General features: G+C 58.5%; 231 protein-coding genes, 5 tRNA genes and 1 other RNA gene (2 of these 237 running past the window's edge). 117 read left to right on the top strand and 120 right to left on the bottom strand.

What is annotated here, in order from left to right; translation table 11 throughout:
* The 3 genes in view from phnE (K3754_RS09715) to K3754_RS09705 are tightly spaced (at most 18 nt apart) and all read left to right on the top strand, a layout consistent with a single transcriptional unit that may run on beyond the window.
* A protein-coding gene (gene phnE / locus K3754_RS09715) for a phosphonate ABC transporter, permease protein PhnE (RefSeq protein ID WP_259936858.1) crosses the window boundary here: on the top strand, positions 1–147 show its 3' portion. It extends 675 nt beyond the left edge of the window; only the last 147 of its 822 coding nucleotides appear in the window; its start codon lies off the left edge, out of view; the stop codon is at positions 145–147.
* Positions 147–962 (top strand): phosphonate ABC transporter, permease protein PhnE, encoded by an 816-nt coding sequence (gene phnE / locus K3754_RS09710; protein WP_203211239.1) that lies wholly within the window; start codon positions 147–149, stop codon positions 960–962. Before phnE (K3754_RS09715) ends, phnE (K3754_RS09710) begins: the two co-directional genes overlap by 1 nt.
* 18 nt (positions 963–980) lie before the next feature.
* Entirely contained in the window at positions 981–1,868 is an 888-nt protein-coding gene (locus K3754_RS09705; protein WP_259936852.1) for an HAD-IIA family hydrolase, read from the top strand.
* A gap of 166 nt (positions 1,869–2,034) precedes the next feature.
* Here the strand turns inward: K3754_RS09705 and K3754_RS09700 are convergent, their stop codons facing one another.
* Both K3754_RS09700 and K3754_RS09695 read right to left on the bottom strand, forming a co-directional pair.
* Complete coding sequence (locus K3754_RS09700) at positions 2,035–3,465, bottom strand: S1C family serine protease (protein WP_259936851.1); 1,431 nt, start codon at positions 3,463–3,465, stop codon at positions 2,035–2,037.
* 127 nt (positions 3,466–3,592) lie between these two features.
* Positions 3,593–4,237: a hypothetical protein gene (locus tag K3754_RS09695; protein ID WP_259936849.1), complete on the bottom strand. Its 645-nt coding sequence runs from the start codon at positions 4,235–4,237 to the stop codon at positions 3,593–3,595.
* 653 nt (positions 4,238–4,890) lie between these two features.
* Between K3754_RS09695 and K3754_RS09690 the strand changes: the two genes are divergently transcribed.
* Positions 4,891–5,190 (top strand): hypothetical protein, encoded by a 300-nt coding sequence (locus K3754_RS09690; RefSeq protein ID WP_259936848.1) that lies wholly within the window; start codon positions 4,891–4,893, stop codon positions 5,188–5,190.
* A 290-nt stretch (positions 5,191–5,480) separates the two neighbouring features.
* Here K3754_RS09690 and K3754_RS09685 read toward each other — a convergent pair whose 3' ends face one another.
* The 6 genes from K3754_RS09685 to K3754_RS09660 all read right to left on the bottom strand — a co-directional run bounded on the left by K3754_RS09685 (position 5,481) and on the right by K3754_RS09660 (position 9,211).
* On the bottom strand, positions 5,481–5,972 hold the full coding sequence (locus K3754_RS09685; protein ID WP_259936847.1) for a helix-turn-helix domain-containing protein: 492 nt from the start codon (positions 5,970–5,972) through the stop codon (positions 5,481–5,483).
* Positions 5,965–6,303, bottom strand: a complete 339-nt coding sequence (locus K3754_RS09680) for a hypothetical protein (protein WP_259936846.1) — start codon at positions 6,301–6,303, stop codon at positions 5,965–5,967. Before K3754_RS09680 ends, K3754_RS09685 begins: the two co-directional genes overlap by 8 nt.
* 183 nt (positions 6,304–6,486) lie before the next feature.
* Positions 6,487–6,696 carry a MerR family transcriptional regulator gene (locus K3754_RS09675; protein WP_259936845.1) on the bottom strand — a complete coding sequence of 70 codons (210 nt, stop codon included), beginning with the start codon at positions 6,694–6,696 and terminating at the stop codon, positions 6,487–6,489.
* A gap of 110 nt (positions 6,697–6,806) precedes the next feature.
* Entirely contained in the window at positions 6,807–7,772 is a 966-nt protein-coding gene (locus tag K3754_RS09670) for a hypothetical protein (protein WP_259936844.1), read from the bottom strand.
* Entirely contained in the window at positions 7,765–8,973 is a 1,209-nt protein-coding gene (locus K3754_RS09665) for a site-specific integrase (RefSeq protein WP_259936843.1), read from the bottom strand. The genes K3754_RS09670 and K3754_RS09665 overlap by 8 nt, the downstream gene beginning before the upstream one ends.
* 148 nt (positions 8,974–9,121) lie before the next feature.
* Positions 9,122–9,211, bottom strand: a tRNA-Ser gene (locus K3754_RS09660).
* Between the two features lie 142 nt (positions 9,212–9,353).
* Here K3754_RS09660 and K3754_RS09655 point away from each other — a divergent pair.
* The 9 genes from K3754_RS09655 to K3754_RS09615 all read left to right on the top strand — a co-directional run bounded on the left by K3754_RS09655 (position 9,354) and on the right by K3754_RS09615 (position 17,068).
* A complete protein-coding gene (locus K3754_RS09655) occupies positions 9,354–10,193 on the top strand; it encodes a DUF2059 domain-containing protein (protein ID WP_203211241.1) in 840 nt (279 codons plus the stop codon).
* Positions 10,194–11,009: a hypothetical protein gene (locus tag K3754_RS09650; protein WP_259936834.1), complete on the top strand. Its 816-nt coding sequence runs from the start codon at positions 10,194–10,196 to the stop codon at positions 11,007–11,009.
* A gap of 233 nt (positions 11,010–11,242) precedes the next feature.
* On the top strand, positions 11,243–11,956 hold the full coding sequence (locus K3754_RS09645; RefSeq protein WP_037911495.1) for a 50S ribosomal protein L21: 714 nt from the start codon (positions 11,243–11,245) through the stop codon (positions 11,954–11,956).
* Positions 11,957–11,967: 11 nt separating this feature from the next.
* Positions 11,968–12,237, top strand: coding sequence for a 50S ribosomal protein L27 (gene rpmA / locus K3754_RS09640; protein ID WP_164354390.1), 270 nt, complete (start codon positions 11,968–11,970; stop codon positions 12,235–12,237).
* A 215-nt stretch (positions 12,238–12,452) separates the two neighbouring features.
* On the top strand, positions 12,453–13,055 hold the full coding sequence (locus K3754_RS09635; protein ID WP_259943205.1) for a LysE family translocator: 603 nt from the start codon (positions 12,453–12,455) through the stop codon (positions 13,053–13,055).
* A gap of 2 nt (positions 13,056–13,057) precedes the next feature.
* Positions 13,058–13,594: a GNAT family N-acetyltransferase gene (locus tag K3754_RS09630; RefSeq protein ID WP_203211243.1), complete on the top strand. Its 537-nt coding sequence runs from the start codon at positions 13,058–13,060 to the stop codon at positions 13,592–13,594.
* Positions 13,595–13,615: 21 nt separating this feature from the next.
* The gene (obgE, locus tag K3754_RS09625; RefSeq protein WP_259943204.1) at positions 13,616–14,650 is read left to right on the top strand and encodes a GTPase ObgE; all 1,035 of its coding nucleotides are present in this window, start codon (positions 13,616–13,618) and stop codon (positions 14,648–14,650) included.
* Positions 14,638–15,744, top strand: a complete 1,107-nt coding sequence (gene proB, locus K3754_RS09620; RefSeq protein WP_259943202.1) for a glutamate 5-kinase — start codon at positions 14,638–14,640, stop codon at positions 15,742–15,744. The genes obgE and proB overlap by 13 nt, the downstream gene beginning before the upstream one ends.
* A gap of 58 nt (positions 15,745–15,802) precedes the next feature.
* Positions 15,803–17,068 carry a glutamate-5-semialdehyde dehydrogenase gene (locus K3754_RS09615; protein ID WP_259943200.1) on the top strand — a complete coding sequence of 422 codons (1,266 nt, stop codon included), beginning with the start codon at positions 15,803–15,805 and terminating at the stop codon, positions 17,066–17,068.
* 16 nt (positions 17,069–17,084) lie between these two features.
* Here K3754_RS09615 and K3754_RS09610 read toward each other — a convergent pair whose 3' ends face one another.
* Entirely contained in the window at positions 17,085–17,678 is a 594-nt protein-coding gene (locus tag K3754_RS09610; RefSeq protein WP_259943199.1) for a histidine phosphotransferase family protein, read from the bottom strand.
* 32 nt (positions 17,679–17,710) lie between these two features.
* Here K3754_RS09610 and K3754_RS09605 point away from each other — a divergent pair, with 32 nt between their 5' ends.
* The 3 genes from K3754_RS09605 to K3754_RS09595 all read left to right on the top strand — a co-directional run bounded on the left by K3754_RS09605 (position 17,711) and on the right by K3754_RS09595 (position 19,656).
* Positions 17,711–17,899, top strand: coding sequence for a DUF3553 domain-containing protein (locus tag K3754_RS09605; RefSeq protein WP_259943197.1), 189 nt, complete (start codon positions 17,711–17,713; stop codon positions 17,897–17,899).
* Between the two features lie 141 nt (positions 17,900–18,040).
* Positions 18,041–18,805 carry a GNAT family N-acetyltransferase gene (locus K3754_RS09600; RefSeq protein WP_409202383.1) on the top strand — a complete coding sequence of 255 codons (765 nt, stop codon included), beginning with the start codon at positions 18,041–18,043 and terminating at the stop codon, positions 18,803–18,805.
* A complete protein-coding gene (locus tag K3754_RS09595; RefSeq protein WP_259943192.1) occupies positions 18,802–19,656 on the top strand; it encodes a 1-acyl-sn-glycerol-3-phosphate acyltransferase in 855 nt (284 codons plus the stop codon). Before K3754_RS09600 ends, K3754_RS09595 begins: the two co-directional genes overlap by 4 nt.
* On the opposite strand, the gene K3754_RS09590 is transcribed toward K3754_RS09595, so the two are convergent.
* A complete protein-coding gene (locus K3754_RS09590) occupies positions 19,644–20,213 on the bottom strand; it encodes a PA14 domain-containing protein (protein WP_259943189.1) in 570 nt (189 codons plus the stop codon). The genes K3754_RS09595 and K3754_RS09590 overlap by 13 nt on opposite strands.
* Positions 20,214–20,471: 258 nt before the next feature.
* On the opposite strand from K3754_RS09590, the gene rpsB reads away from it, so the two are divergent.
* Both rpsB and tsf read left to right on the top strand, forming a co-directional pair.
* On the top strand, positions 20,472–21,335 hold the full coding sequence (gene rpsB / locus K3754_RS09585) for a 30S ribosomal protein S2 (RefSeq protein ID WP_203211251.1): 864 nt from the start codon (positions 20,472–20,474) through the stop codon (positions 21,333–21,335).
* Between the two features lie 79 nt (positions 21,336–21,414).
* Positions 21,415–22,290: a translation elongation factor Ts gene (gene tsf / locus K3754_RS09580; protein WP_259943187.1), complete on the top strand. Its 876-nt coding sequence runs from the start codon at positions 21,415–21,417 to the stop codon at positions 22,288–22,290.
* A gap of 345 nt (positions 22,291–22,635) precedes the next feature.
* Here the strand turns inward: tsf and K3754_RS09575 are convergent, their stop codons facing one another.
* The 3 genes from K3754_RS09575 to K3754_RS09565 all read right to left on the bottom strand — a co-directional run bounded on the left by K3754_RS09575 (position 22,636) and on the right by K3754_RS09565 (position 24,487).
* Positions 22,636–23,391 carry a LuxR family transcriptional regulator gene (locus K3754_RS09575; RefSeq protein ID WP_203211253.1) on the bottom strand — a complete coding sequence of 252 codons (756 nt, stop codon included), beginning with the start codon at positions 23,389–23,391 and terminating at the stop codon, positions 22,636–22,638.
* Positions 23,388–23,828, bottom strand: coding sequence for a type II 3-dehydroquinate dehydratase (aroQ, locus tag K3754_RS09570; RefSeq protein ID WP_259943303.1), 441 nt, complete (start codon positions 23,826–23,828; stop codon positions 23,388–23,390). The genes K3754_RS09575 and aroQ overlap by 4 nt, the downstream gene beginning before the upstream one ends.
* Positions 23,829–24,028: 200 nt before the next feature.
* On the bottom strand, positions 24,029–24,487 hold the full coding sequence (locus K3754_RS09565) for a hypothetical protein (protein WP_203211255.1): 459 nt from the start codon (positions 24,485–24,487) through the stop codon (positions 24,029–24,031).
* 389 nt (positions 24,488–24,876) lie between these two features.
* On the opposite strand from K3754_RS09565, the gene K3754_RS09560 reads away from it, so the two are divergent.
* A complete protein-coding gene (locus tag K3754_RS09560) occupies positions 24,877–25,980 on the top strand; it encodes a Xaa-Pro peptidase family protein (protein ID WP_259943184.1) in 1,104 nt (367 codons plus the stop codon).
* A gap of 27 nt (positions 25,981–26,007) precedes the next feature.
* Here K3754_RS09560 and phoB read toward each other — a convergent pair whose 3' ends face one another.
* The 10 genes from phoB to K3754_RS09510 form a co-directional block, all read right to left on the bottom strand.
* A complete protein-coding gene (phoB, locus tag K3754_RS09555; protein ID WP_203211257.1) occupies positions 26,008–26,697 on the bottom strand; it encodes a phosphate regulon transcriptional regulator PhoB in 690 nt (229 codons plus the stop codon).
* A 4-nt stretch (positions 26,698–26,701) separates the two neighbouring features.
* The gene (gene phoU, locus K3754_RS09550) at positions 26,702–27,409 is read right to left on the bottom strand and encodes a phosphate signaling complex protein PhoU (protein WP_203211258.1); all 708 of its coding nucleotides are present in this window, start codon (positions 27,407–27,409) and stop codon (positions 26,702–26,704) included.
* 4 nt (positions 27,410–27,413) lie between these two features.
* The gene (pstB, locus tag K3754_RS09545) at positions 27,414–28,223 is read right to left on the bottom strand and encodes a phosphate ABC transporter ATP-binding protein PstB (RefSeq protein ID WP_203211259.1); all 810 of its coding nucleotides are present in this window, start codon (positions 28,221–28,223) and stop codon (positions 27,414–27,416) included.
* Positions 28,224–28,238: 15 nt separating this feature from the next.
* Positions 28,239–29,570: a phosphate ABC transporter permease PstA gene (pstA, locus tag K3754_RS09540; RefSeq protein ID WP_259943179.1), complete on the bottom strand. Its 1,332-nt coding sequence runs from the start codon at positions 29,568–29,570 to the stop codon at positions 28,239–28,241.
* Positions 29,567–31,081 carry a phosphate ABC transporter permease subunit PstC gene (gene pstC / locus K3754_RS09535; RefSeq protein ID WP_409202376.1) on the bottom strand — a complete coding sequence of 505 codons (1,515 nt, stop codon included), beginning with the start codon at positions 31,079–31,081 and terminating at the stop codon, positions 29,567–29,569. The genes pstA and pstC overlap by 4 nt, the downstream gene beginning before the upstream one ends.
* A gap of 88 nt (positions 31,082–31,169) precedes the next feature.
* Entirely contained in the window at positions 31,170–32,225 is a 1,056-nt protein-coding gene (locus tag K3754_RS09530) for a substrate-binding domain-containing protein (protein WP_259943177.1), read from the bottom strand.
* A 143-nt stretch (positions 32,226–32,368) separates the two neighbouring features.
* Positions 32,369–33,418: an ATP-binding protein gene (locus tag K3754_RS09525; RefSeq protein WP_259943175.1), complete on the bottom strand. Its 1,050-nt coding sequence runs from the start codon at positions 33,416–33,418 to the stop codon at positions 32,369–32,371.
* Positions 33,419–33,421: 3 nt separating this feature from the next.
* Positions 33,422–33,943, bottom strand: a complete 522-nt coding sequence (locus K3754_RS09520) for a gamma carbonic anhydrase family protein (RefSeq protein WP_259943173.1) — start codon at positions 33,941–33,943, stop codon at positions 33,422–33,424.
* Positions 33,940–34,596, bottom strand: coding sequence for a guanylate kinase (gene gmk, locus K3754_RS09515; RefSeq protein ID WP_259943144.1), 657 nt, complete (start codon positions 34,594–34,596; stop codon positions 33,940–33,942). The genes K3754_RS09520 and gmk overlap by 4 nt, the downstream gene beginning before the upstream one ends.
* Positions 34,597–34,599: 3 nt before the next feature.
* Positions 34,600–35,490, bottom strand: coding sequence for a YicC/YloC family endoribonuclease (locus tag K3754_RS09510; RefSeq protein WP_203212137.1), 891 nt, complete (start codon positions 35,488–35,490; stop codon positions 34,600–34,602).
* A gap of 239 nt (positions 35,491–35,729) precedes the next feature.
* Here K3754_RS09510 and K3754_RS09505 point away from each other — a divergent pair, with 239 nt between their 5' ends.
* Positions 35,730–36,404, top strand: a complete 675-nt coding sequence (locus tag K3754_RS09505) for a PAS domain-containing protein (RefSeq protein ID WP_259943142.1) — start codon at positions 35,730–35,732, stop codon at positions 36,402–36,404.
* A gap of 2 nt (positions 36,405–36,406) precedes the next feature.
* On the opposite strand, the gene K3754_RS09500 is transcribed toward K3754_RS09505, so the two are convergent.
* Both K3754_RS09500 and K3754_RS09495 read right to left on the bottom strand, forming a co-directional pair.
* Complete coding sequence (locus K3754_RS09500; RefSeq protein WP_203211266.1) at positions 36,407–36,703, bottom strand: AzlD domain-containing protein; 297 nt, start codon at positions 36,701–36,703, stop codon at positions 36,407–36,409.
* Positions 36,700–37,356 (bottom strand): AzlC family ABC transporter permease, encoded by a 657-nt coding sequence (locus K3754_RS09495; protein ID WP_259943138.1) that lies wholly within the window; start codon positions 37,354–37,356, stop codon positions 36,700–36,702. The genes K3754_RS09500 and K3754_RS09495 overlap by 4 nt, the downstream gene beginning before the upstream one ends.
* A 126-nt stretch (positions 37,357–37,482) precedes the next feature.
* On the opposite strand from K3754_RS09495, the gene K3754_RS09490 reads away from it, so the two are divergent.
* Positions 37,483–37,935, top strand: coding sequence for an Lrp/AsnC family transcriptional regulator (locus tag K3754_RS09490; RefSeq protein WP_259943136.1), 453 nt, complete (start codon positions 37,483–37,485; stop codon positions 37,933–37,935).
* Positions 37,936–37,996: 61 nt separating this feature from the next.
* Here the strand turns inward: K3754_RS09490 and K3754_RS09485 are convergent, their stop codons facing one another.
* Entirely contained in the window at positions 37,997–39,367 is a 1,371-nt protein-coding gene (locus K3754_RS09485; RefSeq protein WP_259943301.1) for a class II 3-deoxy-7-phosphoheptulonate synthase, read from the bottom strand.
* Between the two features lie 192 nt (positions 39,368–39,559).
* Between K3754_RS09485 and K3754_RS09480 the strand changes: the two genes are divergently transcribed.
* A complete protein-coding gene (locus tag K3754_RS09480; protein WP_203212139.1) occupies positions 39,560–40,564 on the top strand; it encodes a GlxA family transcriptional regulator in 1,005 nt (334 codons plus the stop codon).
* Between the two features lie 2 nt (positions 40,565–40,566).
* On the opposite strand, the gene K3754_RS09475 is transcribed toward K3754_RS09480, so the two are convergent.
* A complete protein-coding gene (locus tag K3754_RS09475; protein ID WP_203211269.1) occupies positions 40,567–40,986 on the bottom strand; it encodes a hypothetical protein in 420 nt (139 codons plus the stop codon).
* An 8-nt stretch (positions 40,987–40,994) separates the two neighbouring features.
* Entirely contained in the window at positions 40,995–42,047 is a 1,053-nt protein-coding gene (locus K3754_RS09470; RefSeq protein WP_259943300.1) for a PQQ-dependent sugar dehydrogenase, read from the bottom strand.
* 233 nt (positions 42,048–42,280) lie between these two features.
* Between K3754_RS09470 and K3754_RS09465 the strand changes: the two genes are divergently transcribed.
* The 7 genes from K3754_RS09465 to K3754_RS09435 all read left to right on the top strand — a co-directional run bounded on the left by K3754_RS09465 (position 42,281) and on the right by K3754_RS09435 (position 49,208).
* Positions 42,281–43,474 (top strand): ABC transporter substrate-binding protein, encoded by a 1,194-nt coding sequence (locus tag K3754_RS09465; RefSeq protein WP_203211271.1) that lies wholly within the window; start codon positions 42,281–42,283, stop codon positions 43,472–43,474.
* 98 nt (positions 43,475–43,572) lie between these two features.
* Positions 43,573–44,355, top strand: a complete 783-nt coding sequence (locus tag K3754_RS09460; RefSeq protein ID WP_037911295.1) for an ABC transporter ATP-binding protein — start codon at positions 43,573–43,575, stop codon at positions 44,353–44,355.
* A gap of 93 nt (positions 44,356–44,448) precedes the next feature.
* A complete protein-coding gene (locus K3754_RS09455; RefSeq protein ID WP_203211272.1) occupies positions 44,449–45,270 on the top strand; it encodes an ABC transporter ATP-binding protein in 822 nt (273 codons plus the stop codon).
* A gap of 3 nt (positions 45,271–45,273) precedes the next feature.
* A complete protein-coding gene (locus K3754_RS09450; protein ID WP_203211273.1) occupies positions 45,274–46,284 on the top strand; it encodes a branched-chain amino acid ABC transporter permease in 1,011 nt (336 codons plus the stop codon).
* A complete protein-coding gene (locus tag K3754_RS09445; RefSeq protein WP_259943128.1) occupies positions 46,281–47,585 on the top strand; it encodes a branched-chain amino acid ABC transporter permease in 1,305 nt (434 codons plus the stop codon). The genes K3754_RS09450 and K3754_RS09445 overlap by 4 nt, the downstream gene beginning before the upstream one ends.
* A 178-nt stretch (positions 47,586–47,763) precedes the next feature.
* Positions 47,764–48,612 (top strand): DMT family transporter, encoded by an 849-nt coding sequence (locus K3754_RS09440; protein ID WP_259943126.1) that lies wholly within the window; start codon positions 47,764–47,766, stop codon positions 48,610–48,612.
* Entirely contained in the window at positions 48,609–49,208 is a 600-nt protein-coding gene (locus tag K3754_RS09435) for a metallophosphoesterase (RefSeq protein WP_259943123.1), read from the top strand. Before K3754_RS09440 ends, K3754_RS09435 begins: the two co-directional genes overlap by 4 nt.
* Positions 49,209–49,278: 70 nt before the next feature.
* Here the strand turns inward: K3754_RS09435 and K3754_RS09430 are convergent, their stop codons facing one another.
* Positions 49,279–49,755, bottom strand: a complete 477-nt coding sequence (locus tag K3754_RS09430; RefSeq protein WP_259943120.1) for a GNAT family N-acetyltransferase — start codon at positions 49,753–49,755, stop codon at positions 49,279–49,281.
* 8 nt (positions 49,756–49,763) lie between these two features.
* Complete coding sequence (locus K3754_RS09425; protein WP_259943117.1) at positions 49,764–51,314, bottom strand: DUF853 domain-containing protein; 1,551 nt, start codon at positions 51,312–51,314, stop codon at positions 49,764–49,766.
* A 434-nt stretch (positions 51,315–51,748) separates the two neighbouring features.
* Between K3754_RS09425 and K3754_RS09420 the strand changes: the two genes are divergently transcribed.
* The gene (locus K3754_RS09420; protein ID WP_203211279.1) at positions 51,749–52,366 is read left to right on the top strand and encodes an invasion associated locus B family protein; all 618 of its coding nucleotides are present in this window, start codon (positions 51,749–51,751) and stop codon (positions 52,364–52,366) included.
* An 82-nt stretch (positions 52,367–52,448) separates the two neighbouring features.
* Here the strand turns inward: K3754_RS09420 and glyA are convergent, their stop codons facing one another.
* Positions 52,449–53,756 carry a serine hydroxymethyltransferase gene (glyA, locus tag K3754_RS09415; RefSeq protein WP_259943114.1) on the bottom strand — a complete coding sequence of 436 codons (1,308 nt, stop codon included), beginning with the start codon at positions 53,754–53,756 and terminating at the stop codon, positions 52,449–52,451.
* Between the two features lie 98 nt (positions 53,757–53,854).
* Between glyA and K3754_RS09410 the strand changes: the two genes are divergently transcribed.
* On the top strand, positions 53,855–54,733 hold the full coding sequence (locus K3754_RS09410) for a LysR family transcriptional regulator (RefSeq protein WP_259943111.1): 879 nt from the start codon (positions 53,855–53,857) through the stop codon (positions 54,731–54,733).
* A gap of 6 nt (positions 54,734–54,739) precedes the next feature.
* On the opposite strand, the gene K3754_RS09405 is transcribed toward K3754_RS09410, so the two are convergent.
* Genes K3754_RS09405 through K3754_RS09390 form a run of 4 tightly spaced genes read right to left on the bottom strand, consistent with a single transcriptional unit; the run spans position 54,740 to position 59,008 of the window.
* Entirely contained in the window at positions 54,740–55,948 is a 1,209-nt protein-coding gene (locus K3754_RS09405) for a beta-ketoacyl synthase (RefSeq protein WP_259943107.1), read from the bottom strand.
* A 4-nt stretch (positions 55,949–55,952) separates the two neighbouring features.
* On the bottom strand, positions 55,953–56,210 hold the full coding sequence (locus K3754_RS09400; protein WP_203211283.1) for an acyl carrier protein: 258 nt from the start codon (positions 56,208–56,210) through the stop codon (positions 55,953–55,955).
* Positions 56,211–56,244: 34 nt separating this feature from the next.
* Positions 56,245–57,336: a UDP-3-O-(3-hydroxymyristoyl)glucosamine N-acyltransferase gene (lpxD, locus tag K3754_RS09395; RefSeq protein ID WP_259943104.1), complete on the bottom strand. Its 1,092-nt coding sequence runs from the start codon at positions 57,334–57,336 to the stop codon at positions 56,245–56,247.
* A 31-nt stretch (positions 57,337–57,367) separates the two neighbouring features.
* Positions 57,368–59,008 (bottom strand): murein L,D-transpeptidase, encoded by a 1,641-nt coding sequence (locus K3754_RS09390; RefSeq protein ID WP_409202375.1) that lies wholly within the window; start codon positions 59,006–59,008, stop codon positions 57,368–57,370.
* A 307-nt stretch (positions 59,009–59,315) separates the two neighbouring features.
* Here K3754_RS09390 and K3754_RS09385 point away from each other — a divergent pair, with 307 nt between their 5' ends.
* Positions 59,316–59,861, top strand: coding sequence for a DUF882 domain-containing protein (locus tag K3754_RS09385; RefSeq protein WP_203211285.1), 546 nt, complete (start codon positions 59,316–59,318; stop codon positions 59,859–59,861).
* 61 nt (positions 59,862–59,922) lie between these two features.
* On the opposite strand, the gene K3754_RS09380 is transcribed toward K3754_RS09385, so the two are convergent.
* Positions 59,923–61,116, bottom strand: a complete 1,194-nt coding sequence (locus K3754_RS09380) for an NnrS family protein (RefSeq protein WP_259943100.1) — start codon at positions 61,114–61,116, stop codon at positions 59,923–59,925.
* Positions 61,117–61,200: 84 nt separating this feature from the next.
* Positions 61,201–61,860 (bottom strand): TetR/AcrR family transcriptional regulator, encoded by a 660-nt coding sequence (locus tag K3754_RS09375; RefSeq protein ID WP_259943097.1) that lies wholly within the window; start codon positions 61,858–61,860, stop codon positions 61,201–61,203.
* 71 nt (positions 61,861–61,931) lie between these two features.
* Between K3754_RS09375 and K3754_RS09370 the strand changes: the two genes are divergently transcribed.
* The 4 genes from K3754_RS09370 to K3754_RS09355 are packed head-to-tail and all read left to right on the top strand — an operon-like array spanning position 61,932 to position 65,861.
* On the top strand, positions 61,932–63,269 hold the full coding sequence (locus tag K3754_RS09370) for an NAD(P)/FAD-dependent oxidoreductase (protein ID WP_259943094.1): 1,338 nt from the start codon (positions 61,932–61,934) through the stop codon (positions 63,267–63,269).
* Complete coding sequence (locus tag K3754_RS09365) at positions 63,266–64,168, top strand: bile acid:sodium symporter family protein (protein WP_259943092.1); 903 nt, start codon at positions 63,266–63,268, stop codon at positions 64,166–64,168. The genes K3754_RS09370 and K3754_RS09365 overlap by 4 nt, the downstream gene beginning before the upstream one ends.
* On the top strand, positions 64,165–65,097 hold the full coding sequence (locus K3754_RS09360) for an SDR family oxidoreductase (protein WP_259943089.1): 933 nt from the start codon (positions 64,165–64,167) through the stop codon (positions 65,095–65,097). The genes K3754_RS09365 and K3754_RS09360 overlap by 4 nt, the downstream gene beginning before the upstream one ends.
* Complete coding sequence (locus K3754_RS09355) at positions 65,094–65,861, top strand: SDR family oxidoreductase (protein ID WP_259943088.1); 768 nt, start codon at positions 65,094–65,096, stop codon at positions 65,859–65,861. The genes K3754_RS09360 and K3754_RS09355 overlap by 4 nt, the downstream gene beginning before the upstream one ends.
* Here K3754_RS09355 and K3754_RS09350 read toward each other — a convergent pair whose 3' ends face one another.
* Together K3754_RS09350 and K3754_RS09345 are read right to left on the bottom strand one after the other, a co-directional pair.
* Positions 65,862–67,751 carry a DUF4214 domain-containing protein gene (locus K3754_RS09350; RefSeq protein WP_259943087.1) on the bottom strand — a complete coding sequence of 630 codons (1,890 nt, stop codon included), beginning with the start codon at positions 67,749–67,751 and terminating at the stop codon, positions 65,862–65,864. It lies immediately after the preceding gene.
* A 164-nt stretch (positions 67,752–67,915) separates the two neighbouring features.
* Positions 67,916–68,470 (bottom strand): cupin domain-containing protein, encoded by a 555-nt coding sequence (locus K3754_RS09345; RefSeq protein ID WP_203211293.1) that lies wholly within the window; start codon positions 68,468–68,470, stop codon positions 67,916–67,918.
* Positions 68,471–68,702: 232 nt separating this feature from the next.
* Between K3754_RS09345 and gabT the strand changes: the two genes are divergently transcribed.
* The 5 genes from gabT to K3754_RS09320 all read left to right on the top strand — a co-directional run bounded on the left by gabT (position 68,703) and on the right by K3754_RS09320 (position 77,161).
* On the top strand, positions 68,703–70,088 hold the full coding sequence (gene gabT, locus K3754_RS09340) for a 4-aminobutyrate--2-oxoglutarate transaminase (RefSeq protein ID WP_259943086.1): 1,386 nt from the start codon (positions 68,703–68,705) through the stop codon (positions 70,086–70,088).
* 836 nt (positions 70,089–70,924) lie between these two features.
* Entirely contained in the window at positions 70,925–71,899 is a 975-nt protein-coding gene (locus tag K3754_RS09335; protein ID WP_203211295.1) for a carbon-nitrogen hydrolase family protein, read from the top strand.
* A gap of 67 nt (positions 71,900–71,966) precedes the next feature.
* Positions 71,967–74,708 carry an aminotransferase class I/II-fold pyridoxal phosphate-dependent enzyme gene (locus K3754_RS09330; RefSeq protein WP_259943085.1) on the top strand — a complete coding sequence of 914 codons (2,742 nt, stop codon included), beginning with the start codon at positions 71,967–71,969 and terminating at the stop codon, positions 74,706–74,708.
* Positions 74,709–74,722: 14 nt separating this feature from the next.
* Positions 74,723–76,180, top strand: coding sequence for a biotin carboxylase (locus tag K3754_RS09325; protein ID WP_203211297.1), 1,458 nt, complete (start codon positions 74,723–74,725; stop codon positions 76,178–76,180).
* A 9-nt stretch (positions 76,181–76,189) separates the two neighbouring features.
* The gene (locus K3754_RS09320) at positions 76,190–77,161 is read left to right on the top strand and encodes a C45 family autoproteolytic acyltransferase/hydolase (protein WP_203211298.1); all 972 of its coding nucleotides are present in this window, start codon (positions 76,190–76,192) and stop codon (positions 77,159–77,161) included.
* Between the two features lie 2 nt (positions 77,162–77,163).
* Here the strand turns inward: K3754_RS09320 and K3754_RS09315 are convergent, their stop codons facing one another.
* Complete coding sequence (locus tag K3754_RS09315; protein WP_409202374.1) at positions 77,164–80,208, bottom strand: aminotransferase class III-fold pyridoxal phosphate-dependent enzyme; 3,045 nt, start codon at positions 80,206–80,208, stop codon at positions 77,164–77,166.
* Positions 80,209–80,266: 58 nt separating this feature from the next.
* On the bottom strand, positions 80,267–80,575 hold the full coding sequence (locus tag K3754_RS09310; RefSeq protein WP_203211300.1) for a metalloregulator ArsR/SmtB family transcription factor: 309 nt from the start codon (positions 80,573–80,575) through the stop codon (positions 80,267–80,269).
* A gap of 15 nt (positions 80,576–80,590) precedes the next feature.
* Here K3754_RS09310 and K3754_RS09305 point away from each other — a divergent pair, with 15 nt between their 5' ends.
* Entirely contained in the window at positions 80,591–81,124 is a 534-nt protein-coding gene (locus tag K3754_RS09305; RefSeq protein ID WP_311201489.1) for a YeeE/YedE family protein, read from the top strand.
* A gap of 11 nt (positions 81,125–81,135) precedes the next feature.
* Positions 81,136–81,576 carry a DUF6691 family protein gene (locus K3754_RS09300; protein ID WP_203211301.1) on the top strand — a complete coding sequence of 147 codons (441 nt, stop codon included), beginning with the start codon at positions 81,136–81,138 and terminating at the stop codon, positions 81,574–81,576.
* Positions 81,577–81,910: 334 nt separating this feature from the next.
* Here K3754_RS09300 and K3754_RS09295 read toward each other — a convergent pair whose 3' ends face one another.
* The 4 genes from K3754_RS09295 to K3754_RS09280 all read right to left on the bottom strand — a co-directional run bounded on the left by K3754_RS09295 (position 81,911) and on the right by K3754_RS09280 (position 85,214).
* A complete protein-coding gene (locus tag K3754_RS09295; protein ID WP_259943081.1) occupies positions 81,911–82,390 on the bottom strand; it encodes a hypothetical protein in 480 nt (159 codons plus the stop codon).
* 117 nt (positions 82,391–82,507) lie between these two features.
* The gene (locus tag K3754_RS09290; RefSeq protein WP_203211303.1) at positions 82,508–83,242 is read right to left on the bottom strand and encodes an RlmE family RNA methyltransferase; all 735 of its coding nucleotides are present in this window, start codon (positions 83,240–83,242) and stop codon (positions 82,508–82,510) included.
* A gap of 1 nt (position 83,243) precedes the next feature.
* Positions 83,244–84,365 carry a Ppx/GppA phosphatase family protein gene (locus K3754_RS09285; RefSeq protein ID WP_203211304.1) on the bottom strand — a complete coding sequence of 374 codons (1,122 nt, stop codon included), beginning with the start codon at positions 84,363–84,365 and terminating at the stop codon, positions 83,244–83,246.
* Positions 84,366–84,452: 87 nt separating this feature from the next.
* Positions 84,453–85,214: a Stf0 sulfotransferase family protein gene (locus tag K3754_RS09280; protein ID WP_259943078.1), complete on the bottom strand. Its 762-nt coding sequence runs from the start codon at positions 85,212–85,214 to the stop codon at positions 84,453–84,455.
* Between the two features lie 213 nt (positions 85,215–85,427).
* Between K3754_RS09280 and K3754_RS09275 the strand changes: the two genes are divergently transcribed.
* From K3754_RS09275 to K3754_RS09265, 3 genes are read left to right on the top strand one after another with little or no spacing between them, the layout of a single operon-like run.
* A complete protein-coding gene (locus tag K3754_RS09275; protein WP_203211306.1) occupies positions 85,428–85,724 on the top strand; it encodes a virulence factor in 297 nt (98 codons plus the stop codon).
* Positions 85,725–85,755: 31 nt separating this feature from the next.
* On the top strand, positions 85,756–86,685 hold the full coding sequence (locus K3754_RS09270; RefSeq protein ID WP_259943076.1) for a methylenetetrahydrofolate reductase: 930 nt from the start codon (positions 85,756–85,758) through the stop codon (positions 86,683–86,685).
* A 12-nt stretch (positions 86,686–86,697) separates the two neighbouring features.
* The gene (locus tag K3754_RS09265; RefSeq protein WP_259943073.1) at positions 86,698–87,780 is read left to right on the top strand and encodes a methyltetrahydrofolate cobalamin methyltransferase; all 1,083 of its coding nucleotides are present in this window, start codon (positions 86,698–86,700) and stop codon (positions 87,778–87,780) included.
* A 59-nt stretch (positions 87,781–87,839) separates the two neighbouring features.
* Here K3754_RS09265 and K3754_RS09260 read toward each other — a convergent pair whose 3' ends face one another.
* A complete protein-coding gene (locus tag K3754_RS09260; protein WP_259943070.1) occupies positions 87,840–89,054 on the bottom strand; it encodes an MFS transporter in 1,215 nt (404 codons plus the stop codon).
* 230 nt (positions 89,055–89,284) lie between these two features.
* Here K3754_RS09260 and K3754_RS09255 point away from each other — a divergent pair, with 230 nt between their 5' ends.
* The 7 genes from K3754_RS09255 to K3754_RS09225 are packed head-to-tail and all read left to right on the top strand — an operon-like array spanning position 89,285 to position 94,259.
* Positions 89,285–89,560, top strand: a complete 276-nt coding sequence (locus tag K3754_RS09255) for an STAS domain-containing protein (protein WP_203211310.1) — start codon at positions 89,285–89,287, stop codon at positions 89,558–89,560.
* The gene (locus tag K3754_RS09250; protein ID WP_203211311.1) at positions 89,557–89,922 is read left to right on the top strand and encodes a response regulator; all 366 of its coding nucleotides are present in this window, start codon (positions 89,557–89,559) and stop codon (positions 89,920–89,922) included. Before K3754_RS09255 ends, K3754_RS09250 begins: the two co-directional genes overlap by 4 nt.
* 9 nt (positions 89,923–89,931) lie before the next feature.
* On the top strand, positions 89,932–92,139 hold the full coding sequence (locus tag K3754_RS09245; protein ID WP_259943067.1) for a chemotaxis protein CheA: 2,208 nt from the start codon (positions 89,932–89,934) through the stop codon (positions 92,137–92,139).
* Positions 92,136–92,594: a chemotaxis protein CheW gene (locus tag K3754_RS09240; RefSeq protein ID WP_203211313.1), complete on the top strand. Its 459-nt coding sequence runs from the start codon at positions 92,136–92,138 to the stop codon at positions 92,592–92,594. Before K3754_RS09245 ends, K3754_RS09240 begins: the two co-directional genes overlap by 4 nt.
* Positions 92,591–93,442: a protein-glutamate O-methyltransferase CheR gene (locus K3754_RS09235; RefSeq protein ID WP_259943063.1), complete on the top strand. Its 852-nt coding sequence runs from the start codon at positions 92,591–92,593 to the stop codon at positions 93,440–93,442. Before K3754_RS09240 ends, K3754_RS09235 begins: the two co-directional genes overlap by 4 nt.
* A 41-nt stretch (positions 93,443–93,483) precedes the next feature.
* A complete protein-coding gene (locus K3754_RS09230; protein ID WP_037904176.1) occupies positions 93,484–93,870 on the top strand; it encodes a response regulator in 387 nt (128 codons plus the stop codon).
* A 59-nt stretch (positions 93,871–93,929) separates the two neighbouring features.
* Positions 93,930–94,259, top strand: a complete 330-nt coding sequence (locus K3754_RS09225; RefSeq protein ID WP_203240782.1) for a hypothetical protein — start codon at positions 93,930–93,932, stop codon at positions 94,257–94,259.
* 112 nt (positions 94,260–94,371) lie between these two features.
* Here the strand turns inward: K3754_RS09225 and K3754_RS09220 are convergent, their stop codons facing one another.
* From K3754_RS09220 to K3754_RS09210, 3 genes are all read right to left on the bottom strand, one after another.
* A complete protein-coding gene (locus tag K3754_RS09220; protein WP_259943062.1) occupies positions 94,372–94,758 on the bottom strand; it encodes a chemotaxis protein CheD in 387 nt (128 codons plus the stop codon).
* A 133-nt stretch (positions 94,759–94,891) separates the two neighbouring features.
* Positions 94,892–95,959 (bottom strand): chemotaxis protein CheB, encoded by a 1,068-nt coding sequence (locus tag K3754_RS09215; protein ID WP_259943059.1) that lies wholly within the window; start codon positions 95,957–95,959, stop codon positions 94,892–94,894.
* Positions 95,960–96,185: 226 nt separating this feature from the next.
* Positions 96,186–96,413, bottom strand: a complete 228-nt coding sequence (locus K3754_RS09210; protein ID WP_259943057.1) for a hypothetical protein — start codon at positions 96,411–96,413, stop codon at positions 96,186–96,188.
* 126 nt (positions 96,414–96,539) lie between these two features.
* Between K3754_RS09210 and K3754_RS09205 the strand changes: the two genes are divergently transcribed.
* The gene (locus K3754_RS09205; RefSeq protein WP_409202382.1) at positions 96,540–96,641 is read left to right on the top strand and encodes a hypothetical protein; all 102 of its coding nucleotides are present in this window, start codon (positions 96,540–96,542) and stop codon (positions 96,639–96,641) included.
* 387 nt (positions 96,642–97,028) lie between these two features.
* Here K3754_RS09205 and K3754_RS09200 read toward each other — a convergent pair.
* The 9 genes from K3754_RS09200 to K3754_RS09160 all read right to left on the bottom strand — a co-directional run bounded on the left by K3754_RS09200 (position 97,029) and on the right by K3754_RS09160 (position 106,934).
* A tRNA-Ser gene (locus tag K3754_RS09200) sits at positions 97,029–97,118 on the bottom strand.
* Between the two features lie 73 nt (positions 97,119–97,191).
* A complete protein-coding gene (locus K3754_RS09195; RefSeq protein ID WP_203211320.1) occupies positions 97,192–97,911 on the bottom strand; it encodes an alanyl-tRNA editing protein in 720 nt (239 codons plus the stop codon).
* Positions 97,908–100,271, bottom strand: coding sequence for a DUF3772 domain-containing protein (locus K3754_RS09190; RefSeq protein ID WP_259943054.1), 2,364 nt, complete (start codon positions 100,269–100,271; stop codon positions 97,908–97,910). Before K3754_RS09190 ends, K3754_RS09195 begins: the two co-directional genes overlap by 4 nt.
* A complete protein-coding gene (locus K3754_RS09185) occupies positions 100,271–101,305 on the bottom strand; it encodes a cysteine synthase A (RefSeq protein WP_203211322.1) in 1,035 nt (344 codons plus the stop codon). Before K3754_RS09185 ends, K3754_RS09190 begins: the two co-directional genes overlap by 1 nt.
* Before the next feature lie 20 nt (positions 101,306–101,325).
* Entirely contained in the window at positions 101,326–102,453 is a 1,128-nt protein-coding gene (locus tag K3754_RS09180) for an NUDIX domain-containing protein (protein ID WP_259943052.1), read from the bottom strand.
* A gap of 4 nt (positions 102,454–102,457) precedes the next feature.
* Positions 102,458–102,898 (bottom strand): TrgA family protein, encoded by a 441-nt coding sequence (locus K3754_RS09175; protein WP_203211324.1) that lies wholly within the window; start codon positions 102,896–102,898, stop codon positions 102,458–102,460.
* A 21-nt stretch (positions 102,899–102,919) separates the two neighbouring features.
* Positions 102,920–104,131 carry a cyclopropane-fatty-acyl-phospholipid synthase family protein gene (locus tag K3754_RS09170; protein WP_259943050.1) on the bottom strand — a complete coding sequence of 404 codons (1,212 nt, stop codon included), beginning with the start codon at positions 104,129–104,131 and terminating at the stop codon, positions 102,920–102,922.
* An 88-nt stretch (positions 104,132–104,219) separates the two neighbouring features.
* Positions 104,220–105,644: a deoxyribodipyrimidine photo-lyase gene (locus K3754_RS09165; RefSeq protein ID WP_259943048.1), complete on the bottom strand. Its 1,425-nt coding sequence runs from the start codon at positions 105,642–105,644 to the stop codon at positions 104,220–104,222.
* 66 nt (positions 105,645–105,710) lie between these two features.
* Positions 105,711–106,934 carry an aminotransferase class V-fold PLP-dependent enzyme gene (locus tag K3754_RS09160; protein WP_259943046.1) on the bottom strand — a complete coding sequence of 408 codons (1,224 nt, stop codon included), beginning with the start codon at positions 106,932–106,934 and terminating at the stop codon, positions 105,711–105,713.
* A 321-nt stretch (positions 106,935–107,255) separates the two neighbouring features.
* On the opposite strand from K3754_RS09160, the gene K3754_RS09155 reads away from it, so the two are divergent.
* Positions 107,256–109,097 carry a BCCT family transporter gene (locus K3754_RS09155; protein ID WP_203211328.1) on the top strand — a complete coding sequence of 614 codons (1,842 nt, stop codon included), beginning with the start codon at positions 107,256–107,258 and terminating at the stop codon, positions 109,095–109,097.
* 79 nt (positions 109,098–109,176) lie between these two features.
* On the opposite strand, the gene K3754_RS09150 is transcribed toward K3754_RS09155, so the two are convergent.
* The 5 genes from K3754_RS09150 to K3754_RS09130 form a co-directional block, all read right to left on the bottom strand.
* A complete protein-coding gene (locus K3754_RS09150; RefSeq protein ID WP_259943044.1) occupies positions 109,177–109,596 on the bottom strand; it encodes an HIT family protein in 420 nt (139 codons plus the stop codon).
* A 61-nt stretch (positions 109,597–109,657) separates the two neighbouring features.
* Positions 109,658–110,140 carry a hypothetical protein gene (locus tag K3754_RS09145; protein ID WP_259943042.1) on the bottom strand — a complete coding sequence of 161 codons (483 nt, stop codon included), beginning with the start codon at positions 110,138–110,140 and terminating at the stop codon, positions 109,658–109,660.
* Positions 110,137–111,123 (bottom strand): acryloyl-CoA reductase, encoded by a 987-nt coding sequence (gene acuI / locus K3754_RS09140; RefSeq protein WP_203211331.1) that lies wholly within the window; start codon positions 111,121–111,123, stop codon positions 110,137–110,139. Before acuI ends, K3754_RS09145 begins: the two co-directional genes overlap by 4 nt.
* Before the next feature lie 100 nt (positions 111,124–111,223).
* On the bottom strand, positions 111,224–112,327 hold the full coding sequence (locus K3754_RS09135) for a dimethylsulfoniopropionate demethylase (RefSeq protein WP_259943038.1): 1,104 nt from the start codon (positions 112,325–112,327) through the stop codon (positions 111,224–111,226).
* Positions 112,327–112,836: a DinB family protein gene (locus K3754_RS09130; protein ID WP_259943036.1), complete on the bottom strand. Its 510-nt coding sequence runs from the start codon at positions 112,834–112,836 to the stop codon at positions 112,327–112,329. The genes K3754_RS09135 and K3754_RS09130 overlap by 1 nt, the downstream gene beginning before the upstream one ends.
* Positions 112,837–113,040: 204 nt before the next feature.
* Here K3754_RS09130 and K3754_RS09125 point away from each other — a divergent pair, with 204 nt between their 5' ends.
* From K3754_RS09125 to K3754_RS09075, 11 genes are all read left to right on the top strand, one after another.
* Entirely contained in the window at positions 113,041–113,775 is a 735-nt protein-coding gene (locus K3754_RS09125) for a FadR/GntR family transcriptional regulator (protein ID WP_259943034.1), read from the top strand.
* A 132-nt stretch (positions 113,776–113,907) separates the two neighbouring features.
* Positions 113,908–116,916: a methyl-accepting chemotaxis protein gene (locus K3754_RS09120; protein ID WP_259943033.1), complete on the top strand. Its 3,009-nt coding sequence runs from the start codon at positions 113,908–113,910 to the stop codon at positions 116,914–116,916.
* 44 nt (positions 116,917–116,960) lie between these two features.
* Positions 116,961–117,310, top strand: a transfer-messenger RNA (tmRNA) gene (gene ssrA / locus K3754_RS09115).
* Between the two features lie 84 nt (positions 117,311–117,394).
* Positions 117,395–118,540 carry an amidohydrolase gene (locus K3754_RS09110; protein WP_259943293.1) on the top strand — a complete coding sequence of 382 codons (1,146 nt, stop codon included), beginning with the start codon at positions 117,395–117,397 and terminating at the stop codon, positions 118,538–118,540.
* Positions 118,541–118,667: 127 nt separating this feature from the next.
* Positions 118,668–119,483, top strand: coding sequence for a sulfurtransferase/chromate resistance protein (locus K3754_RS09105; protein ID WP_259943032.1), 816 nt, complete (start codon positions 118,668–118,670; stop codon positions 119,481–119,483).
* Positions 119,480–120,736 (top strand): chromate efflux transporter, encoded by a 1,257-nt coding sequence (gene chrA / locus K3754_RS09100; RefSeq protein WP_259943031.1) that lies wholly within the window; start codon positions 119,480–119,482, stop codon positions 120,734–120,736. Before K3754_RS09105 ends, chrA begins: the two co-directional genes overlap by 4 nt.
* A gap of 70 nt (positions 120,737–120,806) precedes the next feature.
* On the top strand, positions 120,807–121,286 hold the full coding sequence (locus K3754_RS09095) for an SspB family protein (protein ID WP_259943030.1): 480 nt from the start codon (positions 120,807–120,809) through the stop codon (positions 121,284–121,286).
* A 114-nt stretch (positions 121,287–121,400) separates the two neighbouring features.
* Positions 121,401–122,792, top strand: coding sequence for a class II fumarate hydratase (fumC, locus tag K3754_RS09090; RefSeq protein ID WP_259943028.1), 1,392 nt, complete (start codon positions 121,401–121,403; stop codon positions 122,790–122,792).
* Entirely contained in the window at positions 122,789–122,965 is a 177-nt protein-coding gene (locus tag K3754_RS09085) for a DUF4169 family protein (protein WP_259943026.1), read from the top strand. The genes fumC and K3754_RS09085 overlap by 4 nt, the downstream gene beginning before the upstream one ends.
* Positions 122,962–123,186, top strand: coding sequence for a ribbon-helix-helix domain-containing protein (locus K3754_RS09080; protein WP_203211340.1), 225 nt, complete (start codon positions 122,962–122,964; stop codon positions 123,184–123,186). The genes K3754_RS09085 and K3754_RS09080 overlap by 4 nt, the downstream gene beginning before the upstream one ends.
* 17 nt (positions 123,187–123,203) lie before the next feature.
* The gene (locus K3754_RS09075) at positions 123,204–123,467 is read left to right on the top strand and encodes an N-(5'-phosphoribosyl)anthranilate isomerase (RefSeq protein ID WP_259943024.1); all 264 of its coding nucleotides are present in this window, start codon (positions 123,204–123,206) and stop codon (positions 123,465–123,467) included.
* A gap of 121 nt (positions 123,468–123,588) precedes the next feature.
* Here K3754_RS09075 and K3754_RS09070 read toward each other — a convergent pair whose 3' ends face one another.
* The 4 genes from K3754_RS09070 to K3754_RS09055 all read right to left on the bottom strand — a co-directional run bounded on the left by K3754_RS09070 (position 123,589) and on the right by K3754_RS09055 (position 127,994).
* Positions 123,589–124,482 (bottom strand): fructose bisphosphate aldolase, encoded by an 894-nt coding sequence (locus tag K3754_RS09070; protein WP_259943023.1) that lies wholly within the window; start codon positions 124,480–124,482, stop codon positions 123,589–123,591.
* 74 nt (positions 124,483–124,556) lie between these two features.
* Positions 124,557–125,909 (bottom strand): cytochrome P450, encoded by a 1,353-nt coding sequence (locus K3754_RS09065; RefSeq protein ID WP_259943022.1) that lies wholly within the window; start codon positions 125,907–125,909, stop codon positions 124,557–124,559.
* On the bottom strand, positions 125,906–127,177 hold the full coding sequence (locus K3754_RS09060; RefSeq protein ID WP_259943020.1) for a hypothetical protein: 1,272 nt from the start codon (positions 127,175–127,177) through the stop codon (positions 125,906–125,908). The genes K3754_RS09065 and K3754_RS09060 overlap by 4 nt, the downstream gene beginning before the upstream one ends.
* A gap of 64 nt (positions 127,178–127,241) precedes the next feature.
* A complete protein-coding gene (locus tag K3754_RS09055; protein ID WP_203211344.1) occupies positions 127,242–127,994 on the bottom strand; it encodes a cytochrome c biogenesis CcdA family protein in 753 nt (250 codons plus the stop codon).
* 93 nt (positions 127,995–128,087) lie between these two features.
* On the opposite strand from K3754_RS09055, the gene K3754_RS09050 reads away from it, so the two are divergent.
* The gene (locus tag K3754_RS09050) at positions 128,088–128,315 is read left to right on the top strand and encodes a sulfurtransferase TusA family protein (protein WP_203211345.1); all 228 of its coding nucleotides are present in this window, start codon (positions 128,088–128,090) and stop codon (positions 128,313–128,315) included.
* A gap of 114 nt (positions 128,316–128,429) precedes the next feature.
* Here the strand turns inward: K3754_RS09050 and K3754_RS09045 are convergent, their stop codons facing one another.
* Entirely contained in the window at positions 128,430–131,297 is a 2,868-nt protein-coding gene (locus K3754_RS09045) for a ribonuclease E/G (protein ID WP_409202373.1), read from the bottom strand.
* A 546-nt stretch (positions 131,298–131,843) separates the two neighbouring features.
* On the opposite strand from K3754_RS09045, the gene K3754_RS09040 reads away from it, so the two are divergent.
* A complete protein-coding gene (locus K3754_RS09040) occupies positions 131,844–132,131 on the top strand; it encodes a hypothetical protein (protein WP_203211347.1) in 288 nt (95 codons plus the stop codon).
* 17 nt (positions 132,132–132,148) lie between these two features.
* On the opposite strand, the gene K3754_RS09035 is transcribed toward K3754_RS09040, so the two are convergent.
* The 6 genes from K3754_RS09035 to purC are packed head-to-tail and all read right to left on the bottom strand — an operon-like array spanning position 132,149 to position 138,050.
* Positions 132,149–133,483 carry a sigma-54 dependent transcriptional regulator gene (locus tag K3754_RS09035; RefSeq protein WP_037904222.1) on the bottom strand — a complete coding sequence of 445 codons (1,335 nt, stop codon included), beginning with the start codon at positions 133,481–133,483 and terminating at the stop codon, positions 132,149–132,151.
* Positions 133,484–133,489: 6 nt separating this feature from the next.
* Positions 133,490–135,247, bottom strand: coding sequence for an ATP-binding protein (locus tag K3754_RS09030; RefSeq protein ID WP_203211348.1), 1,758 nt, complete (start codon positions 135,245–135,247; stop codon positions 133,490–133,492).
* Positions 135,248–135,283: 36 nt separating this feature from the next.
* Positions 135,284–135,952, bottom strand: coding sequence for a phosphoribosylformylglycinamidine synthase subunit PurQ (purQ, locus tag K3754_RS09025; RefSeq protein WP_203211349.1), 669 nt, complete (start codon positions 135,950–135,952; stop codon positions 135,284–135,286).
* An 11-nt stretch (positions 135,953–135,963) separates the two neighbouring features.
* Positions 135,964–137,007, bottom strand: a complete 1,044-nt coding sequence (locus K3754_RS09020; RefSeq protein ID WP_259943018.1) for a zinc-binding dehydrogenase — start codon at positions 137,005–137,007, stop codon at positions 135,964–135,966.
* Positions 137,007–137,237, bottom strand: coding sequence for a phosphoribosylformylglycinamidine synthase subunit PurS (gene purS, locus K3754_RS09015; protein ID WP_203211351.1), 231 nt, complete (start codon positions 137,235–137,237; stop codon positions 137,007–137,009). Before purS ends, K3754_RS09020 begins: the two co-directional genes overlap by 1 nt.
* A 51-nt stretch (positions 137,238–137,288) precedes the next feature.
* Positions 137,289–138,050, bottom strand: coding sequence for a phosphoribosylaminoimidazolesuccinocarboxamide synthase (gene purC / locus K3754_RS09010; protein WP_203211352.1), 762 nt, complete (start codon positions 138,048–138,050; stop codon positions 137,289–137,291).
* Positions 138,051–138,221: 171 nt separating this feature from the next.
* Here purC and K3754_RS09005 point away from each other — a divergent pair, with 171 nt between their 5' ends.
* Positions 138,222–138,539: a DUF1476 domain-containing protein gene (locus K3754_RS09005; RefSeq protein WP_203211353.1), complete on the top strand. Its 318-nt coding sequence runs from the start codon at positions 138,222–138,224 to the stop codon at positions 138,537–138,539.
* 200 nt (positions 138,540–138,739) lie between these two features.
* Entirely contained in the window at positions 138,740–139,759 is a 1,020-nt protein-coding gene (bmt, locus tag K3754_RS09000) for a betaine--homocysteine S-methyltransferase (RefSeq protein ID WP_203211354.1), read from the top strand.
* A gap of 28 nt (positions 139,760–139,787) precedes the next feature.
* Here bmt and K3754_RS08995 read toward each other — a convergent pair whose 3' ends face one another.
* Positions 139,788–140,864, bottom strand: coding sequence for a PA0069 family radical SAM protein (locus K3754_RS08995; protein ID WP_259943015.1), 1,077 nt, complete (start codon positions 140,862–140,864; stop codon positions 139,788–139,790).
* A gap of 202 nt (positions 140,865–141,066) precedes the next feature.
* Here K3754_RS08995 and K3754_RS08990 point away from each other — a divergent pair, with 202 nt between their 5' ends.
* The 3 genes from K3754_RS08990 to K3754_RS08980 all read left to right on the top strand — a co-directional run bounded on the left by K3754_RS08990 (position 141,067) and on the right by K3754_RS08980 (position 142,634).
* Positions 141,067–141,768, top strand: a complete 702-nt coding sequence (locus K3754_RS08990) for a B12-binding domain-containing protein (protein WP_203211356.1) — start codon at positions 141,067–141,069, stop codon at positions 141,766–141,768.
* A 78-nt stretch (positions 141,769–141,846) separates the two neighbouring features.
* Complete coding sequence (locus K3754_RS08985; RefSeq protein ID WP_203211357.1) at positions 141,847–142,002, top strand: hypothetical protein; 156 nt, start codon at positions 141,847–141,849, stop codon at positions 142,000–142,002.
* A complete protein-coding gene (locus K3754_RS08980) occupies positions 141,999–142,634 on the top strand; it encodes a DUF1638 domain-containing protein (protein WP_259943011.1) in 636 nt (211 codons plus the stop codon). Before K3754_RS08985 ends, K3754_RS08980 begins: the two co-directional genes overlap by 4 nt.
* On the opposite strand, the gene K3754_RS08975 is transcribed toward K3754_RS08980, so the two are convergent.
* Together K3754_RS08975 and K3754_RS08970 are read right to left on the bottom strand one after the other, a co-directional pair.
* On the bottom strand, positions 142,621–143,997 hold the full coding sequence (locus tag K3754_RS08975) for a M20 family metallopeptidase (RefSeq protein ID WP_259943008.1): 1,377 nt from the start codon (positions 143,995–143,997) through the stop codon (positions 142,621–142,623). The genes K3754_RS08980 and K3754_RS08975 overlap by 14 nt on opposite strands.
* A gap of 91 nt (positions 143,998–144,088) precedes the next feature.
* On the bottom strand, positions 144,089–144,499 hold the full coding sequence (locus tag K3754_RS08970) for a SufE family protein (protein ID WP_203211360.1): 411 nt from the start codon (positions 144,497–144,499) through the stop codon (positions 144,089–144,091).
* 124 nt (positions 144,500–144,623) lie between these two features.
* On the opposite strand from K3754_RS08970, the gene K3754_RS08965 reads away from it, so the two are divergent.
* Positions 144,624–145,142: a hypothetical protein gene (locus K3754_RS08965; protein WP_203211361.1), complete on the top strand. Its 519-nt coding sequence runs from the start codon at positions 144,624–144,626 to the stop codon at positions 145,140–145,142.
* 42 nt (positions 145,143–145,184) lie between these two features.
* Here K3754_RS08965 and K3754_RS08960 read toward each other — a convergent pair whose 3' ends face one another.
* The 4 genes from K3754_RS08960 to purM all read right to left on the bottom strand — a co-directional run bounded on the left by K3754_RS08960 (position 145,185) and on the right by purM (position 148,447).
* Positions 145,185–145,538, bottom strand: a complete 354-nt coding sequence (locus tag K3754_RS08960) for a RidA family protein (protein ID WP_259943005.1) — start codon at positions 145,536–145,538, stop codon at positions 145,185–145,187.
* A gap of 36 nt (positions 145,539–145,574) precedes the next feature.
* Positions 145,575–146,732: a ribonuclease D gene (rnd, locus tag K3754_RS08955; RefSeq protein WP_203212144.1), complete on the bottom strand. Its 1,158-nt coding sequence runs from the start codon at positions 146,730–146,732 to the stop codon at positions 145,575–145,577.
* A gap of 75 nt (positions 146,733–146,807) precedes the next feature.
* On the bottom strand, positions 146,808–147,404 hold the full coding sequence (gene purN / locus K3754_RS08950; RefSeq protein ID WP_259943003.1) for a phosphoribosylglycinamide formyltransferase: 597 nt from the start codon (positions 147,402–147,404) through the stop codon (positions 146,808–146,810).
* Entirely contained in the window at positions 147,401–148,447 is a 1,047-nt protein-coding gene (purM, locus tag K3754_RS08945) for a phosphoribosylformylglycinamidine cyclo-ligase (protein WP_259943001.1), read from the bottom strand. Before purM ends, purN begins: the two co-directional genes overlap by 4 nt.
* 116 nt (positions 148,448–148,563) lie before the next feature.
* Here purM and K3754_RS08940 point away from each other — a divergent pair.
* Positions 148,564–148,637: transfer RNA gene (locus tag K3754_RS08940), tRNA-Ile, on the top strand.
* Between the two features lie 218 nt (positions 148,638–148,855).
* Here K3754_RS08940 and K3754_RS08935 read toward each other — a convergent pair.
* The 4 genes from K3754_RS08935 to K3754_RS08920 form a co-directional block, all read right to left on the bottom strand.
* Positions 148,856–150,796, bottom strand: coding sequence for a methyl-accepting chemotaxis protein (locus K3754_RS08935; protein ID WP_259942998.1), 1,941 nt, complete (start codon positions 150,794–150,796; stop codon positions 148,856–148,858).
* A 44-nt stretch (positions 150,797–150,840) separates the two neighbouring features.
* Positions 150,841–151,716, bottom strand: a complete 876-nt coding sequence (locus K3754_RS08930; protein WP_259942995.1) for a phosphate/phosphite/phosphonate ABC transporter substrate-binding protein — start codon at positions 151,714–151,716, stop codon at positions 150,841–150,843.
* Positions 151,717–151,841: 125 nt separating this feature from the next.
* Positions 151,842–152,291 (bottom strand): DUF4442 domain-containing protein, encoded by a 450-nt coding sequence (locus K3754_RS08925; RefSeq protein ID WP_203211367.1) that lies wholly within the window; start codon positions 152,289–152,291, stop codon positions 151,842–151,844.
* 82 nt (positions 152,292–152,373) lie between these two features.
* Positions 152,374–153,699, bottom strand: a complete 1,326-nt coding sequence (locus K3754_RS08920; RefSeq protein WP_259942993.1) for an ATP-binding protein — start codon at positions 153,697–153,699, stop codon at positions 152,374–152,376.
* 45 nt (positions 153,700–153,744) lie between these two features.
* Here K3754_RS08920 and K3754_RS08915 point away from each other — a divergent pair, with 45 nt between their 5' ends.
* The 8 genes from K3754_RS08915 (at position 153,745) to K3754_RS08880 (ending at position 160,932) form a co-directional block, all read left to right on the top strand.
* The gene (locus tag K3754_RS08915) at positions 153,745–154,677 is read left to right on the top strand and encodes an MBL fold metallo-hydrolase (RefSeq protein ID WP_259942990.1); all 933 of its coding nucleotides are present in this window, start codon (positions 153,745–153,747) and stop codon (positions 154,675–154,677) included.
* Positions 154,678–154,737: 60 nt separating this feature from the next.
* Positions 154,738–154,812 (top strand) — tRNA-Asn (locus tag K3754_RS08910).
* 381 nt (positions 154,813–155,193) lie between these two features.
* Positions 155,194–157,314, top strand: a complete 2,121-nt coding sequence (locus K3754_RS08905; RefSeq protein ID WP_259942987.1) for a DUF4214 domain-containing protein — start codon at positions 155,194–155,196, stop codon at positions 157,312–157,314.
* Between the two features lie 161 nt (positions 157,315–157,475).
* Positions 157,476–157,613 (top strand): hypothetical protein, encoded by a 138-nt coding sequence (locus tag K3754_RS08900; RefSeq protein WP_259942985.1) that lies wholly within the window; start codon positions 157,476–157,478, stop codon positions 157,611–157,613.
* 39 nt (positions 157,614–157,652) lie between these two features.
* Positions 157,653–157,979 carry a TfoX/Sxy family protein gene (locus K3754_RS08895; RefSeq protein ID WP_203211372.1) on the top strand — a complete coding sequence of 109 codons (327 nt, stop codon included), beginning with the start codon at positions 157,653–157,655 and terminating at the stop codon, positions 157,977–157,979.
* A gap of 194 nt (positions 157,980–158,173) precedes the next feature.
* Entirely contained in the window at positions 158,174–158,710 is a 537-nt protein-coding gene (locus K3754_RS08890; protein ID WP_259942983.1) for a DUF2087 domain-containing protein, read from the top strand.
* Between the two features lie 206 nt (positions 158,711–158,916).
* Positions 158,917–160,317: an alpha/beta fold hydrolase gene (locus K3754_RS08885; protein WP_259942980.1), complete on the top strand. Its 1,401-nt coding sequence runs from the start codon at positions 158,917–158,919 to the stop codon at positions 160,315–160,317.
* Between the two features lie 123 nt (positions 160,318–160,440).
* Complete coding sequence (locus K3754_RS08880; RefSeq protein WP_259942977.1) at positions 160,441–160,932, top strand: GNAT family N-acetyltransferase; 492 nt, start codon at positions 160,441–160,443, stop codon at positions 160,930–160,932.
* Positions 160,933–161,009: 77 nt separating this feature from the next.
* Here the strand turns inward: K3754_RS08880 and ndk are convergent, their stop codons facing one another.
* Complete coding sequence (gene ndk / locus K3754_RS08875; protein WP_203211376.1) at positions 161,010–161,432, bottom strand: nucleoside-diphosphate kinase; 423 nt, start codon at positions 161,430–161,432, stop codon at positions 161,010–161,012.
* A 105-nt stretch (positions 161,433–161,537) separates the two neighbouring features.
* On the opposite strand from ndk, the gene K3754_RS08870 reads away from it, so the two are divergent.
* From K3754_RS08870 to K3754_RS08860, 3 genes are all read left to right on the top strand, one after another.
* Positions 161,538–163,397 (top strand): ABC-F family ATP-binding cassette domain-containing protein, encoded by a 1,860-nt coding sequence (locus K3754_RS08870; RefSeq protein WP_203211377.1) that lies wholly within the window; start codon positions 161,538–161,540, stop codon positions 163,395–163,397.
* Between the two features lie 24 nt (positions 163,398–163,421).
* The gene (locus K3754_RS08865; protein WP_259942971.1) at positions 163,422–164,051 is read left to right on the top strand and encodes a MarC family protein; all 630 of its coding nucleotides are present in this window, start codon (positions 163,422–163,424) and stop codon (positions 164,049–164,051) included.
* Positions 164,052–164,113: 62 nt separating this feature from the next.
* Positions 164,114–164,695 carry a TIGR02281 family clan AA aspartic protease gene (locus K3754_RS08860; RefSeq protein ID WP_259942969.1) on the top strand — a complete coding sequence of 194 codons (582 nt, stop codon included), beginning with the start codon at positions 164,114–164,116 and terminating at the stop codon, positions 164,693–164,695.
* A gap of 803 nt (positions 164,696–165,498) precedes the next feature.
* Here K3754_RS08860 and K3754_RS08855 read toward each other — a convergent pair.
* The 3 genes from K3754_RS08855 to K3754_RS08845 form a co-directional block, all read right to left on the bottom strand.
* Entirely contained in the window at positions 165,499–166,011 is a 513-nt protein-coding gene (locus tag K3754_RS08855; RefSeq protein ID WP_259942967.1) for a GNAT family N-acetyltransferase, read from the bottom strand.
* Positions 166,012–166,133: 122 nt separating this feature from the next.
* Positions 166,134–166,592 (bottom strand): DNA polymerase III subunit chi, encoded by a 459-nt coding sequence (locus K3754_RS08850; protein ID WP_203211382.1) that lies wholly within the window; start codon positions 166,590–166,592, stop codon positions 166,134–166,136.
* A 5-nt stretch (positions 166,593–166,597) separates the two neighbouring features.
* Positions 166,598–168,070, bottom strand: a complete 1,473-nt coding sequence (locus K3754_RS08845) for a leucyl aminopeptidase (RefSeq protein WP_259942965.1) — start codon at positions 168,068–168,070, stop codon at positions 166,598–166,600.
* A gap of 135 nt (positions 168,071–168,205) precedes the next feature.
* Here K3754_RS08845 and lptF point away from each other — a divergent pair, with 135 nt between their 5' ends.
* From lptF to rsmA, 6 genes are read left to right on the top strand one after another with little or no spacing between them, the layout of a single operon-like run.
* A complete protein-coding gene (gene lptF / locus K3754_RS08840) occupies positions 168,206–169,336 on the top strand; it encodes an LPS export ABC transporter permease LptF (RefSeq protein ID WP_259942963.1) in 1,131 nt (376 codons plus the stop codon).
* Complete coding sequence (gene lptG, locus K3754_RS08835; protein WP_203211385.1) at positions 169,333–170,430, top strand: LPS export ABC transporter permease LptG; 1,098 nt, start codon at positions 169,333–169,335, stop codon at positions 170,428–170,430. Before lptF ends, lptG begins: the two co-directional genes overlap by 4 nt.
* 3 nt (positions 170,431–170,433) lie before the next feature.
* Entirely contained in the window at positions 170,434–172,590 is a 2,157-nt protein-coding gene (locus tag K3754_RS08830; protein ID WP_311201482.1) for an LPS assembly protein LptD, read from the top strand.
* A complete protein-coding gene (locus K3754_RS08825) occupies positions 172,578–173,816 on the top strand; it encodes a peptidylprolyl isomerase (protein WP_259942958.1) in 1,239 nt (412 codons plus the stop codon). The genes K3754_RS08830 and K3754_RS08825 overlap by 13 nt, the downstream gene beginning before the upstream one ends.
* Positions 173,813–174,787 (top strand): 4-hydroxythreonine-4-phosphate dehydrogenase PdxA, encoded by a 975-nt coding sequence (gene pdxA, locus K3754_RS08820; RefSeq protein WP_259942956.1) that lies wholly within the window; start codon positions 173,813–173,815, stop codon positions 174,785–174,787. The genes K3754_RS08825 and pdxA overlap by 4 nt, the downstream gene beginning before the upstream one ends.
* Complete coding sequence (gene rsmA / locus K3754_RS08815; protein ID WP_259942955.1) at positions 174,784–175,635, top strand: 16S rRNA (adenine(1518)-N(6)/adenine(1519)-N(6))-dimethyltransferase RsmA; 852 nt, start codon at positions 174,784–174,786, stop codon at positions 175,633–175,635. The genes pdxA and rsmA overlap by 4 nt, the downstream gene beginning before the upstream one ends.
* Positions 175,636–175,758: 123 nt before the next feature.
* On the opposite strand, the gene K3754_RS08810 is transcribed toward rsmA, so the two are convergent.
* From K3754_RS08810 to prfA, 3 genes are all read right to left on the bottom strand, one after another.
* A complete protein-coding gene (locus tag K3754_RS08810) occupies positions 175,759–176,325 on the bottom strand; it encodes a DUF4167 domain-containing protein (RefSeq protein WP_203211388.1) in 567 nt (188 codons plus the stop codon).
* Between the two features lie 212 nt (positions 176,326–176,537).
* The gene (gene prmC, locus K3754_RS08805) at positions 176,538–177,380 is read right to left on the bottom strand and encodes a peptide chain release factor N(5)-glutamine methyltransferase (RefSeq protein ID WP_203211389.1); all 843 of its coding nucleotides are present in this window, start codon (positions 177,378–177,380) and stop codon (positions 176,538–176,540) included.
* Entirely contained in the window at positions 177,377–178,432 is a 1,056-nt protein-coding gene (gene prfA, locus K3754_RS08800; RefSeq protein ID WP_259942951.1) for a peptide chain release factor 1, read from the bottom strand. Before prfA ends, prmC begins: the two co-directional genes overlap by 4 nt.
* Positions 178,433–178,493: 61 nt before the next feature.
* On the opposite strand from prfA, the gene K3754_RS08795 reads away from it, so the two are divergent.
* Complete coding sequence (locus K3754_RS08795; RefSeq protein WP_203211391.1) at positions 178,494–178,781, top strand: hypothetical protein; 288 nt, start codon at positions 178,494–178,496, stop codon at positions 178,779–178,781.
* On the opposite strand, the gene K3754_RS08790 is transcribed toward K3754_RS08795, so the two are convergent.
* Genes K3754_RS08790 through K3754_RS08775 form a run of 4 tightly spaced genes read right to left on the bottom strand, consistent with a single transcriptional unit; the run spans position 178,722 to position 182,264 of the window.
* Positions 178,722–179,150, bottom strand: coding sequence for a DUF1499 domain-containing protein (locus K3754_RS08790; RefSeq protein ID WP_259942948.1), 429 nt, complete (start codon positions 179,148–179,150; stop codon positions 178,722–178,724). The genes K3754_RS08795 and K3754_RS08790 overlap by 60 nt on opposite strands.
* 33 nt (positions 179,151–179,183) lie before the next feature.
* On the bottom strand, positions 179,184–180,131 hold the full coding sequence (gene speB, locus K3754_RS08785; RefSeq protein WP_259942946.1) for an agmatinase: 948 nt from the start codon (positions 180,129–180,131) through the stop codon (positions 179,184–179,186).
* Entirely contained in the window at positions 180,128–181,093 is a 966-nt protein-coding gene (speB, locus tag K3754_RS08780; protein WP_259942944.1) for an agmatinase, read from the bottom strand. The genes speB (K3754_RS08785) and speB (K3754_RS08780) overlap by 4 nt, the downstream gene beginning before the upstream one ends.
* A gap of 1 nt (position 181,094) precedes the next feature.
* Entirely contained in the window at positions 181,095–182,264 is a 1,170-nt protein-coding gene (locus K3754_RS08775; protein ID WP_259942942.1) for a M20 aminoacylase family protein, read from the bottom strand.
* A gap of 64 nt (positions 182,265–182,328) precedes the next feature.
* On the opposite strand from K3754_RS08775, the gene mazG reads away from it, so the two are divergent.
* From mazG to K3754_RS08755, 4 genes are read left to right on the top strand one after another with little or no spacing between them, the layout of a single operon-like run.
* Complete coding sequence (mazG, locus tag K3754_RS08770; RefSeq protein WP_259942940.1) at positions 182,329–183,156, top strand: nucleoside triphosphate pyrophosphohydrolase; 828 nt, start codon at positions 182,329–182,331, stop codon at positions 183,154–183,156.
* A gap of 57 nt (positions 183,157–183,213) precedes the next feature.
* On the top strand, positions 183,214–184,155 hold the full coding sequence (locus tag K3754_RS08765; protein ID WP_203211397.1) for a nucleoside hydrolase: 942 nt from the start codon (positions 183,214–183,216) through the stop codon (positions 184,153–184,155).
* Positions 184,152–184,601, top strand: a complete 450-nt coding sequence (locus K3754_RS08760) for an N-acetyltransferase (RefSeq protein WP_259942937.1) — start codon at positions 184,152–184,154, stop codon at positions 184,599–184,601. Before K3754_RS08765 ends, K3754_RS08760 begins: the two co-directional genes overlap by 4 nt.
* Positions 184,602–184,610: 9 nt before the next feature.
* The gene (locus tag K3754_RS08755; protein WP_259942936.1) at positions 184,611–186,020 is read left to right on the top strand and encodes a YdiU family protein; all 1,410 of its coding nucleotides are present in this window, start codon (positions 184,611–184,613) and stop codon (positions 186,018–186,020) included.
* A 20-nt stretch (positions 186,021–186,040) separates the two neighbouring features.
* Here the strand turns inward: K3754_RS08755 and K3754_RS08750 are convergent, their stop codons facing one another.
* Positions 186,041–186,937, bottom strand: coding sequence for a DMT family transporter (locus K3754_RS08750; protein WP_259942934.1), 897 nt, complete (start codon positions 186,935–186,937; stop codon positions 186,041–186,043).
* 134 nt (positions 186,938–187,071) lie between these two features.
* On the opposite strand from K3754_RS08750, the gene K3754_RS08745 reads away from it, so the two are divergent.
* Positions 187,072–187,881: a tellurite resistance TerB family protein gene (locus K3754_RS08745; RefSeq protein WP_259942932.1), complete on the top strand. Its 810-nt coding sequence runs from the start codon at positions 187,072–187,074 to the stop codon at positions 187,879–187,881.
* Positions 187,882–187,965: 84 nt separating this feature from the next.
* On the opposite strand, the gene K3754_RS08740 is transcribed toward K3754_RS08745, so the two are convergent.
* Positions 187,966–189,294, bottom strand: coding sequence for a DEAD/DEAH box helicase (locus tag K3754_RS08740; RefSeq protein WP_259942928.1), 1,329 nt, complete (start codon positions 189,292–189,294; stop codon positions 187,966–187,968).
* Between the two features lie 360 nt (positions 189,295–189,654).
* On the opposite strand from K3754_RS08740, the gene K3754_RS08735 reads away from it, so the two are divergent.
* Positions 189,655–190,071, top strand: coding sequence for a Fur family transcriptional regulator (locus K3754_RS08735; RefSeq protein WP_203211403.1), 417 nt, complete (start codon positions 189,655–189,657; stop codon positions 190,069–190,071).
* Here the strand turns inward: K3754_RS08735 and K3754_RS08730 are convergent.
* The gene (locus K3754_RS08730; protein WP_259942925.1) at positions 190,068–191,123 is read right to left on the bottom strand and encodes an AbrB family transcriptional regulator; all 1,056 of its coding nucleotides are present in this window, start codon (positions 191,121–191,123) and stop codon (positions 190,068–190,070) included. The two genes, K3754_RS08735 and K3754_RS08730, sit on opposite strands and share 4 nt — an antisense overlap.
* A 100-nt stretch (positions 191,124–191,223) precedes the next feature.
* Between K3754_RS08730 and K3754_RS08725 the strand changes: the two genes are divergently transcribed.
* The 4 genes from K3754_RS08725 (at position 191,224) to K3754_RS08710 (ending at position 194,490) form a co-directional block, all read left to right on the top strand.
* Positions 191,224–192,093 (top strand): DMT family transporter, encoded by an 870-nt coding sequence (locus K3754_RS08725; protein ID WP_259942924.1) that lies wholly within the window; start codon positions 191,224–191,226, stop codon positions 192,091–192,093.
* A 66-nt stretch (positions 192,094–192,159) separates the two neighbouring features.
* A complete protein-coding gene (eno, locus tag K3754_RS08720) occupies positions 192,160–193,434 on the top strand; it encodes a phosphopyruvate hydratase (RefSeq protein ID WP_203211406.1) in 1,275 nt (424 codons plus the stop codon).
* A gap of 124 nt (positions 193,435–193,558) precedes the next feature.
* A complete protein-coding gene (locus K3754_RS08715; protein WP_259942921.1) occupies positions 193,559–194,077 on the top strand; it encodes a hypothetical protein in 519 nt (172 codons plus the stop codon).
* Complete coding sequence (locus tag K3754_RS08710) at positions 194,074–194,490, top strand: cupin domain-containing protein (protein WP_259942918.1); 417 nt, start codon at positions 194,074–194,076, stop codon at positions 194,488–194,490. The genes K3754_RS08715 and K3754_RS08710 overlap by 4 nt, the downstream gene beginning before the upstream one ends.
* Positions 194,491–194,642: 152 nt before the next feature.
* Here the strand turns inward: K3754_RS08710 and K3754_RS08705 are convergent, their stop codons facing one another.
* Complete coding sequence (locus K3754_RS08705; protein WP_259942915.1) at positions 194,643–195,746, bottom strand: anhydro-N-acetylmuramic acid kinase; 1,104 nt, start codon at positions 195,744–195,746, stop codon at positions 194,643–194,645.
* Positions 195,747–195,812: 66 nt separating this feature from the next.
* Here K3754_RS08705 and tyrS point away from each other — a divergent pair, with 66 nt between their 5' ends.
* The 3 genes from tyrS (at position 195,813) to K3754_RS08690 (ending at position 198,323) form a co-directional block, all read left to right on the top strand.
* Positions 195,813–197,063: a tyrosine--tRNA ligase gene (gene tyrS / locus K3754_RS08700; protein ID WP_259942913.1), complete on the top strand. Its 1,251-nt coding sequence runs from the start codon at positions 195,813–195,815 to the stop codon at positions 197,061–197,063.
* Positions 197,064–197,142: 79 nt separating this feature from the next.
* Positions 197,143–197,454 (top strand): hypothetical protein, encoded by a 312-nt coding sequence (locus tag K3754_RS08695; protein ID WP_259942911.1) that lies wholly within the window; start codon positions 197,143–197,145, stop codon positions 197,452–197,454.
* 50 nt (positions 197,455–197,504) lie between these two features.
* The gene (locus tag K3754_RS08690) at positions 197,505–198,323 is read left to right on the top strand and encodes a GNAT family N-acetyltransferase (protein ID WP_259942909.1); all 819 of its coding nucleotides are present in this window, start codon (positions 197,505–197,507) and stop codon (positions 198,321–198,323) included.
* On the opposite strand, the gene K3754_RS08685 is transcribed toward K3754_RS08690, so the two are convergent.
* The 3 genes from K3754_RS08685 to K3754_RS08675 all read right to left on the bottom strand — a co-directional run bounded on the left by K3754_RS08685 (position 198,324) and on the right by K3754_RS08675 (position 201,459).
* Positions 198,324–200,135, bottom strand: coding sequence for an ABC-F family ATP-binding cassette domain-containing protein (locus K3754_RS08685; RefSeq protein ID WP_203211412.1), 1,812 nt, complete (start codon positions 200,133–200,135; stop codon positions 198,324–198,326).
* Positions 200,136–200,194: 59 nt separating this feature from the next.
* A complete protein-coding gene (locus tag K3754_RS08680; protein ID WP_203211413.1) occupies positions 200,195–200,920 on the bottom strand; it encodes a GNAT family N-acetyltransferase in 726 nt (241 codons plus the stop codon).
* 74 nt (positions 200,921–200,994) lie between these two features.
* Positions 200,995–201,459 (bottom strand): outer membrane protein assembly factor BamE, encoded by a 465-nt coding sequence (locus tag K3754_RS08675; RefSeq protein ID WP_203211414.1) that lies wholly within the window; start codon positions 201,457–201,459, stop codon positions 200,995–200,997.
* 91 nt (positions 201,460–201,550) lie between these two features.
* On the opposite strand from K3754_RS08675, the gene K3754_RS08670 reads away from it, so the two are divergent.
* From K3754_RS08670 to K3754_RS08635, 8 genes are all read left to right on the top strand, one after another.
* A complete protein-coding gene (locus K3754_RS08670) occupies positions 201,551–202,102 on the top strand; it encodes a DUF177 domain-containing protein (protein WP_203211415.1) in 552 nt (183 codons plus the stop codon).
* 196 nt (positions 202,103–202,298) lie between these two features.
* Positions 202,299–202,505, top strand: coding sequence for a 50S ribosomal protein L32 (gene rpmF / locus K3754_RS08665; protein ID WP_025049072.1), 207 nt, complete (start codon positions 202,299–202,301; stop codon positions 202,503–202,505).
* Between the two features lie 45 nt (positions 202,506–202,550).
* On the top strand, positions 202,551–203,618 hold the full coding sequence (plsX, locus tag K3754_RS08660; protein WP_203211416.1) for a phosphate acyltransferase PlsX: 1,068 nt from the start codon (positions 202,551–202,553) through the stop codon (positions 203,616–203,618).
* 5 nt (positions 203,619–203,623) lie between these two features.
* The gene (locus K3754_RS08655; protein WP_259942902.1) at positions 203,624–204,595 is read left to right on the top strand and encodes a beta-ketoacyl-ACP synthase III; all 972 of its coding nucleotides are present in this window, start codon (positions 203,624–203,626) and stop codon (positions 204,593–204,595) included.
* Between the two features lie 109 nt (positions 204,596–204,704).
* On the top strand, positions 204,705–205,007 hold the full coding sequence (ihfA, locus tag K3754_RS08650) for an integration host factor subunit alpha (protein WP_025049070.1): 303 nt from the start codon (positions 204,705–204,707) through the stop codon (positions 205,005–205,007).
* Positions 205,008–205,011: 4 nt separating this feature from the next.
* Positions 205,012–206,196: a MerR family transcriptional regulator gene (locus tag K3754_RS08645; protein ID WP_259942898.1), complete on the top strand. Its 1,185-nt coding sequence runs from the start codon at positions 205,012–205,014 to the stop codon at positions 206,194–206,196.
* 66 nt (positions 206,197–206,262) lie between these two features.
* Positions 206,263–206,339: transfer RNA gene (locus K3754_RS08640), tRNA-Pro, on the top strand.
* A gap of 65 nt (positions 206,340–206,404) precedes the next feature.
* Positions 206,405–207,481, top strand: coding sequence for a 2'-deoxycytidine 5'-triphosphate deaminase (locus K3754_RS08635; RefSeq protein ID WP_259942894.1), 1,077 nt, complete (start codon positions 206,405–206,407; stop codon positions 207,479–207,481).
* 35 nt (positions 207,482–207,516) lie between these two features.
* Here K3754_RS08635 and K3754_RS08630 read toward each other — a convergent pair whose 3' ends face one another.
* The 7 genes from K3754_RS08630 to K3754_RS08600 form a co-directional block, all read right to left on the bottom strand.
* Positions 207,517–207,732: a hypothetical protein gene (locus K3754_RS08630; protein WP_203211419.1), complete on the bottom strand. Its 216-nt coding sequence runs from the start codon at positions 207,730–207,732 to the stop codon at positions 207,517–207,519.
* A 69-nt stretch (positions 207,733–207,801) separates the two neighbouring features.
* The gene (scpB, locus tag K3754_RS08625) at positions 207,802–208,410 is read right to left on the bottom strand and encodes an SMC-Scp complex subunit ScpB (protein ID WP_203212148.1); all 609 of its coding nucleotides are present in this window, start codon (positions 208,408–208,410) and stop codon (positions 207,802–207,804) included.
* Positions 208,411–208,464: 54 nt separating this feature from the next.
* The gene (locus tag K3754_RS08620) at positions 208,465–209,250 is read right to left on the bottom strand and encodes a ScpA family protein (protein WP_259942891.1); all 786 of its coding nucleotides are present in this window, start codon (positions 209,248–209,250) and stop codon (positions 208,465–208,467) included.
* Positions 209,243–210,247, bottom strand: a complete 1,005-nt coding sequence (nagZ, locus tag K3754_RS08615) for a beta-N-acetylhexosaminidase (RefSeq protein WP_259943287.1) — start codon at positions 210,245–210,247, stop codon at positions 209,243–209,245. The genes K3754_RS08620 and nagZ overlap by 8 nt, the downstream gene beginning before the upstream one ends.
* Positions 210,247–211,260: an SPOR domain-containing protein gene (locus K3754_RS08610; RefSeq protein WP_259942889.1), complete on the bottom strand. Its 1,014-nt coding sequence runs from the start codon at positions 211,258–211,260 to the stop codon at positions 210,247–210,249. Before K3754_RS08610 ends, nagZ begins: the two co-directional genes overlap by 1 nt.
* 76 nt (positions 211,261–211,336) lie before the next feature.
* Entirely contained in the window at positions 211,337–213,082 is a 1,746-nt protein-coding gene (argS, locus tag K3754_RS08605) for an arginine--tRNA ligase (protein ID WP_259942887.1), read from the bottom strand.
* 51 nt (positions 213,083–213,133) lie between these two features.
* Positions 213,134–214,288, bottom strand: coding sequence for a deoxyguanosinetriphosphate triphosphohydrolase (locus tag K3754_RS08600; RefSeq protein WP_259942884.1), 1,155 nt, complete (start codon positions 214,286–214,288; stop codon positions 213,134–213,136).
* Between the two features lie 83 nt (positions 214,289–214,371).
* On the opposite strand from K3754_RS08600, the gene K3754_RS08595 reads away from it, so the two are divergent.
* The gene (locus K3754_RS08595; protein WP_259942882.1) at positions 214,372–214,695 is read left to right on the top strand and encodes an iron-sulfur cluster assembly accessory protein; all 324 of its coding nucleotides are present in this window, start codon (positions 214,372–214,374) and stop codon (positions 214,693–214,695) included.
* Between the two features lie 14 nt (positions 214,696–214,709).
* Here the strand turns inward: K3754_RS08595 and K3754_RS08590 are convergent, their stop codons facing one another.
* Together K3754_RS08590 and K3754_RS08585 are read right to left on the bottom strand one after the other, a co-directional pair.
* Positions 214,710–215,807, bottom strand: a complete 1,098-nt coding sequence (locus K3754_RS08590; protein WP_259942880.1) for a DUF6902 family protein — start codon at positions 215,805–215,807, stop codon at positions 214,710–214,712.
* 67 nt (positions 215,808–215,874) lie between these two features.
* Complete coding sequence (locus tag K3754_RS08585; protein ID WP_259942878.1) at positions 215,875–216,093, bottom strand: DUF6749 family protein; 219 nt, start codon at positions 216,091–216,093, stop codon at positions 215,875–215,877.
* A 362-nt stretch (positions 216,094–216,455) separates the two neighbouring features.
* Here K3754_RS08585 and xth point away from each other — a divergent pair, with 362 nt between their 5' ends.
* On the top strand, positions 216,456–217,238 hold the full coding sequence (xth, locus tag K3754_RS08580) for an exodeoxyribonuclease III (RefSeq protein WP_259942877.1): 783 nt from the start codon (positions 216,456–216,458) through the stop codon (positions 217,236–217,238).
* A 79-nt stretch (positions 217,239–217,317) separates the two neighbouring features.
* On the opposite strand, the gene K3754_RS08575 is transcribed toward xth, so the two are convergent.
* From K3754_RS08575 to K3754_RS08560, 4 genes are all read right to left on the bottom strand, one after another.
* Positions 217,318–217,902: an HNH endonuclease gene (locus tag K3754_RS08575; protein ID WP_037904329.1), complete on the bottom strand. Its 585-nt coding sequence runs from the start codon at positions 217,900–217,902 to the stop codon at positions 217,318–217,320.
* 131 nt (positions 217,903–218,033) lie between these two features.
* Positions 218,034–218,699: an alpha/beta hydrolase gene (locus K3754_RS08570; protein WP_203211428.1), complete on the bottom strand. Its 666-nt coding sequence runs from the start codon at positions 218,697–218,699 to the stop codon at positions 218,034–218,036.
* A complete protein-coding gene (locus K3754_RS08565) occupies positions 218,696–219,331 on the bottom strand; it encodes a DNA-3-methyladenine glycosylase (RefSeq protein WP_259942869.1) in 636 nt (211 codons plus the stop codon). Before K3754_RS08565 ends, K3754_RS08570 begins: the two co-directional genes overlap by 4 nt.
* Positions 219,328–220,065 carry a precorrin-6A/cobalt-precorrin-6A reductase gene (locus K3754_RS08560; RefSeq protein ID WP_259942867.1) on the bottom strand — a complete coding sequence of 246 codons (738 nt, stop codon included), beginning with the start codon at positions 220,063–220,065 and terminating at the stop codon, positions 219,328–219,330. Before K3754_RS08560 ends, K3754_RS08565 begins: the two co-directional genes overlap by 4 nt.
* Positions 220,066–220,155: 90 nt before the next feature.
* Here K3754_RS08560 and K3754_RS08555 point away from each other — a divergent pair, with 90 nt between their 5' ends.
* Positions 220,156–221,355, top strand: a complete 1,200-nt coding sequence (locus K3754_RS08555) for an MFS transporter (protein WP_203211430.1) — start codon at positions 220,156–220,158, stop codon at positions 221,353–221,355.
* A 7-nt stretch (positions 221,356–221,362) separates the two neighbouring features.
* On the opposite strand, the gene K3754_RS08550 is transcribed toward K3754_RS08555, so the two are convergent.
* The 4 genes in view from K3754_RS08550 to cimA are tightly spaced (at most 4 nt apart) and all read right to left on the bottom strand, a layout consistent with a single transcriptional unit that may run on beyond the window.
* Entirely contained in the window at positions 221,363–222,139 is a 777-nt protein-coding gene (locus K3754_RS08550; protein ID WP_259942864.1) for a squalene/phytoene synthase family protein, read from the bottom strand.
* Complete coding sequence (locus K3754_RS08545; protein WP_259942861.1) at positions 222,136–222,858, bottom strand: trans-aconitate 2-methyltransferase; 723 nt, start codon at positions 222,856–222,858, stop codon at positions 222,136–222,138. Before K3754_RS08545 ends, K3754_RS08550 begins: the two co-directional genes overlap by 4 nt.
* Positions 222,848–223,831, bottom strand: coding sequence for an alpha/beta hydrolase (locus K3754_RS08540; RefSeq protein ID WP_259942858.1), 984 nt, complete (start codon positions 223,829–223,831; stop codon positions 222,848–222,850). Before K3754_RS08540 ends, K3754_RS08545 begins: the two co-directional genes overlap by 11 nt.
* Before the next feature lie 4 nt (positions 223,832–223,835).
* Positions 223,836–224,609 carry the end of a citramalate synthase gene (cimA, locus tag K3754_RS08535; RefSeq protein WP_259942855.1) on the bottom strand. The gene runs 840 nt beyond the window's last position, so 774 of the gene's 1,614 nt are visible here — the last part of the coding sequence; the start codon falls outside the window, past its right edge; the stop codon is at positions 223,836–223,838.

The following is a 224,609-nucleotide window of genomic DNA, read 5'->3' as shown; positions in this document are numbered from 1 at the left end:
GTCGGTGCAGGCGGCATTGGCGCGACGTTGAATACCGCGTTTGACCGCTATGAATACGACACAGCGGCGGCGATCCTGCTGATTATCATCGTGATCGTCATGGGGCTGGAATACCTCTCCGGCGTGATCAGGGCACGGGTGCAATAATGCCGGTACAAGACCTCAAAGGCCAAAAGATCTGGCAACGCCGGACGGGCCGGGAAAGCCTGTTTCACTGGATGCTCTGGCTGATCGGGATCGCCGTCTTTGCCTATTGCTGGCAACAGATTTCCAAATCAACAACCTGGTTCTTTGTCTGGGATGCGCCGCGCATCGCCAATGACATCTGGACCCGCGCCACCCCGCCGAAATGGGACTATATTGCGCAATTGGGCAAGCCGATCTGGGACACAATCAACATTGCCACATTGGGCACCCTGTTTGCATTGATCCTTGCGGTGCCAGTCGCGTTTTTGGCGGCGCGCAACACAACCCCGTCACGCTTTGCCGTGCGGCCCATTGCCTTGTTGATCATCGTGTCCACCCGGTCGATCAATTCACTGATCTGGGCGCTGCTTTTGATCGCGATCATTGGGCCGGGGGTCTTTGCGGGCGTCATCGCCATCGCAATCCGGTCCATCGGGTTCTGTGCCAAGCTTCTCTATGAAGCCATTGAAGAGATTGACGAAACCCAAGTCGAGGCCATCACCGCCACCGGCGCTTCGCGTTGGCAGGTGATGGCCTATGGCATTGTGCCGCAGATCCTGCCGGCCTTTGCCGGGATCGCGGTGTTTCGCTGGGACATCAACATCCGCGAAAGCACGGTTCTGGGCCTGGTCGGCGCAGGCGGCATTGGTTTGCAACTGTCCTCCTCGCTCAATGTGCTGGCATGGCCCCAGGTGTCGCTGATCCTGCTGGTGATCCTGGCGGCGGTTGTGATCTCTGAATGGGTGTCGGCCAAGGTGCGCGGCGCGATCATCTAGGGAGCTCAAACCTTGAACATGAACGAAGCATTTGCGGCGTATGAAAACGTGCGCCACCGCTTGCCCGCAGTGACCCGTGGTGGCGCCTGTCAAAGAATGGCGCATCTCGAAGCGATTGCCGACCAGATTGATGTTTTCCTTCTGGATGCGTTCGGGGTGTTGAACATCGGCGAGACCGCCATCGAAGGCGTGCCCGCGCGCGTGGCAAGACTTCAAAAGGCAGGCAAACGGGTGATCGTTGTCTCCAATGCGGCTGGCTACCCCCATGCGGATCTGATGGCGAAATACGCCCGCCTTGGCTATGATTTTGCGCCCGAAGACTTGATCACCAGCCGCAAGACCATCCTGCATGGCCTGCGCTCAGAACCTGCGCGGCGCTGGGGCTTGATGGCGAACAAGGCGCTTGGACGGGCGGATCTGGACGGGCTTGATGTCACCTATTTAATGGATGATCCGCAGCCCTACGACCGCGCTGAGGCGTTTGTGCTGCTTGGCAGCGCGATCTGGACCGCGGCGCGGCAAGACCTGTTGATCAGCTCTTTGCGGGCCAATCCAAGGCCCGTTTACGTGGGCAACCCCGACATCGTCGCGCCGCGTGAGACCGGCTTTTCCACCGAACCGGGGCACTTTGCCCATGATCTCGCAAACGCAACCGGCATCGCGCCGCAGTTCTTTGGCAAGCCGTTCGGCAATATCTTTGACATGGCGTTTGACTTGCTTGGCGGGATTGATCCGAACCGCACTGTGATGGTCGGCGATAGCCTGCACACAGATATCCTGGGCGGGCAGGCGGCAGGGATCAAAACCGCTTTGATATCGGGCTATGGTTTTTTTGGTGGCCATGATGTGGATGGGCCAATTGCGACCTCGGGCATTCAGCCGGATTTCATTCTGGACCGCCCCTGAACCCGCCGCAGTCATGCTGCGCGGCGAATCTACGAAGGCCATCGGGAAAATAGTGGCGGAGAGACAGTCCGCATTCATATCAGGTTAAGCAGCTGATAACACATGTTTTTCCAAATTTAGTATGGAATAGTACCACACTTAATACCACCCCATATCGTGAATATGGCTATTTGCATTCGATGAAAGTGGTAAAGTTTGCCGCTGATTTTGCCAGTTGTTCAGGCGCAAGCGGGACATTGTCCAAGCTCAAAATAGCTTCTACCTGATTTTGCGCGAGGAACAACTTTGCGATTTCGCCTCTGATTGCGAAGTTTACGTTCTGAGGTACGTCACCACCTTTCTGCGCCATGAGAGTTGCGTCTAGCTTTGACACGACAACGCCAACTACCTCACCATCCGAGGCGAGTACAGGCCCGCCGGAGTTGCCACTTTGAACGGGAGCAGTAATTTGGAAGGTGTTTGAATCTCCGCCAAGTCCCTTAAGAGAAGATATCGAGCCTCTAGTCACGTTGATGCCTCCAAGCAATCCTGCATATGGAAAACCTACAGCGGTGACATCAGAGTTTAGCATGGCTGGGCTGGCCGAAAAGACAGCGACACTTTTGGAATCTCCCAGTTTTGCTTGAAGAAGAGCCAGGTCAAACTCACTTGATGTATCAACTAGGGTGCCTGAAATGCCGTCCACGAGAATTGCTGAACAACCTTCGACAACATGAGCGTTGGTCAGAACATGGCCCCTATCCGATACCACAAAACCAGACCCGGAACCTCTTTTCCTGTCTGGCTTAATCGATGTTCTAGGAGGCTCAATGTCTGTTTGATCTGCGGAAGTAGAGAAAGCGACCGTTTTTTTAACAACCTCAATTAGTTTGCCGCCCTTCGTTATATCTAGGGGCGCACTGTTTCCTTTGGCAATGCTGGATGACACCGCTTGAAGGGTGTTTAGGTCCCAAGATTTCGCGGAGACCATAATGGTCGACCAACCACCATCAATATAGTTAGATCGCGTATAAAGCTTTGTGCCATCCCTCGTCGTGGCGGTACTGATAGCAATGTTGTCTTTTCTGACCGAATAGGGTGTTTCAGTCGTTGAATGTGCGTTCATCGTGTAGCGGTGTAAGTTGGAAGCGGTCGCTACACTGTGTCTGCCAACAGAAACTGCCAAAGTGCTATTGCGATGGCGATAGTTCAGCAGGTGTTCGGTAGGCGCATCAACTATCAGCGTCTTAAGAGGCAGCATCAAAGACATTTTGAGCACTGGGAAATAACGCATGTCCCACCCGTCGCGCTGATATCGTTCGAAAAAGCTCAGAGCCAGCATTGCGGTGTGCCATTCTTCTGGCTGTGACCCAAACTCATTAACCGTATACCGCTGCATCGCCTCTCGGCTCATGCGGCCCCAATCGCCGTCGAAAAGCCCGACGTAGTGGCCCTCAAAAGCCAGTGCGGCCTGAAGAAAGCGGCGCTCGGTATACGTAAGGCCGTTAGTGCTGAAATTGCGAAAGAGCGCTTCATAGTTTTGCGCCTTCGCTGCGCCAATCGGCAGAGTGACGACAAACACACAGAGTATAATCAAAAGCTTTATTACTTTCGACATCGAAACCATCCCCACCATCAGCAACCTTGTTGGCTATGTAAGACCATCTTTCCTTAACTACCGTTGCAACAAGGAAATGTGGTCAAACGCAGACCATATTGAGATGATGACAGCGTTTTAGTAATTTTCAACCTTCGCCAAAATACATCTCACGTTCCTCCGGGCTGAAAAGGTGTGCAAATTTTCTGAGAAAAAGGTGGTCCGCTTGGTTTTCGCACCACTCAATCTCACGCCGTTTTCTTTGATAGGTCCGTTCCCACATTCCTTTAGGTTTGGGGGCTATCCAGTGCGCAGTTCCGGGCTCGCCCCCCAGCGCTATGCGGAGTTTATTGGCACGGCGCAACATGCGGTCATACCGGGCTTCTGACTGGCTGGAATAGCCGATGTTGTAGCAATGACGGCAGAGGAAATATCGGCCCCCAGAGAACACCTTACCGACGCGCCGCCCGCAGTGCCGACCATTCACCACGCCAGGGCATCTAAAATAGGGCCGTTTACGGCCATAGTGGCAGTCTACGTGGGTGAGGTTGATAGTTTCGGTTATCGGCTCCCAGTCGCCGCCATAGGCGCGCACACGGTAGTTTAGGACCAGTCGGCCTTCCTCCGCCTTGTATCCTATCCGTCCTGTTTCCTCTCCATCACGGGACCAGACCCAGTTGCCTTGCCTGCCGGGGTTCAAACATCCTTCACGGTGAAATCGGTTCACGTCCAGCGAGCGATAGTCCTCAGCCTTTTGTTTGTAGCTTGGTCGTCCTGAGCCGTATCCGCCCATGTCGGTGTCCCCGTTTTTTTACGAAATCATTAGGCAACTCTAGGGTCTTCGGCTTGACCGTGATGTGACCATAAATCCTTCAAACAGAATTTGGTGGCTCCACCCCATCTGCTAGATCAAGGCTTGGGAAAGCATCTAGAAACGCCTGTGCGTCTTGTAGGTTGCGAAAGTGATAGGCCGTGGCTTGCTGATGAATTGCCCTTACTGGCAGGTTTTTGCAGCGGTCAGGGGCCATGTGGTCGCGTATCCACCCCTGAATTTCCCCAATCATGTTGCCAAGGCCATTCGGCGGTACACGCACCTTGACCCGAATTGGGTAGGCGTCGTCAACGCGGCGGTTATTGGGTGCTGTATGGCGTGCCATTGGGGCAGTGTCGCGTGCACAAAAGGAGTTGGCAAGTTCTACTTTTGTTCTGACTGGTGGTTTTCTAGCGAATGTCAGCTGTGAGCCCAGAGTAACCGATACTGCGCATTGCTTGCATGTCAGTTCTCTGAGGTTGCGGAAAACAACCGTCGCGCGACGATGCACGACAAAACGAACCCAGAACATCTGCTAACAGGTTTTATGTGAACGTCCTTAAAGTTGTTTTGTAGCAAAACTGCTATATAAGCTCACTGGGTATGATTGCGGTTATCTCTTCAAGGAAATTCAAGTGTTTGAAACTGTTGGATTTGTTCTTCGTTTTCCCTTTGCCCTGTTGCGGTACGCTTTTCTCTATCTTGTTAAAGTCCCGTTAATGTACGCATTCTTCGGGCTAATTTCTCTGATAGTCACTCCACTGCTTCCAATCATCTTTGTGTTTACCGCGCTCTCAAACGATAAAAAGGCTTGGAAGAGCTGGCTAGATTGGTCGTTCTTTTCCGACCTGTGGACATCCAAAAAAAGCGGCATCCCAGAGATGAAAAGGGAGATTGATGATTGGCTCAATGGCAAGCCAAATCGTTGGGACTAATTCGCTTATCATAGATCATAACGGACATTATGTGATGAAGTCCAATGCGTCTAAGTAGACCTACGCGCAGGTGCAGCGAACTAGCGCTTCGTCCCGCAGAGCGGCCATCGGCGCGCTAGCCCCAGCGCCATTCATCGGGCCAACCTCCCAAGGGTTTTTGCTTAGAAAGCCAGCGCGCTTTGAGCGGACGGTGCACCCTTCGTGGTTCATCCGCTGTGGTTGTCGGTGTCTCGGCCATCTTACGATCCCTTACCTGTGAGTGGTTAGTATTAGTGTTCCGATCTAGAACCCTATGAGCGTTTCTTTTTGGGTCTGACGGGTTCTGTAGCGGAACCATGTCCGGCCCTAGGGTTCTCTAACGGAACCAAGACAAGATGCGACGGTTCCGAACCAGGACCGCGTTTTGTTTTCGGCGGTCGATAGCTGCGCCAATCTTGGGTCGCCAGCACTTTGCCCTTGGCGTTCTGCATCGGCTTTGTCGTGAGCCGCCATTCGTGCGCGCGCCGATGATACCAGTTGCCCTCACGCTCCAGCACCAAAAAGCCTCTATCGACAAGTTCAGCATAGGCGCGCTGCACAGTGGCCTTGCCCATGCCGAGTATCTCGCCTGCCTCTGCATAGGAAAGCATCAAAGCGCCGTTGTTGCCGCCGTTGTACCGGGTGTGAAGCTCCAGCCAGAGGCGCACCGCAGAACCGGACAAACTGCGCCATGCATCGCTTTTCAGCTGAGCGTAGGGGAGGGGCAAATATTGCCCCTCTGATGTTCTCTTGCTCTTACCCATCCTGAACGTCCCCGGTGGCATCACGCGGGCTGTTCTGCGCCTCGCTATCCGCTGTTTTTAGTGATTGCCGAACCGCCTTGGCTGAACGCGGAAACTCCAGCACCCGCCAGTCTGTGCGTTTGGGCAGGCGGTAGTGCGCGATGCGTTCCGGCCCTTTGTACTCGGTCTCAATCGGCCAATGATACTTGCGGCGCAGGTTGTGAATGATTGCGCCAAGCCGCCATCCTTTCACCTCGCCAATCTCATCCATGTGGTTGATGGTGCGGCCTTGTGCCAATGCCATACAGGTCCAGTCAACCTGCGTCCGGTTGCTGTGCCAATGGTCAGACATAATCAATGCGTCCCTTGCGAAGTGTCAGAGGTTGAACGGAGTTGCTTTGGCCGCACCAGCGGAATCGACGTTCAATTTGTGTTGCGGGATCGGGGCATCTTGTGGCATCTACTGAACTGTTCAGGGTGGCAGTTGATGTCACTCGAAAAGCCCTAACCCCGCGTGCGGAGTTGGGGTTTTTCACTATGCGGCCTCTAAGTTGGGGTCGACGCGCTGTGCGTTCAGATAAGTGTTCAGGTCTGTACCGTGGTACCCGATGCGCCGCCCGATGCGGATGAAGGCTGGTCCGGTATTGCGGTGCCGCCACTGCGCCAGCTTTTCGATACTACCGAGAACCCGGAGTTCAGGGTCTTCCGGGAAGAAGATGCGGTCGTCGTCGTAAATATTAGCCATGATCTAACCTCTTTGGATTGTGGTCGATGGCCTTGAATTATGGGCAGATTTCACTCGCTGTCACTGGAGTTGTTTGGACACTTAGGCAGTTCCCAGAATTGGCAAAGTACTTAAGCGTTTCTGTGGAAGACTGCTTCATAGCGCGACTTGAAAGGCTCCTCCGAACGCAAAATCACCTCGTAATCATCCAGTACGGACTTCGATGTTGGCATCGTGTCAAACTTGGCCAGTGCGGACTCTCGGGCTTGCTGTAGAATTCTCTGTTCGCTAACTAGCTCAACAGCTACAATCAACTTTTCGATTTCGCCCATTAGGTGGTCAAGGTTTTTGTATTTGCGCCTGCTAGACGCTTTTCCACCGCCAGTTCCAGCTTTCTTCCTTGCTTCAACTGCCGAAACTGCTGCTTGTTCTGTTCCACCTGCAATTGCTTGAATTTCTTTGACCAAATACCCAGTTACGAATTCATCATAGGTAATAAACCGCGCAAGAAAGAGCTTCGCAGCCAAACAGACAAGGGACGTAGGAGGAAAATGGTTCATCGAGTATTCGAGAATTGCGACGCACTCCCAGTTTTCCCCAAAGGCTGCTTTCATCCAAGAAATGTCCTCTTCACCCACCCAATCTAACACTCGGCTTGACGGTGATCCGAACTTCGCATCATGAATTCCCGCTTCGAAAAAGGCATCATAGCAAACAAGATCAACTTCATCGTGGTCACCAGCACCAAAAAGGCGCTTCAAAGTTTTCACTTCATCCAGCCCATCGCATATGTCACGAAACCTAACTGGAAAACCCGACCCATCACCAAAAATGAAGCCTACCGGCATTGCACCCATTTGTTCATGGGCTTCCTCTTCTGTTGAGAAATAGTAGTGCCCGTGGTTTTCTTTATCCAGACCTGTGCAGGTAGTGATAAGGACACGCCAAACCGTATCGCCGTCTTCGACCTGTTCGAGCTTACTGCTAAATGTTGAAAGCACTTTTTTTGACGGGCATGGAAAGACCCCAACAATCTCTTTCGAAAGAACGTGGTCAGTCACCTCCGTTAGACGGTTTGGTCTTGTCCATCTATCCACCAGAAATCTCCCCAAGCTCAATTATTTTGGAATCCGCAGATATGAAACTACACCAATCAGCCGTGAGTTTGCGACGCCGCCCCAACAAATCCGAACGCGCATATGCCCGTTCCACATTTGAGCCGACTTGATGGGCCAAACATGCCTCCGCAACCTCGCGCGAGGCACTAGCATACTCACCGGCCCAATCTCTGAACGAACTACGAAACCCATGCACGGTAAAGCCATCGCGCCCCATACGACGCAACAGCATCAGCATAGACATATTCGACAGCGGCCTGTGTCGCTTCTGTCCCTCAAAGACATAGTCCGATGCCATCGCCTTTAACGGCTCCAGTATTGCCAGCATTTCATCCGTGAGCGGAACGCGGTGTTCTGTGCCACCTTTCATCCGAGCGGTTGGTACGGTCCAAAGGCGCGCTTCGAAATCGACCTCAGGCCACGTCATATCCAGCACCTCAGAGGTCCGGCTTGCCGTTAAGATTGTGAATTGCAGCGCCTTGGCCGCAACGGCGCTGCGTCCGTTCAATTCTGCAAAGAAGGCAGGTACATCGCGCCAAGGCATCGCGTCATGGTGTTGCACAGTGGCTTTGACAAACGGCAAAACCTTGGCGTCACGGATCGCGGTCACGGGGTTTTCACCAGATCGAAAGCCTTTCGACTTGGCCACGTCCAGCACTACCTTGATACGCTGCGCCAGCCGCTTAGCCGTTTCGTGCTTGGTCGTCCAAATTGGCGATAGACACATTAGGATTTCAGGCTGGCCGATGCTATCAATTGGCATCCGTCCAATTTTGGGAAAGGCATAGTCGCGCAAGGTGTTCACCCATTGCTGGCCGTGCTTTTCGTTTTTCCAAGTGGGCAGGCGGTCGATATGCACTTGGCGGCTGATTTCTTCAAACGTTGGGATTTCGCGCTGGGCGTTGAAACGCGGGTTCAAACCCGTCTTGGCCATCCTGCGATATTCAAGCGCCCGTTCTCTGGCTTGGTTGAGCGTTACAATGTCAGCGCCGCCCAATCCGAAGTCGGTACGTAACGGCGCTCCCTTGCGGTTCTTCTGGCCTTTGACAGTGACGCGAACAATCCAGCGCCGTGCGCCAGAGGGATCGACCACAAGATAAAGACCAGCGCCATCGCCGTGGCGTCCTGGCCCTAAGTTCTCAACCAGCTTCTTTGTCAGCTTGCCGCCAAGTGCTGCCACGAAAATACCACCCTTGATACCACACAAGGAAAGTATACTGACGTAATCCTATGAAAGCCAACAAAACGTCAATGGACAAATTTCGCCATATAAAAAAGGCTATAAAGCATGTTAAAGCGGTCGAGTGAAATCAATTGAAAAGCCATATTGGCGGAGAGACAGGGATTCGAACCCTGGGTAGGCTTGCACCCACAACGGTTTTCGAGACCGCCCCGTTCGACCACTCCGGCACCTCTCCGCGGGGGTCTGGTGCGCCCATTTAGTCGGCTTGGGGCGCAGTGACAAGGGGCGATAGGCGCCTTTTGGCGGCACACGGGAAATTTCATTGCCCCGCGCCGATGATTGCCTAAGTTATAAGAAGACCCAGCAAAGGATGCCTTATGACTGCCGCGCTTCGCTTTCCGATATTCGCCGTGATGATGGGGTTGACGCTTTTGCTGTCGCACCGGCCCGCTGAGGCGGCGGATCAACAAAAGCTTGATGCTTTTCTGGAAGTCACCGGATTTGACGTCGCGCTGGAGAGCATCCGGCTGTCAGCAGATTCCGCGCCGCAGATGTTGGGCATTGAGGCGGATGCCTTTGGCTCTGAATGGTCGCGGCTGGTCAGCGAGGTTTTTGACACCGAGTTGATGCATGGCATGGCTCTTGAGATCCTTGGCACCACGCTCAGCGATGATTTGCTGGTTCATGCCGCGGATTTCTACGCCAGCGATCTGGGCAAACGCTTGGTTCAGGCGGAGAACATCTCTCATATGATCGACGAGGACGGCCTGAAATCAGAGGCGGGCGGCGCAATTCTGGCCGGATTGGAACAAATCGGATCGCCGCGAGTGGATATCCTGCGTGATCTCAACGATGCCACCGATGTGGCGGGCAGCTCCATCCGGGCCATTCAGGAGGTGCAGATCCGGTTTCTGCTGGCCGCTGCCGGGGCAGGGGTGATTGAGCTGCGCATGGATGAGCCGGACCTGCGCGAGGCGATGCGCAGCCAGGAAGACGATCTGCGGGCCTCCGTCAAACAAAGTGCGCTGGCCAGTTCCGCCTATACTTATCAGGCGTTTTCGGATGAGGAGGTCAGCATCTATGCCGAGGCCCTTGCCCATCCCAAGATGCAAGAGGTCTATGCCCTGATGAACGCCGTGCAATACGAGATTATGGCAAACCGGTTTGAGGCAGTCGCGGCGCGGCTGTCGGGCATGCAGCCCAGTCAGGATTTGTAAATGATACGTGCCGTTCTGATCGCGCCGCTGCTGTTCATGTTGGCCTTGGCACCCGCTTGGGCCGACGCACGGCTGACCGTGCTGGTCGATGTTCTGAAACTGCGCGAGGCCGCACTGATCTTGCGCGAAGAGGGGATCAGCTACGCCGAGGATCTCAACAATGATATGCTTGCAGGCGAAGGCGGGGCAGGGTGGCAGCAACAGGTCGCCGCGATCTATGACCCGGAGCGGATGGTGGAAATGGTTCGCCGCGATCTGAAAATCGGGGTTTTTGGCGCAGATCGGGGCGAGGTTATTGCGTTTTTCAGCACCGATCTGGGCATCCAGATTGTCGATCTGGAAAATTCCGCCCGTGCCGCCATTCAAGACCCTGACATCGAAGCAGCGGCAAGGGACCGTTATGCCGCGCTGGCGGGCAGCGATGACCCAAGGCTCGCCCTGATCCGCGAGATGGTAGAGGGCGGCGACATGATCAACCGTAACGTCACCAGCGCCATGAACGCCAACTACCAGTTTATGCGCGGGCTGGTCACGGGCGGGGCACTTGAGATGTCTGATGAGGATATTCTACGCGATATCGCCAGCGAGATCGACGAGATCACCGAAGACACAACCGCATGGCTCTATGGGTATATGCTGCTGGCCTATTCGCCGCTCAGCGATGCGGAACTGGCCGCTTATGTCGCCTTTGCGCAAACGCGGGCCGGGCAATCCCTGAACGCCGCGCTGTTTGACGGGTTTGGCAAAGCCTACGAGGATATTTCCTATGCTTTGGGCCGCGCTGTGGCCTTGAATATGACCGCACAGGAGCTTTAAACGCTGGGGCAGCTTGGTCGCTGGTTGATAAATGCAGATTTGCCCGGAAAGCTGCTTGACTTAAACAGCTATTCCCCCGATAAGCCCGCATCCCGGCGGGTTTCCCGCTTTCGGGTTTTTTATCAATGACGCCCGAATGGGCGCGCTGTTCGAGGTGGATCAGGCCAGCAGGCCCATCCGGAAACACCCGCAAGGGGACCATAGAACGCGGCAACGACGTAAAGGAAGACGCAATGTTTGCGGTCATCAAGACTGGCGGTAAGCAATACAAGGTACAATCCGGCGACATGCTCCGGGTTGAACGTATTGCGGCAAGTGCCGGCGAAAAAGTTCAATTCAACGACGTTCTGATGCTGGGTGGTGATAACCCCCAGGTTGGTGCGCCGGTGATCGAAGATGCAGGCGTTCAAGCCGAAGTTGTCGATCAAATCAAAGGCGACAAGGTGATCAACTTTGTCAAACGCCGTCGTAAGCACTCGTCCAAGCGGACCAAGGGCCACCGTCAGAAGCTGACACTGGTCAAGATCACCGAGATCATGGCGTCCGGCGCTGGTAAGTCTGGCGTTGCGGCGGCTGTTGGTACAGGCTCCGTGAGCGCCGCTGCTGTTGCTGCTATCACTGGCGCATCCGCCGATGCCGCCCCTGCCAAGCCAGCCAAGGCCAAAAAGGCCGCGGCACCAAAGGCTGAAAAAGCTGCTGCCCCCAAGGCAGAAAAGAAAGCTGCACCAAAAGCCAAAGCGGCTGCTGGCGCGGATGATCTGAAAGAACTGTCCGGCGTTGGCCCGGCTCTGGAAAAGAAACTGCATGACGCGGGTGTCACAACCTTCGCACAGATCGCAGCCTGGACCGAAGCGGACGTTGCCGAGATGGACGAGAAACTGTCTTTCAAAGGCCGGATCGAGCGTGAAGGCTGGATCGCACAGGCTCAAGAAAAGACTAAAGGCTAAGGAGAGACCAAATGGCACATAAAAAAGCAGGCGGCTCATCCCGTAACGGACGCGACTCAGCTGGTCGTCGTCTTGGCGTGAAAAAATATGGCGGCGAAGCTGTCATCCCCGGCAACATCATCGTGCGTCAGCGCGGCACCAAGTTTTGGCCCGCCGAAGGCGTTGGCATGGGCAAAGATCACACGATCTTCGCAACTGTCGACGGCGCGGTTCAGTTCCACAAGGGACTGAAAAACCGCACGTTCATTTCTGTCCTGCCGGTGGCGGAGGCCGCAGAATAAGCCGTACCCAAAAGGTTTGAGAAAATTTAGGGATCGGCGGAAACGCCGGTCCCTTTTCTTTTTTGCTCAAGACCCTCCTGACAACACCAGCCAGAAAGGAATGGTGCGATGATCACAGCAAACCTGCCCATTCTGACGGATGCTGATCCGCGTCTGGCGCGATTGGATGTTGTGGACGGATGCCGGACCTTTGGCAATGGGCATGGGGCGCCGGCATGAGCATCGCCGTTCTGCCCCTCGCGGTCTTTGCCGCAAGTCAGGTTGGCACGCCTGGCCCCGCCAATATGGCGCTGATGGCCACGGGTGCCCGCTTTGGTTTTCGCGCTGCACTGCCTTTTGTGGTGGGTGTGGCCCTCGGCAAACAATTGGTCATCTGGCCCATCGGCTTTGGCCTGATGGAACTGGCCGATCGCGCGCCATGGATCTTTGAAACGCTCAAATACCTCAGCGCCGCCTATATCTTTTGGCTGGCCTGGAAGGTTGCCAATCTGCGCCTTGGTCAGGGCAAAGACACCGGCACCGCGCCGGGCTTTGCCGCAGGCTTGATCGTGCACCCGCTCAATCCCAAGGCTTGGGCGATGATTGTTGGCAGTTTTACCGCCTTTGTGACTCCCGGCACGCCCAGCCTTATCGCAACTGCAACAATTGCTGCGGTATTGCTGTCCTGCCAGATCATTCTGCATCCGCTCTGGACACTTGCAGGTGATCGCATTGCAAAGACCGTGGCAGGAACACGGGGCGAACCTTATTTGATGTGGATATTGGCGGCGCTCACCGTTGCCTCTGTTCTTTTCGTGCTGTTCGGAGGAGGGACATGACGATGGAAATGCAAAAAATAGTGAACCAACAGGTGATTGCGACCGACCGCTTTGATCTGCGCCCATTGCGGCGCTCTGATCAAGGCTTGATCGAAATGTACGCCAGCGATCCGCGCGTGGCCAAGAACACCTCGTCCATTCCGCATCCATTGCCCCCCGGCACCATTGAGGCCTTTATCACCCGCGCTATGGCAGAGCCACGCGAAGAGGACGTTTGGGTCATGGACGGGCTGAAATCAGGCGGCGACGAAGTGATGGGGCTGATTTCGCTGACCCGTCTGGATCGCAACCAATCCGAGGTCGGCTATTGGGTTGCGCCCGCGTTCTGGAACACCCATTTGGCATCTGATGCCGTGCAAGCCTTGGTGAACGCCAACCCACTGCAAAATGATGCGATGTTTGCGGCCGTCTATCATGACAATCCTGCCTCGGCAAAAGTGCTGACCAATGCGGGCTTTATCTATCTGGGCGACGCGGAAACCTATTGTGTGGCGCGTGACGCTGCCGTACCCACATGGACCTATAGCCGCAAGCTTTAAGCCCTTTCGAAAGGCCACCCGATGAAGTTTCTCGACCTGTGCAAAGTCTACATTCGTTCCGGCGGGGGCGGGGGCGGCTGCGTGTCGTTCCGGCGTGAAAAATACATCGAATATGGTGGTCCCGATGGCGGTGACGGCGGCACGGGTGGATCAGTCTGGGCCGAGGCTGTGGATGGGTTGAACACGCTGATCGATTTTCGCTATCAACAGCATTTCTTTGCCAAGAACGGCCAGCCCGGTATGGGCAAGCAGCGCACCGGCAAGGATGGCGAGGATATCGTGCTGCGGGTGCCCGTCGGCACCGAAATCCTTGATGAAGATCAGGAAACGGTGATCGCGGATCTGACTGAAGTCGGCCAGCGCGTCCAATTGGCACGGGGCGGCAATGGCGGTTTTGGCAACCTGCATTTCAAATCCGCCACCAACCAGGCACCACGACGCTCCAACCCTGGTCAAGAGGGCGTCGAACGCACACTTTGGCTGCGCCTGAAACTGATCGCCGATGTTGGGTTGCTGGGCCTGCCCAATGCCGGCAAATCCACGTTTCTGGCGGCGACCTCGAACGCGCGCCCCAAGATCGCGGACTATCCGTTTACCACTCTGCATCCGAACTTGGGTGTTGTCGGTGTGGACAACACTGAATTTGTGGTGGCCGACATTCCCGGCCTGATCGAAGGTGCCTCCGAAGGGCGCGGGTTGGGTGATCTGTTTCTGGGCCATGTGGAACGCTGCGCGGTGCTGTTGCATCTGGTGGATGGCACCTCCGCAACCGTGGCAGAGGATTACCATACCATCATCAATGAATTGGAAGCCTACGGCGGCGATCTTGCTGGCAAGCCGCGTGTGACCGTGCTCAACAAGATTGATGCTCTGGATGAGGAAGAACGAGCAAGTGCCTCTGCTGAATTGGAAAAAGCGTCCGGAGGCCCTGTGATGCTTATGTCAGGTGTGGCCCGTGAGGGTGTGACCGAAGTCTTGCGCACATTGCGCGGCGAGATTAACGATGACCGGTTGCGCCACCGCCCCCAGGAAGATGTAGCGCCGTGGCAGCCCTGAAAGACGCCAAACGTATCGTGATCAAGATCGGGTCCGCCTTGCTGGTGGATCGGGTGTCAGGCGCGTTGCGGTCGGACTGGTTGCTGGGGCTGGCGCAGGATGTGAACTGGCTCAAGAGCCTTGGCTGTGATGTTGTACTGGTTTCCTCCGGCTCCATCGCTTTGGGCCGGGGGGTGCTGGGCCTGCCGCGCACAACGCTGGCGCTGGAACAGTCCCAAGCGGCAGCTGCGGTCGGCCAGATCCGGCTGGCCCGCGCATACGAAGAGGCGCTTGCCCCCCATGGCATCACCACAGCGCAGGTGCTTGTCACCCTTGAGGACAGCGCGGACCGCCGCCGCTACCTCAACAGCCGCGCCACGATGGAACAGTTGCTGAGCCTGGGCGTGGTGCCAATTGTGAATGAAAATGACACCGTCGCGACGGATGAGATTCGCTTTGGCGACAATGATCGCCTTGCCGCGCAGATTGCGGTCACCGTGGGCGCGGATCAGTTGATCCTGCTGTCTGACGTGGATGGTTTCTATAGTGGCAATCCCAGCGATGATCCCACTGCGATCCGTTATGACGTCATTGACGCCATCACGCCCGAGATTGAGGCGATGGCAGGAGATGCCGGATCGGGCCTCAGCAAGGGCGGCATGAAAACCAAGGTGATGGCGGCCCGCACCGCAACGGCGTCAGGTTGCGCCATGGCGATCACCGAAGGGTCGGTTTTGCGCCCGCTCACCGCATTGGAAGAGGGCGCGAATGCCACATGGTTCACCGCGCAGGTAGATCCGCAGGCTGCACGCAAACGCTGGATCGCGGCGATGAAACCGCAGGGCAGTGTCACGCTCGACGCGGGCGCGGTCGCAGCATTGTCGCGGGGCAAATCCCTGCTGCCCGCCGGAGTTTCCGCCGTGACTGGTGACTTTGGCCGAGGTGACACCGTGGCGCTGCTCACCCCTGAGGGGCATGTGATCGGCACCGGTTTGACCCGCTACGCCTCGCAGGAAGCGGCCCAAATCGCCGGACACCGCAGCGACGAGATCGAGGCGATCCTTGGCTATCCGGGACGGGCCGCTTTGATTCATCGCGATGATATGGCACTTTGAGCCACGGCAATGCCAGACACAGCCTTAATGCAACAGATCAGATATCAGGCCTAAGACCATGAAAGACATTGATAACATCCCCGCTTTGATGGCCGATATCGGCGCCCGCGCCAAGGCTGCTTCAGCCGTTCTTGCCAACGCCAATGCCGAGCGCAAGCATGCCGCATTGATCGGCGCCGCTGAAACCGTTTGGCAACGCCGTGCCGAGATCATCGCCGCAAACGCCAAGGACCTCGACTATGGTCGCGACAAGGGGTTGTCCGATGCGATGATGGACCGCCTGATGCTCAACGAAGAGCGCATTCAAGGCATGGTCGACGGGCTGCGCAGTGTGGCCGAACAGCCAGACCCCATTGGAGAGATCCTTGCCGAATGGGACCAGCCCACGGGCCTTAACATCAAGCGAGTGCGCACACCTTTGGGTGTGATTGGTGTGATCTACGAAAGCCGCCCAAATGTGACCGCTGACGCAGGGGCGCTTTGCCTCAAGGCCGGGAATGCGGTGATCCTGCGTGGCGGGTCAGAGAGCTTTCATTCCTCACAAGCCATTCACGCCTGTTTGCAGCAGGGTCTGCGCGATGCGAATTTACCGGAGGACGCTGTGCAACTGGTGCCCACCCGCGACCGGGCCGCGGTGGGCGAGATGCTCACCATGACGGACACCATCGATGTGATCGTGCCGCGCGGCGGTAAGGGGCTTGTCGGGCTGGTGCAACGTGATGCGCGGGTGCCGGTTTTTGCCCACCTCGAAGGCATTGTGCATATCTACATCGACAAGGACGCCGATCCTGAGAAAGCGCTGAAAGTTGTGCTGAACGCCAAGACCCGGCGCACCGGCATTTGCGGCGCGGCGGAATGCCTGCTGATTCATCAGGATGTGGCCAACACCATCGGGCAAGGCGTTGTGCGCGCCCTGATCGACGCGGGCGTGGAACTGCGCGTGGATGAGGCGTTGTCGGGTATAGAGGGCACCATTGCGGCCACGGCTGATGATTGGGGACACGAATACCTTGATATGATCATTGCGGCCAAGGTTGTGCCCGATCTGGAAGGCGCGATTGATCACATCCGGCGCTATGGCTCGAACCACACCGATTGTATCCTGACCGAAGACGCAGAGGCGGCGCAGACCTTTATGAACCGTCTGGATTCCGCCATCCTTATGCACAATGCCTCGACCCAGTTTGCCGATGGCGGTGAATTTGGCATGGGTGCAGAGATCGGGATCGCAACCGGCAAGATGCATGCCCGTGGCCCGGTGGGCGCGGCGCAGCTGACCAGCTTCAAATATCTTGTAACAGGTGACGGGACAGTTCGCGCCTAGGGTCAGGGCGGCGCGATCAAAAGGTCAGCGTCAGGCGGGTCTCGTCTGCCTGAACGGCGATTTTGCGCCCTTCGTCCAATGCGATTTGCGGCATCAGGCCGAATTGAACATGGGCGGGCAGAAGATCCTCCGCAAGGGCCGTGTCGGTCAACATGGCCCAAAGCCCGCCTTCGACACTCAGCCGGTCCGCCTGCGCCTTGAGGGACCAATCGCCCTGATGCTGCGTGACGTCAAGCGTACCGCCGTAGGGCATTGCGGTCTCGCAACACAGAAGCCCCAGAAATGCCAGGCGCACAGCGGCCCTGGGTTGCGGCGTGGTGGGCCGCCAATGCACCGTCAAACGCCCGCCCTCATAGAGATCGCGCAGGATCGCACATACCTCTGTCTGGCCAATCATCTGATCCCCCGCAGCCCCAAAAGCGATGCGGAAAAACCGGATGCGGGCACTGGCATTGCCAACACTTTCCCCGATCAACGACATTTCCGGCCCCGCACCCGCGCCAGACAGCGACATCAGTTCAAGTCCATTGTTGATCGCGCCGATGGGGGATATCAGATCATGGCAGATCCGGCTGCCCACCAATGCGACAAGATTAGGTGCGGGGGTCATGGGCGATACCACTGTCTTTGAAAGGCGAGCTGATGGAAGATTTGAATGCGATTTTCACGCCCGGCATGTTGGCCCGCCATCCCGATCGCCCGGAATGGGGCATCGGACAGGTCCAAAGCAACATCGGCGGCAAGTTGACCGTGAACTTCAGGGACGAAGGTAAAATTGTCATAGACAGTTTCCGAATTGCATTGATGCCGGTCTTTGATGCCACATCTTGATTGAAAAAGAGTTAATTTACGAAAGATTTAGTTAATGGCGGCCCGCGCGCGTGCCATTTTCAGGCGTCCCTTCGCGATATTGCGCATCGGGGGGGAATTGCCTATCAGACCTCGAACGCATCAAAGGGGTATCACATGCCGATGACCCAACAGGCGACCGGCGGGTTTCATGTCAGACTGGCACAAACCGACGCGGATCTGGAAGCAGCACAGCGCCTGCGCTATGATGTCTTTGTCTCGGAACTGGGCGGCGGCGGTGCAATGGTGGACCACGATGCCGGCCTCGAACGGGACCGGTTTGATCCCTTTCTCGACCATCTTTTGTTGCTTGATGATACCACCGGCGCGGTGGTCGGTGTCTACCGTTTGATGCAACAGGATATGGCGCAGCGGGCAGGGGGCTTTTATTCTTCCGGCGAATACGACCTGACCCTGCTAGAAACCTGCGGGCGGCGCATTCTTGAACTGGGGCGGTCCTGTCTGCATCCTGACTATCGCGGCGGCATGGCTATGCATCACCTGTGGTCAGGGCTTGCCGATTACATCACGCAGCATGAGATCGAAGTGCTCTTTGGTGTGGCGAGCTTTCACGGCACGGATGTATCGGCATTGAAGCAACCCCTGTCCTTTTTGCACCATCGCCATCTCGCGCCGCCAGATCTGCGGGTGAAAGCACGGGACACATCGTTTCAAAACATGAACTTGCTGGGCGAAGCTGAACTGGATCGCAAAGCCGCGATGTTGCAAATGCCCAGCCTGATCAAGGCCTATCTGCGCCTTGGCGGCATGGTGGGTGAAGGCGCATATATCGATCATGCCTTTAACACGGTTGATGTCTGCCTGATCATGGACACCAATCAGATGAATGCCCGCCAATCGAAAATCTATCGCGGAGAACGTCGATGAGCATCGCATGGGACAGCGGCGTGCCACCCGCCTTTCCGCCGATCCGGTTCTGGGGCTGGGTGCGCGTTGTCCTGCGGGTGGTCGCCCTTGGCATTTTGGTGTTTGGCGGGCTTTTGATCCTTCTGATTGTGCGCCTGATCGAACAGCCGCTCTATGGGCTCCACCGCCCGGTCACTCCCCATATCACCCAATTTGTCTGCCGGAACGCGCTGCGCATTCTGGGGATCGGCTACAGCAACAGCGGCGCACCGATGAAGGGGCGCGGGGCGGTTGTGGCCAACCATTCCTCGTGGCTCGATATCTTCGTGTTGAACGCGGCAAAGCGGATTTACTTCGTGTCAAAGTCCGAAGTGGCCAGTTGGCCGGGCATTGGCTGGCTGGCGCGGGCCACTGGCACCGTGTTCATCGAGCGCAACCCCGCAAAGGCCAAAGAGCAAACCCAAGTATTCGAAGCGCGTCTGCTGGCCGGGCACAAACTGCTGTTCTTTCCCGAGGGGACCAGCACGGACGGAATGCAGGTTATTCCTTTTAAAACAACGCTCTTCCAGGCTTTCTTTGCAGAGAACCTTAAGGACGAAATCGCGGTTCAACCCGTGACAATCACCTATTTCGCACCAGATGGCACCGACCCGCGGTTCTATGGCTGGTGGGGGGATATGTCCTTTGGATCGCATCTCTTGGCGACATTGGCGCCCGCACGACAAGGACGTGTACATGTGGCCTATCACGCACCAATGCCTGTGCGCGATTACCCAAATCGCAAGGCATTGGCACAGGCCAGCGAAACGGCCGTGCGGTCAGGGCATCAACTGTCCAGCCCCGACCGATTAGTTAGCGATCACTTGGAATAGGCAAAGGCGCTGTCCGGGACAGGGCCGAGGGATCCGTCTGCATTCCAGTCCATCATCAGGCAGGCGGTGCCTTTGCGCTGAAAATAGGTGGCCTTGATGGCATACCAACCGGCCACGGGCACTTCGACTTCTTGCAAGCCCGCGGATTCGCAAGCGTGGACCTCATCATAAAGCGCGACCTGCTGTCCGCCCAGCTCCACCCGGATGCCGTCATTGCTGAAAAAATCGATCTCAAACGTGCCAGCCGCGTCAAAACGCAGATAGCCGGTGATCTCTGCCGCAACCTTTTTGTGCGAGGTCGAGGTCAGCGTCAGATCCCCATCATCACCGTCCAGATAAGACAGCCCGACCAGCGCAGGACCAGGTTTGGCACTTTGCAGGGCGGCGTCTGCCTGTTCCAGCGTGCGCACCTCTTTGGGATAGGCATAGGACACCGCCAACCCTGGCGACAGATCATCCGCATTCGGTTGCGGATCGGCCGGCGTGAGGGTCAGCGGCGCGGCAAAGACCGGCATTGCAAGGCATGCGGCAAGGGCCGCAGAGGTCAGTTTGATCATGTGGTGTTCCCCTGATGGTGTTTTTATGATCATACCCTGAGCAACTCCGCGCCGTTTGTCCATATTTTCGGGGGCAGGGCGGCCAGATCACGATTGCACCCATGGCCCCTTGCGCTTGACCCAATGCTGATCTATACGCGCGGCACTTGAACCCGCAGTCGGGGTTGGGCCTTTGGGGGAGAAATCCTCAAACGTCCGCCGGTTGGCAGCATCCGCTGTCATACCCCCGATGAGGCTAAACCGGAAAGGTATAAAGACATGGCTCTTCCTGAGTTCTCCATGCGCCAATTGCTTGAAGCAGGCGTACACTTCGGCCACCAGACGCAGCGTTGGAACCCACGTATGGGTCCGTTCATCTATGGCGCGCGCAACGGCATCCACATCATGGACCTGACACAGACCGTTCCTTTGCTGGAGCAGGCGCTGGTTGTGATCCGTGAAACCGTCGCCAAAGGCGGCAGCATCCTTTTTGTCGGCACCAAGCGTCAGGCTTCGCAGCCTGTGGCAGAAGCCGCGGAAAAATGCGCACAGTATTACATGAACCACCGTTGGCTCGGCGGCACACTGACCAACTGGCAGACCGTGTCGAAGTCCATCAACCGTCTGAAAAACATCGACGAACAGTCCGAGCGCGGCTTTGAAGGTCTGACCAAGAAAGAGCGTCTGGGCATGGAACGTGACCAGGGCAAGCTTGAAGCCTCCCTCGGCGGTATCCGCGAAATGGGCGGTCGTCCCGACCTGATCTTCGTCATCGACGTGAAAAAAGAAGCGCTGGCCGTGGCCGAAGCCAACAAACTGGGCATCCCGGTTGTGGCGGTGGTTGACACCAACTGCTCCCCGGATGGCATCGACTACATCATCCCAGGCAACGACGATGCGGCACGCGCCATTGCGCTGTACTGCGATCTGGCAGCCCGCGCAGCCCTGGACGGCATGTCCGCACAACTGGGCGCGGCAGGCGTTGATCTGGGCGCGATGGAAGAAGCACCTGTCGAAGAAGCGCTCAGCGATGGCGTTGAAGTTGGCAATGCGTCCTCCGAGACTGTTTCAAACGACGCGATGTCCAAAGATGCACCGTTGGATATCGAATCCAAGCAAGAGACTGTTGAAAAAGCCAACTGATCGGCACGTTTCACAGCGTTGAAATATGGGGCAGGGATCACCTGCCCCAGATCCCATGATTCCAAAGGAGAACCAAAAGATGGCGATTACAGCATCTATGGTGAAAGAACTGCGCGACAGCACCGGCGCAGGCATGATGGACGCCAAGAAGGCGCTGACTGAAAACAACGGCGACATGGAAGCCGCGGTTGATTGGCTGCGCACCAAGGGTCTGGCCAAAGCGGCCAAAAAATCTGGCCGGACGGCGGCCGAAGGTCTGGTGGCTGTTCAGGTTAATGGTGGCCACGGTGTCGCGGTTGAAGTGAACTCCGAAACCGACTTTGTTGGCAAAAACGCAGACTTCCAGAAAATGGTTGGCGGCATTGCAGAGGTTGCACTGAACGCATCTGATCTGGACGCGCTGAAAGCGTCCGACATGGGCGGCAAAACCGTTGAGCAGACCGTGACAGACGCGGTTGCCGTGATTGGCGAAAACATGTCGGTGCGCCGCATGTCCGCAATCGACGGCGACGCAGTTGTGTCTTACGTGCACAACGCCGCGGCACCCGGCATGGGCAAAATCGGCGTTCTGGTTGCAATGACCGGCGGTGATGAGGCGTTTGGCAAGCAGGTTGCAATGCACATCGCCGCTGTGAACCCTGCGTCCCTGTCCGAGGCAGATCTGGACGCGGCGGTTGTCGAAAAAGAAAAGCAGGTTCAGATGGACATCGCTCGGGAATCTGGCAAGCCAGAAGCCGTGATCGAGAAAATGATCGTCGGCCGCATGAAAAAGTACATGTCCGAAGTGACACTGCTGAACCAGGCGTTTGTTGTGAACCCTGACCTGACCGTTGGCGACGCCGCCAAAGAGGCCGGCGCAACCATCACCGGTTTTGTTCGTCTCGAAGTGGGCGAAGGCATTGAAGTGGTCAAAGAAGACTTTGCTGCTGAAGTTGCGAAAGCCGCACAGGGCTAAGCCACTCAACAAAATAAGTATTTGGGGCGGTTCCGGTATCGGAGCCGCCCTTCTTCGTGGCCGGTCCAAATGGTCAAATGGGGCAGGGGAAAAAGATAGGCGGACTTTGACCGAGAGGCAAAGCCCGCCTATACGCTCGCCCCAGGTTGCGCTGGGACTGTGAGCGCAAAACCCTGTCAGCCGAAACGAAAAAAGCCCCGACCAAACAGGAACCCGAACAGAGCCTCATAATCAAAAGGGTATATTGGGCAGCGTCCCACGGCCAAACCGCGTACACGGGACGGGCTTACCTTGCGTCATGACGCCAATTCGCGCCAGTAAGGGATTCCATACCTTTGGGCCGGATCAGACGTCCATCACAAACATCTGGTTGGTGAAGGCCGCCTTCAGAACTGCCTGTGCGGTGGTTTCCACGCCCATGGATTCACGCGCCAGCCGCAGGTGCTTTTCCACAGTTGCCGCCGTCAAACCCATCAACAGCGCAATATCCTGCGTGGTCTTGCCGTCGCCCACCCATTGCAAGGCCTCGCGCTGGCGTGGGGTCAGGGCGTGTTTGGCGGTGTTTTGGGGCAGGGTGAGAATCTTGAGATGAGCAACATCGTTCATCACCTTGATATCGTCGCCATGTTCGGCCCAGACCGCATCAATGGCCGCCTGATCAAGGTCGCGCCGCGCGGTCAATGCAATGGCTCCCTTGGACCGCGCAGAAATGGATTTGAAGCTGACGGTATAGCCTGCATGAACCCCCATACGGCGGTTGAAATCCAGCACCCGTTCCACTGCGGGGGTCATGCCTTTGGCCTGCGCCATCTCATGCATCACGGTCCAGCTGCAGGCGCCGTCATTGGCCAGCGCCCAATGCACCATAGGGGCATCGTAATAGAGACCGGCGCCCAGAAATTCATCCGTATAAGACCGGCAGTGATTGGTCAGAATGATAAAGTCTTCGGGGTCACCAAGCGACGTTGACGTCCGGTAACGGGTATATCCATAGATCAGCCGGTCGAAACCGTATTCGGCCATTTTCTGGGTGTGCAGATCCCAAAGCGCCTCAAGAGAGGGGCACCGGACCAGACCATCGAGATATTCCTGCAAGCTCATTTTCGTGCAAATACACCCGCAAGGGCATCCAGTGCCAGAGCATAGCCTTTGGCCCCAAATCCGCAGATCTGCCCAATGGCCACCGGCGCGATATACGACCGATGGCGGAAACTTTCTCGGGCGTGAATATTGCTCAGATGCACTTCGACAACCGGCAGTTCGACCGAAGCAATCGCATCCATCAGTGCAATAGAGGTGTGGGTGTAGGCGCCCGCATTCAGGACAATCCCGTCATGGGTGCCCTTGGCGGCATGGATCTGATCGATCATCGCGCCTTCATGGTTGGACTGAAAACAAGCCACATCAAGACCAAGTGCAGCACCGGCATCGACACAGAGCTTTTCAATATCTGCCAAAGTGGTTGCGCCATAAACCTCGGGCTGGCGGGTGCCAAGCAGGTTCAGGTTCGGGCCGTTCAGGATCAAAACAGATGGCATTGCGGAACTCACATATTCAATACAATCAGTTAACGGCCCATAGGCCGCGCTGTCCAGCAACAGCGCAGCATGGATGCGCAACTTACGGAAGAAGTGGTGCATTTCCGCATGTTTGTAACCAGTTCAGCGCGGCGAACAAACCACGCGAACAAACCGGGAGGAGGGGGCAAACCCCCGGTTTTCTTGCACTAAGGACGGCGTCATCTTTTGATCCAGCAATTCTTTGTAAAGTATGTCAACTTGGGAAATTGCGGCTTCTTTCCCCAGGTCTGCGCCACGACCATAAATGGATTGCCCGGTCGCTTCACGCCTTTCAGCATCTCTTTGTTAAAGGTCAGGCAGATTTCCTTTGCGCGTTTCTCAATCCGTTTACGAGAGATTTGCTTGTCGTTTCCTTCGTCAAGGTACTGAACAACAATCGCTACACCGTTCATTTTGGACTTAAGGGTCGTGGCTGGACCGCCACCAACCACAGACCTGGTGCGCGTGATCTCTGTCGGCTCTTTCTTGATCACACATCCCGCGCTGCCATCGCTCAGCTTGATCACCGGCGTACCGCGGCACATGGCATCCGCCTGAGAGGCCGCAAGTAGCAAACCAACAACCAAGGCCGAACCTTTGGCGAAATTCTGAAATCTGTTTCGAAGTGTCTTAGGCATATTCCGTATTCCATTTTGGTTAGATCAGGCCTGTGGCTCAATCTCAAATCACTACCTCTAGTGGTGGAATATCGCGCGCACTTCAACCCAAAATAGTTGGCCGGATTCAGAAGGGGATATCCGCACATGACGACGAACCGGCGTTTTCCGGTGTGGTTTTGAACACCAGTTTGCCTTGCAGTTTTGGCATTCTCTATTTCTTATAATCAGTATTATGTAATTAATACATGCGCTCTGGCTCACCTAAATAATCAATCACGCGCCGTAACCCACTGAAATACATAGGTGTGCCAATCCACTGGACCAACGTCCCAAACCAGCAATTGCCTTCGTCCACGTCACAGCCTAGCACTTTACCCTAGATGCGCGACACGGCTACAGGAGCAAACATGTCCGACCTTTACCAATCCCGACTGACACGCCTGCGTCAACGCATGGCTGACACTGGTGTCGACCTCGTGGTTGCCGGACCAAGCAGCCATATGATGTGGCTGACCGGTTTGAACCCGCATGGCGATGAACGTCCCGTAATGTTGATGATCAGCGCAACAGCGGCCGGTTTCCTGATGCCGGGCCTCAACGCCGACAGCGCCCGCCAAATGACCGATCTGCTGTTCTTTTGCTGGGACGACGCTGACGGCCCTGATCGGGCCTTGGATGAGCTGCTGGGCGCCGTAGATGCCAAGCGTCCCGGTCTGACCGTTGGCTTGGATGAAACCATGCGTACGGATTTCTCCCTGTTGCTGCTTGCCGCGCTGGACCAGCCCAAGCATACCTTCCTGCATCAAACCGTCGGCTATCTGCGTGGCCTCAAGGATGATGCAGAATATCAAGCGCTTAAGGCCTCTGCGCTGCTCAATGATGCGGCTGTGCAGCACGGCTATGGCTGCCTGCGCGAAGGCATAACCGAGATGGAGCTTCAGACCATCATTCGCGATTATTACAAGGCCAACGGCGCAGCGCCGGAGTTCACAATCGTTGGCTTTGGCGCAAATGGCGCGTTTCCCCATCATCACACCGGTCAAACCCGGCTGGAGCGTGATATGGCCATCTTGGTCGACACGGGGTGCCGGTATCAAGGATACCCATCAGACATGACCCGTTGCGGTTGGTTTGGCGATCCGGATGCGGAATTTCTTAAGGTTGCTGCAGTGGTTGAAGGCGCGGTTCAGGCCGCCGTTGATGCCGCGCGTCCCGGCATGAAAGCGTCAGATCTGGACAAAGTGGCACGTGATCACATCACTGAGGCCGGATATGACAAGGAATTTCTGCACCGTTTGGGCCATGGTGTCGGCATTGATGTGCATGAGCCGCCCTATATCACGGCCACATCTGACACCGTTCTGGAGGTCGGAAATGTCTTTTCCATTGAGCCGGGAATTTACTTAAAGCAACGCTTTGGAATAAGACTGGAAGACATTGTAATTATGCGAGAAAATGGCGCTGAGATTCTCTCAGATTTGCCCCGGGATTTGGTGATTTCAAACGCTTGAACAGATTGAAAAGGGGGCACCCGCCCCCTACCCCAAAGCATATCCAGCGCCGCGCACCGTGCGGATCGGATCGTCGCCGCCATGCTGCGTGAGCGCTTTGCGCAGCCGGGCGATATGAACATCAACCGTGCGCGTATCCACATAGATGTCGCGTCCCCAAACGTGGTCAAGCAGTTGGTCACGGCTGAACACACGCCCCGGTTTTTCAAGCAACGTCACCAAAAGACGGTATTCCGTTGGCCCAAGCTTCAGCTCCTGATCCGCGCGGCTGACACGGTGGCTTTCTGTATCAAGGGCGATGTCCTGATAGGACAAAGGTGCCCCTGAGGCCGCAGGCCGCGAACGGCGCAACTGGTTGCGCACACGGGCCATCAACTCGCGCAGGGAATAAGGTTTGATGATGTAATCATCCGCACCGGTTTCCAGCCCGCGCACGGCGTCCACCTCTTCGGATCGGGCCGAGAGCATGATCACCGGAATATGGCGCGTGTCATCGCGGGTCTTGAGCTGGCGACAGACCTCGATCCCGCTCATCAGTGGCATCATCCAATCCAGGATCACCAGATCAGGCGCAGCCTCGGCCACCAGAAGCATCGCTTCCTCGCCGTTTTGTGCCTGGGTCACAGCAAAGCCCTCAGCTTCAAGATTGTACGCCAGAACCTCGCGCTGTGCTGGTTCATCCTCGACCAGCAAGACCTGCGGTTGTGTCACACTCATTTTCTTAAGCCTTTGATGCCACGGATGTTTTATCCGCCTTTGGCCGTGCATCTGCCGGGGCAACACCGGTGACCAGATAAACCACCTGTTCAGCGATAGAGGTCACATGATCCCCCATACGTTCGACGTTCTTGGCGATGAAATGCAGGTGCATACAGGCGGTGATGTTGCGCGGATCCTCCATCATGAAGGTCAGGAATTCACGAAACAACGCATTGTACATCTGATCGAGATCTTCATCGCGGGCGATGATATCCAGCGCCAATTCGGCGTCTCGCTGGATATAGGCATCCAGCGCATCTTTCAGCATCGCCTCTACCGTGCGGGCCATGCGGCGGATCGAACCGGCGCTGTCATTCACCGGCGGCATCTGCGAGAGAACCCCGGTGCGTTTGGCCATGTTCTTGGCATAGTCGCCAATGCGTTCAAGATTGGCGCTGATCTTGATCACGCTCAGCACCAGCCGCAGATCAATCGCCGCTGGCGCACGCAGCGCAATCAAACGCGCCGCCTGATCATTGATCAGTTCTTCCAGCCCATCAATGGCCCGGTCCCCTGCCCGCACTTTGTCGGCCAGTTCCTCATCACGGGTTTCAAGCGATTGCGCGCCCAGGCGAATGGCATCTTCCACCAGGCCGCCCATCTTCATGATCTGCGCCTGAATGGATTCAAGGTCACGGTCAAATGCGGATGCAATATGTTGATCTTGCATGATATTATCCAATCCGTCCGGTAATGTAGCTTTCGGTGCGCGGATCTTCCGGCGCGGTGAAAATCTTGTCTGTTTCGCCAAATTCAACAAGGTTGCCGAGGTGGAAGAAAGCGGTTTTCTGACTGACCCGCGCGGCCTGCTGCATCGAGTGGGTGACGATCACCACCGAATAGCTTTGGCGCAGCTCGTCAATCAGTTCCTCAACCTGCGCTGTGGCAATCGGGTCAAGGGCCGAACATGGCTCATCCATCAGCAAAACTTCGGGTTCCGTGGCCACTGCGCGGGCAATACACAACCGCTGTTGTTGACCGCCGGACAGGCCGGTGCCGGGCGCATGCAGACGGTCCTTCACCTCGTTCCAGATCGCCCCGCGGCGCAGGGCTTTCTCAACGATATCATCCAGTTCCGCCTTGTTCCGGGCCAGCCCGTGAATGCGGGGTCCGTATGCCACATTGTCGTAGATCGACTTGGGAAACGGGTTCGGCTTTTGGAACACCATCCCGACCTTGGCACGCAGCTGCACCGGGTCAACCTTGCGGTCATAGATATCCTCGCCATCAATGCGGATATCGCCTTCGACACGGCACACATCAATGGTGTCGTTCATCCGGTTGATACAGCGCAGAAAAGTCGATTTGCCGCAGCCGGACGGGCCGATAAAGGCGGTGACGGTATTGGCCTCGATATCCACGTTCACGTCTTTGATTGCGTGGGTGTCACCGTAGTACACCTGCACATTGCGGGCCGCGATTTTGGCGGGATGCCCCGTTTGGTTCTGCATCGCGTCTTTCTCCGAAATAATAGTGTCTCTCATGGGATCGGACCTCTTTTACCAACGCCGCTCGAACCGGCGGCGCAGCAGCACGGCGATTGCGTTCATTGTGATCAGGAACACCAGCAGGATGATGATACCACCCCAGGCGCGTTCATAGAATGCCGGGTCGGCACGTTTGGCCCATTCATAGATTTGGGCCGGCATGGCGGAGTTTGGATCCATCAGGCCAGAGGTGATGCCATCGGGCGGGTTGGAGGCGATAAAACCGACCATGCCGATCAGCAGCAGTGGCGCTGTTTCGCCAAGCGCCTGCGCCAGCCCGATGATGGTGCCGGTCAGGATGCCCGGCGCGGCCAGTGGCAGCACGTGATGGAACACCGATTGCATCTTGGAGGCCCCGACCCCCAGCGCCGCATCCCGGATCGATGGCGGCACCGATTTGAGCGAGGCACGGGTTGAAATGATGATCGTCGGCAAGGTCATCAGCGTCAGCACCAGACCACCCACCAAAGGTGCGGAATTGGGCAGGTGCATGTAGTTGATAAACACCGCCAGACCAAGAATACCAAAGACGATGGATGGCACTGCAGCAAGGTTCGAAATGTTGACCTCGATGATATCCGTGATCCAGTTTTTCGGGGCAAATTCCTCAAGATAGATCGACGCGGCAACGCCGATGGGCAGGGCCAGCGCCAGCACCACCAACATCATGAAAAACGACCCGATCATCGCGACGCCCATGCCCGCCGCTTCGGGCCGCTGGTCAGAGGCATCCGCGCCGGTGATGAAGTCCAGGTTGAAGCGTTTGCGCAGGCTGCCATCGGCGATCAATGCATCCACCAGATCAAGCTGTGCGGCATTGATGCTTTTGTCATTGGCGATAGATGCGCGGGTCACACGGCCCTTGAGATATCCATCGACGCGACTGTTGGTCAGAAACTCGAACTCAATCGTTTGGCCAATCACATTAATGTCTTGCAGAACATAGTCCCGAAGGGTCGCCGCTGCATCCTTGGACAGAAGCGCCGCCATCTCCTTGGATTTCAGCTTGGTCTCGATACCGGCGGCGGCGATCTTGTTCTCAAAGGCCGCCTTCATCAATGGCGCATAACCAAAGGTCGAAACTTTCTTGATGTCGTCGATATTGCGATTGCCTTTCTTGTCCAGCTTGGCCTCCAGCAAGGGCACCTCTAGCGTGACGTAGGTTTGTTGAAAGGCGCCTGTCCCGCGCGAGATGATGGTGGTCAGCAAGATCACCAGCATCAGCAGGCCCACGGCAATCGCGGCCAGACCGTACATCTTGAACCGCGCCTCGGCGCGGTTGCGCTTTTGGGTGCGGGCATCCTGCACCAGCAGGGATGCGCCGGAGTTGGTGATATCGGTCATTCGTACTGCTCCCGGTATTTGCGCACGATATAAAGTGCCAGAACATTCAGCCCCAGCGTCAGAACAAACAGTGTCAGACCCAGCGCAAAGGCGACCAATGTCTCTGGCGAGGCAAAGTCCGTATCACCGGTCAACTGGCTGACAATGCGGGTGGTGATTGTGGTCATGGCCTCCAGCGGATTGACCGAGACGCGGGCAATGGCCCCTGCCCCCAGCACCACGATCATGGTCTCGCCGATAGCGCGGCTGGCGGCCAGCAGCACCGCGCCGACAATCCCCGGCAAGGCGGCGGGGAGGATCACCTGCCGCACGGTTTCCGAATGGGTCGCGCCAAGGCCGAATGACCCGTCACGCAGGCTTTGCGGAACCGCGTTGATGATGTCGTCGGACAGGGAGGACACGAACGGGATCAACATGATGCCCATCACCAAACCCGCGGTCAGGACGGATGTCGCGCCGCTCATCCATTCCACGCCCAATATCCCATCCTCGCCGCGCCCGAACAGCCGCACCAAGGCAGGGCCAACAGTCAGCAAGGCAAAGAGGCCATAAACGATGGTTGGAATCCCCGCGAGGATCTCAAGCAATGGCTTGGCAATCCCGCGCAGTTTCGGACCGGCATATTCGCTGAGATAGATCGCGGCAAACAGTCCAATCGGCACCGCGACCAATAGCGCAATGATGGAAATATAAAGCGTGCCCCACAGCAGCGGCAGGATCGACAGATCGCTGTCGCCGCGAAAATTGGGCGCCCATTTGGGGCCAAGGAAAAAGTCTTTCCAGTCATGCAGGCGGAAGAAATTGATCGATTCAAAAAGCATCGACAGAACGATGCCCACCGTGGTCAGAATGGCCAGCGAGGCAGCCACGATCAGCAAGACCATAACGCCGCGCTCCACGATATTGCGGGCGCGGAATTGTGGATCTGCGGCGCGCAGGGCCAGCGCCAGACCGGCCAGGGCGATCAGCAGAACCGCCGCCGCCATCCAGAACCGCCCCTTCCCGTTCAATTCCCGTGATTTCTGTGCTGCGGCCAGAATAAAGGGTTCGACCTCAGAACCCAGCGCCACGCCGACCTCGCCCAGCGTTCCGCGCAGCGCCGATGGATCATCTGCCATCGCGGCAATGTCTACCCTGCTCAGCGCACCCTGCGCCAGCGCAATGTCCAGGCCATCGGCCACACGGCGCACATCCGACAGGATCAGGCTTTGTGTGCCGACGCTGTCGATCTTGTCCGCTGGGATCAACGGCAGAACCGCGTTCTGCACCACCGCAGGTTGTGCCAACAGCCAGATCAGCAGAACCCCCAAGGCAGGAACAGCGGCAAACATCGCCGCTGTCATTCCGTAATAATTCGGCAAGGAGTGCAGCACCCTTGCGTCGCCGCCTGCGCGGGCCATGACCCGGCTGCGGGCCATGACGTAGCCCAAAAGCGCAATCGCCAGCACAGCGACAAAAAGCGCCATGCCAAGCGGCACTCCGAGAAACGTTGTGGCAGTTGTGGCCGTCATTGTGCTGGTCCTGCTCTGTCTGCAATTCAGTCAAAAAACCGGAGGCCACAGTGCTGTAGCCTCCGGTCTGGATCATCAGGATCAGGGCTTAGGAGCCGCCGCCCATTACCGCTTCGCCGGATACAGTTTCTTGTGTCTCGGCCAGTTCAGGATCGGAGACCAGACCGTATTCGGCCAATGGACCATCTGGGCCAGCGATCTCGTCCGCGACGAAAAACTCAGCATATTCTTTCAGGCCGGGGATCACGCCGATGTGGGCTTTCTTGACATAGAAGAACAACGGGCGGGAGACTGGATATTCGCCGGTTGCGATGCTTTCGGTCGAAGGCACAACGCCGGACATGGTTGCGACCTGCAGCTTGTCCGTGTTGTTTTCGTAGAAGGCCAGACCAAAGACGCCGATGCCGTCCTTGTTGCTTTCGATGCGGGCCAGGGTTTCGGTGTAGTCACCGTCAATGTCCACGGATTTGCCGTCGGTGCGCAGCGCGATGCAGGCTTTCTCGGCGGCTTTTTTCTTGGCTTTGTCACTGTCGCCGGTGGCGGCGGCCAGGAAGACATCGAAATCTCCGGTGGCTTCGCAGCCGGCCAGGATCACCTTGTCTTCGAACACTTCGCGGGTGCCGTGCTTGGTACCGGGCACATAGGCCTGAATAGGCTGCGCGGGGAAGTCGGCGTTCACTTCGTTCCACATGGTGTAGGGGTTGTCGACAACCTTGCCGTCCATCACGACCTTGTCGGACAGCGCTTTGTACCAATCAGTCGGGGTGAATTCGAAACCGTTGCCGTTGATGTCAGAGGCGAACACGATTCCATCATAGCCGATGCGCACTTCGATGATGTCGGTCACGCCGTTTTCCGCGCAGGCTTTGATCTCTTTTTCTTTGATCTTGCGCGATGCGTTGGCCACGTCGATGGTGTTTTCGCCCACGCCTTCGCAGAAACGCTTGAGGCCAGCGGACGAGCCACCGGATTCTACAACCGGTGTCGGGAAGTCAAAGTTTTCGCCAAAAGCTTCGGCAACGATGGAGGCGTATGGCAGCACGGTGGATGACCCGGCAACCTGCACCTGATCGCGCGCGGCAGCAGCAGTGGCAGAAACGGCAGCAATGGCCAGCGCGGATGTGGTGAGTTTTGTCAGCGACATGATGTCTCCTGTCAGTCAAATCGGTGATCACCCCTATGGTGATCTCAGCGCCCGTCTAGAAGTCCGGTGCTGTGCTTTTGTGACAGTTACATTACAGTTTTATGACAGGGCCGGTTATTCCACAAAGACTGTGGAAATATGGGTCAATTGCCCTCGGAATCCAGCGGCAGGATCACGGTGAAGGTGGACCCCTGCCCAAGTTGTGACGCGATTCTGAGCCGCCCGCGATGGCGGTTGAGGATATGTTTGACAATCGCCAGACCCAGCCCTGTGCCGCCCAGGGCGCGGCTGCGGTGGCTGTCGGCGCGATAGAACCGTTCGGTCAGGCGCGGCAGGTGCAGCGCATCAATGCCCGGTCCCTGATCTTGTACCACCACCCGCACTGCAGGCCCGCGCAGGGCCGGATCGCGCAAATTGGTTTCGGTGCTGATCGAAACCTCTTGGCCTGAGCCGCCATATTTGATCGCGTTCTCAATCAGGTTGGTGAAAACCTGCAACAATTGATCCCGGTCCCCCAATATGCGCAGCGGCGCCACCTCGAAATCAGGGCTAAGCGTTACTTCGTTGTCCGACGCCAGCGGATTGAGATTGCGCAGGGTCGTTTGCAACACTTCGATCAGATCCGTTTGCGCGGTCGGGCGCACCCGTTCATCGGCTTCGACCCGGCTCAGCGACAACAGGTCTCCCACCAGGCGGTTCATCCGCCCCGCCTCATCCGCCATGATCCCCAGAAAGCGGTCCCGCGCTTTGGCGTCATCCCGCGCCGGACCGGACAGCGTTTCGATAAACCCCATCAGAGCGGTGAGCGGCGTACGCAATTCGTGGCTGACATTGGCGACAAAATCCCGGCGCATCTGCCCGGCCTGGGCCAGTTGAGTGACATCCTGAAAGCTCAGGATCAGAAACCCGTGGTTTTCCATGTGCCGCAGCGTCACGTCAAAGGTCGTGCTGCGCCCTGCGTCACCGGCCAGAAAAGGGGCCATGCGGGGTTTGCGGTCGCTCAGGCATTGCTCGACGGCGTCGACAAGCGCGGGCTGGCGCAGGCCGGTCACAAAGTTGCGCCCCTGAAGCCCCGCCCCCAGAAGATCCTGCGCCGCCGGGTTCATCGCCACGATCCGTTCATTGCGATCAATCGCCAGCGTCGGCAGCGGCAGAGCCCCGATCAGATCCGGCAGAAGCAGGGCGTCAGGCATGGATCAAAGCGGCTTGAGATCGCGGCGGAACCGCGCCGCGTTTTCCGTGTAGTGTTCGGCGCTCGCGGTCAGCCCTTTGAAGGCCGCCTCGTCCAATTGCCGCACCACTTTGCCCGGTGCGCCCATCACCAGCGACCCATCCGGGATCACCTTGTTTTCCGTGATCAAGGCCCCTGCCCCGATCAGGCAATTCTTGCCGATCTTGGCACCATTCAGCACGGTCGCGCCCATGCCGATCAGGCTGTTGTCGCCAATGGTGCAGCCGTGCAGCATCACTTTGTGACCGATGGTGCAATTGACCCCGATGGTCAGCGGATAACCCAGATCGGTGTGGAACACACAGTTTTCCTGCACGTTGCTGCCTTGGCCCACATGGATCACCTCGTTGTCACCGCGCAGGGTACAGCCAAACCAGACCGAAGATCCGGGCTCAAGCACCACATTGCCAATCACATTGGCATCTGGCGCAACCCACGCGTCGCCATTCACAGTTGGGCGGATATCGCCAAGGGCATAAAGGGTCATGATGTTTCCTCAAATTCAGATTGCAGCCCGCGCACGTGATCGTTCAGCCAGGGTTGCTGCAACCTGCGCAGGCGCGTGGCCTCGATGATGGTTTTCAATTGCGCCTCGGTCTTGTCCAGATCATCATTGACCAGCACGTAGTCATAGCCGCCCCAATGGCTGATCTCGTCCCAGCTCTTCTCCATCCGGCGGGCAATCACTTCTGGACTGTCGAGATTGCGTTTCTCCAGCCGCGTGCGCAGCTCTGCGATGGAGGGTGGCAGCAAAAAGATCGAAAGCGTGTGCGCCCCAAGCGCGGAATTGGTGATCTGCTGCGCGCCCTGCCAGTCGATATCAAACAACACGTCACGCCCCGCATTGATCGCCTGTTCGACGGGGGCACGCGGGCTGCCGTAGAAATTGCCAAAAACATGGGCGTGCTCCAGCATCTGATCATCTGCCACATGATCCTTGAAGGTCTTCTCAGGCATGAAGTGGTAATCAACGCCATCCTGCTCCCCGTCCCGCATCGGGCGGGTGGTGGCGGAAACGGAGAAGCTCAAACCCGTGTCCCATTTGCGCAGCCGTGTGGCCAATGTGGATTTGCCAGCACCCGAGGGCGAACTGAGGATGATCAAAAGACCGCGGCGGTCCTGTTTTTGGGCGCTGCTCATGGGTTACTCCACATTTTGTACTTGTTCCCGCATCTGGTCGATCACCGCCTTGAGGGCAAGGCCCACGCGGGTCAATCCCGTGTTCTGGGCCTTGGAACACAGGGTATTTGCCTCGCGGTTGAATTCCTGCATCAGGAAATCCAGCTTGCGTCCGACCGGTCCGCCCTCGGCCAGCAGATCCCGCGCGGCGCTCACATGGGCGCCGAGGCGGTCGATCTCTTCGGTGATGTCGGATTTAACAGCGATCAGGGCCAGTTCCTGCGCCACACGGTCTGCATCAGCGCCATCGGTGTTGTCCATCACTTTGGCCAGATTGCGCCGCAGGGTGTCTTGCATCTCAACGGCGCGGATGGCAGCGGCTTCCGCAGCGTCCCTGGTCAGGGTCTCGACCTCCGCCAGTTGGCCGGCCAGAACCTCGGCCAAAGCGGCCCCTTCGGCAGATCGCATTTCGTTGAAATCATTCAGAACCGCCGAGAAATCTGCCAGCAGCACCTTGCAAAGCGCCGCGCCGTCATCTTCATGGCTGGCCTGTTCCAGCACGCCGCGCATGGTCACGATGTCCGTCGCCTTGGACGGCGCAAGCGAGACATTCGCGTCCATCGCACGCGCCTCGATCTGGTGCAGGGCGTTCAGAACGACATGCAGCTGATCTTCGTTGATCACAAGCGTGCCGCCGCCCTCTTCGCGGGTCAGGCGCAGATTGCAGGTGACATTGCCCCGCGCCGCCGCTGCGCCAAGTGTCTTGCGCAGCCCTGCCTCAAGCCCATCCACCCAATCAGGCACGCGCAGGCGCAGATCCAAACCCTTGCCGTTTACCGCACGCAGCTCCCAGCTCCAGCTGAAGGGCGGATGCGCACCGGTGGCCGAGGCAAAACCTGTCATGGATCGGATCATCATTGTTCCCTTCGCTGCCCCATCGCTGCGCCTGCAATATGGCGAAACCGCCGCGCGGGGCAAGCCCCGCCCGCCCGGCGGCGTTAACCAGTGTTTAGAAAATTTCACCAAATGGACTAAAAATGAGGTATTTATAGTTTGGTAAGTTTTGCGGCGTGGGGGCGGTGCAATGGCCATGGCAGCACCTGTCACAGATACAGGTGGCCTGTGGTATTTTCGTTGTTGAGGGATGTAGGTCCATGACTGATCTGCCAGAAGAAAATTCGAAAATCGTGTCCATTCTGGACTACCAGCCCGAGATGGGGTTTGCGCCCATTTCCCAGGTCGAAGCCTATTGGGAAGCCCTGCGCGCCGGGCGGCTCTTGCCCAAACGCTCCGAGGTGGACCCGCGCGGGCTCGAAAGCAGTCTTGAGCATGCCTTTATTCTTGAACGCATCGCGCCGGGCATCGCACGCCTCCGCATCGCAGGCAGCCATCTGGGGGCCTTGATGGGCATGGAGGTGCGCGGCATGCCCCTGACGGCGCTGCTGACCCCGGACACGCGGTCGGTCCTGTCGGAAAAGATCGAAGAGGTCTGCCAGATGCCGGCGGTCTGCACCCTGCGTCTGGCTGCCGAAGACAGCGCAGGCCGGCCCGCACTTGAGGCACGAATGCTGCTGCTGCCGCTCAAAAGCGATCTGGGAGATGTCAGCCGCGTTCTGGGCTGCTGGGTCACACAAGGCGAGATCGGGCTGGCCCCGCGCCGGTTTGAGGTGATCACCCATCAGATGCAACCGCTGTTGACGGGCACGCCGCTGAAGCCGTTTTTGCCGCCACTGGCCCCCGCGCCACGGCCCAAGATGCAACCGCGAGGGACGCCGCCACAAACCGGCCTGTCGCGCGGGCATTTGCGGCTGGTCACATCAAACGACTGATTTCAAAAGCCGATCCATCCCAGCGCCACGTAAGCAGCAAAGCCGATGCACATGGTTGCGATCACATGATTGGTCAGCAGCGCGGCAATCAACGCGGCACCGGCTGCCAGCCAAGTGATCAATGGCTGACCGGCCAGTGATGAGGCCACCAAAGACACCACAATCAACCCCGGCAGATCGTCCAGAATCCACGCGTATCGCGAGGCCCGGATCGCATCACCCGCAAACAGGCCAATCACCCGGATCGCAAAGGCTGCCAAGGCCAGCACCGCGATCAATATCCAGTGAGAAGTGGTCATCTTTGCCCTGCCCCTCCTTGCCTGATCAGGTAGGAGACGATCAGCCCGGTGATGGCCCCGGCCACAATCGCATAGGCCTTGGGCGCCTCCAGCAGGACCACTGCGCCGGTGACGGCAAAGCTGGTGACCCAAGGCAGCAATTGCGCATGACTGCGCCACAGGCCGCGTGCCATAGCGATAAAGGCAGCGGTGAAGGCAAAGCCGAGGCCGAATTCCTCAAGATCCGGCAGCGCCGCGCCGATCACAGCGCCGAGTGAGGTCGATACCGTCCAGACCGTGATCATCACGAGGCCCGACCCGACCAGAAACCGAAATCCAACGCCCGGATCCTGCGCCCGTTTGGCCATGGTTAACGCCCAGTTCTCGTCGCCAGTGATGTGGATCGCCATAAGACGTACCCGCAAGGGCAAGCCTTTTAGCACTTCGGACAAGGACGCTATGATTCCGATATAGCGCAGGTTCAGCGCCGCCCCCGCGAAAGCTGCCCCCAACACAGCGCCGCCGGTGGCGAATTGTTCAACCGCCACGATCTGCGACGATCCAGCGTGGACAAAGCCGCTCATCAACGCCACGCCCCACCATGGAAATCCGACCTGCGCGGCCAGCAATCCAAAGGCAAAACCATAGACCGCCGCACCCGCCGCCAAGGGCATTATTGCAAAAGCACCGTGTTTCATACGCCCCAAGTTATGTGGCTCCGGTGATCTATGATAGTTGTGTTTTTGTGGTTATGTGATGCGTGACGATCAATATCTGCCATTAGGTGAAAGGAGTCAGTCATGGACAAATCCGACCTCAAGCTGCTGACCTTGCTGCAAGACAACGCCCGCACAACAGTGCAAGCTATGGCGGATCGCATCGGTGCCTCCACCGCATCTGTTCAGCGTCGCCTCAGAATGCTGCGCGAAGGCGGTGTGATCAAGAAGGAAGTCGCCGTGCTGGACGCACAGAAGCTGGGCTTTGACGTGACCGCCATTGTCTCGGTTGAGCTGGAGCGCGACCGGCTGGACCAGATTGATGCTTTCAAACGCAAGGCGCGATTAGATGCGCAGGTTCTGAACTTCTATTGCATCGCGGGGGATGCGGATTTTGTGATGGTGGTCGTGGCCAAGGACATGCGCGACTACGAGGCTTTCACCCACAGGTTTTTCTTTTCCGACAAGAACGTGCGCAAGTTCCGCACCTCCATCGTTGTCTCAACGGAAAAGGCGACACTGGCCCTGCCCATTTGACCCAAAAAAGCCCGCTTGCAGCGATGCAAACGGGCCTTTTTCTAAGTCATGGAACTAGACCTCAGGCCGAGGCTTTCTCCGACTGCCTTTCGCGCCGCGCCGACAGTTCTTCAGCCACGAGGAAGGCCAGTTCCAGCGACTGGCTGGCGTTCAGGCGCGGATCGCAAGCGGTGTGATAACGATCCGACAGATCTTCATCGGACACAGCCCGCACGCCGCCGGTGCATTCGGTGACGTCCTGACCCGTCATTTCAAAATGCACGCCGCCCGGCACGGTGCCTTCGGCCCCATGCACGGCGAAAAATTCGCGCACTTCACGCAGGACGGAATCAAACGGACGGGTTTTATAGCCCGTCGAGGACTTGATCGTATTGCCATGCATCGCATCACAGGTCCAAACCACGTTGGCGCCCTCTTCCTGCACGGTTTTGATCAGACGCGGCAGGTGTTCACCCACCGATCCGGCACCGAATCGCGCGATCAGGGTCAGACGCCCTTCTTCGTTGTCGGGGTTCAGCGTTGCCATCAATTGTTTGAGATCTTCGCTGGTCATCGTCGGGCCGCACTTCAGGCCAATCGGGTTTTGCACACCCTTGGCAAACTCCACATGCGCGCCGTCCGGCTGGCGTGTACGATCGCCAATCCAGATCATGTGACCAGAGCCCGCAAGCCATTTGCCGGTCTGGCTGTCCTGACGGCACAGCGCCTCTTCATACTCAAGCAGCAGCGCCTCGTGGCTGGTATAGAATTCCACCGATTGCAGCGTATGGGCGGTCTCGGCGGTCACGCCGGCCGCCGCCATAAAGTCCAGCGTATCGGAAATGCGGTTGGCAATCTCGCGATACTTTTCGGTCTTTTCATTGTCGGTAAAGCCAAGCGTCCAGCCATGCACCTGATGCACATCCGCATAACCACCCGTTGAAAACGCGCGAATCAGGTTCAGCGTCGCTGCCGCCTGCGTATAGGCCCGCAACATCTTTTCCGGGTTCGGAATGCGAGATTCTGCAGTGAAATCAAGGTCATTGATGATATCACCACGGTAGCTTGGCAGCTCGACACCATCGACCACTTCTGTCGGAGCCGAGCGCGGCTTGGCAAATTGCCCGGCCATGCGGCCCAATTTGATCACCGGCACTTTTGCACCATGGGTCAACACGATGGCCATCTGCAACATGACCTTGAAGGTGTCGCGGATCGCATCGGAACTGAACTGTTCAAAGCTTTCGGCGCAATCACCGCCCTGCAACAAGAACGCCTCACCGCGCCCTGCGGCGGCCAGGTTCTTTTTCAGGCGGCGGGCCTCACCGGCAAAAACCAGAACCGGATATCGTGCCAATTGCGCCTCAACCGCATTCAATGCGGCCTGATCAGGATAATCAGGCATCTGGATCCGCGGTTTTGCGCGCCAGCTTGATTTGCTCCAATTGGTCATCGTCTTTTCTCCGGTCTGTTGCGCCACTGTTAGCGCGATCAAGAAATCTTTCTATACAAAAGCTTGACCAGAGAGGCCAGAACTCAAATTCGACCTCTTGACGAAGCGCGCAACGCGTGAGCAAAGATTACGTCAGGTTATGTCGCAATTACGTGGTATAGCCTCATGAATACCCAAACAAAGGACGCCGCGATGTCAGACCCGCGCTCGGCCACCCGCATCCCTCCCAATGAAGACAAACCCCGGCGTTTTGTCTTTGTATTGGTTGAGCAGTTCAGCATGTTGTCCATCGCGACAGCCATTGAAAGCCTGCGCATTGCCAACCGGATGTCAGGCAAAAACCTCTATTCCTGGATGTTGCTCGGTGAAGGCGGCGAACAGACTGTCTGTTCGGCTGGCACAATCTTTCATCTTGATGACGATCTGATCGAATTGAACCGCGATGACCGGGTGATGGTCTGCTGCGGTCTGGATGTGCAGGATTACACCAGCAAACGCATTCTGGGCTGGTTGCGCCGCGAGGCACGCAAAGGGCTGATCATGGGGGGTCTTTGCACCGGCGCCTATGCGCTGGCCAAGGCCGGGCTGATGGATGGCAAACGCGCCACGATCCATTGGGAGAATCAGGACAGCTTTTCCGAAGAGTTCCAGGAAGTGGAATTGACCAAATCGGTCTTTGTGGTGGACGGCAACCGTATCAGCACGGCAGGCGGCACATCCTCGATTGACCTGATGCTCAAGCTGATTGCCGATGATCACGGCGAAGATCTGGCCAACGCGGTTGCGGACCAGTTGATCTATTCCTCGATCCGCACCGATCAGGACACACAGCGTCTGTCTGTGCCCACACGGATTGGTGTGCGCCATCCCAAACTGAGCAATGTCATCCAGATGATGGAAAGCAATATCGAAGAGCCGATCAGCCCGTCGATCCTTGCCAAAGAGGTGGGCATGTCCACCCGGCAGCTCGAACGGCTGTTCCGGCGCTATCTGAACCGCTCGCCCAAACGCTATTATATGGAACTGCGCCTGCAAAAGGCGCGGAACCTGCTGATGCAGACCAATATGAGCGTGATCAACGTGGCACTGGCCTGCGGTTTTGCCTCACCGTCGCATTTCTCGAAGTGCTACCGGTCCCATTACGATACCACGCCCTACCGCGAACGCGGCAGCCACGCGGCGCGGTTGTCGTTCTAGGTTCAGAACCTGTTCATAATCGGCGTACTGTTTGAATTCAGCGCGAAATTGATCACCACCAGATCATTTTCGCGCTGGTGCAACAGCGCGTAGAAGTAGCAATAGCTTTTGCCTGTCCAATACATCCGCGCCTCTTGCGACACGCCGCCGCCCAGATCCTGACGGTTGAACACCGTTCCGTTCTGGAAATCCGCGGACCAGATGCCGTCAAACTGCCGTTGCAAATTGGCGATCTCTTCCTTGGTGTATTCATCACGCCCGCCCAGACGCAGGATCACTTCGGTAAAGTCACGTGTCGAGATGTGCTGGTCGACAAAGCGGGCATAGGCGGCGTAATCACTAAAAACGCTGTCTGTTTCCTGTGCCCGAAGGGGCATGGCGGCAAGGCAGAACAGGATCAGTGAATATAGTATAACACGCATGGCGGTCCTCAATCTTTGGGTCGAATGCGATAAACGCTACCCCGCCCGACCGAAATAAACCAGATTGCACCGTCCGGCCCTTCCACAATGTCACGCACGCGGATCGTCTCCGCCCCCTTGATCTGCGCGACCTCTTTCAGCGGATCACCGGCCAGCACGGCGATATGATCGAATTTCAGCGATCCCACAAAGAAATGACCACGCCACGCCGGAAATTGCGCGCCTGAATAGATCATCAACCCCGAAGGGGCGATGGATGGATCCCAATAATACGCAGGTTGTTCCATCCCTGCTTTGGCCGTGCCCTCGCCAATCTTGGCCCCGGAATAATGCCGCCCGTAAGAAATGACCGGCCAACCATAGTTGGCTCCCGCACGCACTGCGTTCACCTCATCGCCGCCACGCGCGCCGTGTTCCGCAACCCAAAGATTGCCCTTCAGATCCAGCGCCGCGCCCTGAGGGTTGCGATGCCCGTAGGACCAGATCTCTGGCAATGCGCCCTCACGCCCGACAAAGGGATTGTTCGCAGGCACCGATCCATTGGCACTTATCCGAATAACGCTACCGTTGTGTCGGGTCAGGTCCTGTGCCGATGGCCGGTCGCCGCGATCGCCGATGGTCAGGAGCAGGCTGCCATCACGGGCCTCTACCACGCGCGATCCGAAATGGCGGCCACCGCGGCTGCCTTCCTTCATCGCGAACAATTCTTTCACCTGCTCCAATCTTGTGCCATCCGCCGACAATTGCGCCGAAGCAACCGCCGTGCCGCTGCCGCTTAGACCCTGCGGCTTGGCATAGGTCAGATACAATCTGCGACTTGTGGCAAAATCGCGGGCCAGGGTGATGTCCAAAAGACCGCCCTGCCCGCGCGCGGCCACCTTTGGCACCCCCGCAACGGAAATACGCCTGTCCCCCTTTTGATGAATCAGGGTGCCGCCGCGCTCTGTCACCAAAACGCCGCCACCGGGCATCGGCGCCACCGCCCAAGGGGTATCGAGACCATCCAGAACCGGTTCAATCTGATAGGAAACCTGCCCGTATGCAGGCGATTGGCACAACATGAGCCATCCCGCAAAGAGCAGTTTGGTGAAGAATCTTTTCATGACATGCATGTTGCACCTCCCATTTTGAACATCTGTCCCGCGTTTTGCCCATTTCAAGCAATAAAATGTCGTGAATTGAGGTGCAGACAAGGACATTGCCGCATGTGCAATCCGTAAAAACCGCTTTTCTTTTTCAAGGCCTTTGCCTAACCTTTGCGCCGAACGTTACGTTCCAACAAGGGAGATACCTCATGAAGAAGATGCTTTTGGCCACAACGGCCGCGGCTCTTGTGGCGACAACGGCAATGGCCGACGGCCACGCAAAAGAAGTGAAACTGGGCGTTGAATTTGGCTTTACCGGCCCGATTGAATCGCTGACCGGTCCAATGTCAGCGGGCGCCGAGCTGGCGATGAAAGAAGTCACCGAAAGCGGCATGCTGCTGGACGGTGCAAAAGTCACCTCCATCCGCGCCGACAGTGGCTGTATTGACAACGGTCTGGCTGTGGCCTCTGCCGAACGTCTGATCGCCGAAGGCGTGAGCGGCATCATCGGTGCTGACTGTTCCGGCGTGACCGGCGCGGTTCTGCAGAACGTTGCCATTCCAAACGGCATGGTCATGATCTCGCCTTCCGCGACATCCCCCGGCCTGACCACCATGGAAGACAACGGTCTGTTCTTCCGGACATCCCCATCGGATGCACGTGAAGGTCAGGTTATGGCAGAGATCCTGCAAGAGCGCGGCGTCAAATCCATCGCTCTGACATATACCAACAACGACTATGGCAAGGGTCTGGCAGACGCCATCGAATCCTCGTTCAAAGCGGTTGGCGGCGAAGTGACCATTGTAGCGGCGCACGAAGACGGCAAAGCGGATTACTCTGCTGAAGTTGGTGCACTGGCCTCTGCTGGTGGTGATCTGCTGGTTGTTGCGGGCTACCTTGACCAAGGCGGCGCAGGCATCATCAAAGCGGCGCTGGACGCCGGCGCATGGGACCAGTTTGGTCTGCCAGGCGGCATGATCGGTGAAAACCTGCCAAAAACCATTGGTCCGGATCTGGACGGGTCTTACGGTCAGATCGCCGGCTCTCAGGGCAACGGCATCGAGACGTTCACCAAGATGGCCGAAGCCGAAGGTTTTGACGGCACATCCCCCTACGCACCAGAAGCCTATGACGCAGCCGCGCTGTTCCTGATGGCGATGCAGGCGGCAGGGTCCATGGATCCGGCAGACTACAAGAGCAAGATCATGGACGTGGCCAACGCGCCCGGCGAAAAGATCTATCCTGGTGAGCTTGGCAAAGCGCTTGAGCTGATCAAAGCGGGCAAAGATGTCGACTACGTTGGCGCATCCGCGGTTGAGCTGATCGGACCAGGCGAATCTGCGGGCACCTACCGCATGATCGAAGTGAAAGACGGCAAAAACGAAACCATCGGTTTCAAGTAAGCCCTCTTCGACCACAAAAAACACGAGATGCAGCCCGGACTATCCGGGCTGTATCTTCATAAGGGGACCGGCCAACAAGGCCGGCACGGGGAAAACATATGATCGTCGTTGACGACCTGCACAAACACTTCGGCGGCTTTCATGCCGTGGACGGGGCCAGCCTGTCCATCGAACAGGGTTCCATCACCGGGCTGATCGGCCCAAATGGCGCCGGAAAAACCACTCTTTTCAACGTGATCGCCGGGGTTCTCAAACCAACCTCTGGCCGAGTCTACATGGACGGGGAAGACATCACCGGGATGCCGCCCCATGAGCTTTTTCACAAGGGGCTGCTGCGCACCTTCCAGATCGCGCATGAATTTGCCTCCATGTCCTGCCGCGAAAACCTGATGATGGTGCCGGGCGGACAATCGGGCGAAACGCTGTGGAACACATGGTTCGGCCGCAAACGCATCGCGGATGAGGAACGCGCCCTCAAGGCCAAGGCCGACGAGGTTCTGGAATTCCTGACAATCGAACATCTGGCCGACCACAAGGCGGGTCAAATCTCTGGCGGGCAGAAAAAGCTGCTGGAACTGGGCCGCACGATGATGGTCGATGCCAAGATCGTGTTCCTTGACGAGGTCGGCGCAGGCGTGAACCGCACGCTGCTCAACACCATTGGCGATGCAATCATCCGCCTGAACAAGGAACGCGGCTATACCTTCGTGGTCATTGAACACGACATGGATTTCATTGGCCGCCTTTGCGATCCAGTGATCTGTATGGCCGAAGGACATGTGCTGGCCGAAGGGACACTGGCCGAGATCAAAGCCAACGAACAGGTCATCGAAGCCTACCTTGGCACCGGCCTCAAGAACAAGGCGCAGGTGGGCGCATGATGCGGCCCACCCCGATGGCAGCACTGGCTGCCCCCCTCACCAAGCTGGCCGCAACGCCGCTTGTTTCAGCGCATTTTCAAAAGGATAAAACGCATGAGCAGTGATCCTTACGACGATCGCGGCAACAAAGACGCCTCGATTACAAACCCCAAAGGCATGGGCAGCCAGATCCCCAAGTCCAGCGGCACCAGTTTTTCCGCGCCGGGCGGCCCCTTCCTGATTGGCGACACGATGACCGGCGGCTATGGCAAAGGCCCCGACATCTTGCACGATTGCACCATTGCCGTGGAACAGGGCGAGATTGCCGTGATCGTTGGCCCCAATGGCGCCGGCAAATCCACCGCGATGAAAGCCGTGTTCGGCATGCTGGACGTCCGCTCCGGCAGCGTACGTCTGGACGGCGAAGACATCACCAACCTCAGCCCGCAAGACCGCGTTGCCAAAGGCATGGGCTTTGTCCCGCAGACCTCCAACATCTTCACCTCCATGACGGTCGAGGAAAACCTTGAGATGGGCGCCTTCATCCGCCGCGATGACTTCAGCGATACCATGGCGCAGGTCTATGACCTGTTTCCGATCCTCAAGGAGAAGCGCAAGCAAGCAGCAGGCGAATTGTCCGGCGGGCAACGTCAACAGGTCGCCGTCGGCCGCGCCTTGATGACCCAGCCCAAGGTCTTGATGCTGGATGAACCCACGGCGGGCGTGTCCCCGATCGTGATGGACGAATTGTTCGACCGGATCATCGAGGTGGCCCGCACCGGCATTCCGATCCTGATGGTGGAACAGAATGCCCGGCAAGCGCTTGAAATCGCTGACAAAGGCTATGTTCTGGTGCAAGGCGCGAACGCCTATACCGGCACCGGCAAAGAACTTCTGGCTGATCCGGAAGTCCGCAAATCGTTCTTGGGGGGCTGAGCCATGGATCTTCTCAACGCAATCGTCGCTTTCCTCAACTACGTCTTTGTTCCCGGCGTCGCCTATGGCTCGCAGCTCGCACTTGGTGCATTGGGCGTCACGCTGGTGTACGGCATCCTGCGGTTCTCGAACTTTGCCCATGGTGACACCATGGCGCTGGGCGCGATGGCCACGGTGCTGGTCACATGGCTGTTCCAGTCCTGGGGCATTTCGCTAGGGCCGCTGCCAACCGCCCTGCTGGCCCTGCCCTTCGGCATTGCCTTTGCCATTCTGCTTTTGCTGTTCACGGATCGCACCGTTTATCGGTTCTACCGGGAGAAAAAGGCGAAACCGGTGATTTTGGTGATCGTCAGCCTTGGCATCACCTTTATCTACAACGGCGTGACCCGCTTTATCATCGGGGCGGACGACCAGAACTTCTTTGACGGGCAACGCTTCATCATCTCGGCGCGGGAGTTCAAGAAAGCCACCGGGCTGGACGAAGGTCTGTCGTTCAAAACCACCCAAGGCATCACCATCATCACCGCCATTATCGTTGTGGCGCTGCTGTTCTGGTTTCTGAACCGCACCCGCGCGGGCAAATCCATGCGGGCCTATTCGGACAACGAGGATCTGGCGCTGCTGTCGGGGATCAACCCCGAGCGGGTTGTGATGATCACATGGATGATCGTGGCCACCCTGGCAACCATCGCAGGCGTACTATACGGGCTGGATAAATCCTTCAAACCCTTCACCTATTTCCAACTGCTTCTGCCGATCTTTGCTGCAGCGATTGTGGGCGGTCTGGGCAATCCCATCGGCGCCATCGCTGGCGGTTTCGTGATCGCCTTTTCGGAGGTCACAATCACCTATGCGTGGAAAAAGATCCTTGTTTATCTGATGCCTGACAGCCTTGAGCCTAGCGGGCTCGTGCAGCTGATGAGCACGGATTACAAATTTGCGGTCAGCTTTGTGATCTTGCTGATTGTATTGCTGATCAAACCCACCGGACTGTTCAAGGGGCAATCGACATGAACGAGACGCTCAAAAACACGATGCTGTTTGGCATCATCGCACTGCTGATCATCTATGTCGGCTTTGTGCAAAGCTGGAACTCGGCGCTGCTGATTGTGGCGATGGGTCTGATCTCATCCATCATGGCGCTGGGCGTGAACCTGCAATGGGGGTTTGCCGGTCTCTTTAACGTCGGTGTCATGGGCTTTGTTGCCCTTGGCGGGCTGGCGGCCGTTCTGATTGGCATGCCACCCACCGAAGGCGCGATGCGCGCAGGTGGGTGGAACGTGGTTGGGGCTTTGCTTCTGGGTGCCGGTACCGTCTTTGCCGCGATCATCCTGGCCAAGACAATGTCAAAAGGCTGGCTGCGCAATCTCAGCGTGATAGCCCTTCTGGTCATCGGTTTCTTTGTCTTCCGCGGCCTGCTCGACCCGGCGGTGGAACTGGTCGAAGAGATCAACCCGGCACAAACCGGATATCTGGGTGGTCTTGGCCTTCCGGTGTTGCTGGCCTGGCCTGTGGGCGGCCTCTTTGCGGCTGCGGCGGCTTGGATCATCGGCAAGACCGCTCTTGGCCTGCGGTCCGATTATCTGGCCATTGCGACGCTCGGCATCGCCGAGATCATCATTGCGGTTCTCAAGAACGAAGACTGGCTGACGCGCGGTGTGAAAAACGTGATCGGCGTGCCGCGTCCGGTGCCATACGAGATTGATTTGCAAAACAGCGCAAGCTTTGTCGAAAGGGCTGCCTCCTTTGGCTTTGATCCGGTCGAAGGGTCCACGCTTTGGGTCAAGGTGCTGTACATCCTGCTGTTTGCAACGGTTCTGATCATCCTGATGTGGCTGAGCCAACGGGCGCTGCATTCTCCATGGGGCCGGATGCTGCGGGCGATCCGCGACAATGAGGTCGCCGCCGAAGCGATGGGCAAAGACGTCACCGCACGGCATTTGCAGGTCTTTATTCTCGGCTCCGCGATCTGCGGCATTGCTGGCGCGATGATGACCACGATGGACAGCCAGCTGACCCCCGGCACCTATCAGCCGCTGCGCTTTACCTTCCTGATCTGGGTGATGGTGATCGTTGGCGGTTCGGGGAACAACCTGGGCGCGGTTCTGGGCGGGTTCCTGATCTGGTTCCTTTGGGTGCAGGTCGAACCGATGGGCCTGTGGTTGATGAACCTTGTGACCTCCGGCATGGCCGAAGGATCGGCACTCAAGGAGCACCTGCTGGAAAGCGCCGCACATATGCGATTGCTGACCATGGGTCTGGTGCTGATCCTGGTTCTCAGGTTCAGCCCCCGCGGTCTGATCCCGGAGAAATAACCTCAAAGGCCCCGCAATGCGCGGGGCTTTTTCTTTTGGCTGTCGGATACGGGGTGATGCCCGGATCTACATGCGCTTTTCCTTCAAAGACACGCAGCGCAACGCCTGTCTTTCCATATTTTTCCCCAAGACCTAAGCTCCGCTGAAAAGTGGCCCGGCCCTATCGAAAGGTTTGTATATGAGTGGTTTGGTTTTTGTGGCGGTTATTGGCGCCGCACTCCTCCATGCGGCGTGGAACGCCCTCGTCAAAGGAGGGGCTGACAAAACCCTTAGCATGGGCGCTGTGGTGATCGGGCATTTGCCCATCGCGCTTGCGGCCCTGCCTTTTGTTCCGCTGCCAGCCGCCGAAAGCCTGCCATATCTCGCAGGCGGGCTCGTGCTTCATTTCGGGTATCAGCTGTTTTTGCTTCAATCGTATAAGATGGGTGATTTGACCCAAGTCTACCCGATTGCACGTGGCTCTGCCCCGTTGATCGTTGCGGTTTTCTCCGTGCTTGTTCTTGGGGTTCACCTCAATGGGCTCGAACTCCTTGCGATTGCGATCATTGGACTGGGCATCATCAGTCTGGCACTGGTCCGGCAAAGCGATGGCCAACAGAACAAGAACGCCGCCCTCTTTGCATTGACCACCGGCGTGTTTATCGCCTCCTACTCTTTGGTGGATGGCATCGGTGCGCGGATCGCAGGCACCTCTCTGGGGTTTTATTGCTGGCTGTCCCTGGGCAACGGGATTTTGATGATTGCCTACCTCGCGGTAAAATCACCACAAACCCTACGTGCGATCCCCCGGAGCGGCCTGCCCATTCTGGTGCTGGGAGGTGGTGCATCTTTCATCGCCTATGCACTGGTGACATGGGCCTTCACCCAGGCACCCATTGCCTTGGTCACGGCGCTGCGCGAAACCAGCATCGTCTTTGCCCTGTTGATCGGTGTGTTTTTTCTCAAAGAGCCTCTGAACCTGGTCAAGGTTTTCTCAACCTTCTCTGCCCTGCTTGGCGCGGTCCTGTTGCGGTACGCAAGAACGTGAAGATCCTCGCATTCTCCGACCTGCATCGCGACACGGAAGCGGCAACTGCGATCCTGTCTGCCAGTTCTGGTGCCGATGTCGTTGTCGGCGCGGGCGATTTTGCGACCAAGGGGTCAGGCGGGCATGAGACCTTGGCTATCCTCGCTCAATGCAGGGCGCCGGTGATCGTGATCCATGGCAACCATGACGCCCCGGAAGAGATCGAACACATCTGCAACCATGCGCCAAACCTGCATTACCTCCACGGGGCACAAAAAACCGTGCGGGGCATTTCATTTTTTGGACTGGGTGGCGAGATCCCGTCCAGAAATACATTTTCCTGGAACGCCTCAGAGACAGAGGCAGATGCCGCATCAATGCTCACGAACTGTCCGCCAAATTCCGTTTTGGTGACGCATACGCCGCCATTTGGCGTTGCCGACCTGCAAAAGAACGGCAACCACGAAGGCAGCAATGCCATTCGCGACGCGGCAAAGAACCTCGCGCCTCGGCTGCTGTTGTGCGGGCATATCCATCACGCATGGGGATCACAGGGCAAAATCGCTTCGACCCCGGTGCACAACCTGGGGCCGACCGTCAATTGGTTCGATCTTTGATCGTCAAGTCATTGAATAAAAATCAGATTGCGGCCGTTTGGCATGCCCCAATCGCTCAATGCTCCCCCGCCTAAACCTCAGGCAGGTTCAGCACCTTCACCCCGGCTTCATCACTTTCGACAAAACCGATGGATCCATAATACGCCAGCCCGGCTGCATTTTCCGTCCCGATCCGCGCTTCCACATGTCGCAATCCCGCGACCAGCGCCACTTTGATCGTTTGACCGGCCAACATTTTGCCAACGCCGCGGCGGGCTGCCGAAGGGTGGATGTGCGTGCCGATGATGCCCCATCCTACGGGCGTGCCGTAAGGGTTGCCTTCCGTCGCCAATCGCAAGGATTGAAAGCCGATCACCTGACCGTCGACCTCGGCCACTGTGCATTGGATGCGATCCGGGTGCGTGATGTAATGGCCCAAGACATCTTCCGCATCCCCCGCCGTGCGCCGCTTACCAGCCGCCTTCAAGGCCACCAGAACATTGGAAATGCCTTGTGCGTCATCCTCCTGCGCGGGGCGCAAGACCACTTCAACCGTTTGGTTTTCCATCGAAATTCTTACCGCCCCTTGAACAGACCACCCAGGATGCCGCGCACGATGCGCCGTCCCGTTGTGCCTTTTAACTCCTTGATCACCACCTGTGCCACAGCGGCGCCAAAGCCCTCTTGAGACTTTCGGCGCGGCTGCCGGGAGGTGGAACGGGTCACACCCTTGCCTGCATAGCGGCGGGCATTGTTGAATTCGCGCAGCGCTGGCGTTTCAACCTCTTCGGCCTTTTCTTCCGCCTCGGCCGCCGCCTTTGCGGCCTCATCTGCCCGCTTGCGTAAAATCTCAAAGGCGGATTCGCGGTCCAGCCGTTTGTCGTATTTGCCGGACATCGGCGACGCAGCCATCACTTCGGACCGTTCCATCGGCGTAATCGGGCCAAGCTGCGAAGACGGAGGGCGGATCAATGTCCGCTCCACGATACCCGGCACACCTTTCTTTTGCAGAAAAGACGTCACCGCTTCGCCCACACCGACCTCACGGATCGCCTCTTCGGTGTCAAAACGCGGGTTCTCGCGGTAGGTCTCTGCCGCCATGCGCAGTTCTTTGCGGTCTTTGGCCGTAAACGCCCGCAAGGCATGTTGCACCCGGTTGCCAAGCTGGCCCAGAATATCGTCGGGCACATCGGCAGGGTTCTGGGTGATAAAATAGACGCCGACCCCCTTGGACCGGATCAATCGCGCCACCTGTTCGACCTTATCCACCAGCGCCTTGGGCGCATCGTCGAACAGAAGATGCGCCTCGTCGAAAAAGAACACCAGTTTGGGTTTGTCAGGATCGCCGACCTCTGGCAGCTCCTCGAACAATTCCGACAACAGCCAAAGCAGGAAAGTGGCATAAAGTTTGGGCGCCGCCATCAACTGATCCGCCGCAAGGATGTTGATCGCCCCGCGCCCGTCTGCATCGGTGCGCATCAAATCGCTCAGCGCCAGCGCCGGCTCACCAAACAGATCCGCCGCGCCTTGGTTTTCCAGCACCAGCAACCGCCGCTGGATCGCGCCAACCGACGCGGCAGAGACATTGCCATAGCGCAACGCAAGATCTTTGGCATTTTCACCAATCCAGACCAGCAGCGCTTGCAGGTCTTTCAGATCCAGCAACGGCAAACCGTCTTCATCCGCGACCCGGAACGCGATGTTCAGGATGCCCTCTTGCGCCTCTGTCAGACCAAGAAGCTGCGCCAACAGCAAAGGCCCCATCTCGGACACAGTGGTGCGCACAGGGTGGCCTTGCTTGCCATAGAGATCCCAGAATGTGACTGGAAATGCCTCATAGAGGTACTCATCAAAGCCGATTTTTTCGGCCCGGCTGGTGAAAGCACCATGCAGCTTATGCGCGGCGCTGCCTGACTTTGCCAGACCGGACAGATCGCCTTTGACGTCGGAGAGGAAGACCGGCACACCTTGATTTGCAAACCCTTCCGCCAGAATTTGCAAAGTGACGGTTTTCCCGGTCCCGGTGGCCCCGGCAATCAGCCCGTGACGGTTGGCATAGCCGATGTTCAGGAATTGTTTGGTGGCGTAGTTCTCGCCGCCGCCGCCGATAAAGATGTCTTGCGCCACGTCGTTGTCTCCTCAGGCCCGGATGGGCATTCGTTTGGAATGAGCATACTTACTTAACCTTTTTGCGCCACTGTCTAATTGTTCCGCTGGCGAAGTCCTTTTGTAGCGGAACATCCTCCCTGTCAGACTGGCCGCACCTTCGGGTGCGGCATTTTTCTCGCTATGGTAGTGGTTTGAGAGCATTGCAAAATTCTCAATTTTCCCTGTTGACCCGCGCACGCCCCTTTCGTAACGTCACGGCAATAAGTCGGCCCAGTCCGACGGGGAGAACCAAATGCAAAAAGAGGATGCTTCGCGTCCTCTTTTTCATTTTAAGGCAAAGCCTTGAGATCAGCGGGTTCTTGCCGGATTATTGCCCCGCGAACGGCCAATCGCCACTGACATTGCCGCACGGGCGTGGTATTGGGCGGCAACTTAACAAACTTGGAATGATCATGAGCAATTTCTTCAAAGCACTGCCGCTCTGTGCAGCATTGGCGTTGATCGCCCCAGCCGGCGCATTTGCGCAGACCACAACCGAGACGAAACCCGCAGAGGCGACCACATCTCAGGTCGAAAGCCAGCTGAGCCTTGGTGAAGATGCCGATGCTGATCCCGAACTGGGCAAACCCTACACCAAGGAAGTGATCGGTGCCTGGGAAATGCGCTGCATCAAGACCGAGGAAGAGGTCGATCCCTGCCAGATGTATCAGCTTCTGGATGACGGCGAAGGCGCGCCCGTGGCCGAAGTGTCCCTGTTCCGCCTGCCCGGATCTGGCAAGGCAGAAGCAGGCGCAACCATCGTTGTGCCGCTTGAAACCGCATTGCCGCAGCAGTTGACCTTGTCAGTGGATGGCGGCAAGGCGCGGCGCTACCCTTATGCATTCTGCAATCCGGTGGGCTGCTATGTGCGGATGGGCTTGACCGCGGCTGATATCGCAGCGTTCAAAAAGGGCAAGGAAGCCATCGTAACGATTGTCCCTGCCCTTGCGCCGGATCAGAAAGTCGAATTGAAAGTGTCCCTCGCCGGGTTCACGGCAAGCTATGACAAAGTGTCTGTTATCGAACAATAAAAACCCGAGGTCGGTGTCCGGCCTTTGATGGGATCCGGATGAAGGGGCTGCCGTTCTGGCCGCCCCTTTTTTGTTCCGCTCATCAGTTCACGAAATGCACCTGATCAAAGGTCTGCCGCCATTGCGACACCTCGGGCATGATTGCCTCTCCGCGCAGTCCCGCGGCGATCAAGCCGGCCAATCGTGGCGCGTCTGCCTCCGTCATGCCCCAGCGCACAAGCTCCGGCGTGCCGATACGCAGCCCGTTCAAATCGCCCGTAACCGGTGCAACCGGCAACCCGATCCCGCAGGCCAAGAAACCGGCCTGCCGCAATGTCTTGGATGCGGCTTGCCCCCCGCCGAACCCCTCTGCCAGAACCGCAAATTGATGCGATTGTGTGGCCCCGCCAGCACCGGTAAAGACCGGCAGGCCTTCACCCTGAAGGGAGATTGCAAGCGCCTTGGCCATGGCAATCATCTGTGCTGCATAAGCCTGACCATAATCACGCCAATCGAGCATGGTCACCGCCAGCGCCGCTGATTTTGCGACATCAAAATTTGCCGTCATTCCCGGAAAAGCGATTTCATCCAAGGCTTTGGCAATTTCTGCATCATTGCTCACGATCAAACCGCCAGCCGGTCCGCCAAGGCTTTTGTAGGTACTCATCGTCATCAAGTGCGCCCCTTCGGACAGGGGGTTTGACCATGCCTTGCCCGCAATGATCCCGCATTGGTGCGCCGCATCAAACAGCACCTTGGCCTCAACCTCGTCCGCAATCGCCCGCACCCCGGCGACGGGATGTTCGAAAAGGTTCAGACTGCCGCCAACGGTGATCAGCTTGGGTCGCTCCTTCAACGCCAATGCACGCAATCCGTCCAGATCGACAGTATAGCCGTCCACCAGAACAGGCGCCTCGATGATCCGCAAACCATATAATCCGGCGCAGCCTGCCTGGTGGTGGGTCACGTGACCGCCGATGGTGGCGGGCGGCACAATGATGGTATCGCCGGGTTTGCAAATCGCCATGAAGCCGTAAAGATTTGCAATTGCGCCCGATGGCACCCGAATTTCTGCAAACTTTGCATCAAAAACCTCGGCGCAGAGAGCAGCCGAGATCACTTCAATTTCTTCGATCGCCTCAAGCCCCATCTCGTATTTGTCACCCGGATAGCCCAACGAAGGCCGCGAGCCGAGACCGCAGGACAAGAGCGCTTCTGCCTTGGGGTTCATCACATTGGTTGCAGGGTTCAAATTGAAACACTCTGCCTCGTGGATCTGTTGGTTGCGATGCACCAACCCGTCGATGCGCGACATCAGGGTCGCGGAGCTGGACTGAGCGGTCTGACCCGCGATCTCTTGCACACGCGCTTCACATTGGGCTGGCACCCAGTTTCGTTTGACCAAAGTCATCTGCATTTCCCTCTTCATTTGCCACATTCTGCGCCCGGCCAATGGACAGCGCAAACTAGTTTTGCTATTTCTTGCCCTAGAAAAACTAAGGCTTTCCCATGACCGTCAGACCCCCGCGCCCAAAGGGGCCGCCCTTGACCGCGATGCGTGCTTTTGAGGCTGCCGCGCGTTTGGGCGGATTTGTCGCCGCTGCCGAAGAGTTAAACGTCACCGCTGGCGCGGTGTCACAACACATAAAGGCCTTGGAAGGCTGGGCCGGTGTCGCCCTGTTTCACCGCAGTGCCCAAGGTGTCGCCCTGACGGAGGCGGGCCGCAGCTTGCAGCCGAGCTTTCGATCCGCTTTTGATGCGCTCGCCGATGCCACCCATGCCCTGCGCAATCTCAGCGCACAGGTCGAAATCCACATCGCCGCCCTGCCCAGCGTTGCACAGCTTTGGTTGCCGCCGCGTTTGGGCAGGATCCGAAACCAGTTTCCTGAGCTGAAATTCTCCGTCACCGCGATGGAAAGACCGCCCAGCCTGCGGCGCGATCTTTTTGATTTGACACTCTTCTTTGGGCAGCCGGGGGAAGGCGATACCTCGATCCCGCTTGCCGACGATATGATCACACCGGTCGCCGCGCCAACGCTTGCCGCCTCAATCCGGCAAGCGGAAGATCTGGCAGAGGCAACGCGGCTTCAGGATCGCACTTGGGAACAGGATTGGCCAAACTGGTGCGCGGCCACCCAAACCCCCATGGATGATCCAACCAAGGGGCCGGGTTATTCGCTGTATAGTCTTGCGGTCGAAGAGGCCAAATCTGGCGCAGGCGTCCTGATGGGGCATCTGTGCCTGATCGAGACCGCGTTGCACAGCGGGGCGCTGGTGCCGCTTGGCCTTGGGACAATACCCACCGGCCGCGCCCTGATCCTGACCCTGCCCGCCGCGAAATCACGGCGGCCGGTTCTGGAGGAAATCGCTGATTTTCTTAAAACTTAACCCGGATCAGACCCGCCGCAGCGCCAGCACCGCGTTCATCCCGCCAAAGGCAAAAGCATTGCTGAGTGCCACGTCCACCTTGGCCTCGCGGGCCGTGTTCGGCACAACATCCAAGGCGCATTCCGGATCCGGTTCCTGATAGCCGATGGTGGGCGCAACCACCCCATCGCGCAGCGCCATGATGCAGGCCAGCAGCTCCACCGCGCCGGTGCCGCCGATCAAATGGCCATGCATGGATTTGGTAGAGGACATCATCAGATTGTCCGCATGAGGCCCAAACACATCCGCCACGGCGGCGCATTCGGTTTTGTCATTGGCCGCTGTGCCGGTGCCATGGGCATTGATGTAGCCCACCTCTTCGGGATTGATTTTTGCATCCTGCAAAGCCCCCGAGATGGCCCGCGCCGCGCCTGCCTTGGATGGCATCACAATGTCAGAGGCGTCCGAGGACATGGCAAAGCCCGCCACCTCACACAGGATATCTGCCCCGCGTGCATGGGCATGGTCATAATCCTCAAAGACAAAGATCCCTGCCCCTTCGCCCTGCACCATGCCATTGCGGTTGGCCGAAAACGGACGGCAGGCGTCGCGGCTCATCACGCGCAAACCTTCCCAGGCTTTGACCCCGCCAAAGCACAGCATGCTTTCCGACCCGCCCGTGATCATCGCAGGCGCCATACCGGAGCGAACCATGGCAAAGGCCTGTGCCATCGCGTGATTGGAGGAGGCACAGGCGGTTGAAACTGTAAAGGATGGACCTTTGAGGTTGAACTCCATGCTGACGTGGCTGGCGGCGGCATTGTTCATCAGCTTGGGCACCACAAAGGGATGCACCCGGTTTTTGCCCTCTTCATAAACCGCGCGGTAGTTGTCATCCCAAGTCGACACCCCGCCCCCCGCCGTACCAAGCACCACACCGGATCTGGCGGACAATTCACCATGAAAACTGAGCCCCGATTGGGCAATCGCCTCTTTCGCGGCGGCCAGAGTGAACTGGGTGAAGCGATCATAGAGAGACATCTGCTGCCGGTTAAAGCGGCCCTCGGCCTCAAACCCGTGCACCTGACCGCCGATCTGGATGGACAGGCGTTCGACATCCCGAAACGACAAGGGACCGATGCCGCAGACCCCTTCGCGCATGGCGGTCAAGGTCTCGGGCACGGAATGGCCCAAGGCATTCACGGTCCCTGCGCCAGTGATGACGACCCGTTTCATGCGCCTAACCCTGTTCGGCCTTCAGCCGTTCAATCCCGGCGATGATGCTGGCCACATTTGAGATATCAAAATCGGACTCGGACGGGTTGTTGGCGTTGAACGGCACCGAGATGTCGAACGCCTCTTCGATGGCAAAGATGCTTTCCACCAGCCCCAGACTATCGATGCCAAGGCTTTCCAAAGTGCTGTCCAGCGTCACATCTTCCGGCTCCAACACCGCCTGCTCGGCAATGATGGCTATGACCTGATCTTTGATGCTCATCGGTTTCACCCCTGAAAACTTGCTCAAGGATGATTTAATCATCCTCGCCGGTCTTGAAAACAGCCTTTTGTAACGCCTTGATGTCACGCAGAACACGCGGCAATCGTCGCAGGGCTTTGTAACTTTCGACCTGTTTGTCCATTTGGGTGGCCGGATAACCCAGCATCGTCCGGCCCGCAGGCACGTTTGACATCAACTTGGTGCCGCCCCCGGCAATCACACCATCCCCGACAAAGATATTGTCGCTGACACCGCATTGCCCGCCCAAGACAACATTGTCACCGATCACCGCAGATCCGGCGATGCCGACCTGACCGCAGATCAGCGAATTTTCCCCGATCACCACATTATGCCCCATGTGCACCTGATTATCGAGTTTGGTGTTGTTGCCGATCATGGTGTTTCGGATCGTGCCGCAATCGATGGTGGACCCCATGCCGATCTCGACATCATCGCCGATTGTCACCGACCCAAGCGAATGAATGCGGATCCAGGGCTGTGCCTTGCTGTCCCCTTGATCCCCAAGGGTTTTGCGGGCGGTTTCCACGACACTGGGTTCTGCAGTGACAAAGGAAAAACCGTCCCCCCCGATCCGTGCTCCGGGCTGGGCAATGAACCTGTCACCGATATGTACCCGTGCGCCGATGCTGACCTGTTCGCGCAGCAAGGCGTCTTTGCCGATCTCGACATCGAGGCCGACAAAACAATGCGGCCCGATCACCGATCCGGCGCCAATCCTTGCCCCGGCAGAGATGATCGCCAGCGCACCGATGCTGACATTCTCGCCAAGCTGCGCGGTTGGGTCGACCACCGCCGTCGGATGCACGCCGTTGCCAAAACCCTGCCCCCGATCAAGCACCCTGGTCATGCCGGACATGGCAAAACGCGGCCGTTCCGGCAGAATGGCGGCTTTCAAACCAAGAGCTTGCCAATCGGCATCCGGCCAAAGCATCGCGGCCTGCGCCGCACCTTGCGCCAATCCTTCGGCGTATTTCGGACTCATCGCCAGTGCCAGATGTTCCGACCCGGCCTGTGCCGGTTCGGATGCGCCTGTGATGATCAGTGATGTATCTCCAACCGCCTCGGCCCCAATGGCCGCTGCGATCTGTTGAACCGTGAAGGCCATTCGGCACCCCCTGCAAATGTTGCAGGCAGAATTACCCCTGAACGCCGCCCAAGACCACCCCTGCCTTGGCCAGAGCGGCCCAGATCCGCGCATCACGCCCGTAGATATCGGCGCGGTATTCGGTGTGGCCCCGCGCATTGGTCACGGCAGTGCGGTAGATCAGATGCACAGGGACCGGCTCTTGCAACACGATCTTGGTCTCCTTGCCGGAATTCAGCGCCGCCTTGAATGTGCCTTGAGGGTCGTCGGATTGTTTGGCCAGCAGCGCATAGGCAAAATCGAACGGATCGGCCAGACGCACACATCCGTGACTGAAGGCACGAATATCGCGGGCAAAGAGGCTCTTGGCCGGCGTGTCGTGCAGATAGATGTTGTGCTTGTTGGGGAACATGAACTTGACCAGACCCAAGGCATTGCTGCGGCTTGGCGGCTGCCGCATGGCAAAGGGGAAGGTCCGTTCCGTATATTGGCTAAAGTTCGCGGCGCTGCGATTGACCACCCGGCCCCGGCTGTCGGTGATCTCGATATGGCGCACCGCGTTTGGATTGCGCTTGAGCTGCGGCAGATATTCCTTGGTGACGATCGAACGCGGCACATACCAGCTTGGATTGACGATCATATGTTCCATCACATCGGAAAACTCCGGCGTGGGGCGATCCTGGGATACTGCGCCGACCACAGACCGGGTGCGGAAGGTCACCTTGCCATCGTCGATAATCTTGGCGGAAAAATCGGGGATATTCACAAGAATATGACGCTTGCCGCGATCCGTGTTGAACCAGCGTTCCCGCTCCATCGCCACCAGAACCGATTGCAGGCGTTTTTCCACACCAACGTTGATCTGCTGCATGGTGGCGGCACCGGCCACACCGTCCGCGTTCAACCCGTGATCCACCTGAAACTGCTGCACCGCCGCCTGCAGTGCGTCGTCATATGTGACGGTGTTGGAACGTGTCAGATAATCCATCGCGATCAAACGGTTGCGCAGCGCAATGACTGCATTACCTGAAGCGCCGGGCTTGAGCGAATTGGCCGGCACACGCGGCCCCCAGCCGCCCTGCTGCAACAGCCGTTCCATCGTGACCTTTTCTTTGATCAGCGCATTGTATTCCATGCTGCGCGGCGGCAAAGACCGGAAGAATGCCGCCGGTTTTGCTTCGGCCAGACCTGTCAGATAGGCGCTGCGGTCGCGGTAGGGAATGTCGCGCACAATGCGGCTGTCAACGCGATTGGGAATCAACATACCGGTCTGCACATCGCGGGCATATTTCAGGAACAATTTGCTGAGCTCGACCTCGGCGATACCGCGGTCCCGCGGGGTCTTGGCCGACCGCAACAGATCCATCAGCCCTTGTGGATCATAACGCGCCACCGGCAATCCGTGATCATCGGCGTTTTCAATGGCGTGCAAAAGCGCGGCACGGCGGGCGCGATCCGCCTCGCCCGCGCCGGTCCAGATCGGTGTATATCCGTTGGTCCGGTAAAAACTGGCAATGTCCTGATCACGGGCGGCGGTTTCTGCAACCGCCTGTTTGAATGCTGTCACCTGCGCAAAAGCCGGTTGCGGCGCTGTCATGGTGACACCAAGGCCAATTGTCACCGTGACTGCCAGTAAACCCCGGCGCAAAAAGGAATCGCGCATCATCATTATCCCCGAAAAACCAATAAACATCCTGTTCTTGTCGGAAATGCGCCAACGTCTGTCCATTCACAAAACCGCAAGGACTTAAACAAGCCTTAACCTGATGCTTAAAAAACACCCGTTTTCCCGGATCTTGCAGCGGTGTTCGATCGTTTTTGGCAGAAATTCGCCTAAAAAAGCAGTGGCATGGAACCAAAAGGATTCAGCACTTGGTTCATGATTCCCGCTATGCCATACACTTGAGGCATCTGGGGGACAGATGAACGGCCTATGTAACATCATGGCCACAGGCAGACGACGGGACAGAAGACTTATGGCAGGCAATAGCACTTCGGGCATGACCCGGCGCGCCGTTTTGGGCGCTTTCGCCGCAACCACACTGACCGCGGCACCCACTTTCTCCAATGCAGCAGGCTTTCTGCGCGGCGCAGGCGATATCCGCCGCATCCGCATGTATTCCGGCCGCACCGGCGAACGCATCGACATGATCTATTGGATCGAAGGCCAGTACATCAAAGATGCCGTGAAAGAAGTGAACTACTTCATGCGGGACTGGCGCACCGATGGTGTCAAGAGCATCGATCTGCGCACCGTTGATATCATGGCCGCCTCGCACAATTTGCTGGACGTGAACGAACCCTATATGTTGCTGTCCGGCTATCGCAGCCCGAAGACCAACGCGATGTTGCGGTCCCGGTCACGCGGCGTTGCCAAGAATTCGCTGCACATGCGCGGCCAGGCGGCGGATCTGCGGTTGTCGACCCGCTCCGTACACCAGATGGCCCGTGCGGCGACCGCCTGTCAGGGCGGCGGCGTTGGCCGCTACTCCGGATCCAACTTTGTGCATATGGATTGCGGTATTGTACGGACATGGGGCGGCTAAGCCCCAGCGACATCCGTTGATCATGAGGCGCCTGTTAGGGCGCCTTTTTTGTGTGTACTCCTCAGGCTTGATCTGCCCGAGGCCGGATCATCATGGCACCATAGGACAGGGCAAACCCGCCAAAGGCAATAATCCAGGCACCGCCCGAGATCCCATGCAAAAGCCCCTGCTGCTCTGGCCAGTTGCCCGCAACCCACCGCAGCAGGACGGACATCACGATTGCCGCATAGATCAACACCGTCACCGGATCACTGATCAAAGCACGGCCCGAATGCCCCAACGAGGCACGGGTCATCACCGCAAGGGTCATCACCCCAAGCGCCCCGGCCATCCAAAGATGCTGCGCCGCTGCGCCATCTCCGATGCCCAGGATACCAAGCCCGATCGCCAATGCCCCAAACGGCACAAATGCGTAGCCGAGATGCAAAATGGCGACCAAGGGTTCCGCCATTGCATGCCGCCCAGCCCATCGGCCAAGGCGGATCAGGTGCAACACCCCCGCCACCACCAAAAGCCCACCCGACAACACCAGTTGCGGCGCAGCCAGCCAACTGACCATGGCCGCCAACAGGACCAGCAATGCAATCTTGTCAAACCCAGCCATCACCGGCGCGGGCAACATGTCGCTGCCTTGCTTGACCAACCAGTTGCGGGTGAAGGCCGGCACAATCCGCCCGCCGATCACTGCCACCATCATCACCGCGGCGCTGATGCCGATCCGCAACCCGATCCCCTGCGCCGCGTAACCGCCGCCAGCCGCCTCAAGATGAAAGACGGCATTGCCGCCGAGAAAGGCCAGCAGCATCGCGACCACAATCAGATTGCGCCAGTTCTTTCCCGCGATAATTTCGCGCAGCAGCCAGAACAGCATCGCTGTCAGAAAGGCCAGATCAAGCGTCGCCACCAAGGCGGCAGGCCACCACAGCGCGGTGAACACCGCCAGCCGTCCCAGAACCCACAACAAAACCAATAAGAACAATGGCAAACCGGATAGCGCCGCGCGGCCTGTCCAATTGGGCACCGCGGTCAGCAGAAACCCTGCGATAACGGCACTGAGATAGCCGAACAGAAAGGCATGCGCATGCCATGACACCGGATCAAATCGCAGGGGAAGCGTCAGAACATCAAACATCTGCGCCAACCAAAGCGCCATAACAAGCAAAGCCCAAAGCGCCGCGCCCAGAAAAAACGGACGGAAGCCAAGGGAAAAGAACACCGCCATCGAAGAACGGGTATCAGAGGTGGTATCGGTCATGCGCATGCCTTTGATCGCTGTTGCGGTATATTCACCCCCCAACAGAGATTGTCAGTGATCTGGATCAACTCAGAAGGCAGATGGTTACCCCTGCGCCGCCTGCCGAAATCCGGCTTCGCTGAAATCTGTAAAGACCTGGACCAGATCAACCATGTCTTGGCCCTGCCCCGACAGATCGTCTATCCGCCAGCGCGAAGCACAAAGCGACAGCATACCGGACACCATATAGACCAAGGCTGCCGCCAGACGCGCCTGCGAAGCACCGGGCAAAACCTGCGCAAAGGCGGTCAGGAAAACCTTGGCCGTGGGGTCAAAATGCTGGCTGGCAATGGCCCGCCACCGGTCATCGGCGGACACATATGCAATCAACCGCCCGTAAGCCAGCCATCCGGGATCACCACCCAGAACACGGTCCAGAAACGGATGGGTGAAGCAACAGATCACCCCGCGCAGTGTTATCGGGCCCGTGGCCTGCAACGCCTCCAACGCGGCGGTTCTGGCATTTGACAGAGCCTCCGCACGCCGGGCGACGACTGCGGCAAACAAGGCCTCCTTCGATCCGCCATGATGATGTACCAACGCGCCCTGCACTTCGGCCAATGCGGCAATGTCCCGGATGGTTGCTGCGTCGAACCCATGCGCTGCAAAAACCTGCTCTGCGGCGTCAAAAATGCGCGCGCGGGTCTCAAGCGAACGTTGACTGGGCGCTCTTTGCCGTTGTTTTTGCTGGTTTAATGCATTCATTTCAAAATTATCTTGCCTTATTTTGAACGCTTATTCAATCTAATTCAAATTTCAAGGCAAGGACGCACCACATGCCACAGGAAACATCCCCCTTTGGGGGGACGGAAAAATTTGCGCTGATTGGCGCGGGCCCAATGGGCCTTGCCGCAGCGAAAGTCATGACGGAACAGGGCGTTCCGTTTCAGGGGTTCGAGCTACACTCTGATGTGGGCGGGCTGTGGGACATCGATGCACCCCGGTCCACCATGTATGAAACCGCGCATTTGATCTCGTCCAAGACCATGACGGAGTTTGCCGATTTCCCAATGCGTGAAGATGTGGCGGAATATCCTTCTCACTCGGAGTTGAAACGGTATTTTCAAGACTTTGCAAAGCATTACGACCTATACGCAAAGTATCACTTTAACGCCGAAGTTCTTTCAACCGAACCCCTTGGGGAGGCCGGCGCAGGTTGGCGCGTCACCTGGCGCGATGCGCAGGGCAATGAGCAATCGGAAGTTTTTGCCGGTGTCATGATCGCCAATGGCACCCTGTCCGAGCCGAACATCCCCACCTTCAAGGGGCAGTTCGACGGCGAGTTGATCCACGCCGCCAACTACCGTGTTCCGCATCAATTCACCGGAAAACGGGTTCTGATTGTCGGGGCGGGCAACTCCGGCTGTGACATCGCGGTGGATGCCATTCACCACGGCAAAAGCTGCGATATCTCGATGCGGCGCGGCTATTACTTTGTGCCCAAATACGTCTTTGGCAAACCTGCCGATACCATGGGCGGGATGATCAAGTTGCCGATGTGGCTGAAACGCAAGGTCGACGGGATGATCCTGAAATGGTTTGTCGGAGATCCGCAGAAATACGGCTTTCCCAAACCCGATTATGCGCTTTACGAAAGCCATCCCGTGGTCAACTCTCTGATCCTTTTTCACGCCGGGCATGGCGATTTGAAAGTGCGGCCCGACATCGATCATCTGGACGGCAAAACGGTGCATTTCACCGATGGCACCCAGGCCGATTATGACATGATCCTGACCGCGACAGGTTATCGCCTGCACTATCCATTTATCGACAACGCGTTGCTCAACTGGCAGGGCGATGCGCCGCATCTGTTTTTGAACGCCATGCATCCGGACCGTGACGATCTGTTTGTTCTGGGCATGGTCGAGGCCTCTGGTCTGGGTTGGCAAGGCCGGCATGAACAAGCCGAAATGGTTGTCCGCTACATCAAGGGCCTGCGCGAGGGGCGCGCCGCCGCCAAGACACTTCAGGCCGAAAAGAGAAGCGGTTTCAAACGGATGACAGGCGGCACCAGGTATCTCAAACTGCCGCGTATGGCCTATTACGTGGACAAGGCGACCTACCGCAAGGCCGTGACCAACTGGATTGGCGCATTGGGAGGCACCAGCAAATGACGGATCTTGACGACATAATGCTGAACTTCAGCCCCGCCAGCCTGACCTTGCTGAACGCCATTCTGGCGATTGTGATGTTCTCGGTCGCACTGGATCTCAAGGGCGACGATTTCAAACGCTTGATGCGCACGCCCAAGCCTGTCGTGACCGGGCTGATTTCACAGTTTGTGGTCCTGCCGGTGCTGACATTCCTTTTGGTGCTTGCCATGCAGCCGCGCGCCTCCATTGCGCTTGGTCTGATCCTTGTGGCGGCCTGTCCGGGGGGCAATATCTCAAACTTCATCTCGCACCGTGCGGGCGGCAATGCAGCATTGTCAGTTTCGATGACGGGCTTTGCCACGGTGGGGGCGATCCTGCTGACCCCGCTGAACATCGCCTTCTGGGGCAATCTCTATGAACCAAGCCGCGCCATCTTGCAGGCCACGGCCATTGATCCATGGCAGATCGCGCTGACGGTGACGTTGATGTTGATCCTGCCGCTGATTTTGGGTGTCCTTTTGAACCGCAACAAGCCAGCACTGGCCGACCGCATTCGCCGGCCCCTGCAGAACCTGTCGATGTTGATCTTTGTGGCCTTTATCGTGCTGGCGCTCGCTGCAAATTGGGCGTTCTTTCTGGGCTATGCCCATTACGTTGCCCTCCTCGTTGTCGTGCACAACGCATTGGCCCTGGCAGGCGGATACGGCACCGCCACGCTGGCGGGGTTGTCGCCCTATGACCGCCGCGCCGTGACGATTGAAACCGGCATTCAGAACTCCGGCCTTGGTCTGGTCTTGATCTTTGGCTTTTTCGGGGGGCTGGGCGGTATGGCCGTTGTCGCGGCCTTCTGGGGCATCTGGCATGCGATCTCCGGCCTTGCCTTGGCCAAGGTCATGTCGCGCAGCGAAGCCGCGCGATGACGCGCATTCTAATTACAGGCGCCGCGGGGGCCGTGGGCCGCGCCCTGTTGGCGGAATTGGCTGGCAATGGCGAGCATGAGGTGATTGCGTCAGACCTTACCGCGCCTGCCCGTCTGCCTGATCATATCCGATTTTGCCCCTTGGATGTGCGCGGCATGGATCCAGACACAGTCATCAAAACCCATAGACCCGAGGTGGTTATTCATCTGGCCTCCATCGTCGGGCAGACAACCCGCGAGTTTGCCTATTCCGTGGATGTCACGGGATCGCAGAACGTGATCAATGCCTGTCTCAAATACGGCGTGCGGCGGCTGGTGGTGACCTCATCGGGGGCCGCCTATGGTTATCATCCCGATAACCCCGAATGGCTCAAGGAAACAGATGCCCTGCGCGGCAACGTCGAATTCGCCTATGCCGATCACAAACGGCAGGTCGAGGAGATGCTGGCCCAAACCCGCAAGGATCATCCCGCGCTGGAGCAAGTGGTTCTGCGGGTTAGCACGGTTCTTGGCGCGGGTTTGGAGAACCAGATCACCGCGCTGTTTCACAAACCCCGGCTGCTGGCTCTTATGGGCAGTGACAGCCCGTTTGTGTTCATCTGGACACGAGATCTGGCGCGTATCTTGCACCGGGCCGCCACAGACGGGCCTGCGGGTATTTTCAACGTGGCGGGCGACGGTGCCCTTGGCATTTCTGATCTGGCAGAACGGATGGGCAAGCCGGTTTTGCGCCTGCCGCCTGCCTTGCTCAAACTGGCGCTGGCGGTGGCCAAGCCGCTGAAACTGTCGCGCTACGGGCCTGAGCAGGTGCGGTTTTTGCAATATCGGCCTGTCCTGGACAACACTGCCCTGAAATCGGAATTTGGCTACTTGCCGGAACTCAGCAGCGCGGAGACCTTTGACCTATGGCGCAAGGCGGCCGGATTATGACACAGAAAACCGCGATCATCACAGGCGGCGCAGGCGGGCTGGGCCTTGCCTTGGACAATGCGTTGCGCGGCCGGGGGTGGCAAACGATCCTGGTGGATCTGCCCGGCCCGGCTTTGGACGGCTTGGACGTGATCGAGGGCCGCCGCGCCCTGCCCTGTGATCTGACCAAAAGCGCGGAACTTTCAGCCCTATGCGCCCAAATTCGAAGGCGCAGCCCTTCGGTTGATCTGGTGATCTACAACGCCGGTGTGACCCACATCGGCCCCTGTGCGGAATTGACCGAAGACACACATAGAAAAGTCTTTGACATCAATTACTTTGCCGCAACCCGCATGGCGCAGGAGCTGCAATCCGACCTGCGCAAGGCCAAGGGCACACACCTGGCGATTTCCTCTGTAGCCGGGTTTTCGCCACTGCTGCACCGCACCGCCTATGCGGCCAGCAAACATGCGCTTGAGGGGTTCTTTAAATCCCTGCGGGCAGAAGAAGCACCCCATGACGTGCGCGTGGTGATCGCCGCGCCAAGTTTTGTTGCGACCAATCTTGGCAATGCGCAGGTGCAAGACAATGGCATCGCCCGCCCCGGATCGGCCACCGATGGTGTGGATTACATGAGCCCTGATGATGCTGCAGCGGTGATCTTGCGGGGGCTTGAGCGGGGCAAACCCTTCATCCCCGTTGGCCGCATTGCGCGGCTGTCCTATCTGATCAACCGCGCCTCGCCGGCCCTGTTTGAATGGCTAATGCGCCGCAAAATGGGGTGATCAAGCGACCGAGAACGGATCATCCAGAACACCGACAAGCGGCATCAGGAAGGCCCCGTCGGTCGCATCCACCGCATCGGCAAAGAACCCGTCAATCGCGGCGACCGCCTGATCGCGGCTGGCGTCAGAGCCATCAAACAGCGCCATCGCGGCCACGGCATCGTCCACATCCGACATGCCCTTGTGCACCGCAAAATAGGCTCCGATATCAACCTTGGTGGTCAAATAGGCCTGATCGGCGGCCTGTTGATCCACAAAATCCTGGCCAAGCTCCGGCTTGGGATCTGCCCGCGCGCCGCGCAACACCTCGAGAATGAACTGATCGCGCGCGACCGCGCCCTCATCCAGCAGGCCAACCCAGAAATCAATGCCCGCCTGATCCGGTGTGCGGCCCAGAACATTGCTGTAAACCGATTGGGCAAAGGCAAGATTGGTTGTGCCACCGGGATAGGTTGCAACAAATTCATCCTGATCAATGAACAGGGTCGCCATCTGCTCTAGCGTTGAGCCATTGGCAAAGGCAGTCCCCCAGAAATGCAGGCCCACGGCATCGGGCGCCCGGTTGAAGTATGCGATGTAAAGCTCCACAAAGCTTTCCAGCTCAACCTCTGACAGGCCCGCAGGCCCGGCGAAACGCGCCAGATCAAAGGGCACTTCATAGATGTTGGTCCCAAAATCAAGAAACTCGATGTCAATCAACTGATCGACGCCATCCTCGCCTGCACGCCGATCTTCGATCGTCAGGCCATCAGGCGCAACGGTCAGGGTATAGCTGGCTTGTGCGCCACCGAAAGTCGCTGTGTCCGTGCCTTCGCCGCCATCAAGACGGTCATTCCCCGCGCCACCGGTCAGTGTATCGTCGCCGCCGTTACCAGAGATCGTGTCATTGCCCGCATCGCCCAGCAACGTGTCATCGCCAATGCCAGAGGTCATCAGATCATTGCCATCGCCGCCCTCGGCATAGAACGCCGAACTGGCGCTGACACCATCAAGGTGGTCATTGCCGCCATCCAGGAAAATGCGATCTGAATCTTCATCGTTACCAATGAAAACAAGGTCATTGCCGCCGCCGCCATGGATTTCGTCATCGCCTTGGCTGCCGGCCAACAGATCGTTTCCATCGCCGCCATAAAGGGTATCCGCGCCGATACCGCCAATCAGCGTATCGAGCCCCGCCCGTCCATAAACCAGATCGTCGCCATCACGGGCGAATACATGGTCATCCCCAGATCCGCCATCGATCTCATCCGCGCCATACAGCCCTTCAATCTCGTCATTGCCCGCACCGCCCAAAAGCGTGTCATCGCCGTGACCACCGCGCAACGTATCGTCGCCATCGCCGCCCACAAGGGAATCGTCGCCCGATCCGCCGGTCAGTGAATCGTTGCCATCCAGCCCTTCCAGCGTGTCCGCGCCATCGCCGCCCACCAGATCATCATCTTCATCGGTGCCAGTGTCATTGATCCCGGCGATAAATTCCTGTCCGTCAAATTCGAGCGAGGACACCGCACCGTTCAATGGCCCTTTGTCGTCGGCATTGGCCGCACCAACTTGCGCTGTGTCGCGATCCACATCTGCGGGAACAGCACCCTGCCCCTGCACCAAAAGACTGGCATCTTTGCTTAGGCTCATTAAACCCGCCGCATCGACAGCCACGGTCCACTGTGCGGTTTCCCCCGCCACAATCGCATCATCGGCGGCTACGGCAAAGTGTTGTCCGCCAACGAAAATGACAAACTCCAAGGTGGCAGAGTTGCTGACTTGCGCCAGCAGAATATCGTTCTGCCGCGTTCCGTCGCCAAAATCAAAAACCGTCTGTCCCGTTCCACCAATGACGGTGTCAAAACGGGCGGTCACGGACAGAGAAAAGGCACCGTTGATGTCTGGCATGTTAATGGTCGGCATGGCTGTGGTCTCTCATTTGCAAACGTGCTTGGACGGACGCTGCTGCACAAACGCAGCAACTAAGAGGCAGGAATTTGGCTAAAGCGAGGAAATCCCCGCCCCAAACAACCTAGGCGCGAATGAAAGCAAATACCAGAGACCGTTTTGCCCTAAAACGTCGGCGGAGTGCAGGCGCTGACAATCCGGCAAACGCTTTTGCCCGTGTTGCGAAACCTGTGCGGCTTGCGGCTGTCAAAGAGGTAGCCCTCGCCAACTCCCAGAACCTGCACCTGATCCTCGACGGTGATCTCGATCTCGCCCTCCATGATAATCCCGGCCTCTTCGCCCGCATGAGACAGAAACTCCGGCCCGGTATCTGCGCCGGGTGGATAGGTCTCGTCCAGCAGTTGCAAAGTATGGCTGCTGGCATTGCCGAGCTGGCGCAGCGATACGGGCGATGAGCCAAATTGCGGCGCGATTTCGGTGAAGTCTTCGGGCGCATAGAAATACTTGGGTTGCTCGGCCTCTTCGATGGTCGCGAAAAACTCCGCAATGCTCATCGGAATCGCATCCAGCAAACTTTTGAGTGAGGCCACCGAAGGGCTGGTCTTGTTTTTCTCGATCAGGGACACCGTGCCATTGGTCAGCCCCGCGCGGGCGGCAAGTTCCCGCTGAGACAACCCATGTGACTTGCGCAATGCCTGCAGCTTTTTGCCTATATCCACCCCGGTGATCCTTTGCCTGTCGCCGCTTTTCTCGTGCAAGATCAAGGTAATGCAACTCGCATCCCGCTGGAAGCCATTTCCAGCGGTTATTTTGGATCATTTGCGCCCGGTGCGGCGGCAAGAAATCCCTCTGTCTCAATCCGTATTGACAGATAAAATTAACAGCGTATGAGAATTTTAAACACCCCCGAAAGTGCTCGGTCGTGTTCCCCTTGTGACAGGAAACTCAGATATGACCACCACAACAAAGAAAAAGACCCGCAAAGCGCCTACCAAAAGCAAGGCCAACATCTCTATCGTGCCAACGGTTGAAGAAGGCAAGGTGACCAACGCAGAATTGGTGTCCCGCCGCGATGCCGCCGTGGCCCGCGGCGTGGCCTCTGCTGCACCGATCTATGCCAGCCGCGCCGAAAACTCGGAGCTGTGGGACGTGGAAGGCAACCGCTATGTCGATTTCGCGGGCGGCATTGCCGTGCTGAACACCGGCCACCGCCACCCCAAAGTGATCGCCGCCGCAAAAGCGCAAGAAGATCACTACACCCACACAAGTTTTCAGGTTGTCCCGTACGAGCCCTATGTCGCTCTGGCCGAAAAGCTGAACGCGCTGGCGCCGGGCGATCGCGCCAAGAAATCCCTACTGGTGACAACTGGCGCAGAAGCTGTTGAAAACGCGGTTAAAATCGCACGCGCCGCCACAGGCCGTCCGGGTGTGATCGCCTTTACCGGCGGGTATCATGGGCGCACGCTGCTGACGTTGGGCATGACCGGAAAAGTGTCGCCGTATAAAAAAGACGTCGGTCCCTTCCCGTCAGACATTTTCCGCGCGCCATTCCCAAGCCTGCGTGACGGCATCACTGTCGATGACGCGCTGACTGGCTTGCAGAACCTGTTCCTGACCGACGCCCAGCCAGAGCGCGTGGCCGCGATCATCATCGAGCCCGTGTTGGGCGAAGGCGGCTATACCCCTGTGCCGTTCGAGATGATGCAAGCCCTGCGCGAGATCTGCGACACTCATGGTATCTTGTTGATTGCAGACGAAATTCAGGCTGGTTTTGGCCGTACAGGCACATGGTTTGCTGTTGAACACTCCGGCGTGGTTCCGGATCTGATCACCGTCGCCAAATCCATGGCAGGCGGTTATCCGATTGCAGGCGTGATTGGCCGCGCCGAGATTATGGATGCTGTCATTCCGGGCGGTCTGGGCGGCACTTACGGCGGCAACCCCGTGGCTTGCGCTGCGGCATTGGCAGCCATCGAAGCAATCGAAGAAGAAGGCCTGCTGGCCCGCTCCACCGCGCTTGGCGAGCATTTCCGCACCCGCTTTGCCGAAATCGGTGCCCGCGTGGCCCCGTTCCGTATGTGGGACATTCGCGGTTTGGGCGCCATGCTGGCGGTTGAATTCGTGACCGATTTTGAGACCGCGACGCCGGATGCGGAGCTGACCAAATCCGTCGTGGCACATGCACTCAAGCGCGGCTTGATCCTGTTGGCTTGCGGCATGCACGGCAACGCCCTGCGGATCATGGTGCCGCTGACGGCCTCTGACGCAATCATCGACGAAGGCATCGCCATCTTCGAAGAGGCATTGGCCGCAGCAATCGCAGAGCAGAACACCTAATCTTGAACTAGAGCTACTCTGGAGGGCAGGCCATCGCGCCTGCCCTTTTTTTTTATGCACTTTGGAAACCCGCCATTTGCCTGTTTCAACGGTTCCCGCAATGTTCAATCCGGCACACACCGCCGCGGATTTGTTAGATTTCTCTGCATTTTGTTAAAAATATTAAACGAAACCGCAAATCACTCAGAAATTTGGTTGCAATACTCTTAAGCCTTCGTCAGTCTCAACGACAGCGCTTCCCTTGGCGGTCCTGCCGGAGGCGCGCAGGGAAAATCATGCTATGCCAGAGCGTTCTGACATATCGCGAGAAACAAATGGTGCTGCCTTTGGGGAGGGGCTGCGGCATTCTAGAGAATAAATGGAAACAGTCAGTTATGCCCTTGGGCCTTGCAGAATGCTTGAGGACGATCTGCTGAAAAACGAAACAGATCCGAATGAGATTTCGGCGCGAACAGATAAAAAATACTGCCGGTTCGACCTTTGATTGACTGCGCGGAAATCCGGGGAAACACGCAACTCCTCGCGGCAAAAGGTTGACTTTGGGTTTTGGCGCACTTGTTTTGGGGGGCGCATAATATGAATTCGTTAAACAAAGCGTCCGTATCAAGCGGCGAAAGGGGAAAGATCAACGTGGCAAACACAGAACCACGCGATCCTGCCATAACATCGGTCAAAATGGCGCTGCAGATGCGCGGGCTATTGCCTGCACGTGTTATCAATTGTTCAATGCGCCATTCTTCTGTTTTCGTTTCCGGCGCAAGGGCGTAGGGGATGCCTAACGCGGAGACATGGATGGCCCAGACGGGACGCCTCCGCTTTTACGGAGCAGTAAGACTATGACCCCTTTCGCAATTGCTGGCGTACAGATGTACGTCAACGCCCTGCAACCCAACGTCGATGGCATGTTGCATCGCCTCGACATTCTGATGATGCGCTTTCCCTGGACACAGATGGTGCTGTTCAGCGAACTTGCACCTTTTGGCCCGCTTGAGAAGTTCAAGCTGCCGCAACAGAACGAAGTGATCGACAAATTCTGCGAGGCGGCGCGGCGTCACAAGGTCTGGCTGATCCCCGGCTCGATGTTCCTGACCCATCCCGAGGATGGCCGCGTTTACAACACATCGCTGGTGATCAACCCGGACGGCGAAGTGATCCGCCGCTACGCCAAGATGTTCCCGTTCCTGCCCTATGAGGCAGGCATCGCGGCGGGTACGGATTTTTGCGTGTTTGATGTGCCCGATGTGGGCCGGTTTGGCCTGTCGATCTGTTATGATATGTGGTTCCCCGAAACCACGCGGCAACTGACATCGCAAGGGGTTGAGGTGCTGTTGCATCCGGTGCTGACAGGCACAACCGACCGCGACGCCGAACTGGCCATCGCCCGCGCCACGGCGGCGCAATTCCAGTGTTATGTCATTGACGTCAATGGCTTGGGCGCAGGTGGTGTGGGCAAATCACTGGTTGTCGATCCCACATCATTGGTGCTGCACCAATCTGCAGGCCAAGAGGATATGTTCCCCATCGAGGTGGATCTGTCCATGGTGCGACGCCAGCGCGAAACTGGCATGAAGGGTCTGGGGCAAGTGCTCAAAAGCTTCCGCGACAGATCCACCGATTTTTCCGTCTACGACCGCAGCAGCGGCGTGGACAGCTATCTCAGCTCTCTGGGGCCACTTGAGGTGCCACAGCAAGGCTCTCGTGCAGGGTTGCATGTGGACGTCCCGGCGAACGCAGAGGCAGAGAAACTGGAACGCGGACCTCACATGGGGTTCGGGATTTCGCCCGCTTTGGGCAAAACGTCAGGCGGCTGAAACACAACGATTGCGGCAACTTAACCGCGGACCCATCGTGTTTCAGCCTTTTTGAGGAGGATGAACGATGGATTCTGTCAGCGAGTATTATTCCGCAACCCAATTGCGTGCTGATAGGTGGAGCGCCCTGCGCGAAGCCGCCGCGTCGCTGTCCCGAGAGACCGCGGCGAAAAAGGCGGCTGCGCTCAAGGTGCGCATCGGGGATCTGTTCGAATCTCTGGCCTTGATCGAACCCTATTGGGCGTTTCCCGGCATGGCCGCATTTGACCACATGCGCCGCAATTTTGAGCATGGGAATTTTGAGGATTTATCCTTTACCATCAGCCGCGTCACCCGTGCCCTGACCACTGGCGCCTATCGGCGGCGCAGCATCCCGCTTGACCGGGACACCACCGATGATGACGAACACAACGACGAGGCCATGCTGTCGCCCGAGGCCCGCGCCATGGCCCGCCCTTATTTCGAGGTGCTGATCGTCGACAGCGTCAATGATCAACAGGAACGCTGGCTGAAAAGCAACGTCGCCCGCATGCGCCGCCCCGAAGATCCGTTTCATTACGAGGCCGTTGTGGTGCCCAGCCTTGAGGACGCGCTGATTGCGGTGCTGTTCAATCACAACATTCAAGCGATTGTGGTGCGCCCCGGATTGGTGCTGAAATCCAAGAACGACAATGAAATATTGTCAAAATACGTCACCAACGCCAGCGATTCAGATGCCATCGAAGCAATGCTGCCCGAAGACTATGGGCCGGAACTATGCCGCCTCATCGCCCGTGTCCGCCCGGAATTGGACGCTTATCTGGTCACGGATCGGTCAGTAGAGGATATCGCGGGGCTGGATCTGGGGATCTGTCGGCGGGTGTTCTACAACCAAGAAGACTTTATGGAGCTGCACCTGAACATCCTGCGCGGTGTGGCGGCGCGTAACAAGACCCCGTTCTTCACGGCGCTGGTGGAATATTCCAAGCAGCCCACCGGCGTTTTTCACGCGATGCCAATCAGCCGCGGCAAATCCATCAGCCGGTCTCATTGGATTCAGGATATGGGCGCTTTCTACGGGCCCAACATCTTTTTGGCCGAAACATCCGCCACCTCCGGCGGTCTCGACAGCCTGCTGGAGCCGCAAGGCCCGATCAAAGAGGCGCAGGAACTGGCCAGCCGCGCCTTCGGGTCCAAACAGACCTTCTTTGCCACCAACGGCACCTCGACCTGTAACAAGATCGTCGTGCAGGCACTGGTGCGGCCAGGTGACATCGTGCTGGTGGACCGTGATTGCCATAAATCGCACCACTACGGCATGGTTCTGGCCGGGGCCGAGGTGGTCTATCTCGACAGCTATCCGCTGAACAAATATTCGATGTATGGCGCGGTGCCGCTCAAGGAAATCAAGCATCAATTGCTGGCGCTTAAGGCCGCAGGCAAGCTTGACCGCGTGCGGATGCTTTTGCTGACCAACTGCACCTTTGACGGTTTGGTTTATAACGTTGAACGGGTGATGGAAGAATGCCTTGCCATCAAACCAGACCTGGTCTTCCTGTGGGATGAGGCGTGGTTTGCCTTTGCCCGCTTCAGCCCGACCTATCGCCAGCGGACCGGCATGCGCACCGCCAACAACCTGCGCAAAAGGTTGCGCACGGAGGACCACAAGCGCGCCTATGAGGCCCAGCAAGAGACCTTGGTGGACGCCAGTGACGAGACCCTGATCGAGACCCGTTTGATTGCCCCGCCGGAGGCGCGGATCAGGGTCTATGCCACGCAATCCACCCACAAGACGCTGACCTCGCTGCGGCAAGGGTCGATGATCCACGTGAACGATCAGGATTTCAAAGGCGAAGTCGAACAAAGCTTCCACGAAGCCTATATGACCCACACTTCCACCTCGCCCAATTACCAGATCATCGCCTCGCTTGATGTAGGGCGCAGGCAGGTCGAGCTGGAAGGGTTCGAGTTTGTCCAACGCCAGATCGAGGCGGCTATGGCGATGCGCAAAGCCGTCAGCAGTCATCCGCTTTTGCAAAAGTATTTCAAGGTCTTGACCGCCGGCGACATGATCCCCGAGCGATATCGCCAAAGCGGGGTCACCAGTTATTTCGATAACGAACAAGGCTGGACCGACATGTGGGATTGTTGGGAACAGGATGATTTTGTCCTCGACGCCACCCGTGTGACACTGGCCGTGGGCGGCACTGGCTGGGACGGTGACACGTTCAAGACCCAGATTTTGATGGATAAATACGGCATCCAGATCAACAAGACCTCGCGCAACACCGTGCTGTTTATGACAAACATCGGCACAACGCGATCCTCGGTGGCCTATCTGATCGAGGTGCTGGTCGAGATCGCCAATGAACTGGACGAGCTGTTGGATGACGCCTCCAAGATGGAGCGGTTGTCCTTTGACAGACGGGTGAAAAACCTAACGGAAAACTATCCGCCTCTGCCAGATTTCAGCCGCTTCCACGATGCCTTCCGCCCTGATGATCTGACGCCCGAAGGCGACATCCGCACCGCCTATTACCTCAGTTATGACGAGAAAAATTGCGACTATCTGGAATTGGACGGATCGCTCAAAGAGGCCTTGGAAGCCGATCAAGAAGTCGTCTCGGCCAGTTTCATCATTCCCTACCCGCCCGGATTTCCGATCCTGGTGCCAGGGCAGGTTGTCAGCCGCGAGATTCTCGAATTCATGCTTGCGCTCGACGTTAACGAAATTCACGGATACCGCGCCGATCTTGGCCTGCGCGTATTCACACCAGAGGCTCTGGCCGCCTTGCCCAAGGCCAAATCAATCACAACAGCCGCCGAATAAGAAAAGGACACAAGATGCCAACAGTGCTCAAGAATATTTCCGAAATCCGCCGGTTCTTTCATCGCAATGAAGATCCGATCTATTTCATTTCGGCGACCAACTTTAACCTTCTTGGCCTCGACGAATGGGTCAAGAATTTCAAATACATCTGCTACATCGACTGTTATGGCGGCAAGCATCCGAATGTGTTCTGCCCCTCCGAACAGCCCCATGCGGAGTTTCAGTCCATTGAGGACATCAACAACTACCTGCTGCAACACAAAGAGGTCATTGATTTCATCAAACGTCGGGGCGGCAAGCCCAAGTTTGTGTTCTTGATGTTTGATGAGGAAACCGAACGTCTGTCCAAGGAGTTGGGCGCGGATGTGTGGTTCCCCAAGGCCAAGCTGCGCACCAATATGGACAACAAGATCGAAACCGTTCGGATCGGCAACAAGGCCGGCGTGCCATCGGTGCCGAATGTGTTGGCCGAGGTTAAGGACTACGAGGATCTGAGAAAAACCTGTGAAAAGGCCGGGATCGGGCATGATCTGGTGCTGCAATCGGCCTTTGGTGACAGCGGCCACACCACGTTCTTTATCAAATCCGAGGCTGATTTCCGCCGCCATGAACATGAGATCGTCGGCGAAGGCGAGATCAAGATCATGAAGCGGATCGATTGCCGCGGCTCGGCCATCGAAGGCTGTGCCACCAAGGAAGGCACAATCGTTGGCCCGCTGATGACCGAACTGGTTGGGTTCAATGAATTGACCCCCTATCGCGGCGGTTGGTGCGGCAATGAGATCCTCTCAACGGCCTTCCCGCCCAAAGTGCGTCAGAAGGCGCGCGAGCTGACCTTCAAGTTTGGTGAGCAATTGCGCAAGGAAGGCTACCGCGGCTACTTTGAACTGGATTTTCTGATCGACAAGAAAACCGGCGATATCTGGCTGGGTGAGCTGAACCCGCGTATCACGGGCGCCTCTTCGATGACCAACCATGCGGCCTTTGCCCATGCCGATGCGCCACTGTTCCTGTTCCACCTGCTTGAATTCTCAAAAAAGAAATTCCAACTCGACGTGGATGAGCTGAACGCCCGCTGGGCCGATTCCGCCAATATCGACAGCTGGTCACAGATGGTGATCAAACACACCGATGACAGTGTCGACATCTGCACCGCATCGCCAGAAACCGGCATTTACAAGATGTTAGAGGACGGAAGTGTGGTATATGACCGCTTTGATTATCACCGCCGCGCCGTCGAAAGCGAGAACGAAGCCTTCTTCTTGCGTATCCTGCAACCGGGTGATTACCGCTATGAAGGAGCCGATATTGGTATCCTTGTGACGCGAGGTCGTTCTATGACCAAGAATTTCCAGTTGAATGAACGCGCCAAGAAATGGATACACGGCATCAAGAAAACGGTCGATGGCAAGCCGTTGCCCGTTGCCAACGCTGGTCCGGCCCTCGCAGACCCGGCGTTCAAAATCCTGTAAGGACTGCCTATGCACTGGCGCGCACTCAGCGAAGACATGCCCGGCCCCAAGTGGGCCGGGCTTTTTGCGGAATACTGGCCCGATTACCGGCGCTGGTGGCTCAAGGAGGGCGACAGCGCCCGCCCCAGCTATCTGGAAAGCAAACGCGCTCTCAAAGAACACATGCCCGAGATTGTCCCGCTTTATGACAATCTGTGTGATCTGGCAGGCGGCGGCGATCAGGCGGCGCGCTTCCTCAGCTTTTATTGCCCGCCCCCCTATCTGTCAGGCTGTTCCCAAGCGATCTGGACAGGTGAAGAGCCGGTTCTGGTGCGCAACTACGACTATAACCCCAATGCCTTTGACAGCCTGATCCTGCACACCGGATGGCAGGGTCGCCGCGTCATGGGCACCTCCGACGGGCTTTGGGGCATGGTGGATGGTATGAACGATGCCGGGCTTGCGATCTCGCTGACCTTTGGCGGGCGGCGGGTGGTTGGCACCGGCTTTGGTGTCCCGCTGATCCTGCGCTATGTGCTGCAAACCTGTGCAACCGCCGAAGAGGCAGGCGCGGTTCTGGCCCGCGTGCCCACGCATATGAGCTACAATGTCACCGTTCTGGATGCCAAACGTCACTACCTGACCGCGATGATGGCCCCGGACCGCCCGACTGTGATCACCCACGCCGCCGTGGCGACGAACCATCAGGAAAGCGTCGAATGGGTCAGCCATGCAAGATTCACCGCAACGGTCGAACGCGAAAGGTTCCTGTTGCAGCGTCTGACCCTGCACCGCGATCCCGAAGACAAATTTATCAATGCCTTCCTGCGGCCGCCGCTGTATTCGACGGCTTTTGATGCTGGCTTTGGCACGCTTTATACTGCGGTCTACCGCCCACGGTTGCAGCAGATGGAGGTCCGCTGGCCCGGCACGGTCTGGCCAATGCACATGGACGCCTTTCAAGAGGGCGGACGCCGGGTCCAGATCCCCGGCGCGGCCTGATCTTATGGCCTGCTACCGGTCTCGCCCAGAACAGCATCAAGACGGTCCAACAGCATCTCAATGCCTTCTGCATCCACACTCAGCGGCGGTCGGATTTTCAGGATATTGTCCTCCGGACCTTCGCGGCCCATCAAGATCCGTTCTTCGCGCATCCGGTTGAGGACGTAACTGCATTGTGCGGTCGCGGGTGACTTTGTGGCGCGATCCGTCACAAGTTCAACCCCGACAAACAAACCCATACCGCGCACATCTCCAATAATATCATATTGTTGCTGGAGCTTCTTAAGACTTGACATTAACTGTTCGCCCATCTTCGCGGCGTTCTGCATCAGCCCTTCATCATCGACAATGTCCAACACGGTTTTGCCCACGCGGCACGAAAGCGTTGATCCGCCGAAAGTCGAGAAGAACTCCGGCCCTTTGGCAAAAGCAGCGGCAATCTCCGGTGTGGTGATCAACACGCCCAAGGGATGGCCATTGCCAATGGGCTTGCCCAGCACAACAATGTCCGGCACAACGCCCTGCGCCTCGAAAGCAAAGTAATGCGTGCCAAGCCGGCCCAAACCGGTCTGCACTTCGTCGGCAATGCATATCCCGCCCGCCGTGCGAATACGCTCATAAACACCCTTGAGGTAGCCATCGGGCGGAATGATCTGTCCGCCAACAGACGGGAAGGTCTCCGCGATGAAGCCCGCCGGCCTGTGACCGCGATCTGCCAATGCCGCAACCGCCCGATCCACTTGCGCGGCATATTTCGCCCCCCGCTCTGGGTCATCGCGGCCAAAGGCACCGCGGTAGTCATCTGGGATATCCACCAGTTCCACCCAATCAGGCTGACCGACACCGCCCTTGGCGTTGAACTTGTAGGCCGAGATGTCGATCGCGCCAGTGGTGTTGCCATGATATCCGTGATCGGGCGTGATCATTCCCTTTGCCCCGCTGGCCGCGCGGGCGAGCCGCAGCGCCAGTTCATTGGCCTCGGTGCCGGAATTGAGGAAAAAACAGACTGACAGTTCCGGCGGCAGTTTCGACATCAACTTATCGGCAAAGGCGGTTTGCGCCGGATGCAGATAGCGGGTGTTGGAATTCATCCGCTTGAGCTGATCGGCAACCACCGCCTGAATGCGCGGATGCGCATGGCCCACATGCGGCACATTGTTGTAGGCATCAAGATAGGGCCGTCCCCATTCATCAAACAAATGGTGTTTCCAGCCCCGCATCAACATGACAGGATCGCTGTAACTCAGCTTGAGATTGCCGCCAAAATGCGTTTGACGCTTTTCCAGTATGGCCGCTTTATCAGTAGGTTGATAGGAAACGTAAGCATCCTCTAGGTTCAACAGCGCGGCCGGATTGGGGCAGATCGCGCCCCAAAGATCAAGCTCATCGGGATCGGCCACACCGGGCCAATCGGTTCCCATGCCCGCCAGAGACAGCGCCAGTTGGAAATGCAGATGCGGCGCCCATCCACCGTTGCAATCCGCCGCGCCAAGGCGACAGAAAACCTCACCTTTCTCGATGCTCTGGCCCAGTTTGAGATGTGCAATGCTCGCCGGATCAAGATGGCCATAAAGGCTGTGAAACGCGTCCCCTTTAGGGGTTTCATGGCGCAGGATCACCATACCGCCATAGTCCAGCCGTCCGCGCCGGTCCTCGACAAAGGCCACCGTGGCGGCCAAAGGCGCGGCCAGCGTCTGGCCCGCGGGTGCAAACACATCCACGCCAAGGTGTACCGTACGCCGGTTTGAGGCCTTCCATTTCCCCTTGCGGAACGCAGGCGCGGTATAGACCAGACGCGGCTCGCTGTAATAACCCATCCAGATATCGTCCGGCCCGAAACGATCTGCGCCCAACGTCGCGGCCTCCTGATCGGTGATGTCGAACGGGTTGCGCGGACAGGTCGCAGCCTCAACCGAAAGGGCCTCCATCGGGGCCGCTGCCAGAGATTGGCCGATGATCGGGGCAAAATCACCGCGCGATTGATCCAGCCAAAGCGCCACGCGCGCAGCCGCATCGTTGATTGGCGAGCCGCAAGCACTGCGCAGGCGCATTCTCAGCATCTCGGTGTTCAGCTCCGGCCCCTCCAGAAACCTCCATGCGGGTGCTTGCGATATTGTAATGTAGGGATCGGCCGGATTTTCCTGCGCCATGAGCGTGGAATTCACAATGCTCTTGGCCAGTCGCATCCGCAGAAGTGGCAGGAGCATATCAATCTCATCCCCCGTGAGCGGATGCACCGCGTGATACCCTTTGACCAAGGCTGTCAGCGCAAGATCCGGCTCTGCGTGATCCAAGACCACGTATGCAGCCGTGATTGCCAGATCGCAGATGCGCGGCGCACGGCACATGTCGCCCAGATCTATCACGCCAGAAATATGCGGACTGCCCATGCGGTGATCGACCAAGGCATTGTAATCATTCAGATCATTGTGGATGGCCTGCCGCGGCATCGCGGCAAGCCGGTCTTGCAACGTATCGAAGTCTTCGCAGATCCCGGCCAGGATCGCATGGCGGTCTTGGTCGCTAACGCAGGTCAACGCGCCCTTGATCCAGCCCGCTTGCATCAGGTTCCACTTGAAATCACGCGTCAAGGCAGGGTGATCAAAATCTGCCAACGCGGCGGTCAGCCTGCCATTTTGGGCCCCCAGATCGGCAATCAAACCTGCGCTGTGCGGGCTGAAATTGGCGTAACAGATCCCCGGAAGCGCCGATTGCAGCCAGACCAGCCGCGCCTGCCCTGCGTTGTCCTGGGCCGTGACCATCGCCTTGCCATCTCTGGCAGGTATGACCCGCGGCATCGGCACCTCGGGGGCATGCGCCGCAACATGATCCAGCGCCTTGATCTGCATATCGATCAGGCCGGTCTCGCATCCTGCCCGCATCACCTTGAGGATGCTGGTCTTTCCGTCGTCATGAACCGCGCGAAAATTAAGATCATACTCACCATCTAGCGGCTCAAGCTCTGCTGTGATGCCCCAATGGGTCTTGAGTATCTGTGTCCAATCGTCCGACATGTCGCCGCCCCCCCCGAATTCCTGTTGTGCCATCAATGCGTGGCAAGATCAGGGGCTTCAAGGGGGATTGTCGGATTTGGCGAAACTGCGTTCAATCCTCGCGGCAGTAAACGTCGTAAAGGGTGCCCATCAGCACCTGCATCTTGGGGTCCGCAATCCGGTAAAAGATCGTCTGACCCTGCCTGCGCGTGTCCACCACACCGCCTGCCCGCAGCTTGGCCAGATGCTGGCTCAGCGCGGATTGCCCCAGATCAAGGGTGTCTTGCAAGGTGCCGACACTGCATTCACCTTCTGCCAATTTGCACAGGATCAGCAACCGGCGCGGGTTGGCCAGAAGGGTCAATTGCCCCGCGACAAGATCGGCTTTTTCTTCAAGGCCGGAGGTAAGTGTTTCTGACATTTTTATACTTTAGATATTGCTAATTTAGTAATTACTTATTTATATCACATCAGGCAGGCGCTGCAAGAGCGCCACAACATAACGGAGTTTGCGCTTATGGAATTGTCCACTGCAACAGAATTTACACCGCTGCTGTCCCTTGTGGGGGGTATCCTGATCGGGATCAGCGCCTTGATGGTCATGGGCCTTTTTGGACGGATCGCGGGCATATCCGGCATTACCAGCGGCATGATGGCCGCATTTCTGCCGATGCGCGGTGCGCCGACAGATCTGGCCTGGCGCTTGGCCTTTGTCGCCGGTTTGATCGCAGCGCCGCTGCTATATAGCGTTTTTGCCGGGCAAATGCCGGCGCAAACCGTTCCAACATCCCTGATTGGCATGGCCATCGCAGGGATCGTCGTGGGTGTCGGCACCAGCCTTGGGTCGGGTTGCACGTCGGGGCATGGGGTCTGCGGATTGGCGCGGCTGTCGCCCCGGTCACTGATCGCGGTTTGCACGTTCATGGCAACTGCGGGCGTCACCGTTTTTGTCCTGCGGCACATGGTTTAAGGAGCGTACAAATGCATATTCTTTTTGGTCTGCTTTCCGGTCTGGTCTTTGGTATCGGCCTTGTCATCTCTGGCATGTCGAACCCCGCCAAGGTGTTGAATTTCCTCGATGTCGCTGGCACTTGGGATCCCAGCCTTGCCTTTGTGATGGGCGGCGCATCAGTAACGACCTTTATTGGGTACCGGTTGATCCTCAAACGCCCTGCCCCCGCATTGGCGGATGTGTTCCAGATGCCCACTGCGGCGCAGATTGACCGGCCCTTGCTGGCTGGCTCGGCGCTGTTTGGTATTGGCTGGGGCATCGGCGGGCTTTGCCCCGGTCCGGCCTGGACCGCGCTGCCAATGATGGCGCCGGGCGTTCTGGTTTTCTTGCCGATGATGCTTTTGGGGCTGTGGGTTGGCAGCCATCTGAAGCTGCAATCCAGCGGCGGTGCCGCCCCTGCTGCCGGCTGAACCGGCACGCGATCACCCTGCAATGGCCGCACCCCCGTCTTACGGCGGCCAGAATTGCATGGGCATCCTTTCCCCCGAAACGCAAAGGGGGTGCCCATGCAAAATGTTCCAATCGCGCGGCAGACCGCTCAGGAAAAAATGTTTGAATTGATGCGCCACTCGGCGCTGTCACAGCGGGCTGGGGCCAAGCCGCAATGCGCGCTTGCGGCCAAAGACGCGGATCGCCTGAAATCACGGGCTTTGGCGTCCCTGGGTGTCAGGCCCGCATCAGGTGCAGCGCCAAAAGGCACGCTCATCTGGTCTTCGGTTTTTCACCGGCTTGCGCACTTTCAACCTAGAAAAACCCGGCCCCGTCCAGTTCTACAATCAAAGCACCCATAACCCGGCCATCGCTGGGGTTGGTCAGGGTGAAGACCGCCTGAACATGGCCGCTTTGAGCAGACCTTGCCGCGGCATCGAATATTTCGAACTGCCATGGCGCGGCTTCGTAGTCTTGGCGCAGGCAATTTCGAACCAACTCTGCCACGGCATCACCCGAACGATATTCGGCAAGTGTCACCCCATTGAGATCACGCAGCGAAAGCGCCCGAATGCGGCCCTTTGCACCCTGCAAATGGTGCTGCAGGAGTTGCTGTGCCGGATGGCCCGTTTGCACCGTCAGGGGCGGATCGGACAAAGCGCCAAGCAGCCGCGCATCATTGGCCCAAGTCATCACATCACGGTCGATAAAGTGCAGCATTGCCATCGGCCGATCCTGCGCCCATCCAGGCGCGGCCAACATCCACAAAAGCGCCGCCATCACATAGCGTGTCATCACATTTCCCCAACTCCAATGCGCCAAGAGACGCAGAAACCACGGCTGAGCCTAGGAAACGGATGTTAAAGCGGGATGAATCGCCCTGCAGTGTCAGAGAAATTGGTTATCGTGCAGTTAACCCTGGTCCGGGATTTCACCACGGAAACCCAGTGCCACGACAAATTTCTCAGAACTGTCTGACCGGCTGGCGGGGGGTTTGTAGTTGTGGACCTTGGTGAAACGCTGTTTCAGCAGCTTTTGCAAATCGCCTTCTGCGCCGCCGGCCAGAACCTTGGCAACAAAGGTACCACCCTCATCCAGCACGTCAAAGGCGAAATAGGCTGCGGCCTCGCACAGGGCGATGATGCGCAGATGGTCGGTCTGTTTGTGACCCGATGAAGAGGCCGCCATATCCGACATGACCACGTCAGCCTTGCCGCCCAGCCATTCCTTGACCTGCAGATCGGCGTCATCTTCCATGAAATCCAGCTGGTGCAATTCGCAGCCTGCAATCGGCTCCATCTCTTGCAGATCAATGCCCAGAATGGTGCCCACGGCCTTGCCGCCGCGTTCGGCCAGCACGTTGCTGCGTTTGACGGCCACCTGACACCAGCCGCCCGGTGCCGCGCCCAGATCAACGATCCGGGCACCGGGCACGAGAAAGCGGAATTTGTCGTCCAGTTCCATGATCTTATAGGCCGCACGCCCGCGATACCCTTCGGATTGCGCCCGTTTGACATAAGGATCGTTCAACTGTCGCTGCAACCAGCGGGTGGAACTGGTGGTCCGCCCGCGTGCGGATTTGACCTTGACCTTGAGGTCACGTTGGCCGCGCCCGGAGGTGTTTTTGCCAGTTGGTGTCTTGCCCATCTCAATAGGCCCCTTCTTCCAATACGCCATCGGCGCTCATTTGTGCATATAACAGACCCTCGCGCAGACCGCGATCCGCAACCGAAAGCCGGTCCGTGGGCCAACAGCGCATCAAGGCCTGCAAAATCGCCGCCCCCGACATGATCAGCGCCGACCGGTCCTGACCGATACGCGGGTCGGCGCGGCGGCCGTTCGGGCCCATCGCCAGATAGGAATGGATCACCTTGTCGATCTGTTCGGTGGTCATCCGCAGCCCATCCACCTTGGTCCGGTCATAACGGCGCAGGCCCAAATGGCTGGCGGCGACCGTTGTGACGGTGCCTGAAGTGCCGACAATCTGAAACCGTTCCTGCGGCTGGGCCGAGTGGTAGGGCGTAAAGTCCTGCAAATTTTCCTCAAAGAACCAGCTCATCAAGGCAAACCGCGCCGCATCGTCATCGACATCGCTGAACTGGTCGCGCAGGGTCGCCACGCCAAGCGGGACCGAGATCCAATCCACAACCTTGGCAGCCGGAATATCGGTTTTGGCCTGAATGAACCCTGAATGTAGGCGCATGATGGATTGCGCACGGTCTTTCTTGGGCACTTTGGAGATGTCGATCCAGACCAATTCGGTCGATCCGCCGCCAATATCCACCACCAGCAGGTTTTCGGTCTTGTGATTGACCAGCGGCGCACAAGAGATAACCGCCAGCTGCGCCTCTTCCTCCGGTTTGATGATATCGAGGCGCAGTCCGGTCTCACGCTGAATGCGGCGCATGAATTCTGCGCCGTTTTGCGCACGGCGGCACGCCTCGGTCGCGACCAGACGCATCCGGCGCACTTTGTTACGGCGCAGTTTCTGTTGGCAGATGCGGAGTGCCTGGAGGGTACGCGCCATCGATCCGCGCGACAAACGCCCGGTGCGCTCCAATCCTGCGCCCAATTGCACAGATTTGGAAAAGCTATCAACCACATGAAAACCGCTGCCCTTGGGCTGGGCGATTAACATGCGGCAGCTATTTGTACCCAGATCAAGGGCCGCATAGAGGTCAGACGATCTGGGCGGAACTGGCGCGGGGCTCAGAGCCGGTTTTTTGTCCTTTTCGAGCGCGCCCGCACCTTTGGGACGCTGTGGCGCCATGGTTTGCGCCTTTCATATCGAGTTGCCCTCAAGGTAGTCGTGCAGGCGGTCACGCGCAAGCGCGAAGGTGGGGCAATTGCGCAAATCTTATGCAGTTGGATGCGCGTTCCTGTAGCGGCTGATCCAATCGGCACTGGTCTGATCGGCAAGTTTGCGCAGCCCCGGTGCCGTATTGGCGGCAAGCGCCGGATCCTGGCCGATATGGAGCAGAACCATGGCCAGAGTGAATTTCGGATCGGCAGCGAGATCCTCGTAGGTGAGTGTCAGCGGCGCAATGCCCTGCGCCTCAAACCAGCGCGGCCATGCGGCATCAAAGGCCGTCAGCTCAGCCATTCGCGCCGTGATCACGGTTGCATCATAACCCATCGGCAATGTTGGCGGCATTTCCTCAAGCGTGCTGCCGTCAGGACGTCCATGCCAAAGCCCTGTTTGCTCTGCACGGATATAGGACACAGCCTCGGCCAATTTGTCGCTGCGCGACAGGTATATATAGCGGAGCGGACCAAAGGCCGCTGCGAATCTGTCGGCATCTGTCAAAACCTGTGGATGTCGCTGCGCCAGCCAATCACTGGCAAACTGCAGATCCGCCCCCATCAGGCGCAACCCAAAAACTCCCGTGCCCCCTCGCCCGGCCCGGCGCATCGCCGCAAAATACTGCGCGGTAAAATCCTCATCCTGCCAGTCCGCGCCCTGTCCCAGCGCCCATTCATCAGCCCAATATTGCAGGCTTTTTTGCCGAAAGAACGAGTTTGGACACCCCGCGACCCCGGTTTGGGCCAGCAAATCGCACAATAGCGTCGTGCCGCTGCGCGGGGTGCTGCACAGGATATATGCGGTGGGTTGGTCCATGGAGCACAGAGCTAACAATCCCCGGAACGCCTGTCCATGTGGTGCGCCTCACAACAAAGGTGAATATTATGATGCTCCGCCCCCCTCGCGGTGCAGGTCGCTGCGGGATAAACCTCACTGCGTCGCGGATGGAATGCTTTCGGTCGATATTCTGCCGCGTTTGAGCAACGTCTGCCGTTAGACAGGCCATGAAACGCAACAAGGGACGGGCACATGCCAGAGGTCACAATCGTATATTGGCGGGATATTCCGGCGCAGGTGATTGTCGGAAAAGGCCGCCGCGGGGAAAAGCGTGCTTTGCCAGAGCGGTTTGAGCAAGCAATCGACCGCGCCGCCATGAAAGTGGGCGCCGAAGACACCGATGCCTATCTGGCTGAATGGCGCAAAGCGGCACCATTTACCGTCGAAGGCACGGATGCCGAAGTTGCAGATTCCGAAGCCGCACGGCTGGACAGCGAATATGACCGCGCCCGCATCAAGGCGCTGATTGACAACGATGGTTGGGCCTAAGGCCCGGCTTCCCATGTTCAAGGATAAACTCATGGCTCTGCTCAATTTCCGCCGCAAAGACACATCTGCCCCAACCACGACCTCCCCTGAGGTAGAGGCGCTGCTCAAGAATTACTCGATCGAGGTGATGCCGCGCACCGCCGAAAAGGTTGAGGATTTTCGCGACCTGCTGCCTGCCGAGACCCGCGTCTATATCGCCCATATCGAGGGCACCCCTATCGAAGATATGGTCGCCACCGCGAAACGCCTGAACGCAGGCGGGTTCAAGGTGATGCCGCACTTCCCCGCGCGGATCATCAAGGACAAGGCGACACTGGCGGACTGGATTTCCCGCTACCAGGGCGAAGCGGATGTGAAACAGGCACTGTTGCTGGCGGGCGGCGTGGCCCAGCCCCATGGTGATTTCTCCGATTCCATGCAGCTTTTGGAAACCGGCCTGTTTGATCAGGCAGGCTTTGAACGTCTGCACGTCGCGGGTCACCCCGAAGGCAACCGCGACATCGACAGCGACGGCAGCACCACAAATGTGGACGCCGCGCTGAAATGGAAAAACGATTTCCAGACCCGCACAGATGCCGAGATGGCACTGGCCACCCAGTTTGCCTTTGACGCAGGTCCGATCATCAAATGGGCGGACGACCTGCGCGACGCAGGGATCACCCTGCCCGTTCACATCGGTATCGCTGGCCCGGCCAAGCTGCAAACCCTGATCAAATTCGCCATTGCCTGCGGCGTTGGCCCATCCCTGAAGGTTCTGCAAAAGCGGGCGATGGACGTGACCAAACTGTTGCTGCCTTATGAGCCGACCGATGTGATCAACGCATTGGCCGCGCACAAGGCTGCCAACCCCGATTTCAACATCACTCATGTGCATTTCTTCCCGCTGGGCGGGATCAAAACCAACGCCACATGGGCCCAGGACAATGGCGGCACTTCTGCCGTTCCTGCCAACGCCGACTAAAGGACCAACCCAATGACTCGCACGATTGTCGAATCCAAAACCAAAACAGCCGTCATCGGCTTTGAAGAGCCATTCTGCGTCATCGGGGAACGGATCAATCCGACCGGCCGCAAAATTCTGGCAGAAGAGTTGGAGCGCGGCGATTTCAGCCGCGTCGAATTTGACGCGATTGCGCAGACCAATGCCGGTGCCACGGTGCTCGATGTCAACTCCGGCGCAGTTTTTTCCAACAAGATGGCCGAAGACCCGCGCTACGCCGACAACAACTTTGTCGAGCCGATGCTGATGCCCGAAATGATCAAACGTGTGCAGGCCGTCACCGACACGCCGATTTGCATCGACAGCTCCGTTCCCGGCGCTTTGGAGGCGGGTCTTGAGGCCTGTGAGGGTCGCCCACTTCTGAACTCTGTCACCGGAGAGGAAGAACGCCTTGAGACCGTTCTGCCGCTGGTCAAGAAATACAACGTGCCTGTTGTGGCGATCTCCAACGACGACACGGGCATTTCCGAAGACCCGGATGTGCGCTTTGCGGTTGCGAAACTGATTGTCGAGCGTGCGGCGGATCACGGCATTCCTGCCCATGACATCGTTGTGGACCCGCTGGTGATGCCCATCGGCGCGATGGCAACGGCCGGACACCAGGTCTTTACCCTGGTGCGCCGCCTGCGCGAAGAGCTGGGCGTGAACACCACTTGCGGTGCCTCCAACATTAGCTTTGGCCTGCCCAACCGTCACGGCATCAACAACGCGTTCCTGCCGATGGCGATGGGCGCGGGCATGACCTCCGCGATCATGAACCCAGTTGGGCTGCCGGTGAATGCCAAGAAGATCGAAGAGAAAAAGGCCGAGCTGGCCGCTCTGGGTGTGGTGCTGCCTGAGGGCATGGACGACGAGACCTTTGTGCAACTGTTTGGCATGGGGTCCACCCTGCCGCGCGCAGGCAAGGAAATGGAAGCGATCCGCGCCGCCAACTTCTTGTTCGATCGCGACCCTCACGGCGGGGCTTGGATCGAGTTCAACAAAGTGGCGCCCAAAGCCGGTCAAGAAGGCCGGGGTCGTGCAGGCCGTACAGGTGGCCGTCGCCGCCGCGCCTGATTGGCTTGATGGAAGATAGCAAAAGGCTCCCTGTTCACTCAGGGGGCCTTTTGTTTAAGCTATGCAGCGTCACCGGCCAATGACGTAAAGCTGTTGATCCGGCGCAGGCCGCTGAACAGACATGTGGCAAAGGACAGACCAAACGCGGCCCATGCCAGCGCCAATCCGGCCTGCGGCCCCAATGTGCCGACAACGCCGCCAGCAACCAAAGCCCCAATCGGCCGCACGCCATAGATCGCCGTCTGGATCACCGCGTTGATCCGGCCCAGCATCGGCGTTGGTGCCACCACCTGACGCAGTGAGTTTTGCGCAATCAGCCACATCGCAGGGCCAAAGCCGAGAAAGAAGAACGCAACATAAAGTGGCAACGTCACTTGCGCCTGCGCCGCGAAATAGACCACCCCCATGGCAAGCGCCGAACTGCCCGGCCCGAACACCAGAACATATTTCGGAGCAACCCAAGCGCCGATGCGCCGAGATGTCCATGTGCCCAGAAATCCACCCAAGCCAAAGAACGCCATGGCAAAACCGAAGGTCGCCGCGGGTGCCGCGAACAGGATTTGAACCGCAGGCACCATCGACACCAGAAGCGCGGCGAAGGCAAAGTTCCAAAAGATTGCGCAAAGGGCAACGGACAGCAACAGGGAGTGCCCCAGAACGAACTGAACACCATCACGCAACCTTTTGATAACATTGTACTGTTTTGCAACTTTCTGCACCGGATAATGGGGCAACCCTCGCACCTGTTGCAGGCCCCACAAAAGGACTAAGAACACCACCGGGAAGAGCCATGTCGCGGTATCAATTGTTGCAATCAACCCCACCGCAAGCGGCACCAAAAAGTCGTTGAACGCGCGTGGCAATTCGATCCGCGCATTCGCAGCGGCCAGTGCCGACACCGGCTCCGAGCGTGGCAAGATGGACAAGGCTGACAGCCCAAACAGCACTACGCCAAATCCGGCCAAGGTGATCGAGATGCCAAACAGCGCCAACGCCTGAAACGCGATGCCCAAAGCGGCCCCGGTCGCCCCCACCGCAGAGATCGCGACAGAAACAATCGCCAGATGGCGCAGGTCGTGCCGGTCTACCAAAAGACCAAAGGGCAAGGAGCCCAGCAAATGCGCAAGTGATTGACACGCCACCAGCAGGCCAATGGTTTGCGCCGAAGCATCAAACACCAATGCAGCCAGTATCGGCACTGCCACGAGGGCCGTTTGATCGGCAAAATGCATGGCAGCGGCGGTACGGGCCAGGGTTGTGACAGCGGTTTTCATAGGTCGTCCTTCTTTCGTCTGCCAAACGACATTAGGCGGCCCTGCCCTCGTCGCCGATCCGAATGATGCGCATTGATCGCCGCCATGCCGAGCGCAGCAAACGAAATGTGCGAAACCGCAAGGCAAGTAACCCCGTATTAACGCACCGCCCTCTAGAAGGTTTTGACCCGACCCCAAAGTGGAGCGTTCCTTTATGTTTTTTGCAGTGTCAATTCGCGACGTGGTGCGCTGTGACTGAACCGCTTTGCCTCGATGGAAAACTCGACGTCACGGCGGCACCCGGCCTGCATGCGGCGCTTTTGGACCGTAAGGATCAGGACGTGCAGATTGACATGACAGACGTCACATTGATCGGCGCACTTTGTCTGCAAACGCTGATCGCGGCGGCCCGCAGCGCCCATGAGGGTCACCATGATTTTCAGATTTCAAACACCAGCGATCTTGTACTGGCGCAAATGGCCGCCATGGGCATGACGCCCGAACAGATTGCGGAGGGATGCGTATGACCCTTGAGATTCTCGCTGTGGATGACAGCCGTACGATGCGGGATATGATCCGGCTGGCGCTGCTGCCCTCGGGTTTTACCGTCCATACGGCCGATGACGGGGTGCACGGCATCGAAGTGTTGGACGGGATCACACCCGACGCGATCATCACTGACATCAACATGCCACGCATGGATGGTTTCGGCTTTATCGATGCCGTGCGCGGACAGGAAAAGCACCGATCCACCCCTATTTTGGTGCTCACCACAGAAGCCGCACCGGAGCTGAAACAACGGGCCCGCGTGGCCGGTGCGACCGGCTGGATTGTCAAACCGTTTGACCCGACCAAACTGGTCAAAGCGCTGCAAATGGTTGCGGGATAGGAGGCCGGGATGACCGTAGACAATGACCCAATGGCCGAAATTCGCGCCTCGTTCTTTATCGAAAGTGAAGAACTGCTTGAGGCGCTGCAAGACGGCCTGCAACTGATGGAAGATGGCGCGGCGGACAACGAAACCATAAACGTGGTGTTCCGCGCGGTGCATTCGATCAAGGGCGGTGCCGGCGCCTTCGGGCTTGAAGGTCTGGTACATTTTGCCCACCGCTATGAGACCGTTCTGGATGAGGTCCGCGCGGGACGTTTGCAGGTTGAAACCGAAGCGCTCAAGGTGTTTTTTCAGGCCGCGGATCACCTGTCGGACCTTGTGCGCATCAGCCGTGACAACGAACCGCTCCCCGATGAAGAAACCGAGGTTTTGCTGACCGCCCTGGATGCCTTTCTCGGCGACGCCAACCCCACTGCAAATGCCGTTGAAGAGGTTATTGATTTTCAACCCATGGGTGTCTCCCTTGATCTGGGGCTTCCTGCAGAGGGGGATGGCGGACTGCCCGACCTTGACGCATTGCCGCCGCTGGATTTTGGCGCCGCCCCAAGGGTCTATGAAATAACCTTCACGCCCCAGGCAGATCTGTTCGATACAGGTAATGAACCGGCCACCCTGCTGCGCAATTTGCAACAACTCGGCACGGCCAAGGTGGTCTGCGACAGCAGCCGGTTGCCGCCCATAGACCAATTGCGCCCAGATGTGCCGCACCTTAGCTGGACCGTCACCCTTGAGACCGACGTAGAAGAAAGCGAAATCGCATCCATATTCGAGTTTGTCGAAGGGCTGTGCCAACTCGACATAAAACGACAAGGTGATCGGGACAGCGCGGAGCTGCCACCGTTACCGGATCTGCCCCCGCTTGACACAGCTTCCGCAAAGGTCGAAGAAACTGCGCCCACGGCCCCCACCGAAGCGGCCCCGGCCCCGCTGCCGACGCAAACAGAGCCCGGCCCGACCGCAGCCGCCACCGCGCCCCCCCCACAAGGCGCGCCGACCGCCGCAAAATCCGTTGTGCGTGTCGATCTTGACCGTATCGAGCGGCTGGTGAACCTTGTTGGCGAACTCGTAATCAACCAGGCAATGCTCAGCCAAAGCCTCGAACATTCCGGCCTGTCTCCCCATTCGGACGCAATGAGCGGCCTGGAAGAATTCCAGCGCCTTACACGAGACATCCAAGACAGCGTCATGATGATCCGTGCCCAACCTGTCAAATCCCTGTTTCAACGCATGTCCCGCATTGTCAGAGAGGCCTCCGCCGCCGTTGAAAAGGACGTGCGACTGGTCACCACCGGTGAGGCAACGGAGGTCGATAAAACAGTGATCGAACGGCTGGCTGATCCCTTGACCCATATGATCCGCAATGCCGTTGATCACGGGTTGGAATCCAAAGAGGCCCGCCTCGCCGCCGGCAAGCCCGCGCAAGGCAAAGTCAACCTCAGCGCCGCCCATCGCTCCGGCCGTGTGGTGATCGAAATTGCCGATGATGGCGCAGGCATTGACCGGCCCAAGGTGCTGCAACTGGCAATTGATAAGGGCCTGATTCCGCCTGATAGCTCGCTTTCCGACAGTGAAATTGACAACCTTCTGTTCCTGCCCGGTTTCTCCACGGCGGACAAGGTTTCAAACCTGTCCGGGCGCGGCGTCGGCATGGATGTGGTGCGCACCTCTATTCAAGCTCTGGGCGGGCGCATAACGACGACCTCCCAGCCCGGCCAAGGCACGACATTCTCCATCTCCCTGCCCCTGACACTCGCGGTCTTGGATGGCATGGTCATTGAGGTTGCCGAAGAAACCTTGGTGCTCCCTCTCAATCTGGTGATTGAAACACTGACGCTACAGAGCGGAGACGTGGAAATGGTGCGCCCCGGCCGTAATGTTGTGCGCGTGCGCAGCGGCTTTGTGCCCCTGTTCGATCTGGGCGCCGCGCTTGGCTACCGCCCGCCCCTCGACGATTTCGAAGGGTCTGTCGTGCTGTTGATCGCCAATGAAGACGAAACCAATGCAGCGCTCCTGATCGACAATATCCTCGACCAGCGGCAGGTGGTGATCAAAGGCCTCGACGAAAGCTTTTACCGCGCACCGGGCATCGCAGCGGCGACCATCCTTGGGGACGGGCAAATTGCACTCATCCTCGATCCCTCCGACATCATAAGCACCGCCATTCCCAAGCCTGGTTTGCCGCAAACCGGCACAGATGCAGGAGTTCCAGCATGACCGACATTCAAAGCCCGCAATCCATTGAACTTTTGACCTTTCAATTGGCCGATCAGGAATACTCCCTCGACATCATGTCGGTCAGAGAGATCCGCGGCTGGACCCGTGCAACTCCCCTGCCACATGCGCCGAAATTCATGAAAGGCGTCATCAATTTGCGAGGGACGGTGTTGCCGGTGATGGATCTGGCGCAACGCCTGGGTCTTGCGGCGCGTGAACAAAACGATCGAAATGTCATCATCGTGGTCAAACACGAAGAGACGATGACTGGCCTCCTGGTTGATGCTGTCTCTGACATCATCGCGCTGACCTCCGATGATCTGCAACCGCCGCCGGAATTGTCATCTGGAACAGCAAATGGGGTGGTGAACGCCTTGACCTTGATAGATGACCGGATGATCCGGGTGCTGGATCTCGCGGCGACCATCAACGATACCGAAAGCGTCGCGGCATGATCACTGCCGCACAGAACGAGGTCACGCTCGACCCGGACAGTTTTCGGTCGATCGCCGAATTGGCTTACCGGGAAAGCGGCCTGACCCTTGTCGAAGAGAAAACTTCGATGATCCAGTCTCGATTGCGCCATCGGCTCAGGGCTCTGAAGCTGGATGATTTTGCGGCCTATTGTACGGTTCTCAATTCCGACGCCGGTCAGTCAGAGCGCCGCCATCTGATTTCAGCCCTGACCACCAATGTCTCCCATTTTTTCCGAGAGGCGCATCACTATGAGAAACTTGCGGCACTGTTTGACAGCCGCCTTTCCAAATTGCGGGCGGGCGGGCAAATGCGGATATGGTCGGCGGGCTGCTCCAACGGGCAGGAAGCGGTATCTGCGGCAATAACTCTTGCGGAACGCACGCCTGAAATCTCCAATATGAACCTGAAGATTCTGGCCACGGACATAGACCAGAATGTCATCCGATTTGCCCGTACGGCACGATATCCGCAAAGGTTGATGCGCGGTGTAACGGCCGAGATGCGCGAGACATATTTTGGCCCACCGGCCGAAGAAAACGGTGAGAAGCATTATCCGGTTTCCCAGACCATCAGACAGATGATCCAGTTCAACGCGCTGAACCTCTTGGGCCCATGGCCGATCCGCACCAAGTTCGAAGTGATCTTTTGCAGGAATGTGGTGATCTACTTTGATGCCCAGACCCAGGAACGGCTTTGGCCAAGGTTTCACCAGGTTTTGCACCCTGACGGACTTTTGTTTCTGGGCCACTCTGAGCGGATCGCAGAGCCGGAGAAGTTTGGATTTGAATGCATTGGCCCGACGACCTATCGGCCATTGCCGCAGTGAAACACCGCCCCTTTGGGTTTTGAAAAGACAAGGAAAGACTTATGGCGCTGCGCGATCAAATCCGCATTATGGTGGTCGACGACATGTCAACCAGCAGAGGCCTCATCACTCAGGCGCTTGACGGCTTTGGTGTGCGCAATGTTGCGACGGCCGAGAATGGCAAGCAAGCCTTGCATGCCTTGGCCAGCAAACCCGCGCATCTGGTGATTTCAGATTACAACATGCCAGAAATGGACGGGCTGCAGCTGCTGCAATATTTGCGTGCGACACCGCAAACCAAGGGGGTTGGGTTTGTACTGATCACCGGGCGGGCCGAACAACAGATCATCGATCACGGCAAAAAACTGGGCATGAACAATTACCTGAAAAAGCCGTTTCAACCGGATGATCTGCGAAATTGTATTGAGGCGGTGGTTGGCCGCCTGTGATGCCCTTCTCGCCGCCCATTCTTCCCGCGACGCAGCCCCTTGTTGGGATCCTGCATCGCATGTCCTCCCATCTCGATGATTTGGCCGCGCGAGTGTATCATGTAGAACATGCGATCGGTGACGAGTTTTCCACCAGCGGACCGCAAGCAACGGCAACCATACAGCGCCTGCAAACCCTTGATCTATTGAGGCAATCATTAGAAGATCTGTCGCTCCTGGTTCTTTTCGTCAGTCAAAGCGATGATCTGTGCGGGCAGTCGGTCAATGAAATCAACCAGCTCGCAAATCGGTTGAGCCTTGATACGACCAAGGCGTTGTTGACCCCCCAATACTGCCCAACACGGCGTGGCAGTCTGCCGCGTGAAGAGGGTGAGGTCGATCTGTTTTGAACTTTGATGGCTGGCACCACCGGCCTGATTACCGTTCTTGATTTTCAAAGCAGCAGCGAACACCAGCAACTGTATTGGTCAAAGAGTCCGCGCAGACCACCAATAGCCCTTACTAAAGAAGCTCCAATCCGTTGCCGGTCACCTCAGCCGCGGGAGCGACGATCGGTTCTGGCTGGGTGTCCATCCGTTGCATCCGCTGCCTCACTGCGCCGGTGCAGGGCCAGAAGACCAGATTGCGGGCACTGTCACCGCCCAGCGATTGCGCCTGACACTCGATATTTTCGCGCTCAAGAAACTCCAGCGTGAAGGCGGCGTTTGACGCGCCGATGTCCGACAGCCCGCTGACCATCTGTGCACCGCCAAACACCTTGGCCTTTAGCCTGTTGCGCATGGCCCCCAGTTTCAGCAGATCATTGATCAAAAGCTCCAATTCGTTCACACCCGCCAAAGCCGCCTGAGTTTCGCCCGTGACCCGGCCCGCAATCAACATGTGGTTCATACCACCAGCCCGCACCACAGGATCCCACAAACAGCAGGCAACACAGGATCCGAGCAAAGTGGAAATGGCCAGGTTCGGGTCATCAGAAACCAGTCTTTGCCCCTGTGTGATAACTCTTTTGACCTCGCTCACGTCACACCCGTCCCTGATTTTCGTGATGTTGGGCCACCGCCAGATTGATCGCAGGCCCCACGTTTCTCAGCGGGAGTTGCTGACCCACAGCACCGAGTTCCCATGCTGCCCGCGGCATCCCATAAACCACCGAGCTTGCCTCGTCCTGACCAATGGTTGTGGCCCCGGCAAGGTACATCTGATGCATTCCGTCGGCACCATCGCGGCCCAGGCCGGTCAAGATGACCGCAATCATATCGGAGTGATAGACCGCAGCAGAGGCAAACAACCGGTCCACCGAGGGGCAATGCAAATCCGCCTCCCGCGCCGGACTAAACCGGCAGGTCCATTTGCCCTTCATGCGGAAAATCTCACTGTGCAGCCCATTGGACGGTGCAAACCTGATCTGCCCATCCTCAAGCGGGGTATTCTCTTTGGCCAGCGCAACATCCTGCGGCAACTGCCGGTTCAGCATCTCAACAAAATTGCGAAGATAGGCCGCTGGCATATGCTGAACAATCACTGCCGCCGGCCCCAAAGGGTGCAAATCCGTCAATACGCGTTCAAGCGCCGTCACTCCGCCTGTCGACGCCCCCAGCAGGATCAGCGGCTGCGCCCAGCCCTCACAATTTTGCCCAATTGGTCCATGCATCTGCGCAGAACCGGCTGCTTTTTGTGAACGTTGTTTGGCCGCGACCAAGACGCGATGCCCAATGTCCTTTTTCACAATTGGATCGCGTGGATCGACGGGGCAGAAAATACAATCCACCGCCCCCTTGGACAGAGCCGCGATCGTTGCTTTGCAATGCCCGCGGCCATTGCCAACGAACAAGACAATTGCGGTAAGATTTCTGTCCAGCAGCTGTCGCAACAACCTAAGGCTGGGTTGCGGCGCAGCTCCCAGCACAACCATCACAGCGTCGGGTCGGCCGGCAGTGAGGAGTGTTTGCGTCGCTTCTGCATGAGTGGTCTCGACCAACAGATTCAATTTAGGGTGTTCGCGCACAATGGCACGCACCCATGCCCGCAGGTGCGGCGCATCATCGACAATCGCGATTTGCCGCACCAACCCGATGGTGGATTTCAACACGTCCGTCAAAACACATTGATGGTGTGCTGCACGAAACCATCCCTCCAATCACTGCGGCTGTTCTCCTATGGTTTTCGCGGCCCGGAGTGAACATCATGTTAAGCGATCAGGGGGTCGGCCATCTTTTTGGAAGTGAACGGGATGTCTTTCATTGGATGGGGCATCAATGAAAGCGGCATAGGTCAAGGGCAGGTTGAAGGCTCCGGCCCAAAAGGCATGTGCGTTATCACAACACCCGATGAAGCAGCTTCCCGGTTTTTACAATTTCAAACACATTTTCACTGCGATAATTCACCGGTGAGCCATCCAATAGACGCGCCTCCTGGTGCCCGATCACCTCAACCTTTTGACCTGCCGAATTCTCCACCAAAGTGAAGTGCTCATAGACAATCAACTGACATGGTTTCTTATTTTCGTCATTGCAAAGAATCCGGCTAAGTTCTCGAACGGGCATTCAGTAAATCCAAGTCTGCATCAACAGCGACTGCAGTTTATGAACTCACAATCCAGACAAACAACATTTTTCAGCGTTTTGGGTGATAATTCACTTTGGGCGGGAAATTGAACTGGCCCCAACGACATTGTTTTCATCGCTGAGCAACCTATCACCCGCTGGAACCGTGTTGTTAACCAGATCACACCCTCCCTGATCACCGGCGCAGCCTCCGCCGTATCAAACTAGGTTGATGAAGACGGGCTCCGGCAAAATGCCGGGGCCTTTCCTTGCCTGTGGGCAAGCCAGTGCTGGCTGTTGCCAAGCCGACATGAGGCCGCATCAGACCTCACCTCAATACTCTCAGGTCACCTGCAGCAATAGACGGCACAATCAGCGCCATGCAGCGGCCATTGGTGCGCGCGCCGGGCCGATCAAGGCTCGCCTCATGAAGCCATAATTTAGAATGGCTCAGTCCCATCTCGATCACGCCCTTGCTCAGGTTTCTCAATGCAGGAGGTCCATGACCCCCTAGAAATGCGGAGTTGAGAAACACATAACCCAAGCGGCAGTTACAACTGAACAATGCCGAAAAACAGAAAAGGCCGCCAAAGGCGACCCGATCAAGAAAGATAATGGCGGAGCGACAGGGATTCGAACCCTGGAGACGGTCTCCCGCCTACACACTTTCCAGGCGTGCGCCTTCGACCACTCGGCCACCGCTCCGTTGGGGGCGGTTTACCGTTACCCCGCCATAAGTTGCAAGAGGGAAATCGCGCCCTTTTGCCCCTCTGTGCAATTAACTTTCCAGATGCACATAGACCCGGCGATTCACCCGGCCTTTCTTTTCGATTTTACCGAGCCGCAGTGCGCCGATTTCCCCGGTGCGGGCCACATGGGTGCCGCCGCAAGGCTGCAGGTCGATCCAGTCATCCTCTTCGCCAATGCGCACCAATCGCACGTCGTCGGCCCCCATGGGAGGCTTGACGGCCATCGTCTTGATCAGATGCGGCGCATCGGCCAGCTCGCGCGAGGTGATCCAACCGTCGCTGACGCGGGCATCCATGCCGACATATTCATTGAGGTCTTCTTCGATTCCATCGCGGTCTTCTGGCGCGTTTGGCATGTCAAAATCCAACCGCCCGTGGGTTGCAGAGATCTGGCCGCCCGTGACGCCAAAGGGTATGACAACCGACAACAGATGCAGGGCCGTATGCACGCGCATCAACCGGTGTCGGCGGTCCCAGTCCAGTTCCTGCACCACGTGCGCTCCGACAGGCGGTAGCGCCGCAGGTTCGGCCGCCACCAACACGATGTCATCGCCCTGTCCTTTGACGGCCGTGGCAATGGGCAGGCGTTGCCCGTCCCAGGACAGCCAGCCCGAATCCCCCGGTTGTCCACCGCCCGTCGGATAAAACACTGTCGCATCCAAGACGACACCGCCCTCAGGGGTGATGCTTTTCACTTTGCCTGGTGCCTCTCGCAAATAGGCATCATCGCGAAACAGCATCGTGGTCATAGGCTGTCATCCTCATTCTTTGTCATATTTTGCGCCGGCTCCTTGGGTTGTGCCAGCACCTCGGGATTGCGCAGCCAAAGATCGCGCTGTGCAAATGGAATTTCAAAACCTTCCTCGGCAAACCGTGCGGCGATCGCGTGGTTTATGTCGCTCTTGATCGACATCATCCAGTTCACGTCGCGCAGATAGCAGCGGATCTCGAACTCAAGCGAATCTGCCCCGAAATTGACCATCAGAACATTCGGCGGCGGCGTGGTCAGAACCATCGGCTGCGCCTCGGCGATCTCGCGCAAGACCTTTTCGACATGCCGTGTGTCAGTGCCATAAGCCACGCCAACCGGCACGATCAACCGGCCCACGGTGTTGCCGCGGGTGAAGTTGGTTACAGTGCCGGAGACCAGATCCGCGTTGGGCACGATCACATCGGTGCGGTCAAAGGTCTCGATCCGGGTCGAGCGCACGGAGATGTCACGTACGTATCCCATCTGGCCGCCCACTTCGATCCAATCGCCCTCGGAAATGGGGCGTTCAATCAGCAGGATAATCCCGGAGACAAAGTTGCTGACCACAGTCTGAAGGCCAAAACCGATGCCCACAGACAGCGCCCCGGCGACAATCGCAAGCGACGACAGATCAAGGCCCGCCCCTGTCACCGCTGCCAGGGCGGCAAGGAATATCCCGACATAGCCAAGGCCCGACACGATGGCATTCTGCCCGCCCACGTCAATCTTGGTCTTGGGCAGGACATTGTTGCGCAGCGCCGATTGTACCAGCCGGGTCAGCCCGTAACCGATGACAAAAATCACCGCAAAGGCAAGGAAATCCGTCGGTGAAATCCGGCTTTCCCCAATGGCAAAACCACGCCCGATCGCCGACCACAATTCGGTCAGATCCGTGACCCGCGCGCCCCAGACCAACGCCAGCACAGGCGCGACAAGAACCAACAGGATCAGCCCGAACAACACCGGCCAAAGCGCATCCCGCGCTTGCACCCCCTGCCCTGTTACGGCGCCATAGACATCCGCGGTAAAGCGCTGCAGGGACATCACAAGCCCAAGCAGGATCAGGGTCAGGATATAGGGCGGCAGGATCGCATCGGCGGCCCTGAAATACCCCGCCGCCAGCAAGATCGGAGAGAGCAGCCCGACAACAACCGCCCCCGTGCCAAGCCAGCGCACTACCCGGCTAAAGCTGGACACGCGCGGCTCTGCGTCCGTTTCGTCCTCGTTCAGGATCACCTCATACCCGCGCAGAACGCTCCCGATCCGGTAAAGCGCGATGGAAGAGACGAGCATCGGCGGGAAGGTCAGCACCGCTTTGGTGGCTTCGGCGTAAAAACCCGATTGCAACACCAGCGTGATGACTTCGCCCAGCACAATCATCACTGTGATCACCGCCACATGAAAGCGTAGCTCACCACGTTTGTCCTGCGGCAGCAGGATCAATGCCTCGTCATCATTGGAAGAAAACACCCGATCGGAGACCCAGCGCACACACATCATTATGCCCGCCAGCACCGCGATGCTGATCAATACCTCATGACCGGACTCGCCAAAGAACTGGGTCGAGATCGCCGCAAAGGCCAAGAGGATCATGCCTGCAAACGGCAAGATCACCTGAAGCAAGGACACCACGAAACCCCAGATCCCCAAGCCCCGTGCGCCCAACCGGCGCAGCTTGTCCACGATTACGCGGGACCACTTTTTACCGCGCAAAATCAGGATGCTGCCCAACACCAGCAACAGCAGGGCAATCGGCAGGGTTGAACGCAGCTCATCCCAGCTGTGTTCCTTGCCCCTGCGCGGATTCTCGTTCCACAACCCGTCTACCGCACGCATGAATTCGGTCAGCGCCGGTTGCCAATGTACCGGATTGAGCGGCGATGGCGTCACGGTGAGCAATTCCCGTGCCTGACGGTCACGCAAGATCCGGTCAATCTCCCCGACCAGATTGTCCGCCCGCACAAAGGCGGTTTCAGCCCGATGCACGGGCAACAACAGCTTGGCAAGCTGATCGTTCAGCTCTTCCCGCTTGGCCGCAACATCAGCAGCTTCCGCTGGTGCGCCCTCGCCCTCCGGCTTGGGGCCAAGTGCGGCCAGTTGTTCCCGCAATGTGGCGATGCGCGTGGCGTTCTGATCACGGGCCGTGTCGAATTGACCGCGGAAATCGGCGATCCGCGACCGCAACGCTTCAAACGTGTCGTTGGATCCGCGTTCAGCATCTATGGTTTCCTCGGCGCCTCTTGCCAAAGTCTCCCAACGTTCAAAGGCCTCTTGCGAGACTTCCTGCGCAAAGGCCGGTGCGATCAACAACCACAGGCCAACAAGCGCAAAGACCCCGGTGCGCAGCGCCGCGCCCATCACTGATCTTCAAAGACGCCGGGAATGGAGGCCGGTGCCCTGTCCAGCCATGAGGGTGTCGGCAGACCCTTTTCACGCAGGAATTCAGGATTGAACAATTTGGATTGGTAGCGCGTGCCAAAGTCACAAAGGATCGTGACGATCGTGTGCCCCGGCCCCATTTCCTTGGCCAGACGGATCGCGCCCGCCACATTGACGCCCGAAGACGCCCCAAGGCACAGCCCTTCATGCTGCAGCAGGTCAAACACCACCGGCAATGCCTCGGCATCGGGAATATTATAGCTGAAATCCGGCTTCAGCCCTTCGAGGTTCTTGGTGATCCGCACCTGACCGATACCTTCGGCAATCGACCCGCCCTCAAAGGCCAGTTCACCCGTGGTGTAATAGGAATGCAGCGCAGCGCCATCGGGATCGGCCAGGGCAATTTTCACGCCCTTCGGCTGAAGCGCCATGGCGATCCCGGCCAGCGTGCCGCCAGACCCGACCGCACAGCAAAAGCCGTCTACCTTGCCGCCGGTCTGTTCCCAAATCTCGGGGCCGGTGGTTTCAACATGCGATTGCCGGTTGGCGACATTGTCAAACTGGTTGGCCCAGATCACCCCTTCATTGGTGGTGCGGGCCAGCTCATTCGCCAGACGTTCGGAATAGCGCACAAAATTGTTCGGGTTGCGGTAGGGCGCGGCGGGCACCTGCACCAGTTCGGCACCAGCAAGGCGCAACATGTCTTTCTTTTCCTGGCTTTGCGTCTCGGGAATGACAATCACGGTCTTGAATCCCATCGAGGCCCCAACCAGCGCCAGACCAATACCGGTATTGCCTGCGGTGCCTTCAACAATGGTGCCGCCGGGCTTGAGTGTGCCTTTGGCAATTGCATCTTGAATGATAAACAGCGCCGCGCGGTCCTTGACCGACTGACCGGGGTTCATGAATTCGGCCTTGCCGTAGATCTCGCATCCGGTGTCTTCGCTGGCTTTGCGCAGGCGGATAAGAGGTGTGTTGCCAATGGCTTGCGCCAGATCAGATGCGACGTGCATGAAAGCCCCCAAAGTTGTGCTTACTCCGGTGTAGCTGCCGCCTTCGCCAATCTCAAGCCATCGCGGTGCCGTGCCAGCCAATAGGCCACCAAAACCAGTGGCGCATTCACCGCCCCCATGCCATCGACCAGATCCATCAAATCGTCAAAGGACATCAGGTGGCTGCGGATATCCTCGGCCTCGCTGTCCAGCCCGCCAATGCCCGTCACCTCATCCGGAAGATCGGCAAGTCCAAGATAAATATAGTAAAATTCTGTTGAATTACCAGGGGATGCATAAACCTCGCTGACCGGCAGCACCTCACCCAGCGTCAGCCCGGCCTCCTCTTGCGCCTCGCGGCGGGCGGCCATCTGCGGTGTTTCGCCGGGGTCCACAGCCCCTGCAATTGGCTCTAACTGCCAGCAGGATTTATCGCCACGCGCCAATGGCCCCATCCGCACCTGTTCGATCAACAAAACGCGATCACGCAGCGGATCATAAGGCAGCACAATCGCCGCGTCCGATCCGACAAAAACCGCACGGTCCACCGGGGCTGACAGTGCGCCATCAAACCGCTCGTAGCGCAAACGCATTTCATCGAGTGCATAAAAGTTGGAATAGACCCGCTGCTGGTTCTGAACATCTATCTGTCCATGCAGCGTCCCTGCCCCATGAATGGAGGCCGATGCGTTGACCTTTGCCGCCGCGCGGGCGCGAATGCGCGGAAACATGCGGGCGACATCATCGCGGCTGCGGCTCCCCATGTACCCCATCACCTCGACCGCGGCATGGCGGCTCAACGCGCCCCACTCGTCCTGCCAAAGGGACAGATCCCAAGGCCCGTCAGGCGCCCAAAGATCCGGCTCTGGCACATAGACCTCTCCGCTTTGCCCATCCTCCAGTGTGATCTGATGCAGATCGTAGCCAAAGCCACCCTCATAGAAATCCAGCCGCGCGATCTGCTCCGGGGTCAGTCCCCGCACCAAGACGCCCTTGGCGGTCTCGCCCGTGCAGGTTTCGATCATCGGAAACGGCCCTTGGGCCACGGACGACACTTTGTATCCGGGCAAAACCGCAGGTGTTACATCCAACGCATCGCCGCTGGCACCCATCACGATCTCAAGCAATGGCCGGTCCCGCAGGGTGCCATAAAAAAACAGGTTTCTCATGAACTTAGCGACCGTGCTTATGGGCAAACTCAACCAACAGACCGCTGAACACCGAAGCGATCACCGCAACGATCGTAATGGGCACGGTCATGATAATCACGGCAAATTCTGCACCGATCTGAAAAACGGCCACCATCGCCTCGAAAGGGCCATCGTAACGGTTGCGCATGGCAAGCCGGAACATCTCGTAAATGGCTTGAACACCGACGCCCCAGAGCAACAGAACAAAGACCCCCGTCAGACCATTGTTGATCGCCGCTGTCGTCCCGCGACCCGCGCGGCGGCCCATCACGAACCAACCCGCACAGAGACCAAGAACAATATTCAAGGGGATAAAATAGCCAAAATCCGTGCTCTCCGGCATCAGCGGCATGACCATCAAGGACAGGATATAGCCAACGACCGCCAAACAGACGGCTGCCATCAATTTTGCGGCGGTGGGCATGGGATGGCTCCTTAAGAAAGGTTAACCCGGTCGCCTTACCGTAATCTGTGTGACGTCGCAATTTCCACTGTCAAATGTAGCCGCGCAGGAAGTGAGGTAAAAATTCCACATGCGTCGGAACCGATCATCAAAGCCTAGCGTGGTGATCTGGTCCCATTTGTCGTTAAAGGTTTCATGCCACCGGCGCAGGGTGATATCATAGCTTTTGCCAAACTCGATGGATTTATCGACGATCAATCCGGCCTTCTCGACCTGTTCACGCAAGATCACCGGACTGGGCAACATACCGCCCGGAAAGATGTATTTCTGGATGAAATCAACGCCGCGTTTGTACACGTCCCAACGGGCATGATCGACGGTAATAATCTGCAAGGTCGCGGCACGGCCAGGTTTAAGACAATCGCGCAAAGCATTGAAATAAGTTGGCCAATATTTCTCGCCAACCGCCTCGAACATTTCGATACTTGCAATACCGTCATAATGGCCGGTCTCGTCGCGATAATCTTGAAGCTTTAGATTAACTTGCCCAGAAAGTCCCGCTTTTTCAATTCGTTCCTTGGCAAACTTAAACTGCTCTTCACTGATGGTCAGGCCTGTTACCTTGAGCCCGCGTTCCTTAGCGGCATATTCGGCAAACCCGCCCCAGCCACAGCCGATTTCCAGAACATGATCACCCGGCTTGACGCCCATCTGATCCACCATGGACTTGTACTTTTCGGTCTGCGCCGCCTCCAGCGACAGCTGAGCATTTTCATCGAACAACGCCGAGGAATAGGTCATCGTGTCATCCAGCCAGAGGCCGTAAAAATCGTTGCCCAGATCATAATGATAGCTGATGTTCTTGCGGGCCTGCGTTTTGGAATTGCTTTGCAGCCAGAACCGCATTTTCTCGAACAGGCGCACCATGCTCAGCCCCGGAAACCCGTCATAAAGCTCATCGTTGTCCGCATGAACGAGGTCCATGAAAGCCTGCAGATCGGGCGTGGACCACCATTCGTCAAGATAGGCGTCACTAAACCCAAGATCGCCCTCGCGGATCAGACGCGAGAACAGGTCATCGTTGTGGATATGCAATTCCGCGACCGGACCGGGCAATTTACCCTCGGCCCTGAACCGCCGTCCATCCGGCAAAACAAAGTCGAGCCGCCCGCGCTGCATGTCTTGTGCCATCGCAAAAACCCGCGCGAAATAGCGCGGAAGGTCTTTTTGCCCCTCTGTCGAGATCAAGGTCATATCACGCTCCCCTTCGTGCTCCTCAGGCGCAATCAGCTTACCGCGCTTCGCAGAATTAACAATTCCTTAATGATAGCGGCCGGTTTTCCTAATCTTTGCGGTTCTCATAAGCCGTCAGCGCCCTTTTGCGCCCCCCGTCAAGCGACACAATCGGCGTAGGATAGCTGTCTTGCGCATTCATGCCCCAGTGGCGCGGACAGGCCTCAAAGAAGGCAAGCGCATCGTCATGTGCCGCATCACGGCCTTCGGCAATCCAGCGGTCCACATAGGCGGCGTCTGGGTCAAATTTCTCGCGCTGGGTGACGGGATTGAACACGCGGAAATACGGCGCGGCATCCGGGCCTGACCCGGCGGTCCATTGCCAGCCCATTGCATTGCTGGCCGGATCCCAGTCAATCAAGCAGTCCTCGAACCACGCCTGCCCGATCCGCCAATGGGTCATCAGGTGTTTGGTCAGATAACTGGCCACGATCATCCGTGCGCGGTTGTGCATGCGGCCAGTCACATAGAGCTCCCGCATCGCTGCATCGACAAAAGGCACGCCCGTGCGGCCCTTTTTCCACGCCCAGACTTCGGCGGCGCGGCCATCATCTTTCCAAGGAAAATCGTCCCATTCCTCGCGCCAGTTCTGGTCCAGAATGCGCGGCGTATGGTGCATCAGATGATAGGCAAACTCGCGCCAGACCAGTTCTTTCAGGAAAGTCTCGGCGCCGCGTTTGCCTTCTTGCAGGGCGCGTTGGCCCGCATGCCAGCATTGATGCGGGCTGATCTCGCCCAGGCTGAGGTTCTCTGAGAGGTTGGACGTGCCATCCATCCCCGGCGTGTTCCGGTTGTCTTTGTAGCCATCAATCAGATGGGCAATGAAATGGCCCAGCCGCGCCTGTGCTGCGGCTTCACCCAATTGCACGAAGGGGCGCACAACCGCGGCACCGCGGTTCATCTCGGCCCCCATCTCCCATTCTGCCAAAGCATCACTTTTTGGCCAGTTTTCAGGGGGGTGCAGATCTGATGGGGCGCTGCGCGGCACCTCGACATCGTGGGTTTTCACCGTTTTCCAGAACGGCGAATAGACCTTGTAGTAGCCGCCCGTCTTGGTCTCCACCGTCCAAGGCTCAAACATCAGATGGCCACCAAAGGACCGCGCGTCGATACCCTGCTCTTTCAGCTCCGCTTTGATCTGACTGTCTCGTGCCACAGTTTGAGGATCATAAAGCCGCGACCAATAGACTGCGCCGGCACCGGTTTCCTTGATCAGATCCTGCAAGGCATCCAAAGCCTGGTCAGACCGCCGCAGGATCAGGCGGCTGCCCTTCTCTTCCAACGCCTCACCAAGCGCACCGACCCCGAGGCCCAGCCGCCATTTTGGTGCCGCGCCCAGATTTTCGCTCAGCCCGTCATGGACAAAAACCGGAATGACCGGCCGGCCACTGTCACAAGCCGCCGAAAGCGCCGCGTGATCGCTCAGCCGCAGATCCCGCCGAAACCAGACCAAGATCGGTGATGTATCGCTCATGCTATGCCCTTCTGGATTCTGCCTTTTCCTAAACTAGGGCGCGGCAGGAACCTTCAAGGCGCAAAATCACAAAACATCGTCCAATGCGTTCAAGAGCTGATCTACCTCGGCCTTTGTGGTGTAATGGGTAAAGCTGAGGCGCAGCACACCTTTGTCTTCATCCACACCCATCGCCTTCAATGCGCGGCCAGCGTAAAAGTCGCCGCCGCCTGCCATGATCCCGTGTTTGGCCAGCTCCGTTGCAGCCTCCAGGCCCGGACGGTTCAGCGCCATGGCCACTGTGGGTGCACGGCCCACCGCCTCTGCCGGACCAATCAGGCGCACAGAATTGCGATCCTTCACCGCGTCCAGCAACGGCTGCAACAGCGCGGTCTCATGATCCCGCATCATGTCATGCACCGCCGCGCCGCGCCCAGCGGCATCGGCATCCCCACCAATGTGATGGGCATAAAAGGCATCCACATAATCGGCCATCCCCGCAGAAGCGGCGACCTGCGCATGATCCGGGCCAGCAGGCGTCAGACGTTTGTAAAGTGTATCGCCGTTAAAGACATGCGCCTGATTTGGCAGCAGATTGCCCAAGGCACGCCGAATGACCATCAACCCCTGATGCGGGCCAAAGGTCTTGTATGCGGAGAACAGATAGATATCCGGGCCCATATTGCCCACATCAGCAAAGCCATGCGGCGCATATGACACGCCATCGACACAGACAAAGGCTCCCGCCGCATGGGCGAGTGCAGTGATCTCCACCACCGGATTGATCTGGCCAACAACGTTTGAGCAATGCGGGAAACACACCAGCCGCACATCTTCATCCAGCAGGTTTTCCAGATCATCGGTGTTCAACGCACCGGTATCGGGATCGACACACCATTCGCGCACCTCGATGCCCCGGTCCGCCAGACGCCGCCAAGGGCCGGTGTTGGCCTCGTGATCCTGGTTGGTCACGATGATCGCTTCGCCCGGCTCAAGCAACTGCCCAAAGGCCTGCGCCAAAACATAGGTGTTCTGCGTGGTCGAAGGCCCAAAGCTCAGCTCGTCGGTTTCTACCCCAAGAATAGCTGCCATGCGGCGGCGGGCCTCGTCCATCTCCTGACCACCAAGCTGGCTGGCCTCATAAGGGGCGTAAGGCTGGACCTTGCGCTGGGTGTAAAACCGCGTCAGTCGGTCAATCACCGGTTTGCAGGTGTAAGACCCGCCAGCGTTCTCGAAAAAAGCCTGCCCTTGAAGGGATGGCTCGGCGAAGGCGGGAAATTGGGCCCGGACCCATGCGGTATCTAATGTCATGGCGGCACATTTCTACAGCCAACGGCCCGCGTCAAACCCAAAACCAAGTTGTTGAAAAACCGAAACTGAGCGGTTGCCGGACCGCCCCAAGCGTTCAAGCCGACAAAAATACCTGCCAAATTGTCGTATTTTGCGTCATACTGTCGCGGCACAGCATATGTGCATGTTTCGAATTTGTAACACGTTCGGGTCAAGGTGCGGACCCAAATCTGTTTACCGCGCCCTTCAAAGTGGGTGTTCATGCCACGCCAGTTCCCGGCGCGGCAGTTGCCCCACGCAAAACAGATCGCGTGCAGCGATCGACAAACAGGGACACTTCTCATGTCAGTCAAACCTCCTTTTACGGATCTAGATATCCAAACGCAGGATGGCGGATTCTACGAAGGCTATAGCCTTCCAATTGCCTTGATATCAAAGATCAGCATGGTTCTGCTGGTGCTATGGGCGCTTATCTTTCCGCTCAATGCCGGCAGCATGCTGTCGAGCATCAACTCAACATTGCTGCAAAGCTTTAACACCTTCTACATTCTTGCCGTTGGTGCCTTTGCGTTCTTTCTCTTTGCCATCGCGCTGATCCCCTCCACGGGCAAGCGCGTCCTGGGCACACCGGGCCAAAAGCCGGAGTTCAGCAACTTTTCCTGGTTCTCGATGATGTTCGGCGCCGGTCTGGGTGTGGGTCTGATGACCTTTGCCACGGCAGAACCTCTTGGCCTTTGGGGCTCCAACCCGGTGCTGCTGTCCAGTGACATTGCACCAAATACCCCCGAGGCACTGCAATCTGGCTACCGCTATACCTTCGCGCACTACGGCTTTCACGCCTGGGCGATCTATGTCGTGACCGGTCTCAGCCTTGCCTATTACGCCTACACACGCGGCATGCCGCTGACGATCCGTTCGGCGCTGACGCCCCTCATTGGCAAATATGCCAACGGGTTTTTTGGCCACGTGATCGACGTGCTTGGCGTTGTGGCAACGATCCTTGGTGTCTCTGTGACAATCGGCTTCGGCGTAAGCCAGCTTGTTGATGGCGCTTATGCAATCACCGGCGCAGGCTGGTTGATGGACACCACAGGTGACACACCAACAGCCACCAAAGCAGGCCTGATCACAGCACTTGTGATGATCATGGCGCTGTCGATCCTGTCGGCGGTTTCAGGGGTTGGGCGCGGCGTTAAGTGGTTGTCAAACATCAACCTCGTACTCTCGCTGATCCTGCTTTTGACATTCGTCATCTTTGGCTCGTTCCTCTTTGCGATGACAACCTATGCATCGGCATTTGTGGATTACATCCTCAACTTCATCTCGCTGAGCTTTGCCGCACATGGTCCGGTTTCGGCTGACATGTTCGCCTCGACGGCACCTGCGGCAGTTCAGGCACTGGAAGCCGACCAACTCGCAACGGTCTATGGCGGTGCGACAAACGCATGGGGCAGCTTTGGCGGCTTCACAACCAGCGTTGCGGATGCGGGCATCACCTTGTCCGAAGCAGACCTGGCCGCCGCCTATGCAGCCGGTACCGAAGGACGCCTCTTCAACTGGCAGGCCGGTTGGACAACGTTCTACTGGGCTTGGTGGATCGCGTTCTCGCCATTTGTGGGTCTGTTCCTGGCCCGCATTTCCAAAGGCCGCTCGGTGCGTGAATTCGTATTGGGCGCCGTGATTGCACCATCCCTGGTTTGCTTTGCCTGGATGACCATCCTCGGCGGCACAGCCATTGATCTGGAACTGTCCGGCACCGCAGATGGCGCCATCATCGCGGCCTCCAACTCGGCCAAGCTGTTCGTGACACTGGAACAGATGCTGTCGGGCGGTGTGCTTCAGGCGCTGATCGTCATGTGTGTTGTACTGATCATGACCTTCTTGGTGACTTCCGCAGACTCCGGCATTCTGGTGATGAACACCATCATGTCCGGCGGTGCAGAAGAAACCGGCGTCAAACACCGTATCATCTGGGGTGTGATCCTGACGCTGGTGATCGGCACGCTGCTGCTGGCCGGCGGTGGCGGTCTGTCGGCCCTGCAAAACGCGATGATCATCGGGGCATTGCCCTTTACGATGGTTATGGTTGGCATGGTGCTGGCGCTGATCAAGGCGCTTTACAACGATGGACGCCGCGACAGCGCGGGCATTGCAACAGATGTCGCAGGCCAGCCCGCTGAATAAGCGCTAGACCACTCAAAGCAAACAAAAAAGGCGGCGTCCGGGAAACCGGGCGCCGCCTTTTCATTGCGCGAAAGAGACCTCAGTCGATGGCCGCTGCGATCGCCTCGGCATGGCTCTTGATCAGATCCATGTCCCCCATCGTCCCCGCAGGGCGCATCGGCACGCCCGCATGGCGCGGATGGATGTGGAAATGCAGGTGAAACACCTCCTGCCCGCCTGCCGCTTCACTGAACTGTTGCAGGGTGATCCCATCGGCCTCAAACGCGGACTTGGCTGCGTTTGCCACTTTCTTGACCGTCGCCATACAGGCTGCCAACTGCTCGGGCGAGGCGTCTAGAATGTTGCGGCACGGGGTTTTGGGGATCACCAGACAATGCCCGTCACTGCGCGGCATGATGTCCATAAAGCAATAGGTTGCGTCGTCCTCGTAGACCTTGAAACTGGGGATCTCCCCCCGCAGGATCTTGGCAAAGATATTATCGTCGTCATAGGCGCTCATCATGGTCTCCTGATCTCTTTGCCCCTGTCTAAAGGCAAGGCGGCCCGCCGTCGAGACACCCCTAAACCAACCGCGCCCGCGCCGCCCTGAGCAAGGACCGCGCATAGAACCGATGTAGCGGAACTATGGCCCGCGCCAGCCAGGGCAACTCCTGCCCGGCGCGCGGCACCACCGCCGATCCAAACAACAAGCGTGTTCCGCCCCCGGCGGTGTCCTCCACCGCCAGATAAGACCGCGTATGCCCGCCCAGATCGCGCATCAGGATCTGCCCGTCACCGCGCCCCTCTACGGTCCAGGCAGCATAGGCATCCGCCGACCCCGCCGCCACCGGCGCAATGTCCCAGTTGATGGGTTTGCCCCGCAAATGCCCCCGCAACACAAGCTTTTCCAAACCAAACAGCCAACTGCCGTAAAAAGCTTCCAGAAAAGCAGGCAGCGCCACCTTTTGCGGCAGCGCTGTCTCAAAACAATCGGTGTAACACCCTGCCTGCGCGGCATAGCGCTGCAACAGCGCCTCCTCCGGCAGGGCGCAGGCGGCGATCATCCCGCGTTCACATCCACAACAACGCGGCCCTGCACCTGCCCCTTGAGGATATCGGCCCCAAGCTGCGGCAAATCAGCCAAAGTGGCCGGGCGCACCATCGCTTCCAGCTTCTCCATCGGCAGATCTTTTGCGATCCGCTCCCAGGCGCGCAACCGGTTGTCATAGGGCTGCATCACGCTATCGATGCCCAAAAGGTTCACCCCGCGCAGCAGGAACGGGATCACGGTCGCCGGAAGACCGGCACCGCCCGCAAGACCCACCGCCGCAACGCTGGCGCCATATTCCATCTGGCCCAGAACCCGCGCCAACATGGCGCCGCCCACAGCATCGACACAGCCGCCCCAGGTTTCGCCCTCAAGAGGGCGCTTGACGGTCTCGTTCAGCTCCTCACGCGGCACGATCTGGCTTGCACCGAGATCGCGCAGATAGGCTTCGGTCTCCGGCCGTCCGGTAACTGCCGCCACCTTGTACCCCAAATGCGCCAATATCGCGGTCGCCACAGACCCAACGCCGCCAGCAGCCCCGGTCACCAACACCGGCCCGGCCTTGATCCCGTGATCCTCCAGCGCCATGACCGACAACATCGCGGTAAATCCGGCCGTGCCGACCGCCATCGCCTGACGCGTGTCCAGACCCGCAGGCAGCGGCACCAGCCAATCGGCCTTCACCCGTGCCTTCTGGGAATAGCCGCCCCAATGGGCCTCGCCGACGCGCCATCCCGTCAACACCACCTTGTCACCGGGCTTGTAACGGTCATCATCCGAAGCCTCGACCGTTCCGGAAAAATCAATTCCCGGCACATGCGGATAATTTCGCACCAAGCCGCCCCCTGGCCCGATGCACAAACCATCCTTGTAATTCACCGTCGAATACTCAACTGCCACCGTCACTTCTGCCTGCGGCAGCTGATCCAATGTCATCTCCTCTACCGCGGCAGAGGTCTTGCCATCCTCATCCTTGTTCACAACCAGTGCTTTAAACATCTCATTCTCCATTCCGGGGACTGTCCCCCTCATGCCTTTTTGGCTCTAAATATTCCGGGGGTGCGGGGGCTGGCCCCCGCTCCTGCCCTCTGATCTTGTCTCAGGACCAAAAGCCCTCGCGCACCACCGCGCCGCGCAGGCCGCCGGGCGTTTCCACCTGCAAACGCCTGCCCGGTGCCCAATGACTTTTGCGCACCATCCCGATGGCAACATTGGTCTGAAAATCCGGTGACCACACCGCGGAACTGACATGCCCGACCTGTCGGCCTTCGTCAAACAGCGGCCACAGCCGATCACAGCCCGCCAATGGCTCGCCCTCAATGTCAATCGCGCGGATCTGCTGCACCGGCCCTTCATCCGCGCAGGCTTGCAGGGCCGAATGCCCGATGCACTGGGCCTCGGGCCCGACCTTGCAGAACTTACCCAGCCCACATTCAAACGGCGTATTGGCGCGGGTCATGTCATTGCCATAGCTCAGAAGCCCGCCTTCGATCCGCTCAATCAGGTTCGGACAACCGGCGCGGACATCCAGATCTTGCCCCGCCTCCATCAATGCGTCCCACAGCGGCATGCCCAGATCACTCCCCTCTAGGTAGATTTCAAATCCACCCTGTTTGGAATAGCCCGACCGTGCCACGACCAGCGCCCGCCCCTGAAAATCAAAGCGGCCGAACCGGAAGAACCGCACATCGCGCACCGCCTCGCCAAAGACCCGTGCCATCAGATCATCGGCCAGCGGGCCTTGCACGCCAAGCGGGCTGACATCCGGCTCCTCAATGGTCACATCCAGGTTCCGGCCAAACGCCACACCCTTGACCCAGAGCAACAGATCGCTGTCGGCAATCGAGATCCACCAGCGATCCTCGGCCAACTTGACGGCCACCGGATCGTTCAACATGCCGCCGGCCTCATCGACAATCGGAACATAGTAACACTGACCGACCTGCATCTTGTCCAAGGCGCGCGGTGTCAGCAATTGCATCAGCTGCGCCGCATCTGGCCCGCGCAATTCAACCTGCCGTTCACAGGACACATCCCAGATTTGCACAGCCTTCTTGAGGTGATGATAGTCCGCCTCGACGCTTTCAAATACCGTGGGCAGCAGCATCCGGTTGTAAACGGTAAAGGCCTTTACGCCCGCAGCTTCGACGCCGTCAGAGAAGGGTGTGCGCCGCAGCCGGCGGGAAGGTGAGATAAATGCCATCAAAGGTCCTCCGGCATAAAAAGAAGATCGGTCACCGGCGCTTTTTGACCGGCGGCGGTAAGCATTGCATGTACTTGACCCCGATGGTGGGTCTGGTGGTTGAAGTAGTGGGTGATACACAATGAAAGTGGTGTCTTAACTTCCTCCTCCATCGATATGGATTTCCACGTTAATTCACCTGTCAGATCGACCTGTCTAAGGCGGTCAGCCCAGGCAATGATCCTCTTGTCGCAGCGAAACCGCTCTGACGACCAGATCGAAATTGTAGGATATAAATCAATGAACTGCGACGCGTTTGCAATCTTTGGATAGTCACCGCCAGCAAAGCGGGACAGCCACAGGAGATCACCCCACAGCAGATGATTCAAAGTCCCCTTAATAGACCCGAAAAACGCGCCGCGATCCAGCTCAACCTCCGCATCATCCATCTGTTTAAGAATGGAGTACAACTGGTTGTTTTGCCACAAGTTATATCGAGACATGATCTTAACATAGTCAGGTGTAATCACATTAAGTTCTCCATTTAATTGTCCACTTTCAGAGTGTTAGATATCATTCCTAATGCAAAGCTTGAATGCGAACACGTCTACGTGCGCCTTCGCTTCATTTCTGTGCCCCGGCCTTAAGTTCGAAGAAGCAAAGCCTTTTCAATTCCGGTCAATTTCCCTAATGTCAGACAATTGATAATCCGGCAAACTTTAAATGTAAGACATATGAAAATTGATCCCGAAAATCCGGCAGATTTGCCGGTTCAAATCGCAGCGGCCATTCGTGATGCCATTGTTCAGGGGCGTCTGATCGTTGATCAACGCCTGCCAACCGAGGCCGAGCTTGCCGACAGTTTCGGCGTCTCCCGCCCCACGGTGCGCGAGGCACTTAAACGACTGGCCGCACAATCCCTGATCCGCACACAGCGTGGTGCAACGGGCGGTGCATTTGTCAATCGCATCACATTTCGCGAAGCGCAGCAACAGCAGATCACAACCTCCACCCTGCTGCTTTCCATGAATGACGTCAGTTTCGAAACCGCTTGCGAGGCACGTTTCGCACTGGAACGCGCCTGTGCACCCCTGGCCGCGGAACGCCGCGAAGCGACACATTTGGCAACCATGCGAGACCAGATCACCCGCCAGCGCAGCGAGGATCTGACGGATGAGGCATTCTGCGCCTCTGATGTGGCCTTTCACCGCGCCTTGGTGGATGCAGCCGGAAATCCGGTTTTGTCCTATCAGCTTGCCGGGGCTGTTGAAGCCATGCAGCCATTGATGAACATGATCACATTCACGGCGCGCTCACGCAGTGGCGTGGCCGATTTGCATCAACAGATCGCTGATGCAGCACAGGCCCGTGATGCCAATGCAATCACCTTGGGGTTGCAGGCCCTTGAACGCGAGACACGCGCGCTCGGGCGTGATGTATTTGCCGCCCGTGCCGGGAATTCCTCCTGACGGACCCATCAGCCACTCCGCGCGAAAGCTGCGCAAAGCTTTCTTAATCTTCATGCCCTAGGGCTGTGCCTGTTGCCCGTTCCCGCCACCTTGCGGGCGGGCATGCCACCATGATGAAGAGATGCATCCCTGATGAAGACACTGCGCATTTCGGCAAAGCTGCCGCTGATCATTGTCGGCCTGTGCTGTTTGGCCGCGGGCGCAATGGGCCTGATGGCGGTGAGCGCGGCACACGACATCTTGGAAAGCCAGGCCCGCACACGACTGTCGAGCATCGCACAGGCGCAGATCGCATCGACCGAGGCCGCGCTGAAGGCAATGCGCACCAGCATTGTCTCTCAGTCAAACTCGCCGGTGTTCAGATCCACCATGACCTCCCTCATTGGCGCATCCGAGGCGATCCCCGGCGACAAAACCGAATACCTGCAAACCCGCTACATCACCGAGAATGAGCATCCCTACGGGCAACGGCAGCTTACCGATTTTGTCAAAGGCCGCGATGCCTACAACCGGGCCCACCGCAAGGCGCATCCCTATTTTCGGTCCCTCACGGAGAAGAACAACTTTTCGGATTTCTACCTGCTCGATGAAAAAGGTTACGTTCTTTATAGTGTGATGAAAAACGAGGACTTTGCTGTCAATCTGGCGAGCGCCGATCACAAAGACCATGGGTTGGCGCGGGTCTTTGGGCGGATCATGTCAGATCCGGCGAACGCCCCGCAATTCGTCTTCGAGGATTTCAGCGACTACCCCCTGAAAGGCACCCCATATTCTGCCTTTATGGCAACCCCGATTCTCGCGTCGAACGGTGCGATCATCGGGGTTTTTGCCGTGCGCATTGAACCTGCCGCCCTACAGCCTTCGGCGGATGCGGCAGAGGGGCTCGGCCAAACCGGGGTTCTGTTTGCCGTTGGTGCGGATGGGCGCATGCGAATTGGCCCCGACGCCGGAGCGCTGCGCGCCGCGATAGAACAGGACGGGCCGGTTGCAGGGGCGCTCGCGGGTTTGCAGGGTGTGCAAACCGGCAATTCCGACGCAGGCACGCCGGTGATCTCCGCATTTGGCCAGGTGCAGTTCGAAGACAGCCGATGGGCCATCGTTGCGCAGCAGGACACAGCAGAAATGTTTGCTCAGGCCAGTGTTCTGGAAAGATCGGTTCTCGAACGGGGCGTATTGCTTTTGATTGTGGCGGCGATCGTCGCGATTGTCGTATCCAAAAGCCTGACCCGCCCCCTTGACCGTGTTCGTCAATCCATGATCTCGGTCGCTGAAGGAGATTTGACCGCACAAGTGCCCGCAGCACGGCGCGGCGACGAAATTGGCGACATCGCCCTCACATTGGACCGTTTGCGCCGCTCCTTGTTGGAGGCCCGCAGCACCGAAGAACGCGCCGCCGTCCTGGGCGCCGCGCTGCAGGCTGCCAGTGCAAGCCTGATGATTGTCGATGAAACTCTCACCGTGCAACACGCCAACACCGCGGCCAACACGATGCTTGCCAGCTTCGGAGCCGACACGGCAAAGGCCGGGGATACCCCCCGGCCCATTGACCTCGCACAGTTTTTGGGCACGGATGCCGAAACTGTGCGTCAAGTCGCCCAAGGTTCCATTCCGGAAAGTGCAATCGATCTGGCGGTCGAAGACCGGCGATTGTCGCTCGCCCTGCGCACCTTGTTTGACGGTGATGTGGCTTGCGGCGCTGTTGTGGAATGGATCGACCGCACTGCAGATTTCCGCAAAACCGCGCTGCTCAATGCCATCGAACAGCGGCAATGCATCATTGAATTTACGCCCGCTGGAAAAGTGCTTGAAATCAACAATAAGCTGCAAAATCTACTTTGCGGCACGCGCGAAGACTTTGCCGGGCGTGACGTGGCGCAAATGCTGGTACTCGATCCCGCCAAAATCGCCCATCCGGATGGCTTCTGGCCCGGTGTTTTGGACGCGGGCGCTGTTTGGGGGCAATTTCTGGTGCAGGGCACCGAAGGCCATCAGATTTGGCTGGATGGCGGATTGACCGTTGTGGCGGATGACCAAGATCAACCGCTGACGATTGTGATGATCGGCAATGACGTGTCACAAGCCCGTGCCGCAATGGAAGCGGCCACAGCCGAACAGGAACAAACCGCCCAGGATCAACGCGACGTGGTAACCAACCTTGGCAACGCGCTCAGCCGTTTGGCCGAGGGAGACCTGACCGCCGCCATCAATCAGGCCTTTGCCGGTGAGTACGATCAGCTGCGCCGCGATTTCAACAGCGCGGTTGACGGGCTGTGCGAGACTATGACCGGATTGGTTCGCAGCTCTCACGCCATTGACAGCAGCGCCCAGGAGGTCGCCAGCGCAAGTGATGACGTATTGAACCGAACCAATGCACAATCGGCGACACTGGCCGCAACCGCGCAAGATATCAGCAGAACCACACAGTCCCTCACTGAAACGGCAGAGCGGTCACAATCCATCAGTGACATGGTGTCAACCACCCGCGAAAGCGCAACCACCTCAAGCCGGGTGATGGGCGATGCGGTTGTGGCCATGGACGAGATCGAAAAATCATCCGCGGCAATCTCAAACATCACAAAACTGATCGAAGAAATTGCCTTTCAAACCAATCTTCTGGCCCTCAATGCCGGAGTCGAGGCGGCCCGCGCCGGCGAAGCGGGGCGCGGCTTTGCCGTGGTCGCCACCGAGGTCCGCGCCCTGTCCCAGCGCAGCTCGAACGCCGCTGCTGACATTAACTCGGTCATCGCCCAAACCACCAAACAAATCTCTCAGGGCGCAGAACTGGTCGCCCGCGCTGGCGAATCCCTGGATGAGATATTGGGGAAAATCAGCGATATTTCGGTGCAGGTTGTGGACATCGCCAAATTTTCGACCAGCCAGAGCCAAAGCCTGTCGCAGATTGATACCGCTGTGCGCGAACTGGACGAAGTTACACGTCACAATGCGCAATTGCTATCGGACACCACCCAGATCAGCCGCGCGTTGAAGGCCGAGGCGGATGGATTGGTCGCGGCAGGGGCAAAATTCCAGATCTCCACCCTGCCCGATCATGTTGCCGTGCATCCGGCCCATACCGCGATAGACCAACGGACCTCAGTCAACGCCCACCAAACAGAAAACCGAACGCCGCTTGCCGGATGACCCATTCCGCCCCGTGCCTCAAAATGCGGAATTTTCAACAGCAACCGTTTGCAATGCCCCGGCAGCGCCCCTATATTACAGCTGTCCTTCGGGACTATGAACATAAACGCGCTCGTAATACGCGGATCGGACCCGGGGGCGGTACCCGGCGGCTCCACCAAACATCCTTCATTTGGGGATCATGGGGCCGAAATAGGATCGACGAACGTCTAAAGGGGTTAGCTTTGTTTCGGCTGTCTGCCACCGTTATCGGCGAAAACTGTACAATTGCAAATGACAATCGTGCTCCAGTAGCAATGGCCGCGTAAGCGACCGGAGATACTGAAATCTTAAGTCCTAGCGCCTTGCAGCACTAGGCGGGGTTCGCAGGTACCTGGCAACAGAAACCTGCACTTTCCCCCCCTTCAGGTTCTGCTTCGGATTGTCCGCCTTGTGACTTTGCGCCATGGTGGCGCAAATTGACCCTGAGGTTGTTCCCTTGCTGACAAATTCCGATCTGGTGGAGCTGACCGCTTTCCGCCGTGCCCTGCACCGCCGCCCCGAAATCTCCGGCCAGGAGGCCGAGACCGCCCGCACCATTCAGACGGCATTGGGCGATCTGGCCCCAAGCCGTATCCTGACGGATCTGGGCGGTCATGGGGTCGCGGCGGTCTTTGACAGCGGCCAGCCCGGACCGACGGTGCTGTTTCGCGCCGAACTGGATGCGCTGCCGATTGAGGAACTTTCGGACGCCCCGTGGGTGTCCGAAATCCCCGGCAAGGGGCATTTGTGCGGCCACGATGGCCATATGACCATGTTGCTGGCGCTTGGCCGGATGCTGTCGCGGCAGCCGGTGCAAAAGGGGCGCGTTGTCCTGATGTTCCAACCTGCCGAAGAAGACGGTAGCGGCGCGCGGGCCGTGGTCGCAGATCCGGACTATGCCGAGATTGCGCCCGATTGGGCCTTTGCCATCCACAATGAGCCGGGCAAACCCTTTGGGCATGTCTCCACCCGTGCGGGGCTGATCAACTGCGCCTCGCTGGGCCTGCAGATCCGGCTCAGTGGCAAAACCGCCCATGCCGCAGAACCAGAAGAGGGCCGGTCCCCTGCCTTGGCCGTGGCCGAACTGATCCCGGCATTGGGCGCATTGGGCGTTGGTGGCGCGTTGACCGATGATTTCAAGCTGGTGACCATCACCCATGTCAACATTGGCGAGCCGACCTTTGGCATCGCGCCTGCCGATGCGGTGATCAATGCCACCCTGCGCACCGCGCAGGACGACGGACTTGATGCGCTGCAACAAGCCGCCCGGCAATTGGCAACAGAAGCTGCCAAGCAGCATGACCTGAATGTTCAATTTGAGGTGTTTGACCATTTCAACGCCTCGATCAATGATCCGGAGGCCGCCGCCCTGGCCGTTGCCGCAATGGACGCAATCGGGGTTTCGAATGACGACAGCGGCCTGCCGATGCGGGCCTCAGAGGATTTTGGCGTCTTTGGTTGGAACGCAAAAGCCGCCATGCTCTGCCTTGGGCCGGGGGTGGATTTTGCGGCCCTACACAACCCTGATTACGACTTTCCCGATGATCTGATCCCCATCGGTGCGGCAATTTTTGAACGGATCGCGCGCGACATATTGGGCTAGGCGCAACGCGCGCGCCGCTTGACAATGCCGCACATCAATGATGGTTTGACCTCATGGGGAGCAACCGCGAACGCCCCGTGAGGCGCCAGCCAAAAGTTCGCATGTATCCACAAAAAGGACGCATGCCATGGCTGCCCCAAATGAAATCACCGTTCCTCAACTCTTGCGCCTGATCGGCCTGCCCGATGCGCCGGTCATTGTCGATATTTCGATAGATCCCGATTTTGCCGATGATCCCTACCTTATTCCCGGATCTTTCCGGCACCCCCATACCGACATTGAAGGGCTGAAATCCCGCTTGCAGGGTCGGGCCTGCGTGATCACCTGTCAAAAAGGTATCAAACTCAGCCAGGGTCTGGCCGCATGGCTGCGTCAGGACGGGATCAAGGCCGAGTACCTCAAGGGGGGCATGTACGGCTGGCGCGACCATGACGCCGCGCCACGCATTCCCTTTGCCGCCATTCCGGCCCCTGTGGCAGGCAATACGCTATGGGTGACGCGCCACCGGCCCAAGATTGACCGGATCGCCTGCCCTTGGCTGATCCGCCGCTTTGTTGACCCTACCGCGCGGTTCCTGTTTGTCTCTCCCGCCGAGGTCATGGGCGTCGCGGACCGGTATGGCGCGACCCCCTTTGATGTTGAGGATGTATTCTGGTCGCACCGAGGCGAGAACTGCACTTTTGACACGATGCTGGATGAATTCGCCCTGCACACCGAGGCACTGGACAGGCTGGCACAGGTGGTGCGGGCGGCAGATACCAATACACATGACAAGTCTCCGCAAGCTTCTGGTTTGCTTGCTCTTTCTGTCGGGTTGTCCCGCCAGTACCGTGACGATCTGGAGCAGCTTGAGGCGGGTATGGCGCTTTATGATGCAATGTATCGCTGGGCGCGGGATGGATCGGACGAGGGCCACGACTGGCCCGCAGGATCCAAACAATGAGCGCAGCGAACTGGTCGGAGATGACCCGCATCTTTGGGCGCATTGGCCTGCTTTCGTTTGGCGGTCCCGCTGCGCAGATCGCCCTGATGCACCGCGAATTGGTGGAGGAACGCCCATGGCTGGATGAAGACAGCTATCTGCGGGCGCTGTCGCTGTGCATGTTGTTGCCCGGCCCCGAGGCGATGCAACTGGCCACCTATGCAGGCTGGAGGATGCGCGGGGTTGCGGGTGGATTGCTGGCCGGATTGCTGTTTGTGGTGCCGGGGGCGATTGTGATTGCTGTGCTGGCCCTGGGCTATGCCTATTTTGGCCAGCTGCCGCTGGTGCAGGCGGCATTTTTGGGCATCAAGGCAGCGGTGATCGTTGTGGTTTTTCAAGCCCTGCGCAAAGTGGCCGGCAAGGCGCTGCATGGGGTGCAGGGATGGGCGCTGGCGTTGCTATCTTTTTTGGCGCTCTTTGTTTTTGGTATGCCCTTTCCCTTGATCATTCTTGCCGCTGGCCTTTGGGGGGTGATTGCCGCGCGGGGGACTGCGGCGCCCGTAAGTAACAACGCCCACACCCCTGCCCGCGCCGTACACAGCCTGCGCACCATTGCCATCTGGGGTGGCCTTTGGGCCGCACCCTTGGCGGCGCTCTGGGCGCTGGATGATCAATTCTTGCTGCAACTTGGGTTGTTCTTTTCCAAGCTGGCGGTTGTGACCTTTGGCGGCGCCTATGCGGTTCTGGCCTATATGACCCAAACCGTGGTGCAGGATTTCGGCTGGATCAGCACCGATCAGATGATCGATGCACTGGGTCTGGCCGAAACCACACCCGGCCCGTTGATCTTGGTGACAGAATTTGTCGCGCTGCTGGCGGGATTTGCCCAAACCGGCGTCACAGGGGCCATCACGGCGGGTCTGCTGGCGCTTTGGGTGACCTTTACCCCCTGTTTTCTGTGGATCTTTCTAGCCGGTCCCTACCTTGAACAGATCAGCGCCCAACCGCGCCTTGCCGGGGCGCTGCGGGCCATTACCGCGGCTGTGGTCGGGGTGATAGCGAACCTGTCAGTCTGGTTTGCCCTGCATGTCCTTTTTGATCAAGTTCACGGCAGTGCCGCCTTGGCCTTGCCGATACCGGAATGGAGCAGTTTCAATGGTTTAGCTGCCACATTCACCATCGCGGCGGCCGTTCTTATGCTGGGCCTGAAACGTGGTTTTGTCCTGAGTATGACGCTTTTGGCATTGGCCGCGCTGGTCTTCGCACTTCTTTAAGGTAGCCTCTTTCCCTTGGCGGCAAATGGCGTATGCTACCCCCAGCCCGAGCGCAAAACCGGAGATGAGGATGAGCCGCGAGATCGACTACGGTAACCTGATGCATGATGCCATGCGCGGTTTGATCCGCAATGTACTGCTCGATGTGGCCGCGCACGGTTTGCCCGGCAATCATCACTTCTTCATCACGTTTGACACCGCCCATCCTGACGCAGAATTGGCCGATTGGTTGTCTGATCGCTATCCCGGCGAAATGACAGTGGTGATGCAGCATTGGTACGACAATCTTGAGGTCACCGAGGAAGGGTTCTCGGTCACACTCAATTTCGGCGACGCGCCAGAACCGCTTTATATCCCCTATGATGCGATCCGCACCTTTGTGGATCCGTCGGTGGAATTTGGCCTGCGCTTTGAACAGCAAGAGGGCGAGGAAGAGGATGCCGATGCACCGGCGCCCGCGCTTTTGCAGGAACATGAGGACGAACTTGAGGTCGAAGAAGAGACCACAAAAGACGCCGAAATTGTTTCACTGGATAGCTTCCGCAAGTAACTTTGCCCTGCGACGAATGCGACCTGTGGCCTTGCGTTAGCGCCATCGCAGATTGCACTGGCTTGCGCAGACCGCTACACCGCCTGCAAACGCCCACAACGCAGGAACAGCATCATGGCCGATACGCGCACAGAGACCGACAGCTTTGGACCTCTGGAGGTCCCCGCAGACAAATATTGGGGCGCACAGACGCAACGCTCGATCATCAACTTTCCCATCGGTTGGGAAAAACAGCCTGTGGCGATTGTGCGTGCCCTGGGGGTGATCAAAAAAGCCTGCGCCGCGGTCAACCTCGAATTTGGCGATCTGGATGCCGCTTTGGCACCCGCCATCCAGCAGGCCGCGCAAGAGGTGATCGACGGCAAGTTTGACGACAACTTTCCGCTGGTGGTCTGGCAAACCGGGTCCGGTACCCAGTCCAACATGAACTCCAACGAAGTGATCTCCAACCGGGCGATCGAGATTCTGGGTGGCGTTATGGGGTCCAAATCCCCGGTGCACCCCAATGATCATTGCAACATGGGGCAATCGTCGAACGACACCTTCCCGACCGCGATGCATGTGGCCATCGGCATGGTCGCCCGTGATACGCTGTTGCCCGGATTGCGCAAATTGCACGCCGCACTTGAGGCAAAATCCGAAGAGTTCAAAGACATCATCAAGATCGGCCGCACCCATACGCAGGATGCGACGCCTCTGACGCTGGGTCAGGAATTTGGCGGTTATGCCCATCAGATGGCCAAAGGCATCGCACGGGTTGAAGCCTGTCTGCCTGATATTTACGAACTGGCCCAGGGCGGCACGGCGGTCGGCACCGGCTTGAACACCCGCAAAGGCTTTGCCGAAAAAGTCGCAGCAGAGATCGCCAAGATCACGGATCTGCCTTTCGTGACCGCGCCCAACAAGTTTGAGGCGCTGGCCGCCCATGACGCCATGGTGATGTTCTCCGGTGCGCTGAAGACTGTGGCCGCCTCCATGTTCAAGATCGCCAATGACATGCGCCTGCTGGGCTCCGGTCCGCGCTCTGGTTTGGGCGAATTGATCCTGCCCGAGAACGAGCCGGGCTCGTCTATCATGCCGGGCAAGGTGAACCCGACGCAGGCCGAGGCGCTGACCATGGTCTGCGCCCATGTGATGGGCAATGACGCCGCCGTTGGTTTTGCCGGATCGCAGGGGCATTTTGAGCTGAACGTCTATAACCCGATGATGAGCTACAATGTGATCCAGTCGATGCAATTGCTTGGCGATGCCGCCAGCAGCTTTACCGACAACATGGTTGTGGGCACGCTGGCCAATGAGGCGCGGATCGAAAAGCTGATGAAAGAGAGCCTGATGCTGGTGACGGCACTGGCCCCGACCATCGGCTATGACAATGCCACCAAGGTGGCCAAGACCGCGCATAAGAACGGCACCACCCTCAAGGAAGAGGCGATTGCACTCGGGTTTGTGGATGAAGAGACCTTTGATCGGGTTGTCCGGCCGGAGCAGATGATCGGACCTAAATGAACACGCCCATCAACCTGAACAAGGCGCGAAAATCCCGCGCACGCGCCGAGAAGAAAGCGCGTGCGGAGGAAAACAGCGTCAAGTTCGGGCGGACCAAGGCCGAGAAAGACGTGCAAAAGGCGCAGGCAGACAAAACGGTGCGCTTTTTGGACGGGCATAAACGCGAGCCATGAGCGGGCGGCCCGTCAAACATTCCGTCACGCTCAAGGGGCATCGCACGTCGATCTCTCTGGAGGACGAGTTTTGGGCCGAGTTTCGCGCGATAGCGGCGCAGCGCGGCGTGCCGATCAATGCGCTGGTGGCACAGATTGATGCCGAACGCGGGCTGGATCTGGGGCTGGCCTCTGCCATTCGATTGTTTGTGCTGCGCACGTTAAAGGAACGTTTACCTTAACCAGGCAGGGTTGGCGCATGACCCTGCCTGCCGAACTGTCCCCGCAAAACTGGACGACCCATTTGTTTAGCGCCAAAGCCGCCCGAGAGGGGGGCGTGGTCAGGCGCAAAATCCGCGATATCGAACGTTATGTCGGATTGGAGGAGTTCCTGACAGAGCTGAACCGGCGCGGCTTTCACGCGGTAGAGAACGCCGGACAGCTTGTCATTTTCTGCAATCAGGAGCCCATTCGCCTGGTCACTGGACCGATTTTTTCAAAAAAATCGAAACGAAGTCTTTAAAGACTTCGGAAACCTATGGACCCCAAACGCGACAAGCCCCCGTTTCCTTCAAAGGAAACGGTCCGAATTCTTTAAAGAATTCGGGAACCGCGTCCATTTTGTCCGAGCTGTCTGCCGCGCTTTACGCCAGAGAGGCCTTGTAAATCTGATCGATATTCGCCCCCAGCGCTGCGTTGAACTCCGCATCGCTCATCTTCACATTCAGCCCTTCGGTCAGCGCCCGTGAGAAGCTCGCGATCATCTTGGTGTTCTGCGCCAGACGTGCACAGGCCTCTTCGGTGGAATAACCGCCCGAGAGCGCCACAACCCGCAACACATTGGCATGATCGGCCAGGGCATCATAAATCCCCGGTTGCTCTGGTATGGTCAGCTTCAGCATCACCAGCTCATCTGCCGACAAGGCCTCAACATGACGCAGCAACGCAGCTGCAAGCATCTGTTCTGCCCGTGCTTTTGTGCCTGAATGAATATTCACCTCGGGCTCGATGATCGGCACCAGCCCCGCCGCGCAGACCTGTTTGGCAACTTCAAATTGCTGGGCGACCACAGCTTCAATGCCCGCTTCATTCGCCTCATGAATGACGGACCGTTCCTTGGTGCCAAAAATGCCGGCCGCCTTTGCACGGTTCAGCAACGCCGCCAGTTCCGGCATAGGCTTGAGCAGTTGCACATCATTTTCCTGATCCGCCAGACCTTTGTCGATCTTCAAAAACGGCACCACGCCGCGATCTTCCCACAGCAATTGCGCCACAGGTTTGTCATTGATCGTCGCGTCCATCGTGCGTTCAAACAGGATCGCGCCAATCACCTTGGACGAGGTGAAATCATCGGCCAGAATAATCCGCGCCCGCATGTCATGCATTGCCTGAAACATCTCGGTCTCGCCGTTGTAGTCCTCAGGTTCAACGCCATAAAGGCTCAGCGCTTTGGGGGTGGAGCCGCCAGACTGATCCAAGGCCGCAATAAACCCTGCGCCGCTTTGCATCTGCGTCTTTTGTGCGTTGTCGATTGGCATCCTGATATCCCCGCGTTTGAAAATGATTCCGTTTGAATGGGGTTCTAATTCAAAGCCGCCCGCGATGATAGAACCTACCGCCGCTCAAGACGCAGCCAAATGCCGTTCTGCGCCCGCACCGTCAGATGGGCAACCGGCACCGGTGTTTTGTCCGGCTGCACCACGACGCGGTAATCCCGCAAGATCCGCGACAGGATCAGCGGCCCTTCGACCATGGCAAAGCCTGCGCCCGTGCAGACCCGCGCACCTGCGGAAAACGGCATATAGGCATTGCGCTGACAGGCCTTGCCATTTTCCGTATGCCACCGTTCAGGGTCAAAGCCGTCGGGATTGTCCCACAACCGCTCGTGGCGATGCAAATGCCAAGGGCTCAGCACGAGCTGCGCCCCCTTTGGCACGGGGCGGTCGCGGAAATGCTCCGGGCATCCGGCCTCGCGCACCATCATCGGCACCGGCGGATAGAGCCGCAGGGTTTCACGGAATACATCGCGGCTGATCCTGAGTGCTGACATCACCGAAAAGTCACAATCTTTCAGAGCCGTAGCCTCATCCGCAACCCGATCCTGCCATTCAGGATAAAGCGCCATCAGATAAAGCGCCCAAGCCAGCGCGGAGGCACTGGTTTCGTGTCCTGCCAGAAAAAAGATCGCCACCTGATCGACCATTTCATCGGTGCTGAACCCTTCGCCCGTCACAGGATCAACGGTGGTCATGATCTTTGTGGCCAGATCATCCGGCGCTGTCCCTGCCGCGATCTGGGCCGCCCGGCTTTGCGTCAGTTCGGTGATCAATTGGCGGATCTTGGCAGCGTTCTTGCGGGTGCTTTTGCGGTGCAGCCGCGGCATCCAGCGCGGCAGCGGCACAAATGCGCCCAGGTTCAGGATCGGTTGACTGCGTTGGTAGCTGCGGAAGGCATCGAAGACCTGCTGTGCCAGATGGTGATCAATCGGGATCGAAAACAAGGTGCGAAAGATCACATCGGCGGCGGCATGGCTGGTTTCCGCCTCGATCTCGATGACCTGCCCCGCCTGCCCGTCCAGTCGCGCCGCTGCGGCCTCCGCTGCATCCCACATCGCAGGAAATGTTTCGCGCAGACGTCCCCCTTCAAAGGCCGGATCAATGATGCGGCGCTGGTGTTTCCACGTCTCGCCATTGGTCAAAAACACCGATTGTCCCAACAACGGGCGCAGACCCTCGCTGATCCGGGCGGATTTGGGGAAGTCATCGGGGCGTTCTTTCAAGACCGTTTCTATCAACGCCGGATCGTTGATCATGAAACTGCGGAAAAACGGCGTGCGAAATTCGGCCATCCACGCGCGATAAAGCTTGGCGGGCTGCGCCGACAGGATATCGCGGCGAAACAGGCGCATATACTGCAAAAGCGACACTTTCTCGGGCCGGCTGGGCGGTTTGGGCGGCAGGGTCATGGCGCCATATTCCTAAAGCCGTTCACGGGTGTCTCGATCCGCGATTTCGATGGCGGGCGGCCGGCATAGCGCTGGCCCAGCGGGATCGGCCCAGCGGTGATTTGGAAGTAATCGTAGTCTTTCGGGCGGTCAAAAGCGCAAAGGTATTGAAAATGCAGCCGAAAAAAACGCCAACGCAGCGCCTTCCACCGCGCCGGGCTCAGGGTTTGGGTAAAGGCCGCGGAAAACACCAATGGCCATTTCTTGCCTTCGGGCGCGACGCCCGACACCGCCACCGGATCACAAAGCGCAAAGGCGCAGCCATCCCCCGGCGCGGTCACATCCACCCAGGTCAGGGCATCCGTGGCTGCCAATTCATGCAGATCGCGGCGCAAACGGTCTGCCTTGGGCAAAAAAGAAACCATCGGAACCACCTGACCCAATGACAAAAAACCCAATGCTGGCCCGGTCTCCGGCACCCGGCCAGCACGGAGCAGATCGGCCAGAACAGACACCGCAAGATACGCCCCAGAGGAATGGCCGACGACCAGCACCTCGCCCACGTCCTCTTGCAATGCGGCCGCAATGGCATCCGAAAACGCGGTAATGCGGGTCTCCAGCTCTGCAGGATACCCACCCCTCTGCGCCGCCGAATAGGCATAATCATGCATCAGGTAGTAGGCGTAAAAGCGATTGTCCTTGCGTTTGAACCAACGCAACACGGCAATGGCGCATACCCCCCCCGCCACCAATGACAGGCCAATCGACGGATAGAACAGCGGCGTAAAGATCCGGCCCGGCCAAAGCTGTTGTTCCAGCTGCCCGAATCCGACCCCGATCAGGCTTGCAATGCCCCAAAACGCAAAACCCGCCAGCAGCAATTGCAACAGCAACATCCCAACCGGATAGAGCGCTGCAATCACCGGCCCTTTGCGCAGCTTCATCAACCGCCAGAGTGCACCGGTGCTGATGTAGATCCACGCGGTGCGCACGAGTTGCAGGTAGGTGCCCGCGATCGAGCCATCCATGGAACCGCGCACAATGTCGGACCAGACCAAAACCTCGAAATCAGCCTGCGCCGCACGGCCATCCATGATCGCGTCCACGTGCCACCCATAATTTCCGCCTGACTTTTTGGGTTTCAACGCAATGTCATAGCCGGAAATCTGTGATTGGGCCGCGCCCTCTTTGCGATAGAGTTCGCGATAGCGGCGCGGATGGATCGGATCATAGCCGGGAATGTAAAACACCCGCCGCCGAAAGGGTTGATCTGCGCCTTGCCTGTTCATCCATCAAGTTTAACGGCGAAGATTGCTAAGAGGTAGTGAATTCGCGGGGAAAACCCCGCAGATTTCAGCCCAAGGTCGCCAATGCCGGAAAGGTTTCGAGCAGCCAGAAGGCAAAGCTGCTGAAGGCGCCTGTGACCATTGCCAGCCCGACCAGAACCAGCAGACCGCCCATGATCCGCTCAACCAGTTTCATATGCGGTTTGATCCGGTTCATCACACCCATTGCACGGGTGATAAACATCGCCGCCAGCAGAAACGGCAGCCCCAGACCGATGGCATAAATGCCCAGCAACAAGGTGCCTTTGCTGACCGAGCCTTCAGAGGCCGCCAGGGACAGGATCGCGCCCAGTTGCGGGCCGATGCAAGGCGTCCAGCCAAAGGCAAAGGCAAGGCCCAGAACATAGGCACCAAAGCTGGAACCGCCTTTGTCACCCGCGTCCAACCGCGCCTCTTGATCCAGAAACGGGATCCGGAACAATCCGATGAAATGCAGACCAAAGACGATGATCACAACACCCGAGATTTGCGCAAAAAGCACCTGATTTTGCAGGAAAAACGCGCCAAATGCCGAGGCGGTGAAGCCAAGGATCAAAAACACCGTGCTCAGGCCCAGAACAAAGAACAGCGCGGCGATCACAGCACGTCTGCGGGCTTCGCCGCCGCTGGACATATCGTTCAGGGATACACCGCTCATATAGGCCAGATAGGGCGGCACAATCGGCAGCACACAGGGGCTGAGAAAGCTGATCACCCCCGCGACAAGCGCGATAATCATGGCGGGCATCAGACCCGCGTCAATCAGTTCAATTCCAAACATGGGCCACACCTAACCGCCTTCGCGCCCGCCGTCACGCCCCCTTGCGGTCACAACACTGTGGACGGGGTGTAACATCTGATTTATCTCAAGCTTATGAAGATTGTAGATCTCGATGCCACTGGGCTGTTGTGCCCCCTGCCTGTCCTGAAACTGCGCAAACGGCTTGGCCCTCTGGATGCAGGGGATTGTATGCGGCTGCGGGCGGATGATCCGGCGGCGGTGATCGATGTGCCGCATTTCTGCGCCGAGGCCGGACATGCGTTGGTGGAAACCGCGCAAGAAGGTGACGTGCAGGTCTATCTGGTGCGCAAGGGCGGCTGACCGTCTGTGGCTGGGTAGCCCCACCAACGGTCTGCTCAGAAAAAGGTATACAACAAAGCAAAAGGCAGGCCCAAAGACCTGCCTTTCTGATTCTTCGTCAATACCTCGGCGCTGTTAGCGCCCCAAGGACCACCAACCGCGCCGCTTTGGCTTTTTCGCCTCTTCCGCTTGATCCGGCTTGGCCTCTGCCACGGGCTCCGCCGCCGCAACAGTCTCGACGGCTTTGGGCTCTTTGGCGGCAACAGGTTCCGGCGCAGGCTCGGGCGCTGGCGCAGCTGCCTGTTCCGGCGCTTTGGCCTCTTCCGGCTCTGATGCAGTTTCCGCCGCCTTGGCCTTGGATTTCGGTGCTGCCTTTGCCTTGGGCTCGGCCTTCGGCTTGGCCTTGGCGCGGGTACGCTTTGGCTTGGGCTTCTCTTCCGCCGCATCGGCCGATTTTTCTTCCGCTGTGGTGGTCACTGCAGCGGCCTCTTCCGTGGCTTTGCTGTCCGCCTTTTTGGCGCGGCTGCGCGGTTTCGGCTTGGCCTTGGCTTTGGTCTTTTCGTCCTCAGCTGCCTCCGGTGCAGGTTCCGCAGTCTTGGCATCCCCATCGGCGGCCGCTTCTGCCGCTTCTTTCTCGGCTTTGGCTTTGGCGCTGGTGCTGCGGGACCGGCTGCGGGTTTTGGGCTTGGGCTTTTCTTCCGCTACTGGCGTGTCCGCTTTGGCATCACTGGCCGCATCTGCCGCAACCGGCGCCGCGTCAGATTTGACCTCTTCAGCATTGTCCTGCTTTGCCGGTTCGGAGGTGTCTGAACCCTCTGCATTCTGGGGCGCATCGGCGTTCTCATCGGCAGAAGACGCGTCTTTGTTGTCTTCGCCGTTCTGATAATCACCGCCACCATTCTTGCCGCGACCACCACGGCTGCGACGCCGGCGGCGGCGGCGTTTTGGTTTGCCCTCCCCGTCTGAATCGCCGCTGTCCTGGTGCGGTGATTGCGCTTCTGGGGTCTCTTCATCGCTGGTTGTATCGGCCTCATCCTCGTCGATCTGATCCATCAAGGACGTATCAACAGACACGATATGATCGGCCACAGGGGCCACATTGCGTGTCGCGGTCTTGAACTTCTCAAGCGTGAATTCAGGGCTGACCAGCGATGGATCACCTTCGATGCGCACAGACAAACCATAACGCGCCTCGATCTGGGCGATATGTTCGCGCTTTTGGTTCATCAGGAAGTTGGCGATGCCCACAGGGCATTTCACCAGCACTTCGCGAGACCGGCGGCGTGTGCCTTCTTCTTCGATCTGGCGGATGATCGACAGCGCGAGATTGTCATCAGACCGGATCAAACCGGTGCCGTGACAGGCCTGACACGGCTGGGTTGTTGCCTCGATCATGCCGGGACGCAGACGTTGCCGCGACATTTCCATCAGGCCAAAGCCCGAAATGCGGCCCACCTGAATGCGGGCGCGGTCGGTCTTGAGCTTGTCTTTCATCCGTTTCTCGACGGAGGCGTTGTTCTTGCGCTCATCCATATCGATAAAGTCGATCACAATCAGACCGGCCAGATCGCGCAGGCGCAATTGACGGGCGACTTCGTCAGCGGCTTCAAGGTTGGTTTTCAGCGCGGTTTGTTCAATCGAGCCTTCTTTGGTCGCCCGGCCAGAGTTGACGTCAATCGCCACCAAGGCTTCTGTCACGCCGATCACAATATATCCGCCCGACGGCAGCTGCACCGTTGGATTGAACATACCCGACAGATAGCTTTCCACCTGGTAGCGGGCAAATAGCGGCAGGCCTTCCTCATAGCGTTTCACGTTCTTGGCGTGCGAGGGCATGATCATCTTCATGAAGTCCTTGGCGATGCGGTAGCCGCGTTCGCCCTCGACAAAGACCTCGTCAATCTCGCGGTTGTAAAGATCGCGGATCGACCGTTTGATCAGATCGCCCTCTTCATAGATCTTCGCCGGCGCGATGGATTTCAGCGTCAGCTCGCGGATCTGTTCCCAGAGGCGTTGCAGGTATTCATAGTCGCGCTTGATCTCGGCGCGGGTGCGTTTGGCCCCTGCCGTGCGCACGATCAGACCGGCGCCCGATGGCACCTGAATTTCGTTCGCGATCTCTTTGAGCTTCTTGCGGTCTGCGGCATTGGTGATCTTGCGGCTGATCCCGCCGCCACGGGCGGTGTTGGGCATCAAAACGCAATAGCGGCCCGCAAGTGAAAGATAAGTGGTCAGGGCCGCGCCTTTGTTGCCGCGTTCCTCTTTGACGACCTGCACCAAAAGGATTTGGCGCACCTTGATCACTTCTTGAATCTTGTAACGCTTCGGGCGCGGTTTGCGCACCGGACGGATGTCTTCGCTGTCATCCTCATCGGCAACAGATTCGATGCTTTCATCCTTGGAGGCCGCATCAGAGGATTTTGCATCCTCCTCGTCGTCACCCTCATCAGCGTCAGAGCTATCGGCATCTTCGTCCATCGTCGGGGTCTCGACCGGCGTTTCGGTGACCCGTTCCATTGGCGAGGACGCTTCATCGTCGCTGACGGTCACTTCGTCGTCATCGGTCAGATCGACGGTTTCCATACCTTCGATTTCACCAGATGTTTTTGCATCCTCGGTTGTGACGTCCTCGGCTTTGGATTTGGACCGGCTGCGCGACCGTGAGCGCCGCTTGGGCTTGGGTTCGTCATCATCCTTGGCCGCCTGCGCCTCGGCATAGGCGCGTTCTTCTTCCAGCAGCGCCTGACGGTCGGCCACGGGAATCTGGTAGTAATCGGGATGAATTTCCGAGAACGCGAGGAAGCCGTGGCGATTGCCACCGTAATCCACAAAAGCCGCCTGCAAAGACGGTTCGACCCGTGTTACCTTGGCGAGATAGATGTTGCCAGCAAGCTGGCGTTTGTTTTCGGATTCAAAGTCAAATTCCTCAACCTTGTTTCCGTCGACCACCACAACCCGAGTTTCCTCGGAGTGGGTGGCATCGATAAGCATTTTCTTAGGCATAAATCCACTATGCACAACAATCGCGCGGCTGCGGTCCCCGGGGGTGCCTCAGGCTGCGTTGTGTGACTTGTCAGGGCGATGTGGGACGCGGGCAAGACGGGGCCAAAACTGGCCTCTGGTCGTCTGCTCATAGCGTGTGCGCGCGTCATCGCGGTTCTTCTCCGACGTGACAGGGCGGACCCTGCACATCCATTGTTAACTGGTTTCATCCGGGGTTGCCCCGTCAAAACATCAGCGGTTCTCTGGCCGTTTCCGGCCCAATCGGTCTGCTCCGCGCCCGGTGGGGGCTCTGCAGAAGCAGCGAAACTCGTAAGGACATCAATCGAACGCCTGAACGCTCTTGTCCCATCCTCCTAGATAATGGCTTTGGTGATCAAATGACAATGGGCAATCGCGCCCTGCCGCCATCAATTATGTAAAACCGCCCCCTCCGCTTGACAAGCAACGGTTGTGTGGGAACATTCGCGCCCAATGCGCAGGGCGGCCTGCGGCTCCCTGTCCGGCTTTTGCGGCCATGGACAGCCCAAATCGAAGGAATGACAACCGATGCACTATCTTTTGCGCACAGCCCTGTGTTTGCCCCTGATCGCCGTAGCGGCATGCGATGAACTGGCCGTCGCCAATGATCCGGTGGCCCTGGCGGATCTGCGGGCCGCCAAAAGCTGTGTAGCGGCAGTGAACAAACAGGTGGGCGGCGGTGCCACGTTGAACACCACCTTGCCCATTGTTGAGATCAATCAATATGTTATCGATGTGCCCAACGCCAATTCCTGGACTTGCCACACAGATGACAATGGCCGCGCAAAAGAATTGATCGAACTTAAACCGCGCTGATCAAGACCTTTCGGCGGTCAGAGATAATCTGACCGCTGCAAGCCGTATTTGGCCATTTTTTCGTTCAGCGTCCGGCGTGGCAGGCACAATTCGTCCATCACACTGGCGATTGATCCCTTGTGCCGGCGCATGGTGTTGTCGATCAACATTCGTTCAAACGCCTCGACATATTCCTTCAGCGGCTTGCCCTCGGTGGTCATCACCGGCTGCATCTCGTCATGATCAGACATGAGCAGCGATGCGATTGTGCCTGACCCGCGCCGCGATTGCAGCACCGCCCGTTCCGCCACATTGATCAACTGCCGCACATTGCCCGGCCAGGGCGCCTGCAACAGCTGCGCGGCCTCCTGGGCAGAAACCTCGGGCGCGTCGCAGCCGTATTCGTCGGCAAATTGTTCGCTGAGCCGGGTGAACAGCGTCAGAATGTCTTCGCCGCGTGTTCGCAAGGGCGGCACGGTGATGCGCAGGGCAGCGAGCCGGTAAAACAGATCGGAGCGCAGGGAATCCTCTGACGTCCGCCCCGCCTCTTGCAGGTTGGAGATCGCGACGATGCGGGTCTCGGCGGGCGTGCCTTGTTCGTTAATAACGCTCAGAAGCCGCGCCTGAAGGGTTTCGGACAGCGCTTCGATGTCTTCCAGCACAAGCGTGCCGCCTCGCGCCTCTTCGATGGCGGGCAATTGCGCGTCTTCGGGCAACATCGGGCCAAACAAACGTTTGCTCAATGCGTCTTCTTCGAATGCGCCGCAAGACACCAGCACAAACTTCTTGCCCGCCCGGCTGCCAACGGCGTGCAGGGCGTGGGCGACCAATGTCTTGCCGGTGCCGGTCTCGCCGTCGATCAGCACATGACCATCGGCCTGCCCCAGATCGAGAATATCCTCGCGCAGGCGGTCCATGGCCGGGCTTTGGCCGATCAGTTTCTTCATCAACTGCCCGCCATCGGACAATTCGCGGCGCAGGGCGCGGTTGTCCATCACCAGACGCCGCGCATTGGTGGCCTTTTTGGCCAGCTCGCTCATCCGGTCCGGGTTGAAAGGCTTTTCCAGAAAATCAAACGCGCCCACGCGCATCGCCTCAACCGCCATCGGCACATCGCCATGGCCGGTGATCATGATCACCGGCAAGGCACTGTCATTGCCCATCAGCTTTTTCAGAAACTGCATGCCATCCATGCCCGGCATCTTGATGTCCGAAATGACAATGCCCGGATAATCCGGCCCCAGCACCTTGAGCGCATCCTCGGCGCTGCCAAAGGTTTCGGTGTCATAGCCCGAAAGCGCCAGCCATTGGCTGATGGATTGGCGCATGTCCTGTTCGTCATCGACAATCGCGATCTTCATTGCCTGAGCCATATTGGTCTACTCCGCCGCTTCTATATTCTTGTCACTGCCCATGATGGGCAATTGCATTTCAAACACCGCGCCGCCCGCCTGCCCGTTCCGGGCCGTCAGGCGACCCCCAAGGTCGTTCACGATCCCCGACGAAATGGCAAGACCCAGCCCAACCCCGTCGCCGGGCTGTTTGGTCGTGTAGAACGGTTCAAACAGCGCATCGAGGTTTTCGATCCCCGGTCCATTGTCGCGCACCGTCAGGGTCGCGGTTTCCCCCGCAGAGAGGATGATGTTCACCTGCGGGTTCCGTTCTGATTTGGTGGCATCAAGAGCATTGCGCAAGAGGTTGACCATAACCTGTTCAATCCGCATCCGGTCGCCCATGACCATGACGGGCGTATCCGGCACAATCCGGCTGATCTGAACCTGCCGCTGGCGCAACTGCGGCTCCATCATCGACAGGCTTGAGGCCAGCGCCGCGCCCATATCCACAGGGGAAAACGCCTCTTGCCCCTTGCGGGCATAGGATTTGAGCTGGCGTGTGATCGCGCCCATGCGTTCGATCAGATCATCAATGCGGCCAAAGGACGACAGCGCCTCATCCGGCCGGTTGCGGCGCAGCAAAAGCCGCGCCCCCGCCAGATAGGTTTTCATCGCCGCCAGTGGCTGGTTGAGCTCATGACTGACCGCCGCCGACATCTCTCCCAAAGCGGCGAGCTTGCTGGATTGTTCAAGCGTCTGTTCGGCCACAGCGAGGGTCTCTTGCACCCGTTTGCGTTCGGCAATTTCCCGCTGCAGGGCGAGGTTCAATGCGCGAAGTTTGGCCGACTCCCGTTGGAAAATCGCCAGCCGTCCGGCGGTGCGGCGGCTGAGAAAATAGAAGGCCAAAGCCAGCAGAATCGCAAATCCCATCACTTCCAGCGCCAGAACACCATTCACCCGCTCGCGCACGGAGGCATAGGTGGTATAACTGGTCATGCGCCAGCCGCGAAACGGGATCTTGTTGGTCAGGCGCATCACCGCCTCACCCTGCAAATAGGCGTCAGGAGGCAGTGCTGTCCAATCCGCCGTGGCCTTGATCGCCCGCTCGATGGCGTTCTGCGGGGTATAAAGGGCCAGCGCCTCAGGTTCCGTCAGCCCGCGCCAGCGCGGGGCGGTGGCCAGAATGATCTCGCCCTGACTGTCGGTGACAATCACAGCATCCGAAATGCCCGCCCAGGCCCGCTCGTACTTTTGCAGATCCACTTCGACGGCAATCACACCGATGGTGGTGCCGCCATCCTGAATGCGCCGCGAATACAAAAAACGGTAGCCGCCACCATCCAGCCGGATGACGCTAAAGATCGTCGCATTGGACCGGATCGCATCAACAAAATACGCCTCCGACCGGTGTGACGAACTGATCCTGTTGCGGTCCGTGGCCGCCACCGTGCGCCCGTCAATGTCATACAGCATCAACGAGGCCGCCCCGATTTCCTCGACAAAGGAGATAAGCCGCTGGGTGGACAGGGAATAATCCGCTGATTGCAACGCCCCGATCAACGTCGGGTCGCGGGCCAGAAGCTGTGGCACAATCGCGTTTTGGCGCAGTTCGGCCAACAGGTTGCCGCTGTAGAGCGCAATCCGCAGCTCTGCCCGGTTGCGGGTGCTTTCGGTGAACCTGTGGGTCAGCAATTTGTTGGTGACCGAGATCGTCACCACCGCCAATACCATCAAGAGACCGATGGCCACCCGAACACGCCAGGAGACCGTCAAACTTTGTTGTCTTTTGGCAGGTTCGCTCATGTGCGGAGCTTACGCGCTGCGACGGTTTTGCTCAAGTCAGGCGGTCTGCAGCGCACCTGCCAATGCGCGGAATAGCGCCACACCATCGGTGCCGCCATGCCCCGCATCTGCCGCCCGCTCCGGATGCGGCATCATCCCCAGAACGCGGCGGTTTTCCGACAGAATACCGGCGATATCGGCCTGAGCACCATTGGGGTTGTCGGTATAGGAAAAGGCCACGCGGTCCTCGCCCTGCAGGCGCTTGAGGGTCTCGTCGTCAGCAAAGTAATTGCCATCGTGGTGGGCAATCGGAATGTCGATCACATCCCCTGCGTTGTATCCGGCGGTGTAATCGCTGGCCGAGGTTTCCACCTTTAGCCCTACTGTTTTGCAGATGTATTTCAGCCCCGCATTGCGCAAAAGCGCCCCCGGCAGCAGGCCGGTTTCCGTCAGCACCTGGAAACCGTTGCAAATGCCCATGACGTAACCGCCCCGATCCGCGTGGGCCTTGACCGATTTCACAATCGGCGACTGGGCCGCAATCGCGCCGCAGCGCAGGTAGTCCCCATAGGAAAACCCACCGGGAATACCAACGATATCAATGCCCTGTGGCAGGTCGCTGTCTTTGTGCCAGACCATTTCCACCTCTGCACCGGCCGCCTTGAAGGCAACGGCAAGGTCACGGTCACAATTAGAGCCGGGAAAAACAACAACAGCTGCGCGCATGAGAGGTCTCCTTAACCTGCGAAATCAGTGATCACCGCCACGCCGGGCGGTGCGGGGCCGTCAAACACGGCCAATTCCTCGGTCGCTTGGCTCAGTCCAATGCGCCGCGCGACCAGCGGCGTCAAGTCCACACGGCCAGACATGATAAAATCGATCAGCGGCGGATAGCGCCAGCTTGGCATGCCACGTGTGCCGAACACGGCCAGTTGACCGCTATAAACAGCATCCATCGGGATTGGCATTGTGGTGTGATCGCCTGCAGGCATCCCCACCTGTACCATCCGCCCCAGTTTGCGCAGGCATTTCAGTGCCGGAACCGTTGTCTGCACCACGCCAAGCGCCTCTATGGCCACATCTGCGCCGCCACCTGTCAACTCGCGGATTGCCTCTGCCGGATCGCATTGCGCGGCGTTTACAACCGCATCTGCGCCCAAGGCCTTGGCATGGTCCAGCTTTCCCTGGGCCACATCAACCGCAATCACCCGCGCGCCCAGCCCCCGCGCCAAAAGCGCCGCTGACAGACCGACGCCGCCTGTGCCAAAGACCGCCACCCATTCACCGGCCTGCACCGCCGCACGCCCCGTGAGCGCATGCCAGGCCGTTGTCACCCGGCACCCCAGCGCCGCCGCCAAAGCCGGATCAAGGGCTTCGGGCAAGGAAGTCAGATTGGCATCGGCAAAAGGCACCGCGATCGCTTCGGCAAACGCACCGGCATGGGTGAACCCCGGCAAAGCCTGCTGCGCACAAATCGTCTGATGGCCCTGCGCACAGTCAGGACATGACCCGCAAGCCAGAATAAAGGGGGCAATCACCCGGTCGCCGATGCGCCAGCGCGTCACACCAGCGCCCACGGCGATGACTTCGCCGCAATATTCGTGGCCGGGCACATGCGGCAGCGAAACATCCGGGTCCGCGCCGGTCCATACGTGCCAGTCAGACCGGCAAACACCGCAAGCCAGAACCCGCAACACCACACCGCCCTCGGGCGCATCCGGCATCGGCAGATCGGCAATCTCCAATGGTGCCCGCCAGGCTGTAAGCCGGGCGGCCCGCATCAGCCGATCTCCACCGAATAGGATTCGATCACCGTATTGGCGAGCAGTTTTTCACACATCTGTGTCACATCCGCCTCAGAGGTGCCCTCTGCGAGATCCAGCTCAATCACCTTGCCCTGACGCACGCCATTCACGCCATCAAACCCAAGCGCACCCAGTGCATGGCGCACGGCCTCGCCCTGGGGGTCCAGAACCCCGTTCTTCAACATCACATGAACCCGTGCTTTCATTGCACATCCCCCAGCTTCATTTGGCTAAAAAACTCAAGCGCTCCCGCGGCTTCAGTTGATCAAGGTTGGTTTGGAAATCGGCGTTGAGGACTTGGGCATCACACCCAGCCGTTTGGCCACTTCGGTATAGGCGTCGGTGAGCGATCCCAGATCGCGCCGGAACACATCCTTGTCCAGCTTCTGACCGGTTTCGATATCCCACAAACGGCAGCTGTCCGGGCTGATCTCATCAGCGATGATCAGGCGTTGGAAATCGCCGTCATAAACGCGGCCAATCTCGATCTTGAAATCCACCAAACGAATGCCGACCGCCAGCATCATGCCGGACATGAAATCATTCACACGCAGCGCCAGGCTTAGAATATCGTCCATGTCCTGCTGGCTGGCCCAGCCAAAGGCCGCGATATGTTCTTCGGTCACCAAAGGATCGCCCAGACTGTCGTCTTTGTAGCAATATTCTACGATTGGGCGTGGCAGCTGCGTGCCCTCTTCGATGCCCAGACGTTTGGACATGGTGCCCGCGGCATAATTGCGCACGATCACTTCAAGCGGAATAATCTCGCATTGGCGCACCAGTTGTTCGCGCATGTTCAGACGTTTGATGAAATGCGTCGGCACGCCGATTTGATTCAGCCCGGTCATGAAATACTCGGACAGGCGGTTGTTCAACACGCCCTTGCCTTCGATCACGTCTTTCTTTTCGGCGTTGAACGCCGTGGCATCGTCTTTGAAATACTGGACAATTGTCCCCGGCTCCGGACCTTCATAAAGGATCTTTGCTTTGCCTTCGTAAATCTTCTTGCGCCGGGCCATGGGCGTCCTTTCCGCGACAGGCTGGGAGGGTCCCAGACGATTTGGCCCCCTCTTAGTCTAAGGCCCGCCCCCCTGCAAGCATGGGTTCGTCGCGCGTTCCTGTGCGCTCTTGTCTGCTGGTCACGGATCACCCATATCTATATAATAGGCGTGCAAAGACAGGAGAGCATGATGACCACCTTCGACAACCGCGAAAAAGCATTCGAGAACAAGTTTGCCCATGACGCAGAAATGCAGTTCAAGGCAGACGCGCGCCGCAACAAATTGCTGGGCCTTTGGGCTGCTGGCCTGATGGGCAAGTCCGGCGCCGACGCCGAGGCCTATGCCAAAGAGGTGGTCAAGTCCGATTTCGAAGAAGCCGGCCACGAAGACGTTTACCGCAAGGTTGCGGGCGATCTGGGCGACAAGGCCGATGAGGCAACCATCCGCGACAAGATGGCAAGCTTCCTGGTCGAAGCCAAGGCGCAGGTCATGGCCGAAACCGACTGATCTATCGCACCATAAAGCGCAAGAATTGATGCGTCCTTCGGTCAATTGGAGGGCGCATTTTTTGGGGCTGCGGGTGGGCGCGCCCTACGGCCCCTGCTGCCCAATGATCACCCGCTTCATGAAGAAGATGAAGATTATGAGATTGCTCTGGATCAGGCGCCGTGAAATGAGGCGGACGTAACGCGCGCGGAGTATGCCCGATGACCAATGCCTTCACACAATTGCTTGCTGAAAAGGGCGCCCTGCTGGCCGATGGGGCCACGGGCACCAATCTGTTCAATATGGGGCTGATGTCAGGCGACGCACCGGAGTTCTGGAACACCGATGAGCCCAAAAAGATCGTCGCGCTTTACAAAGGTGCGGTGGATGCGGGCAGTGATCTGTTTCTGACCAACAGTTTCGGGGCCAATGCCTCGCGCCTCAAATTACACGACGCAGCCAAACGCGCCCATGAGTTGAGCCGCGTTGCCGCCGAGATCGGCCGCGAGGTTGCTGATACTGCCGGACGCAAAGTGATCGTGGCCGGATCCGTTGGCCCAACCGGCGAGATTATGGAACCCGTCGGCAGCCTGAGCCATGCTTTGGCCGTTGAGATGTTTCATGAAACCGCCGATGGGCTGAAGGCCGGAGGCGCCGATATTGGCTGGCTCGAAACCATCAGCGCCCCCGAGGAATACCGCGCCGCCGCCGAAGGCTTTGCCCTGGCCGGGCTGGATTGGGTCGGCACCATGAGCTTTGACACCGCCGGGCGCACCATGATGGGGCTGACCTCCGAAGGGATGGTTGAGATGGTGCATGATCTGGACAACACGCCACTGGCCTTTGGCGCAAACTGCGGCACGGGCGCGTCGGATCTGCTGCGCACGATTTTGGGCATGGCCGCAAAAGAAGAAGGCCGCTTGCCTCTTGTGGCCAAGGGCAACGCCGGCATTCCCAAATATGTCGACGGCCACATCCATTATGATGGCACGCCCGAACTGATGGCAGATTACGCGGTGATGGCCCGCAACTGCGGCGCGTCGGTGATCGGCGGCTGTTGCGGCACGATGCCCAGCCACCTTGAAAAAATGCGCGAGGCGCTGGACACAAGGCCCAAGGGCAGCGCACCGGAGCTGGAAGAAATCGTGGCCGCGCTTGGCCCGTTTTCATCTGCCGGCGATGGCACCGGCGATGATCAAGCCCCTGAACGTCGCAGCCGCCGTGGCCGCCGCCGGGGATAAGGACTTTGTTCCGGGCAAAATGCCCGGCCTATAGCAGGTTTAACTGCGCACCCGGCAGAACCGGCGGGCGAAACAGATCACAACGCATCGGCGGCGCTTGGCCAGACAGGCCAAGCCGTTTAGCAGCCAATTTGAACCGTTGTGCAATCACTTCGGCATAGGGCCCCTCCCCGCGCATGCGCCGGTGCCACCGCGCATCATATTCCTTACCGCCGTGCATCTCGCGCAATCGGTTCATGATCCGCTCGGCCCGGTCCGGGTAATGCTCTGCCAGCCAATCCTGCACCAGCGGCGACACCTCACGGGGCAATCGCAGCATAATCCAACTGGCATGGCGTGCGCCCGCCTCTTTGCCGCTTTGCAATATTGCCTCCAGCTCAGGATCGGTGAGCGCCGGAATCATTGGTGAGGCCATCACCCGCACTGGCACACCTGCCGCCGCCAATCGACGGATCATCACCAATCGCCGCGCGGGCGCAGGGGCACGCGGCTCCATCAATCGGCTGAGTTTTGCGTCCAGTGTGGTGACGGATATGCCAACCCGCACCAATCCCCGCCGCGCCATATCCGCCAGAATATCAATATCGCGCTCGATCAGGCTGCCTTTGGTGACAATCGCCACCGGATGATTGCAGTCCGACAACACCTCCAGACAGCGCCGCATGATGCCGTGAGTCTTTTCAATTGGTTGATAAGGGTCTGTGTTGGTTCCGATCGCAATCGGCGCGGGCCGGTATTTGCGCGCCGCCAACTCCTTGCGCAGCACCTCCGCCGCGTCAGGCCGCGCAATCAGACGGGTCTCAAAATCCAGCCCCGGCGACAGCCCAAGATAAGCGTGGCTGGGCCGCGCAAAGCAATAAACGCAGCCATGTTCGCAGCCGCGATAGGGATTGATCGACCGGTCAAAGGGCAAATCCGGCGAGGTATTATAGGTGATAACCTTGCGCGGCACTTCGATGGTGGTTTGCGTCCGCAGCACCGGCAGAACGTCGTCACGGTCCCATCCGTCGCTGACCGCCTCACGGGCGTGCGCCTCGAACCGGCCCGCATGGTTGCTGCCCGCCGCCCGCCCGACAACTTTGTAACGATGATTTTCATGATCCATACACCATTTTGGAACAAATCATGAACACGCGCAATCGAAACCCGCTAATCCCTTGTCCGGTGGACTAAAAAGACGTTAAATTCTTGTTCATCGAAGTCGCGCAAAACCTCATCCATGTCGCAATTTGCGCACCAAGCGCCGACATTCCGTGACAAAAAGGCGCATAGGCCAAGCACCTGCAACGGCAGCAGAAGGAAATAACATGTCCGACGAAGACGAAATCATCCTGTCAGAACTCGACGACGAAGAACTTGTCCAACAGATGTTCGACGACCTTTACGACGGTCTCAAGGAAGAGATCGAAGAAGGGGTTAACATCCTGCTTGAGCGCAAGTGGGAACCTTACGACATCCTGACAAAAGCGCTAGTCGGCGGCATGACCATCGTTGGCGCGGATTTCCGGGACGGCATCCTGTTTGTGCCCGAAGTTTTGCTTGCAGCAAATGCGATGAAGGGCGGCATGGCCATCCTCAAGCCACTGCTGGCCGAAACCGGTGCTCCGCGCGTTGGCAAAATGGTCATCGGCACCGTCAAGGGCGACATCCACGACATCGGCAAGAACCTTGTCGGCATGATGATGGAAGGCGCAGGCTTTGAAGTGGTTGATCTGGGTATTAACAACCCGGTCGAAAACTATCTTGAGGCGATGGAAACCGAAGGCCCTGATATCCTTGGCATGTCCGCACTTCTGACCACCACAATGCCCTATATGAAGGTCGTGATCGACACGATGATCGAACAGGGCATTCGCGATGATTACATCGTTCTGGTCGGCGGCGCGCCCCTGAACGAAGAGTTCGGAAAAGCCATTGGCGCAGACGCCTATTGCCGCGATGCGGCGGTGGCAGTTGAAACCGCCAAAGAGTGGATGGCACGCAAGCACAACAGCGCAAAATCCGCCTGACCCTGATTTGAAAGGCCCCTGCGGGGGCCTTTTTTAATGGCCCCGCACCACCTATCTTGACACAAGAAAGGTCTGCCCATGCCCCCACGCCTGTTTGCCCTGATGATTGTCGCAGTCCTGCTATGTGCGGGACTGACCGTGCTGGCATTCTCCGTTCTGCCTGCGCCCATCGGTGCATTGGTCCCGGTGCTGGCGCTCATCGCTGCGGTGGCCCTGCGAAAGTTCCGATCATGATCCCAAGCGACGCCGAGCTGACAGAGAACGGGCTGGACACAGATACCCCGCGCGGGCGCATCCTGCTGATCGCTTGCGGCGCTCTGGCGCGCGAAATTCTCGACCTCAAGGCCGCCAATGGCTGGACCCATCTGGACCTGACCTGCCTGCCGGCGAAATACCACCTTTACCCGGAAAAAATCACCGACGCCGTGCGGGCCACAATCGCCAAGCACCGCGATGATTATGATGATTTCTTCGTGGTTTACGCAGATTGCGGCACCGGTGGCGGATTACAGGCCGCCTGCGATGAACTGGGGGTCAAAATGGTGGCCGGCCCGCATTGCTACAGCTTTTTCGAAGGCAACGCCGCCTTTGCCGCCAAGATGGACGAGGAGTTCACCAGCTTTTACCTGACCGATTTTCTGGTCCGCCAATTTGACGCCTTCATCATCAAACCCATGGGCCTCGACCGGCATCCAGAATTGCGTGATATGTATTTTGGCAACTACGAGAAACTGGTCTACCAGGCCCAAACAGATGATCCAGAACTGACAGAAAAGGCCCGTAAATGCGCCGATCGACTAGGCCTCAAATTTGAACGTCGCCTGACCGGATACGGGGATCTCACCGAGGCGCTCAAAGCGCTCTAGGCGGCCTGCCTGCTCCGATGTCCCAGAACAACCCGGCCATCACCTGCATCCCTTCCCGGAAAATCGATTTCAACACATGTTCGTTTGGCGCATGTTGGTTGCAGCCCAGATAACTGTGGGGAATCCAGATGGTCGGCAGGCCCAGGATATCGGAGAAACATTCATTGGGCAGCGATCCGGCAAGATTCGGCAAAACATGTGGTGTCTTGCCTGTGGTCCGTTGGATCGACCCCTCTGCAAAGCGCACCCAAGGATGATCCGGATCCAGCCGCGTCGCCCGCATCGGAACGCTGTCCGCCTCGCGTACCTCAACCTGATCAAACCCCGCCGCCGCCAGATGCCGCCGGAGCGCAGGCAGGATGTCATCGGCATCGGTGCCCACCACATAGCGCAACTGGCAATGCGCACGCGCCGATCCGGAAATCGCATTCACCGGCGCCTCCGGCCGGCCCGATGACATCGCCAGAATCGCAAAACTGTTCCACCCATAGGCCCTTTCTGCGGCCGTCAGCCCCGCTTCGCCCCAATCTGGATCGCTGCTGTCTGTCTCCGGTAACCGTGCAAGCGTTGCACGGATCTCGGGTGTCAAACTGTCTGGCCGCCATTCCGGCACTTTGATCTGCCCCCGCGCATCACAAATCGACGCCAAAGCCTGGGTCAGGATCACCGCCGGATCGGCCAGCAATCCCCCCCAGTTGCCCGAATGATGCGCACCGTCACGCAGATCCACCACCAGATCAAAGTTCAACGCCCCGCGCGAGCCCATGAACAGCGTCGGCGTGTCCGGCTCCAATCGCGGACCGTCAGAGGCGATCAAAACATCCGCCTGCAAGGTTTCGCGATGACTGCGCATCATCTCTGCAAGCCCCGGCGATCCGATTTCCTCGCTCATCTCGATCACAATCTTGACGTTGAACCCAAGACGCCCCTGCACCGCTAAAACCGCCTCTAGTGCCGCGATGTTGATCAAATGCTGGACCTTGTTGTCCGCCGCACCGCGCCCGAACAACGCCGCGCCCCGTTCTGTCAATTCAAACGGCGCGAGCCCTGCCTCCCAGGCATCATCCTGCCCCCAGATCACATCGCCATGGCCATAGATCAGAACAACCGGCAAAGCAGGATCTTCGATCCGATCCGCCAAAAGAAACGGCCCGCCGCCCGCAACCGGATTGTCGTATATCGCCCCATCAAAGGCGTTGGTCTGCAACCGTGGCAGGATCGCAGAACGCAGGTATTGATAAAGCACGTCGCGCTGCGCCGGATTCTGGCTTTCTGTCCGAAACGCCACCCAAGCGGCCAAATCCGCCTGCAATTGACCATTATCAGCATAGGCCGCGGCCTGCGCCACACTGTCGGATCTCATGTCACCAGTCCTCCCCTTTTTGGCTTTCAAATATTCCGGGGGAAGCGGCCCGTCAGGGCCGATTGGGGGCTGGCCCCCTGCCCGCGAATGATCAGCCCACCTGCGCGGCGGTTTCGCGAATACGTTCTATCATCGCCCGCAACCCGTTCGAACGCTGTGCCGACAAATGATCGTTCAGCCCAAGCCGCCCCATCTCGGCGCGGGCATCCACTGCCAGCACCTCCGCAGCGGTTAATCCATTGTAAAGAATACGCAAAACTGCAATCAGGCCAGACACGATCATCGCGTCACTCGCTCCGTCGAAATGCAGGCGCCCGTCATCGAACTGCGCATGCAGCCACACCTGAGAGGCACAGCCGTCCACCTTGGTCGCAGGCACCCGCAGCGCCTCTTCCAAAGGTTCCATCGCCTTGCCCTGCTCAATCACATGGCGATACCGGTCTTCCCAATCCTCAAGAAACTCAAAATCTTCGACAAGCTCTTCAAACGCGGCATTGGCCATAGCGGGATCCTCAGGTGATATTTGCGTCACAGAGGTAGGAGCAGAGCCGCCAAAGGTCCACCCCCTTCCCAAGGCCCACGGGATCAGGTAGTCAAAAGACAGTTCAAATTCCAAGGGCGACCTGATGCGCAAGACCCTCTCTTTGCTTCTCGCAACATCTCTGACATTGGCCGCCTGCGGCACGATCCGCGACAGCCGGGTCAACCCGTTCAACTGGTTCGGTAAATCGCGTTCCGAACCGATTGAACAGGTGGAAAACACCAATCCGCTGATTCCAAAGACCGGCGGTTTGTTTGCTCGTGATCGCGAGGCCGCGGACACCTATGCAGGCCGGCCGTTCGAGCAGGTGACAGAGCTGACAATCGAACGCATTCCGGGCGGTGCCATCATCCGCGCGACCGGCCTTGCGGCACGGCAAGGCATTTATCAGGTGCGGCTGACGCCACAAAACGATGCTGAACTGCCCGTCGATGGTGTTCTGACCTATCGCTTGGAAGGGGTCCGCCCCAACACGCCAACGCCTGTCGGCGCCCGCGCCACACGCGAGGTGGTTGCAGCACGCAGAGTGACCGATCAGACCCTGCGCAATGTGCGCAGCATCCGTGTCGAAGGCATTGAAAACGCGCGCGTTATCCGCCGCTAAAGCGAAATGGCGTTTCGGATCCTGTCCGAAACGCCTCTTGGATCAGCCCGCCGCGGCAGCCGTCACAATAATCTCAACCGTAAAATCAGGATGGGCCAATTTGGCCTCGCCGCAGGCACGCGCAGGCGCTTGTCCTTCGGGAACCCATGCATCCCACACGCCGTTCATCTCGGCAAAATCGGCCATATCCGCCAGCCAGATCACCGCCTGCAGGATGCGTGTCTTGTCTGATCCAACCTCGGCCAGCAGACGGTCAATCGCGTCGAGGCAATCCTGCGTCTGCTGTGCCACACTGGCCCCGGCGGTGCCAACCTGACCGGCCAGATAGATCGTGCCGTTATGCTCAACGATCTGGCTCATCCGGGTGTTTGTATGGTGACGTGTAATTTCTGACATTGCTGCCTCCTGTTTGATTTTATTGATGTTTCTACCCTAGACCTCGACAACCTTCACGTCGTTTCCCACCGCCGTCAGCGCAATTTCACCGTTGCACAGGCGCAGCGCGTCATTGCCAAACACCTCACGCCGCCAACCGTTCAACGCGGGCAGGTCACGTAGCCCCGCAGCGATACCATCCAGATCCGCCGCAGGCGCGATCAGCTTGGCCGCCACCCCCGCCTGTTCGGTCTTGGCCTTGAGCAGGACACGCAGCAAATCGGCCAGCGCCGGGTTCACCTGCAATTTGTCACGGCTCCGGTCCGGTTTCGGCAGATCCGCTGGCGGGCAAGACACCCCCGCCGCAATCCCCTTGAGGATGCCTTCTGCGATCTCACCTTTGCGGGCCTCGCGGAGCAACAGGCGCGAACGGCTCAATTCTTCGGTGTTTTTTGGCTTCAGACTGGCCAGTTCGACCAATGCGTCGTCTTTGAACACCCGGTTGCGCGGCACATTACGCGTCTGGGCATATTCTTCGCGAAACGCTGCCAGCTCGCGCACGATGCCCAGGAACTTACCGGAATTTGTCCGCGTCTTGACCCGCTTCCACGCCTCTTGCGGCTGGGTCACATAGGTGTCGGGATTGGTGAGGATCGCCAGTTCTTCCTGCACCCAACGCCCGCGCCCGCTTTCGTCCAGCTTTTCGGCCAGAAATTCGTAGATCTGCCGCAAATGCGTCACATCGGCGAGGGCGTAGGTTTTCTGCGCTTCCGTCAAAGGGCGCCGCGACCAGTCGGTAAAACGCGAGGTCTTGTCGACGCCGCCATTGGTGATCTTGCGCACCAGCGTTTCATAGCCGACCTGCTCACCGAACCCGCAAACCATCGCCGCCACCTGCGTGTCAAAAAGGGGTTCTGGGAACACCCCAGCATCGACAAAGAAAATCTCAAGATCCTGCCGCGCGGCGTGAAACACCTTGACCACAGACTTGTCGCGAAACAGCTCATAAAGCGGCTCAAGCGAGATGTCTTTTGCCAGCGGATCCACCAAAACCGCGTTGCTATCATCGGTGCCCGGCATCGCCAATTGCACCAGACACAGCTTGGAATAATACGTTCGTTCGCGCAAAAATTCCGTATCTACAGTGACATAATCGTATTTGGCGGCTTCGCTGCAAAAGGCAGCCAGATCGGCGGTCGTGGTGATGGTTTTCATGTATTCACTTCGAAAAAACGGGTTTGCAGGGCGCAGTTCCGTCATCGGTACATCAACTGCCGCCGCTTGGCCAGATCACCCCTGCAAGAACACCGGGGTGCGATCATCGGCGGCAAACCGGCGCAAAACAGCGGGATACAGCTGATGTTCCAGCGTCAAAACACGCGCGGCCAATGTCTGTGGCGTGTCGTCCGCGTTGATGGAAAGCTGCGCCTGCCCCAAGATCGGACCATCATCCAAGGCGGCGGTGACTTCATGTACGGTGCAGCCATGGATCGTATCACCCGCGTCAAGCGCGCGGGAATGTGTGTGCAACCCTTTGTATTTGGGCAATAAAGATGGGTGAATATTGATCATCCGGCCGGCCCATTGATCGGTAAACCCGCCGGTCAGCTTGCGCATGAAACCGGCAAGGCAAATCATATCAGGCCGGTGACGGGCCATGGCCGCGCTCAGCGCCCCTTCAAATGCGGTGCGGTCGCCTTGGAACGGGCGGTGATCCACAACTTCGGTCGCAATCCCCCGCGCCTTGGCCCAGGCGATACCGCCTGCATCGGCATTGTTCGACAGCACGACACAGGCCCGCCCCGGATGGTCGCCGGTCATATCTTCCACCAGCGCCCGCATGTTGGAGCCACCGCCAGAGACAAAAATCGCAACCCGCTTGGTCAAAGCAAGCTGCCCTGATAGCGGACACCGCCACCTTTCGTGATCTTGCCAATCTGGATCGCGGCATGGCCGTCACTGCCAAAGGCCTGCGTTGCGGCCTCAACCTTCCCTGCAGGCACAACCGCGATCATTCCAAGACCGGAGTTGAAGGTCTTGAGCAATTCCGCCTCGGCCAGGCCACCTTGAGCAGCCAGCCATTTGAACACGGGCGGCAAATCCCATGCCGTCAAATCAATCTCCGCTCCAAGTCCTTCGGGCAGAACCCGAGGCAGGTTCTCAGTCAGCCCGCCGCCCGTGATATGCGCCAGCGCATTCACGCACTCCCCGCGCAGGGCTGCCACCGCCCCTTTGACATAGAGTTTGGTCGGCGTCAGCAGCGCCGCGCCAAGTGTGCCCTCACCCCAAGGGCAATCATCCCCCCACGCCAGACCGCTGACCTCAACGATTTTGCGCACAAGGCTGTAACCGTTGGAGTGGACACCATCGCTGGGCAAGCCAAGCAGGACATCGCCTTCGGCCACATCGCGCGGCAATTCCGCGCCGCGTTCCATTGCACCAACGGAAAATCCTGCCAGATCAAAATCGCCCGCGTCATACATGCCCGGCATTTCCGCGGTTTCGCCGCCAATCAAGGCACAGCCAGACAGGGCGCAGCCCTCGGCGATGCCCTCAATGATCCGTGTCGCCTGATCCAGCTCAAGCTTGCCCGTCGCAAAATAGTCGAGGAAGAACAAAGGCTCCGCACCTTGGCAGACAAGATCGTTGACACACATAGCCACCAGATCAATGCCAATCCCGTCCACATTGCCGGTGTCGATCGCGATGCGCAACTTGGTGCCCACGCCGTCTGTGGCTGCAACCAGAACCGGATCGGTGAACCCTGCGCCCTTGAGGTCAAACAACGCCCCAAAGCCGCCAAGGCCGGACATCACACCGGGCCGCGCCGTGCGTTTGGCAGCCGGTTTGATCCGTTCGACCAATGCGTTGCCTGCATCAATATCAACGCCCGCATCGGCGTAGGTGATTCCGTTTTTGGGTGCTGACATGCTCTGGTCCCCTGGCAGTGAGATGTTGCGTTGCTGCGGGGTTAGTCCATCCCTGCAAATGGTGCAACGGTAAGCCTTGACGAAAGCGCCGCACCCGCATACCCAAACGCCGTGGCGGGCCTGTAGCTCAATTGGTTAGAGCAGAGCGCTCATAACGCTTTGGTTGCGGGTTCAAGTCCTGCCGGGCCTACCGCTATCTCATAAAAAACCCATCAAGCCGAACCTACAGCCATGTCTGAAGTTGATTCGCTTAGGGCTGCCGCGATTTCTGGGAATTGGCTGTCTGGCGAAGATCTATAAGGCCACAAGCCGTGCTCCAGTGTTGCCAAGGATCTGCGCCTGCTTGCCGTGCCGAGTCATGCTTCGCCTGGCATTGCACTGGCCCGCCTCTGGCCGCGAAACAGGCATCTATGATGCAAGTGCAATGTTTTCTGAGGGCGCATCTGTCAGTTCCGCCAATTTGAAATGCGACACTGCATCTGACAGGGCGTCTGTTTCGTTATTGAGCGCCTGGCTGGCGGCGGCGGTTTCTTCGAACATGGCTGCGTTTTGCTGCGTGACCTGGTCCAGCTTGGTCATGGCTTCGTTCACTTCGTTCAAGCCTTCCGATTGTTGCTTGGTGGAGGCCGCGATGGAGCCAACAAGTTCGGTGATTTCTGAGATGGAGGCCACGATATCTGCCAGCGATGTGCCTGTTGTTTCGACCAGCTCCACCCCGGCGTTGACCTGGGTTTCGCTTGCAAGAATCAGCTCGCTGATCTCACGGGCCGCATCTGCCGATCGTTGGGCAAGCGCACGCACTTCGGTGGCCACAACTGCAAATCCGCGCCCGGCGTCCCCTGCGCGGGCCGCCTCGACCCCGGCATTCAGGGCCAGCAGATTGGTCTGAAATGCAATTTCGTCGATGACTTTGGTGATTTTTGAAATCTGATCCGATGATGATTTGATCTGCCCCATGGCAAGGATCGCAGATTGCGCCACCTCGCCGCTTTCATCTGCCTTGATGCGTGCCGATTGCGCCCTTTCGTCCGCGTCCTGCGCCCGGCCGGACGCGGAGTGCACGGATGCGTTCAATTGGGTCAATGCGGCGGTCGTCTCTTCAAGCGTGGCGGCCTGCCGCTCCGTTCGCTGCGACAAATCATTTGCACCAGAAGATATCGCCGCGGTCTCACCGCGAATGGTAGAGGTCAGCATGGCCACGGCAGAAATCGCTGACCGGAGGGTCACAACGGTGGAATTGAAGTCGGAGCGCAGGCCTTCATAGGGGCCATCAAAAACCGCATCAATCGACACGCTGAGATCACCATCGGACAGTCTTTTCAATGCATTGGCGAGCGTATCGACAACCTTGGCCTGCTGGTTCAAAAGCGCCTGACGTTCCGCATCGGCCTGGCTGCGCATGGCGTCCCTTTCCGCGGCGCGTTCCGCCTCTTCGGCGCGGCGGCGCTCTGCTTCGGCGGCCTCCGCTTCGGCGCGGCGTTGCTCTGCCTCGGTCTCGGCTATCTTGCGGGCTTTTTCCTCGGCTGCGTCCTGCGCGGCGCGCGCCGCTTCGTTGCGCTGCATCTCGCGGGCATCAACAACCGTTTGGCGAAACATGTCTATAGCTTTGCCAAGCTGGCCAATCTCGTCCTTGCGGGCCGCCATTTTCGGCCGCTCAAAATCGGTATCGTCATTGGTGATCTTTTTGATCAAGGTCGCGCTCACCGCCAGTGGGCCGCCGACCAAAAATACTGTCACGCCGTAGACCGCGACAGCAGCCAGAACCGCAGCGATGGCCGCAAAGCTGATAGAGGCGTTGATTGTGCTGGTCCTCAGATCGCCGGACAGCGCAGAAAGCAGATCGGCCTTTTCTTCGGTAAGGGTGTCGATCCCATGCCTCAGGGCCACAATCGGGGCGAAACTTCGCGTGACCACCACGGTTCCAAAATTGGTGCCATCCGCCGCGACGGTTGCAGTGACCGCGCGGGTTTCCACACCTTCGGGGATGGCGCCACCTTCGGCCAGTTCAACACCATCCATTGTTTTGAACGCCACATGCGCCACGGAAGGATCCACCAGCACGGCAGAGATGATTTTGTCCAGCAAATCAACGTTGTAAGAGGCCAATGCATCGCCACTGACGGAGGTCAGAAGATCAATTATGAACTGCATTTTTGTTTCGGCGTCTGCTTCGGCATCGGCAATCTGGGTTGCGCCCAGTTGGGTCACCATACTCAGGCTTTTCTGCCCGAATGCCCCCAAAGCGTCGGTCTGGCGCGAGATGTTGGCCGTTGTCACCAATGCGACCATGCCGATGCAGAGCATTCCAACAATCATCGCAAGTTTTATCGAAATGCTCAGTCTAGACATCGGACACCTGTTTGATCTCGAAAATTCTTCCCGGCGCAGAACGCTCAGTCGCTGCCCCCTGCCAAAATCCCAACCGCATCCAAGGCATCAATAATGCCGGACAGATCTTGCGGCGCGTCAAAACCCTGCACCCGCGCCGTTTCCAACGCCGGAGCGCCCGCAGCGAGCCTGGTCAACGCATCACGCAGCCGATTGACGGTCTGAACATCATAATCGGCATGCGCAAAGACCATCCACTCAGGATAAAGGCCCGTGCTATGGGCATGGGGAAAACCAACCGTTTCCTTGCGGTCCACGATGATCACATCCCCTTCGGCAATCTCGCCCCGTGCGATCATGTCATCTACCATCCCCGTGCGCACAAACCCCGCGTCAAACGCACCTTTGGCCACGAGGTTTACGATGTCTTTTTGGCTTTTGGCGACGGCATGCCGGCCAAAATCGTCCGGTGAAGTGATGCCAAGGCCCAGCAGATAATGGGTCTGAAAAATGAACCCACCCGCCGCAGAAGTCTTGAGCGTCATGACACTTTTGCCCTTGAGGTCCGCAGCGGATGTGATCCCCGCATTGGGGTTTGCCACGATTACCCCGCCAAATTGTTTGCCGGTTTTCTTGACCACGCTGGCGACAGGTTGTGCGCGCATCTGGGTCGTTGCGATCGCAGCCTGAACCGGATTTCCGATCACCACGTCCAACGCGCCACTGTCCAGTCTTTCCAAAAGGTTACCGGCGTTCAGGGCGATCAGCACCACCTCTTCGTCCAGCATCGCTTCCAGCTCTTTCGCGACGGGTGACCATTGCTTCATCGCGGTTGCCTCCCCCGTGGGGGACATCACGCCCAGCCTGACAGTTGCATCTGATGCTGTGGGAAAAAGGAAAGGCAGGCACAGCAGGGAAAGAACGAGTAGGGGCAATTTCATGGCAGAGTCCTTTGATGTTCGAGGCATCGCGCCTTTCGGCCGCGGTTTATTCACCGCGTACCTATCGCCCGCACCCTAATGGGCGATTAACATCCACCGGAAATGGCCTGATCGCACAGGCCGCGTTATCTTTTGGCGCTGACGTACCAATTCACTGTCATTTCAACCACGGTGTCGCCGCTGCTGTCCTGGATATCGACGGTCACGTCAAAGGCCACCTTGCCCGTGTCCTTGATTGCTGCCATCAACGCCGCCCCCGGCTGGGATGTTTTGGCATGAGCGGTCAATGTCCCAATCGCGACCTTCTTGAAAGCGATCTGACCGGTTGCTGCCACCGGCCGCATCTCCAGGATCACCGGTGCCAAGGCCCCCGCAACCGCCGCACCGGAGGCCGCCTCGCCCAATGTGAACATCGCCCCTGCATGCATGCTTTCGATATGGTTGGACACCTCTGTGCGCTGCTCCAGCTCGGCACTGCCAACACCGTCGCCAACCTCCAGCAATTTGACGCCAACATGGTTGGCAAAAGGCACAGCTGTGCCAAGGTGGGCTTTGATCATCTCATAGGGGTTCATTGCGGGCTCCTGCGCTTGTTTGAAGCTAACGTGCAAACCATTGGCGACAAAAGCAATCCTGCCGCTGGGTCAGATGCCTGTTCTACCGTGCAATCACAATATCGGCCCGCAACCCGCCAAGCCGGGTGGATTCGCCAAGACGCAGCACCCCGCCATGGGCCCGTGCAATATCCGTGGCAATGGCAAGGCCAAGCCCGACACCGCCGCCTTTGTCCTGGTTGCGTGCCGGATCAAGGCGGGTAAAGGCGCGGGTGGCCTCGGCGCGGCGGCTTTCGGGAATGCCCGGACCGTCATCCTCAACCCGAATGCGCAATGTCTTGTCGCTGAGCATGACAGACACTTCTGCCCGCGCCCCATAGCGCACAGCATTGGAAATCAGGTTGTCGACCGCCCGCCGCATCGCCACGGCCCGCAGCATAACCGTGCCTGTACCGTCCCCCTCCGGCGGCAGCAACGTCACATCGCGCCCTGCCCTGCGGGCCTCGTCCACCAGACCCGCTATCATCTTGTGCGGTTCGATGGCTTCGGGTTTGCCCTCACCGGCCCCTTTGGCAAAGTCAAGAAACTCGTCCAACATGCGCTGCATGTCATCCACATCCTGCAACAGCGGTGCAGCCTCCTCTTCATCCAGCATCGACAGTTCAAGCCGCATCCGCGTGAGCGGCGTGCGCAGATCATGACTGACCCCTGACAGCATCAATGTGCGCTGTTCGATCTGCCGCTCGATACGTGCCCGCATATCGACAAAAGCCGCCCCCGCGCTGCGCACCTCGACCGCGCCAGCCGGCGTATAGGGCAAATGCCGCCCCCGCCCGAACGCCTCTGCCGCGCGGGCCAACCGGCGAATGGGGCGCAATTGATTGCGCAAGTAAACCGATGCGATGAAGGTCATCAAAACGCCAAAAAATAGCGTGTAAACAAACAGCTGGTGCGGATTGGACGCCGACACCCGCCGCCGGTCAAGCCCCACACGCACCGGCCCTTTGCCGCTGTCCAGATACAGCAGAACCTGATTGCCCTGCGTCAGATCGACCGCAAGGTAATCCGGCAATTCCGCCTGCAATTTGTCATCCAGAACCCGCCCCGAATAATCGTACCAGACCATCTGGCTTTGTTCCGGCACTGCGCCTTGATCAACCGGTTGCACATTCATGTCGAGCAATCCAACCTCCGCCGCGACACGGGACGGAATGTCACTGGAATCCTCCGTCTCCTCCACCACCTGCATGACCATCGCCAGCTCGCGCATCATGGCGGTGGTCATCTGCTGGGTGACCCCCTCGAAGTGCCGTTGGGCAAAGACCACGGTGACCACCAGTTGTACAAAGACAACCGGCAACATCAGGATCAGCGCCGCACGTCCGTAGATGCCGCGCGGCATATATCGTTTGAGCCAGACAAAGAACATGCATAGACCTTAGGGCCAGGAGCCACCGCTGTGAAAGGTGAAATCATGCAAGCCCCCGATAACTTTGATCCGCCCATCGGCACCCCGGAAACGCTTGAGCCCGGCTTGCAGAGGATCGTGGCGCCCAATCCCTCACCGATGACCTATCGCGGCACCAATACATATCTGCTGGGCACCGGCGGTCTGGCGGTGATCGACCCCGGCCCTGATGACCCTGCGCATTTGCAGGCAATTCTGGATGCCGTCGGCGACGCACAGCACATCAGCCACATCATCGTCACCCACAGCCATCTGGACCATTCGCCGCTGGCGCGCCCCTTGGCACAGGCCTGCAACGCCCCTGTTCTGGCCTTTGGCAGTGCCGAGGCAGGCCGTTCTCCGGTTATGCAAGATCTCGCCCGCAGCGGGCTTATGGGCGGCGGCGAAGGCATCGACAGCGCCTTTGTCCCCGACATCACATTGGCGGACGGAGAACAGATCAAAGGCGACGGCTGGACGCTTGAGGCGCTGCACACCCCCGGCCACATTGGCAATCACCTGTCTCTGGCCTGGAACGACGCCTGCTTTACCGCCGATCACGTGATGGGCTGGGCCTCTTCACTGGTTTCGCCCCCCGATGGCGATTTGACCGACTTTATGGCCTCCTGCGCACGGCTTGCGGCACGGGACTGGCGGGTGTTCTATCCCGGCCATGGAGCCGCTGTGGATGATCCCGCTGCGCGGTTGAACTGGCTGATTTCGCACCGCCGCGCGCGGGAGACCTCTATCTTGCAAGAACTCAGGTCAGGCCCCGCCACCGCGGCCACCCTTGCCGCCCGCATTTACGCCGATACGCCGCCCGCATTGCTGGGCGCGGCGACGCGCAATGTACTGGCCCACCTTATTGATCTCATGGGACAATCTATCACCGCACCGGTCGGAGACCTACACGCCGAAGCGCAATTCAAGGTTCACCCGGACCCGTCCGAAAAAAAGTGAAAAAATGCCCGAAAACCCTCTGGACGCCCCAGATTCTCACGGCTATACGGTGCAGACCGTTCCGACGTAGCTCAGCGGTAGAGCAGTTGACTGTTAATCAATTGGTCGTAGGTTCGATCCCTACCGTCGGAGCCAAAAGTTTCAAAGGGCCTAGCAAGAAATTGCTGGGCCCTTACTTTTTGCGCCAGTCCGAACCTCAAAAATGCAATTCAAGTTTTGCGATTTGCACCCAAAAGATGCGCATTTCCGCAAGTTAGTGGACAAAGTCTATTATTTCGATTCGGGCATCCAGCAGATCGGAATCATATCATTGTCTTGATCGACGAAACAAACCGAGTGCTTGCAAAATATTGTTCTCGATATTCACCAGCATTTGCGCCTGCGCTGCCACATTTCCCCTAAATGAGCTATTTTCCTTGAGAGATGCACACTCTTTCGGGCAGTTTGTTGTTGAGGGTCGGGGGACTTTCAACTTGAACGCAGAATGCTTCGGTTGGGTTAATTTTAGGGTTTATTATGCCTAGACTTACCCTCACGGGATCTTCTGCGACCGGCTCTTTCGTTGCCAAAAGCATGTTCGGCGCAAACGCTGTTTTTGAGCGCACCGACGATGGCGCACCCGGCGAGGCTTATTCATCAGCCGCAACCAACCTTGGTGTCACCTCCGTGCGTTTTGGCGGCGGGCAAAGCGATTTGCCACCCGCCAGATTGCATGACGATGGCGAGAGCCCCGTGGATGGGGACGACTGGATCAACATCGTGACCATGCCGGGCGGCAATCTGCGCTCCGAAGTTGTGAACTTCTTCGAGTGGTGCAGCGCGGGCGGCTATGCCGGCCCCGATGCCGATCCGATTTGCGCGGTTCTGGTGATCCCTACAAAACATCTGAACACAGAAAACTACGCCGGTTTTGCCGATGACATCGCAGCCTTTACCCAGGCCGTGATGACCCAATACGGCCATCTGATCGAAGCCTTCCAGATCGGCAATGAATACTGGGACATCGGCGAAACGGCCTACGGCCAACGCGCCTCGATCGCAGCCGAGGCCGTTGAAGCCGGCATGATCAGCGCGGGCATTGCACAACAGGATCAACCGTCGATCATTGTGCAGATGGCCACTGCCGGCAACGTCGGCTCAGAGTTTCAGGCCACCCCCGGCGTGAATGACTTCCGCCAGCGCAATGATGATGCCAACCAACAGATCATTGATCAACTCAGCGACGCCGCCCGCGGCGCAATCGATGGCGTGACAGAGCATTATTACTACAACAAAAGCCACTATGAATTCGGCACCCACTCCAACGAAGTGAACTTTATCGATCGTGATTTCGATGTTTGGTCCAAGGCTTTTGATAAAGATCTGGATCTGCACATCACGGAATGGAACGTGCGCACCACGACAACCGCCCAACAGGGTTTTGTTGCCGGGTCTACGCTGATCAAACAATTCTCGAACATGATCGAACTTGGCGCGGATGCGGCCAATATCTGGGCTTTGGACTATCATTCCAAAACCGCCCTGACCCTGGAGACCGATGGCGGTGCCATTATGGATGATCAAGGCCGGATGATGAATTCCTCGCAAGCGGCCGCCTTCGACCTGATGGCGGGGTCCATTGCAGGTAAGGAATTGATATCGCTTGGCTTTGAACAAGCCTTCCCGCAGATCGAAGTCACCACCTATGCGGATCTGAACACAACCGTGCTCTATGTCTCGTCCCGCACTCTGGACAGCCTGGATGTAACGTTGGACCTTTCGAAACTCTTTGCAAACGCCGCTTCCATCAGCGGCGTCAAAGTCTCACTGGACACCAACACAACCAACGGGTTGCAGTGGGACAACGGCATCGCAACCGACGGCATCACCGTCGACGGGCGCCCCTATTTTTACAACGAACATGACGCAGATGTGTATTTCACCGATATCACCTATGCAGACGCCAGCGACATCACCTTTGATTTGAAACCCTTTGAGTTCCTTGAGCTGACAATCGAAACCCCGCCCGCGCCTGTTGAATTGGCAAAGTTCATCGGCAGCGACGCAGACGATCTGATCATTTATGACGATCTGCTGGGCGAGGCAGACGGCGGCGGCGGACTGGACAGCTTGTTGGTAAATGCCGGGCGCAATGATGTGAAGGTCAAGCAGCACGACGACGGGCACATCGCCTTTTCCCACGCTGACACCGCACATGATCTCAAACTCGACGGTGTGGAGCGGATCTGGTTTGACGATGGCGCCATCGCATTTGATTTCGAAGGCAACGGCGGGCAGGCCTACCGTTTGTACCAAGCCAGCTTTGACCGAACGCCGGATGAGGCCGGTCTTGGGTTCTGGATCGGTCAACTGGATGGCGGTGCGCTCTCGCTGAACCAGATTGCCCAGTATTTTATCGACTCCGAAGAATTCACCCAGACCCATGGCGACAACGACATCTTGACCGATGCGCAATATCTCGACCTGCTTTATCACAACGTGCTGGACCGCAATCCAGATCAGGCGGGTTATGATTTCTGGAGCATGCAACAGGACAACGGTTTGTCTCGGGCCGAGATGCTGACGTTTTTCTCCGAAAGTGACGAGGTCAAGACCAATGTATCTGCCGCCATCGAGGACGGGATCTGGTTTGTCTGACCCGGAAGCGGCCTTCCAGAGAAAACGTTAAGAACATAGGGCTTTCGGCAAGAAATTGCCCCTATTCGGCCCCCTTCCAGCCCCTGCATCGGCATGCTTTTCTGCAATTCTTGCCTCAGGCGCGGACGATTCCCGTCCCCCATTGAGCGAGGAGCAGATCCATGATCCGTCCAGAACCGAAGAAAGACCAACAGAGCGAACCACAGCAGACCCAAACGCCAGAGCCGCAGTCCGCGACCGGCCAGACCCAGGACCAGCAGCAGCCCGCGCCCCTGATCACCGATTACGCCAGCCTTTGAGGCGTGACAGACCTGCCTGTGCAGATTAAACACGGGCCTATGTCCACGCCCGTTTCCTCCCTGCGCAACCTTGGCCCTGCATTTGAGGCCAGTTGCACCAAAGCGGGTATAAACAGCGCAGAAGAGCTGCGCGCGCTGGGTGCCGATGCCGCCTACGCCAAATTGCTGGCCTCCGGGATGCGTCCGCATTTCATTGGATATTATGTTCTGGTGATGGCGCTTCAGGGCCGCCCGTGGAACGATTGCAAAGGCGCCGAGAAAAAGGCTTTGCGCGTGACATTCGACGCGATCAAAGCCGCCAGTTTTGACCCCAAAACCTCTGAATTTGAACGCATGATGAATGTGATCGGTGTCCGCGAAGGGTAATCCGCGCGTCCTGCCCCCTTGCCGCCTGCCCGCCCATGGACTAGACCTGCCCTCGGTTGGCAGTCACCTAGGCGTCGCTGTCCCTGTTTGGGGAAGCTAAAGCTGCCATGATCAGACAGCATACGACATTTTGTCAGGTGCCCGTCGTAAGACAGCGACCAACGACATTTCCCGTGGCACCATGAGGACATGACATGTCGAAAGACCTTATCCCGCTGCACATCGCGGATATCTCCAGCTTTGCCCGCCATCTGAACGGGCAGCTTAAATCCCAAACCGAAACACCATCGCACCTGAGCTTGCTGAACATGCTGGCCCGCGCCGCTGGTTTTCGCAATTTTCAACATCTGCGCGCGGCCAATACCGCGCTGGCCCGGCTGGATGCTCCGCAAGAGGTCACGGTCGATTTCAAATTGGTAGAACGGGCGCTCAACCAATACGACGACATGGGACGCCTGCGCCAATGGCCCGCCAAACGCAGCGTGCAGGTACTGTGTCTCTGGGCGTTCTGGTCACTTTTGCCCGCGGAGACCACGTTGCAGGAACGCGATGTGAATGGTCTCTTCAACAAAGCACATCTGTTCGACGACGCTGCCATTTTGCGCCGCAGTCTTGTCAGCATGGGCCTGATCGAACGCAATCTGGACGGCAGCGACTACCGCCGCATCGAACAGGCCCCGCCCCCCGAGGCCCGCGAGGTGATCCGCAGATTGCAGGGGCGGCAAGGCTAACGAGATTGACCTGGCCCGTTGAACTGCCACTATGTGGAAGTTCAACAGCCTGCCGGCAGAGATGGTTGAATGTCGGGTCCTGCGGTCAGAGCCATCAGATTCAGCAGAAACGTTGTCGTTTTGGCCTCTTCCAAAAGGCACGCAAGCCTGTACACATTTGTCACAACCTGACAGTTCTCGAGGATTGGACAAACTGAGAGGGATCCGTGTCTGCGATTCAAGGTCAAAGAAAACTGGCTGCCATTCTGACAGCAGATGTCGTCGGCTACTCCCGGTTGATGGCAACCGATGAATCTGGAACGCATGCCCGCTTGAAACTTGTTTTGGCAGAGGTTTTCAGACCTGTCGTAAAGCGCAACGCAGGCCGGATATTCAAGATGATGGGGGATGGCGCCCTTGTCGAATTTGCAAGTGCGAACGAGGCTGTGAAATGCGCCGTTGAGCTTCAAGACCTGCTGGACCAGGGGCAACAACAAAGCAGTCCGGGTGAAGAAATCAGGATGCGCATCGGGATTAGCCTGGGCGATGTCATCGTTGAGGGCGCCGACCTGTTTGGCAATGGTGTGAATGTCGCAGCGCGTATGGAGAGCCTTGCCGAACCGGGTTCGATCTGCATTTCGGGAAATCTGCAAGAGCATCTGACCAGCAGCGACACCTTTGAATTGATCGATTTGGGCCCTTGCCAAGTAAAGAATATACCTCAACCCGTGCAGGTTTTCGAAGTCAGCCGAAAGAAGAACGCGGCTGAAACGTCGGTCAAGACACCATCATTTGTGCAAGATATCCGGTTTTGCGAAACGCCTGATGGTGTCCTGATCGCTTATGCAACGATCGGCGAAGGCCCACCAGTCGTATCAGTTTCGAACTGGCTCACCCATCTGGAACTGGACTTTCAGATCCCCATGCGCCGTGAACTTGTTCGACTGCTTTCGACCGACAACCAGATTATCCGATATGATGCGCGCGGCAGTGGTTTGTCGGACAGGGACATCAAAGATTTTTCTCTGGATGCCTCCGTCATGGACCTGACGAGTGTCATCGACGCACTTGGTCTGCAGGAGGTGTCGCTGGTGGGTCAATCTCAAGGTGCTGCCGTTGCGGCGGCATTTGCTGCGCGGAATCCAGATAGAGTGAAGAAGCTGGTCTTGTGTGGTGGATACGCGCGAGGCCGCCGGATGAGAGGGTCAAAAGGCCAAATCGCCGAGAGCGATGCCTTCATCACCATGATCAAGGAAGGTTGGGGCAAAGAACTGGATGCCTACGTGCGCATGTTCGGCGCCTTCTTCATGCCGGATGCAAACGCCGAACAATTGTCAGGTTTCACCAACCTGCAACGCAGGGCCACTCCTCCGGAGAACGCGGCAAGTATTCAACTTGCAATCGACAGCATCGACATTTCGGAAGAACTGGCCAATGTCAAAGCACAAACACTGGTTTTCCATGTGCGCGAAGATGCAAGAGCGCCGTTTGAAGAAGGAAGAAGGATGGCGGCGGCCATCCCCAATGCACGATTTGTCCCCTTGGAAGGGCGCAACCACGTGATGCTGAGCAGCGATCCGGCTCTTCAACGCTTTTTGAGCGAAGTTTCCAAATTTTTGAAAGATTAACCCAGAACCAACTTGTGCCCTTATGTTCATAGCAGAACCCTGACCAGCCTGAGCAAAGCCAGTGACGTGAGCGGGCGCCAATCAACTCGAGTCAGACCACCGCCTCAGCCACGGAGACCCATCATGCAGACCTTTCGCACCGCCGTTCCAACAGATGCGCCGCGTTGTTTTGAAATCGAAGCCGCGGCCTACAGCGCCTCCGAGGCGGCAACGCTCGAAAAGATAACAAAGCGGATCGCCGGCCATCCGCAAGGGTTCGTGGTGCTTGAGGTACAGAGCAAGGTCATCGGCTTTATCAACAGCGGCTGCGCCCATGAGGTCGATATGTCGGATGATGACTTCAAGGCTTTGATCGGCCATGATCCCGATGCACCCAATGTCGTGATCCTGTCCGTAGTGGTCGATCCCGCGCACCACGGCAATGGCCACTCGCGGACCTTGATGCGGGAAATTGTGCGGCGGATGATTGCGCTCAACAAACAAACCATTCACCTGATGTGCAAAGACCATTACGTGCCGCTTTATGAGAAGTTTGGCTATCGGTATAGCAAACTGTCCACCTCCACCTACGGGGGCGTGCAATGGCATGAAATGGTGATGCCGCTGGCGGGCTGAACCAGCAGAATGACACCGCACAAAAAAGGGCCGCATTGCTGCGGCCCTTACAATCCTTGTCTGAGAAATCAGAAGGCTTAGCCCACCAACTCCAGACCGGAGAAGAAATACGCGATCTCGACCGCTGCTGTTTCCGGTGCATCGGAGCCGTGAACGGAGTTCTCTCCAACGCTTTCGGCGAACTCGGCGCGGATTGTACCGGGCGCGGCGTCTGCCGGGTTGGTTGCACCCATGACTTCGCGGTTTTTCGCGATGGCGTTTTCGCCTTCCAGCACCTGAGCAACGATTGGCGCGGAGGCCATGAATTCGCACAGTTCGTCATAGAATGGACGCTCGGCGTGGACTTTGTAGAACTCGCCCGCCTGCGCCTTGGTCAGATGGATGCGCTTGGATGCGACAACGCGCAGACCTGCGTCTTCGAATTTCTTGACGATTGCGCCGGTCAGGTTGCGCTTGGTTGCATCTGGTTTGATGATAGAGAATGTACGCTCAAGGGCCATTTGGCTTGCTCCTTTGGGGTGTGAATTTGGCCGCTCCCTAACATGGGGTTTCACAGTTGAAAAGCCGCGATTGACGGCGGGCCGGTCTTGGTCCACACCCCGCGCATGTTACGCATCTCAGAAATCAATTACTCCGTCGAGGGTCGCCCTCTGTTTGAAGAGGCCAGCGCCGTCATTCCTGAAGGTCACAAGGTGGGTCTTGTGGGTCGCAACGGCGCGGGCAAGACCACGTTGTTCAAGATCATCCGCGGCGAGCTTGGGCTGGACGCCGGCGCGATCACCCTGCCCTCCCGCGCCAAGATCGGCGGCGTCGCCCAAGAGGTGCCCTCCTCCGACGTATCCTTGATTGATACGGTGCTGGCCGCCGACACCGAACGCGCTGCCCTGCTGGTTGAAGCCGAAACCGCCAGTGATCCGGGGCGCATTGCCGATATCCAGTCACGGCTGGCCGATATTGATGCCTGGTCGGCCGAAGGGCGTGCCGCGTCGATCCTCAAGGGTCTCGGTTTTGACGATGAAGAACAACAAATGCCCTGCTCTGCATTCTCCGGCGGCTGGCGGATGCGTGTGGCCCTGGCCGGGGTTCTGTTTGCCCAGCCCGATTTGCTGCTGCTGGATGAACCGACCAACTATCTTGATCTCGAAGGGGCGCTGTGGCTGGAAAGCTATCTCGCGAAATACCCCCATACTGTGATCATCATCAGCCACGACCGCGGATTGCTGAACCGCGCGGTGGGCGGGATCTTGCATCTCGAAGATCTCAAACTGACCTATTACCAAGGCCCCTACGATCAATTCGCCCGCCAGCGTGCCGAACAGCGGGCCGTGCAGGCGGCAATGGCCAAGAAACAACAGGCCCGCCGCGATCACATGCAATCCTTTGTGGACCGGTTCAAGGCCAAGGCGTCAAAGGCCAAACAGGCGCAATCCCGCCTCAAGATGATCGAGAAGATGGACATGATTGCCACCCCCGAACAGGCGGCAAAACGGGTTTTCACCTTCCCCGAGCCAGAGGAACTGTCTCCGCCCATCATCTCCATCGAAGGCGGCTCTGTCGGATATACCGAAGGCAACCCGGTGCTGTCGCGGCTGAACTTGCGCATTGATCAGGACGACCGCATCGCGTTGCTCGGCAAGAACGGCCAAGGCAAATCGACCCTGTCCAAGCTGCTGTCGGACCGGTTGATCCTGATGGACGGCAAGGCGGTCAAGGCCAACAAACTGCGCATTGGGTTCTTTGCCCAGCATCAGGTAGACGAGTTGCAGATCAAGGAAACCCCGCTGCAACATATGATCTCGGCGCGCCCCGGTGTGCTGCATTCCAAATTGCGGGCGCAACTGGCCGGGTTTGGCCTTGGTGCGGAACAGGCCGAAACCGAAGTGGGCCGCCTGTCGGGTGGTCAAAAGGCGCGTCTGTCCCTGCTATTGGCGACATTGGATGCCCCGCATCTGCTGATCCTCGATGAGCCGACAAACCACCTTGATATCGAAAGCCGCGAGGCGCTGGTTGAGGCGCTGACGCAATATTCGGGCGCCGTGATCCTTGTCAGCCACGACATGCACCTGCTGTCGATGGTAGCAGATCGTCTGTGGCTGGTGTCTGACGGCACCGTCAAACCCTATGACGATGATCTGGAATCCTATCGCAAGATGCTGCTGACCCCGACCAAACCGGTCAGCAAGAACGCCAAGCCGAAAGAGGCGCCCAAACCCAAACGCGCCAGCCGTGACGAGATCCTCGCCCTGCGTTCCGAAGTGCGCAAGGCCGAGGCGCGCGTTGATAAACTCAACGAAATGCGCGACAAACTGGCCAAGAAACTGGCAGATCCGGCTTTGTACGAAGACGGCAAAATCGGCGAGCTTGAGGTCTGGAACAAGAAATACGCCGAAGTGATGGATGCGCTGGAACGCGCGGAAACGCTTTGGATGACGGCTGAAAGCAAACTGGAAAAGGCCTCCGCCTGATCCACCGGAACAAGGGAGCGGGCGATGGAGCTCGACACCGCCTATACGATCACAGTGCTGGTCACCCTGTTTGTGGTGATGGATCCGATCGCGATCGCGCCGGTGTTTCTGGCCCTGACGCCCGGTATGAGCAACGCACAGCGCCGCCGCATCGCATGGCGTGCGGTTGCCGTGGCCGGTTTTGTCCTGGCGATCTTTGCACTGGCCGGTGAGGCCGTTTTGACCTTTATCGGAATTTCCATGCCGGCCTTTCGCGTGGCGGGCGGTATCTTGCTGTTCCTGACCGCCATCGACATGTTGTTTGATCGGCGCACCAAGCGCCGCAAGGACCGTGCCGACGAGGACGACCATGACGATCCATCGGTGTTCCCCATCGCCATCCCGTTGATTGCGGGGCCGGGTTCCATCGCCTCCATTATCTTGCTGACCGGGGAAAAACCGGGGGTCGAAGGGCTTGCCACCGTGATTGTCATGACAGTCCTCATCCTTGCCGTGATGGCGCTGACGTTGCAGGCCAGTGGCTATCTGGAACGGATCGGCAAGACCGGAATCAACGTGATCACCCGTCTGCTGGGCATGTTGTTGGCCGCGCTTTCGGTGCAATTTGTGCTTGATGGGCTGGCCGCATTCGGATTTGGCCCCAGCACGGGCTGAAATTCCGCCTTGCCGCCCCTATATCCCTTTGAAGACCACAGCGGATGAGCGGGAACTGACATATGGCCGAAATAGAAACCGGACGGGTGATTTACCTCGTTGTGCTGCTGATCATGGTGGCGGGCTGGTTTTTTATGCAATCACGTCAGGGGTTGAACCGGACCCTGCAATATGCGGCTGTCTGGGGCATGATTTTTGTCGGCGGCGCGGCGGCCGTGGGCCTGTGGCAGGACATCTCGCGCAGCGGCTCTGGCGCGCAGGTGCAAATGACCGGCGCAGGCCAGATCATCGTGCCCCGCGCCCGCGACGGGCATTATTACCTCACCGCGATGATCAACGGAGAGAATGTCCGCTTTGTAGTCGATACGGGTGCCTCCGATATGGTGCTGACCCAAGCCGATGCGGAACGTGCGGGCATCGACCTTGAAAACCTCGCCTATCTGGGCCGCGCCAACACCGCCAATGGCCAGGTGCGCACCGCTTTTGTCCGGCTGGATCAGGTGACTTTGGGGGATGTGACAGACCGCGATGTTTCCGCCGTGGTCAACGAAGGCGAAATGTCGCAATCCCTGATGGGAATGGGATACCTGCAACGCTGGGGCCGGATCGAGATTGCCGGAGGTGAGCTGATCCTGACGCGGTGATTGGGGGGCTAAGGTCGGAGTTTTTTCCGAGAGGGAGGAAATGAAGGTCTGCAATGAGCCCAACTTGACCTCGATCAGTCCGTGGTATCTGCTCCCAGAACACATTCCTAAAAGAGTACTACGATTGCGATTTTCGGTTCTAGCTCTCCTGCTGCCACTTACGTTTGCTGCATGCAGGGGCGAACACTCCAAAACTGTGACCATCGCAGAGGGGCATCACATCGAAATGTCTCTCTCAGGCTTGGTCAGTTTCCAATCAGATTGGGAGCGATATCTGACAGTTTTTGATGGCGAAGGGAAAGTTCGAGTTGAACTTCTATCGAATACAGGGTGGTGGAGGGGATCGAGTCTATATCTACATAAATCAGGCGCTTACGTGTTGAATGAAGGGCAAGGCGGCTGTGTTGTTTTTCAATCATCCCCGCCTGAGATTCTTAAAGGCTACTCGCATCTCTGCTACCGAAGGGCTATGGATACCGAGCAGTCCAATCTGATTTTTCAGTCAGATAACTGCACTCCTTCTCGACACTATGCTGACCTTTGTTTTATTGGGCTTTTTTTTGAGGCCGAGGGCTTAGAGAACGCGCTGGAGTTTAATTGGTCGGACACTCAACCTGAACCTCTTCTGCCTACTCCTCCATGAAAAGCTTCAAGGTCGGCATTGTCCGCATAGCCGCCGTTGGCTCTCCTGTGTGTCGTGCCCCACCCTGCCAGTTGGAAATGCCGACCGAAATTGTCGGATGTCGGGTATGAGCCCAAACAGACGCCATAGACGTGAGCAAGAACACACTCTCGGCACTATCTCAGTCGATATTCAAGGCCATGTAGATCACGTGCGGGGATACATCTTGTGAGTGCTCTGCTTCGGGGTAAAACTCAACATCTCGGAACCCTTCCGAACGGTACAGTGCATGAGCGGAGGACATGAAAGCAGTGCTATCTAAAAAGACCTGCGAATAATTTGCATTGCGCGCTTCGTCTATCAACCGCCGAACCACTTTGCGCCCAAGACCTTCGCCCCGCACTGCGGGCCGGACATATAGCCGCTTAATCTCTACCGCGTCAGCTCTAATTTCTCGATAGAAACCAATGGCATTGGCAACTCCACTAGGGTCGCGCGCCAGAACCGTCCGCCCGTTTGGCGGTAAAACTTCGGTCAGATCTAGCATTGCGTTCGAAAGAGCCACATCGACATCAACGTTCAGATCATTCTCAGCATTAAAGAGCGGAACGACCCACGAAAGATATTCCCTGAGCAAAGTCTCGACTTCGGAAGTGTCTGATATGGCGTCTGGCGTCTCGAGGAAATGGGGCATCACATCGTCAATCCTACATGAAGTCCTGACAAAGTATCACGTCTGCCTCGAAACAAAAGTCAGAGTGCTGGCGAGTGTATTGAACGGCAATTACGTCCGCACAGCCCCCCTCTCCAAACCTCTCAGGTCTCTGCCTTTTTTTCCCAACGCCCTGATTCTTCCGACCAATATTGCGCCGACGCGCCTGCGTCCTTGAGGGTCTTCCACTGGGTACGGGCATGGGCCACCGCCGCCTCGTCCATGCCGTCAAACAAGATACACACCCTGTCCAATGTCCCCACTTCTTCGGCGCTGACCTCGGCCCCGTGCACGGACATCACGCAATTGGGCCGGTTGGGGGCCTCCGTGGTTGTGGTCAACAGAACCGGTTGATCCGCGTCCTGCGGCCCGCCGGCCAGACCATGGGGCAAAAAGCTGTCCTCTGGCCCCCGCCACAGCGCTTGATCCAGCGCGGCAAGGGCCGATGCATCTGTCCCGCGCACCGCGACCTTCCATCCGTTATCAAGCGATTTGCCCAGCAGCATCACCAGCGTTTCCGCCAGTGATTTCCGCGTCAGGTGATAGAAAAACGCAGCGCCCATCGGCGTTACTCCACCTCGTATCGATCTGCGATCAAACGGTTCAACGTCGCAACGCCCCAGCCCGTCGCGCCGACAGGGGCCAGCGCGGTTTCGGATTTGACCGAAGCCACACCGGCAATATCGAGGTGAATCCACGGAACGTCGTCTTTGACAAACCGTTGCAGGAACTGCGCCGCCGTGACCGAGCCCGCCGGACGTCCGCCGATGTTTTTCATATCTGCAATCCGGCTTTTGAGCATATCGTCGTAGGCCTGACCCAAAGGCATCCGCCACGCGCCCTCACCCTCGGCCTTGGCAGCCTTGAGGAAATCGTTGCACAGGTCATCATCATTGGAGAACACGCCCGCATTCTCATGGCCCAGCCCGATGATGATTGCACCGGTCAAGGTCGCCAGGTCAATCATTGCGGAGGGTTTGAAGCGTTCCTGCGCGTACCACATCACATCACAGAGCACCAAACGCCCTTCGGCATCTGTGTTGATCACCTCAACCGTGTCGCCCTTCATGGATTTGATCACATCGCCGGGGCGCACCGCATTGCCCGAGGGCATGTTTTCAACCAGACCAACCAGACCGACCACATTGGCCTTGGCGCCGCGCAAAGCCAGGCTGCGCATCACGCCAGAGACAACGCCCGCGCCGCCCATGTCCATGGTCATGTCTTCCATACCCGCGCCGGGCTTCAGGCTGATCCCGCCGGTGTCAAACACCACGCCCTTGCCAACCAGCGCCAAAGGCGCATCGCCTTTCTTGCCGCCGTCCCAGTGCATGACCACAACCTTGGAGGGGCTGTCAGATCCCTGCCCCACACACAAAAGTGTGCGCATACCGAGGTTTGCAAGCTCGTCTTCATCCAGAACTTCAACCTTGAGGCCCAGTTCACCCATCGCAACAAGTTCGTCTGCGAAGCTGCTGGTGGTCAAGACATTTGCCGGCGCATTGGTCAAATCACGTGTCATGAATGCGCCCTCGGCAACGGCCAGCAATGGCGCTGCTGCCTCGCTCGCTTCATCGGGTTTACCGCACATGATGGTCACGGCCCCGGCACGCGGTTTGGCGTCTGATTTTTGCGCGTCATAGCCATAGTCACGCATCGCCAAACCAAAAGCCATATCTGCCACCCGCCGCATGCCTGCCGCCAGCGCCAGCACATTGGACTTGCCGCGGCGCTTGGCCAATGACGCACCTGCGCGCCGCGCCTCCTGTACCGATGCCTTGCGCGGCAGGAACACCACATCCACCGCCTCGGCCGCCAAACCCGTCGGGTAGGACATCACATGCAGGTCCCCGGCCTTGGCCTTGGCAAACCCCTCGCCCTCCACCAGACGCAACAGCGCCCCGCGCATCAGCTTGTTGACCCGCCGCGCCCCGGCATCAAGGCGACCTTCGGGATCGACAAATACCGCAATCCGCCCCTGATGTTCCGCGATCTGGTCGATCTCGGTGCTTTCGAATGTGATGGGTGTCAAAGTTGTCATTGCGCAGGCCTCTGTCTGGTTTCGCGACAAGACCTAGCGCGGCACCGCCGACATGACCAGATAGCAGTTTTCGCCGATCAGATAATGCAGTAAGATTGTGCCAACACGCCGTTAGAGCAACTTGGGGGAGTCGCAGTGGCCAAATTCGACCGCTATTTGCTGTCGCAGCTTCTTGTGATGTTCGGCTTTTTCGCGCTGGTACTGGTGGCCCTGTTCTGGATCAACCGGGCGGTTGTGCTGTTTGACCGTTTGATCGGTGATGGGCAATCGGCCCTTGTTTTCCTTGAGTTTACCTCGCTTAGCCTGCCCAAGCTGATCACCACGGTCTTGCCCATCGCGGCCTTTGCAGGCGCGGTCTATGTCACCAACCGGATGAGCGGCGAATCCGAGCTGACGGTTTTGCAATCCACCGGCACCAGCCCATGGCGGCTGGCGCGGCCCGTGCTGGTTTACGGCCTTTGCGTTGCCCTGATGATGAGTGTGCTGAGCCATTACCTTGTGCCGATGGCACAGGCCCAGTTGAACCAGCGCGAAAACGAGATATCCCAGAACGTTACCTCGCGGTTGCTGACCGAAGGGACGTTCCTGCACCCAACGGAAAAGGTAACGTTCTACACCCGTCTGATCGACGAAGATGGGGTGTTGCGCGATGTGTTCCTGTCGGACCGGCGCGATCCTGAACAAGGTGTCATTTACACCGCGGCGGAAGCCTATCTGGTGCGCAACGGCGATGGCACGACATTGATCATGGTGGACGGGCTGGCGCAGCGGCTTGGCACTGCAGACAACCGCCTCGCAACGGCCAAGTTCCGCGATTTTTCCTTTGATATCTCCGGCTTGATGACCAAAGCCCCCAGTGGCAACAAGTCGGTTGGCAATATGATCACCCCCGACCTGATCGGCGATTGGGACGCCATCGCTGCCAACACCGGAGAGCCGACGGGGTCCATCGCCGAGGAACTGCACGCCCGGTTTGCGCAATCTCTGTTTTGCGTCATTGCGGCGATGGTTGGCTTTGCGACGCTTCTACTGGGCGGTTTCTCGCGCTTTGGCGTATGGCGTGAGGTAGCCATTGCCTTTGGCTTGTTGATCTCAATCGATGGCATGCGCGGCGTTCTGGTCGATATAGTGCGGGCAGATGCCCAGAATTGGCCCCTGCTCTATCTGCCGTCCGCAGTCGGATTTTTACTTGTGATCGGAATGCTTTGGCAGGCGGCAAACCCCGGTTGGCTGCACCGGTTGCGCCGCAGGAGGGCTGCATCATGATCCTGCACCTGTATTTTGCCCGTCGCTTTGCGATGACCTTTTTGCTGATTACGGCGGTGCTGTTTGCGCTGGTGATGCTGGTGGATGCGGTGGAACAGGCCCGCAAGTTCGGCAGCTATGATATCGGCTGGCAGAACATCATGGGGCTGACTCTGCTCAACGCGCCGCAGACCATCAATTTGATTCTGCCTCTGATCATGATCCTCGCCACGGTGACGCTGTTTATCTCGCTGGCCCGATCCTCCGAAATGGTGGTGACGCGGGCGGCGGGACGTTCGGCGCTGCGGTCCTTGATATCTCCGGTGGTGGTTGCGCTGATCATCGGTGTGATGGCGGTTGGCATGCTCAATCCCATCGTCGCGGCGACGGGCAATCGGTATTTGCAGTTGTCGGAAAGTTACCGCGCGGGCGGTGCATCTGCCCTGTCGATCAGCGACGAGGGGCTGTGGCTGCGCCAAGGCAGCGCGTCGGGCCAGACCGTGATCCGCGCCTGGCGGTCCAACGCCGATGCATCCGTTCTGTTTGATGTGACGTTCCTGTCTTATGACAATGCCAACGGCCCTGTGCGCCGGATCGAAGCGGGCAGCGCCGCGTTGCAAAATGGCCAATGGTCCCTGCGCAATGCCAAGTCATGGCCGCTGGCCGCCGGTCAAAATGCAGAAGCCAACGCAGAGGTTTTTGAGACACTGGTGATACCTTCCTCCCTGACCCTTGACCGCATTCGCGAAAGCATTGGCAAACCGGGGGCTGTATCGATATACAATCTACCCGACTTCATCCGCCAGTTAGAGCAGGCAGGCTTCAGCCCGCGCCGCCACAAGGTCTGGCTGCAAACCGAAATCGCCCGTCCCTTCTTTCTTGTTGCGATGGTTCTTGTTGCGAGTGCCTTTACCATGCGCCATACCCGTTTTGGCGGCACGGGGGTGGCCGTTCTGGCATCTGTCCTGCTGGGGTTTGGTTTGTATTTTATTCGCAGTTTTGCGCAGATTTTGGGTGAAAACGGGCAAATTCCCGTGATGCTTGCTGCTTGGGCACCGCCCGTGGCGGCGATTCTGCTGGCGCTTGGCCTGCTGTTGCACGCAGAGGATGGCTGACCGGTGTTGCTGCGATCTTTTCTTCTTGCTGTTTTGGCCATCGGCACGCTGACGTTTTCCGCCCGGGCCCAGAACGCACCGCCGCAACCGGCGGTTTTGATCGCCGATCAAGTCTATATCACCCGTGACCGTACCTTGGTGGCGCAGGGCAATGTCGAGGCTTTCCAGGGCACCACGCAAATTCGGGCCAGCGCGATCCGCTACAATCAGGACACCGGCGCATTGATCCTGGAGGGGCCGATTGTCATCACCGATGGCGATGACAGTGTGCTTCTTGCCGATGCCGGCGAATTGAACAACCGCCTGCGCTCGGGCTTGTTGCTGTCGGCGCGGCTGATCCTGAACCAGCAATTGCAACTGGCCGCACAGCAAATCAACCAGGTGGATGGGCGCTACAGCCAGCTTTACAAAGCCTCGGTCACGTCCTGCCGGATCTGTCAGGATGGCCGCCCGCCCCTGTGGCAGATCCGCGCCCGCCGGATTGTCCACGACAAGGTGGAACAGCAGCTCTATTTCGATGAGGCACAGTTTCGCATTCTCAACGTGCCGGTTCTATATATCCCGCATTTGCGCCTGCCCGATCCGAATCTGAAACGGGCGACAGGTTTTCTTGTCCCCTCCATCCGGACCACATCGCAACTTGGGACCGGGTTGAAACTGCCGTATTTTGTCAAGCTGGGTGATCATCGCGATCTGACCATCACCCCATATTTATCGAGTGCGACCCGCACGATTGAATTGCGCTACCGCCAGGCATTCCGGCGCGGATATATCACCTTTGACGGCGCCTTGACCCGCGATGACCAGCGTCCGGGCAAGCTGCGTGGTTATCTGATCGGGTCTGGCGCCTTTGATTTCAAGCGGGATTACAAGCTGACCTTCAGCCTGCAAGCCACCAGCGATCGCAGTTATTTCTCTGAATACGGCTATTTTGACGGGGACCGCCTGTCCAGTGACGTCACCCTCAGCCGCGCGCGGCGGGATGAATACATCCGCGCCAGTGTCTACAATTTCGAAAGCCTGCGGGACGGTGATATCAACGACAACCTGCCCACGATCGTTCTGGACGGTGAATATGAAAAACGCCTGTTCCCCAAAGCCTGGGGCGGCGAGCTGCGGCTGAGCCTGCGGGCGCACAGTCACAGACGCAATTCGGACAGGGATACGGACGGGCCGGATGCCGACCTGATCGTGGATGGCCGCGATGTGGCGCGTTTGCATGGGCAGGCCGAATGGCTGCGCCGGTTTACCTATTCCTCCGGTGTTGTGGCCGATCTGCGCATGGGGGCCAGTTTTAACTTTTTTGACATCACGCAGGATCAAACTTTCCCCCAAAACCATTCCGAAGTGGTCCCCCATGCCGCGGTGGCCCTGCGTTATCCCATGATCCGCCACGGCGCGGGCGGCGTCACACAGATGCTGGAACCCGTGGCGCAACTGGCCTGGACCGGGGGCAACCGGTTGAACGTGCCCAACGACGAAAGCACGCGGGTGGAATTTGACGAAGGCAACCTGTTGTCACTGTCCCGCTTTCCCCGCCCCGACCGCCGTGAACGCAAGACCGTGGCGGCGATCGGCGTGAACTGGGCGCGGTTTGATCCAACAGGCTGGAACGCCCATGTCAGTGTGGGTCAAGTGCTGCGCGGTGAGGCCGACACGGCCTTTTCCGCCACCTCGGGCCTGACGGGGACAACCTCAAGTTTCCTGATTGCCGGACAGGTGAAAATGCCGGGCGGCTTCTCCATTCTGGGGCGCAGCCTGATCGACGAGGATCTGGATTTTGCCAAGGCCGAATTGCGCGGCATTTGGGAGTTCAAACGCGGCTGGGTTTCGGGCAGCTATATCTGGCTTGATGCCGATCCAGCCGAAGATCGCGCCAATGCCGTCTCGGAGATTTTCCTCAAGGGCAATTACCAGATCAACAACCAATGGACCGCCCGTGCCGATTGGCGGTTCAACGTGGCGGATGACCGCGCCGCCACAGCAGGCGTTGGCCTGCAATATGACAATGAATGTGTTACCGTCGATCTCTCGGTCTGGCGGAGCTATTCATCCTCAACTAGTGTTGAGCCTACCACCAATATCGGCTTTAACGTCGGCCTACGGGGCTTTGCCGCGTCAACCGGAACAGAGAGATACCTGCGCTCATGTCGGAAATGATCATCACCACCCTCGCCAAGGCGACCCGCACCTTTGCCTTGATGGCGGCTGTTACGCTTGGCGGGCAATCGGCCAGCGCCCAAAACCTGTTTGCACCTGTTGTTCGGGTCGACAGCATGGTGGTCACAGAATTCGAAGTGCAGCAGCGCCAGCGGTTCCTGCAATTGCTCAACGCACCGGGATCTGACCGCGACAGCGTCGTGGAAGGCCTGATCGATGATCGCCTGCGCAATCGCGCCGCCACCGATGTGGGGCTTGAGCTGACCGAGGAAGGCATCCAAACTGGGCTGAGCGAATTTGCGGCCCGTGCAAACCTTACGACCGAAGAGTTTACCAAGGCGCTGGAGCAATCCGGCGTATCGCGCGAAACCTTCCGCGATTATGTCACCACGTCACTGATCTGGCGCGAGCTGATCCGCGCGCGCTATCTCAATTCGGTGAACATCACGGATGCAGAAATTGACCGTGCCATGGGCGCCAGCAGCGGCGGCAGCGGTCTGCGTGTGCTGGTCTCGGAAATTATCATTCCTGCCCCGCCGCCACAGGCTGCGCGGGTCAATGCATTGGCCGGTCAAATCTCGCAGACCACCTCCGAGGCCGAATTCTCAAATTATGCGCGGAAATATTCCGCGACGGCCTCTCGCGGTGCCGGTGGGCGCCTGCCTTGGACGCCACTTTCCAAATTGCCACCCTCCCTACAGCCGCTGTTGCTGGCCCTTGCCCCGGGTGAAGTTACTTCGCCATTGCCGATCCCCAATGCCGTGGCGCTGTTCCAGCTGCGTGCGATCGAAGAAACCGGCGCCCCGGAACAAAGCTATTCCGCCATTGAATACGCCGCCTATTTCATTCCCGGAGGTCGGTCAGAGGCCGCATTGGCAGAGGCCGCACGCATTCAAGGCAAGGTGGATGTCTGCGACGACCTTTATGGCATCGCCAAGGGCCAGCCTCCTGAAGTTCTGGTCCGCGAAACCAAAAAGCCCGGCGAATTGCCGAAGGATTACGCCATCGAGCTGTCCAAGCTGGACCCCGGTGAAACCTCCACGGCATTGACCCGCGCCAATGGCCAGAACCTTGTGCTGCTGATGCTGTGCAAACGCACCGCAGAGGCCAACGCCGAAACCGACCGTGACGCCGTTCTGAACGCCCTGCGCCAGCAAAAATTGCAAGGCTATTCCAACCAACTGTTGCAGCAACTGCGCGCCGAAGCCCGCATCATCTACAAATGAGCCTCAGCAGGCGGCCGGTTGTCCTTTCCTGCGGCGAACCTGCTGGCGTAGGGCCGGAAGTTGCCGCATCGGCATGGGCCGCGCTGAAGGACGAAATCCCGCTGCTGTGGCTGGGCGATCCGCGCCATCTGCCTCAAGGCACCGCATTTGAGGTGGTCGATGATGCATCGCAAGCCGCGGCCCTTTCGCCCGACGCCCTGCCGGTTATGGCATATGATTTTGGCAGCCCCGCCATTGCCGGGCAGCCCGACCCCGCCCATGCACAGCATGTGATTGATGTGATCGCCGCCGGTGTTGATCTGGTCCGCACAGGACAGGCGACCGCACTTTGCACCGCACCCATTCACAAAAAGGCGCTGATGGATGGCGCAGGTTTTGCCTATCCGGGTCACACCGAATATCTCGCCGCCCTTGGCGGGGTGACGGATGTGGTGATGATGCTGGCCTCTGACCAATTGCGGGTGGTGCCTGCAACGATTCACATTGCGCTCGATCAGGTGCCAACCGCCCTGACCCCGGAAAAACTGCGCCGCACGATCGAGATCACCCACGCGGGGCTGCGAGATATGTTCGGGATTTCCGCGCCGCGCCTTGCTGTGGCCGGTCTCAACCCACACGCGGGCGAAGGCGGCGCCATGGGGCGGCAGGAATGCGACTGGATCGCGCCCCTGCTGGACCAGATGCGCGGCGAAGGTTTTGATCTGGCAGGCCCATTGCCCGCCGACACGATGTTTCATGCCGCTGCCCGTGCCCGCTATGACGCCGCGGTCGCGATGTACCACGATCAGGCGCTGATCCCGATCAAAACGCTGGACTTTGACCGTGGGGTAAACGTGACGCTGGGGCTGCCCTTTGTACGCACCTCGCCCGATCACGGTACGGCCTTTGACATTGCAGGCAAAGGCATCGCCAATCCCACCAGCATGATCGAAGCGATCAGGACCGCATATAGAATGGCCCAACACTCATGAGCGCAATCGACACCCTGCCCCCGCTGCGCGAAGTGATTGCCAACCATGGGCTGTCGGCCCGCAAGTCACTGGGCCAGAACTTTCTGCTGGATCTGAACCTTACGGCCAAAATCGCCCGGCAGGCAGGCGACATGAGCGCCTGTGATGTTCTTGAGATTGGCCCCGGCCCCGGCGGTTTGACCCGCGGGTTACTGGCCGAAGGGGCGCGGCGGGTGCTGTGCATCGAAAAAGACAGCCGCTGCCTGCCCGCGCTGGCCGAGATCGCAGAGGCCTATCCAGACCGTTTGACGGTGATCGAGGGGGATGCGCTTGAGGTCAATCCACTGTCCCATCTGACCCCGCCCATCCGCGTGGCGGCGAACCTGCCCTATAACGTCGGGACCGAGTTGTTGGTGCGCTGGCTGACGCCGCCGCAATGGCCTCCGTTCTGGCAAAGCCTGACCTTGATGTTCCAACGCGAGGTCGCCGAACGGATCGTGGCGCAACCGGGATCAAAGGCCTATGGACGTCTTGCGATACTGGCGCAGTGGCGGGCCGAGGCCAAGATCGTGCTGCAATTGCCCCCCGGCGCCTTTACCCCGCCGCCGAAAGTGTCCTCCAGCGTGGTACATCTGGACGCCCTGCCCGAGCCGCGCTTTCCCGCCGATCCAGCCGTGCTCAGCCATGTGGTGGCCGCCGCCTTCAACCAACGCCGCAAAATGCTGCGGGCCGCGTTGAAGGGTGTGGTTCCCGAGATCGAAGAGGTGCTGAATGCCGCTGGGATCAAGCCTACAGAACGGGCCGAGCAGGTTCCCCTTGAAGGGTTCTGCGCCCTGGCCCGCGAGGTTGCCAAGGCCAAGGGCAAATGATCAAGCTGCCGGTAAGTCTGGCGCAAACTTCCTGAAACAAACCTTGTGGCAGACGCCAAATAACACCAACAAAAAACCGCCCCGAAGGGCGGTTGGAATGTTTACTGACCTGAATTCGCCGGTTTACTCCGCCGCCTCGGGTTGATCGCCGCTGCCGTTGCCCTGCGGCGCGTCGCCCTCGGACTTTGGCTTGGGCTTGCGGCGCGGCTGGCGTTTGGGCTTGGGTTTGCTTTCTGGTGTTTCCACCAGACCGCTGTCCTCGTCACTGCCTTTTGCCTCGGCATTGTCATCGCTGCCAACGTCGGGCTGTGGGACATTTGCCGGATCATTCTGTGGCTGCTGGTTCGCTTCGCGCTCCTGCCGCTCTGCGCGCTCGCGGTCCCGCTCGGCCTGACGCTCACGGTTCTGGCGCTCTTGCTCTTCACGGCGCTGGTCCATCTCACGCTGCGCTTCGGCCAGCATGCGCAGATAATGCTCTGCGTGCTGCTGAAAGTTCTCTGCCGCCACGCGGTCATTGCTCAACTGTGCATCACGGGCCAGCTGATTGTATTTATCAATCACCTGCTGCGGTGTGCCGCGCACTTTGCCTTCTGGGCCAGAGCTGTCAAAGACGCGATTAACAACGTTACCGCCTTGCTGTTGGCGATTGCGATTGTTCTTCGACCGGGACCGGGATCTCGTGGATTTCATGAAAAATTTCAGCCTTGTATGCTGTTCTTCGATAATAACCGGGTGGCACTTGGCCGCCATTCAGTCCCGGTTGAGCTATTTGTTGGGCTTAACGCCGCGCGGGACCGCCCTAAGGCATCCACCGCTGCAACATCTTTGAATAAGCATTTCAAGTGACCCGCGGCAAGCCAAAAGTGCAGAAAATCCGGCTAACTAGGTGTTTTTTTGCCCAATCAGGCCGGTGTATCGGCACAAACGACACGCGGACGCCCATCCAGATCATGTGCCAATGTCACGCCAGCCCAGCCTGCATCGCGGAATATCGCGCAAACCGCATCGCCCTGCTGCCAGCCGATCTCGACCAGAACACGCCCCTTTGCGGTCAGATAACCCTGTGCCTGATCGGCGATGATCCGGTAGACCGAGAGACCATCCAGCCCATCGGTGAGCGCCATCGCCGGCTCATGATCGCGCAATTCAGGCGCGACATCTGCCATTTCGGTTGCGGCAAGATAGGGCGGGTTGGATACGATCAGATCAAACCGCCCCTCGATCCGGTCAAACCAATCAGACTGGATCACCTCTGCCCGTCCGGCCACCTCGTGCAGCACCGCATTGGCGCTGGCCTGCAAACAGGCCGCTTCGGACAAATCGGCACCGACACCGCTTGCTGTTCGCCGCTCGGCCAGCAATGTCACCAAAATGCAGCCTGATCCGGTGCCAAGGTCTAGCACCCGCTCAAACGGGGCAGAAAGCGCCAATTCGATCAAGGTCTCTGTCTCGGGGCGCGGGTCCAGCACATCGCGGCTGATCCGGAAATCGCGGCCATAAAACCCCCGGCTGCCAATCAATTGGGACACCGGCACGCGCACCGCGCGCAAGGCGACCAGTTGTTCAAACCGCTCGGCGATCTCTGGCGCAATCTCTTCGGGGGCGATCAACGTCACACGCGCCGCATCAACCGAGGCCGCATGGGCCAGCAGGATCCGCGCATCGCGGGCCGGATCTGGCACACCTGCGGCCCTCAGCCGTGCTGCGGCGGCGGCCATCGCCTGAGCCGCCGTGGGTGCGCTCATTGGTTCATCTCGGCCAGTTGCCGCGCTTGTGCATCGGCGGTCAGGGCATCCACAATCTCGTCAAGATCGCCCTGCATCACACTGTCGAGCCTGTATAAGGTCAGATTGATCCGGTGGTCCGTCATGCGCCCCTGAGGGAAATTATAGGTGCGAATACGCTCTGAACGATCCCCCGACCCCACCTGCGCGGCACGGTCTGCCGACCGTTCACTATCCACCCGGCTGCGTTCCAGATCATAGAGCCGCGCTTTGAGCACCTGCATGGCTTTGTCGCGGTTCCGGTGCTGGGACTTCTCCGAGGACGTCACCACGATCCCGGTTGGCAGGTGGGTGATCCGCACGGCAGAATCGGTGGTGTTTACATGCTGCCCCCCCGCACCGGAGGAGCGCATCGTATCAATCCGCAAATCACTGGCGTTGATCTCGATGTCCACATCTTCGGCCTCCGGCAGCACCGCAACCGTCGCCGCAGAGGTATGAATACGCCCGCCGCTTTCGGTGGTTGGCACCCGCTGGACCCTATGAACGCCGCTCTCGAACTTGAGACGCGCAAAAACGTTGTCGCCCTTGATATGCGCGACCACCTCTTTGACGCCCCCAAGTTCGGTCATCTGTTCTTCGATCAGCTCAAAAGCCCAACCGCGCGCCTCGGCGTAGCGTTGATACATGCGTAACAAATCGGCGGCAAAAAGCGCGGCCTCATCGCCACCTGTGCCAGGGCGGATCTCAAGCATGGCCGGCTTGGCATCCGCTGCATCGCGCGGCAAAAGGGCCAGTTGCAGCGCATCCTCCGCCTTGGGCAACGCGGCCTTGAGCGCCGGCAACTCTTCCTGCGCCAGTTCAGCCATCTCAGGGTCAGAGAGCATCGCCTCTGCCTCATCAAGATCACTGAGAAGTTGCTTGTAGGCGGTAATCTGCTCCACCACCGGGCGCAGATCTGCGTATTCCTTGGCCAAAGCGGCGAAATCCGCCCCATCGGAGCCTGCGGACATTGCCGCTTCCAGATACTGGAAACGCTGAGAAATTTGTTCAAGTCGGTCGATCGGGATCATGGCAAACCTCTGGCGGATGCAGGGGCTTTGGTCAAGGGCCGCATCGTGCTATACTAGGCGCATGAAACGCATCGCACTGATCGCAAGCCTTTTCGCCCTTCCCGCAACCGCCGATGTGGTCGGCCCCGGCGGCAAGACCATTGATTGTTATTGTACGGACCGCTCCGGAAGCCGGGTCGAGCTGGGAGAAACCATTTGTTTGCAAGTGGATGGGCGCATGTTCATGGCACAATGCCAGATGTCGCTGAACGTGCCGATGTGGCGCGAAGTGCAGCAAGGGTGCCTGTCTTCAGACCTGCAATTGCCCGAGCCAACCTTTAATCCGCTTGGCGTTTACCCCAAGATCTGACCGGCCAAAGCGCAAACGCCCATAGACCTCAAGATAGCTTTGCCCCTCGGGCGTCTGGTAGATGCCAATTGTCGTATAGTCGGGAAAGCCCACGACCTTGGAGCGCGACACATAGGTGAGCTGTTTGTCAGCCAGTGATCCTGCCAATAGCTTGGTGCGCGGCTCTGCGCGGATAATCTGGTCCAACGCGGCAAGTGTGGCTGTGCCGTCGTCCTCCGCCGCTTGTCTCCAGATGTAAAAACCTTTGCCGTGCTTTTCTTCAACGCTTTGAAAAGGCGCCGCATTGTGCCACTTCCCCTGATCAGACGGGGACAGTCGGACGTAAGCCACAGCCGCGACGGCCAGCAGCAAAACCACCCATATGGACATCACAATTCCCTTCTTCATATTGTTCGGCTGCCGCTAGCGGTAGCTGACACCGGGCAAAACGCAGAGCATCTCGAACAGGATATTCGCCCCGGTCAGCGCCGTGTTGCCGGATGTGTCATAAGGCGGAGAGACCTCAACCAGATCGCCGCCGATGATGTTGACCCCTCGCAAGGCACGGATCAATTGCAACGCCTGCGGCGTGGTCAACCCGGCAATCTCGGGCGTGCCTGTGCCGGGTGCAAAGGCGGGGTCAAGGCTGTCGATGTCATAGGTCACATAGGTGGGCAGATCGCCAATATCGCGCCGAACCTCAGCACCCAGCGATGACAGATCACGCCCCCACAGCCCCTCAGCCGGAAACTGCTGGAACCCCCAGCCTGCGGCTTCCGAGAAATCCTCGGCAGAATAGCCCGACCCCCGAATGCCGATTTGATAGGTTTTGGAGGGATTTATGAGCCCTTCTTCATATGCGCGTCGAAACACTGTGCCATGGGTCTCACGCTCGCCGAACATCTCATCATTCACATCGGCGTGGGCGTCCACATGGACCAGCGCGACCGGCCCATGTTTGCGCGCGATGGCCCGCAGGATCGGCAGAGTTATTGAATGATCGCCGCCCATCGCCAAAGGCTTCACGTCATGCTTGAGGATTGCGTCATAACTTTCTGAAATAATGCGCAAACTATCACTCAGAGAGAAAGTATTGATCGCCAGATCTCCGATGTCCGCAACCTGCAATGCATCAAATGGCGCAGCCCCGGTGCCAAGGTTATAGGGGCGCAGCATCGCCGATTCCGCCCGGATCTGTTTGGGGCCAAAACGCGTACCTGATCGCCAGCTGGTGCCGATATCCATCGGCACGCCCAACACCGCCACGTCCAGCCCCGCCAGATCATTTACAGACGGCAACCGCATAAAGGTGTTCGGCCCCGAGAATCGCGCCAGATCATTGCCGCCAATCGGTTGGTTGAACGTGCTCATGCCGTTCTCATCCGGTGGCCAAGCAGACACAGGATTTCGGTGGCCACATGGGCCCCCGCAATCGCGGTGGCACCTGTTGTGTCAAATGGCGGAGAGACCTCCACGATATCACCGCCCATGATGTTGATCCCCGCCAGATCCCGCAGCATGATCGCCGCCTGCGCCGAGGTCAGACCGCCCCAGACAGGTGTTCCAGTCCCCGGCGCAAAAGCCGGATCAAGCGCATCAATGTCGAAGGTCAGGTAACAGGGCCGGTCCCCCAGAACCGCCTTGATCTTGGCGACGGCGGCAGCAGGCCCCAGTTCATGCACCTCACGGGCGTCAATGGTTGTAACACCCAAAGTGTCTGGATTGGTTGTTCTAATGCCCACCTGCACAGAGGTTTCAGGATCAACGATGCCCGACTTCACCGCCTTGTAAAACATTGTCCCATGATCAATTCGGTCCATGTCGTCATCGGGCCATGTATCTGAGTGAGCATCGAACTGTAACAGGCTGATAGGCCCATATTTTTCGGCATAGGCCTTGAGAATCGGAAAGCTGATGTAATGATCGCCACCCAGAACAACGCTGGCCGCGCCGGCATCCAGAATACCCTTGATATGCGCGGTCAAAGCGGCAGGGAACTGACTGACGTGACCATAATCAAAGGCCAGATCACCATAGTCCGCGATGGCAAATTCGCTCAGCACATCAAAGTCCCAGCCATAGGGCGGATCATAGGGTTGCAAACTGGAGGCCTCGCGGATCGCGCGCGGGCCAAGGCGGGTGCCGGTGCGGTTGGTCACGGCCTGATCAAACGGCACCCCCGTCACGGCGATATCAACGCCCGTCAGATCCTTGGTGTAGCGCCGCCGCAGAAACGACGTGGCCCCGCCAAAGGCATTTTCAAAGCTTGGCCCCTTTAGATCCTCACGGGTAAACGCCTGATCAACCTGGTTTTTTGCATCCTCCAGTGCCATGTTACTTCCCCGCGACTGGCTGCGCCCGCTCCACCAGACGCGCAAAGAAAGACGCGCCAATAGGGGCAATGTCATCATTGAAATTGTACTTGGGATGATGCACGCCCGCGCCCTCACCCTGCCCCAGCATCAGATAGGCACCGGGACGCGCCTCAAGCATGTAGGAAAAATCCTCGGCACCCATCACAGGGGGGAAATCCGCCTCAACCCCCGCCTCCCCGGCGACTTCGCCAGCCACATCGACGGCAAAGTCTGCCTTACCCGGATCATTGACCGTGGGCGGATAGCCAAATTCGAAATCCAGCTCGGCCTTAAGGTCAAAACTGGCCGCATGACCGTCTACAATCGCCTGCATCCGCCGAACGACCATGGCCTGAACATCCTTGTCAAAGGTGCGCACAGTTCCGTTGATATAGACCTCTTCAGGGATCACATTGTCGGTGGTGCCAGTGTGGATTTGTGTCGTAGAAACAACCAATTGCTGGCGCGGGTCAACGTTACGGCTGACGATGGTTTGCAAGCTTTGCACAATCGCGCAGGCCGCCACGACGGGATCAACGCAATCATGCGGTCGGGCGCCATGCCCCCCTTTGCCGGTGAGGTTGATCGTAAAGGTATCGGCTGCCGCCATGATCGGCCCCGGCGTGGTGTGAAAACGGCCAAACTCAAGCCCCGGCGCATTGTGCAGCGCATAGATCTGGCCAATGTCAAAACGGTCCATCACCCCTTCTTTGACCATGATCTCACCGCCGCCGATAATTTCTTCGGCAGGCTGGAAAAGCAACGCCACCCGCCCTGAAAAATTACGGGTTTCCGCCAGATATTTCGCCGTGCCAAGCAGCATCGCCGTATGCCCGTCATGGCCGCAGGCATGCATTTTCCCCTCATGGGTGCTGGCATAGGGCACACCGGTTTCTTCGGTGATCGGCAGCGCGTCCATATCGGCCCGAAGACCCATTGTCGGGCCGTCCCCCTGCCCGTTGATGATCGCCACGATACCGGTTTTTGCGATACCCTCGTGAATTTCATCGACCGCGAATTCGCGCAATCGCTCCGCCACAAAGGCCGCTGTTTGGTGGCATTCCAATCCCAATTCAGGGATTGTGTGCAGATGTTGACGCCACTTGGCCATGTCGGCACTGAAATCGGCGATGCGGTTGACGACAGGCATGGGGTGGACTCCTTGGTTCAGAATTGATCAGGCTGCATCTGACACCACCAAGGACAAAGCTGCAATGCCCGACACCCTGATAAACGACCAATCCGCAGGCATCGATCGCCTGCTGGAGATCATGCGCCGCCTGCGCGATCCGCAGACCGGATGCCCATGGGACATCGAACAGGATTTTGACAGCATCGCCCCCTACACCATTGAAGAAGCTTACGAAGTGGCCGATGCGATCCAGCGACGTGATTGGCCGGAACTCGAAGGTGAGCTGGGCGATCTGCTGTTGCAGACGGTTTATCACACCGCGATGGGCGAGGAGGCCGGACATTTTACCTTTCAATCCGTGGTGCAGAACATAAGCAATAAAATGGTGGCGCGGCACCCGCATGTCTTTGGCGAGGAATCGCGCGACAAATCCGCGGAACAGCAAACCGCCGATTGGGAAGCGATCAAAGCGCAAGAGCGCGCGGGCAAAGCGCAAAAAGGAGCTTTGGACGGGGTCGCGGTTGGTCTGCCCGCCCTGCTGAGGGCGTATAAATTGCAAAAACGGGCGGCGCGGGTCGGCTTTGATTGGCCTGAAACCACGCAGGTGCTCGACAAGATCAAGGAAGAGGCTGCCGAATTGGTCGAGGCCCAGAATGAGCTGACACCAGATCAGATCGAAGAGGAATTTGGCGATCTGATGTTTGTGATGGCCAATCTCGGCCGCCACCTCAATCTTGACCCCGAGGCAGCCTTGCGCCGTGCCAATGCCAAATTCACCAAACGCTTTGAAGGGGTAGAGGCAAAATTAGCCGCCATCGGCAAGACGCCCGCACAAAGCAACCTCGAAGAAATGGACGCCATGTGGAATGACATCAAAGCGGATGAGCGTGCCGCCGCCAACAAGGATTGAACGGACCTTTTGTTCGCAGACCTCATGCCCTATTCCAGTGGAAAAAAGGAACACACTATGCCCGCCCGCAAGATCATCATCGACACAGACCCCGGACAGGACGACGCCGTCGCAATCCTATTGGCCCTGGCCAGCCCCGAAGACATGGAGGTGCTGGGCATCACCTGTGTGGCGGGCAATGTGCCGCTTGACCTGACCTCGAAAAACGCGCGGATCATCTGTGAACTGGCGGGGCGCAGCGATGTCAAAGTCTTTGCCGGCTGTGACCGCCCCCTTGGCCGCGATCTGGTGACGGCGGAACATGTGCATGGCAAAACCGGCCTTGATGGCCCCGACCTGCCTGACCCGACAATGCCCCTGCAAGACGGCCATGCGGTGGATTTTATCATTGATCAGCTGCGCGAATATGCCCCCGGCACGATCACACTGTGCCCGCTTGGCCCGCTCACCAATATCGCGACAGCCCTGCAAAAAGCCCCCGATATCGCCAATCGGATCGCCAAGATCGTGCTGATGGGCGGCGGTTATTTCGAAGGGGGCAACATCACCCCGGCGGCGGAATTCAACATCTACGTCGATCCACAAGCCGCTGATATCGTGTTCAAATGTGGCGCGCCCATCGTTGTGATGCCGCTTGATGTCACGCATAAGGCATTGGTCACCAAACCGCGCAACGATGCCTTTCGCAATATCGGCACGGCGGTCGGAACAGCCGTGGCGGAAATGACCGATTTCTTTGAACGCTTCGACAAAGAAAAATACGGATCGGCCGGTGCGCCGCTGCATGATCCCTGCGTCACCGCCTATCTGATCAATCCGGATCTCTTCACAGGCCGTCACATCAACGTCGAGATCGAGACCCAGTCGGAACTGACCATGGGCATGACCGTTGCCGATTGGTGGCGCGTGACAGATCGGCCAGCCAACGCGACATTCATGGGTGATATTGACGCCGATGGGTTCTTTTCCCTTCTGACGGAACGGTTGGCCCGGCTATGAGCGCCGCCCTCACCCTTGCCAAGCCGGAACATCTGGACAAGATCACCACGCTTGCTGCGGCTTTCCATGCCGAGGAAGGTATCGACGTGTCGGATGAGGCCCGCCGCGCGGGTCTGGCCCCTTTGCTGGATGGTATCCCGCACGGGGCCGCCTATCTGATCGGTCCACCGCGCAGCCCTATCGGCTATATCGTGGTGTGTTTTGGCTGGTCGGTGGAGTTTGGCGGTCTCGATGCGATCATAGACGAGTTGTACATCCGCCCTGCCGTGCGTGGGCGCGGCATTGCCACCGAAACCCTGATGTCTCTCCCCCGTGCGCTGGCGGGTGCCGGTTTGCGGGCGATCCATCTCGAAGTGGACAGCGGCAATGAAGCGGCGGTGAAACTTTACAAACGCGCAGGATTTGTCACGCGCGACCGCTATATGTTCATGTCAAAGACACTTTGAAGGACGGCCATGACCATCGCCTTTGACAATTCCTATGCCCAACTGCCGGATGCCTTTTTTACGCGGCTGGCGCCAACAAGGGTCAAAGCACCCAAGCTGCTGGCCTTTAACGATGATCTGGCCAAGGTGATGGGCATTGATGCGGCGGATGTGCCCGATCTGGCGCAAGTCTTTGGCGGTAATCAAACGCCCGAAGGTGCCGCGCCCTTGGCCCAACTTTATGCGGGGCATCAGTTTGGCAATTTCAATCCGCAATTGGGCGATGGTCGGGCGATCCTGCTGGGCGAGGTAATCGGCAACGACGGTATTCGCCGCGATATACAGCTCAAGGGCTCTGGCCCGACTCCCTATTCGCGCATGGGCGATGGCCGCGCCTGGCTGGGTCCGGTGCTGCGCGAATATGTGGTGAGCGAGGCGATGCACGCCCTTGGCATCCCGACAACACGCGCCTTGGCGGCGGTTGCCACCGGCGAAGACATCTGGCGCGAACAGGGCGCGCTGCCCGGTGCGGTGCTGACACGCGTAGCGCAAAGCCATCTGCGGGTTGGCACGTTTCAGGTTTTTGCCCATCGTGGTGAGGTGGATCATCTGCGCATTCTCACCGACTACGCGATCAAGCGGCATTATCCGGATGCCAGCGGGCCGATGGATCTGCTGCGCAGGGTTTGCGCTGCGCAGGCCGCGTTGATCCCGGCGTGGATGTCCGTGGGCTTCATCCACGGGGTGATGAACACCGACAACTGCGCCATCAGCGGCGAAACGATTGATTACGGCCCCTGCGCCTTTATGGACGGCTTTCACCAGAACCGGGTGTTCAGTTCCATTGATCAACAGGGGCGCTATGCCTTTGGCAATCAGCCAAACATCGCGGTCTGGAACATGGCACAGCTGGCCACCAGCCTCATCCAGCTTTTTGAGAACAAAGAGGCCGCTGTCGAAGAGGCCACAGAGATCGTGCATGCCATGCCCGGACAGATCGAGGCAAATTGGCTGAAACGTTTTGCCGCAAAGATCGGCATCGCCGATCCCCGCGCTGAGGACAGCGATCTGATTGATACGCTTTTGGGGTTGATGCAAACCGACGGTGCGGATTTTGCAAATACGTTCAATGCCCTTTGCAAACCGAATGCCCGCGATCAGTTCACAAACCGAGAAGCCTTTGATGTATGGGCAGAAAACTGGCGGAACCGGATCAAGGATGAACCGGACCCGCAGTCCAGAATGCAAACTGCAAATCCGCAGATCATCCCGCGCAATCACCGGATCGAACAGATGATCGACTCCGCAGTTGCTGGCGACATGACCCCGTTCCACCGCCTGATGAAAGCGCTTGCAACGCCCTTTGAAAACACCGATCCGGACCTGCAACGCCCGCCCAGCCAGGAAGAGATTGTACCGGCAACCTTCTGCGGCACCTGATCTTCATTTGGCCAAGAAACTCAGGCGCTGCGGGGACGTCCGGGTTTGCGGTTGATCAGATAGATTCCCGCCGCCACCAGCGCCAAGGCAGCCCAGATCGACAGCGCCACCTCCTCGGACAGGAACCACCAGCCACAGAGCACCGAAAACACCGGCGACAGAAAACTGAACGAAGCGACGGAGGAAGCCGGATAAATCGTCATCAACCAAAACCAGATCAGATAGCCGAAACTGGCCACCGCCAGAATTTGGAACAACAGGCCTGCGATATGGATCGGCTCTACCTCCCTCATCAGCGGGCCAAAAAGCGGTGCAATCAACAACAGGATCGGCCCGGATATCGCGACCTGGCAGATCAGCTGTTGCGCGGGCGGCACTTCGCTGAGCGGGGTGAGCCGCACACAAAGCACGATCCCGGCCCAACACAGCGCCGCCAACAGCGACAACAGATCCCCCGTCCAACTGGCCGCGCCGCTGTCTCGGTCCAACAGTGCCAAGGCCACCCCGGCCATAGCCAGCGCCAGACCAAAGCCGCGCCCTGCTGTCAGCCGTTCTCCGGGCAGCAAGAAATGCGCCATCATAGCCAACCAGACCGGCATAGAGTAAAAAATCACTGAAACCCGGCTGACCGTAGACAGATCAAGCGCGGTAAATGCGCTGGTGAACTCCAGCGCAAACAACACCCCGGATAAAATGCCGCCAACCCAAGCCCGACGCGGCAATGCGATGCGCACCCCGCGCAGATACATCCACAACAGCAGCACCAGCACCGCCCCCGCCGACCGCAGGCCGGCAGAAAAGACGGGGCTGAACCCGCCCGATGTCACCTTGATCACCACTTGGTTAAAGCCAAGGTGAAAGGCAAAAGCCGTCAGCGCCACAGCGCCAATGAGATCCATATGAGATTTGCGGTCCATCGGGCCACAAACGGGCAGCAGCGCGGCGAAGTCAATGTGCAAAAGCCTGCCCATGGCGCAACCGGCCGGAATTTCCCCTCGCATCAACCGTCAAATCTGCCACTGTTGGGCCAAACATAACGGGAGATCTGTAGATGAGTTTGATGAAAACACTGGCCAAAGTGGCGGTTGGCGTGGCGCTGGCCAAGGGCGCAAGTTCGGTGATGAAGAAAAGCGGCAGCGGCCAAGGTGCGGGCGGCGGGCTTGGTGGATTGCTGGGCGGTCTGGCAGGCGGGGGTGGCGGCGCGGCAGGCGGCGGGCTGAACGACATGTTGGGCGGTTTGCTGGGCGGTGCTGGCGGCACCAGCCGCGCGGGCAGCGCGGGCGGATTGGGCGGTTTGCTTGAACAATTGGGCGGCTCAAGCGGCGGCGGTAGCGGCCTTGGTGGATTGCTTGGCGGTTTGGCGGGGGCCGGCGGCGCGGGTGGATTGCTGGCGGGGGTCAGCAAGGCGATGGAGCAACGCCCTGCCCGCAACACATCCAGTTTTGGCGCGGTTTTGAACTCTCAATTTGACGCGACACCGGAGCCGGAGATTGAACCCTCGCAAGAACAGGAGGCCACCGCCGCGCTCATGCTGGCCGCGATGATCCAGGCGGCCAAATCTGATGGCACCTTCGATGAGGCGGAAAAAGAAAAACTGTTGGGCCAGTTGGGCGATGTGGATGCCGAAGAGGCTGCCTTTGTGCAGCAGCAATTGCAGGCGCCGGTGGACATCGACGGATTGGTGGCACAAACGCCCCAAGGCATGGGGCCGCAGGTCTATGCGATGTCTGTATTGGGCATTGATCTCGACACTCAGGACGAGGCGCAATATTTGCACCAACTCGCGCAGGGTCTGGGCCTGCAACCGGCCCAGGTGAATGAGATCCACGCCCAAATGGGCGTGCCGTCGCTTTACACCTGACAGCAAGGTCTTGTCTGAAAAAGAAAAACCTGCGCAACGGGCTTTCGTCGCGCAGGAGTATTTTTGGCCAAAAAGGGCGCGGGGTCAGGCGGCTTTCTGACCGCCCGGTTTGCTGCCACCGCCACCGCGCCGGCGTCTGCGGCCTGCGCCGGGTTTGCCGGGTGCGCCGCTGCCGGAGCCGCCGCCCCCTTGTGGGCGATTGCCGCCACCACCGCCGCCGCCCCCTGGGCGACCACCGCGTCCGCGGCCCCTGCCCTTGGGTTTGTCGGGGGCGTCAACGGCCTCCCACGGGCGACCTGAGGCCACAGGGATGCTGACGCCCATGGTTTTCTGGATCGCTTTCAATTCGCCCATCTCATCGGGCGCACAAAAGGCCACGGCAGCGCCGTCTTTGCCTGCGCGTGCGGTTCGGCCGATGCGGTGCACATAATTGTCCGGCACGTTTGGCAGGTCGTAATTGTAGACATGTTTAACGTCCGGAATATCCAGGCCGCGTGCCGCAACATCTGTTGCCACCAGAATCGACACGTCGCCGGACTTGAAGCCTGCGATGGCGCGGTCACGTTGACCCTGGGATTTGTTGCCATGGATGGATGCAGCATCAAAACCCGCCTTCACCAGCGTTTTCATCAGCTTTTCAGACCCGTGCTTGGTGCGGCCAAAGACCAGCGCCCGTTCACCGCGGTGTTTTGCCAGAAGCTCGATCAACAGATTGGTTTTCTCGGCCTTGGCGATGAAATGCACCTCTTGGGTGACTTTGTCTGCCGCTTTGCCCGGAGGGGACACTTCGATGCGGATCGGGCTGCGCAGATAACTGTTGGCGATCTCGTTCATCAGTTTTGGCATGGTCGCCGAGAACAGCATGGTCTGGCGTTCCTTGGGGATCACCGACGAGATTTTGCGCAGATCGTGGATAAAGCCCATGTCAAGCATCTGGTCCGCCTCGTCCAGCACCAGAAAAGTGGTTTCGTCCAGCCGCACGGCACGGCGGTCCATCAGATCCAGCAGCCGGCCAGGTGTGGCCACCAGCAGATCCACCCCTTTGGCGAGGCGGCTGATTTGTGGATTGATCGACTGGCCGCCGACAACCATCTGCACCTTCAAAGGCGTGCGTTCGCAAAACCCTTTGAGGTTCTGCATGATCTGTTGGGCCAGCTCCCGCGTTGGGGCCAGAACCAGACCGCGTACGGATTTCGGGCTGGGCCGCTGCGCCATCTCAAGCATCTGCGCCACAAGCGGCACACCAAAAGCCGCCGTCTTGCCGGTGCCGGTTTGCGCCAGCCCCATCACATCGCGCCCGTTCAGCGCATGCGGAATTGCCTGTCTCTGGATCGGTGTCGGGTCTTTGAGACCCATTTCATTCAGACGCTCCACCAGTTTTGGCGGCAGGTCCATCATGTCAAAATCGCTCATATTACGTCTTTCCAACGCCTTGAGGCATCGCCCCGGCGCTTCTTCTTATTGCATCACGCCTCTCAAGGCGCAGGCAGGGTCACGCAAAACAGATCGCAGGCGCGGGCCATATGCCACACACCTGTCTGATGCGTTTGGCCCCACGCGTGATTTTGGGAACAAGAGGCGAAGCTTACAAGCCGGACTGTTGGGGCGTATCCCCGGCACCGGAACTGCTCACGCGGCAGAAGCATCGCTTGAGCGGTCAAATGGGGGTTCGCGGCGCGAAAGTCAACCTCTGCGGCCAAAAGCCTGTAGAACTGCGGCGCGAACACCGCTAAGACGGGGGCTCTTTGACGATCAGGCGACCGGGGGCGGCCTATGAGTACATCCATCATCACCCGCTGCGAAAGCATGGGGCTGCGCATGACAGGCCAGCGCCGCATCATCGCCCAGGTCATCGAAGACAGCCGCGACCACCCGGATGTCGAAGAGTTGTTCACGCGTGCCTCTGCACTGGATGGTGCAATCTCGATTGCCACGGTCTATCGCACGGTCAAACTCTTCGAGGAGGCGGGCATCCTCGACAAGCTGGAATTTGGTGACGGGCGCGCACGCTATGAAGATGCAGAGCGCGATCACCATGACCATCTGATTGATCTCAATTCCGGCAAGGTGATCGAATTTGTCGATGCCGAGATTGAGCAATTGCAGGAACGCATCGCCAAAAAGCTTGGATATGAGCTGCGCGGGCACCGGATGGAGCTTTACGGCGTCCCGCTCAAGAAAGGCAGCTAAGCGGAGCCCTCTTTGCGTCGTTGACGGGCCAACATCGCGGGCAAAACAAAGCTGAGCACCACAAGCCGCATGATATGGCAGGCCGCGACAAAGCCGGGGATCACGCCCAGCACCGCGCCCATCGCGATCATCGTTTCAAAACCGCCGGGTGCAAAGGCGACCAGCACATGCGCCAAAGGCATGCCCAGTGCCAGGCCAACCGGCACTGCGCCAAGCGCCGCCAGCCCGACCGCAACGCCGGTGATTGCCAAACCGGCCATGAGCCCACTGGTCAGCCGCGCCAATGTCACCCCTGAAAACCGTGTCCCGATCAACCCGCCCAGCACCAGATAGGCCGGCAGGATCAACCATGCGGGCAAGACACCGGGCGCCAATTCCGTCACATGACCAAGTGCACTGACCGCCATGCCGCCCAACAACAACGGCGCCGGCACATTCCAACGCATGAACAAATAGCCGACCCCAGAGGCCAGAACCGCAAGAACAGCAATCACCAGCAGGCTCATCTGATCGCCTTGCGGGGCAACATTGCCCGACACTTCGATCCCCATGGCAAGGGCGACAAAGGGAACCACAATCGTCAGCGACAACAGCCGCACCGATTGCGTGATCGAGATCCGCGCCACGTCAGAACCACCTTCGGTTGCGATGGCCATGACAAAGCTAAGATGCCCCGGCGCAGAGGCAAGGATGGCCGAGCGCGGATCAAATCCGAACCCGCGTACCAGGATGATCCGGCACAGGACCAGGATCGCCCAGATGATCAGCGCCATAAAGACAAAGGCCAGCGGCCAGCGCAGCATCGCCGCCAGCGCATCCGCGTCGAACCCCGCCCCGACCGCGATCCCCAGCAGCAGGAAACACAAATCGCGAAGCCGGGTGTCAACACCGGTCGTCAGGCCGCCCAAGCCCGCCAATGTCACCGCGATTGCCGGGCCAAGCAACATATAGACCGGCGCGTTTATGGCCCATCCCAGGGCAGCACCTGCGATCGCAATGGCAAGAGTGATTGCGGAGGTGAGCGGGGAAATCCGGGAAACATCGTTCTGCATGCCTCGTGCTATCATCGGTTGCAGGCAGCTTCCAGCCGCACTTGCCCTTGGCCGCCAAAACCGTCATGGCGGGGAAAAGACAATCGGCTGGGATCTGAACATGGACAACTTTCGCGGCGCCGTCCTGATGGTATTGGCGATGCTGGGCTTTGCGCTTGAGGATATGTTTATCAAGCTGCTGGCCGACGCGCTGCCCATTGGGCAGATCCTGTTGATGCTGGGCATTGGCGGATCGGCGGTCTTTGGCGCGGTGGTTCTGGCACAGGGCAAATCCCTCTTCACCCGTGAAATGCTGTCCTGGCCCATCCTGGCCCGCGCGATGGGCGAGTTGATCGGCGCACTGACCTTTGTCTCGGCCATCGTGCTGACCCCGATCTCCAGCGCTTCGGCGATTTTGCAGGCCACCCCGCTGGTGGTTACACTGGGCGCGGCACTGTTCCTGGGCGAGCCTGTGGGCTGGCGCCGGTGGAGCGCGATTTTTGTCGGGCTGTTTGGTGTCTTGCTGATCATCCGGCCTGGCATGGACAGCTTTGAACTTTTGTCCATTCTGGCCCTGATCGCGGTCTTTGCACTGGCGCTGCGGGATCTGTCCACGCGCAAGATCCCGCCAAGCGTGTCGTCGATGCAGCTCAGCTTTGTTGGCTTTGTCTCCGTGCTGCCTGCGGGGGTGATCTTGTTGTTTTTCACCGGCGAAAGCCTTGTCGCGCCGACTTCTGGCGGTTGGATCAAGGTTATCTCGGCCATCACCATTGGCCTTTTTGCCTATTACGCCATTGTTGCCGCAACGCGCGTAGGTGACATCGGCTTTGTCACGCCTTTCCGTTATACGCGGCTGATTTTTGCGCTGATTGCAGGTGTCGTCATCTTTGACGAATCCCCCGATACGCTGACCCTGCTTGGGGCGGCCATCATTGTGGCCTCCGGCATCTATACCGTCTGGCGCGAACGCAAAATCAGGCCGCTACAGTAAGCCGCCTTTCCAACCCGGCCCTGCCTCGTTAAAACGCACTCGACTTGAGCCAAAAGGACATTGCCCATGAGCACGATCATCGACATCCACGCCCGCGAAATCCTCGACAGCCGGGGCAACCCGACAGTGGAGGTTGATGTGATCCTCGAAGACGGCACCATGGGCCGCGCCGCTGTGCCATCGGGCGCATCCACCGGCGCTTATGAGGCCGTTGAACGCCGCGATGGCGACAAATCGCGTTATCTGGGCAAAGGCGTGCTGGAAGCCTGCGCCGCCGTGAACGGCGAGATTGCCGAGGCGCTGGTCGGCATCGACGCCACCGAACAGGTCGAGATTGACGAAAGCATGATCGAACTGGACGGCACCGAGAACAAATCCCGCCTCGGCGCCAATGCCATCCTTGGTGTTTCGCTGGCCGCGGCCAAGGCGGCGGCAGATTTCTGCACGCAGCCGCTCTATCGCTATGTCGGCGGCACCTCTGCCCGAATCCTGCCCGTGCCGATGATGAACATCATCAACGGGGGCGAACATGCCGACAACCCGATCGACATCCAGGAATTCATGATCATGCCGGTCAGCGCCACCAACATCCGCGATGCGGTGCGCATGGGCGCGGAGGTGTTCCATACCCTGAAGAAAGAACTGTCTGACGCGGGCCTTTCGACCGGCATCGGCGATGAGGGTGGTTTTGCACCCAACATCAGCTCTGCCCGTGATGCGCTTGATTTCATTCTTAAATCTGTCGAGAAGGCTGGGTATAAGCCTGGGGAAGATATTCACCTCGCCCTGGATTGTGCTGCAACCGAATACTACAAGAATGGTCGCTATGAATTGGCGGGCGAAGGCAAATCCCTGACCAGCGAAGAGAACGTCGACTATCTCGCGGCGCTGGTTGCGGACTATCCGATCATCTCCATCGAGGATGGCATGTCCGAAGATGACTGGGACGGCTGGAAAGCCCTCACGGACAAGTTGGGCGACAAGATCCAGCTGGTAGGCGACGATCTGTTTGTGACCAACCCTGCCCGCCTTGCCACCGGGATCGAACGCGGCAGCGCCAATTCGATGCTGGTCAAGGTCAACCAGATCGGCACCCTGACCGAAACGCTCAAGGCGGTCGATATGGCCCACCGGGCCGGGTTTACCAATGTGATGTCACACCGTTCGGGCGAGACAGAAGACGCCACAATCGCCGATCTGGCGGTTGCCACCAACTGCGGCCAGATCAAAACCGGATCGCTCGCACGATCTGACCGGCTGGCGAAATACAATCAGTTGATCCGCATCGCAGAATCGCTGGGTGAAACGGCTGAATATGCCGGGCGCAGCATTCTGAAGTAAATCAAACGAACGGATTGACCGGGTTGTACGCCCGGTCAATCTTCGATCTGAAATGTCGCTTTTGCCGCATTGCGCAAGTCCGTTTCACTGCCAGACTGGCCCTGTTATCGCACAGGACAGCATCATGGCATTTCTTACCCCTCTCACTCTAGCAATGGTCAAACAGGCCGAGAAACGTGTCGGCGTGACATTTGATTACGTGCGCAAGATCGCACAGACAGACTTTGGCCTGTTGTTGAGATACAACAAGGTTTTTGGTTTCCTGGATCCGCGCAAACATCTCCCTGCACAGGCCTATCACGCCGCCCGCTTGCGCGGCGCCCTGGCCGCCGATTGTGGCACCTGCGTCGAGGCCGAGATCAATCTGGCGCTGCAAGCCGGGCTCAGCAAAACCTTGGTCAAGGCGATCCTGAACAGCACGGCAGACGGCCCGCTGGGCGCGGTAATCGCCCTGACAGATGCAGTTGTCGGAGGCAAACAGGACGCGCCCGATGACCGTGCAGACGTCCTGAACGCTTACGGCGAAGCGGGGCTGATCGAATTATCCTTCGCAATGAACGGCGCCGCCCTGCTTCCCGGTGTCAAACGGGCCATGGGCTATGCCACCACCTGCAACCTGTCGATGATGAAGGCACTGTCATGACCGCCGAACAGATTATCGCTCACCTTGGTCTTTCCCCGCACCCCGAAGGTGGACATTACCGACAAACATGGACAGCGACAAATGAGGGCCGCGCCACCGGAACCTGCATCTATTTTCTTTTGAAATCAGGCGAATGCAGCCATTGGCACAGGGTGGATGCAACCGAGATCTGGCTCTATCACGCAGGTGCACCGCTGGTGTTGTCGATGGCAGAAACCGACACAGGGCCAGCGCAAGACCATCTGCTGACACCGGACCTGTCCAAAGGTGCGCCACAAATCATCGTGCCGAAGAACCATTGGCAGGCGGCGCATTCCACTGGCGATTACACCTTGGTCAGCTGTACCGTTTCGCCGGGGTTCGAGTTTGCGGGCTTCACCCTCGCTGCGCCGGATTTTGATATCCCGCGGTAACGGGGGCCAGCCCCCATCGCCGCTGCGCGTCGATTCCCCCGGAGGTTTTTTCGCCAAATGAAGACAAGAGCGCCCTCTTTCTTCATTTGGCCCTTAAACCTCTGGGGTCCGGGGCAAAGCCCCGGGTATTTGCCAAACAGAACAGCCCTTTGTTAAGGCCAGCTGACCGTTCCGCCGCCCACAGCCGCGCGCACACCGGTGGTGCCGGGACAGGACGTGGGCAAGCCGCGTGCCACGCGCACCGCGAGATAAGCAAAGGCCTGCGCCTCCAGCATATCACCGTCAAGTCCGATCTCTTCGACCGGCATGACAGGGCAATCAAGACTCACCGCCAGCATTTGCATCAGCACCGGATTGTTGCGCCCGCCGCCCGTCACCAGAACCCGTGTGGGCGGCTTGGGGCAATGTTGCATCGCCTCGGCCACGCCAGCGGCGCACATGGCGGTCAATGTGGCAGCGGCATCGGCATCGGACAGCTCGTTCACCAGCGCCACCATCTCGGCAAAATCGTTTCGGTCCAGTGACTTGGGCGGCATCTTTGCAAAGTATGGTTCCGCCAGAAACAGCTCAAGCGCGCCCTGTTCAACCTGACCTTTGGCGGCGATCCTGCCGCCTTCGTCAAAGGCCAGATCCAGACGCGATTGCATCAGGTCGTTGACCGGCGCATTGGCGGGACCGGTGTCGAATGCCAATAGCGCCCCTTCCGCCTGAGGTTTTTCAAATGCGGGATCAACCCATGTCAGATTGCCAACACCGCCCAGATTGAGAAAGGCAACGGGCGCGTCCATCTTGGCCCAGCGGGCGCAAGCATGGTGGAAAAACGGCGCCAGCGGCGCCCCCTCACCGCCCAGTTCCACGTCGGCGCTGCGGAAATCCCAGACCACCGGCAGACCCAATACATCAGCCAAAGCGGCGCCATTCCCGACTTGCAATGTGCCTTGCAGGCGCGGGGCATGGGCCAAAGTTTGGCCATGAAATCCAATCAATTCAACGCCTTCGAAACCTGCAAGCAGTTCTAGATGGGCGGCTTCGACTACCTTTGCTGCCGCCTCGACGTCGTCCCCCGACCATTTGCCAAATCCTGCGGCAATGGTGGCGCGTTCGCCGGGGCCATAGGGGCGATAGCCGCTTGGCCCGAACCCCAAAATCTGATGCCCGTCGGTGGTCAGCACCGCCGCGTCCACCCCGTCCAGTGAGGTGCCGGACATCGCCCCCAATGCCACAACCGGGCCTGTTTTTCCGATGGCCTTATTCATGGCCTTTTCCTTTGACTGCTCTGCGCCTATAGATTGCCCCGCAATTCAAGCCCGAGGCAAGTGATCATGACCTACCATCCCAAATCGGAATTCATCCACACGATGAAAGAGCGCGGCTTTCTCGCCGATTGCACCGATTATCAGGGCCTTGACGAGGCGCTGCTTAAGGGCGGACAGCCGGGCTATATCGGTTTTGATGCCACTGCCAAGTCGCTGCATGTGGGCTCCCTGATCCAGATCATGATGCTGCGCTGGTTGCAAAAATCGGGCGGCAAGCCAATCACCTTGATGGGCGGCGGCACAACCAAGGTGGGCGATCCGTCGTTCCGCGCCGATGAACGCCCTCTGCTTGGCCCCGAACAGATTGACGACAACATCGCTGGCATCAAGAAGGTGTTCTCGGCCTATCTGACCTATGGCGATGGCCCGTCGGATGCGATGATGATCAACAATGCCGAATGGTTGGACGGGTTGAACTACCTCGATTTTCTGCGTGACATCGGCCGGCATTTCTCGATCAACCGGATGCTGAGCTTTGAAAGCGTCAAATCGCGGTTGGACCGAGAGCAAAGCCTGTCGTTCCTCGAATTTAACTACATGATCTTGCAAGCCTATGATTTTATGGAATTGCATCGCCGCTATGGCTGTATCCTGCAAATGGGCGGGTCGGACCAATGGGGCAATATCGTCAACGGGATCGACCTGACCCGCCGGGTGATTGACGGTGAGGTTTACGGCCTGACGTCGCCCTTGCTGACCACTTCGGATGGCAAGAAGATGGGCAAAAGCCAGGCCGGCGCGATCTGGCTGAATGGCGATATGTTGTCGCCTTATGAATTCTGGCAGTTCTGGCGCAACACCACAGATGCCGATGTGGGCCGGTTCCTCAAGCTTTATACCGAACTGCCGGTGGATGAATGTGATCGGTTGGGTGCCCTCGCCGGGTCCGAGATCAACGAAGCCAAGGTGCGGCTGGCCAATGAGGTCACGGCTTTGTTGCATGGCGCGGAGGCCGCACAGGCGGCAGAGGCGACGGCACGTGAGGTGTTTGAAAAGGGCGGTGTGGGCGACGATCTGCCGACATTGACCCTGTCGCCGGCGGAGCTGGGCGATGGCATTTCTATCGTGCAACTGATCGTGAAATCCGGCTTGGCGGGTTCTGGCAAAGAGGCCAAGCGCTTGATCGCAGAGAACGGTGCCAAACTGGATGATGCCCCGCTGACCAATGCCGGCCTGATGATTGACGCCGCTGCCCTGTCGAGCCCCATAAAACTCTCCGCCGGGAAAAAACGCCATGCGCTTGTACAATTGGGTTAACCTTGGCCTGGTCGCGGGCCTGTGCATGTCCGCAACACCGGGATTGGCCAATTGTCTGCCAAAGTCCCTTGCAAAGCTTGTGAGACCGCAAACTGCTCAGGCGGTCTGTCGCGGGGAGGCGCTGATCCCGTTCGACATAAAAACCCGCTATATCGGAGAGGGCGGCTACCACGCCTTTGCCACGAAATCGCGCAAAGCCGGGCGGAGTAAGACCTTTTATGAAGTCGGTATCGTAACCCACGCGGGCACGCCGATCCCGTCAGTTGCACAGGCCCAGAAGATGATGGGGCATTTCGAGCGGCGCAGAAAATGTCCTGCCAGCGATCTTCGGTATTCATCGAGCAGTGCAACCCTTTTTCGGGTTACCTGTTCGCAGGGTGACAAACGCTGACCACAAGCGTGCTAACCGCAAATTAACCAAGGGCGGGCTTAATCCGGCGCATGTTCGATGCGGCCCGCCCTTCTACACACGCCTTGCTGCAAGACCCCGCCTTTGTGGCGGCGCTGCGGTTGTGTGGGCAAAATCCGATTGTGTTGCCGGATAGAACAGTTCTGCTCAAACGCCGGTTCTTTGGCATGCCCGTCCTGATGCTGCCCCGCGCCTTGCCACCCGACGATCTGATCGAACAGTTGAAGGCCGCCGGGGTGCAGCGCTTGCCGCTGGTTTTGTCACCGGAGCGGCCATGGCACCGCCCGCGGGCGCTACGACTGCACCGGCCCCAAACGATCGCGAAGGTTGATCTGCGGCCTTCTGCGGAGGTTTTGCGAGACAGGTTGCACTGCAAGTGGCGCAATCAGTTGAAACGCGCCGAAGCTGGGCCGTTGAAATTGCGGCATAGCCATCTGCCCGCTGACCCGGATCATCCCGTCTTGCGACGAGAGGCGGAGCAGGCACGGCTGCGCAGATATGCACATTGGCCCGCCCCCCTGACCGCCGCTTTTGCCAAGGCCGCGCCAGAGCAGACCCATCTGTTCACCGCCAATCTCAAGGGGCAACCCGTCGCGCATATGCTGTTTTTGTCCCACGGCGGGCGGGCCAGTTATCACATCGGTCACACCACCGCGCGGGGCAAGGCGCATTGCGCCCATAACCTGCTGATGTGGCGGGCCTTTTGCGATCTGGCGCAGCGCGGCATTGAAGAGATTGATCTGGGGCTTCTGGACCCGCGTACGCCGGGCTTGAACCGGTTCAAACTGCGCAGCGGCGCAGAAATGGTGCGGACCGGCGGCACATGGCTGCGCTGGCGGCCCTGGGCCTGATCAACCGGCCGCCTTTTCCTCAAGTTCCAGCCATTCTTCCTCGGAAGCGGCCAGTTTCTCCTGACGCTGCACCAAGGCTTCGGTTGCTTTTCTGAATTTGACCGGCTCACGGGTGAACAGATCAGGATCTGCCAGCAATTCCTCAAGCTTGCCGATCTCGGCCTCCAACCGTTCCAGTTCCGCGGGCAATGCCTCAAGCCGGTGTTTTTCGGTGAAGCTCAGCCCCTTTTTGCTGGCTTTGTCCTGCTTGGGCCGTGCCACGGCGGCTTTCTTGGTCTCGGACACGCTTTGGGCAAAGTCGTCCTGCCCGCGCTGCGCCAGATAATCGCTCCAGCCCCCGGCATAGACCGTGGCCTTGCCGCCGCCCTCCATCGCAATGGTGGTGGCGGCAACACGGTCCAGAAAATCGCGGTCGTGGCTGACAAGGATTACGGTGCCGTCGTAATTGCCCAGCAGTTCTTGCAACAAGTCCAGCGTTTCGACGTCCAGATCGTTTGTCGGTTCGTCCAAAATCAACAGATTGCTGGACCGCGCCATGATCTTGGCCAGCAAGAGCCGCGCCTTTTCGCCACCCGAGAGGGAGCGCACGGGTGCCCGTGCCTGCGCCTCATCAAACAGAAATTCCTTAAGGTATCCAACCACATGCTTGGGGTTGCCGCGCACCAAGACCTGATCGGCCTTGCCCGACACGCGCATGTCAGGATCGCCCGTGAGGCTTTCCCACAAGGTCATATCGCCATCAAGCTGCGCCCGCGCCTGATCAAACAGCGCCAGTTCCAGATTGGTGCCCAGTTTCACCGTGCCGCTGTCCGGTTCTTCGCGGCCGATCAGCATATTGAGCAAGGTGGTTTTGCCCACGCCGTTGGGACCAACCAGCGCGATCCGGTCGCCGCGTTGCACCGTCAGCGAGAAATCCTTGACGATGGTCTTGTCGCCGAACCCTTTGCTTAGCCCCGCCACCTCGATCACTTTGCGACCGGATTTGGGACCGGCGTCCAGCTCCATCGCAGCGGTGCCCTGACGATTGATCTGCGCCGCCCTTTGCGCCCGCAGGTCTTGCAAAGCACGTACCCTGCCCTGATTGCGTTTGCGCCGCGCCGAGATGCCCTCAACCGCCCAACGCGCCTCGGCCTTGATCTTGCGGTTCAGCTTGTGACGCTGCATGTCCTCTTCTTCCCACAGAGTGTCGCGCCACGCCTCAAAAGCGGCAAAGCCTTTCTCCTGCCGGCGTACCATGCCGCGATCGATCCAAAGGGTCGCGCGGGTCAGCTCTCGCAGGAAGGCGCGGTCGTGGCTGATGATTACAAAGGCGGTGCGGGTGTTCTTAAGCTCCTGTTCGAGCCAGGCAATCGCTTCGATATCAAGGTGGTTGGTCGGCTCGTCCAGCAGCATCAATTCGGGCTCTTCGGCCATCAGGCGTGCCAAGGCGGCCCGCCGCCGTTCGCCGCCGCTGGCCGTGGCCACAGGGCGTGCGGGATCAAACTTGAGCCCCTCGCCCGCGCGTTCCACTTTGTACATCTCGCCCGGATCAAGGCTGTGGGCGGCAAATTCGCCCAAGGTCTCAAACCCGCTCAGATCCGGATCCTGTTCCATATAGCCGACACTGACGCCCGGCCCGGCAATCACATCGCCGCGGTCGGCCTCGACCAGCCCGGCCATAACCTTCATCAAGGTGGATTTGCCCGACCCGTTGCGCCCAACGAGCGCCACGCGGTCCCCCGGCTGTATCACCAGCGAAAGTCCGTCAAACACAGGATCGCCGCCAAAGGTCAGCGATATTTCATTCAGTTGTAAAAGAGGTGCGCGTGCCATGGCAGCCAGCTATCGGTCAGCAGCGCCAAGGTCAATTGCCCCTGCCCGATTATTCCGGGCTAGACAAGCGCCCGCAAAAGCCGTTTGCGCGCCGCTGGAATCGCCCCGATCTCCAGCCCGGTAAAAACATGCAGCGTGTTCATCTGGTGATCGACCACCGCATGATCGCTGACCCAGCCACCCATCATCAAATAGCTGCGCAGCAAGGGGGGCATTCGCAGCATGGCCTGCTTCATATCCGGCTTGCGGCGCAGCTTGGCCGCAAAACGGAATACATTCGGTGCTTTGATTTGAGGCAGCCAGCGTTTCGGCGCCAGATGCCGCGCCCTGAGCACGGCAAAAGCGTCCAGATATTGCGCCGTTTCGACCCCGGCAAAAGAAGAACAGCCAAACAGCATACCCACGCCCTGGCTGTCCACATAGTCAGTCATCGCCGCCCAAGCGAGGCGCAGGATGTCCGGGTCCGTGCGATCCGGCGTAACGCAAAACCGCCCCACCTCCATCATCAACCCGTCATATGAGGAAAGCGCACTGAGCTCATAGAACTGCGCGGCATAGGACGATGGCAGATCGCACCCTTGCAGCGGCAAAAGCCGGAAACAGCAGACCAAACTGCCATCTGCGGTGTCTTCGAGCAGGATATGAACGCTTTTGGCATCAAACGCATCGCGGTCCGCAGGTATATCCAGACCAAAACACCGCGCCCGCAGCGCTTGCGCCGCGGCGATATCCGACGGGTCATCCGTTTGACGCGCTGTATATCTGCCTTTTTCAAGCACGATCATGCCAGCCTCTTTCGATCAGCGTTGCACGGCCCGATGATAGACCACAAAACGTAACCGGAACATGACCGAAAAAATCAGCCGTTGAACCCGGCAGGCGTGATCCGGCCAATGCTGCCCAAGAGCTGACGCAGGAAGGTTTTGTTGCTAACGGGCGAGGAGGTCACGCGCCGCTCAAGCGGCACAACTCGCCCGTCTTCGAGGCCGAACCGTTCGATGTTCTGCACAATGCCTGCGTCTGAGAAGCTGATGGCGAGGACTTCACGCTCAATCTCGCGGTTGGCAAGCGGGCCAAGGGCGCGTTTGCGCGAACGCACGTAGTAATAACCCGAGTTGGTCAGAACCCCCGCAGAGGCTGGCGTGCCGATCTTTTCCGCGACAGATGCGCGGGTATCGACACCAACCGTGATCTGGTCCAGATCTTCTTTTGGTGGGATATATCCATGGTTCTGATATTTGGCGGCACAGGCCCCGAGGGCAAGGATCAAGCCAAAGGATGCAGCCCGAATTGCCATAATGCTGGCGCGGCTCTTGTTACGCATGTGGTCTGCCCTCTTGCCCTTGGATGTTCTGGCTTTTATTCCGCATACACCAAGGAGCCCCTTGGTTTCAAGAAACGAAAGAAGGCTTGCCATGTCTCGCACCCCTCCCAGTGACACCGCGTTTCGCGTTTCAGAGCTGTCGCAAAGCGCTGACAACAGTTTTGCCCTGCGCCCAGATGCACCGCAGCGCGATCTGATTGCACAGGAACTGGACCTCAGCGCCCTGCGCAAGCTGGCCTTTGAGGGCGTCATAGCCCCCCAAGGCAAATCCGACTGGACCCTCAAGGCCCGCCTTGGCGCCACCGTGGTACAGCCCTGCGTTGTCACTTTGGAGCCTGTGACCACTCGCGTTGACGTGGATGTGACCCGGCATTTTGTCAGCGATTATGAAGACATCGAAGAAGCCGAGGCAGAAATGCCCGAAGACGACAGCACCGAAGCCCTTGGCCAATGGATTGATCCGGCCATGGTGATGATGGAGGCATTGGCCCTTGCTGTGCCGGATTATCCGCGCAAAAGCGATGCAGAATTGGGCCAGATGGTATATACAAAACCCGGACATGCCCCGATGACGGACGAGGACGCCCGGCCCTTTGCCGGCCTGGCCGCACTGAAGGGACAGTTGGAAAAGGATGAGGACTAGCGCAAGATCGCGCAGGCCGAATTACGGGCTTGCATCGTCACAATTTCGCAGTATTTTGCCGCCCTCACCCCAATTAAGGTTGGACATTGCGGGGCCTTGGGCCTAAAGCGGCGTCACGCCCGATCAGGGGATAGATGAAACACGGGTCCGGCCAGCGCATTTTGGCTCCGACCCCCGAATGACAAAGGCACCAGACATGGCTGTCCAGCAGAATAAAGTTTCCAAGTCGCGCCGCAACAACCGCCGCGCACACGATTCGCTCTCCGCAGAGAATCCAAACGAATGCTCCAACTGTGGTGAGCTGAAACGCCCACACCACGTTTGCGCATCTTGCGGTCACTACAACGACAACGAAGTTGTCGCGCTGACCGACGAGATCGATCTGGAAGACGACGCAGCATAAGCGCGCTCATCCTCTGTTCGCAGATCATATAAGGCATTCGCAGTCATGACGGCCCAGACCGATCAGAACAAAGCGAAAGCCAGACACACCCTCATTTCCGTGGATGCCATGGGGGGTGATCAAGGCCCGGCAGCTGTAGTTGCCGGGTGTTCTTTGTCTGCAAAGTTGAATTCCGACATCGGCTTTATTTTGCACGGCGACGCGGCCGAATTGACCGCTTTGGTGGCGAAACGACCCGAATTGTCCGGGCGTTGCGAAATTCGCGGCGCCAGCGGCGTTGTCACGATGGATGACAAGCCCAGCCAAGTGGTGCGCACCGGCAAGGACACATCGATGTGGTCTGCGATTGAATCGGTCCGATCTGGCGAGGCGGCTGTGGCCGTTTCCTGCGGAAACACCGGTGCCTTGATGGCCATCTCGATGATCCGCCTGCGCAAACTTCCCGGTGTGAACCGTCCCGCGATTGCGGTCCTCTACCCCTCCTCCAATCCGCATGGGTTCAATGTCATGCTGGATGTGGGCGCCGATGTGCGGGCAGACGCCGATGATCTGATGCGCTTTGCCCTGATGGGGATTTCCTACGCCCGCAACGGCATGGACCTGCCGCGCCCGCGCGTTGGCCTGCTGAACGTCGGCACCGAGGAACACAAGGGCCGCAGCGAGCTCAAGGAAGCCTATGATCTGATTCGACAGCGCGAAACCGAAGCAGGCTTTGAATTTGTCGGCTTTGTTGAAGGCGGTGATATTTCGGGCAATGTGGCGGATGTGATCGTCACCGACGGCTTTACCGGCAACGTCGCAATCAAAACCGGCGAAGGTACGGCAAACCTGGTCAGCCTGCGCCTGCGCGAGGCGTTCAACCATTCCATCCTGTCCAAATTGGCCGCCCTTCTGGCCTATCCATCCCTGATGCGCCTGCGCAAGAAGATCGATCCGCGCCGCGTCAATGGCGGGGTGTTTCTGGGTCTCAATGGCACAGTGGTCAAATCCCACGGCTCCGCCGATGCCACAGGCGTCTCGGCGGCCATCAAACTGGCGGCACAATTGTCAGAGAACCAGTTCAACGATAAGCTGGCAGCCCGTGTCGCTGCCACACTACCGACTGAGGAATAACCCTGATGAGCCTGCGCGCTGTTGTGATCGGCTGCGGCCACTACCTGCCTGAACGTGTTGTTGAAAACGTCGAGTTTGAAGCAACGCTGGACACCAACGACGAATGGATTCGCAGCCGTTCAGGGATCGAACGCCGCCATTTCGCGGCTGAGGGTGAAACCACCTCCAATATGGCCACAGCCGCTGCCACAGCGGCCCTGAAGGACGCAGGACTGGCCGCAGATGACGTCGATGCCATCATCGTGGCCACATCCACCCCTGACCTGACCTTCCCCAGCGCCGCAACCATGGTACAGGCCGAATTGGGCATGACCCGCGGCTTTGCCTTTGACGTGCAGGCCGTTTGCGCCGGATTTGTCTATGCGCTCAGCAACGCCAACGCCCTGATCATCTCAGGCCAGGCCAAGCGCGTGCTGGTGATTGGTGCCGAAACCTTCAGCCGCATCATGGACTGGACCGACAGATCCACATGCGTCTTGTTTGGCGATGGCGCAGGCGCATTGCTGCTCGAAGCGCAGGACGGCGCAGGCACGCCCGCAGATCGCGGCATCCTGTCAACGGATTTGAACTCAGACGGTCGTTACCGCGACCTGCTTTATGTGGATGGCGGCGTGAGCACTGGCACCACAGGATATCTGCGGATGCAGGGCAATCAGGTGTTTCGCCATGCGGTCTCCAAACTGGCAGCCACCGCCACAACCGCAATGGAGCGTGCGGGCGTCAGCGCAAGCGAGATCAACTGGATCGTGCCCCACCAGGCCAATATCCGGATCATTCAAGGCACTGCAAAAAAACTGGACCTCCCGATGGAGCAGGTTGTTGTCACCGTTCAGGATCACGGAAACACCTCAGCCGCCTCCATTCCGCTGGCCCTGTCTGTGGGCCGTAACCGTGGCCAGATCAAGCAGGGCGATCTGATCGTGACAGAGGCGATCGGCGGCGGGCTGGCCTGGGGCGCCGTGGTTCTGCGCTGGTAAACGCCTGAGATCAGGACCAAAAAAATGCAGCTCAATCATGCGTTGCAAGCCATTGATATTGACTCCGAATTTCCCAACGGCCTATGTTGATCAAAACATGGGGGATGGAATGTCGAATAAGACTTTAACGCGTATGGACCTGAGCGAGGCGGTTTTCCGCGAGGTCGGTCTGTCACGCAACGAAAGCGCACAGCTGGTTGAAACCGTTCTGGACCATATGTCCGATGCATTGGTGGCCGGTGAACAGGTTAAGATCTCGTCTTTTGGAACCTTCTCCGTGCGGGACAAAACCGCCCGTGTCGGCCGCAACCCAAAGACCGGTGAAGAGGTTCCAATCAACCCGCGCCGGGTGCTGACCTTCCGCCCATCGCACCTGATGAAAGACCGGGTCGCGGACGGGAACAAGTCCTGATCTGATGGCCAAATCGCCCGACGCATTCCGCACCATTTCCGAGGTCGCAGACTGGCTGGGCATCCAGGCCCATGTGCTGCGCTTTTGGGAAAGCAAATTCACGCAAGTCAAACCGATCAAACGCGCAGGTGGACGGCGGTATTACCGGCCTGCCGACATGATGCTTCTGGGCGGGATCAAACAACTTTTGCACGAAGACGGCCTGACGATCAAAGGCGTGCAAAAGATCCTGCGCGAAGAAGGCATGAGCCATGTCGCAGAAATGTCACCGCCCCTGGATGAGCTGACATTGCAGCAAATTGGCGAAGACACCAGCGTCTTGCAACAGGCCGAAGTGCCTGTGACCATTGCCGAAGAACCCAAAGGCGTGGTGCTGAGTTTTGAGACGAAATCCACCGAAGATGACATCAAGATAGACACCGAAGCTACTGATAAAAAAGAAACATCCGGTCAAGCTCAAGCGATGGATGAAGTGGCGCAGTCGCCAGCCAATCCCGCCGCCACGCCAGCGGATGACCAGCCCGAAGCGCAATCACCGGTGCCGCCAGATTTGACTAACGCAACGCCGCCCGCCCAGGACAGCGCACCACCGTCGCAAGCCGTTCCGGGCAGGTCGGACAGTCCGGCACCGCCATCCCCTGCCGCACCACAAGCGCCGCTTGCTGCCGATGACCAGTCCGCCAAAAACCCCGCATCAGAGGCAACGCCAGAGGCCGCGTCCGGCGACATTGAAAACGCTCCGCAGGAAGGCGCTGAAACAGACCGGCCCAGACCGACGCCAGAGCAAACGGCCGCTGCCGCCATCCCGGACTTCTTGCGCCGTCCATTGACGCCGGAAGCGCCCAAGACCAGCGACAATCCGCCCGCCGCACCAGAGGTATCCCCGCCGGCCGAGGAACAGCCTCCGCAAGCACCCGTAGCCGTATCGCAAGCTACCGAACCCGAGCCCACACCAGAGCCAGAGGCCGCGCCGCCCGCACCCAAACCCCGGATCATTGACGGACCTCCGATCACACCGGAGGACCAGATCGAAGCCAGCCCCGCCGTGTTGAGCGCTGCGTTTCGCGCCAAGCGCCTCACGCCAGATCAGGCCCGCCTTGCCGCACCGCTTTTGCAAAGGCTCACAGCCTTGCGCGATTCGATGGCCGCCAGCAGGCGCGGCGGTGCAAGCGCCGGACCAAAAGACTAAACCCATGCAATCGGTGGCAATTCCCTCTTGCACCAGCGGCAAGATCAGGTATGAACCGCCTCAAGTCGGGCTATGGCGCAGCCTGGTAGCGCGTCCGTCTGGGGGACGGAAGGTCGCAGGTTCGAGTCCTGCTAGCCCGACCAACACAACATCAAACCGCCCGCGCCCTTGGGACGCGGGCGTTTGTTTTTGAAGAAAGAGCGGCGCAATGAACGGCGTGATCCCGAACCAGCATATCTCCGGCATGATCAAGAACGGCGCCATCACCGCATCTCCTGCGGTGATCCCAGAACAGATCCAACCTGCCAGCCTTGATCTGCGCCTCGGCACCGTTGCATACCGTGTTCGGGCCTCGTTTCTGGCCGGTGCAGGCAATACCGTGGCCGAGCGGCTGAACGAATTTCAGATGCATCAGGTCAACCTGACCGAGGGCGCCGTGCTGGAAAAAGGCTGTGTTTACGTTGTGCCTTTGATGGAATCGCTGAACCTGCCCAAGGATGTGACCGCCGTTGCCAACGCCAAAAGCTCAACCGGGCGGCTGGATCTGTTGACCCGCACCATCACCGACAGCGGCACGGAATTTGACCGCGTCGCGCCGGGTTATACCGGCCCGCTTTATGCGGAAATCTGCCCGCGCTCCTTTTCGGTGCTGGTCCGACCCGGCATGCGCCTGAACCAAATCCGCTTTGGCCGCGGCGATGCCGTGCTCGACGATGCCGCCCTGCGCGACCTGCACGGCATCACCCCACTGGTGGATGGCGAGGCGGTGATTGACGAGGGTCTGGGCTTTTCCGTTGATCTGCGCCTGCCGGGTACGACGCTGGTCGGCTACCGTGCGAAACCGCACACCGGCGTGATTGATTTGGACAATATCGGCCACTATTCGCCCGCCGATTTCTGGGAAGAGGTGCACAGCGACAACGGCCAGATTATCCTCGATCCCGGTGCGTTTTACATCCTCGTCAGCCGCGAGGCAGTGACGATTCCCCCGGACTATGCTGCTGAAATGGCACCGTTTTTGGCAATGGTCGGTGAATTTCGCGTGCATTACGCGGGCTTTTTCGACCCCGGCTTTGGCTATGCCGATGCAGGCGGCGCAGGCTCGCGCGGCGTGCTGGAGGTGCGCTGCCACGAGGCCCCCTTTGTGCTGGAGCATGGACAGGTCGTCGGACGCTTGGTCTATGAACGCATGGCCGAACCGCCGACCCAGCTTTACGGCGCGGATCTGGCGTCAAACTATCAGGGCCAAGGTCTGAAGCTGTCAAAACACTTCAAAAGCCCCTGAACCACAGCCGTTTATGGCCCGCGCAGGGCCGAAGATCAGAACTTACTGATCCGGCGCATCGCCTTCATTGACTGACGTGCCTGCCGCTGGGCGCGGCGTTCCGCCCCTGTCATTTGCGGCTTTGTTTCCTCATCCATACCGGCGCCCTTGCCTTTGCCGATCTTGCTGGCCTGATCGAATCCCGCGCTGACGCCGCGGTTGATCAACTGGCGCATCACCTGCCGAATGATCATGTTGATAATCTGGTTCATGGACTGACCCTTTTCTGCCTCGCAGCTTAACATAGCGTTAAATCTGTCGTTTTTCAGGCAAAGCGGCGGTTAATCCTCAAAAAGCTCGCTTTGACCCTCGGTGGCCTCCGGATCCTCTTCCGCATCCTCGCCCATCGTCGGTAATGTGCCGAGCGGTGGACGATTCTCAAGCAAACCGGCAGAACGCAGTTCCTTGAGCCCCGGCAGGTCGCGTGCATTCTCAAGGCCAAAGTGATCGAGAAAGGTCTGCGTGACCACAAATGTCACCGGGCGCCCCGGCGTCATTTTGCGGCGGCCAAAGCGGATCCATTCCAGTTCCAGCAGTTGATCCACGGTCCCGCGCGAGACGGAAACCCCGCGAATTTCTTCGATCTCTGCCCGTGTCACGGGTTGATGGTAGGCAATAATCGCCAAGGTCTCGATCGCGGCACGGCTGAGCTTACGTACTTCAACTGTTTCTTTTTGCATCAAGAATCCAAGGTCCGGTGCCGTTCGCATGGCATAACCGTCGCCCACACGCACCACCTGAACGCCGCGCCCTTCGTACCGTTTGCGCAGATGCACCATCGCCTCGGCCGGATCACAGCCATGCGGCATTCGCGCGGTCAATTCCTTCAGCGTGATCGGATCAGAGGTGGCAAACAGCACCGCTTCGATCATGCGTTCCTGTTCGGCCATGGGGGGCGCTTCAAACAGGCTTTCTTCGATGTCTGGGCTGTCTTCGGCCACGTCTTATTCCTTCTTGCGCAACTGGATCGGCGCAAACATCTCTGTTTGCCTGATTTCCAGGTGGCCTTCCTTTACCAGTTCAAGCGATGCCGCAAAGGTCGATGCCGTGGCAGAGCGACGCCGCACCGGATCACTTTCCCAGCCTTCCGGCAGATAGCTGGTCAGATCCGACCAATCGCCCGCATAGCCGATCAGCCCGCGCATCCGGTCCAGCGCCTGTTCCATCGTAAACACCGCCTCGCGGTCCATCACAAAGGGGCGAAAATCATCGCGGGTGCGAATCCGGGCATAGCCCTGCATCAGGTCCAGCAGGGTCGCCGTATAGGTCACGCGGCGCACCTGTTCGACCTCATGGGTCTGACCGCGGGCAAAGAAATCACGGCCCAACTGGTCCCGTGCCATCAGGCGGGCAGCGGCATCGCGCATCGCCTGCAACCGCTCAAGCTGAAACGCCAGATGCGCGGCCAGTTCTTCGCCGGACGGGCCTTCTTCGTCCGGATCGGGCGGCAACAGCAGGCGTGATTTCAAAAACGCCAGCCAGGCGGCCATCACCAGATAATCCGCCGCCAGTTCCAGCCGCAGCGCCTTGGCCTTTTCCACAAAGGCCAGATATTGCCACGCCAGTTGCAGAACGGAGATTTTGCGCAGGTCGACCTTTTGCGTGCGGCTGAGCGACAGCAGCAGGTCCAGCGGCCCTTCAAAGCCATCGACATCCACAATCAGCGCCTCGGCAGCAAGCCGATCCGCAACCGATACCGCGTCTTCTTCGAATAGTGAGGTGTCAGCCATGAGATGCCCCGCCCAGAAGCGTCTCAAGCTGCGCATCAAGGGCGGAAATGTCAATATCTTCGGGTGTTTTGCGCATCTTCAGCGCCCGCTCGGCGCGGGTTTGGGCGGCGGCTGTCATTTCGCCCGCCGCTTCGGCGACGGCGATGCGGTCCGGCAATGGCGCGTTGCAGTAAAGGATCACATCACAGCCCGCCGCGATGGCAGCGGCGGCATTTTCAGGTGGCGTGCCGCTGAGCGCCTTCATCGAGATGTCATCGGTCATGATCAGATTGTCAAAACCGATCTCTTCGCGGATCAGATGCATGACCTTGGGCGACAAGGTTGCGGGCCGGTAATCCAATGCCTCGTAAACCAGATGCGCGGTCATCCCCATCGGCAGATCGTTGAGCGCCCTGAAGGGGGCAAAATCACTGCGGCGCAAATCGGCGATCTGCGCCTCGACCAATGGCAGATCAAAATGGCTATCCATCGTGGCGCGGCCATGGCCCGGCATATGTTTCACCACGGGCAGGACACCGCCATCCATGAGCCCCTTGGCCGCCGCGCGGGCCACTTTGATCACCCGCTCAGGATCACTGCCATAACAGCGGTTGCGCAAAAACGGATGGGTCTGCGGCCCGGCAATATCCACCATTGGCGCACAATTGCTATCCACCCCGCAGCTGCGCAGCTCATGGGCAATGGTACGGTACATCAGATACATCGCCTCTTCGGCGCGGTCGCCCGCGAGGGCGACAAATTCCAGCGGCGGTTGCCATTCACGCCAATGCGGCGCGCGCATCCGCTGTACGCGGCCACCCTCTTGATCAATGGTGATCACCGCATCGCGGCCCACGGCCTCGCGCATGTCACCGCAAAGCGCCCGCAGTTGGTCCGGGCTCTCGATGTTGCGGGCAAACAGAATAAAGCCAAAGGGGTTGGCATCTCGAAAAAATGCCTTTTCTTCGGCGGTCAGCCGCAGACCTTCGGCATCAAGGATGGTCGCCCCGAACCCCATCAGCGTGTCACCACGGGGATACAATCGGCGTTTTCAGCGACCAAAGCCGAACAGAACCGTCGCGCATCGGCAATGTCCTCGAACCCCATCGCCCGCAGGCGGTAAAACACGCGGCCACCGCTGGTGGCCTTTTGAACGATGCGGCTTTTGCCCTCAAGGTAGACGCCAAAGCGGCCCTTGATCTGGTTCCATTGTTCGCGAGCCACTTCGGCGCTGTCGAACGCGCCCAACTGGGCCAGACGGGTGCCAGCGGGCAAGGTCGCGGGATCAATGTCTTGGGTTTCCTGCGGCGCTGCTGGGGCCAATGAGGCAGGCACGATCTCCGGCATATTCGCGGGCCGCTTGCGCGGGCGCAACGAATGCCGCACGCCGGGCGCATCCAGAACCGCCGCCAGTTTCTTTTCCGCGGCCTGCACTTCGGCCACGGCCTTTTTCACTGCGATTTCGGTTGGCTTGGCCGCAGCATCACTTTGATCAGACAGTGGCGCAACCCCTTCGGTCAGTTGCGCGACAAGATCATCCACATTCCCAGATTGCAGCGCGGCGGAAACGTCCAGCGCAGGTTGCGCAGCCTCAGGGCTCAGCGCGGCGGGGGCCTCGATCGGGGCCTGTGGCACCTGTGCAACCATTGCCGCCGTGATCACCTGATCCTCATCGGCAAGATCCAGCGCAGCGGGGGCGAGGCGCAGCTCATCCGCAGGGCGGCCGGCGGTGCCTTCGGCGGCAACCTCGTTGACGGACAGACCCTGATGCTGGGCAAAAACGCCGCCCGGCTCTTCGGGGCGCACGCGCATCTCGCCGCTGACAGCGCGGACCACAGGAATGCCGGACACATCGCGCACAAGCAACTTGTACCCCCAGACCCCGATCCCGATGACAAGCGCCAAGGACACCACAGCACCCGCCACATTCGTGAACGTTGTCAGTGCGTTAACGGGCTGTTCCGTCACGTAGATGGATGCGGATTCATCTGCGTAATCCCCCGATGCGGGAGAGGACGTAAAATCTGCCATGTCTGCCTCACTGCCCGCAGAATACATTGCCCTGCGGGGCTGATCTTGGGTTGCCTGTTCAAGGCGCGCTGGTGCGTTATCGCATCTCTTGCGCCGGATTGACCCCAAGAATACCAAGACCTGCCGCAATTACAATCGCCACGGCCTGGGCGAGGGCAATTTTTGCCTGTGACGTCTGCGTATCATCCTCTTGGATGAACCGAAGCGAAGTCACATCATTGCCCCGGTTCCAAAGCCCATGGAAATCACCGGCCAATTCATAAAGGTAGAAGGCAACGCGGTGCGGCTCATTGGTGCGGGCGGCGGTTTCAACCAAACGGGGCCATTCCGCCAGTTTGCGCAGCACGCCCAACTCGGCCTCGTGGTCCAATTTGCCCAGATCAGCGCCCTTGAGCGCAACTTCGGACACATCAATGTCCGCCTCGGCGGCCTTGCGCAGCACAGAGGAGACCCGCGCATGGGCGTATTGCACGTAAAACACCGGATTTTCGCGGCTTTGTTCGAGAACCTTGTCGAAGTCAAAGTCCAACATCGCGTCGTTCTTGCGGGTCAGCATCACAAAGCGGGTCACGTCCCGCCCGACACTGTCCACCACGTCGCGCAGGGTCACAAATGTCCCTGCCCGCTTGGACATCTTGAACGGCTCGCCGTTCTTGAAGAGTTTCACCAACTGCGTCAGCTTGATATCCAGCGGCACCTTGCCGTCAGACAGCGCCGAAACCGCCGCTTTCATCCGCTTGACATAGCCACCGTGATCGGCGCCAAACACGTCGATCAGCGCATCAAAACCGCGCTGCACCTTGTCATAGTGGTACGCGATATCGGGCGCAAAATAGGTCCAGCCGCCATCGGATTTCATCACCGGACGGTCCACATCATCCCCATGTTCGGTGGATTTGAACAGGGTCTGCACCCGTGGCTCCCAATCTTCGGGCTTTTTACCTTTTGGCGGCTCCAGCACGCCTTCGTAGATCAGACCCTTGGATTTCAGATCCTCCAGCGCGGCCTCAATCCGGCCCGTGCCATACAAGGATTTTTCCGAATAGAAGACATCCATCTCAACGCCAAGCGCTTTGAGATCGGCCCGGATCAGATCCATCATCTGTTCGGTTGCAAATTCGCGCACCTCGGCCAGCCAGACGCTTTCGTCCTGGTCCACATAGGCGTCACCAACCTTGTCCTTCAGGGTTTGGCCCACAGGGATCAGGTAATCACCGGGGTACGTCCCCTCGGGGAAGGCCACCTCTTGCCCGTGCGCCTCAAGATACCGCAGATACACGGACCGGGCGAGCACATCGACCTGCGCACCGCCGTCATTGATGTAATATTCCCGCGTCACGTCAAAGCCGGCGAAATCCAGCAGGGAGGCCAGCGCATCACCAAAGACCGCACCGCGTGTGTGACCCACATGCAAGGGGCCGGTCGGATTGGCCGATACATATTCAACATTCACCTTCTGCCCCTGCCCCAGTGCACCCCGACCAAAATCAGTGCCAGTGTTCAAGACAGCTGCTGCCACCTGTTGCCAGACCGACGCCGCAAGCCGCAGGTTCAAAAAGCCCGGCCCGGCCACTTCGGCAGAGGTGATCCGTGCATCATCTGCCAAACGTGCCGCAAGCGCCTCTGCGATATCACGCGGTTTCATTCCGGCCGGTTTGGCCAGCACCATCGCGGCGTTGGTCGCCATATCACCATGGGCGGCATCGCGGGGCGGCTCTGCGGTGATCGGGTCAAAGTTCAGCCCATTGGGCAGAGCCCCTTCGGCAACCATCTGGTCCAGCGTGGCAATGATCAGCCCACGGATTTCGGCAAAGATATTCATGTCAGTTTTCCTTGTTCACCGCCCATGTACCACTTGGGAAGGCGCAGTCAATCAGGCGGGGTCTTGGCGGCCAAAAAGACGTTGATGTTCGCCAAGCGCAAAGCGGTCGGTCATGCCGGAGATGTAATCAGATACCATCCGCGCCAGCGCGGTCGCATCGCCACTGGCATCGGCCACCTGCCGGGCCCAATGGGGCGGCAGCAGTTCGGGCTGGGCCAAAAACAGCGGGAACAGATCCTCAACCACCTTGGTCACTTCGGCGCGTTTTTGCATCACTGATGGGGCGCGGTACATGCGTTTGAACAGGAATGCCCGGATTTGCCGCAGATCGGCCCAGACAGGATCCGAAAACCGGATGACCGGGCGGCCCAGATGCCGGATGTCACGGGCCGACGCGGCCCCCGATGCCGCCAACAGTTCCCGCGAGGTGTCGATCACATCAGACACCATCACCCCAAACACCCGGCGCAGCGCCTCGTGCCGCCGCCGGTAGCTGTCTGTATCGGGGTAAAGCTGATCAACTGCAGCGTAGGCCGGACCAATCATTGGCAATTCGGCGATTTCATCTTCGGTAAACAGACCGGCCCGCAACCCGTCATGCAGATCGTGGTTGTTGTAGGCAATGTCATCAGACAGCGCCGCGACCTGCGCCTCTGCGCTGGCGTGAGTGTCCAGTTCCAGATCATGCAGGGCGTTGTAACCGGCCAGGGCATGCGGCAATTCCCCCATGACAGGCCCGTTGTGTTTCGCAATGCCTTCAAGGGTTTCCCAAGTGAGGTTCAACCCGTCGAATTCCGCATAATGCCGTTCCAGCGAGGTCACGATCTTGATCGCCTGCGCGTTGTGATCAAAGCCGCCATAGGGGGCCATTAACGCGTGGAGGGCATCCTCGCCCGTGTGACCGAAGGGCGTATGCCCCAGATCATGGGCCAGCGCGACCGCCTCGGTCAGCTCTCCGTTCAGCCCCAAAGCGCCCGAGATGGTCCGCGCCACCTGCGCCACCTCGATCGAATGGGTCAGACGGGTGCGGTAATAGTCGCCTTCATGCTCCACAAAAACCTGGGTTTTGTGTTTCAGACGCCGGAAGGCGCTGGCATGGATAATCCGGTCCCGATCCCGCTGAAAGCAGGAGCGAAATGTACTTTCCTCTTCCTGCACGCGCCGTCCCATGGTTTGTGCCGGATCAGAGGCAAATGACGCGCGCATAGCGGCTGGTCCTTGTCGCCTGTCTTTGGGGTTTCTATATTACAGGCAACCACAGATGAAAACCGACCCTTCGGAGCCCTGCAATGAACCTGCCGCCCAAAGTTACCCCCCGCGCCTTTGAACGCCTTGCCGAAATTGGGGCCGCGGGTGAAGGCAAAGCCCTGCGCGTGGCCGTTGAAGGCGGCGGATGTTCGGGATTTCAGTATGAAATCGCACTCGATGAGCCCAAAGAGGACGATCTGATCCTCGAAGGCGGCGGGCAAAAGGTGGTTGTGGACAGCTTGTCCCTGCCCTTCCTGACCGATGCCGTGATTGATTTCAGCGAAGAACTGATCGGCGCGCGCTTCACCATCGAAAATCCCAATGCCACCTCGGCCTGCGGCTGCGGCACGTCGTTCTCGATGTAAGGGCAGCCCTGGCATCAGCGCCCCGAACGCGCAAGCTTGGCAATTGGTCCTTCGGCAAAAGCCGCACGGGAAAAACACTCAAAGAACGTTTCAAAATAAGGTGTTGCGCCTTCTGCCTCTGCCAGAACCGCCTGGCACTCAGGGGTCAGATAGGTCAATATATGTCCGCGCATACGCGGCCAGTCCGCCTGCCGCGCCGGGCCCATATCATGCAGGCTTTCAGACATGCCATGCAGCGGGCCAATTGAACGTTCGGGCAGCGAAAACCGCAGCGGGCCCGCCGGGATCTGCGGCACATCCGGCCTTGCCCCCATCAGGCCGAGCGCCCAACGGCTGACCAGATATTGATGATATCCATCGCCGAGCGGGGCCGCGCGATCAGCAAAAAGTGTGATGCTGTGATAGCTATCCGCAACGGCCCGCTGCCAAACCGGCGGCACATGGGCCTTGGCCAGAACCAGCGCGGCGCAGACCTCAGCGAGAAGGTCAAAATCCAAATCAAGATGCGCCAGAATGCCCGCGTAATGCAGCCCAAGAAGGGCATTTTGCGACATGACAGGTACGCGGCGGCCATAATCGGAAAGATAAAACACAACATGCGTCAGCTCATACGCTGCCTTCTTGTTGGGTAATGCAAAGGTCGCCGGACGCGACATGAAGCGGTGCAACCGACGGGCCAACGGGCCGTCTTCTACCGGCGCACCAACGCCGCGCCTGCGCAGCAAGCGCCGGGCCTCGGCGCGTTGCAGATCCGACATCTCGGCCTCTGCGAATTTGTGGGTCGCAACCCAGTTGCACAATTCCTGCCCGCGTTGGCCGGCCATCCCCAAGTCTTCCAAATCCAGACAGATCGACAGCAAAAACCGATAATACTGCGGGAAGAAATGCAACTGGTCTTCGATGCGGTCATAAAAATCATGCAAGGGATCAAGCGCGCCCGGAGGCAGCTCTTCCCCTTCGGAGGCCAAAACACCAAGCAATTCAGCAACTTCCTTGAGCCAATAGATGTCACTCGGGCCATGCCGTCCTTCGACAATCGCGGTGATCAGCGCACGAAGGCGTGCATCCTGATTGAGCTGCATGGCAGGTTGAAAGCTGAGGACATTTGACATGGGAAAGCTCCGGCTGGTGGATCAGGTGCCAAAGGCCCGCAATCAATGCGGGCCCTGACAGAAAGGTTCAGCAACTGGTGGTGTAAAGGTCCAAACCATGACCAGTGGCCGCCAGACGCCCCGATGGCGCAGACCCGGTGGTGAACAGATCAAGCCCGCCACCTGTCATCATATCCGCCGCAGCGGGCGCAGAGCCGGTGGTAAAGAGGTCAAGCCCCTGGCCACTGTCCATTTGGGTGTGAGTGGAACGGGCGGGGGTTGGGATCGCAAGTGCAAGTGATGTCATGGGACAATCTCCTTTTGGGATGGGTGAAGGTTGTGATTGCAATCTCAAACAGCATTGCCCGCTAAGGTTGTTTTGCCAACAATAATATACAACCTTTGGGAGAGTTCGAAAGTTATCCACATTAAGAACGGATCACAAAATTTTTTGGCAGGCTGATTATTGGACCCTGTCCACAATCTGACATTTTTCCAAAGTTTCGCGGGGCGGCGGGCCAATACACATGGGCGACGGGCCAATACAGCAGAGATCGACGATCACCCGATCTGATCAAAGGCGGCAAAAGCGAATCAATCTCGGGGTGCACCCCTTGTCCGAACTTGCGGTTTGCGGCATTCCAAGTGCAACACAGTGAGGACATCAAGATGAAAATCGCCACATTCAACATCAACGGGATCAAAGCGCGGGCCGAGGCGCTGCCGGCATGGCTCGATGAAGCGCAGCCGGATGTGGTTTTGTTGCAGGAAATCAAATCGGTAGATGAAAACTTCCCTCGCGAGCTGTTCGAAGACCGCGGGTACAATGTGGAAACCCATGGGCAAAAATCCTTTAACGGTGTCGCGATCCTGTCCAAACATCCTTTGGAAGATGTGTCACGCGGCCTGCCGGGCGACGAGAGCGACGAACAGGCCCGCTGGATCGAAGCCACGGTGATGGGCGAGCGCGAGGCGCTGCGTGTCTGCGGGCTTTACCTGCCCAATGGCAACCCTGCGCCAGGGCCAAAGTTTGATTACAAGCTGGCGTGGATGCAGCGCCTTGAGGCGCGGGCGCAGGCCTTGCTGGCAGAAGAGACCCCGTTTTTGATGGCCGGGGATTACAATATTATTCCGCAGGCCGAAGATGCTGCCAAACCTGATGCCTGGCGTGATGACGCACTTTTCCGCCCTGAATCCCGCGCAGCCTGGCGGCGCTTGTTGAATCTTGGGCTGACCGAAGCCTTCCGCGCCCGCACACAGGGGCCGGGGCATTACAGTTTTTGGGACTATCAAGCCGGCGCATGGAACCGCAACAATGGCATCAGGATTGATCATTTCCTGCTGAGCCCGGCCTGTGCGGACATGCTGCGCGACTGCCAGATTGACCGCGATGTGCGCGGGCGGGACAAACCGTCTGATCACGTGCCGGTCTGGGTTGATCTGGATTTTTGAACCTAGCGCTGCTTGGCGGATCGCCGGGGGCTGTCTGCCCCCGGACCCCCGAGAATATTTATAGCCAAAAAGGCAGGGCTCAGGCTTCGAGCTCGGCGTCCCAGTAAAGATAGTCGAGCCAGCTGTCGTGCAGGTGATTGGGCGGAAATTTGCGCCCCGTGTTGCGCAGTTCCTCCGCGCCCGGCTGGCGCGGCGGTTTGCGCAGCGAAAGACCTGTGTGATGCAGCGGTTTGGAGCCTTTGCGTAGATTACAGGGTGAACAGGCCGCCACCACGTTTTGCCATGAGGTCACGCCGCCCGCCGCGCGGGGCACCACGTGATCAAAGGTCAGGTCCCCTTTGGCACCGCAGTATTGGCAGCGAAATTCGTCCCTCAGAAATAAATTAAAGCGCGTGAAGGCCACGCGCTTTTGAGGTTTGACATAGTCTTTGAGCACAACCACCGACGGTATCCGGATCACGGTCGAAGGGCTGCGCACCACATCGTCGTATTCGGCAACGATATCCACCCTGTCGAGCCATTTGGCCTTGATCGCATCCTGCCAGGGCCAAAGGGAGAGTGGATAATAACTGAGCGGTCGATAATCCGCATTGAGCACAAGCGCTGGCTTGTGTTTCAGACCCGCTGGTGCGCGGGTGAATTCGGTTCTGAAATCGCCGTCCATTTCTGGTGTCGTCCCCTGCCCGTTTCCGTCAACTATATCTCGTGGTTTTCCTCTTGCAAGCCCTAGGTTTTGCACAAGATGTCGCGGAACATATAAGCGGGGATTACGACAGTTTCATAACATGCGCCGGGTCACAGTCCCAGTTTATCGCGCATGAAGGCCAAGGCCACGCTGAGCCCGTCGGGCGCGATGCCGTGGCCTGTGCCTTTCATGACATGAGCGTAAACGTCCTGCCATCCCGCCTCTTGCAGCGCTTCGGCAGCTTGCGGCAGCGATTGCGGCGGCACCACATCATCCGCGTCGCCGTGAACCAACAATACTGCAGGTCTGACCACAACCTCATCCGCGAGGGTTTCGGGGGACAGCAAACGCCCCGAGAACGCAACGATGCCCGCCACTTCATCCTCGCGGCGCGGCGCGACATGCAGGGCCATCATTGTGCCTTGGGAAAAGCCAAACAGAACCACCTGTTCGGGCAGCACATCTTCGTCCACCATCAGCGCATCAAGAAAGGCGTTCAGATCTGCGACCGCCTGCATCATGCCGCGTTCGGATTCCTCTTCGGAGGAACCGTCGATCCAGGGGATCGGAAACCACTGATAGCCCATCGGTGCGCCGGCACAGGCCTCAGGCGCATCTGGCGCCACGAAAAGCGTATCCGGCAGATGATCGGCCAATGGATCGGCCAGCCCCAGAAGATCGGCCCCATTGGCGCCGTAGCCGTGCAGAAACACCACAACCGATCGTGTTTCGCCAGATTTTGGCGCCCGGCGCCCCGCGTTGAGTACCCGTGTCATCCCAGACCTTCCCGTTGTTTGATAATGCGGTAGTAGGCAAAGAGCGCCCGCGCCGCAACCGACCGCCAGGGCGACCATTGCTGTGCCATCACAGCCAGCGCCTCTGACGTGGGCCGTGCATCGAGGTCAAACAGCACCCGGGCGGCCTCTTGCAAGGCCAGATCGCCAGGGGGGAACATATCGGCGCGGCCCAGACAGAACATCACGTAAATCTGTGCGGTCCAGGGGCCGATACCCAAGAGACCGGTGAGCGCAGAAATCGCTTCGGCGTCCGGCAAATGCTCAAGGGCGGTATATTCCAGATCTGACAGCGCCAGTGCGTGCACATAGCGGGCCTTGGGCTTGCTGAGCCCTGCGGCACGCAGCCCGTCTTGTCCGGCACGCTGGACCCTGGAGGGCTCAAACAGACCAGCCTCGGCCATGCGCAACCGGATTGCATCGGCGGAAGCCACGCTGACCTGCTGGCTGATGATAATTTCGGTCAAACCTCTGAAACCCGGCGATTTCAGGCGCAGGGGCAGATCGCCCACCTGATCCAGCACCGGGGCAAAGCGTGGCTCGGCCCGCGCAAGCCATTCGGCACCTTCAGTGAGGTCATCATGGTTTTGGATCAGACGGAACGGTGCGGTCAAAGCTCCGCCACCCAATCGAGGATTGCCCCGACATCACGCACCACCAATGCCCCTTGCGGCGGCGCAGGGCGATCAATCAGGATCGTGGTGAGACCAAGCGCCTCGGCGGCGTCGACCTTGGGGCGGCTTGGCACCCCGCCAAGGTTGCGGCAGATCAGAACCTCCACGCCAAGTTTCTCAAACAAGGCAATCTCATCGGCCACAGTGAAGGGCGGATCGCCAAAAACCAACTCCACAAAATCATATGGTGCGGCCCGCCCGTGTCGTCCGGTTTGGCGCAAGAATAATTTTGATCCAGCAAAGGGCAGATAGTCGGACAAGCTGGCCCAACCGGTTGCGGAAAACACCCGCCCACCCGCCGGAATCATCGCATTGGCAATACGCACATCTGCGGCGGCCTGCAGGTTGCGCCCTGCACCCACGTCCCAGCTTGGCCGCGAGAGGCTGACGAAGGGCAAGCCCGCCTGCCACGCCGCCAGAAAGCCCTGCTGGGTCATGATCCCGTCAAAGCCATGACTTGCGTCAACAACAGCCCGGCAGCTCTGCATCTGTGCCGTCAGGCCTGCCAAATCGTTAAAATCGTGCAAAGCAAAGGGCATAGGCATCGGGTTCGATCCGCGCGGCGGTTCGGACATCAAGGCCCGCACGCCAATCCCTTGATCGCGCAGCGCTGCGCCGATCTGCCGCGCCTCGGCGCTGCCTGCCAATAATAATATATCTGATCCGCCTGTCATGGCCGCGACATTAGGCCCCTGACCGGCGTGTGCAAGGGGTTGCTCCTGCCCAATCACGGCGGTACGCCTTTGCGCAGAAGTGGATTTACGATGATTGATGATACACGCGCCAAGCGCAATGTAGCGGTTTTGGTCGGGGCGCAGGCCATTCTGGGCAGCCAAATGCCGATGATGTTTGTTGTGGCCGGTCTGGCGGGTCAAATGCTGGCCAGCAACGTGTGTTTCGCCACCCTGCCCATCTCGATGATCGTTCTGGGATCCATGCTGTCAGCGACGCCGGTGTCGGCAATCATGCAGCGGTATGGCCGTCGGGCGGGGTTCTTTCTTGGCACCTTTGGCGGCGCAACCGGGGCGGTTGTGTCGGCCTATGGGCTATATACCGGGTCGTTCGCCTTGTTCCTTGTCGGATCGTTTATCTCTGGTATCTATATGTCCGCGCAGGGTTTTTACCGTTTTGCCGCGACCGACACCGCCTCTGATGATTTCCGGCCCAAGGCAATTTCATATGTGATGGCGGGTGGATTGATTTCTGCGGTGATCGGGCCGCAGCTTGCCACGGCCACTTCAAACGCCTTTGTTGTTCCCTTTCTGGGCACCTATTTTGCAGTGATTTCGGTCAATGTGATCGGATCGTTGCTGTTTTTGTTCCTCGACATTCCCAAGCCCGAACCTGTCAACCCCGATGCGCCCCGTGGCCGCAGCCGGTGGGAGCTGCTGACCACCCCGCGCATCGCAGTGGCGGTGATCTGTGCGATGGTTTCCTACGCGTTGATGAACCTTGTGATGACCTCCACCCCCTTGGCGGTTGTAGGCTGCGGATATACCGAAAAAACCGCCGGTTATGTGGTCACGGGCCATGTTCTGGCGATGTTTGCGCCGTCGTTTTTTACCGGTCATCTGATCAACCGCTTCGGTGTGGAAAAGATCATGGGCCTTGGCATTGCGATCCTCGCCGCGGCGGGCGTCGTGGGCTTGCAAGGCGTTGATCTTGAAAACTTCTTTATCGCGCTGATCCTGCTTGGGCTGGGCTGGAACTTTGGCTTTATCGGGGCGACCACCATGCTGACCGGTGCACATGAGCCGCATGAACGGGGCCGGATGCAGGGGCTGAACGATCTGTTGGTGTTTGGCGGCGTGACCGTGGCATCGCTGGCTTCCGGCGGGTTGATGAACTGCTCCGGCGGGTCTGCTGTCGAGGGCTGGACAGCGGTGAACATGGCGATGGTGCCGTTCCTCGCGCTGGCTGGCGGGTCGTTGATCTGGCTGGTGATGCGCGGCAAGGACGCCTGATCGGCGGCTACCAGCGCCCGGTCAGGCTCCGGAACGCGAGGCGCAATTGATCTTGCGCTGCAACATCTGGCAATTGTCCATCTGCGACCCTTGCAGGTTTTGCCAATGCGGCTTTCAAAGTGGTTTCCGCCTGCCCGACATGCAGCAGAGCCGCACGCGCGTTCTTTGAAACCAAAGCACGGGATTTGCGGGCGTTCTGCAATCGCTCCAATCCTTCGCCAGCGAGTGCCTTCACGCCGTCCGCAGTACCATCCACGAGCGGAATGCGCCCCTTCGCCTCAAGCTCAGGTATCGCGCGCAGCCATGTTGCGACCCCGGCGGCAAAGGCCGCGTCGCGCACAACTGCCTCATCCGCAGCGCCCAAAGTCCGCGCGGCAACCCATGTCAGATGGCCGGATGTCCTGTTGAGGTAATCCGCAAAATGCGCCGCATCCTCGAACGGATCTTTGTAGATATCCCAACGCCTTGCCGCGACAAGCTGATCCAATAGATCAGCATCTCCCGGCGTGATCACCTGAGCCAATGGTGTGGCCACCTCGTGGCGGCGCACAGGGCCACCCTTGGCGATCTCTTCACATACGTCGCGCCACCATTGCAGGCGCATTTCTGCGATCATCGGCTCCTGCGTGACCCACGGCGCCCGCGCCACCTCGACGTTGAAGGCATAAAGCGGAAACAACACCCGGCGGGCCGGAACAGGCACCGCCATCACCGCGCGAAAGCGCAACGGATCACCCCGTTCCACCAAAGCCGCGCAGGCGTTCAGATCCGCATCAAAGCTCATTTCAGCCGCACAACACTCAGCAGATAGCCGCATTCGTCGCGGTGCGCCCGCCAGGTTGCGGCCTCTTCCTCGGCCTCGTCCAGCACGGCTGCAAGAGCCGCATCCGCAGTTGGCCGCAGCGCCGCGATCCGTTTGTCGAGGGGGCCAAAATACCCTTCCCACGCCGCATCGGACAGCTTGCGCGTGTCCAATGTTTCATAGCCCGCGGCCTCCACCCGTGCGGCGATGCCCGTAGCACCGGTCATCGGGGGATAACCGGCCCACATGGCCTGCGCCCGTTCCGAGCGGTCATCTGTGAACCAACAGGGTTCTGTAAAGGCGACAACGCCGCCTGGCCGCAAGGATTTGCGCCATGCGGTCAAGGCTTCGGTCACGCCCAGGAAATACACCGCGCCAGCGCACCAGATCATGTCAAAGCTGTTCATGATCCGCGCCATGTCAGCCTTGAGCACCGTCACGCGGCTGTCACTTTGCCAGACATCGCGGGCTGCCTCGACAAAATGCGCGGTCTTGTCCAGCGCGGTCACATGGCCCTGAGGCGCGGCCTTGAGCAGGCTGGCGATATCGCCGCCCGGCCCGCAAGCGACATCGGCAATCTCGGCGTTGGCCGGCAACCGGGCAATGTCAGCCGCCCAAGCTACGTCCGCCGCCTCGCCTGGCCCTTCGCGGGGCAAGTCGCGGTGCAGCTCAAAAAAGGCTTTCATCGGGTCAGATGTCATTGAGAAATTCCTTTATGGCCTTGGCGGTTTGCGGCGCATCGACAATATCGAGATGGCCAAGGTCCGGCACGATCTCATAGCGGCCCTTTTGGGTGGCCCCGGCCAATGTCGGCTCATACTGGTCGGCGAAAAACGCCTCGTCCGCAGATCCCGTAATCAGCAGGAAAGGCGGAAGCGCGGCGGCATCTTTCAGATAATCACCGCGCGGTGCAAAGGAGGTGTTGAGCCGGTATGAATAGGCCGTTGTCGCCGTGTCGCCCAGCGGCCCGTTCAGCACCGCAGCGGGCATGTGAAACTGTATGATGGTCAGGTGGTTCAGCGCCGTTATCCCAAAGGTGTTGAGCATCGAAAGCCCGATGATCCGGCGCAAAAGCGGCTCTGCCCAGCCGCCGGAATTGGGGCGTGTGGTCGGGGCATTGTGTTTCAAGAACGGCGCCAACAGAACCGCACCATCCAGCAGTGCCCCATGCGCGCCGCCAGCAAACCGGACCACAAGCCCGCCGCCAGAGGAATGACCACCCAGAATGACCTTTTGTCCCGCCTTGCGCTCTGCCGTGATCAGATCGGCCAGATCATCTTCGAACTGGCCGATGTAATCCACATCGCCGCGCCGTCCGGGTTTGGCCCCATGGCCTCGCAGATCAGGCACGAGCACATCGGCCTGCGCCGAAAGCTGCCGCGCCAGGCTGTCAAACTGAAGTCCGTGCCAACCGGAGCCATGTACCAGCACCAGCAGCGGCGCATCCGGCTGATCGGCATCATAGCGGCGCACGTGCAGATCGAAGCCATCGCGCATTTTTACAGCCTCCTGCGCGGCAGGCGCGACACGGTCCGTCGCAAGGGTCTGATCAAATTTCAGCCCACCCTCGACGGGTTTCAACGGGCCGGGGCGTTGTGACAGGATCAACCCGACCGCGATCACCAATGTGATGCAGAGCGAAATGGCCGCAAACGAAAGAATTTTAAAAATCAAAAACCTAACCCTTGGTGTCACGCACCAGTTTCCACCGGATCGCATCCAATAGTGCCTCGAAACTGGCATCAACTATGTTTGCGCTGACACCGACGGTGGACCAACGGCGGCCCTCGCCATCTTCGCTGTCGATGATGACCCGCGTGACCGCCTCGGTGCCGCCCTGGGTGATGCGGACCTTGAAATCGACCAGCCGCATGTCTTCGATCAGGGCCGAATATTTACCCAGATCCTTGGCCAAAGCCTTGGCCAGCGCGTTCACAGGCCCGCGATCGCCGCCGACTTCATCCATGGAATCGCTGACCGACATGCGCTTTTCGCCATCGACCTTCACGACCACCACGGCCTCTGACAGGCTGATCATCTTGTTGTGTTTGTTCTTACGGCGCTCCACCGTCACGCGATAGCGTTTGACCTCAAAGAGTTTCGGCATCTGGCCCAAGGCATCCCGCGCCAGCAGCTCAAAACTGGCTTGCGCGGTGTCATAGGCATATCCGATGGCCTCACGGGTTTTGACCTCTTCCAGAATGCGCCCCAGCGCCGGATCACCCTTGGGCACTTCCAGCCCTGCCTCGGTCAAGCGGCGGCGCAGGTTGGATTGTCCGGCCTGATTGGACATCGGGATGATCCGCGCATTGCCGACCAATGCGGGATCGACATGCTCATATGTGCTCGGATCTTTGAGGATCGCGCTTGCGTGCAAACCGGCCTTATGGGCAAAGGCGGAAGAACCGACAAAGCCTGCCTGTTTTTTGGGCACGCGATTGAGGATTTCATC

Source organism: Sulfitobacter sp. M368 (assembly GCF_025141875.1).
Taxonomy (GTDB): Bacteria; Pseudomonadota; Alphaproteobacteria; order Rhodobacterales; family Rhodobacteraceae; genus Sulfitobacter; species Sulfitobacter mediterraneus_A.
The sequence above is the reverse complement of the archived record's forward strand: the minus strand, read 5'-3'. Positions and strand labels throughout refer to the sequence as shown.

Excerpts from the sequence above, each read along its gene's own strand:
- phnE (WP_203211239.1), top strand. The coding sequence starts at position 147 with ATGCCGGTACAAGACCTCAAAGGCCAAAAGATCTGGCAACGCCGGACG.
- K3754_RS09705 (WP_259936852.1), top strand. The coding sequence starts at position 981 with ATGAACGAAGCATTTGCGGCGTATGAAAACGTGCGCCACCGCTTGCCC.
- K3754_RS09700 (WP_259936851.1), bottom strand. The coding sequence starts at position 3,465 with ATGTCGAAAGTAATAAAGCTTTTGATTATACTCTGTGTGTTTGTCGTC.
- K3754_RS09695 (WP_259936849.1), bottom strand. The coding sequence starts at position 4,237 with ATGGGCGGATACGGCTCAGGACGACCAAGCTACAAACAAAAGGCTGAG.
- K3754_RS09685 (WP_259936847.1), bottom strand. The coding sequence starts at position 5,972 with ATGGGTAAGAGCAAGAGAACATCAGAGGGGCAATATTTGCCCCTCCCC.
- K3754_RS09680 (WP_259936846.1), bottom strand. The coding sequence starts at position 6,303 with ATGTCTGACCATTGGCACAGCAACCGGACGCAGGTTGACTGGACCTGT.
- K3754_RS09675 (WP_259936845.1), bottom strand. The coding sequence starts at position 6,696 with ATGGCTAATATTTACGACGACGACCGCATCTTCTTCCCGGAAGACCCT.
- K3754_RS09655 (WP_203211241.1), top strand. The coding sequence starts at position 9,354 with ATGACTGCCGCGCTTCGCTTTCCGATATTCGCCGTGATGATGGGGTTG.
- K3754_RS09650 (WP_259936834.1), top strand. The coding sequence starts at position 10,194 with ATGATACGTGCCGTTCTGATCGCGCCGCTGCTGTTCATGTTGGCCTTG.
- K3754_RS09645 (WP_037911495.1), top strand. The coding sequence starts at position 11,243 with ATGTTTGCGGTCATCAAGACTGGCGGTAAGCAATACAAGGTACAATCC.
- rpmA (WP_164354390.1), top strand. The coding sequence starts at position 11,968 with ATGGCACATAAAAAAGCAGGCGGCTCATCCCGTAACGGACGCGACTCA.
- K3754_RS09635 (WP_259943205.1), top strand. The coding sequence starts at position 12,453 with ATGAGCATCGCCGTTCTGCCCCTCGCGGTCTTTGCCGCAAGTCAGGTT.
- K3754_RS09630 (WP_203211243.1), top strand. The coding sequence starts at position 13,058 with ATGGAAATGCAAAAAATAGTGAACCAACAGGTGATTGCGACCGACCGC.
- obgE (WP_259943204.1), top strand. The coding sequence starts at position 13,616 with ATGAAGTTTCTCGACCTGTGCAAAGTCTACATTCGTTCCGGCGGGGGC.
- K3754_RS09615 (WP_259943200.1), top strand. The coding sequence starts at position 15,803 with ATGAAAGACATTGATAACATCCCCGCTTTGATGGCCGATATCGGCGCC.
- K3754_RS09610 (WP_259943199.1), bottom strand. The coding sequence starts at position 17,678 with ATGACCCCCGCACCTAATCTTGTCGCATTGGTGGGCAGCCGGATCTGC.
- K3754_RS09605 (WP_259943197.1), top strand. The coding sequence starts at position 17,711 with ATGGAAGATTTGAATGCGATTTTCACGCCCGGCATGTTGGCCCGCCAT.
- K3754_RS09600 (WP_409202383.1), top strand. The coding sequence starts at position 18,041 with ATGACCCAACAGGCGACCGGCGGGTTTCATGTCAGACTGGCACAAACC.
- K3754_RS09595 (WP_259943192.1), top strand. The coding sequence starts at position 18,802 with ATGAGCATCGCATGGGACAGCGGCGTGCCACCCGCCTTTCCGCCGATC.
- K3754_RS09590 (WP_259943189.1), bottom strand. The coding sequence starts at position 20,213 with ATGATCAAACTGACCTCTGCGGCCCTTGCCGCATGCCTTGCAATGCCG.
- rpsB (WP_203211251.1), top strand. The coding sequence starts at position 20,472 with ATGGCTCTTCCTGAGTTCTCCATGCGCCAATTGCTTGAAGCAGGCGTA.
- tsf (WP_259943187.1), top strand. The coding sequence starts at position 21,415 with ATGGCGATTACAGCATCTATGGTGAAAGAACTGCGCGACAGCACCGGC.
- K3754_RS09575 (WP_203211253.1), bottom strand. The coding sequence starts at position 23,391 with ATGAGCTTGCAGGAATATCTCGATGGTCTGGTCCGGTGCCCCTCTCTT.
- aroQ (WP_259943303.1), bottom strand. The coding sequence starts at position 23,828 with ATGCCATCTGTTTTGATCCTGAACGGCCCGAACCTGAACCTGCTTGGC.
- K3754_RS09565 (WP_203211255.1), bottom strand. The coding sequence starts at position 24,487 with ATGCCTAAGACACTTCGAAACAGATTTCAGAATTTCGCCAAAGGTTCG.
- K3754_RS09560 (WP_259943184.1), top strand. The coding sequence starts at position 24,877 with ATGTCCGACCTTTACCAATCCCGACTGACACGCCTGCGTCAACGCATG.
- phoB (WP_203211257.1), bottom strand. The coding sequence starts at position 26,697 with ATGAGTGTGACACAACCGCAGGTCTTGCTGGTCGAGGATGAACCAGCA.
- phoU (WP_203211258.1), bottom strand. The coding sequence starts at position 27,409 with ATGCAAGATCAACATATTGCATCCGCATTTGACCGTGACCTTGAATCC.
- pstB (WP_203211259.1), bottom strand. The coding sequence starts at position 28,223 with ATGAGAGACACTATTATTTCGGAGAAAGACGCGATGCAGAACCAAACG.
- pstA (WP_259943179.1), bottom strand. The coding sequence starts at position 29,570 with ATGACCGATATCACCAACTCCGGCGCATCCCTGCTGGTGCAGGATGCC.
- pstC (WP_409202376.1), bottom strand. The coding sequence starts at position 31,081 with ATGACGGCCACAACTGCCACAACGTTTCTCGGAGTGCCGCTTGGCATG.
- K3754_RS09530 (WP_259943177.1), bottom strand. The coding sequence starts at position 32,225 with ATGTCGCTGACAAAACTCACCACATCCGCGCTGGCCATTGCTGCCGTT.
- K3754_RS09525 (WP_259943175.1), bottom strand. The coding sequence starts at position 33,418 with ATGCCTGACGCCCTGCTTCTGCCGGATCTGATCGGGGCTCTGCCGCTG.
- K3754_RS09520 (WP_259943173.1), bottom strand. The coding sequence starts at position 33,943 with ATGACCCTTTATGCCCTTGGCGATATCCGCCCAACTGTGAATGGCGAC.
- gmk (WP_259943144.1), bottom strand. The coding sequence starts at position 34,596 with ATGAGCAGCGCCCAAAAACAGGACCGCCGCGGTCTTTTGATCATCCTC.
- K3754_RS09510 (WP_203212137.1), bottom strand. The coding sequence starts at position 35,490 with ATGATCCGATCCATGACAGGTTTTGCCTCGGCCACCGGTGCGCATCCG.
- K3754_RS09505 (WP_259943142.1), top strand. The coding sequence starts at position 35,730 with ATGACTGATCTGCCAGAAGAAAATTCGAAAATCGTGTCCATTCTGGAC.
- K3754_RS09500 (WP_203211266.1), bottom strand. The coding sequence starts at position 36,703 with ATGACCACTTCTCACTGGATATTGATCGCGGTGCTGGCCTTGGCAGCC.
- K3754_RS09495 (WP_259943138.1), bottom strand. The coding sequence starts at position 37,356 with ATGCCCTTGGCGGCGGGTGCGGCGGTCTATGGTTTTGCCTTTGGATTG.
- K3754_RS09490 (WP_259943136.1), top strand. The coding sequence starts at position 37,483 with ATGGACAAATCCGACCTCAAGCTGCTGACCTTGCTGCAAGACAACGCC.
- K3754_RS09485 (WP_259943301.1), bottom strand. The coding sequence starts at position 39,367 with ATGACCAATTGGAGCAAATCAAGCTGGCGCGCAAAACCGCGGATCCAG.
- K3754_RS09480 (WP_203212139.1), top strand. The coding sequence starts at position 39,560 with ATGTCAGACCCGCGCTCGGCCACCCGCATCCCTCCCAATGAAGACAAA.
- K3754_RS09475 (WP_203211269.1), bottom strand. The coding sequence starts at position 40,986 with ATGCGTGTTATACTATATTCACTGATCCTGTTCTGCCTTGCCGCCATG.
- K3754_RS09470 (WP_259943300.1), bottom strand. The coding sequence starts at position 42,047 with ATGTTGTGCCAATCGCCTGCATACGGGCAGGTTTCCTATCAGATTGAA.
- K3754_RS09465 (WP_203211271.1), top strand. The coding sequence starts at position 42,281 with ATGAAGAAGATGCTTTTGGCCACAACGGCCGCGGCTCTTGTGGCGACA.
- K3754_RS09460 (WP_037911295.1), top strand. The coding sequence starts at position 43,573 with ATGATCGTCGTTGACGACCTGCACAAACACTTCGGCGGCTTTCATGCC.
- K3754_RS09455 (WP_203211272.1), top strand. The coding sequence starts at position 44,449 with ATGAGCAGTGATCCTTACGACGATCGCGGCAACAAAGACGCCTCGATT.
- K3754_RS09450 (WP_203211273.1), top strand. The coding sequence starts at position 45,274 with ATGGATCTTCTCAACGCAATCGTCGCTTTCCTCAACTACGTCTTTGTT.
- K3754_RS09445 (WP_259943128.1), top strand. The coding sequence starts at position 46,281 with ATGAACGAGACGCTCAAAAACACGATGCTGTTTGGCATCATCGCACTG.
- K3754_RS09440 (WP_259943126.1), top strand. The coding sequence starts at position 47,764 with ATGAGTGGTTTGGTTTTTGTGGCGGTTATTGGCGCCGCACTCCTCCAT.
- K3754_RS09430 (WP_259943120.1), bottom strand. The coding sequence starts at position 49,755 with ATGGAAAACCAAACGGTTGAAGTGGTCTTGCGCCCCGCGCAGGAGGAT.
- K3754_RS09420 (WP_203211279.1), top strand. The coding sequence starts at position 51,749 with ATGAGCAATTTCTTCAAAGCACTGCCGCTCTGTGCAGCATTGGCGTTG.
- glyA (WP_259943114.1), bottom strand. The coding sequence starts at position 53,756 with ATGACTTTGGTCAAACGAAACTGGGTGCCAGCCCAATGTGAAGCGCGT.
- K3754_RS09410 (WP_259943111.1), top strand. The coding sequence starts at position 53,855 with ATGACCGTCAGACCCCCGCGCCCAAAGGGGCCGCCCTTGACCGCGATG.
- K3754_RS09405 (WP_259943107.1), bottom strand. The coding sequence starts at position 55,948 with ATGAAACGGGTCGTCATCACTGGCGCAGGGACCGTGAATGCCTTGGGC.
- K3754_RS09400 (WP_203211283.1), bottom strand. The coding sequence starts at position 56,210 with ATGAGCATCAAAGATCAGGTCATAGCCATCATTGCCGAGCAGGCGGTG.
- lpxD (WP_259943104.1), bottom strand. The coding sequence starts at position 57,336 with ATGGCCTTCACGGTTCAACAGATCGCAGCGGCCATTGGGGCCGAGGCG.
- K3754_RS09390 (WP_409202375.1), bottom strand. The coding sequence starts at position 59,008 with ATGTTTATTGGTTTTTCGGGGATAATGATGATGCGCGATTCCTTTTTG.
- K3754_RS09385 (WP_203211285.1), top strand. The coding sequence starts at position 59,316 with ATGACCCGGCGCGCCGTTTTGGGCGCTTTCGCCGCAACCACACTGACC.
- K3754_RS09380 (WP_259943100.1), bottom strand. The coding sequence starts at position 61,116 with ATGACCGATACCACCTCTGATACCCGTTCTTCGATGGCGGTGTTCTTT.
- K3754_RS09375 (WP_259943097.1), bottom strand. The coding sequence starts at position 61,860 with ATGAATGCATTAAACCAGCAAAAACAACGGCAAAGAGCGCCCAGTCAA.
- K3754_RS09370 (WP_259943094.1), top strand. The coding sequence starts at position 61,932 with ATGCCACAGGAAACATCCCCCTTTGGGGGGACGGAAAAATTTGCGCTG.
- K3754_RS09365 (WP_259943092.1), top strand. The coding sequence starts at position 63,266 with ATGACGGATCTTGACGACATAATGCTGAACTTCAGCCCCGCCAGCCTG.
- K3754_RS09360 (WP_259943089.1), top strand. The coding sequence starts at position 64,165 with ATGACGCGCATTCTAATTACAGGCGCCGCGGGGGCCGTGGGCCGCGCC.
- K3754_RS09355 (WP_259943088.1), top strand. The coding sequence starts at position 65,094 with ATGACACAGAAAACCGCGATCATCACAGGCGGCGCAGGCGGGCTGGGC.
- K3754_RS09350 (WP_259943087.1), bottom strand. The coding sequence starts at position 67,751 with ATGCCAGACATCAACGGTGCCTTTTCTCTGTCCGTGACCGCCCGTTTT.
- gabT (WP_259943086.1), top strand. The coding sequence starts at position 68,703 with ATGACCACCACAACAAAGAAAAAGACCCGCAAAGCGCCTACCAAAAGC.
- K3754_RS09335 (WP_203211295.1), top strand. The coding sequence starts at position 70,925 with ATGACCCCTTTCGCAATTGCTGGCGTACAGATGTACGTCAACGCCCTG.
- K3754_RS09330 (WP_259943085.1), top strand. The coding sequence starts at position 71,967 with ATGGATTCTGTCAGCGAGTATTATTCCGCAACCCAATTGCGTGCTGAT.
- K3754_RS09325 (WP_203211297.1), top strand. The coding sequence starts at position 74,723 with ATGCCAACAGTGCTCAAGAATATTTCCGAAATCCGCCGGTTCTTTCAT.
- K3754_RS09320 (WP_203211298.1), top strand. The coding sequence starts at position 76,190 with ATGCACTGGCGCGCACTCAGCGAAGACATGCCCGGCCCCAAGTGGGCC.
- K3754_RS09315 (WP_409202374.1), bottom strand. The coding sequence starts at position 80,208 with ATGGCACAACAGGAATTCGGGGGGGGCGGCGACATGTCGGACGATTGG.
- K3754_RS09310 (WP_203211300.1), bottom strand. The coding sequence starts at position 80,575 with ATGTCAGAAACACTTACCTCCGGCCTTGAAGAAAAAGCCGATCTTGTC.
- K3754_RS09300 (WP_203211301.1), top strand. The coding sequence starts at position 81,136 with ATGCATATTCTTTTTGGTCTGCTTTCCGGTCTGGTCTTTGGTATCGGC.
- K3754_RS09295 (WP_259943081.1), bottom strand. The coding sequence starts at position 82,390 with ATGACACGCTATGTGATGGCGGCGCTTTTGTGGATGTTGGCCGCGCCT.
- K3754_RS09290 (WP_203211303.1), bottom strand. The coding sequence starts at position 83,242 with ATGGGCAAGACACCAACTGGCAAAAACACCTCCGGGCGCGGCCAACGT.
- K3754_RS09285 (WP_203211304.1), bottom strand. The coding sequence starts at position 84,365 with ATGGCGCCACAGCGTCCCAAAGGTGCGGGCGCGCTCGAAAAGGACAAA.
- K3754_RS09280 (WP_259943078.1), bottom strand. The coding sequence starts at position 85,214 with ATGGACCAACCCACCGCATATATCCTGTGCAGCACCCCGCGCAGCGGC.
- K3754_RS09275 (WP_203211306.1), top strand. The coding sequence starts at position 85,428 with ATGCCAGAGGTCACAATCGTATATTGGCGGGATATTCCGGCGCAGGTG.
- K3754_RS09270 (WP_259943076.1), top strand. The coding sequence starts at position 85,756 with ATGGCTCTGCTCAATTTCCGCCGCAAAGACACATCTGCCCCAACCACG.
- K3754_RS09265 (WP_259943073.1), top strand. The coding sequence starts at position 86,698 with ATGACTCGCACGATTGTCGAATCCAAAACCAAAACAGCCGTCATCGGC.
- K3754_RS09260 (WP_259943070.1), bottom strand. The coding sequence starts at position 89,054 with ATGAAAACCGCTGTCACAACCCTGGCCCGTACCGCCGCTGCCATGCAT.
- K3754_RS09250 (WP_203211311.1), top strand. The coding sequence starts at position 89,557 with ATGACCCTTGAGATTCTCGCTGTGGATGACAGCCGTACGATGCGGGAT.
- K3754_RS09245 (WP_259943067.1), top strand. The coding sequence starts at position 89,932 with ATGACCGTAGACAATGACCCAATGGCCGAAATTCGCGCCTCGTTCTTT.
- K3754_RS09240 (WP_203211313.1), top strand. The coding sequence starts at position 92,136 with ATGACCGACATTCAAAGCCCGCAATCCATTGAACTTTTGACCTTTCAA.
- K3754_RS09235 (WP_259943063.1), top strand. The coding sequence starts at position 92,591 with ATGATCACTGCCGCACAGAACGAGGTCACGCTCGACCCGGACAGTTTT.
- K3754_RS09230 (WP_037904176.1), top strand. The coding sequence starts at position 93,484 with ATGGCGCTGCGCGATCAAATCCGCATTATGGTGGTCGACGACATGTCA.
- K3754_RS09225 (WP_203240782.1), top strand. The coding sequence starts at position 93,930 with ATGTCCTCCCATCTCGATGATTTGGCCGCGCGAGTGTATCATGTAGAA.
- K3754_RS09220 (WP_259943062.1), bottom strand. The coding sequence starts at position 94,758 with ATGAACCACATGTTGATTGCGGGCCGGGTCACGGGCGAAACTCAGGCG.
- K3754_RS09210 (WP_259943057.1), bottom strand. The coding sequence starts at position 96,413 with ATGCCCGTTCGAGAACTTAGCCGGATTCTTTGCAATGACGAAAATAAG.
- K3754_RS09195 (WP_203211320.1), bottom strand. The coding sequence starts at position 97,911 with ATGACCACGATGCTGTTTCGCGATGATGCCTATTTGCGAGAGGCACCA.
- K3754_RS09190 (WP_259943054.1), bottom strand. The coding sequence starts at position 100,271 with ATGGGCGCGGCGCTGCGCACCGGGGTCTTTGCGCTTGTTGGCCTGTGG.
- K3754_RS09185 (WP_203211322.1), bottom strand. The coding sequence starts at position 101,305 with ATGCACGTCGCATCTGATCTGGCGCAAGCCATTGGCAACACACCTCTT.
- K3754_RS09180 (WP_259943052.1), bottom strand. The coding sequence starts at position 102,453 with ATGAGAAACCTGTTTTTTTATGGCACCCTGCGGGACCGGCCATTGCTT.
- K3754_RS09175 (WP_203211324.1), bottom strand. The coding sequence starts at position 102,898 with ATGCCCACCGCCGCAAAATTGATGGCAGCCGTCTGTTTGGCGGTCGTT.
- K3754_RS09170 (WP_259943050.1), bottom strand. The coding sequence starts at position 104,131 with ATGACCTTGATCTCGACAGAGGGGCAAAAAGACCTTCCGCGCTATTTC.
- K3754_RS09165 (WP_259943048.1), bottom strand. The coding sequence starts at position 105,644 with ATGAGCGATACATCACCGATCTTGGTCTGGTTTCGGCGGGATCTGCGG.
- K3754_RS09160 (WP_259943046.1), bottom strand. The coding sequence starts at position 106,934 with ATGACATTAGATACCGCATGGGTCCGGGCCCAATTTCCCGCCTTCGCC.
- K3754_RS09155 (WP_203211328.1), top strand. The coding sequence starts at position 107,256 with ATGTCAGTCAAACCTCCTTTTACGGATCTAGATATCCAAACGCAGGAT.
- K3754_RS09150 (WP_259943044.1), bottom strand. The coding sequence starts at position 109,596 with ATGAGCGCCTATGACGACGATAATATCTTTGCCAAGATCCTGCGGGGG.
- K3754_RS09145 (WP_259943042.1), bottom strand. The coding sequence starts at position 110,140 with ATGATCGCCGCCTGCGCCCTGCCGGAGGAGGCGCTGTTGCAGCGCTAT.
- acuI (WP_203211331.1), bottom strand. The coding sequence starts at position 111,123 with ATGTTTAAAGCACTGGTTGTGAACAAGGATGAGGATGGCAAGACCTCT.
- K3754_RS09135 (WP_259943038.1), bottom strand. The coding sequence starts at position 112,327 with ATGGCATTTATCTCACCTTCCCGCCGGCTGCGGCGCACACCCTTCTCT.
- K3754_RS09125 (WP_259943034.1), top strand. The coding sequence starts at position 113,041 with ATGAAAATTGATCCCGAAAATCCGGCAGATTTGCCGGTTCAAATCGCA.
- K3754_RS09120 (WP_259943033.1), top strand. The coding sequence starts at position 113,908 with ATGAAGACACTGCGCATTTCGGCAAAGCTGCCGCTGATCATTGTCGGC.
- K3754_RS09105 (WP_259943032.1), top strand. The coding sequence starts at position 118,668 with ATGGCTGCCCCAAATGAAATCACCGTTCCTCAACTCTTGCGCCTGATC.
- chrA (WP_259943031.1), top strand. The coding sequence starts at position 119,480 with ATGAGCGCAGCGAACTGGTCGGAGATGACCCGCATCTTTGGGCGCATT.
- K3754_RS09095 (WP_259943030.1), top strand. The coding sequence starts at position 120,807 with ATGAGCCGCGAGATCGACTACGGTAACCTGATGCATGATGCCATGCGC.
- fumC (WP_259943028.1), top strand. The coding sequence starts at position 121,401 with ATGGCCGATACGCGCACAGAGACCGACAGCTTTGGACCTCTGGAGGTC.
- K3754_RS09085 (WP_259943026.1), top strand. The coding sequence starts at position 122,789 with ATGAACACGCCCATCAACCTGAACAAGGCGCGAAAATCCCGCGCACGC.
- K3754_RS09080 (WP_203211340.1), top strand. The coding sequence starts at position 122,962 with ATGAGCGGGCGGCCCGTCAAACATTCCGTCACGCTCAAGGGGCATCGC.
- K3754_RS09075 (WP_259943024.1), top strand. The coding sequence starts at position 123,204 with ATGACCCTGCCTGCCGAACTGTCCCCGCAAAACTGGACGACCCATTTG.
- K3754_RS09070 (WP_259943023.1), bottom strand. The coding sequence starts at position 124,482 with ATGCCAATCGACAACGCACAAAAGACGCAGATGCAAAGCGGCGCAGGG.
- K3754_RS09065 (WP_259943022.1), bottom strand. The coding sequence starts at position 125,909 with ATGACCCTGCCGCCCAAACCGCCCAGCCGGCCCGAGAAAGTGTCGCTT.
- K3754_RS09060 (WP_259943020.1), bottom strand. The coding sequence starts at position 127,177 with ATGAACAGGCAAGGCGCAGATCAACCCTTTCGGCGGCGGGTGTTTTAC.
- K3754_RS09055 (WP_203211344.1), bottom strand. The coding sequence starts at position 127,994 with ATGTTTGGAATTGAACTGATTGACGCGGGTCTGATGCCCGCCATGATT.
- K3754_RS09050 (WP_203211345.1), top strand. The coding sequence starts at position 128,088 with ATGAAGATTGTAGATCTCGATGCCACTGGGCTGTTGTGCCCCCTGCCT.
- K3754_RS09045 (WP_409202373.1), bottom strand. The coding sequence starts at position 131,297 with ATGCCTAAGAAAATGCTTATCGATGCCACCCACTCCGAGGAAACTCGG.
- K3754_RS09040 (WP_203211347.1), top strand. The coding sequence starts at position 131,844 with ATGCACTATCTTTTGCGCACAGCCCTGTGTTTGCCCCTGATCGCCGTA.
- K3754_RS09035 (WP_037904222.1), bottom strand. The coding sequence starts at position 133,483 with ATGGCTCAGGCAATGAAGATCGCGATTGTCGATGACGAACAGGACATG.
- K3754_RS09030 (WP_203211348.1), bottom strand. The coding sequence starts at position 135,247 with ATGAGCGAACCTGCCAAAAGACAACAAAGTTTGACGGTCTCCTGGCGT.
- purQ (WP_203211349.1), bottom strand. The coding sequence starts at position 135,952 with ATGCGCGCAGCTGTTGTTGTTTTTCCCGGCTCTAATTGTGACCGTGAC.
- K3754_RS09020 (WP_259943018.1), bottom strand. The coding sequence starts at position 137,007 with ATGCGGGCCGCCCGGCTTACAGCCTGGCGGGCACCATTGGAGATTGCC.
- purS (WP_203211351.1), bottom strand. The coding sequence starts at position 137,237 with ATGAAAGCACGGGTTCATGTGATGTTGAAGAACGGGGTTCTGGACCCC.
- purC (WP_203211352.1), bottom strand. The coding sequence starts at position 138,050 with ATGGCCCGGCGCAAGAAGATTTACGAAGGCAAAGCAAAGATCCTTTAT.
- K3754_RS09005 (WP_203211353.1), top strand. The coding sequence starts at position 138,222 with ATGACCACCTTCGACAACCGCGAAAAAGCATTCGAGAACAAGTTTGCC.
- bmt (WP_203211354.1), top strand. The coding sequence starts at position 138,740 with ATGACCAATGCCTTCACACAATTGCTTGCTGAAAAGGGCGCCCTGCTG.
- K3754_RS08995 (WP_259943015.1), bottom strand. The coding sequence starts at position 140,864 with ATGGATCATGAAAATCATCGTTACAAAGTTGTCGGGCGGGCGGCGGGC.
- K3754_RS08990 (WP_203211356.1), top strand. The coding sequence starts at position 141,067 with ATGTCCGACGAAGACGAAATCATCCTGTCAGAACTCGACGACGAAGAA.
- K3754_RS08985 (WP_203211357.1), top strand. The coding sequence starts at position 141,847 with ATGCCCCCACGCCTGTTTGCCCTGATGATTGTCGCAGTCCTGCTATGT.
- K3754_RS08980 (WP_259943011.1), top strand. The coding sequence starts at position 141,999 with ATGATCCCAAGCGACGCCGAGCTGACAGAGAACGGGCTGGACACAGAT.
- K3754_RS08975 (WP_259943008.1), bottom strand. The coding sequence starts at position 143,997 with ATGAGATCCGACAGTGTGGCGCAGGCCGCGGCCTATGCTGATAATGGT.
- K3754_RS08970 (WP_203211360.1), bottom strand. The coding sequence starts at position 144,499 with ATGGCCAATGCCGCGTTTGAAGAGCTTGTCGAAGATTTTGAGTTTCTT.
- K3754_RS08965 (WP_203211361.1), top strand. The coding sequence starts at position 144,624 with ATGCGCAAGACCCTCTCTTTGCTTCTCGCAACATCTCTGACATTGGCC.
- K3754_RS08960 (WP_259943005.1), bottom strand. The coding sequence starts at position 145,538 with ATGTCAGAAATTACACGTCACCATACAAACACCCGGATGAGCCAGATC.
- rnd (WP_203212144.1), bottom strand. The coding sequence starts at position 146,732 with ATGAAAACCATCACCACGACCGCCGATCTGGCTGCCTTTTGCAGCGAA.
- purM (WP_259943001.1), bottom strand. The coding sequence starts at position 148,447 with ATGTCAGCACCCAAAAACGGAATCACCTACGCCGATGCGGGCGTTGAT.
- K3754_RS08935 (WP_259942998.1), bottom strand. The coding sequence starts at position 150,796 with ATGTCTAGACTGAGCATTTCGATAAAACTTGCGATGATTGTTGGAATG.
- K3754_RS08930 (WP_259942995.1), bottom strand. The coding sequence starts at position 151,716 with ATGAAATTGCCCCTACTCGTTCTTTCCCTGCTGTGCCTGCCTTTCCTT.
- K3754_RS08925 (WP_203211367.1), bottom strand. The coding sequence starts at position 152,291 with ATGAACCCCTATGAGATGATCAAAGCCCACCTTGGCACAGCTGTGCCT.
- K3754_RS08920 (WP_259942993.1), bottom strand. The coding sequence starts at position 153,699 with ATGTTCTTTGTCTGGCTCAAACGATATATGCCGCGCGGCATCTACGGA.
- K3754_RS08915 (WP_259942990.1), top strand. The coding sequence starts at position 153,745 with ATGCAAGCCCCCGATAACTTTGATCCGCCCATCGGCACCCCGGAAACG.
- K3754_RS08905 (WP_259942987.1), top strand. The coding sequence starts at position 155,194 with ATGCCTAGACTTACCCTCACGGGATCTTCTGCGACCGGCTCTTTCGTT.
- K3754_RS08900 (WP_259942985.1), top strand. The coding sequence starts at position 157,476 with ATGATCCGTCCAGAACCGAAGAAAGACCAACAGAGCGAACCACAGCAG.
- K3754_RS08895 (WP_203211372.1), top strand. The coding sequence starts at position 157,653 with ATGTCCACGCCCGTTTCCTCCCTGCGCAACCTTGGCCCTGCATTTGAG.
- K3754_RS08890 (WP_259942983.1), top strand. The coding sequence starts at position 158,174 with ATGTCGAAAGACCTTATCCCGCTGCACATCGCGGATATCTCCAGCTTT.
- K3754_RS08880 (WP_259942977.1), top strand. The coding sequence starts at position 160,441 with ATGCAGACCTTTCGCACCGCCGTTCCAACAGATGCGCCGCGTTGTTTT.
- ndk (WP_203211376.1), bottom strand. The coding sequence starts at position 161,432 with ATGGCCCTTGAGCGTACATTCTCTATCATCAAACCAGATGCAACCAAG.
- K3754_RS08870 (WP_203211377.1), top strand. The coding sequence starts at position 161,538 with ATGTTACGCATCTCAGAAATCAATTACTCCGTCGAGGGTCGCCCTCTG.
- K3754_RS08865 (WP_259942971.1), top strand. The coding sequence starts at position 163,422 with ATGGAGCTCGACACCGCCTATACGATCACAGTGCTGGTCACCCTGTTT.
- K3754_RS08860 (WP_259942969.1), top strand. The coding sequence starts at position 164,114 with ATGGCCGAAATAGAAACCGGACGGGTGATTTACCTCGTTGTGCTGCTG.
- K3754_RS08855 (WP_259942967.1), bottom strand. The coding sequence starts at position 166,011 with ATGCCCCATTTCCTCGAGACGCCAGACGCCATATCAGACACTTCCGAA.
- K3754_RS08850 (WP_203211382.1), bottom strand. The coding sequence starts at position 166,592 with ATGGGCGCTGCGTTTTTCTATCACCTGACGCGGAAATCACTGGCGGAA.
- K3754_RS08845 (WP_259942965.1), bottom strand. The coding sequence starts at position 168,070 with ATGACAACTTTGACACCCATCACATTCGAAAGCACCGAGATCGACCAG.
- lptG (WP_203211385.1), top strand. The coding sequence starts at position 169,333 with ATGATCCTGCACCTGTATTTTGCCCGTCGCTTTGCGATGACCTTTTTG.
- K3754_RS08825 (WP_259942958.1), top strand. The coding sequence starts at position 172,578 with ATGTCGGAAATGATCATCACCACCCTCGCCAAGGCGACCCGCACCTTT.
- pdxA (WP_259942956.1), top strand. The coding sequence starts at position 173,813 with ATGAGCCTCAGCAGGCGGCCGGTTGTCCTTTCCTGCGGCGAACCTGCT.
- rsmA (WP_259942955.1), top strand. The coding sequence starts at position 174,784 with ATGAGCGCAATCGACACCCTGCCCCCGCTGCGCGAAGTGATTGCCAAC.
- K3754_RS08810 (WP_203211388.1), bottom strand. The coding sequence starts at position 176,325 with ATGAAATCCACGAGATCCCGGTCCCGGTCGAAGAACAATCGCAATCGC.
- prmC (WP_203211389.1), bottom strand. The coding sequence starts at position 177,380 with ATGAGCGCACCCACGGCGGCTCAGGCGATGGCCGCCGCCGCAGCACGG.
- prfA (WP_259942951.1), bottom strand. The coding sequence starts at position 178,432 with ATGATCCCGATCGACCGACTTGAACAAATTTCTCAGCGTTTCCAGTAT.
- K3754_RS08795 (WP_203211391.1), top strand. The coding sequence starts at position 178,494 with ATGAAACGCATCGCACTGATCGCAAGCCTTTTCGCCCTTCCCGCAACC.
- K3754_RS08790 (WP_259942948.1), bottom strand. The coding sequence starts at position 179,150 with ATGTCCATATGGGTGGTTTTGCTGCTGGCCGTCGCGGCTGTGGCTTAC.
- speB (WP_259942946.1), bottom strand. The coding sequence starts at position 180,131 with ATGAGCACGTTCAACCAACCGATTGGCGGCAATGATCTGGCGCGATTC.
- speB (WP_259942944.1), bottom strand. The coding sequence starts at position 181,093 with ATGGCACTGGAGGATGCAAAAAACCAGGTTGATCAGGCGTTTACCCGT.
- K3754_RS08775 (WP_259942942.1), bottom strand. The coding sequence starts at position 182,264 with ATGCCTGTCGTCAACCGCATCGCCGATTTCAGTGCCGACATGGCCAAG.
- mazG (WP_259942940.1), top strand. The coding sequence starts at position 182,329 with ATGCCCGACACCCTGATAAACGACCAATCCGCAGGCATCGATCGCCTG.
- K3754_RS08765 (WP_203211397.1), top strand. The coding sequence starts at position 183,214 with ATGCCCGCCCGCAAGATCATCATCGACACAGACCCCGGACAGGACGAC.
- K3754_RS08760 (WP_259942937.1), top strand. The coding sequence starts at position 184,152 with ATGAGCGCCGCCCTCACCCTTGCCAAGCCGGAACATCTGGACAAGATC.
- K3754_RS08755 (WP_259942936.1), top strand. The coding sequence starts at position 184,611 with ATGACCATCGCCTTTGACAATTCCTATGCCCAACTGCCGGATGCCTTT.
- K3754_RS08750 (WP_259942934.1), bottom strand. The coding sequence starts at position 186,937 with ATGGACCGCAAATCTCATATGGATCTCATTGGCGCTGTGGCGCTGACG.
- K3754_RS08745 (WP_259942932.1), top strand. The coding sequence starts at position 187,072 with ATGAGTTTGATGAAAACACTGGCCAAAGTGGCGGTTGGCGTGGCGCTG.
- K3754_RS08740 (WP_259942928.1), bottom strand. The coding sequence starts at position 189,294 with ATGAGCGATTTTGACATGATGGACCTGCCGCCAAAACTGGTGGAGCGT.
- K3754_RS08735 (WP_203211403.1), top strand. The coding sequence starts at position 189,655 with ATGAGTACATCCATCATCACCCGCTGCGAAAGCATGGGGCTGCGCATG.
- K3754_RS08730 (WP_259942925.1), bottom strand. The coding sequence starts at position 191,123 with ATGCAGAACGATGTTTCCCGGATTTCCCCGCTCACCTCCGCAATCACT.
- K3754_RS08725 (WP_259942924.1), top strand. The coding sequence starts at position 191,224 with ATGGACAACTTTCGCGGCGCCGTCCTGATGGTATTGGCGATGCTGGGC.
- eno (WP_203211406.1), top strand. The coding sequence starts at position 192,160 with ATGAGCACGATCATCGACATCCACGCCCGCGAAATCCTCGACAGCCGG.
- K3754_RS08715 (WP_259942921.1), top strand. The coding sequence starts at position 193,559 with ATGGCATTTCTTACCCCTCTCACTCTAGCAATGGTCAAACAGGCCGAG.
- K3754_RS08710 (WP_259942918.1), top strand. The coding sequence starts at position 194,074 with ATGACCGCCGAACAGATTATCGCTCACCTTGGTCTTTCCCCGCACCCC.
- K3754_RS08705 (WP_259942915.1), bottom strand. The coding sequence starts at position 195,746 with ATGAATAAGGCCATCGGAAAAACAGGCCCGGTTGTGGCATTGGGGGCG.
- tyrS (WP_259942913.1), top strand. The coding sequence starts at position 195,813 with ATGACCTACCATCCCAAATCGGAATTCATCCACACGATGAAAGAGCGC.
- K3754_RS08690 (WP_259942909.1), top strand. The coding sequence starts at position 197,505 with ATGTTCGATGCGGCCCGCCCTTCTACACACGCCTTGCTGCAAGACCCC.
- K3754_RS08685 (WP_203211412.1), bottom strand. The coding sequence starts at position 200,135 with ATGGCACGCGCACCTCTTTTACAACTGAATGAAATATCGCTGACCTTT.
- K3754_RS08680 (WP_203211413.1), bottom strand. The coding sequence starts at position 200,920 with ATGATCGTGCTTGAAAAAGGCAGATATACAGCGCGTCAAACGGATGAC.
- K3754_RS08675 (WP_203211414.1), bottom strand. The coding sequence starts at position 201,459 with ATGCGTAACAAGAGCCGCGCCAGCATTATGGCAATTCGGGCTGCATCC.
- K3754_RS08670 (WP_203211415.1), top strand. The coding sequence starts at position 201,551 with ATGTCTCGCACCCCTCCCAGTGACACCGCGTTTCGCGTTTCAGAGCTG.
- rpmF (WP_025049072.1), top strand. The coding sequence starts at position 202,299 with ATGGCTGTCCAGCAGAATAAAGTTTCCAAGTCGCGCCGCAACAACCGC.
- plsX (WP_203211416.1), top strand. The coding sequence starts at position 202,551 with ATGACGGCCCAGACCGATCAGAACAAAGCGAAAGCCAGACACACCCTC.
- K3754_RS08655 (WP_259942902.1), top strand. The coding sequence starts at position 203,624 with ATGAGCCTGCGCGCTGTTGTGATCGGCTGCGGCCACTACCTGCCTGAA.
- ihfA (WP_025049070.1), top strand. The coding sequence starts at position 204,705 with ATGTCGAATAAGACTTTAACGCGTATGGACCTGAGCGAGGCGGTTTTC.
- K3754_RS08645 (WP_259942898.1), top strand. The coding sequence starts at position 205,012 with ATGGCCAAATCGCCCGACGCATTCCGCACCATTTCCGAGGTCGCAGAC.
- K3754_RS08635 (WP_259942894.1), top strand. The coding sequence starts at position 206,405 with ATGAACGGCGTGATCCCGAACCAGCATATCTCCGGCATGATCAAGAAC.
- K3754_RS08630 (WP_203211419.1), bottom strand. The coding sequence starts at position 207,732 with ATGAACCAGATTATCAACATGATCATTCGGCAGGTGATGCGCCAGTTG.
- scpB (WP_203212148.1), bottom strand. The coding sequence starts at position 208,410 with ATGGCCGAACAGGAACGCATGATCGAAGCGGTGCTGTTTGCCACCTCT.
- K3754_RS08620 (WP_259942891.1), bottom strand. The coding sequence starts at position 209,250 with ATGGCTGACACCTCACTATTCGAAGAAGACGCGGTATCGGTTGCGGAT.
- nagZ (WP_259943287.1), bottom strand. The coding sequence starts at position 210,247 with ATGGGGTTCGGGGCGACCATCCTTGATGCCGAAGGTCTGCGGCTGACC.
- K3754_RS08610 (WP_259942889.1), bottom strand. The coding sequence starts at position 211,260 with ATGGCAGATTTTACGTCCTCTCCCGCATCGGGGGATTACGCAGATGAA.
- argS (WP_259942887.1), bottom strand. The coding sequence starts at position 213,082 with ATGAATATCTTTGCCGAAATCCGTGGGCTGATCATTGCCACGCTGGAC.
- K3754_RS08600 (WP_259942884.1), bottom strand. The coding sequence starts at position 214,288 with ATGCGCGCGTCATTTGCCTCTGATCCGGCACAAACCATGGGACGGCGC.
- K3754_RS08595 (WP_259942882.1), top strand. The coding sequence starts at position 214,372 with ATGAACCTGCCGCCCAAAGTTACCCCCCGCGCCTTTGAACGCCTTGCC.
- K3754_RS08590 (WP_259942880.1), bottom strand. The coding sequence starts at position 215,807 with ATGTCAAATGTCCTCAGCTTTCAACCTGCCATGCAGCTCAATCAGGAT.
- K3754_RS08585 (WP_259942878.1), bottom strand. The coding sequence starts at position 216,093 with ATGACATCACTTGCACTTGCGATCCCAACCCCCGCCCGTTCCACTCAC.
- xth (WP_259942877.1), top strand. The coding sequence starts at position 216,456 with ATGAAAATCGCCACATTCAACATCAACGGGATCAAAGCGCGGGCCGAG.
- K3754_RS08575 (WP_037904329.1), bottom strand. The coding sequence starts at position 217,902 with ATGGACGGCGATTTCAGAACCGAATTCACCCGCGCACCAGCGGGTCTG.
- K3754_RS08570 (WP_203211428.1), bottom strand. The coding sequence starts at position 218,699 with ATGACACGGGTACTCAACGCGGGGCGCCGGGCGCCAAAATCTGGCGAA.
- K3754_RS08560 (WP_259942867.1), bottom strand. The coding sequence starts at position 220,065 with ATGACAGGCGGATCAGATATATTATTATTGGCAGGCAGCGCCGAGGCG.
- K3754_RS08555 (WP_203211430.1), top strand. The coding sequence starts at position 220,156 with ATGATTGATGATACACGCGCCAAGCGCAATGTAGCGGTTTTGGTCGGG.
- K3754_RS08550 (WP_259942864.1), bottom strand. The coding sequence starts at position 222,139 with ATGAGCTTTGATGCGGATCTGAACGCCTGCGCGGCTTTGGTGGAACGG.
- K3754_RS08545 (WP_259942861.1), bottom strand. The coding sequence starts at position 222,858 with ATGACATCTGACCCGATGAAAGCCTTTTTTGAGCTGCACCGCGACTTG.